Raw genomic sequence first — 227,042 nt, forward strand, 5'->3', positions numbered from 1 at the left:
TTCTCCGACGGCACGCCGGTCACCGCCAGCAGCTTCGTCGACGCGTGGCAGTTCGTCGCGAACGTGGACAACGCCCAGAACCAGCAGTACTTCTTCAACGGCTTCGCGGGCTTCTCGTCGGAGGAGGGTTCGGACATCGCGGTCGAGGTCGTCGACGAGACGACCTTCACGGCGGAGCTCGCCGAGCCCTCGGCCGACTTCCCGCTCTGGCTCGGCTACACGGCCTTCTTCCCGATGCCCGAGGCCTTCTTCGAGGACCCGGACTCGTTCGGTCAGTCGCCGATCGGCTCCGGCCCCTACGAGCTGGAGAGCTGGGAGAACGACAGCCGCATCTCGCTCATCCCGCGCGAGGGCTACTCCGGCCCGCGCCAGCCCGCCAACGGCGGCGTCGAGATGATCGCGTACACCGAGGAGGACACGGCGTACAACGACATGCTCGACGGGAACCTCGACGTGCTGCCGAACGTGCCGTCCTCGGCCTTCGGTACCTTCGAGGACGAGCTCGGCGAGCGGGCGGTGAACCAGCCCGCGGCCCTCACGCAGGTGGTCAACGTGCCCGAGTGGCTCGAGGAGTTCCAGGGCGAGGCCGGCGTGATGCGGCGTCAGGCGATCTCCATGGCGATCGACCGCGAGACCATCACCGAGACGCTCTACAACGGCTCGCGCACCCCGGCGCACGACTTCACCTCGCCGGTTATCGACGGCTACTCGGAAGACATCCCCGGCTCGGAGATCACTGAGTACGACCCGGAGACGGCGAAGGAGCTGTGGGACGAGGCCGAGAGCATGGACCCGATCGGGGACTACACGCTCAACATCGCGTCGAACGCCGACTCCGACCACCAGGACTGGATCGACGCGGCCTGCAACACCATCCGCCAGGACCTGGGGATCGGGTGCGAGTTCGCGCCGTACACCACGTTCGACGAGTTCCTCAACGCCCGTGACTCGGGCGAGGTCGAGGGCATCTTCCGTGGTGGCTGGCAGGCCGACTGGCCCTCGATGAGCAACTTCCTGGGCCCGATCTACGGCACCGGTGCCGGCTCGAACGACGCGCTGTACTCGAACGAGGAGTTCGACGCCAAGCTGGCCGAGGCTGGCTCGGCCCCGGACACGGAGACGGCCACCGAGCTCTACAAGGAGGCTCAGGAGATCCTGTTCCAGGACGTCCCGGGCATCCCGCTGTGGTACCAGAACGCGACCGGCGGCTACGCCGACACGGTCGACAACGTCGTCTTCGGCTGGGACAGCGACCCGATCCTGTACCAGATCACCAAGGACTGACGCCCTGCTGACCGGACGCCGTCCCCGCGCCGCGGGGGCGGCGTCCTGTCGCGAGAGTTCTGCGTGGTCGGCGTCGTCCGGTACGGTCTGACGTCGACCACTCGACGCGAGGAGCCCCGGCACGTCCACCGACGCGACTCGGCTCACCGCTGCTCGCGGCCGTGGCGCCGCGACGAGACGAAACCCGTAACCTGGGGTGAACCTCCAGGTACACGAGGAGAAAACTTCCCATGCTCTGGTATCTCGGACGCAGGCTCCTGCAGGTGATCCCTGTGTTCCTGGGGGCTACCCTCCTGCTCTACGCCATGGTCTTCCTGCGACCCGGCGACCCGGTGGCCGCACTCGGTGGTGAACGTGGTCTGCCCGAGTCGGTGCAGGAACAGATCCGCGCCGACTACAACCTCGACCAGCCGTTCATCGTGCAGTACCTGCTGTTCCTGCGCGGGGTGGTGACGCTCGACTTCGGGGTCGACTTCCGTGGTCGCGAGATCACCGAGGTCATCGCCAACGCCTTCCCGGTGACGATCCAGCTCGCGCTGATGGCGTTGGTCATCGAGGCGGTCTTCGGGATCGGCTTCGGTCTCTTCGCAGGCATGCGCAAGGGCGGGATCTTTGACGGCACGGCCCTGGTGATCAGCCTCCTCTTCATCGCGGTCCCGACGTTCGTGGTCGGCTTCGTCATGCAGATCGTCGTCGGTGTCCAGCTCGGCTGGCTGCCCGTCAGTGCCGGGCGTGATCCCGACTTCGTCAGTCTGCTCATGCCCGCGTTGGTGCTCGCGGCGGTCTCCTTCGCCTACGTGCTGCGCCTCACCCGCACCTCGGTAGCGGAGAACCTGTCGGCCGACTACGTGCGGACCGCGCGGGCGCGCGGCCTGAACCGCTCCCAAGTGACGGGCCGCCACGTGCTGCGAAACTCGCTCATCCCCGTGGTGACGTTCCTCGGCGCGGACATCGGAGCGTTGATGTCCGGCGCGATCATCACCGAGGGCATCTTCAACATCAACGGCGTGGGCGGCACGCTCTACGACGCGATCATCCGCGGCGAGAGCGTCACCGTCGTCTCGCTGACCACCGTGCTGGTGCTGGTCTACATCGGGGCGAACCTCCTGGTGGACCTGTTGTACGCCGCCCTCGACCCGAGGATCCGCTATGCCTGAGAACCGCTACGAGAACCCGGGCGGCTCGGCGACGCCGCGCCCGGGGCAGGAACGCTACGTCGCCCCGGTCGACGAGGGCGGTCTCGGCGCCGTCGACGCGGTGCGGACCGACGACGCCCCGACCAGCCTCTGGCGGGACGCCTGGCTCCAGATGCGGAGCCGGTGGCTGTTCTGGGTGTCGGCCGTGATCATCGTGCTCGTGGTGATCGTCGCCGCCTTCCCCGGACTGTTCACCACGCTGAGCCCGCGGGTGTGCAACCTCTCCCAGGCGCTCGAGCCGCCGCAGCCGGGACACCCCTTCGGGTTCGATCGCCAGGGCTGCGACATCTACACGCGCACGATCTTCGGTGCGCGGGCCTCGGTCGTGGTCGGCGTGCTCGCGACCACGATGGTCGTGGTCTTCGGCACGGCGGTGGGCGCGATCGCGGGCTACTACGGCAAGTGGTTCGACACGATCCTGAGCCGCATGACGGACATCTTCTTCGCCATCCCGCTGGTGCTCGCGGCCATCGTCATCATGTCGGTCACGACCAACCGCACCTCCTTCACGGTGGCCTTCGTGCTGGCGTTGTTCGGGTGGCCACAGATCGCCCGGATCACGCGTGGCACGGTGCTGTCCGTGAAGAACAACGAGTTCGTCACGGCGGCGAAGTCCCTCGGCATGGGCCGGGGAAGGATCTTGTGGCAGCACGTGCTGCCGAACTCCGCGGCTCCGATCATCGTCTACGCGACGGTCGCGCTCGGACAGTTCATCGTCGCCGAGGCGACCCTGAGCTTCCTGGGCATCGGCCTGCCGCCGTCGACGGTCTCCTGGGGCGGTGACATCTCCGCGGCGCAGGGAGCGATCCGCACCGCGCCGGAGATCCTCCTCTACCCGGCCGGAGGCCTGGCACTGACGGTGCTCGGCTTCATGATGATGGGCGACGTCGTGCGCGACGCCCTCGACCCGAAGGCTCGCAAGCGATGACCACCCAGTTCCCCGTGACGAACGAGGGCGCCGACGGCACCACAGGTCCCGCGCCCGTCGACACCAGTACGCCGCTGCTCGAGATCCACGACCTGGAGATCTCGTTCACCACCGGGTCCGGCGAGGTCCAGGCGGTCCGCGGCGCGGACCTGACCGTCTACCCCGGCCAGAGCGTCGCGATCGTCGGCGAGTCGGGCTCCGGCAAGTCGACGACGGCCGCCGCGATCATCGACCTGCTGCCGGGCACCGGCAAGATCACGGGTGGTTCCATCCGCTTCGACGGGCGCGAGCTCGTCGGGGCGCCCCGCGCCGAGAAGGAGGCCCTGCGGGGCCGGGCGATCGGGCTGGTCCCACAGGACCCGATGTCCAACCTCAACCCCGTGTGGCGGATCGGCACGCAGGTCGAGGAGGCCCTCAAGGCCAACGGCTTCAAGGGGTCCAAGGCCGACCTGCGTGCACGGGTCGCCGAGGTGCTCGCCGAGGCCGGCCTGCCGGACGCGGCGCGCCGTTCCCGGCAGTACCCTCACGAGTTCTCCGGGGGCATGCGCCAGCGCGCGCTCATCGGGATCGGGCTGGCCGCCCGGCCGCAGCTCCTCATCGCCGACGAGCCCACCTCCGCGCTGGACGTCACCGTCCAGCGGCAGATCCTCGACCACCTCGAGGGCATGACTCGTGACCTCGGGACGGCGTTGCTGTTCATCACGCACGACCTGGGGCTGGCGGCCGAGCGCGCCGAGCACCTGCTGGTGATGTTCAAGGGCAAGGTCGTCGAGTCAGGCCCGGCCCGCGAGATCCTCGCCGACCCGCGGCACCCGTACACGCAGCGGCTCGTGGCCTCTGCGCCGTCACTGGCGTCGCGCCGCATCCAGACGGCGCACGTCCACGGCGAGGAGTCCCCGGAGCTGCTCGCGCACCACGCGGACGAGCCTCCGGCGGCGGGGCCGGCCACCGTGGTCGAGACGAAGAACCTCTCGAAGGTCTTCCAGATCCGCGGGCCGCGTCCGGGCTCCTCGACCGACTTCACCGCGGTGGACGACGTCTCGTTCACGCTCGGCCGGGGGCGCACGCTCGCCATCGTGGGGGAGTCGGGCTCCGGCAAGTCCACCGTGGCCAACATGGTGCTGGGCCTCCTGGAACCGACCTCGGGCAGCGTCGAGTTCGACGGCGTCGACCTCGCGTCGTTGAACGCCAAGGAGGCGTTCGCGTTCCGCCGCCGTGTCCAGCCGGTGTTCCAGAACCCCTACGGCTCGCTCGACCCCATGTTCTCGATCTTCCGCTCGATCGAGGAGCCGCTCCGTCTGCACTCCGTCGGATCGGCGAAGGAGCGCGAGGCGCGCGTGCGCGAGCTGCTCGACATGGTCTCCCTGCCGCAGTCCGCCATGCGCCGGTTCCCGAACGAGCTCTCGGGCGGTCAGCGTCAGCGCATCGCCATCGCCCGCGCGCTGGCTCTCAAGCCGGAGGTGATCGTCCTCGACGAGGCGGTCTCGGCCCTCGACGTGCTGGTCCAGGCGCAGGTGCTCGACCTGCTCGGCGACCTGCAGACCGAGCTCGGGCTGAGCTACCTGTTCATCACGCACGACCTGGCCGTGGTCCGGCAGATCGCCGACGACGTCGTCGTCATGCAGAACGGGAAGGTCGTCGAGCAGGCCACCACCGACGAGGTCTTCGACTCCCCGCGCGAGCAGTACACCCGCGACCTGCTCGCGGCGATCCCGGGTGCCGGGCTCGTCGGCGACGAGATCGCCGGCTGACGAGCTGCTGCACGTCGTCGCAGCGCACGCCGTCGGCCGGCACCGCCCGGGCCGACGGCGTGTGCGGTTGCCGTGCGCGGGGCGTCAGGGAAGTGTGAAGCCATGACACGCCGACGTTCGACCATCGCACCCGCCGTGTTCTACCCGGCCGGTGTCCTGATCCTGCTGTTCGTCCTCGTCGCGTTCTTCGCGACCGACGTCGTCGCGGAGGTCATGAACACGCTCCAGGCGAAGACCATCAACGGCTTCGGCTGGTACTACATCGTCATCGTCGCGGCCTTCATGATCTTCGCGATCTGGATGGGCGTCAGCCGGTTCGGCGAGATCACCCTCGGGCCCGACGACGAGGAGGCGGACTTCAAGCTCCCGGTCTGGTTCGCGATGCTCTTCGCCACCGGGATGGGGATCGGGCTCGTCTACTACGGCGTCGCCGAGCCGTTGTCGCACTTCGAGTCGCCGAAGCCGGGCGTGACGGGCGAGGCCCCGGCCCTCGCGCAGGCCGCGATGGGTCAGACGTACGTCCACTGGGGCTTCCACGCCTGGGGCATCTACGTGGTCATCGGCCTCGCGCTGGCCTACGCGATCCACCGCAAGGGACGCCCCGCCTCGATCCGGTGGGCGCTCGAACCGCTGCTCGGCGAGAAGCGCGTCAAAGGTTGGCTCGGGAACCTCATCGACGTCCTCGCCATCTTCGGCACGGTCTTCGGCGTCGCCACCTCGCTGGGGCTCGGTGTGCAGCAGGTGGCTGCCGGCCTGGAGTACCTGGAGGTGGCCGACGCGACGCTCGCGCTCCAGCTGGGCCTCATCGCCGCGATCACGGCCGTGGCGGCGATCTCGGTGGCCTCGGGCCTGGAGCGGGGGATCAAGTGGCTGTCCAACGCCAACATGGTGCTGGCCGGTGCGCTCGTCGTCACGGTCCTGGTCCTGGGGTCCTCGCTGTTCCTGCTGCGCGAGTGGGTGCAGTCCATCGGCTACTACTTCCAGAACGTCATGATGATGACGTTCGACACCCTGGCGTTCCAGGGCGCGGACGGGCTCGCCTGGGAGTCGAGCTGGACCATCTTCTACTGGGGCTGGTGGATCTCCTGGGCGCCCTTCGTCGGGCTGTTCATCGCCCGCATCTCGCGGGGCCGCACGGTGCGCGAGTTCGTCCTGGGCACGCTGCTGGTCCCGATGCTGGTCTCCACGATCTGGTTCAGCGTGTTCGGGGGGTCGGCGATCCGTCAGGAGCGCAACGAGCCCGGGTCGATGCTGACGCCCGACCCTCAGACGGGCGAGATGGTGGTCAACACCGACACCGCCATGTTCCAGCTCTTCGAGACCCTGCCCGGCGGCGGGGCGTGGATGGCCGTCGTCGCGATCATCCTGGTCGTGGTGTTCTTCGTGACGTCGTCGGACTCCGGGTCGTTCGTGGTGGACATGCTCGCCAACGGCGGGAACCAGAACCCACCGCTGTGGTCCCGGCTGTTCTGGGCGATCCTCGAGGGTGGTGTGGCCGCGGCGCTGCTGTACGCGGGGGGTCTCAACGCGTTGCAGACCGCGGCGATCCTCACCGCCCTGCCGTTCTCGCTGGTGATGGTCGGGTCGGCGATCTCGGTGTGGAAGGCGCTCGACATCGAGTACCGCCAGATCACCCGCGCGGAGCGCCGCCTGCGCCGCCGGGAGCTCACCGAGCACGTGACGGTGCAGGTCACCGACCACGTCACCGAGAACTTCGCGGAGATCAGCGAGCAGAGCAAGAACGCCGGGGCACGGCGCTCGCGAAGGAAGCGGGGGACCTCCGGGTAGGATGGAGCGGCCCCGGGTTCCCGGGTGCCACCTCCCACGGAAAGAGAACCGTAGATGTCTGTGCGCTCCGACCTGCGCAACGTGGCGATCGTCGCCCACGTCGACCACGGCAAGACCACCCTGGTCGACGCCATGCTCCGGCAGGCCGGCGCCTTCGCCGCGCACCAGCAGGTGGACGACCGGGTCATGGACTCCGGCGACCTGGAGCGTGAGAAGGGCATCACGATCCTCGCCAAGAACACCGCGGTCCGCTACGCCGGCCCGTCCGCCGTCGAGGCGGGGGAGGCCGACGGCATCACGATCAACGTCATCGACACCCCCGGCCACGCCGACTTCGGCGGCGAGGTCGAGCGCGGGCTGTCGATGGTGGACGGTGTCGTGCTGCTCGTCGACGCCTCGGAGGGCCCGCTGCCCCAGACGCGCTTCGTGCTGCGCAAGGCGCTGGCCGCCAAGCTGCCGGTCATCGTCGTCGTCAACAAGGTGGACCGGCCGGACTCCCGCATCACGGAGGTCGTCGCCGAGACCACCGACCTGCTGCTCGGACTGGCCAGCGACCTGTCCGACGAGGTACCCGACCTCGACGTCGACGCCGTCCTGGACGTCCCGGTCGTCTACGCGTCGGCCAAGGCGGGCCGGGCCTCCACCGAGCAGCCCGCGGACGGCGCGCTGCCGGCGAACGAGGACCTCGAGCCGCTGTTCTCGACGATCCTGGGGACCATCCCGGCACCCACGTACGACGACCAGATGCCCCTGCAGGCGCACGTGACGAACCTCGACGCGTCCCCGTTCCTGGGTCGCCTCGCCCTCCTGCGCGTCTTCAACGGCACGCTGCGCAAGGGGCAGACGGTCGCCTGGGCGCGCCACGACGGCACTCTGGGGCAGGTGCGCATCACTGAGCTGCTGCGCACCGAGGCGCTCACCCGCGTCCCGGCCGAGTCCGCCGGCCCGGGCGACATCGTCGCGGTGGCGGGCATCGCCGACATCATGATCGGCGAGACCCTCACGGACCCCGACGACCCGCGCCCGCTGCCCCTCATCACGGTCGACGACCCGGCGATCTCGATGACGGTCGGCATCAACACCTCGCCGCTGGCCGGCAAGGGCGGCAAGGGCCACAAGGTCACGGCCCGCCAGGTCAAGGACCGTCTCGACGCGGAGCTCGTCGGCAACGTCTCCCTGAAGGTGCTGCCGACCGACCGCCCCGACGCCTGGGAGGTGCAGGGCCGCGGTGAGCTGGCCCTGGCGATCCTCGTCGAGCAGATGCGCCGCGAGGGCTTCGAGCTGACGGTCGGCAAGCCGCAGGTCGTGACGAAGCAGATCGACGGCAAGACCTGCGAGCCCATGGAGCACATGACGATCGACGTCCCCGAGGAGTACCTCGGCGCGGTCACCCAGCTCCTGGCCGCCCGCAAGGGCCGGATGGAGACGATGTCGAACCACGGCACCGGCTGGGTGCGCATGGAGTTCGTCGTCCCCGCCCGTGGTCTGATCGGGTTCCGGACCCGGTTCCTCACCGAGACCCGCGGCACCGGCATCGCGTCGTCGTACGCCGAGGGCTACGAGCCGTGGCACGGACCCATCGAGTCCCGCTCGACCGGTTCGCTGGTGGCCGACCGCTCCGGCGTCGTGACGCCGTTCGCCATGATCAACCTGCAGGAGCGCGGCTCGTTCTTCGTCGAGCCCACGCAGGACGTCTACGAGGGCATGATCGTCGGCGAGAACTCGCGCAACGAGGACATGGACGTCAACATCACCAAGGAGAAGAAGCTGACGAACATGCGGTCCTCGACCGCGGACAGCTTCGAGAACCTGGTGCCGCCGCGCAAGCTGACGCTCGAGGAGTCCCTGGAGTTCACGGCCGAGGACGAGTGCGTGGAGATCACGCCGGAGATCGTGCGCATCCGCAAGGTGAACCTCGACGCCACGGAGCGCGCGCGGGCGACGGCGCGGGCCAAGCGCGCCTGACACCGTGCGTGCCGGGGCCGGCCTGCGGCCGCACGGGGGGCTGCTGGCCGTCCACGCGCACCCGGACGACGAGACGCTCGCGACCGGGGCGCTGCTGGCCGCCTGGGCCGCGGCGGGTGAACCCGTCACGGTCGTGACCTGCACGCGGGGCGAGCGTGGCGAGGTGATCGACACCGCGGCGCACCCCACGGGTCTCGCGCACCTCGAGGGGGACGGCCGTGCCCTGGCCGCGCACCGGGAGGGCGAGCTGGCCGCCGCGCTGGCCGCCCTCGGGGTCCGTGACCACGCGTTCCTCGACCACGTCCTCCTCGACCAGGAGGACCCCGAGCGCTTCGAGGACTCCGGGATGTCCTGGGTCGCGCCGGGGATAGCCGGTCCGGCACCGGACTCGGGGCCGACGGCGTTCGCCCGCCTCCCGCTGGACGTCGCGGCCTCGCGTCTCGCCGCCGTCGTCCGCGACCGGCGACCCGGCGTCGTCGCGACCTACGAGGCCGGTGGCGGCTACGGCCACCCGGACCACGTGCGGGCGCACCAGGTGACCGTGCGCGCGCTGGAGGTGGCCGCCGACCCGGGTGCCGACGTCGTCGGGGAGGCCTGGACCGTCCCGGAGCGGTGGGAGGTCGTCGAGCCCGCGGAGGAGGTGCGGGGCGCACGGAGCGCGCTCGCCGACGCCCCGTCCGTCCGCCGGCTCGCCGCGGAGCACGGGCTCACCGTGCCTGCTGCGGACGCGACGCTGCCGCCGGTCGCGGTGCCGCGCGAGGAGCTCGAGCGGTCCGCGACGGTCACGGTCGAGGTCGCGCCGGTCCTCGACCGCCTCCTGGCGGCACTGGCGGCTCACGCCACCCAGGTCCAGCACGTGGGGCGCACGGCGGACGCGGGTCCTGCCGTGCTGGGCCGCTACGCGCTCAGCAACGGCGTGCTCGCCCCGGTCCCGAGCCGGGCGCGCCTGCGTCGGGTGCCGGCGCCGGGGACGACGCCGGTAGGCTCGGGCCGGTGAGCTCGCCCGCGCCGTACGACGCCTCGTCCGCACCGCACCACGCGTCGGCCCGCCCGGCAGGTCCTCCGGGCGGTCGAGCGCTCGCCGGGCGCGCCGTCCTGGCGCTGCTCCTGGGTGCTGCGGTCGGCGTGATCGGCACCGTCGCGCACCGCGTCGAGTGGGCCGGCCTGCCGGCGGGCCTGGCGCTGGCGCTGACGCTGACGGCCTCCACCGCGGTGCTCTGCCGGGCCTGGTCGGGGGCGGTGACGCTGCTGGCGACCGCTGCGGGCTGGTTCCTCGCGGTCCAGGTCCTGTCCGCGTCGGGCCCCGGGGGTGACGTGCTCGTGCCCGCGCAGACCGTCGGCTACGTCTGGACGTACGGTGGCCTCGCGCTGCTCGCGGCTCCGGCCCTCCTGCCTCGTTCCTGGTTCGTGGACGACGGCGGCGACGGGGCCGGCCCGCGGTCGTGACCGGGCGCGCCGAGTAGGATTCGTTCTCGCGCGGTGCTGCCGCGCTCAGATCCGGCCCGGGGGCACGGTTGGCCCCCACGAGACCAGCACGGAGCGTGTCGATGGGCAAGCCGACCGAGAGCGACGAGAACCTGCCCGAGCAGGGTGGGTCGGCGTCGTCGGAGGCAGCGCAGACGCCCGCCGCGCCATCCGCGCCGGACACGCCGTCCGCCCCGGACGTACCCGACAGCCCCTACCAGCCGGCGGTGCGTGCCTACGAGAACCGCCGTCCGCCGGGTGCCTCGTCGCCCGCGAGCGCGTCGTCCGCGCCGCCGACCGAGGCGATCCCTTCCGTGACCGGAGCGGCCGGGGCGGCCGGAGCGGCCGGGGCGGACGACCCGGCGCAGTCGTCCTCGGGCACCGCCGGGACGCCGCTGGAGGGCCTGCAGGGCGACGGGGCACCGAGTCGCTGGCCCAAGGTGCTGCTGGGCGTCGGCGCCGGGGTCGTGGTGCTCGCCGGACTCTACGTGGGTGCGCAGTGGTTCGTGGCCGACTCGGTGCCGTCCGGCACGACGGTGGCCGGGGTGGACCTCGGGGGCCTGGACGCCACCGAGGCGGTCACCGCGCTGGAGCAGGGGCTCGCACCGCGGGCCGCGGAACCCGTCACGGTCCAGGCCGGTGAGGTCTCCAGCACCGTCGATCCGACCGAGGCCGGGCTGTCGCTGGACGCGCAGGCCACGGTCGACGGGCTCACGGGGTTCTCGTTGAGCCCCGGACGCCTGATCGACCACCTCGCCGGTGGGGGTGAGGTCGCCCCGGAGGTGGACGTCGACAGGGCTGCGCTCACGGCGACCGTGTCGTCGGTCGCGGACTCTCTCGCCACGGAGCCCGTGGACGGCACGGTGCAGTTCGCGGACGGCGAGCCGGTCGCCACCGAGGCCGCCGACGGCACCGAGGTGGTCACCGACGCTGCCGAGGAGGTCCTGGTCGGTGCCTGGCTCGTCAGCACCGGCCCGGTCGACCTGCCCACGGAGGCGGTCCCGCCGCAGATCGACCAGGCCGACACCGATGCGGCTCTCGAGGTCGCGGAGGAGATCGTGTCGGGACCGGTGACGGTGGAGGTCGACGACCAGAGCCCCGAGCTGCCCCCGCGGGTCCTGGCGCGCTCCACCTCGTTCGTCCCGGCCGACGGCGCGCTGGTGGCGGAGTTCGACGGCGACCGGCTCACCAGCGCGCTCATCGACCGCACGGACGACCTGCTGAGCGAGCCGAACGACGCCCGGTTCGAGTTCTCCGGCGGCGAGCCGGCGATCGTCGGCGGCGAGATCGGTACCACCCTCGATCCGGAGGCGGTGGCGTCCGCGGTCGGCGAGGCCGCGCAGGGCGGCGAACGACGGACCACCGTCGAGCTGGTGGAGGAGGACCCGGAGGACTCGGTCGCCTCGCTCGAGGAGCTCGGCGTCAAGGAGGTCGTCTCGGAGTTCTCCACGCCGCTGACCAGCGAACCCGTCCGCACCAAGAACCTGGTGCGCGGTGCCGAGCTGGTCAACGAGACGCTCGTCAAGCCCGGTGAGACGTTCTCCCTGCTCGACACGTTGTCCCCGATCGACACCTCGAACGGCTTCTTCGCCGCGGGCGTCGTCAGCAACGGTCTGCACGTGGACGCGGTCGGTGGCGGGCTGTCGCAGATGGCCACGACGACCTACAACGCCGGCTTCTTCGCGGGGTTCGACGACGTCGAGCACCGTCAGCACAGCTACTGGTTCAGTCGCTACCCGGCGGGCCGGGAGGCGACCATCTACGTCGGCTCCATCGACATGAAGTTCAAGAACGACACCCCGTACGGCGCGCTCATGCAGAGCTACGTGGCCGACGGCAGGCTCCACGTGAAGATCTGGTCCACGGAGTACTACGACGTCGAGGAGTCGGACTCTGGCAAGCAGGAGGTGGTCCCGATCAAGACGGTCGACAAGTCGGGCAGCCCGGGCTGCGAGCCGTACTCCGGCGGGCAGGCGGGGTTCGCCATCACCGTCTACCGCAAGGTCTACCTCGACGGTGAGCTCGTCAAGGACGAGTCCAACTTCTGGCGCTACAAGCCGGACGACGCCGTGAGCTGCAGCAGGCCCGCGACGGACGAGGAGGACGACTGATGCTCGGCCGTACCACCCGCGAGTCGCCGGCCCACGCCGCGCTCGCCGCGCACGAGGCGGGCTGGTCGGGCATCGCCCCGGGCTCCGTCGTGATGTCGGCCGTGCGCGACGAGTCGGGTGAGCTGCTCGACCTGGGGACGACGGCGCAGGCCCTCGACACCGTCGCGAGCATCGACGACCTCGCGGCCGTGGTCCACGTGGGCCATCCCGAACAGCCGTCGCCCGCCCTGGAGCAGGCGCTCCTGGCGGGTGACCCCACGCTGATCGTGACCGCGGCCGTCCCGGTCCGCCCGCAGTGGGTGTGGGTGGCACCGCCGGGTGTGGTGGGCGGTCAAGTGGTCGTGGACGAGGCGGGGATGCGCGACTGCGCCGATCTGCTGCGCACCATGGGCGTGAGTCCTCGGCTCGTCCCCACGTCGACGCCGGTGGGGGAGCGTGCGGTCCTGGCCGGAGAGCACGGTTCGCTGGTGGTCGAGCGCTCGAGGGTGCCGGACGGCTGGGTGGAGGTGCCGGGCAGCGACCGGGTCGCGGCCCAGGGGCCGGTCTGGTACGGGCTGCTGCAGGCGGCCCGTGCCTGGCCACGGTTCGACGGCAGCGCCCAGGTGTGGCTCGCCTTCGGTCCCTCGGACGACCACCGGGGGTCCCTGCGCCAGACGTTGGGTGTGCTGGCCGACGCCGGGGTGGACCTGCAGCACCTGCGCAGCCATCCCTCGACGAGCGGGCCGCACGTCTTCCTGACGTCGTTCCGGTGCCCCGAGGTGGCGGTGCTGGACGCGCTGGTGTCGGAGCTCGACGCGAGGTCGGTCGCGCACCGCACCCTGGCGGTGCTCCCCGGTGACCGGTTCGCACCAGGTCCGGACGGCCTGCGCCCCCGGTGGGCGGGCGAGTGAGGGTCGCGTACCTGGGGCCGGAGGGCACCTTCACCCATCAGGCCGTCCGCACCTGGGCGGCAGGCCTGCCCGGCGAGACGCTCCGGGCGCTCCCGCAGGGCACGGTCGGCGAGGTCCACGACGCCGTGTCGTCCGGCGCGGCCGACGTCGGCGTCGTCGCGATCGAGAGCTCCGTGGAGGGGCACGTGGTGCCGTCGTTGGACGTCCTGCTGGGCAGCGCGGACGTCGTCGCGGTCGACGAGGTCGTGCTCGACATCTCGTTCGACGCGTTCGTGCGGCCCGGTCACGGGGTGCTGACCGAGGCCACGGCCCACCCGCACGGGCTGGCCCAGTGCCGCCGGTTCGTGGTGGAGCGCGGGCTCGTGGAGGTCCCGGCCGCGTCCAACGGGGCCGCCTGCCGGGACGTGCAGGGGCACCAGGTGGCGTTCGGGCCGCGGCTGTGCGGCGAGCTCTACGGCCTCGAGACGCTCGCCGAGTCGGTGGAGGACCATCCGGGGGCGCGGACGCGCTTCCTGGTCCTCGACCGCCGCGCACGCGCCGTCGAGCGGTTCGCGCGGCGTCGCGACGCGTCCGACGACGGCGCGACCGCGTGGCGCACGACGGTCGCGGTGACCCCGGTGGTCACCGGGCCCGGGGTGCTGGCCCGGATCACCGACGCCTTCGGTGCGCGCGCCGTGAACATGTCGAGCCTGGTGACCCGGCCCCTCAAGGCCCGCGAGGGGCAGTACGTCTTCGTGGTGACCCTGGACGCCGCACCCTGGGAGGTGCGCGAGCTGTTCGGTGACCTGCTGGCCGCCGGTGACGCGCTCAAGGTGCTCGGGGCGTACCCCGCCGCACCGGGGGAGGGCGGCCTGGACGGGCAGCTGGCCGACCACGCTCCCGCCGGCAGCGTGCGGCACGAGGACGCGGACGCCGTCGTCGACCGAGGGCTGCTGTGGTGAGCGGGGCGGCCGTGGAGGACCGGGTGGCGGTGGTCGGCCTCGGTCTGGTCGGTGGTTCGCTCGCCCGGCTGCTGGCCGCCCGCGGGGTGGACGTCGTGGCGACGGACGTCTCGCCGGCGACGCGCGCCGCCGCCCGCCGCGCCGGGCTGTCCGTCGCCGACGACCTGGCGGCCTGCGTGGCCGGTGCGGGGCTCGTCGTGCTGGCCACACCGCTGCGCGTGATGGCGACCGTGGCGCGCGAGGTGGCCGAGCACGCCCCGGCGTCGGCCACGGTGACGGACGTCGGCAGCGTCAAGGGTCCGGTGCGCGCCGCGGTGGTGGCGGCGGGCCTGGCCGGACGCTATGTCGGTGCCCACCCGATGTCGGGGACCGAGCACAGCGGGTTCGACGCGTCGGACGCCGGGCTGCTGGACGGGGTGCGCTGGGCGGTCACCGTGGACGGCGAGGTCGAGCCCGACCGGCTCGCGGCCGTCCTCGGTCTCGTCACCGGCCCGTGCGCCGGCACCGCAGCCCTGCTCCTCGACGAGGTGCACGACGAGGCCGCAGCGCTGATCAGCCACGTGCCGCACGTGCTCGCGACCCAGCTCCTCAACGCCGTCGGCGGGGCACCGGTCCGTGACGTGGCGCTGGGGCTCGCGGCAGGGAGCTTTCGCGACGGGACGCGGGTGGCCTTCACCGACCCGGCGCGCACCGAGGCGATGGTCGCGCAGAACGCCGCCTGGGTGGCACCGGCGCTGCGCAAGGTGGTCCGCGACCTCGATCTGGTCATCGAGTCCCTGGAGAGCAACGGCTCGGCCCACGAGTTCTTCCACGCCGCCGACGAGGTGCGTGCGGGCGGACCACCCGGGCCGCCGGCCGTCGACCATGACGCCACGGTCGAACAGGTGCCGCGGTCCCCGGGCTGGCCGGCGACGCTGGTGGAGCGGTGCACGGCGGGAGCAGTCGTCGTGGGGATCGGCACGACGCACGTCGACGTGACGTCGCCGCGTCGGTAGCCGTCAGCCGGGTCGATCCCCGCGTCGGACCGGGCGTGGAGGGAGCGGCTTCGCGACCTCGACGTCCTCGGCCCCGATCCTGACCTCCGTGCCGGCTCCGGGGGCGTCGCGGCGCGCGGGGTCGCGTCGCAGGGTGATCCCGGCGCGGTCCACGGCGACGACCACGCCGACGACGTCGGTCCATCTCCGGCCGCTCGCCTCGGCCTCGACGGGTGCCAGCCGCCGCCGGACGACGGCTCGGGTCCCGGCGGGCCAGTCTCGCCAGTCGGACGATCCGGGGAGCGCGTGCGGGGATGTCACGTGAGCGATACTAGAGTGCCTCCAGTACCACCCGGAGTCCGCTCCACCCGTGACCTGAAAGGTAACTGCAGTGACCTACGTGATCGCTCAGCCGTGCGTCGACGTCAAGGACAAGGCGTGCATCGAGGAGTGTCCCGTGGACTGCATCTACGAGGGCTCCCGCTCGCTGTACATCCACCCCGACGAGTGCGTGGACTGCGGAGCCTGCGAGCCGGTCTGCCCGGTCGAGGCCATCTACTACGAGGACGACGTCCCCGAGGAGTGGAAGGACTACTACCGTGCGAACGTGGAGTTCTTCGACGACCTCGGCTCGCCCGGCGGCGCGGCGAAGATGGGCGTCATCGAGAAGGACGACCCGATGATCGCCGGTCTGCCGCCGCAGGCCTGAGCGCGACCGTCGAGCTGTGGGACTCGCCGACCTGAGGGCGCTGCCCTACCCGTGGGACACCCTCGGTGACGTGCGCGCCACGGCGGCCGCCCACCCGGGAGGGATGGTCGACCTGTCGGTCGGCACCCCGGTGGACCCGACGCCCCCGGTCGTCCGCGACGCCCTCGCCGGCGCCGCGGACGCCCCCGGGTATCCGCTGACCCACGGCACCGCCGCGCTGCGCGAGGCCGTCGCCGGGTGGTTCGCACGGCGTCGCGGTGTGCCCGGTCTGGACCCGGCCGGGGTGATGCCCACGATCGGCTCCAAGGAGCTGGTGGGGCTGCTGCCGTCGCTGCTGCGGCTCGGGCCGGGCGACGTCGTCGTCCACCCCGAGATCGCCTATCCGACCTACGACGTCGGCGCGCGGCTCGCCGGGGCCACGCCGCTGCCTGCCGACGACGTCGCCGCCTGGGCCGGGCGCGACGACGTGCGCCTGGTCTGGGTGAACTCGCCGTCGAACCCCACGGGTGCCGTGGCCGACGTCGAGAGGCTCGCGGCCGTCGTGGCGGCGGCGCGCGCGGCGGGTGCGGTCGTCGTGAGCGACGAGTGCTACGCCGAGCTGCCGTGGGAGCCGCAGCAGGTCGCGGCGGACGGGACCAGCCGGGTGCCGAGCCTGCTCGACCCCCGGGTGTGCGGCGGCTCGCACGACGGCCTGCTGGTCGCCTACTCCCTGTCGAAGCAGTCGAACCTCGCCGGGTACCGGGCGGCGTTCGTCGCGGGGGACCCCGCCCTGGTCGGCGACCTGCTCGCCACCCGCAAGCACCTGGGCATGATCGTCCCCGCCCCGGTGCAGGCGGCGATGGTCGCGGGGCTGGGTGACGATGCCCACGTCATGGCCCAGCGCGAGCGGTACCGGCGCCGGCGCGACCTGCTGCTGCCCGCGCTGCGCGAGGCAGGGTTCGTCGTCGACCACTCGCAGGCGGGCCTCTACCTGTGGGTCCGACGCGTGGACGACTCCGCTGGTCCGGCGGGATCGCGCGACCTGGCGCGGTGGTTCGCCGAGCGAGGCGTGCTCGTCGGGCCCGGGGAGTTCTACGGCGGCGCGGGTGCCCGGCACGTGCGGGTCGCGCTGACGGCCACCGACGACGACGTCTCGTCCGCTGTGGCGCGCATCACATCTCCTTGACGCAGGGATTGGAACCGCATGGGATCGGGAGGGTAGTTTTATCCGCAGGCCGCGGCTGCCCTGCGGAGACGCCCTCAGGTGGTCCCGTGCGGTAGTCCATGACATTGCCATGAGTTCACGTGTCCCGGGCCCCGACGACGGGGTCGCGGTGGCCCGTCAGGGAAGGAAGACATGACGTCCACCCAGCAGACCCCCACGGTCGAGCTCACCGTCGACGGCGAGGCCCGGACCCTGCCCGTGGTGCCGGCCACCGAGGGGAACGACGGCATCGTCGTCTCGTCCCTGCTCAAGGAGACGGGGATGGTCACGGTCGACCCCGGGTTCACCAACACCGCCTCCTGCGAGTCGACCATCACCTACATCGACGGTGACCAGGGCATCCTGCGTTACCGCGGGTACCCGATCGAGCAGCTCGCCGACAGCTCGTCGTTCCTCGAGGTCTCCTACCTGCTCATCCACGGTGAGCTGCCGACCCCGGCCCAGCTCGAGGCCTTCACCGACCGCATCAACCGTCACACGCTGGTGCCGGAGGCGTTCCGCACCTTCCTCGGGACGTTCCCCCGTGGTGGGCACCCGATGGCCATCATGGCCTCGGCCGTCAACGCGCTCGCCACGTACTACCCGGAGTCGCTCGACCCGCACGACGACGACGCCGTCGAGCTCGCCACCGTGCTCATCCTCGCCAAGATCCGCACGATCACGTCCTACGTGCACCGTTCGATGCGCGACGAGCCGCTGCTCTACCCCGACGCGGCCCGCGGCTACGTCGACGACTTCCTGCGGATGACCTTCGCCCGCCCCTACGAGGAGTGGGAGGCGAACCCGACGGTCGTCTCGGCGATGGACAAGCTGCTCATCCTGCACGCCGACCACGAGCAGAACTGCTCGACGTCCACGGTGCGCATCGTGGGCTCGTCGAACGCGACGCTGTACGCCTCGTTGTCGGCCGGGATCAACGCCCTGTCGGGCCCGTCGCACGGCGGGGCCAACGAGGCCGTGCTGCTCATGCTCGAGAAGATCCGCTCCGGCGACGACTCCGTCGAGACCTTCATGAAGAAGGTCAAGAACAAGGAGGACGGCGTCCGGCTGATGGGCTTCGGGCACCGCGTCTACAAGAGCTACGACCCGCGCGCCGCGATCGTCAAGAAGCACGCGGACGCCGTGCTCGACGAGCTCGGCGCCAAGGACGAGCTGCTCGAGATCGCGCGCGGTCTCGAGGAGATCGCGCTCAGCGACGACTACTTCGTCGAGCGCAAGCTCTACCCGAACGTCGACTTCTACACCGGGCTCATCTACCAGGCGATGGGCTTCTCGCCGGCGATGTTCACGCCGCTGTTCACCCTGGGGCGCATGCCCGGGTGGATCGCCCAGTGGCGCGAGATGTCGAAGGACCCGCAGACGAAGATCGGCCGCCCGCGCCAGATCTACACCGGCCCGACGGCGCGCGACTACGTGGGGCTCGACCAGCGCTGAGGCAGCACGCTCCACGCGGGGAGGAGCCGCTGCTCCGCCCCGCGTGGAGCGTGATCTACCCGGGCGGTGACCCGACCGCGACGAGGACCTGGTCCGCGGACGTCGGGTCGGCGCTGTCGTCGAGCGGAGCCCAGACCGCGTCGGCGCGTGTCCAGACCTGGTCGCCCGCGCGGACCTCGACGACGTCGGTGACGCTCGCGGTGGCCACCGCCCAGTGGGCCACGGCCCAGACCGACCTGTCGGGGTCCTCGTAGCCCAGGGTCGTGGCGTCGATCGCCTGCCGGACCTCGTCGGCGTCCGGCTCGACGGCGGTCACGGCGTCGGCAGGGATGCCCAGGTCCTGGCGCAGCCGGTCGACGAGGTCGACCGGCTCGTCCTCGGTCACCGCGAAGAGCTGGCACGTGAGCGACCCGGGGGAGTGCCCGGTCAGTGCCGACGCCCACGCCCGCGACCGTGTCTCGTGCTGGGCGTACGCCTCGGGGAAGGCGGAACGCTGGACCGCCTGGGCGGCGACCGTGACCTCCATGTCCTGCCAGCCGTCGACCTCCACGAGCCCGTCGTAGAACGCGTTCGTGGAGTAGACCGGGTCCATGATCTCCGCCGGGGTTCCCCAGCCCTGGGAGGGCCGCTGCTGGAACAACCCCAGCGAGTCGCGGTCGCCGTAGTCGATGTTGACCAGGCTGGACTCCTGCAGGGCTGTCGCCACCCCGATCGTCGCGGCACGCGCCGGCAGGTCGCGCTGGATCGAGGTGCCGACGATCAGGGCGGCGTTCTGCGACTGGACCGTGGTCAGGTACCAGTCGGCGCCGTCGAGCGTGGCCGCGCACCGCTGACGGCTCAGGGCGGGCTCGCGCTCCGAGAGGAACCACACCACACCACCGACGGCGAGCGCCCCGACCGCCAGGACGGCGACGACGGCACTCGCCGAGACCGCGGCCGAGCGCCGTCGTCGGCTCATCAGTTGGCGTGCAGCGCGGCGTTGAGCTCGACGCCCGAGGCACGCGACAGCACCTCGACCGCACCGGTGCGGGAGTTGCGGCGGAACAGCAGGTTGCTGCGCCCCGAGAGGTCGACTGCCTTGACCACCCGCGGCTCGCCGTCGTCACCCATGTCGTCCAGCACGGTGACCTTGGTACCGGCGGTGACGTACAGGCCGGCCTCGACGACGCAGTCGTCGCCGAGCGCGATGCCGAGCCCGGCGTTCGCCCCCAGCAGGCAGCGCTCGCCGATCGAGATGACCTCCTTGCCGCCTCCGGACAGGGTGCCCATGATCGAGGCGCCGCCTCCCACGTCCGAGCCGTCGCCGACGACGACGCCGGCGGAGATCCGGCCCTCGACCATCGACGCGCCGAGGGTGCCGGCGTTGAAGTTCACGAAGCCCTCGTGCATGACGGTGGTGCCCTCGGCCAGGTGGGCGCCCAGGCGCACCCGGTCGGCGTCGGCGATGCGGACGCCCGAGGGCACGACGTAGTCGACCATGCGGGGGAACTTGTCGATGCCGTAGACCGTCACCGGCTTGTCCGTCGAGGCGCGCAGCCGCAGCCGTGTCAGCTCGAAGCCCTCGACGCAGCACGGCCCGTGGGAGGTCCACACCACGTTGGTGAGCTTGCCGAAGACCCCGTCGAGGTTCAGCCCGTGCGGCGGCACCAGACGGTGGGAGACGAGGTGGAGCCGCAGGTAGGCGTCCGCGGCGTCCACGGGCGGGGCGTCGAGGTCGATCCGGGTGTGCACGACCGCCACGTCCACCCGTCGCGCGTCGTCCCGCTGGGAGAGCGCGGAGAGGTCGGCGGGGACGTCGACGTCGTCGGGGGCCTCGCCGAGCGCCGGCGCGGGGTACCAGACGTCGAGCGTAGTGCCGTCGTCGGCCACGGTCGCCAGACCGAGGCCCCAGGCGGAACGGGAGGTGGTGGTGGGCGTCGTCATGGCACCAGCCTATCGGCGCGAGGTGGCACGATGAACGCGTGACCAGCCTGCAGAACCGTTTCGACCCCGCTCTCGTCGACCCTGCGACCCTCCCGTCCTCCGACCTGGCGGACCTCCTCGCCGCCGTGTGCGACATCGAGTCCGTCTCGGGCGACGAGACCGCTCTCGCCGACGCCGTCGAGGCGCTGCTGCGCGACCAGCCGCACCTCGAGGTGACGCGCGACGGCGACGCGGTCGTCGCGCGCACGCTCCTCGGCCGCGAGCGGCGCGTGGTGCTGGCCGGCCACCTGGACACGGTGCCGCTCACCGACCCGCCGAACCTGCCGACCCGGCTGGAGGGCACCGGCGACGACCGGGTGCTGTGGGGCCGCGGCACGGTCGACATGAAGGCTGGTGTCGCCGTCATGCTGGCGCTCGCGGTCGAGCTGGGGCGGCAGGGCGACGAGCAGAGCACCGAGCCCGTGGTCGACCTCACCTACGTGTTCTACGACCACGAGGAGGTCGAGGCCGCCAAGAGCGGGCTGGGCCGGTTGGCGCGCCACCGTCCCGACCTGCTGGCGGGTGACTTCGCGGTGCTCGGTGAGCCGACCTCGGCGGACATCGAGGGCGGCTGCCAGGGCACGATCCGGGTCGAGGTGCGTACCCGTGGTGTCGCCGCGCACTCGGCCCGCTCGTGGCGGGGCGAGAACGCGATCCACGCCGCCGCGCCGATCCTGGCGCGGCTCGCCGGCTATCGCGCGGCCGAGGTCGAGGTCGACGGGCTGGTCTACCGCGAGGGCGTCAACGCCGTGGGAATCCACGGTGGCATCGCGGGCAACGTGGTGCCGGACGCGTGCACCGTGACCGTGAACTACCGGTTCGCGCCGTCCCGTGACCTCGCCGAGGCCGAGGCGCACCTGCGCGAGCTCTTCGACGGCTACGAGGTGACCGTCACCGACGCCTCGCCCGGTGCCCGTCCCGGCCTCGACGACCCGCTCGCCGCCGACTTCGCCGCCGCCGTGCTGGAGCTCACCGGCGGGGTCCCGAAGCCCAAGTTCGGGTGGACCGACGTCGCCCGGTTCGCCGAGCTGGGGATCCCGGCGGTGAACTTCGCCCCGGGAGACCCCTCGCTGGCCCACGCCGACGACGAGCGCGTCCCCGTGCGGGAGCTGGCCGTGTGCCGTGACGCGCTGCGCACCTGGCTGCGTGGTGCGTAGTCTCGCTCCCATGAGCGAACGCACCGACGACGGCGTCCAGCAGACCGGGAGGGGATACCGCAAGGGTCCGGTCCTGCTGCGTGGCACCGAGATCCCGGACACCACCACCGACCAGCGCCTGCTGGCCACCGGCGAAGGCACCGACTGGGTGCACTCCGACCCGTGGCGGGTGATGCGCATCCAGGCCGAGTTCGTCGAGGGCTTCGGCGCGCTCGCCGAGGTGGGTCCGGCGGTGTCGGTGTTCGGCTCGGCCCGCACCCGCAACGACCACCCGGACTACGGCCTCGCCGTCGAGGTCGGTGGCCTGCTGGTGGACGCGGGCTACGCGGTCATCACGGGTGGCGGGCCCGGCATCATGGAGGCCGCCAACAAGGGCGCCGCGGAGGCCGGGGGCACCTCGATCGGTCTGGGCATCGAGCTGCCGTTCGAGCAGGGCATGAACGAGTACGTCAACCGGGGGGTGAGCTTCCGGTACTTCTTCGCCCGCAAGACGATGTTCGTCAAGTACGCCCAGGGGTTCATCGTGCTCCCCGGGGGCTTCGGCACCTTCGACGAGCTCTTCGAGGCGATCACCCTGGTCCAGACCCACAAGGTCACGGGCTTCCCGCTCGTGCTCGTCGGGACCGAGTACTGGAGCGGGCTGCTCGAGTGGGTGCGCACCGCCGTCGTCGACCGCGGCATGGTCAGCCCCACCGACCTCGACCTGCTGCACCTGACCGACTCCGCGGCCGACGCGGTGTCGTACGTGGTCGAGCGGGGCCGGGCGCTCGCCGCCGAGTTCCGCACGTGATCCCGCCCGCCGGAGCACCGCTCGTGCTCCGGGGCCGCGAGGTCGGCCGGGACGACGACGGCTCGGTGCGACCGGTGGTCATGGCCATCGTCAACCGGACCACCGACTCCTTCTACGCACCGGCGCGCTTCTCCGAGGACGACCGGGCGCTGGAGGCGGCTCATCGTGCCTGGCAGGAGGGTGCGGAGATCCTGGACGTGGGCGGGGTGCGGGCCGGGGTGGGTCCGGAGGTCGGTGCCGCCGAGGAGATCGACCGGGTCGTGCCGTTCGTCGCCCGGGTGCGTTCGGAGCTGCCGGAGCTCCTGATCAGCGTCGACACGTGGCGCTCGGAGGTCGCCCGGGCCGCCGTCGAGGCGGGCGCCGACCTGCTCAACGACACCTGGGCGGGACACGACCCTGCGCTGGTCGAGGTGGCAGGGGGCGCCGGCGTCGGCGTCGTCTGCTCGCACACCGGAGGCGCGCGCCCCCGGACCGACCCCTGGCGTGTGGAGTACCAGCCCGGCGACGCCGCTCAGGACGGGCCCGGGGCCGCCGACCCGCGCGACGGCGTCACGCGAGACGTCCTGCGGACGCTCGGCGAGTCGGCCCGCCGGGCCGTCGCGTGCGGAGTGCCGCCGTCGTCGGTGCTCGTGGACCCCACCCACGACTTCGGCAAGAACACCTGGCACTCGCTGCACCTGCTGCGCCGGACCGAGGAGCTGGCCCGGCTCGGTCACCCCGTGCTCATGGCTCTCAGCCGCAAGGACTTCGTCGGGGAGACGCTCGGCCTCGAACCGGACGAGCGGCTGCCCGGAACCCTCGCGGCGACGGCGCTCGCGGCCTGGCACGGGGCCCGGGTGTTCCGCACCCACGACGTGGTACCGACGCGCCAGGCGCTCGAGATGGTGGCTGCCGTGCGCGACGAGGCGCCGCCCCGTGCGGCGTCGCGCGGGATGGCGTGACCGGGACCGCACCAGGCCCGCAGTAGAATGGTGAGGCACGCCTCAACCTGCGCGGCCGTGCCGGCGGCGTCGACCCGCGGCCGGGGCGAGGGCCGGAGCAGGTGGGGCCAGGGAACCGGACAACGGAATGGAGAGCCACACATGGCTGCGATGAAGCCGCGCACGGGCGACGGACCGCTCGAGGTCACCAAGGAGGGACGCGGCATCGTCATGCGTGTGCCGTTGGAGGGCGGCGGTCGCCTGGTCGTCGAGCTGAACGCGACCGAGGCCGGCGAGCTGGGCGAGGCCCTCCAGGCCGTCACCGGCTGAGTCGGCCTCGCCGACGACGCACGAACTCACGGGCGCGGAGCGGGAGACCTGCTCCGCGCCCGTCGCGCTGCTACCGCCGCACCGCCAGCAGGATGCCGTCGCCCACCGGCACCATCGCGGGGACGAGACGCTCGTCCTCCCGGACGGCGTGGGCGAGACGGCGCACCAGGGCCGTCGTCTCGTCGTGCCGGTCGGGGTCCAGCACGCGGCCGCCCAGCAGCGCGTCCACGACGACGAGCACCCCACCCGGGCGGAGCAGCCGCACTGCCGCTTCCACGTACTCCGCGCGGGCGTGCGGGTCGATCGCCACCAGCACCAGGTCGTACGCGCCGTCGGTGAGCCGCGGCAGCACGTCCAGCGGAGGCCGCACGATCGTGCGGGTGCGGTGCACCGGCACGCCCTCCTCGGCGTAGGCCAGCTTGGCCGCGCGCTGGTGCTCCGACTCGGCGTCGATCGTCGTCAGGACGCCGTCCGGGGCCATGCCCCGCAGCATCCACAGCGACGCGACCCCGGCGCCGGTACCGATCTCGACGACGGCGCGCGCGCGGAGCGCCGCCGCGACCACCTGCAGCAGGGCTCCGGTGCCGGGGGAGACCGAGGCGCAGCCGAGCTGCGCCGCCCGTTCGCGGGCGCGCAGGAGCGTCACGTCCTCGGTGAGGAACGTCTCGCTGAAGGCCCAGGCGGCCGTCGGGTCGCCCTGGGCACCGACCCCGGTGGTGATGGCGGCCCCCTCGGATTGCTGCGCTGCGATCGTACGTGGGAACCACCCAGGGTGCTCACACGTTCGCATGGGACGATGGCCTTGATGACCGAGAGCAGCTCCCGGACCGCGCCCGACCCTCTCCCCGGCGAGTGGGTCCCGCCGACGTGGGACCAGATCGTGCGGGAGCACTCCGCACGGGTGTACCGGCTGGCCTATCGTCTCACCGGGGACCGGCAGGACGCCGAGGACCTCACGCAGGAGACGTTCCTGCGGGTCTTCCGGTCGCTGTCCAGCTACACGCCGGGCACGTTCGAGGGCTGGTTGCACCGCATCACGACCAACCTCTTCCTCGACCAGGTCCGTCGCAAGAAGCGCATCCGCTTCGAGGCCATGGGCGAGGACGCCTCCCGTGTCGAGGCCACCGACGACCGTGCACGACCCGAGCGCGGGTTCGAGCACGCCCACCTCGACCACGACGTCCAGGCCGCCCTGGACGCGCTGCGGCCCGAGTACCGCGCGGCCGTCGTGCTGTGCGACATCGAGGGGCTCAGCTACGAGGAGATCGCGGTCACCCTCGGGATCAAGATCGGTACCGTCCGCTCCCGGATCCACCGGGCCCGGGCGCAGCTGCGCGACGCGCTCGAGCACCGACGGGCCGAGGTGGTGCGATGAGCGCCCATCTCGGGGACCTGGTGAGCGCACTGGCCGACGGTCAGCTCGGACCGGCCGAGACCGACCGTGCGCTCTGCCACGTCGCCTCCTGCCGCTTGTGCGCGGCCGAGCTCGAGGCCGCGCGGTCGGCTCGCCGTCGGCTCGCGCAGGCCTGCGACGTCACGCCGACGGCGGAGCTCACCGAACGACTGCTCGCCCTGTCCGCGTCGATACCCTCCGCGGAGCACGACCCGTTGCGTGCACCGGAGCGGGACACCACGTGGCAGACGCCCGAGGCGTGGCGCAGCACGATCACCGGTGACCTCGCCGGCACGGCCCGGCGTCGGCGCCGCCACCGCCTCGCGCTCGTCGGGGCCGGGAGCGCAGGCATCCTGGGCTGTGCCCTGTTCGTCCTCGGCCAGGCACCCGTGGTCTCGCCCGAGACGTCGCGAGCCGCGGCGCTGAGCGCGCTGGCCGGTACGGACGACGTCGCGGCGTCGGTGTCCGACGACGCCCCCGTCGACGACGCCTACGTCGCGCCCGGAGCCCTCCCGGACGGGTACGAGCTCGCCGCGGTGCGCACCGGCGGCGACGTCGTCGAGATCGACCTCACGGGCCCCGAGGGCACCGTGGTCGTCCGGGAGCGGCCGGGACGCCTGGGTGAGGTCTCCCCGTCCGCGGAGCTGCTGGACGTCCCGGGACGCTCCGGCGTCCTCGTGCTGATGAGAGATCCCTGGCACGTGGCCTGGCAGTCGGGCGGGATGGTGGTCGAGGCCACCACCGACGCCCCGCACGACGTCCTGGTCGACGTCGTCGCAGCCTTTCCCGACGCCGACTACGATGCGGGGGTCCTGCCGCGGCTGACGCGCGGCTGGTCCACCGTGACAGGAGCCCTCAGCCGCCCATGACGCACCAGGACCACTCGGACCTCTTCGCGGCACCGGAACCGCCGCGGCCGCCCGCGCCGCAACCACGGTCGGAGACGCCGCAGGAGGCCGTGCACCGGCCCGCTTCACCGTTCCCGCTGCCCCGGGTCCCGGGTCTCGGAGGAGCGGGACCGGCGTCGGCGCAGGCCCCGGTCCCTCCGCTGCCCGGTCCGCACACGGTGCCGGACGAGCGTTCGGTGCCGGACGAGCACACGGTGCCGGACGAGCACACGGTGCCGGACGAGCGTTCGGGGCGGACCGGTGGCGAGGCCCGGGCGCCGCGTGCTCGCCTCGGCGGCGCGCGGGTCGCCGGGATCCTCGTCCTGGCTCTGCTGGTCGGTCTGGTCGGAGGGTTCGCCGGAGACCGTCTCTCCGACTCCCTCGCGGACGACCGGCCCGCGGCCCAGCTCCCGGCGCCCACGGGTGCGGCGGCGGGAGCCTCGGAGTTCACCCGCCCGGACGGTTCCGTGGCGGCGGTCGCGGCGGGCGTCCTGCCCTCGGTCGTGTCCTTCGAGGTGACCGGCGGCGACGGCAGCGGCTCGAGCGGATCGGGCTTCGTGCTGAGCGCGGACGGCTACATCCTGACCAACGACCACGTCGTGGCGTCCGGGGCGTCCGGCGGTGCCGTCGTCGTCGTGCTGGCCGACGGCAGCGAGCACGACGCCGAGGTCGTCGGGCGGACCTCCGACTACGACCTGGCCGTGGTCAGGATCGACGCCGAGGGCCTCGTCCCGCTCCCGCTGGGCGACTCCGACGACGTGGTGGTCGGGGACGAGGTGCTGGCCGTCGGAGCCCCCCTGGGGCTCGACTCCACGGTCACCCAGGGCATCGTCAGCGCGCTGCACCGGCCCGTGCAGGCCGGTGACCAGTCGACCACGGCGTTCATCGACGCCATCCAGACCGACGCCGCCATCAACCCGGGCAACTCCGGTGGCCCGCTCGTGAACGCGGCGGGGGAGGTGATCGGCATCAACTCGGCCATCGCCCAGCCGCCGGGCGCCCTGCAGGCGACCGGCAGCATCGGCCTGGGGTTCGCGATCCCCGCGAACCAGGTACGGACCACCGCCGAGCAGCTCATCGAGTCGGGTGAGGCGACCTACCCGGTCATCGGTGTGCTGCTCGACGCCGGCTACGTCGGCGAGGGTGTGAAGGTCGCGGAGGAGCCGCAGGAGGGGACGCCGCCGGTGACCGACGACGGCCCGGCCGACCTGGCCGGGATCCGGGCAGGAGACGTGATCCTGGCGATCGACGGTCGTCCGGTCTCGCGGAGCGACGAGCTCATCGTGGCGATCCGCGCGGCCCAGCCGGGCGACGCCGTCACGCTGACGGTGCGCAGCGGTGACGACGAGCGCGACGTGCGGGTCGTCCTCCAGGAGCGCTCCAGCGAGTGAGCGTGGACCTGTCGGAGGACGGGCGAGGGCTAGGCTGTCCGTCGTGAGCTTCTTCGGGATCAACGGTGGCGAGATGCTCGTCATCGCGTTGCTGGCACTGGTCCTGATCGGGCCGGAGCGGCTTCCCCGCTACGCCGGGCAGCTCGGTGCGCTGGTCAAGCAGGGAAAGGTCGCGCTGCAGGGCGCCAAGGAACGTATCGACGCCGAGCTCGGCGACGAGCTCAAGGACGTCGACTGGCAGAAGCTCGACCCGCGCCAGTACGACCCCCGGCGCATCGTCAAGGAGGCGCTCCTCGACGACGAGCCGGTCGCCGGAGCCGCCCGACGCCCGGCAGCCCGGGCCGGACGAGCGACGACGGCCGGTGCCGCCTCTGCCGCGACGACGGCGGAGCCCCCGGTGGCCTCCGGGCGCGCTCCCTTCGACGACGAGGCGACGTGACCCGAACCTCCTCCGTCCCGACGCGGCGGGCGTTTCCGCTCTGCCCCGACGACCTGCCAGAATGAGGCTCATGTCCGACGTCACCGTCCCGGGGGCACCGACGACGCCCCGGCCTCGCATCCTGTCCGGCATGCAGCCGACCGACTCGTCGCTGCACCTGGGTAACTACCTCGGCGCCCTCACCCAGTGGGTGGCGCTGCAGGACGAGCACGACGCCCTGTACTGCGTGGTCGACCTGCACGCGCTGACGGTCAGCCCTGACCCGGTCGCGCTGCGCGAGCGCACGCGTGCCACGGCGGCCCAGTACCTGGCGGGCGGCGTCGACCCGTCGCGGTCGACGCTCTTCGTGCAGTCGCACGTCCCGGAGCACACCGAGCTCGCCTGGTTGCTGAGCTGTCAGACCGGGTTCGGCGAGGCGAGCCGGATGACGCAGTTCAAGGACAAGTCCGCCAAGCAGGGCACCGAGGGGACGACCGTCGGGCTGTTCACCTACCCCGTGCTCATGGCCGCCGACATCCTGGTCTACGACGCCAACCTCGTGCCGGTCGGCGAGGACCAGCGACAGCACCTCGAGCTGACGCGGGACCTGGCCGAACGGCTCAACGCACGTTTCGGTGCCGGGACGGCCGTGGTGCCCGACCCCTACATCGTCACGGCGACCGCGAAGATCCAGGACCTGCAGAACCCGGCGGCCAAGATGTCGAAGTCGAACGCCGGCGGCAAGGGTGTCATCTGGTTGCTGGAGGACCCGAAGAAGGCTGTCAAGGCGATCAAGTCGGCAGTGACCGACGCCGACGAGTCGTACGCGGTCTACTTCGACCGGGAGAAGAAGCCCGGGATCTCCAACCTGCTGACGATCTACTCCGCGGTGACGGGCCGCGCGGTCGACGACATCGCCGCCGAGTACGACGGCCGCGGCTACGGCTACCTCAAGGTCGACCTGGCCGACGCCGTCGTGGCGTTCCTCGAGCCGTTCCAGGAACGGGCGGGCACCTACCTCGCGGACCCCGCGCAGCTCGACAAGGTGCTCGACGACGGCGCGGCGAGGGCCCGAGAGATCGCCGGCGGCGTCCGGGAGCGCTACTTCGACCGCTTCGGCCTGCTGCCGCGAGGCCCTCGGTGAACCTGCCACCCCGCGGTCCTGCCCAGGTACGGATCGGCATCGCCGTCGCGGTGCCCGAGCCGTACGCCTCCCGGTTGCAACAGGCCCGGGCGGACGTCGGAGACCCGCTCGCGGAGGCGATCCCGCCGCACATCACCGTGGTCGGCCCGACGGTCGTGGACGACTCGGTGATGCCCGCCGTCAGTGAGCACCTCGAGAAGGTCGCCGCGGAGACCCCGCCGTTCCGTGTCCACCTGCGGGGGACGGCCACCTTCCGCCCGATCTCGCCGGTCGTGTTCGTGGCGCTCGCCGAGGGCATCGCCGAGTGCGAGCTGCTGGAGGAGCAGGCCCGGTCCGGGGTGCTCGCCCAGGAGCTCCGCTTCAACTACCACCCCCATGTCACGGTCGCCCACGAGGTGCCGGACGAGGCCCTCGACCGAGCGTTTGCCGAGATGAGCGACTTCGAGGCCGTGTTCGACGTCGCGTCGGTCTGGATGTACGAGCACGGGGACGACGGCGTCTGGCGTCCGCGCCGTTCGTTCGCTCTCGGGGGCGCTTCGCTCGACTGACCTGCTGGTCGGCCCCGCGGCCGTTAGGGTCGCTACGTGCCCGCCGACACCGAACGCCTGACCGCGAAGATCGCTCGGTGGGCGGAGTGGTGGCAGGACCGTCGTGAGGTCCGCGCCGTGCGCTGGTACCTGGCGCGGCGGGGGAACCAGCTCTCCGGTGGGATCGCCTACTCGGCGCTGTTCTCGCTCGGGGCCGGGCTGACGATCGGCTTCAGCGTCTTCTCGGCTCTTCTCGGCAACCGCCCCGAGCTCAGCGAGGCGGTCTTCAACCAGATCGACGGCTGGGTGCCGGGTCTGCTGAAGGAGTCGCCGGACGGGCCCGGCATCGTCTCACCGGAGGATCTCGTCCGCACCACCGCGTGGGGCTGGACGACCGTCGTCGCGGCCGTCGTCTTCCTGTGGACGGCCGTCGGCGTGATGGCGGCGCTGAGGCACTCGGTCCGCTCGATGTTCGACGCCCCCGTGGTGGGCGTCAGCCCCGTGCTGTCGAAGGTGTGGCAGCTGCTCGGCTTCGTGATCCTCGGGGTGATGCTTCTGGCGTCCGCCACCGCGAGCATCATCTCGCGGACGGTGAACCAGCAGATCACGCGGTGGCTGGGCGACTCGGAGGTGCTGGGCTGGGTCCTGTCCGCCGGGACGTTCGCCGTCGGCGTCCTGCTCGACACGTTGCTGGTCTACCTGGTCATCCGCGTCGTGGCGCGCGTGCGCACCCGGCACGCCTGGGACATGCTGCTCGGCTGCCTCGCCACCGGGCTGATCGCGAGCGGGCTGCGCTGGGCGGGGACGTCGGCCGTGACGGCGTCGGCGGAGCGCAACGTGATCCTGGCGTCGATCGTGACGGTCGGCACGTTGCTGATCCTCGTCAACTTCGTGGCGCGCGTCCTGCTGATGGCGTGTGCCTGGATGTACGACCCGCCGCGGCTCGACGAGATCGACCGCGCCGAGCAGACCGTCGCCTGGATGCGTCGTCGGGCCGAGATCGAGCGCGAGATCCGTCGTGGCCGGGGGAGCAGGCGACCGTACAGCGCCGTCGTCCGCGGCGTCCGCAGAGGTCTCTACGAACCCTGAGCGTCCTTGCTCCCTGCCGTCGACGGGCTCGATGGGGCGCCGCACGCCTGCGGGACGACAGAGCCCGGTGCCGGAACGGTGTGCGCGGTCGTCATCCCCGAGGTGGAGGGCGCCCAGCGCCCGTGAACGCGACCGTGCACACCGTTCCGGCACCGGGCGTGCCGAACGGACGAGACTCAGAAGGCGCGGGTGATCATCGCCCGCTTGACCTCCTGGATCGCCTTGGTGACCTCGATGCCGCGCGGGCAGGCCTCGGTGCAGTTGAAGGTCGTGCGGCAGCGCCACACGCCCTCCTTGTCGTTGAGGATCTCCAGGCGCTGGGTCGCGCCCTCGTCGCGCGAGTCGAAGATGAACCGGTGCGCGTTGACGATCGCGGCCGGCCCGAAGTACTGCCCGTCGGTCCAGAAGACCGGGCAGGACGACGTGCAGGCGGCGCACAGGATGCACTTGGTGGTGTCGTCGAAGCGGTCACGGTCGGCCTGGGACTGGATGTTCTCCCGGCTCGGCTCGTTCCCCGAGGTGATGAGGAACGGCATGATCTCGCGGTAGGAGGCGAAGAACGGCTCCATGTCGACCACGAGGTCCTTCACCACGGGCAGGCCCTTGATGGGCTCGACCGTGATGGGCTTGTCCGGGTTGACGTCCTTGAGGAGCGTCTTGCAGGCGAGCCGGTTGCGGCCGTTGATCCGCACGGCGTCCGAGCCGCAGATGCCGTGCGCGCACGAGCGCCGGAACGTCAGCGACCCGTCGATCTCCCACTTGATCTTGTGCAGGGCGTCCAGGACACGGTCGGTCCCGTGCGCGGTGACGGTGTGCTCCTCCCAGTACGCCTCCTCGGAGACCTCCGGGTTGAACCGGCGGACCTTGAGGGTGACGTCGAAGGAGGCGACCGCACCGGCCTCGGGCCGAGCGGCGGCGTCGGCAGAACTTTCCATCACAGCAGTCATCAGTACTTCCGCTCCATCGGCTCGTAGCGCGTCTGGGTCACGGGCTTGGACCCGAGGACGACCTTGTAGTCCCCGAAGTCCTCGACGTGGTCGAAGTAGCCCTCGACGTGCCCGTCGGCGGCGTCGGGGGCCGACGTCGGACGGCGGTACGCCATCGTGTGCAACATGTAGTTCGAGTCGTCCCGGTCGGGGAAGTCCTCGCGGTAGTGGCCACCGCGCGACTCGCGGCGGTTGAGCGCCGCGAGCACCGTCACCTCGGCGATGTCGAGCAGGAAGCCCAGCTCGATCGCCTCGAGGAGGTCCGTGTTGAACAGGGTGCCCTTGTCCTGCACCGAGACGTTCTGGTACCGCTTCTGCAGCTCGCGGATGTCGCTCGCGGCCTGCTCGAGCGACTCCTGCGTCCGGAACACCTGGGCGTTGGCGTCCATCGTCTCCTGCAGTGCCTGGCGCACCTCGGCGACCCGCTCGCCGTCGGGACGGTCGCGCATCTCGGCGAGCTGCGCCTCGACCCGGGCCGTCGGGTCCTCGGGGATCGGCAGGTGCTGCTCCACCGACTGGGCGTAGGCGGCGGCCGACCGGCCGGACCGCTTGCCGAAGACGTTGATGTCGAGCAGCGAGTTGGTGCCGAGACGGTTCGATCCGTGCACCGAGACGCAGGCGACCTCGCCGGCGGCGTAGAGACCCTTGACGACGTTGTGGCTGTCACGCAGCACCTCGCCCTTGACGTTGGTCGGCACGCCGCCCATCGCGTAGTGGGCGGTGGGATAGACCGGCACGGGCTCGGTGTAGGGCTCGATGCCCAGGTACGTCCGGGCGAACTCGGTGATGTCCGGCAGCTTCGCGTCGATGTGTGCCGGCTCCAGGTGGGTCAGGTCGAGCAGGACGTAGTCCTTGTTCGGCCCGGCGCCACGGCCCTCGCGGACCTCGTTCGCCATCGAGCGGGCGACGATGTCGCGCGGGGCGAGGTCCTTGATGGTGGGGGCGTAGCGCTCCATGAAGCGCTCGCCGTCGGCGTTGCGCAGGATCCCGCCCTCGCCGCGGGCGGCCTCCGACAGCAGGATGCCCAGCCCGGCCAGACCGGTGGGGTGGAACTGGAAGAACTCCATGTCCTCCAGCGGCAGCCCACGGCGGTAGGCCAGGGCCATGCCGTCACCGGTGAGGGTGTGGGCGTTGGACGTGGTCTTGAAGATCTTGCCCGCCCCGCCGGTGGCGAAGATGATCGCCTTGGCCTGGAAGACGTGGATCTCGCCGGAGGCCAGGTCGTAGGCGACCACCCCGGTGGCGTTGACCTCCGCGCCGTCCTCGATGTCCTCGGTGGTGAGGTCGTGGTCGGTGAGCAGGTCCAGGACGTAGAACTCGTTGAAGAACTCGACGTCCTGCTTGACGCAGTTCTGGTACAGCGTCTGCAGGATCATGTGGCCCGTGCGGTCCGCGGCGTAGCAGGCGCGGCGCACCGCAGCCTCACCGTGGTTGCGGGTGTGCCCGCCGAACCGGCGCTGGTCGATCCGGCCCTCCGGCGTGCGGTTGAAGGGCAGCCCCATCCGCTCCAGGTCGAGCACCGCGTCGATGGCCTCCTTGGCCATGATCTCGGCGGCGTCCTGGTCGACGAGGTAGTCGCCGCCCTTGACGGTGTCGAACGTGTGCCACTCCCAGTTGTCCTCCTCGACGTTCGCCAGGGCGGCGCACATGCCGCCCTGGGCGGCGCCGGTGTGGGAACGCGTGGGGTACAGCTTGGAGATGACCGCGGTGCGGGCCCCCTTCGAGGCCTCGAGCGCCGCGCGCATGCCGGCGCCGCCTGCGCCGACGATGACGACGTCGTACTGGTGGGTCTGCATCGGTTCCGATGCCTCCTGCGGCGTGTGGTGGATCAGCGGGCTGGGGGGATGCGCGGGCTCAGGCCGTGCAGAACGAGGCGAGCAGCTGGGCCGGGGCGTCGGCGGGGCACGGGTCGAACGTGAAGATGACCAGGGTGCCGAGCACGACGGTGAACGTGAAGGCCAGCAGCAGCAGGCCCTTGAGGACGCCGCGGGTGACGTCCCGCTGGGCGTAGTCGTTGATGATCGTCCGCACGCCGTTGGTGCCGTGGATCATCGCGAGCCAGAGCATGGCCAGGTCCCACATCTGCCAGAAGGGGCTCGCCCACTTGCCGCCGACGAACGCGAAGTCGATCGCCTTGACGCCGTCGCCGACCATGAGGTTCACGAACAGGTGGCCGAAGACCAGCACGACGAGGAGCACGCCGGAGGCCCGCATGAAGACCCACGAGTACAGCTCGTAGTTGCCGCGCGTGGTCTTGCGCCGCACGTACGGTGACCGCGGGGTCGGGATCGAGGTCTGGGTGCTCATCAGGCGCCTCCGAAGACGTTCATCAGGTGGCGGGGCAGGAACCCGGCCATCGTCACCACGCACAGCCCGATGACGATCCACAGCATGAGCCGGTGGTACTTCGGGCCCTTGGCCCAGAAGTCCACCAGGGCGATGCGGATGCCGTTGAAGGCGTGGAAGACGATGGCGGCGACCAGGCCGACCTCGCCGAGCCCCATGATCGGCGTCTGGTACGTGCCGATGACGGCGTTGTACGCCTCGGGGGAGACCCGCACGAGCGCCGTGTCCAGCACGTGCACGAGCAGGAAGAAGAAGATGAGCACGCCGGTCACGCGGTGCGCGACCCATGACCACATGCCTTCACGGCCGCGGTAGAGCGTGCCAGCGGGAGCAGTCGGCACGGGGGGAGCCTCCATTGGCGGATTCGGGCGGGTTACGTGAAGCCACTGTAGTGACACCGGGTCGCGAACGGGTCACGAGCTGTCCGATAACGGCGTCTCTGTGCGGTTTCTGTGACACATTCCACAGGCTTCGTGTCGGTCGGCCGGGACCCGTCACTATGCTGCGGACATGCCCTCGTCTGCGATTCCCGGATTCCACGCCGTCGTCCCGGCGGGAGGTTCGGGCACCCGGTTGTGGCCGGTCTCGCGTGCCGACCACCCGAAGTTCCTGCACGATCTCACGGGTTCCGGTCGGACGCTCCTGCAGGGCACGGCCGACCGTCTCGCCCCCCTGACGGGTGCCGACGGCCTGCTCGTGGTGACCGGCGAGCGGCACGTCGCAGCCGTCCGCCAGCAGCTGCCGCGGCTGACCGCCGAGCAGGTGCTGTCCGAGCCGTCCCCCCGGGACTCGATGGCCGCGATCGGGCTCGCGGCCGCCGTGCTGGAACGGCGCCTGGGCGACGTCGTCCTCGGGTCCTTCGCCGCCGACCAGGTGGTCTCGGGGCGCCCGGCGTTCGAGCGCTCGGTCCGGGAGGCCGTCGAGGCGGCGCGCGCGGGCTACGTCACGACGATCGGGATCGCCGCCTCGCGCCCGTCGACGGCCTTCGGGTACGTCCACGGTGGTGACCCGCTCGGCGTCGACGGCGCGCCGAGCGCCGTGCACGTGCGGGGGTTCACCGAGAAGCCGGACGCGCGCACCGCACGCGAGTACCTGGCCTCGGGGGAGTACCGCTGGAACGCCGGGATCTTCGTCGCCACCACCGGGGTGCTGCTGGGGCACCTGGCCGAGCAGCGTCCGGCGCTGCATGACGGCCTGCGCCGGGTCGCCCAGGCTTGGGACACCCCGGACCGCGACCGGGTGCTCGCCGAGGTCTGGCCGGGCCTGGAGAAGATCGCCATCGACCACGCCGTGGCGGAGCCCGTGGCGGCCGCCGGCGGCGTCGCGATGGTGCCGGGAGCCTTCGGCTGGGACGACGTCGGCGACTTCAACTCGCTCGCCGCGCTGCTGCCGGCCGACGACGACGCCGGGTCGAAGGTGCTCGGCGACAGCGCGGACGTGGTGCGGGTGCAGAGCGCCGGCTCGGTGGTGGTGCCCGCCGCCGGGCGCACGGTGACCCTGCTCGGCATCGACGACGTGGTCGTGGTCGACACGCCCGACGCGCTGCTGGTCACGACGCGGGCGCGAGCCCAGCAGGTGCGGCAGATGGTCGACGCGGTGCGCGACCACGGCCGCGAGGACCTGCTGTGAGCGTCGACCGGCCCGGCGGCGCGACCGTGCGCCTGGACGCCGCCGTGGACGACCTCGAGGAGCAGCTCGTCGCCTTCCGGCGCGACGTGCACGCCCACCCGGAGGTGGCCCGTCAGGAGGTCCGCACGACGGCGGCGCTCGCCGAGCGCCTGCGCCGTGCGGGGCTGCGGCCCCGGCTGCTCGAGGGGACGGGGCTCGTGTGCGACGTCGGGCCGGACGTGCCCGGCCGCGGCCGGGTGGCGCTGCGCGCGGACATCGACGCGCTGCCGCTGGAGGACCGGTGCGGGCTCCCCTTCGCCTCGACGGTGCCGGGCGTCGCGCACGCGTGCGGCCACGACGTGCACGCCACCGTCGTCCTCGGTGCCGGGCTGGCCCTCGCACGACTGCACGACGAGGGCCTGCTCGACGTCGGCGCCCGCCTGATCTTCCAGCCGGCCGAGGAGGTCATGCCGGGAGGAGCGCTGGAGGTCATCGCCCAGGGGGCGCTCGACGGCGTCGAGCGGATCGCCGCGATCCACGTGGAGCCGAAGCTCGACGTGGGCAGGGTCGGCACCCGCATCGGCCCGATCACGTCGGCCTCCGACCAGGTGACGGTCACGCTGTCCTCGGGCGGCGGGCACACCTCCCGACCGCACCTGACCGGGGACGTGGTCTACGCCCTCGGTCAGGTGATCACCCAGGTGCCGGCGGTGCTGGGCCGTCGGCTGGACCCGCGCTCGGGCGTGAACCTGACCTGGGGCGCGGTCGAGGCGGGGAACGCCCACAACGCGATCCCGGCGTCCGGCGTCGTCAAGGGCACGTTGCGGTGCCTGGACGTGCGGGCCTGGGAGAAGGCGGGGCAGGTGCTCCACGACGCGGTCGAGCAGGTCGTGGCGCCGTACGACGTGGACGTCAGCGTGCACCACCTGCGGGGGGTGCCGCCGGTCGACAACGACGCGGGGGCGACGGCCGCGCTCGAGGCCGCGGGGACGGCCGTGCTCGGTGTGGGCGGCGTGGTGCTCACCGAGCAGTCCCTCGGCGGTGAGGACTTCGCCTGGTACCTGACGAAGGTGCCCGGGGCGATGGCCCGGCTCGGCACGGCGACGCCCGGCGGCCGGCTGTACGACCTCCACCAGGGCGACCTGGTGGTGGACGAGCGTGCGATCGCCGTCGGCGCCAGGTTGCTGGGACGTTTCGTCCTCGGTCCGGGGACGACCGCCGACGTACCGCTTCGGTAACGACTCGGCCTCGGCAGGCCTCCGCGGCGCTCTGGACGCCGGGCGGTGGTTACGCTTGCCGTCTCTGATCGTGAGACGGGCGTGCGCCCGCGCTCACCCGCCCTCATCGACAGGAGTGACAGGTGAAGAGAGCCATCCAGCTCACCGCCCTCGCAGGTGCCACGGCGCTGACCCTCGCGGCATGCGGCTCGGCCCCCGAGGACGCCCCGAGCGACGAGACCACCGGGACCACCGAGGCGGCAGGCACCGACTTCTCCGCCTGCATCGTCTCGGACGAGGGCGGGTTCGACGACAAGAGCTTCAACCAGCTGAGCTACGAGGGCACGAAGATGGCCACCGACGAGCTCGGCGCCACCTTCCGTGAGGTCCAGTCCCAGTCGGAGACCGACTACAACGCCAACCTGCAGTCCCTGGTCGACCAGGGATGCAACGCCATCGTCGCCGTCGGGTTCGCGCTCTCCGCGGACACGATCGAGTCCGCGAACGCGAACCCGGACCTCGACTACATCCTGGTCGACGACGCCGCGGACGCCGACTTCGACGGTGAGGCCGACGCCCCGAACATCAAGCCGCTGCTGTACAACACGGCGGAGGCAGCCTTCCTCGCCGGATACCTGTCCGCCGGCTACTCCGAGGTCGGCAAGGTCGGCACCTTCGGCGGCCAGCCGTTCCCGACCGTCACGATCTTCATGGACGGCTTCACGCAGGGCGTCGAGCACTACAACGAGGTCAACGACGCCGAGGTGGAGGTCGTCGGCTACGAGGGTGGCGAGGACGGTGCCTTCACCGGTGGGTTCGCCGCCAACGAGACCGCCAAGACCACGGCGACGAACATCCTGGACCAGGGTGTCGACGTGATCCTGCCGGTCGGCGGGCCGATCTACCAGTCCGCGATCGCCGCGATCGAGGACTCGGGCCGTGACGTCGCCCTGGTGGGGGTCGACGCCGACTTCTACGAGACGGACCCCACCACGCAGCCCTACGTGCTGACCTCCATCCTCAAGAAGATGGACGTCTCGGCCTACGAGGCCGTCCTCTCCTCGGGCGAGGGTTCCTTCTCCGCCGAGCCCTACGTCGGCACGCTGGAGAACGAGGGTGTGGGCCTGGCGCCGCTGCACGAGTTCGAGGACCGGGTCGACCCGGAGCTCGTGACCGAGGTCGAGGAGCTGCGCCAGCAGATCATCGACGGCGAGCTCGAGGTCACGTCCTACCTGGCCGAGTGACACCAGGACGATGAGCACCGCGGCGGGACACGGGGCCTCCCCCGGGTCCCGCCGCGCCGTGCGCCCTAGGCTGGTCAGGAGATCGTGAGGAAGGTGGACGCACCGCGATGAAGCTCGAGCTACGAGGGATCACCAAGCGCTTCGGTGCGCTGGTGGCCAACGACCACATCGACCTCGTGGTCGAGCCCGGGGAGATCCACTGCCTCCTCGGGGAGAACGGGGCCGGCAAGTCCACCCTGATGAACGTCCTGTACGGGCTGTACGACGCTGACGAGGGACAGATCCTCCTCGACGACGAGGTGCAGTCCTTCGACGGGCCCGGCGACGCGATGGCGGCGGGCATCGGCATGGTGCACCAGCACTTCATGCTGGTCCCCGTCTTCAGCGTCGCCGAGAACGTCATGCTGGGGCACGAGTCGACCCGTGGTGCGGGTGTGCTCGACCTGGCCGGTGCGCGCCGCACGGTCCGCGAGACGGCCGACCGGTTCGGCTTCCACGTCGACCCCGACGCGCTCGTCGAGGACCTCCCGGTCGGGGTGCAGCAGCGCGTCGAGATCATCAAGGCCCTGAGTCGTGACGCCCAGGTCCTCGTCTTCGACGAGCCGACGGCGGTCCTCACCCCGCAGGAGACCGACGAGCTGATGGCCATCATGCGCCAGCTGCGCGACGACGGCGCCGCGATCGTCTTCATCACGCACAAGCTGCGCGAGGTGCGCGCCGTCGCCGACCGCATCACGGTCGTCCGTCACGGCAAGGTCGTCGGCGAGGCCGCACCGACCGCGACGGACGCCGAGCTGGCGTCCCTCATGGTGGGCCGTGCGGTCGAGCTCACCGTGCACAAGGAGGCACCGCAGCACCGGGACAACGCGCTCGAGGTCGCCGGGCTGACGGTGGCCAACGCCGACGGCCAGGTTGTGGTCGACGACATCTCGTTCACGGTCCGCGGTGGTGAGGTGCTCGTCGTCGCCGGCGTGCAGGGCAACGGCCAGACCGAGCTGACCGAGGCGCTGCTCGGACTCCAGGAGGACGTCGCCGGCTCGGTCCGGCTCGACGACCGCGAGCTCGTCGGCCGCAGCGTGCGCCAGATCCTCTCCGCCGGCGTGGGGTTCGTTCCCGAGGACCGCAACACGGACGGGCTCGTCGGCGAGTTCAGCATCGCCGAGAACCTGATCCTCGACCGCACCGACGGCCCCCCGTTCGTCCGGGCGGGCTCCCTGCAGCTCGCGCGAAGGGACGAGTTCGCCCAGGAGAAGGTCGACGAGTTCGACGTCCGCACCCAGGGGATCGGCCTGCCCGTCGGCGGGCTCTCGGGCGGGAACCAGCAGAAGGTCGTCCTGGCCCGCGAGATGTCGCGCGACCTGCGGCTGCTCGTCGCCGCCCAGCCGACCCGCGGGGTCGACGTCGGCTCGATCGAGTTCATCCACCAGCGCATCATCGAGACCCGCGACCAGGGGCTTCCGGTGATCGTCGTCTCCACCGAGCTCGACGAGGCCGTGGCGCTCGGTGACCGGATCATGGTGATGTACCGCGGCAAGGTGGTCGGGATCGTCCCGGCGACCACCCCGCGCGACGTGCTCGGCCTGATGATGGCCGGCGTCGCGCCAGAGAGCGAAGGAGAGGCCGCATGAGCGGTCCACAGCCGGGCCAGCACTCCGCCGACCGCCCGGACAACCCTCTCGACGACGCGCTCGGCAAGGCCGATCCCGAGGTCGAGCCGGGGCTGGTGGAGGAGCTCGAGCAGGAGAAGGCCCGCGAGGAGGCCAAGGCCGTCGACGAGACGGGGGACCGGTGGCGTGACGCCTTCCGTCAGATCGTCTCGGGCAGCTGGGCCGTGGCGCTGGGCGCGATCCTCCTGGCCGTGCTCGCGGGGTCGATCCTCATCGTCCTGACCGACGAGGCCGTCCAGGAGTCCGCCGGCTACTTCTTCGCCCGGCCCCAGGACACGCTGAAGGCGGTCGGCGAGGCCATCGGCGGCGCGTACTCGGCGCTGTTCCGTGGCGCCGTCTACAACTACCAGGCCGACAGCTTCGCGGCGGGGATCCGTTCGCTGACGCAGACGCTCACCAACGCGACGCCGCTCATCGCCGCGGGGCTCGGTGTGGCCCTCGCGTTCCGCGCCGGTCTGTTCAACATCGGTGGTCAGGGGCAGATGCTCATGGCCGCCGTCGGCGCGGGCTGGGTGGGTTTCGGGGTCACCGGGCTGCCCATCCCGCTCCACCTGCTGCTGGCGATGGTCGCCGGGATGCTCGCAGCGGCCCTGTGGGCCGGCATCGCCGGTGCCCTCAAGGCGTTCACCGGTGCGCACGAGGTCATCGTGACCATCATGCTGAACTGGATCGCCTACTACCTGCTGTCCTTCTTCCTGGCGACCCCCGGGCTGATGCAGGCCCCGGGGTCGGCGAACCCGCGCACGCCCCCGATCGCCGAGTCCGCGCAGCTCCCGCCGCTGCTGGGTGAGCGCTACCCGCTGCACTGGGGCTTCGTCCTGGCGCTCCTGGCGGTGGCCTACGTGTGGTGGCTGCTCAACCGTGCGTCCCTCGGCTTCTCCTACCGCGCGGTGGGCGAGAACCCGCGCGCTGCCCGCGTCGCCGGCATCGACGTCAAGTGGTCCACCGTCTCGGTCATGCTGATCGCCGGTGCCCTCGTAGGCCTGGCCGGGGTGACCCAGGTGCTCGGCACCGCCACGACGGGCTTCGGCGAGGGGATCGACGCCGGTATCGGCTTCGACGCGATCACCGTGGCCCTGCTCGGTGGTTCGCAGCCCGTCGGTGTGCTCTTCGCAGGCCTGCTGTTCGGTGCGTTCAAGGCGGGCGGCTCGGCCATGCAGGCTGCCGAGGGGATCCCCATCGAGATCGTGCTCGTGGTCCAGTCGCTCATCGTGCTGTTCATCGCCGCGCCGCCGCTGGTGCGGGCGATCTTCCGGCTGCCGCAACCGGCACGCCGGACGACGACGAGGCGAAAGAGCTCCAGCACGAAGGAGGCGACGGCGTGAGCGCACCCGTGACCCGACCTGCTCCCGTCCCGGCGCAGGAGACCGGCGCACGCACGATCGACAAGGTGTCGTGGAAGTCCCCGATCGCGCTCGGTGCGGTCCTGGTGCTCTACGTGCTCCTGATGGCGCTCGCCCCCCACGAGGGCAGCGCGCGGTTCGCGTTGTCCACCTCGCGCGACTTCTTCCAGATCCCGGTGTTCGTCGTGCCGGCGATGACGACGGCCTGGCTCGGGGCCGGCGTCGGCCTGCTCGTGACCGGCGCTGCGGTGCTCGCCGCCCGCGCCCGCCGCCGGGTGCCCCTGTGGTGGATCTCGGTGTACGCCGTGTTCCTCCTGACCGGCTTCCTCGCGTGGGCGGCGGCCGGCAGTCCCCGTGACCTGTCCGTGGTCGGCCTGCTCAGTGGCGCCGTGGTCCTGGCCGTGCCGATCGTCTACGGCTCGCTGAGCGGCGTCATCGGGGAACGGGCCGGTGTCATCAACATCGCCATCGAGGCACAGCTGCTCGCCGGCGCCTTCAGCGCGGCGGTGGTGGCCTCGCTGACCGACAGCCCCTGGGCCGGTCTGCTGGCCGCGATGGTGGCCGGCATGCTGGTCGCCCTCGTCCTCGGGATCTTCGCGATCACCTACCGGGTGGTCCAGATCATCGTGGGTGTCGTGCTCAACGTGTTGGTGATCGGCCTGACGAGCTTCTTCTACTCCCAGGTCCTCGTGCCGAACACGGAGATGCTGAACGCGACCACGCGGTTCCCCCGGCTGCCCATCCCGTTCCTCGACCGCATCCCGGTCGTGGGGCCGGTGCTGTTCAACCAGACGATCCTCGCCTACCTGATGTTCGTCATCGTCGGTGTCGTGTGGTTCGCCCTGTACCGCACGCGGTGGGGTCTGCGCGTCCGGGCCGTCGGAGAGCACCCCAAGGCGGCCGACACCGTGGGCATCAATGTCCTCGCCACCCGCTACCGGGCCGTGCTGATCGGCGGCACGCTGGCCGGGATGGGTGGTGCTTTCTACACGGTGGTGTCGATCAACCAGTTCGGCCGCGAGATGACGGCGGGTGCGGGCTTCATTGCCCTGGCCGCCATGATCTTCGGCAAGTGGGACCCGGTCCGTGCCGCGCTGGCCGGGCTGCTGTTCGGGTTCGCCACGAACCTGCAGAACGTCCTGAGCGTCGTCGGGTCGCCGGTGCCGAGCCAGTTCATGCTCATGCTGCCGTACGTGGTGACCCTGTTCGCCGTGGCCGGGCTCGTCGGCAGGTCTCAGCCACCGGCCGCCAACGGGCAGGCGTACGTCAAGGAATGACGGTGGACGACATGGACTGGGACGCGCTGCGCGCCGCCGCGCGGGAGGCCTCGGCCCTCGCCTACGCCCCGTACTCCGGGTTCCCGGTCGGGGCGGCCGCCTACGCCGACGACGGCCGCCTGCTGGTCGGCAGCAACGTGGAGAACGCGGCGTACGGCGTCACGCTCTGCGCCGAGTGCTCGCTGGTGTCCGCGCTCGTGGCCTCCGGCGGCGGCCGGCTGGCCGCGTTCACGTGCGTGAACGGGACCGGGGACGTCATCACACCCTGCGGTCGGTGCCGCCAGCTCCTGTGGGAGCACGGCGGCCCCGAGCTGCTCGTCGAGACGCCTCGCGGCGTCGTCACCATGGCCGAGATGCTGCCGCAGGCATTCGGCCCGGAGGACCTGAACCGATGAACGAAGCCTTCGACGTCGTCGACGTCATCCGGACCAAGCGGGACCGCGCGCACCTGTCCGCGGCGCAGATCGACTGGGTGGTGGACGCCTACACCCGCGGCGTCGTCGCCGACGAGCAGATGTCGGCCCTGGCGATGGCGATCCTGCTCAACGGGATGAGCCGGGGGGAGATCTCCCGCTGGACCCACGCCATGATCGCCTCCGGCGAGCGGATGGACTTCTCGGGCCTGTCCCGCCCGACGGCGGACAAGCACTCCACCGGCGGGGTCGGCGACAAGATCACGCTGCCGCTGGCGCCGCTGGTCGCCGTGTTCGGCGTGGCCGTGCCGCAGCTGTCCGGTCGAGGCCTCGGGCACACCGGCGGCACCCTGGACAAGCTCGAGTCGATCCCCGGGTGGCGTGCCGGCCTGAGCAACGACGAGATCGTCGGCCAGCTCGAGGACGTCGGCGCGGTGATCTGCGCCGCCGGTGCGGGACTCGCGCCCGCCGACAAGAAGCTCTACGCGCTGCGTGACGTCACCGGCACGGTCGAGGCGATCCCGCTCATCGCGAGCTCGATCATGTCCAAGAAGATCGCCGAGGGCACCGGCGCGCTGGTGCTCGACGTCAAGGTCGGCTCGGGTGCCTTCATGAAGGACGCCGCGCAGGCCCGCGAGCTCGCTCGCACGATGGTCGAGCTGGGCACGGACGCCGGCGTGCGCACGGTCGCGCTGCTGACGGACATGTCGGTGCCGCTGGGTCGCACGGCGGGCAACGCGCTGGAGGTCCGCGAGTCCGTGGAGGTGCTGGACGGCGGCGGGCCGGCCGACGTCGTCGACCTCACGGTGGCGCTGGCGGTCGAGATGCTCGACGCCGCGGGCCGGCCCACCGGCGCGGACGAGGTCCGGGCCGCACTGGGCGACGGGCGCGCGATGGACGTGTGGCGGCGGATGATCACCGCCCAGGGTGGGGACCCGGACGCCGAGCTGCCCGTCGCGCGGCACACCGAGCAGGTGCGTGCCCGCCGTGACGGGGTGCTCGGAGAGCTCGACGCGTACGCCGTCGGCGTCGCCGCCTGGCGGCTCGGCGCAGGCCGCTCACGCAAGGAGGACCCCGTGCAGGCGGGCGCCGGGGTCGAGATCCACGTCCGGCCCGGCGAGCAGGTCGCCGCCGGTCAGGCGGTCATGACGCTGCACACGGACACCCCGGAGCGTTTCCCGCGTGCGCTGGAGGCGCTGGACGACGCCTGGCAGGTCGCGCCGGCCGGGACGGCGGTGGGACAGCGCCCCGTCGTCCTCGACCGCATCCACTGATGCGAGCAGCTCGATGGCGACGGGGATCGGCGCGGCGCGGCTGACCGACCTCCTCGGGGCCGCCGGGGTCTTCTCCGGTCAGGTCCCGCGGCAGCCGGTCGCCGCCGGACCGCCCGCGGTCCCCGCGACCGTGCTGGCCGCGCTCGCGGCCGCCGGCCCGGAGGCGCGCGCGCGGGTCCTGGACCCCCTGGGGCGGGACGGCGACGTCCCGCGTCCCGGACGGCCGGCGCCGTTGCTCCTGCCCGAGCTCGTGCCCGGGCTTCCGGGCGGGCCCACGGCGGGGCGGCCCGGCTCGCCGGCACGCCAGGTCGACGCGACCACGTGCGGGGCGGCGGTGCTCGTGATGTTGCGGCTGGCGGGCGACGCCGCGTCGGCGCTGGCGCTCGCCGTCGACCCCCGGGGTGCGTGGGAGGCGTTCGCCCGGCGGCAGCGCGAGGTGCACGCCCGTGCCCGGCGGCTCTGGCCGGGGAGACTCGGTACGCCGCCGTGGGGAGCCGCCCGGGAGGCGCGCTACGGGCCGTTGCGCGGGAAACGGCCTGGTGCGGGCCCGGTTCGCTACACGCATCGCGTCGTCCGGCGGAGCGAACCGCCCGAGGGGCCTCGCTCCGTGCTGGCCGCAGCGCTCGCGTCGGCCGGCGCGGGCATCCCCGTGCCGCTGTACACGGGCGGGGACCTGCGTGGGGGTGTGTCGACGGCGGTCCCGCGGCACGTCGTGCTGCTCACGGCCGTGCGACCCACCGACGCCGGGCCCGTGGCGACGGTCTACGAGCCGTCCTCGGGCGCGCTGCACGCGGTGCCCGTCGACGCGCTGCGCGCCCCGGGCACCGACGACGCCGACCGGGTCGCCCGCCGTCGGGCGCTGGGGGGATGGCCTCACGTCGTGTGGGCGCTCCTGCCTCGCGAGGAGCGCGGATCGGGGACAGCATGGGGCACATGAGCACCACACCCTCCGACGCCTGGCGTGACGCCGGGCTGGAAGCGCCCGACGACACCACGAGCCTCGTGGAGGAGGCGAGCACGTCACCCGCCGCTCCCGAGCACGAGGCGGAGACCGACGAGTACCGTCCGGCGACGCCACGCCCCGACCTGGACGGCGAGGCGGCCGAGGCCGACGTCGCCGAGCAGGCGAGCGTCGTCCCCACCCCGGAGGACGACCTCTGACCGCAGCGAGCGCCTCTGGTGAACCGGTAGGTTGGGGCCCATGACGCAAGCCCTCCTCGACGCGATCCCCGACCTGCCGAAGGTCCTGCTCCACGACCATCTCGACGGGGGGTTGCGGCCGCAGACGGTCCTCGAGCTGGCCGCCGAGGTCGGGCACGAGCTGCCGGCCGGCGACGCCGGCTCGTTGGGGACCTGGTTCCGCGACGCGGCCGACTCGGGATCGCTGCCGCGCTACCTGGAGACCTTCGACCACACGATCGCGGTCATGCAGACGCCGGAGGCGCTCGCCCGCGTCGCCAAGGAGGCCGTGCTGGACCTGGCGGCCGACGGGGTCGTGTACGCCGAGCAGCGCTGGGCCCCCGAGCAGCACCTGCGGGGCGGGATGTCCCTCCCCGAGACCGTCGAGGCCGTCCAGGCAGGGATCGACGACGGCGTGCGCGAGGCGGCCGCGGCGGGCCGCACGATCCGGGTCGGTCAGCTCGTCACCGCCATGCGGCACACCGACCGGTGGATGGAGATCGCCGAGCTCGCCGTGGCCTACCGTGGCGCGGGGGCGGTCGGCTTCGACATCGCCGGGCCCGAGGACGGCTTCCCGCCGGACCGGCACGCTCAGGTCTGGCGCTTCCTGGCCGACCAGCACTTCCCGACGACGATCCACGCGGGGGAGGCCGCCGGGCTCGACTCGATCGCCCAGGCCGTGCACCTCGGGCAGGCCGACCGCATCGGGCACGGCGTGCGGATCGCCGACGACATCTCCTTCGACGCCGCGTCGGGGACCGCACGGCTCGGGGAGCTGGCGCACTGGGTCCGTGACCACCAGATCGCGCTCGAGGTGTGCCCGGTGTCGAACCTGCAGACCGGTGCCGCGACCTCGATCGCCGAGCACCCCGTCACCCGTCTCAAGGAGCTGGACTTCGCGGTCACGCTCAACACCGACAACCGGCTCATGTCGCGCACGTCGATGTCGCACGAGATGCGGATGCTGGTGACCGAGGCCGGCTGGACGATCGACGACCTGGCGGACGTGACGTTGACGGCCGCGTGGAGCGCCTTCCTGCACCACGACGAGCGCCGCGACCTCGTCGACGAGCTGATCCTGCCCGGCTACCAGAAGATCGAGGGGGCTGTTCGATGAACGCAAGGACGAACGCCGGGCCGGACGCCGAGAACCCGGTGCCGACGACGAGGGCCGAGCTGGCCCGGTACGTCGACCACACGCTGCTCAAGCCGGAGACGACGTCCGCCGACGTCACCGCCCTCGTCGAGGAGGGGGCCGAGCTCGGGGTGTTCTCCGTCTGCGTCTCGCCCACCTTCGTGACGCACGCCGCCGAGGTGGCTGCCGGCCGGCTCGCCGTCGCGACCGTCTGCGGGTTCCCCTCCGGCAAGCACGCGAGCGACATCAAGGCCGCCGAGGCGGCTCGCGCCGTGCTCGACGGCGCGGACGAGGTCGACATGGTCATCGACGTCGGCGTGGCCACGGCGGGAGGCTACGACCTGGTCCAGGCGGACATCGCGGCCGTGCGCGCCGCGGTCCCGGGGGACAGGGTCCTCAAGGTGATCATCGAGGCCGCCGCGCTGGACGACGAGGAGATCGTCGCGGTCTGCCGCGCCGCGGAGGTCGCCGGGGCGGACTTCGTCAAGACCTCGACCGGGTTCCACCCGGCGGGCGGCGCCACGGTGCACGCCGTCGAGGTGATGGCCAGGACCGTGGGCGGCCGACTCGGGATCAAGGCGTCCGGAGGGGTCCGGACGCTCCAGAGCGCCCAGGAGATGATCGCCGCGGGCGCCACCCGCCTCGGGCTGTCGGGAACGGCCGCGGTCCTCGCCGGCTTCGACGGCCCGGCCGGCGCCTCCGGGACCGGAGCGGCGCCGACGGACGGCGGCGGCTACTGACGCTGCTAGCGTCGGTTCCATGACCAGCGCGGACACCGGTGATCCTGTCGTCGAGGTGCGTGAGGCCACGCGGACGCACGGCAGCGTCGAGATCCTCGGTCCCACGTCCCTGACGCTGCACGCGGGCGAGGCGGCCGCCGTCGTCGGCGCGAACGGCAGCGGCAAGTCGACGCTCCTGCGGCTGGTCGCCGGGACGGACGAGCCCACGTCGGGGACCGTGCGCACGCTCGGGCTGCCGGCCGCGCGCGCCCGCCTGCGCCGGCGCGAGGGCGTCACGCTCCTGCTGGGCGGGCTGCCGACCTACCGCGACCTGACGGTGGCCGAGCACCTGCAGCTCATCAGCTCGGCATGGGCCGGGCGCCACCGCACGGCGAGCGTCGCCGAGACGCTGGCCGAGGCCGAGCTGGGCCGCGTGCGTGACCAGTTCCCCTCCGAGCTGTCATCGGGGGAAGGGCAGCTGTTCGCCCTGGCGGCCACCCTGTACAGACCGGCGTCCCTGGTGCTCCTCGACGAGCCGGAGCAACGGCTGGACGCCCGGTGGCGCGCGGTCGCCCGGCGGCTCGTCGCCCGGGCGCTCGACGACGGACGCACCGTCCTGGTGGCCACGCACGACAGCGGGCTGCGGGACGACGTCGCGGCCCGCGGTCAGGTGGTGGAGCTGACCGCGCCCGGGCCCCGATGAGCGGCCCGGGCGGCGCCGCGACCGCGGCCGACGAACCTGGCGAGGCGGCGATGCGCGTGCCGTACGCGCCGTGGCGTCGATGGGTGGCGCGGGTGCGTCGCCGGTCGGCGCTCGCCCGTGCCGTGGCCGCCGGGGCGGACCCGGGCGACCGGGTGTACCTGGTGTACGGCGTCTTCCTCCTCGCCCTGGTCTACGGCCCCGTCCTGTGGTCGGCACTGGCCCAGACCGGGCTGCCGCTGGGAGACCGCGGCGCGGAGGCGTTGGCGGGACGGTGGAGCTCGAGCGCGTTCGACGGCCTGGTGGTCGTGGGCCTGTGCCTCGGTGGCCTGGTGGCGCTGCTGGCGATCACCGCCGCGCGTGCCGGGGGGCCGCTGTGGACCAGCCCGCCGGAGGCGAGGTTCGTCCTCGCCGGCCAGTTCCGACCTGCCGAGGTGCTGCGGCGCCGGGTCGTGGTGCTCGCCGTGGGCGCGGCGGTCGCGGCCGCCTTCGGTGCCTCGGCGCTGGCGGCCGGAGCGCTCGGCGTGGTCCGGGGGGCGACACCGAACGACGGCGCGACGGCCGCCGACGTCGCCGGCTGGGTCGTCGTCGCCGCGCTCGCGGTCCAGCTGCCGGTGATGCTCGGCGTCGCGGCGCAGACCCCGCGGTGGCGCACCCGAGCCCTGCGCGCCACCGGCGTGCTCGTCGGTCTGGGCGTGCTGGCCCCTGTGCTCGAGGTCGTCGCGCCGCAGGTGCGTGGCGTCGCCGGTCCGGTGTGCGGGGAGCCCGCGACGGGAGGCGTGGCCTGCTCCTTGGCGACCGCGCCCGGGTGGGGGCTGGTGGCGGTCGCCGGTGCGGCAGCGGTGGTGAGCCTGTGGTCGACGATGCGGTCGCTGCCCGGCGAGATCGACGTCGACGCGACGGCGTCGGCGCAGCGCACCACGGTCGCGACCACCCAGGCGCTGGCCGGAGGGGAGGCCGGCGGGGTGGCCGACCTGCTGGGCCCGGCCCGGCTGCGAGGTCGCCACCGCACGCTCTGGGCGCCGTTGCTCCGACACGCTCCCGTGGTCGCCCGAGACCTGGTCGGCGTGCGGCGCCGCCCCGGACCGGTGCTCGGTTCGGTGCTGGCCGGCACCGGCGGCGCCCTGCTGCTCGTGCTGGGCAGCCCGTCGACCGGCCGTCCTGGGTCCGTCACCGCCGTGGTGCTGGGTGCCCTCGTGCTGTACGCGGCGTCCGCCGCCTGGACGGGCGGCCTGCGGGAGACGGCGTCCCAGCCCCGGCCGGGCGGGCTGCTTCCCGGCAGCGTCGGTCGGCTCCTGGCAGGTCACCTCGTGGTCCCGGCGCTGCTCGGTGCGGCGTCGGCGGGCGCCGGCCTCGGTCTGGCTGTGCTGGGCGGCCTCGCGGGCCTGCCCCACGACGGCACGCGGGCCGTCGTGGTGGTGGCCTCCGCGGGGGTGCTCGCCCTCGCGGTGAGGGGCTGGGTCGCGGGGGCCACGACGGTCCCCGCCGAGCTGTTCACCCCGGTCAGTGCGCCCGGCGGCGGTGACGCCTCGACCATGCTGGTCGCGGCGTGGTTGGTCCGCGGCTGGCTGACGGTGACCGCCCTGGCCTGGATGCTGCACGGCGCCGCGGGATCGGGGACGGTGCTGATGCTCTGCGCCGCGGGGTTCGTGCTGCTGGTCGCCGTCCTCCTCGTGCGGTCCACGGTGAGCAGGCTCGGACGAACCTGACCGCAGGGCAGGTTAGGCTCACCTACAATGACTGACACGACATCGCGCCGGGGCGGTCCACCCGGCGGCAAGCGCACTCAGCACCACGCCACCGTCTCCGCCGTCCGCCGGCTCACGCCCCACATGGTGCGCCTGACCCTCGCCGGCGACGCCCTGGACGCGATCCCTCGTCCCGCGGTGACGGACCTGTACATCAAGCTGGTGGTGGGCGAGCCCGCCACACCGGAGGGCAAGCCGCTGGTCCGCACCTACACGGTGCGCGCCGTCCGTGACGGCGAGTGGGACGTGGACTTCGTGGTGCACGGGGACGAGGGCATCGCCGGGCCGTGGGCCGGGCGCGCCCAGCCCGGTGAGAAGGTCACCTTCCTCGGGCCCGGCGGCTCCTACGCGCCGGACCTGTCGGCACCGTGGCACCTGTTCGTGGGCGACGACTCGGCGCTGCCGGCCATCGCGGCCTCGGTCGAGTCGCTGCCCGCCGGGACCACGGCGCACGCCTTCGTCGAGGTTCCCGGGCCGGCGGACGAGCAGGAGATCGTCACCGCCGCCGACCTGTCGATCACCTGGGTCCACCGGGAGGTGGCCGACCTGACGGAGACCGTCCGCGACGCCCGCACGGCCGGCAGGCTGCCCGACGGTGCCCCGCACGCGTTCCTGCACGGCGAGGCGTCCTGCGTGCGTGAGCTGCGGCGCTGGGTCCGGGCCGAGCTGGGCGTGGGCAAGGAACGTCTCTCGGCCTCCGGCTACTGGCGTCGTGGGCACGACGACGAGGCGTGGCGGGCCGCCAAGGCGGACTGGAACGCCGCCGTCGAGCAGGACGACGCCGCCCTCTGACTCAGGAGAGGCCGAGGGCGGACGCCAGCTCGGCCTTGAGCGCGTCGAGGCGCTCGTGAGCAGCGACGCGCGCCTTGCCCACGTCGACGGGGGCCGCGTCGGGGGCGACCTCACCGATCACCTCGAGGTAGCACTTGACCTTGGGCTCGGTGCCGGACGGCCGCACGATGACGCGGGTCCCGTCCTCGGCGAGCAGCAGGATCCCGTCCGTCGGCGGCAGCCCGTCGTACCCGTCGGACAGGTCGGCGACCGTCCGGACCGGTGATCCGTCCAGCGACGACGGCGGCGCCGCACGCAGCCGGGACATCGTCTCCGGGATCTGCGCCAGGTCCTCGAACCGGGCCGAGAGCTGGTCGGTGACGTACAGGCCGTGAGCGCGCGCGACGTCGTCGAGGGCGTCGATCAGCGTCCGACCCTCGGCCTTGAGGCGAGCTGCCAGGGACGCGACGACGACGGCGGCGCTGATGCCGTCCTTGTCCCGCACGTGCGCCGGGTCCACGCAGTAGCCGAGGGCCTCCTCGTAGCCGAAGACCAGACCCGGAGTGCGTGAGATCCACTTGAACCCCGTCAACGTCGTGGTGTGGGCCACGCCGGCGTCCTGCGCGATCCGCCCCAGCACCCGTGACGAGACGACCGAGGAGGCCACCGTGACGCCGTCGGGCCCGGGCGTGCTGCTCGCGGCCCGGCGCACGGCCTCGGCCCCGAGGAGCGCCCCCACCTCGTCGCCGTGCAGCATCCGCCACCCGCTGGACCGTGCGGTCTCGACACCGAGGTGCGTCCCCTGGGTGACGTCGAGGACCGCGACGGCGCAGCGGTCGGCATCCGGGTCGTTGGCGATCACCAGGTCGGCGCCGGTGTCCACGGCGAGGCCGAGCGCCATGTCCAGCGCGCCGGGCTCCTCCGGGTTCGGGAACGAGACCGACGGGAAGTCCGGGTTCGGGTAGGACTGCTCCTCGACCGGGACGACCTGGGAGAAGCCCGCGTCGGCCAGGGCGCGGGCGAGGGTCCGGCCGCCGACGCCGTGCAGGGACGTCGTGACGACCCGCAGCCGGTCCGCCACGTCGGGTTCCACCGCCGCCATCCCGTGCACCGATGCCAGGTAGGTGTCGACCACGTCCCGGCCGAGCACGCCCCAGCCCTCCGTGGCACGCGGCACCTCGTCGGCAGGCCCGGCTGCCGCGATCCGCTCCGCGATGAGGGCGTCGTGCGGCGGCACGATCTGCGCCCCCTGCCCGGAGTCCGCGACGACCCGCCCGCCGAGGTAGACCTTGTAGCCGTTGTCCGCCGCCGGGTTGTGGCTCGCCGTGACCATCACGCCGGCATCGGCGGACAGGTGCCGCACGGCGAAGGCGAGCACCGGCGTCGGCAGCGGCCCCGGCAGCAACGTCACCTCGGCGCCCGCCGCGACCAGCACGCCCGCGGTGTCGCGCGCGAAGTCGGACGACCGGTACCGGGCGTCGTAGCCGACGACGACGCGTGGCGGAGCGCCGTCGGGCCCGGTGCCGAGCACGTCGTTCAGGTAGGCGGCCAGGCCTGCGGCCGCACCGATGACGACCGCCCGGTTCATGCGGTTCGGGCCTGACGCCATCGCACCGCGCAGACCGGCGGTGCCGAACTGCAGCGTCCCCGCGAAGCGGTCACGCAGCTCGGCGAGCGCGCTCGGGAAGCGAGCCCCGTCCGCCGTGGTCGCGAAGTCGACCAGGCGCGTGAGCTCGTCGACGTCGGTGTCGTCCACGTCGTGGCGCATCCACGCCTCGACCCGGTCCAGCAGGCTGTCCAGCGGTTCGATCATCCCGCCCTCCTCAGAGCGCCTTGACGATGTTCGCGAGCAGGTCGCTGATCCGCGGGCCGGCGGCCTGACCCGCCTCGAGGACCTCCTCGTGCGACAAGGGCTGCGGCGAGATCCCGGCCGCCAGGTTGGTCACCAGGGACACGCCGAGCACCTCCATGCCGGCGTGCCGCGCGGCGATCGCCTCCAGCGTGGTCGACATGCCGACCAGGTCCGCCCCCAGGATCCCGGCCATCTTCACTTCGGCGGGCGTCTCGTAGTGGGGGCCGGGGAACTGGGCGTACACGCCCTCCGGCAGCTCGGGATCGACCGACCGGGCCAGCTCGCGCAGACGAGGCGAGTACAGGTCCGTGAGGTCCACGAACGTCGCGCCCTCGAGCGGCGAGGTCGCGGTGAGGTTGAGGTGGTCGCGCAGCAGCACCGGCTGGCCCGGACGCCACGCCATGTGCAGTCCGCCGCAGCCGTTGGTCAGCACCACCGACTCGCAGCCCGTCGCCGCCGCCGTGCGCACCCCGTGCACCACCCGCCGCACCCCGCGGCCCTCGTACAGGTGCGTGCGGCCCCCGATGACGAGCGCATGGCGGGTCGAGCCGTCGGGACGCTCGACCCGGATCGAACGGGTCGTCGACGCGTGCCCCACCACGGACGCCTTCGCGAACCCGGGGATCTCGTGCGTGGGGAGCTCGGCGACGACGTCGCCGACGAGCTCGGCCGCTCCGCCCCAGCCGGAACCGAGGACGAGGGCGACGTCGTGCCCCGGCACACCCGTCACCTCGGCGATGTGGGCGGCGGCTGCGCGCGCGACGTCGAAGGGATCGGTCCTCGGGTCGTCGAGGTCCGGCGTCGTGGCAGGTGTGGTGCTCATGGACCCGAGCGTATCTCTGCCCGCGGGACCCTGCCGCGCCTGCCACAATGGCACCGTGCCTGCCGAGAAGACCACCCCTGCCGGACCCAACCGCTCCGTCGTCGTCGTCGGCGGCGGCCCAGGAGGCTACGAGGCCGCCCTCGTCGCCCGCCGCACGGGCGCCGACGTCACCGTCGTCGAACGCTCGGGTCTGGGCGGCGCGACCGTCCTGACCGACGTCGTCCCCTCCAAGACCCTCATCGCCACGGCCGAGTGGTTCACCATGGCCGAGTCCGCACCCGAGCTGGGCATCCGCACCGCCAGCTCCGTCACGCCCGGCGACGACCCCGACGACCGGCGGTCGCTGGTCGACCTGCAGGCCGTCAACAAGCGGGTGCTCGCGCTCGCGGCGGCGCAGTCGAGCGACATCCGCGCCCGCATGGACCGTGAGGGCGTCAGGATCGTCGACGGCAGCGGCCGTCTGGACGGACCCAGCCGCGTCGTCGTCTCCCCGTCCGACGGCGGCGCGGAGATCACGCTCGACGCCGACATCGTGCTCCTCGCCACCGGCGCGACGCCGCGTACGCTGCCCACGGCGGAGCCGGACGGCGAGCGCATCCTCACCTGGACCCAGCTGTACAACCTGGCCACCCTGCCCGAGAAGCTGATCGTGGTCGGCTCCGGCGTCACCGGGGCGGAGTTCGCGGGCGCCTACCTCGCCCTCGGGTCCGAGGTGGTGCTCGTCTCCTCGCGCGACCGGGTGCTCCCCGGCGAGGACGAGGACGCCGCCGAGCTGCTCGAGGGCGTCTTCCGCCACCGCGGCATGACCGTCATGTCCCGGTCGCGCGCCGCCGCGGCCGCGCGCACCGAGGACGGGGTCGCGGTCACCCTGGAGGACGGCCGGGTCGTCGAGGGGTCCCACGTGCTCATCGCCGTCGGCGGGGTCCCCAACACCGCCGGGCTGGGCCTGGAGGAGGCGGGCGTCCGCGTCAGCCGGTCCGGGCACATCGAGGTGGACCGCGTCTCACGCACCTCCGTGCGGGGCATCTACGCGGCCGGCGACTGCACCGGGGTGCTGCCGCTCGCCTCCGTCGCCGCGATGCAGGGACGGGTCGCGATGGCGCACGCCCTCGGCGACGCGGTCACCCCGCTGCACCTGGGCAACGTCGCGGCGAACATCTTCACCGCGCCGGAGATCTCCACGGTCGGGTACTCCGAGGAGGCGCTCCGCTCCCAGGGTTCGCGGTACATCACCACCACGCTGCCGCTGGCCCGCAACCCGCGCGCGAAGATGCACGGCGTGCACGACGGCTTCGTCAAGCTCTTCGCCCACCCCGAGGCGGGGGTCGTCCTCGGCGGCGTCGTCGTCGGCCCGCGGGCCAGCGAGCTGATCTTCCCGGTCGCGCTGGCGGTCTGCCACCGGCTGACGGTGGACGACGTCGCCGAGACGTTCACGATCTACCCGTCCCTGTCGGGGACGATCGGCGAGGCGGCGCGCATGCTGCACGGGCAGCTCACGCCGCGCTGACGCCGGGCGGGGCCGCGGCTCAGCGCTGGTCGTCGAGCAGCGTCATCAGGTGGGGCAGGGAGGCGGCGAAGGCCGGGTGCAGGTCGAGCCCGGCCACGTCGTCGACCGGTACCCAGCGCACCTCGATGCTCTCCGGGTCGGTGGCGGACACGTGCGTACGCCGACCCTCGAGAGTCTCGGCGAGCACCGTCGTGTAGGTCCACACGCCGTGGTCCAGCACGTGCTCCGCGACGACCCGGACGGAGGCCGGGTCGACGCCGGCCTCCTCGGCGGCCTCGCGCAGCGCCCCCTGCGTCGGGGTCTCTCCCGGCGCGACGGCGCCGCCGGGGATGCCCCACGTGCCGCCGTGGTGGGACCACGTGGCCCGGTGCTGCAGCACGACCTCGGTCACCCTGCCGGGTCTGCCACCCGGGGCGGGCGGGGCCCGGCGGACCAGGAACAGACCGGCCGCCCCGTGCAGCCCCCAGTGCTGGTGGTCTCCGCACTGCACCCAGCCGTCACCGGGGTGCCGGTGATGCAGGGTGCCGGACATGTCGATCAGGCGATCTCGCAGATGGCGGTGCCGGCGGAGACGCCGGCTCCGGCCACGAGCGCCAGGCCCTTGATCGTCCCGGCCCGATGAGCGGTGATCGGCTGTTCCATCTTCATCGCCTCGAGCACGACGACCAGGTCGCCCTCGGCCACCTCGTCGCCCTCGGCGACCGCGACCTTGACGATGGTGCCCTGCATCGGGGAGGCCAGGGTGGTGCCACCCGCGCCGGTCCCGGTGCCGCGGGCGGCGCGGCGCACGGCGCGGCGTGCAGGTCGTGCGGAGCCGGCGGCCCGGCCCATGCCCAGCCCGGCGGGCAGGACGACCTCGAGGCGCCGCCCGCCGACCTCGACCACCACGCGCTCCGGCGGTTCCTCCGGCCCTTCGGCGAGGTCGGGGACGGGCGGGTGGCTCGGTCCGAGACCGGCGACCGTCTCGGCGAAGGTCGTCTCGATCCATCGCGTGTGCACGGCGAAGTCGGCGGCGGAGGCGTCCTCGCCCGCGACCGGCACGAAGTCGGGGGACTCGAGCACGGCACGGTGGAACGGCACCACGGTGGGGATGCCGGACACCTCGAGCTCGCGCAGCGCGCGCCGTGCCCGCTGCACGGCCTGGGTGCGGGTGGCCCCGGTGACGACGAGCTTGGCGATCATCGAGTCGAACAGCCCGGAGACGGTGTCGCCCTCGACCACACCGGTGTCGACGCGCACGCCCGGCCCGGAGGGCCAGCGCAGCGTCGAGATGGTGCCCGGCGCCGGCAGGAACCCGGCGGCGGGGTCCTCGCCGTTGATCCGGAACTCGAGGGAATGACCCCGGGGGGACGTCGTGGAGTAGCCGAGCTCCTCGCCGGAGGCGATGCGCAGCTGCTCGCGGACGAGGTCGATCCCCGTGACCTCCTCGGTGACGGGGTGCTCCACCTGCAGGCGGGTGTTGACCTCCAGGAAGGACAGCGTGCCGTCGGTGCCGACGAGGAACTCGCAGGTCCCGGCACCGACGTAGCCGGCCTCGCGCAGGATCGCCTTCGAGGCGCGGTCCAGCTCGGCCTCCTGCTCGGCGCTGAGGAACGGGGCGGGAGCCTCCTCCACCAGCTTCTGGTGGCGACGCTGCAGCGAGCAGTCGCGGGTGGAGACCACGACGACGTTGCCGTGCGTGTCCGCCAGGCACTGCGTCTCGACGTGCCGGGGCTTGTCGAGATAGCGCTCCACGAAGCACTCGCCACGGCCGAACGCTGCCACCGCCTCGCGCACCGCCGAGTCGTACAGCTCGTCGATCTCCTCGTGGGTGCGGGCGACCTTCAGGCCGCGCCCGCCACCGCCGAACGCTGCCTTGATGGCGATCGGCAGCCCGTGCTCCGCGGCGAAGTCCCGGACCTCGGAGGAGTCCGAGACCGGGTCCTTGGTGCCGGGCACCAGGGGTGCACCCGCCCGCTGGGCGATGTGGCGGGCGCTGACCTTGTCACCGAGGGACTCGATCGCGGACGGCGGCGGGCCGATCCAGACCAGGCCCGCGTCGATGACCGCCTGGGCGAAGCCGGCGTTCTCCGAGAGGAACCCGTAGCCGGGGTGGACGGCGTCGGCACCGGACCGGCGGGCGACGTCGAGCAGCTTGTCGACGTCCAGGTAGGTGTCCGCGGCCCGGGTGCCGTCGAGGGCGAACGCCTCGTCGGCGAGCTGGACGTGCAGGGCCTGCCGGTCGGGGTCGGCGTACACCGCGACGGAGGTGATGCCTGCGTCGGCGCAGGCGCGGGCGATGCGGACAGCGATCTCACCGCGGTTGGCGACGAGGACCTTCGTGATGGTGGGCACGGCTCACGGTAACGCGCCGGGCGCCCTGCTCCACCACTCCGTACGGCCCGGGTCGGGAAGTCTGTGCCGGGTGCCAACAGGGGTCGGAGCCGTTTGTGCACTTCCCACATGGCCAGGGGGGTGATCGGCGACCTGGCAGCCGATGGGTTGGCGGTTTCGTCAGCCTCGGACCTGCGGGGCGCGCAGATCGCGGAACGGGACACCGATCTCGGCGAGGAGCTCCCGCACCAACGGCAGGCTCACGCCGACGACCCCGTGGTGGTCACCCTCGATCCGCTCGACGTACGGCCCGCCGATCCCGTCGATCGTGAAGGCGCCGGCCACCTGCAAGGGTTCGCCGGTGGCCACGTAGGCGTCGATCTCGGCGTCGTCGAGGTCGGCGAAGTGGACCGTGGTCGAGGAGGTCGCCCCCAGCGTGGCCGCGGTGCCGCCGTCGTCGGGGTCCCTCAGGTCGATCACCCAGTGCCCGCTGTGCAGGACGCCCGAGCGGCCGCGCAGGCGGCGCCAGCGCTCGCGCGCGACGTCGGCCGTGCCCGGCTTGCCGACGACCTCGCCGTCGATCTCGAGCATCGAGTCGCAGCCGAGCACCAGCGCGCCGGCCGTGTGCGTGGCGACCTCCTCGGCCTTGGCCTGCGCGAGGACCAGGACGGCATCGACCGGGCTGAGGTCGGCGAAGCGTTCGCGCGCACCGGCCAGGACGGCGTCCTCGTCGACCCGCGAGACGACGACCTCCGGCTCGACCCCGGCGGAACGCAGGGTGGCGAGACGGGCGGGGGACTTCGAGGCGAGGACCAGGCGAGGCACGTCAGGGAGCCTAGCCGACAGGTCCCAGGGGCTCCCGAACCGTTTCACCACCTGCCCCCTCTCTGTCGACGAATATAACGTTCAACCCGCGCGGACCTGGTCCGCGGACGTAGACCCGGCAGTGCCGCTGAGGACCACCACGGAGGAGCACCATGCGACGACCGAACCCGACCCGAGGCCGACGGACGCTGCTGTCGTCGGCCGCGGCCGCGCTGCTCGTCCTGGGAGGGCTGTCCGCACCCGTCGCGTCGGCAGCGCCCGGCGCATCGGTACCGACCGGCGCATCGGTACCGACCGGTGTCGCCACCCAGGCGACCACGGACGGCTGCGGTCAGCCTGCGGGCCTGTCCACGGGCAACCACACCATCACCAGCGGTGGGCAGGCCCGGTCGTTCCGCCTCGACGTGCCGGGCGGGTACGACCCGAACCAGCCGTACCGCCTCGTGGTGGGACTGCACTGGTGGCACGGCACCTCGGCGGACGTGGAGAACCAGGGCTACTACGGCCTCGAGCCGCTGTCGGGCGACAGCACCGTGTTCGTCGCGCCGCAGGGCATCGACAACGCGTGGCCCAACTCGGGCGGCCGGGACGTCGCGTTCATCGACGACGTGCTGAGCACCGTCGGGTCGGCGCTGTGCATCGACACCTCTCAGCGGTTCGCGACCGGCTTCAGCTACGGCGGGGGCATGAGCAACGCGCTGGCGTGCGCGCGCGCCGACGTGTTCCGTGCGGTGGCGGTGCTCAACGGTGCCCAGCTGTCCGGGTGCGACGGTGGGTCCGAGCCGATCGCCTACCTGGGCTCGCACGGAGTCGTCGACGACGTGCTCAACATCTCCCAGGGACGGCAGCTGCGGGACCGCGTCCTGCAGACCAACGGGTGCCAGGCGCAGAACGCGCCCGAGCCGGCTCCTGGCAGTGGTACCCACCTCAAGACGGCCTACTCGTGCGACGACGCCTACCCGGTGGTGTGGATCGCCTCGGACAGCGGGCACGTGTGGGACCCGCGCGACCAGGGTCAGAACCAGTCCTGGGTCCCGGGCGAGATCTGGGAGTTCTTCACCGCCCTGGCGTCCGAGACGCCGGACCCGGACCCCACGCCGGACCCGGACCCCACGGACCCGACGCCGGGCGAGGACTGCACGGCGACCTACACCACCGTGAACTCGTGGTCGGGCGGCTTCCAGGGTGAGGTCACGGTCCGAGCCGGCTCGCCGACGTCGTCCTGGACCGTCACCTGGGACCAGGCCGGCGGGAGCATCGACCAGGTGTGGAACGGTGAGGTCGCCACGCAGGGAGGGACCGTCGTCGTCCGCAACGCGTCCTGGAACGGCCAGCTTCCGGCCGGCGGCACGGCGACGTTCGGGTTCCTCGCCAGCGGTCAGCCGACGACGCCGGACCTGACCTGCTCGAGCACCTGACCGCGGCGCGCCGCGGGCTCAGTAGCCCATGTACCGGCCGGGCCGGTGGTTCAGTGCCAGCACGAGGTTCAGCAGCGCGGCTCCGACGGCGGAGACGAGCACCACGAACGGCTCGACGACGATGAGGGCGAGCAGCACGACGGCCGTGTCCAGCGCCATCTGGACGTAGCCGGCACGCCAGCCGAGCCGCTCCTGGGCCAGGAGCGCGACGATGTTGAACCCGCCGATGCTCGAGCGGTGCCGGAACACGATGAGCAGCCCGACGCCGGCCAGCACGTTGCCGCCGAGCACGCCGTACAGGGTCGGGACGTCCACGACGCCGAACATCGCGGACTGCAGGGCGCTGAACGACGAGACCAGGGCGATCGAGAGGCCGGTGCGCAGGGTGAAGTCCCATCCCTTCTTCCAGATCGCCAGGAGGAAGAACGGTGCGTTGACCAGGGCGAAGAGCCACCCGAACGGGACGTCGACGGCGTAGCTGATCAGCAGCGCGAGGCCCGCGGTGCCGCCGGTGACGGCTTGCACGGACTGCAGCAGGTACAGGCCCAGCGACACCACGAACGTCCCGGTGAGCAGGCCGAGGGCGTCCTCCAGGAGGCTGTGCCTGACGTCCTCCGGCTTGAGGTCGGACTGGCGGGGTGCGCTGCTCATCGGGTCCTCCGGGGTCGGGGTAGGCGGCGCCGTCGTCCGGGGGTGTGGTGCGACGGCGTGCTCATGTTCACACGTCGGCGGGGGTGACTACGTCAAGAGCGCGGCGGCCACGAGCAGCACGACGGGCGAGGCGAGAGTGGTCACCAGGATCGTGTCCCGGGCCAGCACCTCGCCGCGGCGGAAGCGCGCGGCGTAGTTGTAGATGTTCTGCGCGGTGGGCAGCGCAGCGAGGGTCACCGCGGAGACCACCGTGGCGTCGTCGAGCCCGAACCCGAAGCGGGCCACGACGAACGCCACGGCCGGCATCAGCACCGCCTTGAGCACGGCGGCCACGACGACGGGGGCGCGGCCCTCGCGACCGCGCAGCGGTCTCGACCCGTGCAGCGACATGCCGAACGCGAGCAGGATCATCGGGATCGCGGCGCCACCCAGGATCTCCAGCGGCGCCAGGACGACGTCGGGCACCGTCACGCCCGTCAGGGAGACCGCGGCACCGGCCAGCGCGCCGAGGATGATCGGGTTGCGGACCGGCTGACTGAGCACGAACCGCAGCGAGACCCTCTTCTCCGAGGTCGTGGAGTCGAGCAGGAGCAGCACCAGCGGGGAGATGACGAGCAGCTGCAGCCCGATGACGGGGACCACGGCGGTGGCGTCGCCCAGCACGTAGACCGCCACCGGCAGGCCGATGTTGCCCGCGTTGACGTAGCCGGCACCCAGCGCCCCGATCGTGGCCTCGGGAGCTCGCAGCCGGAACCACAGCAGGTTCACCACGACGAAGCAGACGGCGGCGCTCGCGGCGGCGATCGCCTGCACCAGCAGGGGGGCGCCCAGCAGCTCACCGAGGTCGGCGTCGGCGACCACGGTGAACAGCAGGGCGGGACTGGCGACGAAGAAGCCGACCCGGTTGAGCGTCTCGCGGGCGTCGGGCCCGCCGATGCGCAGGCGTGACGCGACGTACCCGGCGGCGATGACGACGCCGATGATCGCGAAGCCGGTGAGGATCCCCTGCACGTCAGGCGAGCGCGTCGCGCAGCACGTCGAGCCCCACCGAGCCGAGGCCGAGCGCACGGGCGTGGAACGCCCGCAGGTCGAGCTCCTCGCCGCGGGCCACGGCGGCGGAGCGGGCGTCGTCGCGTGCCTGCTCCCACAGCCGCTGACCGACCTTGTACGACGGCGCCTGGCCCGGCCAGCCGAGGTAGCGGTCCAGCTCGAACCGCAGGAAGGCCTCGTCCATGTTGGCGTTCGACCGCAGGAACTCCCAGGCCTTCTCGGCGTCCCACGTGCCGCCGCCCCACTCGGTGGGGCAGTCCTTGCCGAGATGGACCCCGAGGTCGAGGACGACGCGCGCGGCGCGCAGACGTTGTGCGTCGAGCATGCCGAACCGGTCGCCGGGGTCGTCGAGGTGGCCGAGATCGGCCATGAGACGTTCGGCGTACAGCGCCCAGCCCTCGCCGTGGCCCGAGACCCAGCAGGCGAGGCGTCGCCAGGAGTTGAGCGTGTCACGGGCGGCGACCGCGGCTGCGCACTGCAGGTGGTGGCCCGGGACCCCCTCGTGGTAGACGGTGGTGGTCTCCCGCCAGGTGGTGAACTCGGTCACCCCGGCGGGCACCGACCACCACATCCGGCCGGGGCGCGAGAAGTCGTCGCTGGGCGGGGTGTAGTAGATCCCGCCGGTCTGCGACGGGGCGATCATGCACTCGATGGTGCGCACCGGGCCGTCGATGTCGAAGTGGGTGCCGGCCAGGTCGTCGACCGCGGCGTCGGCGGTGCGCTGCATCCACGAGCGCAGCGCGTCGGTGCCGTGCAGGATGCGCGCCGGGTCGCCGTCGAGCGCCGCGACGGCGTCGGCCACCGTGGCCTGCGGGCCGGCGATCTCCCGGGCCACCTCCTCCTGCTCCGCGACGATGCGGGCGAGCTCGGCCAGGCCCCATGCGTAGGTCTCGTCGAGGTCCACGGTGGCGCCGAGGAACTGCCGGGAGTACCGCGCGTAGGCTTCCCGGCCGCAGGCGTCCTCCTGCGGGGCGAGGGGTGCGAGCTCGGTCTCGAGGAAGTCGGCGAGCCCGGCGTAGGCGTCGCGGGCAGCGGCAGCGCCGCGCTCCAGCTCGGCGCGGACCAGGGAGCACGCGGACGACTCGTCGAGCACGCGGGCGGCCTGCTCCCCGGTCGCGAGTGCGGTGAACGTCGACCCGTCCCCGGCCAGGTCGCGCGCCTGCTCGACGGCGGCGCGCACCTGGCGGATCGCGGCGACGCGTCCGCGTCCGGCGCTCCAGGTGAGGGACTCGCGGTAGCCGGCGAGGGTCTGCGGCACGGCGTTCAGCCGCGCGGCGATGTTCTCCCAGGCCTCGACGGTGCCGGAGGGCATGACGTCGGTCAGGTCCCGCAGCTGTTGCACCGGGGACTCGATGTTGTTGAGGCTGGCCTGCGGGTCGCCCGCCTCGTGCTGCTCGACAGCCAGGCCCACCCGCTCGCGCATCGCAGCCAGGGTGACCCGGTCGACGTCGTCCACGGGAGCCTGTCCGGTGGCCTCCAGCTCGTCGAGACGGCGCAGCAGCGCCCGGTCGAGGTCGGCGCGGGCGTCGTGACCGGCGGGGGAGAGGTCGGGCAGCCGGTGGTCGTGCCCGGGCAGCCCCATCATCGTTGCGTCGATCGGCTGGAGGGCCGCGGCGTCGCGGACGTAGGCGTCGGCGACGTCGTCGAGCGGGGTGCTGGGGCGGTCGGCAGGCGTGTCGTGGCTCACGGGTGCGAGGCTAACGGGTCCCCACGCACGAGCGTCTCTGTCCGTCAGGAATCAACGGCCGATTCCTGACGGACAGAGACGCTCGTGGTGGCGCAGGTTCGGGTCAGACCGCTGGCGGCGGGCGGTCGTCGTACCGCTCGACCCGGTGGTGCTGGCGCTGCCTCGTCTGGACGAGCCCCAGGATCAGTGCCAGGACTCCCGCGGCGATGCAGATGTAGCCGACGACGTTGAGGTTGACGACCTCCCACGTGTCCGGCCCGATCGCGAAGGCGAGGATCGCACCCACCACGATGAGGAAGATGCCGCTTCCGATACCCATCAGCGTGCCTCCCGTCCCGGGCGCCGGTGCGCCCGTGTTCCTCCGAGCATCCCGAGATCGTCCTGTGCACGCACGTTCGACGACGCGCGCGTGAGGCCCGACACCGGTCGGGACGGTCCGTCGAGCGACGTCAGGACGCCGAGCGGCGGACGTCGTCCGCCCAGCCGCGGTGGTACCGGACGATCGCGGTGTCCGACCCCGGCGCCCACCAGACGGCGACCGGGTCGTGGGGACGCGGACCGGGCGCGTCGCCGTCGGCCACCATGAGGGACCACGCGTCGTCGACCGTCGCGCCGTCCCGCGGGTAGGTGAGCATCCCGTGCAGCATCGTGCCGTCCTTGAGAACTCGCTGCGAGACGGTGACCGAGCCCGTCGTCGACCGGGCGTCGGCCCGCAGCGCCTCGGCCGCGCGGCGCTCCTGGACCAGCCGCTGGTCGTCGCGGTACCGCACGAGCGCGGCCACGGCCGTCACCGTCACGGCGGCCACCAGCGCCAGCATCAGCCACATCTCGACCTCGCCGGACGGGTCCGCCACGAGCCGGCGGGCCACGTACACACCGATCGCCACCAGCAGCGCCGGCAGCCAGAGCCAGCGGCGCAGCCACCCCGGGCGCTCAGGGTCGGGGACGTCCGCCAGCGGCGACTCGACCTCCTGCGCCGAGCCGACCTGCTGCCACACCACGCTCACGAGCGCAGGCTCCAACGCCACGCGTCGGCGTTGTGCCGTCCCGCCCGGCCGCCGAAGCTGCGGGCGGTGGCGGCACCGTTGCCACGCAGCGACCGGGCGTGGTTGGTCCACTCGTCGACCGGTGCGACGTCGTCGGGCTCGTCGCCGGAGGCCGAGACTGCGGCGAGACCGGCCACGAGCGCAGCCACCTCGACGTCGTCGGGCTCGCCGCGCACCACGCGGAACTGGGCGTTCACTCCTCGTCCTCCTCGTCGTCGGGGTCGTCGCCGAAGCCTGGTGCCAGGCCCCGCGAGGCTGCCCACTCCATCACCTGGTAGCCGCCGTCGACGAGCCGCGCGGCAGCCTGCTCGCCGGCGTCGTCGAGCACCTCGATGACACCGTCGAGCGTCACCGGGGCGCCGGCCGGCGGGTCCGCCACGACGAAGCCGAGGTAGAACACCTCGGCAGGGACGGTGCCGGCGGGCAGGTCCACGGCGTCGTCGTCGGTGTGCTCCGCCTCGGGGCCGGGGCCCCAGACCGAGGTCGTCAGGTCGGGGTGCATGCCCAGGGCGTCGTGCAGCCGGTCGAACACGGTGGCATTGAGCGTGCCGACACGGTTCTCCAGCGCGAGGATGCGCGGGTCGTCGTCGGCCTCCGTCGCTCCGAACTCCGCCCGGACACCGACCGCCACGTCGACGTACTCGTGCAGGGCGGTCGTCAGGGCATCCACCGCGCGGTGCATCGGCTCGGGGTCCACGTCGCCCAGCGGTGCCGGGCCGTGGGTGGCGTCCTCGTGACTCATCGCTCGATCTTCTCAGACGATCACAGCGGGATGTTGCCGTGCTTCTTCGGGGGCAGGCTCGCCCGCTTGGTGCGCAGCGCCCGCAGTGCTCGCACCACCTGCCCGCGCGTCTCGGAGGGGCGGATCACCGCGTCGACGTACCCGCGCTGGGCGGCGTCCCACGGGTTGACGATCGCCTCGGTGTACTCGTCGGTGAGCCGGGTGCGCTCCGCCTCGACGTCCTGGCCGCCGTCGGCCGCCGACTTCAGCGCCCGGCGGTGCAGGATGTTCACCGCACCGGAGGCACCCATGACGGCTACCTGCGCCGTCGGCCAGGCGAGGTTGACGTCCGCGCCGAGCTGCTTGGACCCCATGACGATGTAGGCCCCGCCGTAGGCCTTGCGCGTGATGACGGTGACCAGCGGGACGGTCGCCTCGGCGTAGGCGTAGATGAGCTTGGCGCCGCGGCGGATGATGCCGTCGTGCTCCTGGCCCACGCCGGGCAGGAACCCGGGCACGTCCACGAAGGTCAGGACCGGGATGTTGAAGGCGTCGCAGGTTCGCACGAACCGGGCCGCCTTCTCGGAGGCGTTGATGTCCAGGGTGCCGGCCATCGACTGGGGCTGGTTGGCGACGATGCCGACGCTCTGCCCCTCGACGTGACCGAACCCGACCAGCACGTTCGGTGCGAACAGCGGTTGCACCTCGAGGAACGAGTCCGGGTCCAGGACGGTCTCGACGACGGTGCGCATGTCGTACGGCTGGTTGTCGCCGTCCGGGACGATCCCGTCCAGGGCCTCGTCGTCGGCGGTGACCTCGAGCAGGTCGGCGCCCGCCTCGTCCTCGGGGGGGAAGGTGGGCGCGTCCGACAGGTTGTTCTGCGGCAGGTACCCGACCAGGTGGCGCACGTAGTCGATCGCGTCGTCCTCGTCCTCGCCGAGGTAGTGCGCGACACCGGAGGTCGCGTTGTGGGTGCGACCCCCGCCGAGGGTCTCGAAGTCCACGTCCTCCCCGGTGACGGTCTTGATGACGTCCGGGCCGGTGATGAACATGTTCGAGGTGCCGTCGGCCATGACGATGAAGTCCGTCAGCGCGGGGGAGTACACCGCGCCCCCGGCGCTCGGGCCGAGGATCAGGGAGATCTGCGGGATGACTCCCGACGCCGCGACGTTGCGCCGGAACATCTCGGCGAACTGGGTCAGGGCCGCCACACCCTCCTGGATGCGGGCGCCGCCGCCGTCGGAGATCCCGATGATCGGCACGCCCGTGCGCAGGGCGAGGTCCTGCACCTTGGCGATCTTCTCGCCGTGCACCTCGCCCAGCGACCCGCCGAACACCGTGAAGTCCTGGGAGAACACGCACACCTGACGGCCGTCGATCGTGCCGTGCCCGACGACGACGCCGTCGCCCGGCAGGCGCTTGGCGTCCATGCCGAAGTTACGGCTGCGGTGGGTCGCCAGGGCGTCGAGCTCGGTGAAGCTGCCCTCGTCGAGCAGGGCGTCGATGCGCTCACGAGCGGTCTTCTTGCCGCGCGCGTGCTGCTTCGTCCTGGCGGTCTCCTCGGGCTCGGTGACGGCGGCGGCGCGACGGCGCTCGAGCTCGGCGAGCTTGGCGGCAGTGGTGTTCACGCAAGTGACCCTAGATGGTGGGAAGCGACGAATCGATGCGCGACAGGCCTTGAGGGTCCGCTGATCTTTGTGGGGACCGTACAACGGGCCGGTCTGGCGAGGACACGGTCGAACCGCGACGATGGTCTGGTGAAACGCGAACCTCTCGACGTCGACTCGCTGCGCCGTGCCCTGTGCCACGCGGACGGCCCGCTCGCTCGCCTGGACGTGGTGGACTCCACGGGATCGACCAGCTCCGACCTGGCCGACCGTGTCCGCGGCGGCGCGGCCCGGGCGCCGGCGGCGCTCGTGGCCGAGCACCAGATCACCGGGCGCGGTCGGGCCGGGCGCGTCTGGCAGACGCCGTCGCGCGCCGCGCTGACGGTGTCGTTCCTGCTGCGGCCCCAGGTGCCGGCGGCGAGGCTCGGCTGGCTGCCCCTCGTGACGGGGCTCGCCGTGGTGAGGACCCTGGCCGTGCTGGGGTGCGAGGCCCGGCTGAAGTGGCCGAACGACGTGCTGCTGCCGGCGGGCACGCCCGTCGAAGGGCTCGGTCGCCACCGCAAGGTCGCCGGCGTCCTGGCCGAGGTCGTGCCCGACGGCGACGGGCCGCCCGGCGGGCCTCCCGCCGTCGTCGTCGGGGTCGGGGTGAACGTCTCGCAGCGCGCCGACGAGCTGCCGGTGCCCACGGCGACGTCGCTCGCCCTCGCCGGCGCCGCCGCCGACCGCGACGCGCTCCTTGTCGGGCTCGCGCGGGAGCTGATCGGGGCCGTCGGTCGGCTCGAGGCGGCGGCGGGGGACGCGGTGGCCGCGGGGCTGGCCGCCGAGTACGCGGCGGCCTCGGCGACCCTCGGCACCCGGGTGCGGGCCGAGCTCGCCGGCGGTGACGACGTCGTCGTGGGCCGTGCGGACCGGGTGGCCGACGACGGCTCGCTCGTCCTGGCGACCCCGGGCGGCGAGCGTGTGGTCACCGCGGGGGACGTGCACCACGTGCGGGCGGCGCCCGACACGGACGCCCAGGATCCGCCCAGGTGATGCTGGCTACAGTGACCCCGTGACCAGCGACACCCCCCACGACGACGCCCCGGCGGTCGACGACGCGGCCGGCCGGGTCGACGAGGCGATCCTCGGCGGCCCGCGCACCTACACCCTCGACGACCTCGTGACCGGGACGGGCCTGTCGCGTGAGTTCGTGGAGTCGTACTGGCGCTGGCTGGGCCTGCCGGTGACCGGGGACGACGAGGCGCGGTTCACCGCGGCGGACCTCGAGTCGCTGCGGGAGATCGGTACGTTGATCGACGAGGGCCAGCTCGACGAGCAGGCGCAGATGACCCTGGTCCGCTCGCTCGGGCACACCGCCGACCGGCTCGCGCTGTGGCAGGTCGAGGCGTTCGTCGAGCACCTCGGGCGCCGTTTCGAGCTGGACGACGTCAGTGCCCGCCTGGCGGCGCTGGAGCGCATCCCGGGATTTGCGGACATCCTCGCGCGTCAGCTGGAGCACGCCTGGCGGCGGCAGCTCGCGGCGCTGATGGGCAGGTTCGCCACGGAGTTCGGGGGTGCGCAGGGTGCCCGACCGGTGCCGGACGAGCTGCCGCTGCGACGCGCGGTGGGGTTCGCCGACATCGTCTCGTTCACGAAGCGCACCGCCGGGCTCGGTTCCCAGGAACTGTCCGAGTTCGTGCAGCAGTTCGAGGCGCGCGCGCGTGACGTGATCACGGAGGCGGGTGGCCGGGTGGTCAAGACGATCGGTGACGCCGTGCTGTTCGTCGCCGACGACGTCACGACCGGTGCGGAGTGTGCTCTCGGCCTCGCGGCGCCGCACGCCACCGCCCAGGAGATCCCGGTGCGGGTCGGGTTCGTCTGGGGGCGGGTGCTGTCCCGGTTCGGCGACGTGTTCGGCCCGGACGTGAACCTCGCCTCGCGCATCACCGAGCTGGCCGAGCCGGCGAGCGTGCTGGTGGACCCGCCCACCGCTGCGCTGCTGGCGTCCTCGTCGCGGTACGCCCTGACGGCCCAGACGCCGCAGGAGGTCCAGGGGCTGGGCGAGATCACCCCGGTCCGCCTGCACCGCGCCTACACCGGCTGAGCCGGAGGCGCAGCGAAGGGTGCGGGCCGAGGGACGAGGCGCTCGCCCGGAGCGGAGCCGCAGGCTCGGCCGGTAGGGAACGGCTGAGCCGGAGGCGCAGCGAAGGGTGCGGGCCGAGGGACGAGGCGCTCGCCCGGAGCGGAGCCGCAGGCTCGGCCGGTAGGGAACGGCGGAGCCGCAGGCTCGGCCGGTAGGGATCCGCTGAGCCGCCGAACACACTGCTACAGCAGGACGAGGTCCGGGTCGAGGGGTTCGGCGTCGGTCTCGAGGAGGCTCGCGTCGTCGTGGCGGACGTTGCCCACCCGGGACCTCACGGGCCGGGTGCTCATCGCGGGCGCCGCGGTGGTGAGCAGCGTCGCCGCCTCCTCGGCGCCGACGGCGGGGTCGAGCCACACGTCCCACGTCGCGGGCGGCAGGGTCACGGGCATGCGGTCGTGGATCCGCTCGAGGCCGCCGGCAGCAGCCGTGGTCACGATCGTGGCGGACACCAGCCACCGGTCCGGGTCGTCGTCGGACCTACCGGGGTCCCGCCAGAACTCGTACAGCCCTGCGAAGGCCGCGACGCCGTCGTCGGCGGGGTGGATCCAGTACGGCTGCTTGGGCACCTTGCGGGTGCCGGGCGGTGCCTCCAGCCGGCGCCACTCGTAGTAGCCGTCGGCGGGCACCAGGCACCGCCGGACGGCGAGCGGACGGGCGAAGGCGGGCTTGTCCAGCAGCGTCTCGCTGCGTGCGTTGATCATCCGTGACCCGATGCCGGGGTCCTTGGCCCAGGAGGGCACGAGGCCCCACCGGGCGCGCTGCAACGATCGTGTGATCTCGCCCGCCACCGTCCGCCCGTCGTCGAGGCGTTCCCGGCGCGGCTTCTCGACGACGATGCGGACGTCGTCGGTGGGTGCGACGTTCCAGCGCGGCCCGAGCAGGCGCGCGTCCTCGGCGACCTCGGCGAGGGCGAGGTCGTCGGCCAGAGACTGGGCGTCCGTGAAGGAGGCGTACCTGCCGCACATGCAGCCCATCGTCGCGCACGCCACCGACACGCACCTGGTCGGCCGGTCGTCGCCGGGGTGAGAGGCATCACCGACGAACCCGTCGCCGCCGTCGTATCGTTTCGATACGATGGCGGCCATGCCCGAGAACCCGACCCCGCCGCAGCGTGCCCGCTCGTCCTTCCGGTGGGTCGTCATGCTCGGGTCCCTCGCGGCGATCCCGGCGTTCACGGTCGACATGTACCTTCCGTCCCTGCCGGAGGTCGCGGCCGACCTCGGGTCCGGGCCGTCGTTCGCCGCCCTGTCCGTCTCGATCATGCTGGTCGGCGGCGCGGCCGGGCAGCTGGTCATCGGCCCGCTGTCCGACCGCTACGGACGCCGGGCACCGCTGATGGTCGGCCTCGCGATGCACGTGGTCACCTCGCTGCTGTGCGCCGTCGCGCCGAACATGCTCGCGCTCGTCGGGCTGCGGCTGCTGCAAGGCTTCTTCAACGCCGCCTGCGGCGTCGCGGCGATGGCGATCGTGCGCGACCGGTTCGTCGGCTCCGAGGCCGCACGCATCCTGTCGCGCCTGATGCTCATCATCGGGATCGCACCGCTGCTGGCCCCCACCTTCGGGTCCGCCGTGGCCGAGCTCGCCTCGTGGCGCTGGGTGTTCGGGTTCCTGGCCCTCCTCGGCGTGGCGATGGGCGTCGTCGTCTGGCGGTTCCTGCCCGAGACGCATCCCGTCGAGCGCCGCTCGAGCGGGGGCGCGCGCTCCGTCGTCGGCGGCTACCGGCACCTGCTGCGCGACCGGCACTTCATGGCGCTCGCTCTCCTGCCGGGCCTGGGCATGGCCGTGCTCATGAGCTACGTCGTCACCTCCCCCTTCGTCTTCCAGGAGGTCTACGGCCTCAGCCACGGACAGTTCTCGCTGCTGTTCGCCCTCAACGGGATCGGTCTCGTGGCCTCGGCGCAGATCAACGCCGCCCTCGTGCGGCGGGTCGCCCCGATCCGCATCCTGCGCACCGCGCTCGTCATGCAGGGCTTCTGCGCGGTCGTCCTGCTCGTCGTCGCGATCACGGGGGCAGGCGGGCTCATCGGTCTGCTCGCCGCGCTGTGGGTGGTGCTCGCGTTCACCGGGCTCATCCCCGCCAACGCCTCGGCCATCGCCTTGTCCCGGCACGGCGAGCGCGCCGGCACCGCTGCCGCCGTCATCGGCGCCGTGCAGTCCGGCGTGGCGGGCCTCGTCTCGCCGCTCGCCGGGGCGCTCGGCGGCGGCACCGTGGCCATGACCTCCGTCATGCTGGGTGCCTGGATCTGCGCCATGGCGGTGCTGGCGTTCGCCACGCCCGCGTTCCGGCGCGGCGGCTGGGTCCAGCTCGCCTGACCTCCCCCCGTGGCCCCTGCCACGTGAAGGTGCCGTGAAAGGGCCGTTGTCAGGACTCGCCCGGCAGGCCTGATACGCACGCCCGGCTTAGGGTGACGGGGTGGAGAGCGCCAGACCCCGGCACGCGGGACCCCATGCCGGGCACCGGGTCCTGCGAGGGATCGCCCTCGCGCTCACGGCGGTGCTGGCGCTCGGCACCGCCGGTGGCGTCGCCGCGTACGTCGACCTGCGCAACCAGATCGAGGTGTCCGACGTCGACGCCCTGCTCGGCCGTGACACCCTCGAGCCGCAGGCCGAGACCGAGCCCGAGAACCCCGACGACCCGTTCGCGGGCAGGTCGCTCAACATCCTGGTCATGGGTACCGACTTCCGCGACGAGGCGAACACCGAGCTGGCCGGCGCCGGCGACGAGTTCAACTCGGACACCACGCTGCTGGTGCACCTCAGCGGCGACCGCAGCCGTATCGAGGCGGTCTCCATCCCGCGTGACTCGCTCGTGAACATCCCCGCCTGCCCCCGCCCGGACGGCAGCAGCACGTCCCCGCAGTACGGCGCGATGTTCAACTCGGCCTTCGCGATCGGCGGTGGTCCCGAGCAGGACGTCACGGGAGCGGCCGCCTGCATGATCCTCACCGTCGAAGCGCTGACCGGTCTGCGCATCCACCACCACGTCGTGGTCAAGATGGACGGCGTGGTGGACATCGTCGACGCCATCGGCGGGGTACCCATGTGTCTGCCGGAACCCGTGGTGGGTGACACCCGGTACAGCGACCTGGAGCTGGACGCCGGACGGCAGGTGCTCGACGGTGAGACGGCGATCCAGTTCCTGCGGGTGCGCAAGGGGTCCGGCATGGGGCTCGAGCTGGGCAGCGACCTCATGCGCATCGAGCGGCAGCAGGCCTTCGTCGACTCCATGCTGCGCGAGGTGCTCGCCCAGAACCTCCTGACCGACACTCCCGCGCTGTACCGCATGGTCCAGGCCGCGCTGCGGGCCATGTCCACCAGCCCCGACCTGGCGAGCCCGACGGCCCTGGCAGGCCTGGCGTGGAGCGTGCGGGACGTCGATCCCTCGGACATCGTGTTCGAGTCCGTGCCGGTCGTCGATGCCCCCAGCGACCCCAACCGCGTGGTGTGGACCGCGGAGGCCGACCGGCTCTGGGAGAAGTTCGCCGCCGATGCTCCGCTCGACGAGCCGGAGCCGAGCGCCTCGCCGTCGGACGCCGAGATCGTGGAGGACGGCGACCTGGTCGACGCCGACGAGCCCGATGACAGCGACCAGGCGGGCGACGAGGCCGACGACGAGGCCGACGACCCGTCGCCCACGCCCAGCCCGTCGGTGCGCGCCGGCGTCTGCGCCTGATCAGCGGGCGCGTGCGAGGTCGTCGGGGCCGGTCGCCTGCGGCAGCGCGCGACCGGCCTCGTCACGCAGCGCGGCGGTGACCCGCTCGAGCACCGCGGACCGCAGCTTCCACTGCTGGAGGTGCAGGGGGACGTCGACGGTGTCCTCGCTGAGCCACGTGACGTCGTCGGCGGGCTCCAGGACCTCGAAGCGTGCGCCGTCGCGGGGGAGCGGACCCCACATGCCCCATCCCATCCCGGCGCGGATCGCCGCGAGGTACGCCGCCGTGGAGGGCACGTGGTGGCGTGGCGGGCGGGGGACCGTGGTGCCTGCCCGCCGGGCGACGTCGCGCAGCCAGCGGTCCTGCAGGTCGTCGGTGCGGTCGAAGACGACCACAGGTGCCGTGGCGAGCGCCGCCGGCGTCGGGCCCTCGGGGAACCAGCGCGCGACGAGGTCCTCCCGGACGGCCGGCCGGTAGCGGGTCACCCCGAGCGGGACCGACGTGCAGCCCTGGACCGGGTCGCGCTGCGAGGTCACGGCCGCCATCACCACGCCCGCCGGCAGGAGCTCGACGGTGCGGTCCTGGTCCGCGACGTGCACGTCGAAGCAGACGTCGTCCACCGCGGAGAGCGCCGGCATCAGCCACGTGGCGAGCGAGTCGGCGTTGACGGCGATCGGGACGGTGACCGGGCGGCCGTCGTCGGGAGCCGGTCCGAGCTCGGCGGCGGCCTCCGCGCCGAGCAGCTCGACCTGCCGCGCCAGCCGCAGCAGCGTGCGGCCCGGTGCGGTGGGGGCGACCGGCCGGGTGCGCTGCACGAGCACCGTCCCGGTGACGTTCTCCAGCGCCCGGACCCGCTGGCTCACCGCGGAGGGCGTGACGTGCAGGGCGCGCGCGGCGGCGTCGAACGATCCTTCGGTGACCACGGCGGCGAGGGCCGCGAGCTGACCTGAGTCCCAGTGCATAGATGAAGTATGCCTTCATCTGCACAAGGAACATTCGTTGGACTTCATCACGACGGGTGCCTAGCGTCGAGGGGTGCTCACCTTTCTCACCGGCCTCGGCCTCGGGCTGTCGCTCATCGTCGCCATCGGCGCCCAGAACGCCTTCGTGCTGCGACAGGGGGTGCGTCGTGAGCACGTGGGCGTCGTGGTCGCGGTGTGCGCCGCCTCGGACGCAGTGCTCTACGCGGCCGGGGGAGCAGGCCTCGGCGCGCTGATCGAGCAGCGCCCGGGTTTCGTGGACATCGCGCGCTGGGCGGGTGCCGCCGTCGTCCTCGGGTACGGTGCGCTGGCCGCCCGCCGGGCGTGGCGAGGCGGGGAGGAGCTCGAGGCCGCGCAGGACGCCCGGCAGCCCGACGCCGGACGACGGCTGCGGCCCGTGCTGCTCACCGCACTCGCGCTCACGTGGCTCAACCCGCACGTCTACCTGGACACCGTGGTGCTCCAGGGGTCGATCGCCGCCGGGTACGGCGACGACCGCTGGCTGTTCACCGGCGGCGCGATGGTCTCCAGCGTGCTGTGGTTCGTGGGCCTCGGCTACGGCGCGCGGTTCCTGGCCCCGCTGCTGCGCCGGCCCGGCGCGTGGCGGGTCGTGGACGGTGTGATCGCGCTCATCATGGTCGCCGTGGCGGCCTCCCTCGTCCTCGCCTGACTCCTCTCAGGGGGCCGGAGGAGACCCGGCTCCCGGCACGAGTCCCAGCTGCTGTGCGACAGCCAGGGTGTCGTAGTGGTCCCACATCTCCGCCAGCCTGCCGACCCGGAAGCGGTAGACGGTGACGCCCTGGGTCACCAGCTGCCTGCCGGTGGGCGGGCCGTACTCCTCGGTCGTCCCGAGGTGCGTGCCGCGCACCGTGTAGCGACCGACCACCGTGTCCGCCTCGGCGACCACGTCCTCGACCGTCACGCTCGTGTCCGGGAAAGCCGCGAGGTAGGCGGCGAGGTACCGCTCGAACTCCTCGATGCCCCGGACGTCGCCGTCGGGCTCGTGGGCGACGACGTCGTCCAGGACGAGCTCGCCGAGCGTGTCGAGCCGCTTCTGGCCGTACACCTCGTCCCAGGCGCGACGCAGCAGCGCCTTGTTCTCTTCCGTCGTCATCGGGCGCTCCCGTCGTGACAGGTCCCACCGCTCGTCCCACGGTAGCAACCGGGGCAGCGACACCATCACGGGACCCCGGTCCGGCCGAGCAGGCCCGCTCGCTTCAGCTAGCGGTTGAGAGCGGCGAGGCGTCCGACGGCGTCACGCAGCACCTCGGGGCGCTTGACGAACGTGAACCGCACCCGGGAGCGCAGGGCGTCGGCCGCCGTCGACCCCTGCCGGCAGAACGCCGCCACCGGCACCCCCACCACGCCGGCGAGCTCCGGCAGACGCAGGCAGAGCTCGCGAGCGTCGCTCAGGCCGAGCCGCTCGACGTGCGCGGCGCCGTCGGCCACGACGAAGTACGTGCCCTGCGGCACGACGACGCCGAAGCCGGCGGCCTCCAGGCCCTCGCACAGCAGGTCGCGGCGGGCGGCGAGCGATGCCGCCAGAACACGAGGTGCCTCGTCGTCGGCGAGCGCCAGCGCGATCGCCGGCTGGAACGCCGAGCCCGAGGTGTAGGTCATGAACTGCTTGACCGTGCGCACCGCCGTCACCAGCTCGGCCGGGCCGTGCAACCAGCCCACCTTCCAGCCGGTGAGGCTGAACGTCTTGCCGGAGCTCGACACCGTCAGGGTGCGCTCGGCCATGCCGGGCAGCGTCGCCATTGGCACGTGCTCGGCGTCGTCGTAGACGAGGTGCTCGTAGACCTCGTCGGTGAGGACGACGGCGTCGCGCTCGCGGGCGAGGGCGGCGACCTGCTCGAGCTCGGCCCGCGTCAGCACGGTGCCCGTCGGGTTGTGCGGGGTGTTGACGAGGATCAGCCGGGTGCGGTCGGTGGCGGCGGCGCGCAGGGCGATCGCGTCCAGGCGCAGGTCGGCGGTGAGGGGGACCGGCGCGTGGGTGGCACCGGCCATCGCGACGGCGGCGGCGTGGGAGTCGTAGAAGGGCTCGAGGGTGATGACCTCGTCGCCGGGTCCGGTCAGCGCGAGGATCGCGGCCGTGAGGGCCTCGGTCGCGCCGGTGGTGGCGAGCACCTCGGTGTCCGGGTCGACGTCCAGGCCGTAGTGGCGGCGCTGGTGGTCGGCGATGGCCCGGCGCAGCTCCGGGACGCCGTCCCCCGGCGCGTACTGGTTCCGGCCGGCGTCGATGGCGGCCTTCGCGGCCTCCTTGACGTAGTCCGGCCCGTCGACGTCGGGGAAACCCTGGCCCAGGTTGATCGCTCCGGTGCGGTTCGCCAGCACGGTCATCTCGGCGAAGATCGTCTGCCCGACGCCGCCGTCGGGCGCGAGCAGACCGGTCGCGTCGGCGACCTGGCGCCAGCGCGGGGTGGACGTCATACGGGCGACCCTACCGACCGGTGGTGGGTCAGCCCTGTGGGTCGACGACCGCGGCGATCGCCTCGAGCTCGACCAGCTGGTCGTCGTACCCGAGCACCGTCACCCCCATGAGGGTGCTCGGCACGTCGTGGTCGCCGAAGGCGTCGCGCACGACCTCCCAGGCGGTGACGAGGTCCGCCTGGTCGGACGACGCGACGAGCACGCGGGTGCTGATGACGTCCTCGATCGTCGCGCCGGCCGCCGCCAGGGCACGGGTCATCGTCTCGACGCACGCAGCCGCCTGTGCCGCGAAGTCACCGGGCGCGACCGTGGCACCGTCGTCGTCGAGCGGGCACGAGCCCGCCAGGAAGATCAGGCGGGCGTCCCGCGGTGCGGTGGCCGCGTACGCGTACTCGGCGACCGCCGAGAGGTTCGAGGCGCGGATCAGCTGGACGGAGCTCGGCATGACCGCATCGTGCCAGGTCCTGTCCAGCCGATGTCGGTGCCACGCGGCATGCTGGAGGGCATGGTGAGCGTGGACCTCAAGACGACGTACCGCGACCTGTACCGGGCGCCGCGTGACCCGGTCCTCGTGACCGTTCCGGCGCGCCCGTACCTGATGGTGGACGGCGCCGGCGACCCGAACACCGCCCCGGCGTACCGCGAGGCCGTCACGTCGTTGTACCCGCTGGCCTACGCCCTGCGCGCCGCGATCAAGGACGCCACGGGCACCGGCTACGCCGTCATGCCGCTCGAAGGGCTCTGGTGGGCCGACGAGGTCGAGCGCTTCCGCGAGCTGCCACGCTCGGCCTGGCGGTGGACGATGATGATCAGCCTGCCCGACGACGTCGCGCAGGTCGACGCGGTGGAGGTCGTCGCACGCACGACGACGGCACGTGACCTGCCCGCGGCGGTGCGGCTGGAGCAGTTCGGCGACGGTGAGGCGGTCCAGGTGCTGCACGTCGGCCCGTACACCGAGGAGGCTCCCGCCGTGGACGCGCTGCACGCGTTCGTCACGAGCTCCGGACGGTCGCTGGCGGGCCGCCACCACGAGATCTACCTGTCCGACCCGCGCCGCACCGCGCCCGAGCGGCTGCGCACGATCATCCGCCAGCCGGTGGCGCCGGGCTGACCCCGCCGACCCGTGACCTGTGGCACTGCCGGGCCGGCGGGTGCGGGGGCCAGGGTGGGACCCATGTCGTCGATGTGGGTCGCTGCCGTGAGCTGCTGGGCGTTCGTCGTGGTGTTCCTCGTCGACGGATGGACCCGGCACGGCTACTCGTCGGTGCGTCAGCCCGTGAGCGCCCTGGCGCTCGGGAGGCGGGGCTGGCTGCAGACGGTGAACTTCCTGGTGTGCGGCGCGGCGATCACGACCGGGGCGCTCGTGGCAGGTGCCGACCTCGGCAACGGGCTCCTCGCCGTCGTCGTGGGCGTCTTCGGCGTGGCGCTCGTCGCCTCCGGGGCGTTCCGCATGGATCCGATGCGCGGCTACCCGCCGGGCACCCCCGACACCACGCCCGAGGACACCTCCTGGCACCACCGGCTCCACGACCATGCCGGGGCCGTGGTCTTCACCGCCGTGCCGGTGTCAGCCGTCGTCGCGACCATCGCCCTGCCCGAGCTCGCCTGGAAGGGGTACTCGGGCGTGACCGCGTTCCTCACCGGTGCCGGTCTGCTCGTCTTCGGCCAGGCGTGGGAGGACGACTCGCCACGGGCCGGGCTGGTCCAGAAGGCGACCATCGCCGTCGGGTGGCTGTGGGTGGGGCTGCTGTTCGTGCGGGCGGCGTGAGGCGCCCGCACGAACGCGCAGCCTCCTGCGCTCAGCTGGCGCCGAGCAGCGCACCGAGCTCGGCGTAGAACGCCGCGGGGTCATCGGCGAGCGACGCCTTGACCATCGCGGTCCAGTCGTCGACGACGACCTCGATCGAGCCGGCGGCCAGGCCGTCGAGCGACCTGCGCGGCACCTCGCGCGCGTCGATCTTCGGGCCGTCGTACCCGGCGGCGATGTCCGTGTCGGCGGCGCCGAGGAGCACGCCCTGGACGAGGGTGCCCTGGGCGGCGAGCTCGAGGCGCACGCCGTTGGTCATGTTCCACTCGGCGGCCTTGGCGGCGGCGTACGACCCCGTCCCGGGGGCCACGAACCAGGACAGCGCGGAGAGGATGTTCACGATCGCACCCCCGCCGTTGGCCGCGAGGACGGGGTGGAACGCGCGGATCATGTCGAGCGTGCCCCAGAAGTGCGTGTCCATCTCGCGGCGCACCTCGGCGAGGTCGCCCGTCACCAGGGACGCACCGGTCGAGATGCCGGCGTTGTTGACGAGCAGGGTCACGTCCTGCGCCGTCGCCGCGGCCTGGGCGACGGACTCGTGGTCGAGCAGGTCGACCCGCAGCGGCACCACGCGGCTGTCGTCGACGTCGAGGCTCTCGGGTCGGCGGGCCGTGGCGTAGACCTTGCTCGCCCCGCGGTCGAGCAGCTCGAGCACGAACTGGCGGCCGATGCCGCGGTTGGCTCCGGTGACGAGGGCGATCTGACCGGTGACGTCCATGGGTTCCCAGCTTTCTGCGCGAAGTTTCTCGGGTGCGCCGGTGCCTGTGCGGCCCGGCATCGGCTACGCTAGAACCTGACGTTGACGTCAAGGGCAAGTCTGGCGACGAGAGACATGGATCACGGGAGGACACGGATGCGGATCGGCGACGTGGCGGAGCGGTCGGGCGTCAGCACCAGAGCGCTGCGGTACTACGAGGAGCAGGGCCTTCTCACCGCGGAGCGGACACCCGGCGGCCAGCGCACCTATCCCGAGTCGGCCGTTGAACGTGTCCGGCTGATCCAGCAGTTCTTCGCCGCCGGTGTGCCCAGCCGCACCGTCCTGCAGCTGATGCCCTGTGTCGAGGCCGGGCAGGCGACGCCCGAGGTCTTCCAGGTGCTGGAGGCCGAGCGAGAACGCATCACCGCCGCGATGGCCGACCTCGCCGCCGCACGCGACGCCCTGGACCGGATGATCGACATCGCGAACCACCCGACCCCCGAGCACTGCCCCGCCCTGCGCGAGCCGGCCTGGTCCCCGTACGACCCGTCGGGCGCGACGGTGGCTGCCGGCAGCCCGGTCGCCACCGCGTCCGCCGGGTGATGCAGCGACCGCACCGGGTGGTGGTCCTCGTGCTCGACGGGGCGCGCCCGCTGGACGTCGGGATCCCGACGGAGGTGTTCCATCCGGAGACAGGGTTCCCCTACGAGGTGTCGACCTGCGGGGTCACCGGCGGGACGGTGACGTCGTCCGGGGGGTTCGGCTTCGCGGTCCAGGGAGGCCTGGACGCGCTCGCGGACACCGACACGATCATCGTCCCGGGGTACGCCCCGGCGGGACGGCCGATACCGGCGCAGGTGTGCGAAGCGCTCCAGGACGCCGCAGCCCGCGGGACGCGCATCGCGTCGATCTGCTACGGCGCGTTCGCGCTCGCGGACTCCGGCCTGCTCGACGGTCTGCGGGCGACGACGCACTGGGACGCGGCGCAGAAGCTCGCGGAACGGCACCCGCAGATCACGGTCGAGCCGAACGTCCTCTTCGTCGACGAAGGACCCATCCTCACGTCGGCAGGAGCGGCCGCCGGTCTCGACCTGTGCCTGCACATCGTCCGGCGCGACCTCGGCGTGAGCGCGGGGAACGAGATCGCCCGGGGGCTCGTCACCGCGCCCTACCGCACCGGGGGGCAGGCCCAGTACCTGCCGCGGGCCAGCTCGGCGACCCGTGGCGAGACCCTCGCTGCGACCCGCGAATGGGCCCTGGCGCGGCTCGGCCAGCAGGTCACGATCGCCGAGCTCGCCGCCCACGCGCGGATGTCCCCCCGCACCTTCCTGCGCCGCTTCACCGAGGAGACCGGCAGCACCCCGCTGCAGTGGATCCTCCGGGCGAGGGTCGACACCGCCCGCGAGCTCCTGGAGAGCACGAGGCTGTCGGTCGACCGCATCGCGGAAGAGGTCGGCCTGGGCACCGGGTCGAACCTCCGGCTCCACTTCCGCCGGCTCCTGGACGTGTCCCCCTCGGAGTACCGCGCCACCTTCACGGGGCGGAGCTGACCACCGCACTCACTCGGACCGTGCGCGTCGGCTACGCGTCCGCACCGTCCACGAGCACGGCCCGGTAGGTCGCGCCGAGGAAGCGGTCCTGCACCACGTCCTGGTACTGCTCGCCGTGATACCACTGGCGTGCCGCAGCCGCGTCGGGGAAGCGCAGGACGACGACGCCTTCGATCGGGGGGCCCTCGAGCACCTCGAACGTGCCGTAGTCGACCAGTGCCTGCACGTCGTGGCCCGCGAACGTGCTGTCGGCGCGCTCGGCGTAGCGGTCGAGGGCCTGCTGATCGGTGGTGGCCTCTCGCTGGAACACGATGTATGCGCTCATGTCTCTGTTCCTCCGTGGTTCCGTGGTCACTCTTGTTGGGGGGGTGGTGGGTACCGCTATGAGATGCGCGGGGGAAGCGCGACGGTCTCACCCGCCACGTCGATCGCGACCTTGCCGCGGAGCGCGTACGACCGCCTGTTCTCGAGGAGCTCGTGAGCCTCGCCCGTCCGGGCGAGGGGGAGCGTCGCGCCGATGACCGGCTTCACGAGACCGCGCTCGACCAGCCTGGTGAGCGCGTCCAGCTTTCCTCGGTTCTGTCGTGTGAAGACAAAGTGGTAGGCGGCGTTGACGCCCCACGCCTCGATGAGGTTCTGCGGCTGCGCGTGGTCGACGATGCTGACGACGCGTGCCGAGTCGGCGAGCGTCAGCGGGCTTCGTGTGAGCGTGTCGCCACCGATCGTGTCGAAGACGACGTCGACCCCCTGGCCCCCCGTCATCTCGGCCACCGCTTCGACGTAGTCCGTCGAGGTGTAGTCGATGGTCGCGTCGGCTCCGAGGGAGCGCACGAACTCGTGATCGCCGGCCTTCGCGGTGGTGATCACGCGGGCGCCCATCGCCTTCGCGACCTGGATCGCGATCGTGCCGACGCCGCCCGTGCCGCCATGGATGAGGATCGTCTCCCCCACGGTGAGCCGAGATCGCGTGACCAGGGCCTCCCAGACCGTGCCGCCGACGAGAGTCAGGCTCGCCGCCTCCAGGTGACTGACGTTCTCCGGCTTCCGGCCGACGAGCTCGACGTCGACGACGTGCTGCTCGGCGTAGGAGCCGGGGCCTCCGAAGATCTGAGGCGTGTAGTACACCGCGTCGCCGACGCGGAACTCGGTCACGTGGGACCCGACCTCCTCGATCACGCCGGAGACGTCGTGCCCGATGATCGCCGGGAGCGGGACGAGGTCGGTGTAGTCCCCGCGACGGATCTGGAAGTCCAGCGGGTTGACGGCGGTCGCATGGACGCGGACCCGTACCTGGCGGGGCCCGACGTCCGGTACGGAGACGTCGCGCAGCTCGAGAGCGTCGACCCCTCCGAAACGGGTGAGCACGACGGCCTTCATCTGGTCAGTCATAGGGGTCTCTTCCTCATCGTGGTGGTGGAGGTGTGACCCGCCTGGCGGGCGGTTCCTCAGTGTTGCCCGGACGATCTACGCGCCGCCAGTGGCAACAACGCCACTCTTCGCGAGGAAAGTGACAGTCGCCCTCGGATGGCTCCGTCGCCTCGTTCCATGCAGGAACGGGCGCGCCACGAGCAGGAGGGCGAGGTGCGGGTGTCGACGGCTCGACAGTGTCCACGATGCGGACCGCCGGCGGGAGCCGGCCCCGCTGACGGCACAGGTCCTGTCGACGGCTGCCTGCGGTCGACCACGGCGCTGACCAGGTGTCTTGTCGGCCCGGGGGTGCGGCGGCGACCGGCCGGCAGCGCTCGCGCGAGCCCTGTCCACAGGGTGGCAGCGGCACGGCGACGATGTTCGCTACGCTCAGCGACGCCAGATGGAAGGTCCGGAATGTCCCCGAGGGAGAGGTTCGCCCGGTGACCATCGACGTGTCCCTGCGCGACGACGCCACAAGCATCCTGCAGTACGAGGTGCGCGAGCTCGTCCGCCGCCGCGGCATCGACCCCGTCGCCGACCGCGCCGGTCTCGACCGGCTCGTGAACGAAGCGGCCGCCGACTACGCCGAGCGGGTCTCCCTCGGTGTGGTGCCTCCGCTGGCCGACACCGCCGCCACCGTCCGTGCCGTGGTTGACGCGCTCGGCGGGCTCGGGCCGCTGCAGGCGTACCTCGACGACCCGGAGATCGAGGAGATCTGGATCAACGCTCCTGCCCAGGTCTTCGTGGCACGCCGTGGCGTCAGCGAGCTGACCACGACGCTCCTGACCGCCGCCCAGGTGCGGGACCTCGTCGAGCGGATGCTGGCAGCGAGCGGACGGAGGCTGGACCTCAGCAGTCCCTTCGTCGACGCCACCCTGCCCGGTGGAGAGCGCCTGCACGTCGTGATCCCCGACGTCACGCGCGAGCACATGGCCGTGAACATCCGTAAGCACGTGGTGCGCGCCCACCATGTCGACCACATGACGCGCCTGGGTTCGCTCAGCCAGCACGCGGCGGCATTCCTGGACGCCGCGGTCCGGGCAGGGCTGAACGTCCTGGTGGCCGGAGCCACCCAGGCCGGCAAGACCACCATGCTCAACGCGCTGGCCGGGTCGATCCCGGCCGGTCAGCGAGTGGTGTCCTGCGAGGAGGTCTTCGAGCTGAGGCTCCCCGTGCGGGACCACGTGGCGATGCAGTGCCGTCAGCCGAGCCTGGAGGGGACGGGGGAGATCCCGTTGCGGCGACTGGTGAAGGAGTCGCTGCGGATGCGCCCCGACCGCATCGTCATCGGTGAGGTGCGTGAGGCCGAGAGCCTGGATCTCCTGGTGGCCCTGAACGCCGGAGTGCCCGGCATGTGCACGATCCACGCGAACTCCGCGCGCGAGGCGGTCACGAAGATGTGCACGCTGCCGCTGCTCGCCGGGGAGAACGTGTCCGATCGCTTCGTCACCCCGACGGTGGCGTCCGCCATCGACCTCGTCGTCCACCTCGGGGTGACCGTCGACGGCGTCCGGCAGGTCCGCGAGATCGTCGCCGTCACCGGGCGGGTGGAGGAAGGGCGGGTCGAGACGGCCCAGATCTTCCAGCGCCGACCGCTCGCGCAGGGCGGGGAGCTCGTCCGGGGCGACGGCTTCCCGCCGGGGATCGAGCGCTTCGAGAGGGTGGGCATCGACGTCCATGCCCTGCTGGCAGGGGAACGCTGATGGGTGTCCTGGTCGGGCTGGTCGCGGGTATCGGACTCGTGCTCGTCTGGCTCTCCTGCTGGGAGCCCACCGCGGTGAGGCGCCCACGGAGCCGTCGGAGCCACGTGCTGCAGGACGTCCTCGTCCAGGCGGGGGTACCGAATGTCAGCGCCGGCGCCCTGTACGCCTTCAGCGCGGGAGTGGGGGTCGTGGTGCTGCTGGTCGGCCTCGCGCTGTCCCGGTCTCCGGCGATCGCGGGCTGCTTCGCCCTCATGGCGGTCGCGGCCCCCGAGGTGCTGCTGCGGGTGCGCGCGCGCCGTCGGCGTGAGGGCTTGCGCGACGTGTGGCCGGACGCCGTCGACCACCTCGCCTCCGGGGTCCGAGCGGGTCTCTCGTTGCCCGAGGCCGTGGCCCAGCTGGGGGAGCGTGGTCCGGCGGAGCTGCGCGAGCCCTTCGCGCAGTTCGCCGCCGACTACCGTGCCACCGGCCGGTTCGGGGAGTGCCTCGACCTGCTCAAGGCGCGGCTGGCCGACCCGGTCGCGGACCGCATCGTCGAGGCCTTGCGCCTCACCCGCGAGGTCGGCGGGACCGACCTGGGGAGGCTCCTCAAGAGCCTGTCGGAGTTCCTGCGAGAGGACGCACGTACCCGCGGCGAGCTGGAGGCGCGGCAGTCGTGGACGGTCAACGGTGCGCGCCTGGCCGCGGCCGGACCGTGGGTGGTGCTGGCCTTCCTGGCGACGCGCCCGGAGACGGCGCGGGCGTACGATTCCGCGGCCGGGGTGGCGGTGCTGGCCGCCGGGGCCGGCTGCTCGGTGTTCGCCTACCAGGTGATGCGCAGGATCGGGCGCCTGCCCGAGGAGAGCCGGGTGCTGCGATGACGCCGGCGGTGAGCGGTGCGCTGCTGGGACTGGTGGGCGGCGTGGGTGTGCTGCTCGTCTGGGCAGGGCTGCGAGGCCGTCGGATCTCGCTCCACGAGCGGCTCGCCCCGGCACTGCGACCCCGCGACGCCTCGTCCGGTCTGCTGCGGGAGCACGTCGTGCACACCCCGTTCGGCGTCGTCGAGCGGATCGTGGCCCCCTGGGTCTCGGACGTCGCCCACTGGTTCGAGCGTTTCGGCTCGACGCGCGAGGACGTCCAGCGGCGGCTCGACCGTGCCGGGCGCGCCGAGTCGGTGGAGCAGTTCCGTGCCCGCCAGCTCGTCTGGACGGTGTCCGGGCTGGTGGTGGGCCTGGCGGTCGCGGTGATGCTCGCCGCCACCCGCGGCTCCGGGGTGGTCTCGCTCGTCGCTCTCGTGCTCGTGGTGGGGGCTGTGGGGTTCGTCGGCTGCGACCGGTGGCTCAGCTCGCTGGCCCAGCAGCGCGAGGAGCGCATGCTTGCCGAGTTCCCGACCGTGGCGGAGCTGTTGGCACTGGCCGTCACCGCCGGCGAGGGGCCGATGCCGGCCCTGGAACGGGTGGCGACGACGGCGCGCGGCGAGCTGTCCGGGGAGATCGCCACCATGCTCGCCGACGTCCGTGCGGGGGCGCCGATCGCTGTCGCCCTGTCCGCCATGGCAGGTCGCACCAACCTGCCGTCCCTGACCCGTTTCGCCGAGGGTGTCGCCGTCGCTCTGGAGCGCGGCACGCCCTTGGCCGACGTGCTGCGTGCCCAGGCGCAGGACGTCCGCGAGTCGGGACGTCGAGCGCTGATGGAGGCGGGCGGCAAGAAGGAGGTCGTCATGCTCGTGCCGGTCGTGTTCCTCATCCTGCCCATCACGGTGGTTTTCGCCGTGTTCCCGTCCCTGGCCACTTTGCAGATCGGTCTGTGACCCACCAGAAAGGTTGACCATGTCCTCAGCATCCTCCGACCGCCGCGCCGCCCGCACGGCGTCGCTCGACGGCGCGGGCCGCCCTGACGCGCACGACCCCGAACGAGGTGACGTCCCCGGCTGGGTCCTGGTGACGTTGATGACGGCAGGGCTCGTGGTCGCGCTCTGGGCGCTCGCGGGCCCGCTGCTCGAGGGAGCGTTCACCGATGCGATCCAGAGTGTCACCGGCAGGTGACGGCCCTGCGGTGAGCGTGGACGGGGCGGTCGGTGAACGAGGCTCCGCCGTCGCGGAGTTCGCGCTGGTCTCGGCGTTGCTCGTGGCGTTGTTCCTGGGTGTCGTCCAGGTGACGCTCGCACTGCACGTCCGGGCACTGACCATCGACGCCGCCGCCGAGGGCGCGCGGGTCGCCGCCCGCGCCGACCGCGACCTGTCGTCGGGGGCGCAGCGCACCCGCGACCTGCTCACCGCGTCGCTCGGAGCGAGGTATGCCCGCGACGTCGCGGCTCGCGATGTGGTCCGCGACGGGCTGGCCGTGGTCGAGGTGAGCGTGCGGGCCCCGCTGCCGGTGGTGGGAGTGCTCGGTCCCTCGGGTGTGATGACGGTGAGCGGGCATGCCCTGGACGAGACCCCATGAGCGTCTCGAGCGAGCCGCGCGCCGCGGACTCCGAGGAGGGCGCAGCGGTCGTGGAGTTTCTCGGGGTGAGCGTGCTGCTGCTCGTACCGCTGGTGTACCTGGTGGTGACGCTCTCCCAGGTCCACGCGGCGGCGTTCGCCGTCGAGGGGGCGGCGCGCGAGGCGGCGCGTGCGATGGTCACGGCGGACTCGTCGGCCGCCGGGGCCGCCCGTGCGGCAGCGGCGACCCGTATCGCCCTAGGGGACCAGGGCTTCGACGTCGACGGCGCCGACCTGCTGACCCTGGAGTGCTCGGCCGACCCGTGCCTCACCCCGGGGGCGACGATCGGTGTGTCGGTGCGCTACGAGGTGCCGCTGCCCCTGGTGCCGCCGGGCCTGCGTGGATGGGTGCCGCTCGGGGTGCCGGTGGAGTCGGCGCACGTGGCGTCGGTCGAGGATCACGCGGCGGTGCGACCGTGACGGCGCGGGAGAACGGGCGGATCATGCTGCTCACCGCCGGGTTCGTCGCCGTGGGACTGATGCTGGTCGGCATGGTGGCCTCGGCGGCGGCCGTTCACCTGGACCGCAAGCATCTGTTCGACCTCGCGGACTCCCTGGCGCTCGCGGGGGCGGACTCGATGAGTGCCGCGACCTACTACGCGCCGGGCGCGGCGGGTCCACAGGGAACCCTTGTGCTCTCCGACGCCGACGTCCGCCGGGCCGTGGGCGAGCACCTGGCGAGGCAGCCTCCGACGACGGCGCCGGGCCTGCGGGACGTGCAGGTCGTCGAAGCCGTCAGCCCGGACGGGCGAGGTGCCAGGGTGAGCCTGGCCGCGAGATCGCACCCGCCGCTGGTGCGCTGGTTCACCGACGCGTTCGGCGGCGGCATCGCCGTCACCGCGACGGCGTCGGCCCGCGCCGGGTAGGAGCGCCGACCGGTCAGAGCGTGTCGTTCGCGCCCGGTGCATGCCCGGCGCGGACGGCACGACGTCTGCCAGCCCGCTCGGCGAAGTCGTCCAGGGCGTGCAGGATCTCCAGCGCGGACCAGGTGATGCCGTGGCGGTGGACCTTGGTCTCGGTGACGATTCCGGCTTCGGCGAGGGCGTCCATGTGGCGCCGCACGTGCCCACGGGCGATGCCGAGCTCCGCGGCGAGCACGCCGGCGTCGATCACGGGTTGGCGCGTCAGCAGATCAGCGACGTCATAGGTCCGGCTTCCGCGACGGACCGTGATGCGGTCGTTCCATGACTGACGGATCGCGCGAACGTCCTCGACGAGTGTCCGTCCGTTCTCGATCGCGCGGTGCGTGGAGGAGCTGAACATCTTCAGGAGGTCCTCGGGGTGGCCTTCGCGGTAGGCGTCGAGTGCTCGGTAGTACGCCTCGACCTGCGCGAGAAGGCCCGCCGACAGCGGCATCGTCACGTTCCGGGTGAGTCCACGAGAGTGCAGCATCGACTGGACGAGGGCGCGTCCGGTCCGCCCGTTGCCGTCGGTGAACGGGTGGATCGTCTCGAACTGGGCGTGCGCGATGGCGATGTGGGCGAGGGCCGGGACGTCTCTGCGCTGGATGAAGCCGACCAGGTCGTCGATCGCCGCCGGCACGTGGTCGTGATGTGGCGGGACGAAGTCCGCCCCCGCTGGCGAGTAGTCCGGGCCGCCGATCCAGACCTGCTCTCGTCGCCAGCGGCCGGCCTCGTCGGGGTCGTGACGGGCCATGAGGGCATGGTGCATCGTCAATATCGCTTCGGGACTCATCGTCTCCGCCATGTCCAGCGCCGCCTTCATCGCGGTCGTGTTGGCGACGATCTGCGGTGCGTCGGAGCCGTCCTCGACGGGGCCGAGCTCGGCCAGGGCGATCTGTCGTGCCGACGCTGTCAGGCGTTCGATCTTCGATGACGCTGCTGATTCGCTGCGCAGCAGCACTGCGGTGAACGGGGCGAGCTCGCCACCCAGTTCGGCGTCGAACCGGCTCATCTCGTGTACAGCGTGCTCGGCCTCGGCGATGAGTTCCGGTGGCATGGCGACAGGCTGCTCCGCTATCACCGGCACGAGGGCGGCCTCATAGCGTCGTACCGGCATGGGCCGGCCTGGCTCGGTGCGTGCAGACTGCCACTCTCGCGTCTCTGTGCCGACGGGCGGCCATGACAACTGGTAGCCAGACACGTCCCAATGTTACCAGTTAGTGCTTAACTGGTAATTCTACTCTCCGGTGAGAACCACTTGGCGCGCGGGGACGCCGATGATGCCCCGCGCACCGCGCCGCCTCATCTCAGCGCCCCGCCCGGGTGAACAGCCCCGGGTAGTCGACGACGAGCCCGTCGTCGTCCACCGCGATCTCGCGCCGGAAGTCGCTGTCGCGGGACTCGTACAGATATCGCTCGGCGGCGAGGCGGGTGTATCGCTGCGGGTCGATCGTGACCGTGAACGACTCGGGGTCCACGTACGCCGTCACGATGGCAGCCGACTCGCCGACCGCCAGGTCGAGCCGGCGGATCGGCAGGGTGTTGGTGAACGGGCTGAAGGCCAGGTCGATGTCCACGGCCCCGGCGAGGTCGGGGCGGGCCGACCCGTCCGCCCGCCACTGGCCGTCGTCATGCGCGAGCTCCAGGGTGCGCCCGTCCGACGACCGGAGGCTCAGTGCGGCGAAGGTCCACGAGGCATCGAGCTCGACGGCGTACTCGAGCTGCTCGTGCCCGAGGCTCACGATCGACCGCGCTCGACAGCGGCCGTCGTGCATCGTGAGGTCGAGCTGCTCGGTGCTGTCAGCGGCGGTGCCGTGCCACACGACCGTCACCATGGGCCGTCACTCCTTCCTCGTCCCGTCCACGGTCGCAGGGCTCGCGTCCTCCCGCACGGCGCCGGTCAGGCCGTCGGTTCGCGCAGGATGTGCGGCACTCCGGCGGGGTTGCAGATCCAGTGCGCGCGGGGCGGCAGCGGCTCGAGCTCGTCGCGGGTGGGCGTGCCGTGCTGGGCGAGGTGCTCGACCGCGGCGTCGACGTCGTCGGTGCGGAGGTCGAGCCAGAGGTCGTGGTGGGTGGCGCTGTCGACCTGGTCGAGCCACAGCGTGCAGGGGCCGAACTGGACGCGTGCCGTCCGGCTGACCTGCTCGCCGGGGGTGTCGGGCTCGATCTCGACGTCGAGGCCGAGGGTGTCGCGGTAGAACGCGAGGGTGTCGTCGTAGCGGTCGGACGGGATCTTCATCGCGATGTTGACGCCACCGCGGAACGTGGGCGTGGACATGAGACCTCCTGTGGTCGTTGTGCAAGCAACGTATTGCACATCTGGACCATGTGCAATAGTTTGCTTGCATGAAGACCTCGACCGACCGCATCGAGCGCGAGACCGAGATCGCTGCGCCCCGCGCACGGGTCTGGGAGCTCGTCACCGCACCGGGCTGGTGGATCAACGACGGCGAGCTCACCGAGCACCGGATCGAGCCCGACGGCCCAGGCCGCGTGGTCGTGCACGACCCGGTGCACGGTGCCTTCGCGGTCCGGACGGTGGCCGAGGACCCTCAGGAGTACGTCGCCTTCCGTTGGTACAGCGGCGACAGCGATGCCCGACGCCGGGCCGCGCTCGACGCGGCGAGCTCGACCCTCGTCGAGTTCCACGTCACGGCCGTCTCGGCGGCGACGACCCGCCTGCGCGTCGTGGAGTCCGGCTTCGACGCGCTCGACGAGGACGCCTCCGCCCGGCGGGCCATGCTCGACGCGAACACCGAGGGGTGGGTGGTCGAGCTCGACCTGGCTCGCAGCGGTGCCGAGGGCGGTGCGCCGTGACGACGGCGGTCGTCCAGGTCTGCTCGGCGCTCGGTGACGAGACCCGCTGGCAGATCCTGCAGATGCTGGGGGAGCAGCCGCGCTCCGCCTCGGCCCTGGCCGGTGAGCTGCCGATCAGTCGCCAGGCCATCGCGCAGCACGTCGAGGTGCTCATCGGCGCCGGGCTCGTCGAGCGTCGCCGGCATGGTCGTGAGGTGCGGTACGTGCCGGTCGGCGCCGCGCTCAGCGCCGCCGTCGAGCAGCTCCAGGCTGCCGCCGCCGGCTGGGACCGTCGGCTGGAGATGCTCAAGCGGCGCGCCGAGGGGCCTCGATAGCCAAGCCTCGAGGTCGTCGGCCAAGCGACTCAACCGAGCTGGCGGGCCGGTCCGCCTCCAGAGGACGCCCCCGGGTCGGTGTCAGACCGCTCGCGGGGTCATGCCTGAACTGGCCCCTGGGTCGCCAGAGGTGGTCCTGCTGGGCGTGTCGCGCGTGGGCTGACGGTGGGTTGATTGATCGGGGGGTGTTCAGGTGGCGATCATCGGCGGTTGTGCTGGGCCCGGCGCCGGCGGCAAACCGCACTTCAATACGCCGTCTGGCCAGAACATCAAGCCGCCGCCCCCGCCGGAACCGATTACCGTCGAACCGCCGGTGGACCTTCCCGAACCGCCAACCGTCAGGCCAGACCCTGGCCCAGGCACGTTCACCGGAGACATCAATGACATCCCCGCGGAGGGGCTCCGATCTGGTACCAAGGTGGATCAAAGTCTGCTAGCAGCCTTGATGTCGACGCCACGACCTGACTCCTGGGTATACGAACTTGGGCCGATTGTCGGTGAATGTACAGGGCAATCGACCCTATATCGCCGCGGCTGTACCTTGAGCGACATGAGGCCCTTACGGAGGGTGCAGCCAATGCTGCAGGTGTTGTCAGCCTTGCCGCGTCGCTGGCGGCGGTGCCAACGGGCGGAGCCACCGTGCCGGTGGCCTCTGCGGCGGGATACACTTCAGCAGGCTTCTCGGCAGTTAATGGGGTTCAGAACGTTGTGCTAGGCAATAGCGGCGACGCAACCAACTCGTTCATTGCCGCGGGTGGCGGTGTCGCTACAGCCGGCTTCGGTTCTGCTGTCGACAGGGGGTTTGAGGCAATGGGTGGATCAGATGTATACTCTACTAGTTTCGTTCTAGACCTAGGTGGATGGGGAATTACAAATGGGGTGATCGCGAACCAATGAGTAAAACTGTTCCACGCAATAGTATTTTTGCCCTGTTCTGGCCGGCAGTCTGGGCCATACCAATATTCGGCTCACTAGTTGCGGTTCTTGATATGACTGAGCAACTCAAGCTAGACGGCCTGGTCGCCTTCCTGTGTGTTGCGAGCACTTGGTGTTTTCCGTTGGGGCTCGTATACTTTTTGGATCGACGAGTGGGTGTTGGCATCGCTGCAACACCCACCGCATTCGGCGTGCGGTTCTTGCTCGCTACCCTGGCAATCGTCGCGCTTGTCGGAGGCCTGCTTATATGGACGATTGCTTCCTGGCTTTGGTTTGCTTTCTTGCCGGCGCTCTTCGGGTTGTCACTCGAAGTGTCTCGACGCATACTTGCACGAAGGTACCTGGAAGACGGTAGTGCGTGGCGAATGGGGATTGTTCGCTAACTCGGGCCCTAGGTGTACTTCTCCGTGAGGTTGTGAGCGCGGTCTGCGGGGACGGCGCCGTCGATGCCGGTGTGGGGTCGGTGGTGGTTGTAGTGGTGCAGCCAGTCGTCGTAGGTCGCGGCGCGGGCCTGGTCGGAGTCGTAGGTAGCGGCGTAGGCCCACTCGGCGGCCAGGGTGCGGTTGAAGCGTTCGACCTTGCCGTTGGTCTGGGGCCGGTAGGGGCGGGTGCGACGGTGCTTGGCCTGGCCCAGCGCGGCGGCGAAGGCCCGAGACCGGTAGCAGGCTCCGTTGTCGGTCATCACGGCGGTGACCTCGATCCCGAGGCTGGTGAAGTAGTCACGGGCTCGGGTCCAGAACGCGGCGGCGGTCTCCTTGCGTTCGTCGTCCAGGATCTCGGAGTAGGCCAGCCGGGAGTGGTCGTCCACGGCGTGATGCACGAATCGGTAGCCGCGCGAGGGCGCGGCTCCGGTTCGGGCGGCCCGGTCGCGGACCTTCGCTGCGGCCCGGTCCTGGACCGAGCCGCGTCCGTGCATCTTCCAGCCGCCACCGTCGGGGATGCGGCCGAGCTTCTTGATGTCGACATGCACCAGGTCTCCCGGCGCTGCGGCTTCGTAGCGGCGGGCCGCTGGCCGGCGCACGGGTAGACCGGTGGCCTGGTCCAGGTGGGCCAGGCGTGGCATGCGGTAGCGGGCCAGGACCCTGCCCACCGTCGTGCGCGGAACCCCGAGGTGGTAGCCGATGCGGTGCGGTCCCCAGCGGCGGGTGAACCGCAACGCGATGATCCGCCGCTCGAGGCGTCGCGGGCACCGCCTTGGTGTGTGGTGGGGGCGAGAGGATCGGTCGGTCAGCGGCTCACCGGCCCGGTAGCGGCGGGCCCACTTCGCCGCCGTGGCCGGCGAGCACTGGAACCGCTCCGCGGCTCGCCGCACCGACCAGCCGTCCTCGACCACGACTCGCGCGAGGCGGAGTCTGCCCGTAGGCGTCAGGGGCGCGTTAGCGTGGGTCACGAGGACCTCCTGGTATCCGAGGTTGGTGTGGTAACCCCTTCGATACCGGAGGTCCTCGTCATCTCCCGCGCGCCACGCTGATCACAACGTCCCGAGGAAGTACACCTAGCGGCAGCCGGGATGTTTAAGCCTGTCAAGATCTCCGACATGGCCGCAGACGGCGTGAAGGGCTTATCGAAATCGACAGATGCAGCCCGGACAACCGCCAACGGAACAAACGCTGCCGGAAAGACAACCGCCCGAGGGAAGTTCCGGAAGGCCACCCTGCAGAACGCCTGGGACCAGGCCGAAGACGGTTCCACGGGCGGAAAACTGTGCCCTTCATGCCGAGCAGAAGTCAAGGTTCCCCCGAACTCAGGTGCTCGGCGTGATTGGGACGCTTCCCATAATCCCTCTTGGACCAATCGAACGTTTCCCGGAGATGCCTCGCGGCGTGACGTCCTCGACAACGACAACTACAACGACGGTGTATCATTGGAGTTTCCCGGTTGTAACCGTTCAGGGGGAAACAATGATGAGCGCTTCCGGAAATAGCAAGCCTAGCCTGGTAAGGCACCTTGAAGGCGCACTCGGCACAATTGTCAAGGGATGGACGCAAGACCCGAGTGGTAGAGAGCTGGGCTTTAGCGTCGTGCAGTTTGCGCTCGGCTCCGATGAGCGATCCATTGCGTACTCCACACTCGGGCTTAGCAAGTTTGTCCTCGGTTCGACGGTATCGGATAAGGATATCTACCAGGAATTGCTTATCCTTGCACCACGTTCTTTATCGGAGGCGCTTCCTGCCTCGCTACTAGGGCAGGCGGGAAGCATGTTAATTAAACAGGGTTCTTCCGTTCTTCGCGGCGAAGTTTTAGGCCCGATAGGGCCGCTGTCGCCGGGCTCAGACATGACACATTTATACGCCACAGTGCCGGTCTACTTTCCGCCTGAATTTGCAGAACTAAAGGAGGACGGAAAAGCTATTGCAATAGTCTGGCTCGTGCCAATATCCTCGCCCGAGGCCGAGTTTGTGTCGACCCACGGGTGGAACGCTTTTGAGGATTGGCTCGAAGAGCGCGATCCTGCCCTTTCCAACTGGAGCCGGCCTGACTCAGGCCCGTTAAGACTTCATTCCTAAATCTCCTTTGCAATGGTTCAGACCAGGGCTGTACCGGCTGACGCCAGTCGCAATAACTCAAACGCCGGTGCTCGCCTCGATGTAGTAGTGCGCATGTGTGGTGTGCCCGGGTTCCGCGGAGTCGGATTACTGGATTCTTGTGCCACCTGACCCTGTAGGAGGGCCTCGTGGGAGCAGGGCCCCGTGCGTGCTCACAGACCTCGCACTTCGTGCTCGCTGGCTCGGCGGTTGAGAAGCAGGGTGGAGGTCCCGATGGCGGACCTCCGCGAGCGCCTCGCGCGATACTGGCACCCATGAACGACAAGCTTCCCGTCGACCTGGACCAGATGTTCGACCTTGCCCGCGCGGGCGAGGGGCTGCTGCTGGAGTTCGTCGACGCCGGTGTCCCTGCCGACCATGCCGACGCCCAGGGCAACACGCTGCTCATGCTCGCCGCGTACCACGGGCACGCGGACCTGGTCCGCGGCCTGGCCGCGCGCGGCGCCGACGTGAACCGCCTCAACGGCCGCGGTCAGTCGCCGCTGGCCGGGGCGGTCTTCAAGGGGGAGCCCGCGGTGATCGAGGCCCTGGTCGAGGCCGGTGCGGACGCCGAGGCGGGGGAGCCGAGCGCGAGGGCCACGGCAGCGATGTTCGGGCGGATCCTGCCGGACGGCTCGTGAGCGACAGGTAGGCTTGAACATCGTGGCCACCATCGACTTCCCCGCCGAGATCAAGGCGCTCCGCTCCACCCTCAAGACGATCGAGTCGGTGAGCGACCCTGCGGAGCTGCAGGAGCGGATCGAGATGCTGTCCGACCAGGCGGCCTCTCCGGACCTGTGGGACGACCAGGACAACGCGCAGAAGGTCACCTCGGCGCTGTCCCACGCGCAGAGCGAGCTCGAGCGGGTCAAGCGGTTCGGCAGCCGGATCGACGACGTCGAGACGCTGGTCGAGCTGGGCAACGAGATGGAGGACGCCGACTCCCTGGAGGAGGCCGAGGCCGAGCTGGCCAAGATCCGCAAGGATCTCCGCTCGCTCGAGGTCCGTACCCTGCTCAACGGGGAGTACGACGCCCGGGCCGCCGTCGTGACGATCCGCGCGGGTGCCGGCGGGGTCGACGCCGCGGACTTCGCCGAGATGCTCATGCGGATGTACCTGCGCTGGGCCGAGCGTCACGGCTACCCGACCAAGGTCATGGACACCTCCTACGCCGAGGAGGCCGGCCTGAAGTCGGCGACGTTCGAGGTCGACGTGCCCTACGCCTTCGGTCACCTGTCGGTCGAGGCCGGGACCCACCGCCTGGTGCGCATCTCGCCGTTCGACAACCAGGGCCGCCGGCAGACGTCGTTCGCCGCGGTCGAGGTGATCCCGCTCATCGAGCAGACCGACTCGATCGAGATCCCGGAGAACGAGCTCAAGATCGACGTGTTCCGCTCCTCGGGCCCGGGCGGCCAGTCGGTGAACACCACCGACTCCGCGGTGCGCATGACGCACATCCCCACGGGCACGGTCGTGTCGATGCAGAACGAGAAGTCGCAGATCCAGAACCGCGCCGCCGCCCTGCGCGTCATGCAGTCGCGCCTGCTGCTCCTCCGCCAGGCGGAGGAGGCGGCGAAGAAGAAGGAGATGGCCGGGGACATCAAGGCGTCCTGGGGCGACCAGATGCGCTCCTACGTGCTGCACCCGTACCAGATGGTCAAGGACCTGCGCACCGAGCACGAGTCGGGCAACACCCAGAACGTGTTCGACGGCGCGATCGACGAGTTCATCGAGGCCGGGATCCGCTGGCGCCGCTCGGGCGGCGAGAGCTGACCCGACCGCTGCCCGGCGCTGCTGCGCCGGCCGGACAGGATGTCCGGTAGGTCACAGACCGTCCATTTCTTGCCGATCGTCGTAGTTGCGTGAAGCAACAGGTCGACCCAGGGTGCTCCGGCGTGTCGTCCGGCGGGCGACCGTCATCACCGTGCGACGCTCGATCCGGCGAGCACCGCAGACGGTTGGTGCCCGCACGGGGGAGGGGCACGCAGTGATCCGGTTCGAGAACGTCTCGAAGGTCTACGCCCGCGGGGCACGACCCGCGCTCGACGACGTCGACGTCGACATCGAGCGCGGCGAGTTCGTGTTCCTCGTCGGGGCGTCCGGCTCGGGCAAGTCGACGTTCCTGCGGCTCGTCCTGCGCGAGGAGCGCCCGACCGGCGGGCGGGTCTACGTCGCCGGTCGTGACCTGACCCGGCTCTCGGCCTGGAAGGTGCCGTCGTTGCGCCGCGGGATCGGCATGGTCTTCCAGGACTTCCGGCTGCTCCCGAACAAGAACGTCTACGAGAACGTCGCCTTCGCGCTGCAGGTCATCGGCCGGCCTCGTCACACCATCCGCACCACGGTGCCGGAGGTCCTGGAGTGGGTCGGGCTCGACGGCAAGGAGAAGCGCCGCCCGCACGAGCTGTCCGGCGGCGAGCAGCAGCGGGTCGCCATCGCCCGGGCGTTCGTCAACCGGCCGCAGATCCTGCTCGCCGACGAGCCCACCGGAAACCTCGACCCGACCACGTCGCTCGGCATCATGCGCCTGCTTGACCGCATCAACAGCACCGGCACCACCGTGGTGATGGCGACGCACGACGACGAGATCGTCAACGAGATGCGCCGCCGCGTGGTGGAGCTGTCCACCGGCCGGGTGGTGCGCGACGAGGCAGATGCGCAGTACGGCCGCCGCGAGGACATCCTGCCGCTCGTCGGTCCGGCGCCCGTGCTCGACGCCCCGGGTCGTGGGGTGCCGCGGCCCAGCGTGCCGAACCCGCGCATCGTCGTCCAGCCCGAACCGGGCGACCTCGCGGCGGAGCGGGCCGCGGAGGCCGCCCTCGAGCAGGGTGCCTTCGATCACGACGGCGCCCAGGACGACGCCGACGTGGCCGATCCCCCTGGCGTGGGGACACGGTCCCGACGCGCGATGTCCCGTGCCGGCGTCGAGGAGGCCTGAGCGGTGCGCCTGCAGTTCATCCTCGTCGAGGTCCTCCAAGGGCTGCGCCGCAACGCCACCATGGTGGTGTCGGTCATCCTTGTGACGTTCGTGTCCCTGATTTTCGTGGGAGCGGCCGCGCTGCTGCAGACCCAGGTCACCAAGCTCAAGGGGGACTGGTACGACCTCGTCGAGGTCTCCGTGTTCCTCTGTCCCGACGGTTCCACCGTCCCCACCTGTGCGGAGGGGGAAGCGACCGAGGCGCAGATCGAGGCGGTCGAGCGCGCCATCGACACCGAGCTCGGCGACCTCGTGGCGACCACGTACTTCGAGTCGAAGACCGAGGCCTTCGAGGCCTTCAGCGCGCGCTACCCCGACGGGTACCAGGGCACCCAGCTCACCGAGGAGGACATGCAGGCGTCCTACCGCCTCCAGCTGGCCGACCCCGAGCAGTACCAGGTCGTGGACGACGTGCTGGGAGGTCGGGACGGCGTCGAGGTGATCGAGGACCAGCGGGCCGCCTTCGAGCCGCTCTTCCTCGCCCTGAACCGGGCCTCGCTGGTCGCCGTCGGGCTGGCGGCCGTCATGCTGCTCGCCGCCGCGCTGCTCATCACCACCACGATCCGCCTCTCCGCCGTGTCGAGACGGCGAGAAACAGGCATCATGCGTCTCGTGGGTGCCTCGAACCTCTTCGTGCAGCTCCCCTTCATGCTGGAGGGGGCGATCGCCGCGCTCGTGGGAGCCGTCCTGGCGGTGGGCGGGCTGTGGCTCGCCGTGCAGTACCTGGTGGTCGACTGGCTCGCCCAGTCCGTCGACTGGGTCAACTACGTCACGACTGCCGACGTGCTCGCCATCGCCCCGCTGCTGCTCGGCGTCGCCGTGGCGCTCGCCGTCGTGTCCTCCGTCGTCACCCTGCACCGATACACGAGGGTGTGATCCCGTGAGTCAGCGTCCTGTGTCCCGCCTGCGCCGGATCGTCGGCGCCGCCGTCGTCGGCCTGCTCGTGCTGGGGCCGTCGGCGCCCGCGCTGGCCGACGAGATCGACGACCAGCGCGCCGCCGCCGAGCGGGAGAAGCGTGAGAAGGACGCGGAGCGGGAGGAGCTCGAGCTCGCGCTGGAGGACACCAACGCCGACTTCGCTCAGGCCGTGCTCGATCTCAACGCCGTCGAGGCCCGGCTGCCGGTCGCGCAGGCCGAGCTCGCCGAGGCGCAGGCCGCGTTGGCCGAGGCGCGTCGCAAGGCGGAGGTCCTCGCCACGCGCCTCGCGGACGCGGAGGACGAGGAGACCAGGATCTCGACCGAGATCGCCGACGGCGAGGGGCAGGCCGAGGCCGCGCGCTCCGACGTCGTGGCCATGGCTCGTGAGGCGTACCGGCGGGGCGACGACGTCAGCGCGCTCGGTCTGGTCACCGGCGCGCAGTCGACCCGCGAGTTCCTCGAGGACATGGCCGTCAACTCCTCGGCCGCCCGGAGCCAGTCACGTGCTGTCGCCGAGCTGCAGGAGGCAGAGACGGTGGCGCGCAACCAGGAGGCCCGGCTCGTCGCGATCCGCGAGACCATCGCCGAGCTCAAGGCCGAGGCCGACGCGAACGTCGTCGTCGCCCAGGAGGCCGAGCAGGCCGCCGTCGAGCGCAAGGCCGAGGTCGAACAGCTCATCGCGGAGCAGGAACAGCTCAAGGCCACCATCGAGGAGCGACGCGACGAGACCGTCGCCGAGCTCGAGGAGAACGAGGCCCAGCGCGCGACCCTCCAGGACGAGATCCAGGAGATCATCGTCAAGCAGGAGGAGCGCGACCGGCGCCTCGAGGAGGAGCGCAAGCAGCGCGAGGCCGAGGAGCGCAGGCAACGCGAGGCCGAGCAGAAGCGCGAGGCCGAGCGGCAGGCGCAGCGTGAGGCGGCTGAGCGCGAGAGCTCCCGTGGCGGCGGAGGGGGCGGCGGCTCCGGCTCCGGCGGCTCCGGCGGCGGCGGTGGCGGTGGCGGTGGCGGCTCCAGCTCCGGTGGCTCCGGTGGGGGCTCCGGCGGCGGTGGCGGTGGCGGCTCCAGCTCCGGCGGTGGTGGCGGCGGTGGAGGGGGCGGCGGCTCCGTGTCGGGTCCGTTCCTCGGCTGGCCGACGAACTACCGGGTGGTCACGAGCTCGTACGGCCAACGCTTCCACCCGATCTACAACGCGTGGCGGCTGCACGCCGGGACGGACATCCGTTCCTACTGCGGCACCCCCATCTACTCGGCGCAGAGCGGTTACGTCGAGCAGGCGTACTACGGCAGCGGTCCGGGCAACAACGTGCTCATCAACCACGGGCGGCACAAGGGCGACAACGTCATGAGCCGGTACCTGCACCTGTCGCGCGACGTCGTCAGCGTGGGCCAGAAGGTCTCGAAGGGCGAGATCATCGGCTACTCGGGCAGCTCGGGCAGCTCGACGGCGTGCCACCTGCACTTCGAGGTGTTCGTCAACGGTCGCACGGTGGACCCGATGGGCGGCTGGCTCAACTGAGGCGGGCGTGACTATTCGCTGGACCGGCGCCGTCGGCCGCGTATCCTGGAATGTCGCTGACGCACGAACGTTGTAGCCCGCAGAGCAGGGAGGGAGAGCCATGTCCAACAAGGCCAAGGGTGCCAAGAAGAAGCAGGACGACCCGCGCCAGGTCGTGGCGAACAACAAGAAGGCGCGCCACGACTTCACGATCGAGGACGTCTTCGAGGCCGGGATCGTGCTGTCCGGGACCGAGGTCAAGGCGTTGCGCATGGGCCGGGCGTCGCTGGTGGACGGCTATGTCGCGATCGACCACGACGAGGCCTGGCTCGAGAACGTCCATATCCCTGAGTACTTCCAGGGCACGTGGAACAACCACGCCCCGAAGCGCAAGCGCAAGCTGCTGCTGCACCGCGAGGAGATCGACCGCCTCGGGGTGAAGTCCCGGGAGAAGGGGCACACGATCGTGCCGCTGCGGCTGTACTTCCTCGACGGCCGGGCCAAGGTGGAGATCGCGCTGGCCCGAGGCAAGAAGGAGTACGACAAGCGCCAGACCCTGCGTGAGCAGCAGGACATGCGCGAGGCGCGGCGGGCCATCCGCCACAAGGAGCTCCTGGGCTGAGCCGGGCCGTCGCCGCGCACGCAGCGTGCACGACGGCGGTGCCCGCTCAGCGTTCGGCCGCCGGCACGGTGCCGGGCATCCACAGGAACTGGACGCGTTCCATGAGGGCCTTGCGCTGGGTGTTCTGGAACGCGGCGACGGACCAGCTCCCGTCTCCGTCGGCACGCACGAGCGTGTACGTCTGGACCTTGGTCGGGGTGCCGGGGGTGTCCCCCTCGTAGGTGTCGCCGCGGACGGTCAGGACGGCGACGTCGTGCGTGAGGAAGCGCAGGGCGAGGTAGGAGCTGTCCAGGCGGGTGCCCTCCAGCACGTCCTCGAACAGGGCGGCGTGGCTGTCGACGATGTCCTGGCGTCCGACGTAGTGCGTCCCGGCGAACGTGGTGTAGGTCGCGTCCGCCGTGAAGGCGGCACCGTAGGCCTCGGCGTCGTGGGCGGCCCAGGACGCTTCGAGCCCTTCGACGACGGCGCAGACGTCGGCGGCCGCGTCGGGGTCGCCGGTGCCGCTCACCGGTGCGTCGGCGCAGTCGGCGACCCCGCCGGCGGCGACCCCGCTCGTGCCGTGCAGGTAGACGGTGCCGCCCACGGCAGCGAGGGTGACGGCGGTTGCCGCACCGGCGGCCACCCACCACCACCGGAACCGTCGGGGGCCTGTCGTGAAGTCGGTCCCGGTGTCGGAGCCGGTGTCGGCGGCGGCGTCGAACGGGGCGGTCTGCGTGGTCATCGTTGTCCTCCGGGGTTCATGAGATAATGAGTGTGTGCATGCAACTATTGCACGTGTGCAACTAAGGAGCAACCGTGGACCTCACCACCGCCTACCGCCGCTACCTCGCCGCCGTGGTGCGCTTCCACCTGGCGGCTGCCGACGCCGGCGGCCTGGGCGCGACCGACTATCAGGCGGCGAGCCTGCTCGACTCCGAGGGGCCGATGACGTCCGGAGAGCTGGGGCGGATGCTCCGGTTGTCGCCCAGCGCGACGACCCGCGCGGTCGATCGGCTGATCGCGGCCGGCATCGCCGAGCGGGCGGCCGACCCGGACGACCGGCGTCGGATCCTCGTCCGGCACACCGGCCTGCTGCCCGACGGGCTGCTCGACCTCCTCGCGCGCGTGCAGGAACCCATCGGGGCGGCCGTCGCCGGGCTGACGGACGCGCAGCGGGAGGGGCTGGAGGTCTACCTGCGCGCTGCGACCGAGGCGTACCGCGGCGCCCTCGATCGGTGACCGGCGCCACGGCGGCCCGGCGGGGAATTATCCGTGCGGTCACCGCTGTTGGTGCACTACGATGGAACGACCGGCCCCAGGGTCGGTGCTTGACAACACCACAGGGGCTGATCGGTTTCGACGGTGGTCGTGATTCCAGGAGAAGCGGGCCGAGGAGGCAGGCTCATCTCGTGAACGATGCCTGCAAACCAATAGGTGCCGATAACAAGCGCACCGACTTCGCCCTCGCCGCCTGAGCGAGCCTCGAAGTCCGTGAGCCCGGGGTTCGCTCTCGACCCGGTCGCTCACGTCATCTAGAGAGCCACTGCTCGCAGTCCTCGTCGTCGGGACTGCGGGGACTCTCAGGCGACTGAGCCCGTCCACACCTTGTCTGCGTGAGTGTGGGGGCTGAGAAAAGCACAGCAGACTGCGCCCGGAGAAGTCCTGGAACAGCGTCACCGGACCCGGGTTCGATTCCCGGCAGCTCCACCCCGTGCACAAGGCCCGGACCCTGCCAGCAGCTGGCAGGGCCCGGGCCTTGTCGTCGTTCCCGGCAGGTGCGCGCAGGACGCGTGGACCGCGTCGAGCCGGGGTCGAGCCGCGGGTGCCGGGCGCGGCACACTGGGCTCATGTCCGTGACCGCACTCGTCGATCTCCTCGCCGCCCCTCCGGCGCTCCCGGTCACCAGCGGCCTCGACGAGCTCCAGGCGGCGGTGCGGGCCTCCGGGACGGCGGTGCTGCAGTCCCCGCCGGGGAGCGGGAAGACGACCCTGGTCCCGCCCTCGCTCGCCGTCGCCCTGGGTGGCCGGGTGGTCGTCACCCAACCACGCCGGATCGCCGCTCGCGCCGGTGCTCGCCGGCTCGCGGGGCTCCTCGGTGAGCCCGTCGGCCGGACGGCCGGCTTCTCGGTGCGCGGTGACCGGCAGGCAGGCCCGGGGACTCTCGTGGAGTTCGTCACCGCCGGCACCCTGCTGCGCCGCCTGCAGCGCGACCCGGAGCTCCCCGGGGTCAGCGCCGTCGTGCTCGACGAGATCCACGAGCGGCAGGTCGACGGCGACCTCCTGCTCGCCGTGCTGACCGAGGTGCGCGCCGCGCTGCGCGAGGACCTCGTGGTCGTGGCCATGTCCGCCACCCTCGAGGCGGACCGCGTCGCCGGCCTGCTCGGCGCCGGGACGTCCGTGGTCACCGTGCCGGGAGCGCTGCACCCGGTCTCGACCGTCTGGTGCCCGGGGCCGCGCACGGCACCGCGACTGACGCCGTCGGGCACCAGCCGTGAGTTCCTCGGTCATGTCACCGACGTCCTGGGGCGAGCGCTGCAGGAACAGTCCGGCGACGTCCTGGTCTTCCTGCCGGGCGCCCGGGAGGTCGACGACGTGGTGCGCCGCGCCCGTTCCGCCTGGGCCGGGGTCGACGTGCTGCCGCTGCACGGACGGCTGCCCGGCGCCGAGCAGGACCGCGCCCTGCGGCCGACGGAGAACCGCCGCGTCGTCGTCTCGACGGCGGTCGCGGAGTCCTCGCTCACCGTCCCGGGTGTCCGCGTCGTGGTGGACGCGGGCCTGGCCCGCGAGCCCCGGACGGACCACCACCGGGGTCTGGCCGGACTCGTCACGTGCAGCGTGAGCCAGGCCGCCGCCGAGCAGCGCGCCGGTCGGGCCGGGCGTCAGGGCCCCGGGACGGTGTACCGGTGCTGGTCCGCGGCGGAGCACGCCGGGCTGGCGCGCCACCCCCGGCCCGAGATCCTCACCGCCGACCTGACCGGCCCGATGCTCGAGCTCGCCCTGTGGGGCGCGCCGGGCGGCAGAGGGCTGGACCTGCTGGACCCGCCCCCGCCGGCGGCTGCCGCGGCTGCCCGGGCCGTGCTCGGTGAGCTCGGCGCCCTGTCGTCCGACGGTACGGTCACGGCGCGGGGCCGGGCGATCGCGGCGGTCGGGACCGACCCGCGTCTGGCCCGGGCGCTCCTGGACGGAGCGGAGACCGTCGGTCCCCGCGTCGCTGCCGAGACCGTCGCACTGCTCGCGACCGACGGCGGCCCGAGCGACGTCGACCTGGCGGCGGCGCTGCGACGCCAGCGTTCCGCCCCGGGGCGGGGCAGCGCCTGGCGGCGCGAGGCGGACCGCTGGGAGCGGGTCGTCGCGCCGTCGAGCCGGGTCGCGCCGTCGAGCCGGGTCGCGCGGGACGACCGGGCCGCCACCTCGTCCGGGATGCCCGTGATGAGCCTCGATCTCGCCGTCGGGACCGTGACGGCGTTGGCCCATCCTGACCGCATCGCCCGTCGACGGCCGGGCACCGACCGCTACCTCATGGCGGGGGGAGCGGGCGCGCGCCTGGCGGGGGGCGCCCTGGCCGGCAGCGAGTGGCTCGCCGTCGCGGACGCGACCCGGTCGCCCGGGCAGCCCGACGCCGTCGTCCGGTCGGCGGTGCCGATCGACGAGGCCACCGCCCGTGAGGCGGGCGCAAGGTTGGTGGAGACCGTGGAGGACGTCGCCTGGCGGGACGGCCGGCTGGTGTCGCGCAGAGTGGTGCGGCTGGGGGCGATCGAGCTGTCTGCGGAACCGTTGAGCCGCCCGCCGTCCGACCTGGTCGCGGCCGCCGTCCGCCAGGGCCTGCGCGCCGAAGGGCTCGACCTGGTGCCGTGGCCACCGGCGGCGGTCTCGCTGCGTCGTCGGCTGGCCTTCCTGCACGCCGCGCTGGGCGAACCGTGGCCGGACGTGTCCGACGAAGCGCTGGAGGAGTGCGTGCCGGCATGGCTCGGGCCGGACCTCGACGGCGTCCGCACCGGCCGGGACCTGCGCCGCCTGGACACGACGACGGCGCTGCGCAGGCTGCTCCCGTGGCCCGAGGCTGCCCGTCTCGACGTGCTGGCCCCCGAGCGGGTCACCGTCCCCACCGGCTCGGCCCTGCGCGTGGACTACTCCGACCCGGCTCGGCCGGTCCTGGCCGTCCGGGTCCAGGAGGTCTTCGGCTGGCAGGGAGCACCCGCCCTGGCCGGTGGCAGGGTGCCGCTGGTCCTGGAGCTGCTCTCGCCGGCGCGCCGGACCGCCGCCGTCACCGCCGACCTCGCGGGCTTCTGGCGCACCGGCTACCCGCAGGTGCGGGCCGAGCTGCGTGGGCGGTACCCCAAGCACCCGTGGCCCGAGGACCCGGCGTCCGCCGGCGCGACGACCCGGACCAAGGGCGCCTCGCGCGGCTGAGCGCCACCCGCGGTCACCGCGCGACGCGCGGAGATCCTGTGAATGCTGGACACTGAGTGCTCACGTCGTCATGGTGGGGGTGCCGACCGTCACCGGAGAGAGGTAGCCATGGCCGAGGGAAAGCTCGACGTCGTCGCCAGGCGGATGGGGCTACGGACCGACCCGATCATCTTCTTCGTCTCGGCCGCGCTCATGGTCGTCTTCCTGGTCCTGCTGCTCGTCTTCCCGACGCCGATCGGCAACGCCTTCGGGCAGGGGCGCGAGTGGATCGTCACCAACCTCGGATGGTTCTTCATCCTCGGCGTGACCGTCTGGCTGCTCTTCCTCGCCTACGTCGCGCTGAGCCGCTACGGCCACCTGCGGCTCGGGCCGGACGACTCCCGCCCGGAGTACAGCAACCTGTCGTGGTTCGCGATGCTCTTCGCCGGCGGGATCGGGACCGTCCTGATGTTCTGGGGCGTGGCTGAGCCGATCTCGCACTTCGCGGAGCCACCGCTGGCCGACGTCCAGCCGTACTCCAGCGAGGCGGCCGAGAACGCGATGTCGATCTCGCTCTACCACCTGAGCCTGCACACCTGGGCGATCTTCACGCTGCCCGGGCTCGCGTTCGGGTACTTCGTCTACCGGCACAAGCTGCCGCTGCGGGTGAGCTCGGTCTTCTACCCGTTCCTCAAGGAGCGGATCTACGGGCCGATCGGCCGCACGATCGACATCTTCGCCGTGCTCGGGACGCTCTTCGGCATCGCGGTGTCGCTGGGCCTGGGCACGTCACAGATCGGGGCCGGCATCGGTGCGCTCTTCCCCGACGTCGACAACGGCATGTGGTTGCAGGTCGGTGTGATCACGGTGCTCACGATCGTGGCGGTCGCGTCGATCGTGGCCGGGCTCGACAAGGGCGTGAAGCGCCTGTCGAACCTCAACATCCTCATGGCCGTCGGCCTGATGATCTTCGTGCTCGTCTCCGGCGACACCGTCTTTCTGCTGCGGCAGATCCCGCAGAGCATGGGTGTCTACCTGCAGGACCTGGTGGGCCTGGCGTTCTGGAACGACGCCATGTCTCCGTTCACGAAGACGGACGGCTGGGGCTGGCAGGGCGGCTGGACGGTCTTCTACTGGGCCTGGACGGTCACGTGGGCTCCCTTCATGGGCGTGTTCCTGGCCCGGATCTCCCGCGGCCGGACGATCCGGCAGTTCGTCGGCGGGGTGCTCATCGCGCCGTCGTTGTTCACGGCCGTGTGGTTCGTCGTCTTCGGCTGGTCGGCCATGGAGCTCGACGGCATCGACGGCACCGGTGGCCCGATCTCCGAGGCGGTCTCCGTGGACGTCGCCCTGGCCATGTTCACGTTCTTCGAGAACTACCCGGCGGCGACCCTCGTCTCGGGGATCGCCGTCGTGGTGGTCGCGCTGTTCTTCGCGACGTCGTCCGACTCGGCCTCGCTGGTCATCGACATGCTCTGCGTGGGGACCCCCGACTCCGGCCCCACGCGCCAGCGGGTCTTCTGGGGTGTGAGCGAGGGCGCCCTGGCGGCCTCGCTGATCATCCTGGGCGGTCTGACCAACGCCGACGGGATCGGCGCGTTGCAACAGGTGATCACCGTGATCGGCCTGCCCATCTTCGTCCTCGTGTTCCTCATGATGTTCAGCCTGATCAAGGCCCTGAGCACCGAGCGGCGCGCAGCCATCGAGGCGCAGTTCGCGGGCGTCCTCGAGAAGCGGGACCGCGCGGCGCGTGGTCGCCCCAAGGTGGCGGGACAGGGTCGTGCGCGGGAGAGCAGCGACGAGCCCCTGGTGCCGGTCGAGGACGGCGACAACGGCGAGGGACCGGTCGACAGAGACTGATTGTCAGGAAACCTGTCCAATTGGCTAGGGTGGGTGGTGTGCCTCACGCCACACCGCCGACGACGCCGGTCCCCACCGTCCCCGCCCCCCGTACCGCCACCCTCGCCCCCGGCGAGCACCGCCTCGTCCACGGTGCCCGCGTGCAGGCGCACCCGCTGCTCGCCCCCGCGGCACGGTGGTGGCGCCGCACCACCGAGGAGAGCAGCGGGATCGACCTCGTGGCGCACGACCCGACGCACGCGGCGGACGCCGGCTCGCCGGACACAGCCGCCACGGTGCGCTTCGACGTCGACGACGGTCTCGCCCGGGGGGCGTACACGCTCGACGTCGACCCGGCCGTCGTGCGTGTGGCGGCCGCCGACCTGCCCGGAGCGTTCGCCGCCGCCCAGACGCTGCGTCAGCTCGCCGGCGCCGCCGCCTTCCGACGCGCCGGGGGCGCTCCGCTCGTGCTGCCGGCCCTGCGCGTCGCCGACGCGCCGCAGCACCACTGGCGCGGGGTGATGCTGGACGTCGCCCGGCACTTCCTGCCGAAGGCGGACCTGCTGCGGTTCGTCGACCTCGCGGCAGCCCACCACCTCAACGTGCTGCAGCTCCATCTCACCGACGACCAGGGCTGGCGGGTCGAGATCCAGCGCTACCCCCGGCTGACCCAGGTCGGCGGCTGGCGCCGCGAGACCACCGTCGGGCGCAGCGGCGCCCCTGACGGCCGGCCGCACGGCGGGTACTACAGTGCCGACGACCTGCGCGAGGTCGTCGCCTACGCGCGCGAGCGCGGGATGATGGTCGTGCCCGAGATCGACGTGCCGGGGCACGTCCAGGCGGCGCTCGCGGCCTATCCCGAGCTCGCTGCGCGCCCGGGCGCGCACGAGGTCTGGACCTCGTGGGGCATCAGCGAGGACGTGCTCGACCCGTCCGAGACGACCCTGGCCTTCTTCCGGGACGTCCTGGACGAGGTCTGCCAGGTCTTCGATGCGCCGTTCGTCGCGCTCGGCGGCGACGAGGTGCCGACCACCACCTGGCAGGGGCGCCCCGACATCGTGGAGCGGGCCGCGGCACTGGGCCTGACGACCGACGGCGCCCCGGACGTCGCGCGGCTGCACGGCTGGTTCCTCGCCCGCCTCGCCGACCACCTGCGCACCCGGGGACGCCGCGCCCTCGTGTGGGACGAGGCCTTCGGCCCGGACCTGCCCCAGGATGCCGTCGTCCTCGCCTGGCGTGGTCACACCGTCGCCCTGGACGCGCTCGCCGCGGGGCACGACGTCGTCCTGGCGCCCGAGCAGGAGGTGTACCTCGACCACCGTGCCGCCGATGGACCGGACGAGCCCGTGCCCGTCGGGTTCGTGCGCACCACCGCCGACGTCTACGCCTTCGAGGTGATGCCACGGGCCGCGCGGGCCGCGCGCCCCGACCTGCCGGCGGTTCTGCCGGGACGGCTGCTGGGCGCCCAGGCCCAGGTGTGGACCGAGCACCTGGACTCCGCGCGGCGCGTCGACTACGCCGCGTTCCCCCGGCTGGCGGCCTTCGCCGAGGCCGTCTGGACCACCGACCCCACCCCGCGCGGCCTCGGCGGGACGGCTTCCGCGGCGTTCCTGGAGCGCCTGCACGACGCCCACCTGCCACGGCTCGCCGCGGCCGGGGTCGAGTTCCGCCCCCCGGGCGGCCCGCACCCGTGGCAGCAGCGGCCCGGCGTCGAGGGGCGGCCGCGCGACCTGGCCGCCGAGCGCGCCGTCGCGGGCTGGGACGGTCTCGGCGGATGGGTCGCCGGGCGTGACGGGGCCGAGCCGGAGCAGGCGGCCACCCCCGGGGGCGCGGCATGAACCGATGGTCCGTCGACGTCGTGCGCGGGGCGGTGCTGCCCCGGCCGGACGGCAGCCTCACGGCTCCGCAGGACGTGCTGCTCGACGGCGGTCGGGTGCGTGCCGTCGAACGCGCCGGGCGGCGGCACGGTGAGCGGGTGCTCGACGCCGAGGGCCGGCTCGTGCTGCCCGGGTTCGTCGACGCCCACGTCCACGGCGGCGGCGCCGTGTTCGACCCGGGCGTGCAGCACGCGCTGCTGCGCCAGGGCGTCACGGCGATCGTCACCGGGGCCGACGGGGTCGGGTTCGCGCCGTCCGACGACGCGGGTGCCGCCTGGGCCGCCGACTACTTCGCCGGGATCGACGGGGACCACCCGGGCTTCGGCGGTGGGAGCCTCGCCGGGCTGCTGGCCACCTACGACGGCGCGACACCGGTCAACGTCGCGGCGCTCGTGCCGCACGGCACGCTGCGCCGGACCGTCGTCGGCACCGACCCGCGCGCGGCCACACCCGGGGAGATCTCGCGCATGGTCGCGATGGCCCGGCAGGGCTTCGCGGACGGTGCCGTCGGTCTGTCGACCGGCCTGGAGTACGTCCCGGCGGCCTGGGCTCGCGACGACGAGCTGCGCGCGGTCGTCGCCGTGGCGGCCGAGCACGGGCTGCCGCACGTGTCGCACATGCGCGGATACGAGGACCGGGCCGGCCCCGCCCTCGCCGAGCTGCTCGACCTGGCGGCAGCCACCGGGGCTGCCACGCACGTGTCGCACCTGCACGGGCCGGCGGAGCCGATCCTCGCGGTCCTCGACGGCGTCGACGTCACCTTCGACTCCTACCCGTACCTGCGGGGCTGCTCCCTCCTGGCGATGGTCGCGCTGCCCACGTGGCTGCCCCTCGCCGACCCCGACGCCACGGTCGCGGCCCTGGACGCCCCGGCGAGCGCCCGACGGCTGCGTGACCACCTCGAGGGCCTGCACGACCTGTGGCCACGGGTGACGCTGGCCTGGGTGCCCGGCCTGGATCCGCACGAGGGTGACGTGGCGGGCCGGGCCCTGACCGACGTGGCCGCGGACTGGGGCGTGCCGCCGTCGGTCGCGGCCCTGCGTGTCCTGCGTGCCTCCCGGCTGCGGGCCAGCTGTGTCTTCGCGCAGCCACCCACCGGCACGGCCGCGGCGCTCCGGACCCTCGCGAACCACCCCGGCCACCTCGCCGGCTCGGACGCGATCTACCAGCCCGTCGGAGCGGCGACGGCGCACGGCCGACCGCACCCGCGCGGGTGGGGTGCCTTCGCCCGGCTGCTGGCCGAGCAGGTGCGCGCCACGGGGGACTGGACGTGGCACGACGCCGCCGAGCACCTCTCGGCGCGGGCCGCACGCCGGTTCGCCCTGGCCGGGCGTGGCAGCGTCAGCGCGGGCGCCGTCGCCGACCTGGTGCTGGTCGACCCGGAGGCGGTGGCCGACCGGGCGACCTACGACGACCCTCGCGCCCTCGCCGTCGGCATCGACGACGTCCTCGTCGCCGGCCGGCGGGTGCTCACGGACGGCGAGCTGACCCGGGCGCGGCCGGGACGCGGCCTGCGGGCCGCGACCAAGCCCCGGACGGACCGCGCCGACCACGACAGGAGCACGCCATGAGGATCGACGACCCCGGCCGGACCTGGCCGTTGCTCACGCTTGACCGCGCCGCCGTCGAGCACAACGTCGCCACCGTGTCCGCGGCGCTGGCGGTCGCGGGCGTCGAGCACGCACCGCACGTCAAGACGCACATGTCGCGCGAGCTGTGGGAGCAGCAGGGCGCGGCGGGTGCCTGGGGGGCCACGGTCGCGACCCCCGGCCAGCTCCGCACGGTCCTGCGCTGGGGCACGGCACGACGGTTGCTGCTCGCCAACGAGCTCGTCGACCCGCGGGACGCGGCCCGGCTGCGGGTCGCGCTCGATGAGGGGGCGGCCGAGGAGGTGTGGGTCTGCGTGGACTCCGCCCACGGCGTCGAGGTGCTCCGTCGCGCGTTCGACGGCGTGGCCCACCGCAGGCTCGGCGTGCTCGTCGAGCTCGGCGTCGACGGCGGCCGCACCGGCGTCCGGACCGTCGAGGGGGTGGCGGTGCTCGCCGCCGCGGTCGCCGACGCGGGCCTGCGGGTGGTGGGTGTCAGCGGCTACGAGGGTCCGGTCGCCTCCGGGACCAGCACCGCGGAGCTGGACGCGGTGGCGCGCTGGTGCGCGTCGCTGGGCGACGCCGGTGCTGCCGTCGAGCACCTCGTCGAGGGCCCCGTGGTCCTGTCGGCCGGTGGCAGCGCCTTCGCCGACGTGGTCGTGCGCCGGCTCACCGCGCTCCGCGGCGCGCGGGTGGTCGTGCGGTCGGGCGCCTACGTGGCGCACGACCAGGGCCACTACGCGCACGCCGACCCGTGGACGCGGCTGGGGGTCGCGCCGCTGCGCCCGGCGATCACCGTGTGGGCGGCGGTGCTGTCCGCACCGGAGCACGGTCTGGCCGTGTGCGGCCTCGGACGGCGCGACGTCTCGTTCGACCTGCACCTGCCGACACCGCTGGTCGCGCGCAGCACCGACCACGAGGGACGGTTGGACCGTCCGCGCGCCGTGGACGCCCGGGTGACCGCTCTGGACGACCAGCACGCCTACCTGCGGGTGCCCGACGACGACCTGTCCCCGGGGGACGTGGTCGGTTTCGGTGTCTCGCACCCGTGCACCACGTTCGACAAGTACCGCACAGGACTGCTCACCGACGGTGACCAGGTCACCGGCGTCCTGACGTTCGAGTTCTCGGAGGAACCATGACCAAGACCGCCGTGTCGACCTCGCAGGCGCCCGCACCGGCGCACACCTTCCACCAGGGGGTGCGCCGGGGGCCGTTCGTCCAGGTCTCCGGGCAGGGGCCGGTGGACCCGGCGTCGGGGGAATATCTCCACCCGGGGGACGTCGCGGCACAGACGACGCGCACGCTGGAGAACGTGCGCGCGATCGTCGAGGCCGCCGGCGCGACGTTCGACGACGTCGTGATGCTGCGGGTCTACCTCACCACGCGCGAGGACTTCGCGGCGATGAACGAATCCTACGGGGAGTTCGTCGCCCGGCACTGCCCGTCGGGCGTCCTGCCGAGCCGCACCACGGTGATGGTCGGGCTCCCGCGTCCCGAGATGCTCGTGGAGATCGACGCCTTCGCTGTCACCGACTGAGGCTGCCGCCCGTCTCTCAGGGGCCCGGCGTCGGCTCGGTGACGGCAGCTGTGTCGTCCGTACCCGGCGCGGTGGACGCCCGCTTGCGGCGACGCACCAGCCGGTAGGCGACGTAGCCGACGACGGCGAGGGCGAGCCAGGGCAGCAGGAAGCCCACGACCAGCACGACGGTCTCCACGGTCGCGACGAGCGCGTTCCACCCCGTGGACAGCCCGCCGGTGAAGCCGCCGCGAGGGGCGCTGATCTGGGTGGCGGGTGCCTCGATCTGCACGTGCAGCGTGGACATCGCGACCTGGTCGCTCAGGGCGTCGCGCTGCGCGGACAACGAGTCGAGCTCGGCCTGGCGCTGCGAGAGCTCCCGCTCGACCTCGAGCAGGTCGGCGGTGGAGCCTGCCGCCGCCAGGAGCTCGGTGAGCCGGTCGGTGGAGGTGGTGAGCGCCGAGATCCGGGCGTCGAGGTCCTGTCCCTGGCTGGTGACGTCGGTGCTGGACACGTCCATGTCCTGGACGGTGCCCAGGTCCCTGATGGCCTCGACGGCGCTGGACGTGCGGTCGGCGGGGACCCGCACCGTCAGGCTGGCCGAGCCGGGGGAGTCGCCGTCGCCCGGGCTCTCGTGCCGTTCCTCGACGTGGCCGCCTGCCTGCTCGACGAGGCGGACCAGCTCGGCCGCGGTGGCGGTCGGCTCCTCGGAGACCAGCCGCACGTGCCCGGTGACGACGACCTCCCGGTCGACCACGCTGGACGAGCTGCCGCCGTCCTCGGCGGCGGCGGTGGCGTCCGCGACGGCCGCCGCCTCACCGGCGGACTCCTCGGCGGTCGTGTCGGCGTACCCGGCGTCGGAGTCGTCCGCGCCGGAGCCGGAGCAGGCCGCGAGCCCGAGGGCGAGGACCGCGGCGACGACGGCGGTCGAGGCGCGACGAGTGAGGGGGTGGATCGGCATGGGGTCGACTCTAGGCGGCTGACCTGCCCAGACGCGCGGTGTGAGAGTGATCGTGATGCGACCGTGCCGTGACCGTGACCTCCGTCCCGGACAGTGGGACGGGCGCTGCCGACCTGATGATTACGATCGGGTAACGAAGGTCTGCGGACGATGGACAGGGAGTCTGTTAAGACGCTCTACTAACAAACATGACCACGACGACGACGCGCACCAGCCGACGGGGACTGGGCGGCGGTCTGCGAGCCACCTCCAAGGTGCTGCCCGAGCACGCGAGGGCGCACAACCGCTCCCTCGTGCTCCAGCACCTGTTCCACGAGGGCCCCACGTCGAGGGCCGGCCTGGCGCGGGCGACGGGTCTGACCCGCGTCACGATCTCCGACCTCGTGGGCGTCCTGCTGGCCGAGGATCTCGTCGAGGAGCTCGGGACGCAGCCGGGCCGCCGGGTGGGCAAGCCGGCGATCCTCGTCGGGATGCGCACCGACGCCTACCAGATCGTCGCGGTCGACCTCTCCGACGACACCATGCTGCGCGGCGCCGTGCTGACCCTCACGGGGGAGGCCGTCGTGCGGCAGTCGCTCGAGGTGGGCCCCCGGCGCGGCGACGACCTGGTCGACCTGATCGCGCGCTTCGCCCGCCGCCTCGTCGCGGCGGCCACTCGTCCCGTCATCGGGGTGGGCGTCGGCTCGCCAGGCGTGGTCGACGGCGCCGGGCGCATCGTCGAGGCACCGAACGTCGAGTGGCGGGACCTGCCGCTCGCCGCACTCCTCTCCGACCGGCTGGGCCTGCCGGTGCACGTCGCCAACGACGCGAACTCCGCAGCGCTCGCCGAGTACACCTACGGCGGCGCCGCCGACTCCATGCTGGTGCTCACCGTGGGCCAGGGTGTCGGCGCGGGCGTCATGGTCGACGGCGCCCGGGTGCACGGCGCTGCCGACGCGGCCGGCGAGCTCGGGCACGTCACCGCCGTCGACGACGGGCTGCCGTGCGCCTGCGGGCGGACCGGGTGCCTCGAGACCGTCCTGTCGGTGCCGGCGCTGCGCCGGGCTGTCGACGGTCTCGACCGCGCGACGGCCGACGCGGTGCTGGCCGACGTCGGGCGCACCCTCGGCAAGGCCCTCGCCCCCGTGGTCGGCGCGCTCAACCTCGGTGAGGTCCTGCTCTCGGGCCCACCGGAGCTGCTCGGTGGGGCGTTGCGTGCCGCGGCCCACGAGACCCTCGTGGCGCGCACCATGCCGGCCACCGCGGCCGGCCTCAACCTCCGGATGGCGTCGCTGGACGACGACGTCGTGCTCGCCGGCGCTGCCGTGCTCGTGCTCGGTGCCCAGCTCGGAGTCTCCTGACCGTCCCCTGACCTGCCCTTGACCGACTTCCTCCGGTGCCGACCGGCACCGGCCGACCCTTACCCCAATTTGGAAGGAAACCGAAGCAGTGAGAAGAACACGCACCGTCGTCGCTGCGGCGTCGACCATCACGCTCGCCCTCACCCTCGCCGCCTGCAGCACGGACGACGGCCCTGCCGAGTCCACCGACGGCGAGAACACCGACTCCGCAGAGGTGGAGCCGGCGGACATCACGCTCTGGGTCGCCGGCGGTGACACGCCCGACGAGCTGCGCACCTACCTCGTCGACACCTTCGCCGAGGAGAACCCTGGCTCCACCCTCTCGATCGAGGAGCAGGACTGGGGCGACCTCGTCACCAAGCTGACGACCGCGCTGCCCGACGCCGCCAACACCCCGGACGTCGTCGAGATCGGCAACACCCAGTCGCCGACCTTCACCAACGCCGGCGCCTTCCGGGAGATCTCCCCGGAGCTGTACGAGGAGCTCGGCGGCGACAACCTGCTGCCGTCGTTCGTCGAGGCCGGCTCCGTCGACGGCACCGTCTACGCGCTGCCGTACTACTTCGGTTCGCGCTACATGTTCTTCCGCGCGGACATCTGGGACGAGGCCGGTGTCGAGGCCCCCGAGACCCTGGCGGAGTTCACCGACGTCGTCTCCGAGCTGACCACCGACGAGCTGTCCGGGTTCGCCATGGGCGGCCAGGACTGGCGCAACGGCATCTCCTGGGTCTTCGCCCACGGCGGCGAGCTGGCGGTCAAGGAGGGTGACCAGTGGGTCTCCACCCTGTCCGACCCGAACACCGTGGCCGGGCTGGAGATGTGGCAGGACGTCTACGAGGGCGCCTCGAACCTCCCCGCGACCGAGCGTGACGTCGCCTACTGGGACTTCATGAACGACGCCGAGGACGGCGGGGCTCCCGAGGCCGCGACGATCATGGCGCCGGGCTGGGCCCGCTGGTCCATCGGTGACCTCGTCGAGAACGACGAGGGCGACATGGTCCGCGACGGCATGGCCGACGAGTCGACGTTCGACATCTTCGCCCTCCCGGGCGTCGACGGCGGTCTGGCCCCCGTCTTCGCGGGTGGCTCCAACATGGCGGTGTCGGCCCAGTCCCAGCACCCGGAGCTCTCCGAGAACCTGCTGCGCATCATCTACTCGGACGAGTACCAGACGATGCTCGCGGAGAACGGGCTCGGCCCGGCCAACACCGAGTTCGCCAGCGCCATGGCCACCGACAAGTTCGGCGAGGTGACGGTCGCGACGGCCGAGGCCTCCAAGCTGACCCCGGCCGCCCCGGGCTGGGCCGCCGTCGAGGGCGCCTTCGTCTACGAGGAGCTCTTCCAGAAGATCGCCGAGGGCGGTGACGTGACCGAGATCGCCGCCGAGTTCGACGAGAAGCTCACGCCGATGCTCAACGGCCAGGCCGGCTGACGGTCTCGACCGCACGACCGACCGAACCGACGGGTGGGGCGGCGCTGCCGAACGGCGCCGCCCCGCCCGCCCCATGACCCGGGAAGGAGGACCGCATGACCACGACCACCGGCGAGACCGCCACCTCGGACGGCATCGCGATCCGCCGTCGGCGCAAGCCGGCCACCCCCTATCTCCTGCTGATCCCCGCCCTCGCGGCCCTCCTGGTCGGCCTGGGGTACCCCGTCTACTGGCAGGTCGTCACCTCGCTGCAGGAGTACGGCCTCATGCAGCAGTTCGGCGCCCCGCCGCGATTCGTCGGGTTCGACAACTTCGCCCGGATCTTCACCGACTCCCAGGTGTGGTGGGTGGTCGCGAGGTCGATCGCCTTCTGCCTGGTGAACGCCGGGCTGACCGTCGGCATCGGTCTGGGGCTCGCGGTGCTCATGCGCGCCGTGCACGGCTGGGTGCGCATCGTCATGCAGGTCACCCTGCTCCTGGCCTGGGCGACCCCGCTGGTCGCCGCCGTGACCGTCTTCCGCTGGTTGTTCGACTACCGCACCGGGGTGGTCAACTGGTTGCTGGTCCAGCTCGGCTGGGAGTCCATGGCCGGCCACAACTACCTCGAGACGCCCCTGCAGTTCTTCATGGTGGCCTCGTTCATCGTCATCTGGATGTCCGTGCCCTTCGTGGCGATGTCCATCTACGCCGGGCTCACCCAGGTCTCGGAGGAGGTGCTCGAGGCCGCGCGCCTCGACGGTGCCGGCCCGACCCAGATCCTGTGGCTCATCATCATGCCGCTCGTCCGCCCGGTCATCGCGATCGTGCTGCTGCTGCAGATCATCTGGGACCTCCGGGTGTTCGCGCAGATCCGGCTGCTGCAGGACGCCGGTGCGCCGGTCTCCGAGACGAACCTGCTGGGGAACTTCATCTACCAGCTCGGCGTGGGCCAGCAGAACTTCGGCGGGGCCGCGGCCGTGTCGATCTTCGTGCTGCTGCTGACCGTGGTGCTCTCGGCGCCGTACGTGCGCTACCTCATGAAGGAGGACGTGGCATGAGCGCCGTCCTGACCCCTGCCGGCCCGACCGTCGCCGCCGCGCACGAACCTCCGAGGCTCCGGGGGCGTCGGGTCCGCCCGGCCAAGATCCTGCTGAGCGTCCTCGGCCTGGCCCTGGCCCTGCTGTGGGTCTTCCCCGTCTACTGGATGATGCTCTCGGCCGTCACCCCGGACGCGGTGCTGCGCAGCTCCACCCCGAGCTTCCTGCCGGTCCACTTCACACTGACCAACCTGCGGTCGGTCCTGACCGACTCCGGGTTCCTCAACGCCCTGGGCATGAGCCTGATGGTCACCGGCCTGGCGCTGGTGCTGGTGCTGGTGTTCGCCTTCTTCGCCGCCCTGGCGATCAGCCGGTGGCGGTTCCGGGGGCGCAAGAGCTTCATCCTCGCCGTGCTGTTCATCCAGATGCTCCCGGCCGAAGGGCTGTTCATCGCCCAGTACCAGATGATGTCCAGCCTCGGTCTGCTCAACCAGGTCGTCGGGATCTCCGTGCTGTACGTGGCCATGCTCGTGCCGTTCACGATCTGGATGCTGCGCGGCTTCGTCGCGGGGGTGCCGATCGAGCTGGAGGAAGCCGCGATGGTCGACGGGCTGTCCCGGACCAAGGCCTTCGTCCGGATCACCTTCCCGCTGCTGGCCCCCGGGCTGGTCGCCTCCGGGGTGTACGCGTTCCTGCAGGCGTGGAACGAGTTCACGACGGCGCTGGTGATCCTGCCGGCGGAGTCGGCCCAGACGCTGCCCATCTGGCTGCGCAGCTTCCTGTCCGCGTCGGCGAACCGCGGCATCGACTGGGCCGAGGTCATGGCGGCCTCCACCCTCATCGCGGTCCCCGTCATCGTCTTCTTCCTCTTCGTGCAGGGCCGCATGACGTCGGGCCTCGTCTCGGGCGCGGTGAAGGGCTGACGTGAGCGACGCGAGAGCGACGGTGCGGACTGTGCCGTCAGGGTTCAGCGTGGGCCTGGACATCGGGGGGACCAAGACGCTCGCCGTGCTCCTCGACGGTCACGGCGACGTGCTGGCCCAGACGCGACTGATCACCGAACGCGGCCCTGTGGGGGTCGTCGACGGCGCGGTGCGGGCGGTCCAGGGAGTCGTGCGCCAGGCGGGCGTCCCGCTCGACGACGTGGACGGCGTCGGCGTCGGTGTGCCGGGCCTGGTGGACGCCGGGGCCGGCACCGTGCGGCACGCCGTGAACGTCGGCGTCGACGGCGCTCCCCTCGAGCTCGCCACCCTCCTGTCGGCACGTCTCGGCGGCGTCGGCGTCGAGGTCGAGAACGACCTCAACGTCGCTGCCGTCGGTGCCGCCCACCTCGTCGAGGCGGAACAGGGCCGCAGCGTTCCGACGGATCTGGCCTTCCTCGCGCTCGGGACGGGCCTCGCCGCAGGTCTCGTGCTCGACGGCCGGCTGCGCCGCGGCAGCCGCGGTGCAGCAGGGGAGATCGGTCACGTCCCCGTCGACCCGTCCGGTCCGCCGTGCGCCTGCGGGCAGCGCGGCTGCCTGGAGCTGTACGCCTCGGGGTCGGCGGTGACAGCGCTGTGGCCGACGGCGTCGGGGCGCCCGGCCCCCGTGGAGATGTTCGAGGCAGCCGCCCGCGGCGACCTCGACGCGCTCGCGGCACGCGAGCGCTACGCGCGGGCCGTCGCGGCCGCCGTCCGGATGCTCGTGCTCACCGTCGACGTCCAGCACGTGGTGCTCGGTGGCGGGGTCTCCCAGCTCGGGCGGCCGTTGCTCGACGTCGTCCGCGACGCGCTGACCGACGAGTCGGCGGCCTCGGCGTTCCTGCGCTCGCTCGACCTGCCGGGGCGGGTGCGCCTGGCCCCCGGCCGCGTAGCCGTCGGTGCCGTCGGTGCCGCCGTCCTCGGCCGGGGCCAGGGTGTGCGGGCCCCGCACCCGGCCTGAAGAACCATGCACGATCCACCGGGCCGGCGCGGGTGATCCTCGCTCCGCCCGTCACGACGAGAGGACCCTCCCTGTGATCCGACGACGCGCTGCCGGCGCGTGGGCAGCCGCCCTCGCGCTGGTGCCCGTGCTGTCCGCCTGCGGCCCCACCGAGGTCGTGCCCGAGTCCTCGGACGACATCGTCCTGTGGCTGGTCGGCGACGACACCGGCGACGCCCTGCGCGAGCACCTCGTCGAGACCTTCGAGGCGCGGAACCCCGGGGCGACGCTGACGATCGAGCAGAAGGAGTGGGGGACGCTCGTCGACGACCTGGAGTCCTCCCTGGGGGACCCGGCCGCGACGCCGGACGTCGTCGAGCTGGGCAACACCCAGGCGCCGACCTTCACCCACGCGGGCTCGTTCCGCCCGATCTCCCCGGAGCTGTACGAGGAGCTCGGCGGGGACGACCTGCTGCCGTCGTTCGTCGAGGCGGGATCCGTGGACGGCACGATCTACGCGCTGCCCTACTACTTCGGCTCGCGGTACGTCTTCTACCGCAAGGACGTGTGGGAGGAGGCCGGCGCGACGGTGCCGCAGACGCTCGACGAGTTCGGCGAGACCGTCAAGCGCCTGCGGGACGGCAACCGGACCGGCTTCGCGATGGGGGGCCAGGACTGGCGCAACGGTGTCTCGTGGGTGTTCGCGCACGGTGGCGAGCTCGCCGTCAAGGAGGGCGACACGTGGGTGTCGACCCTGTCCGACCCTCGCACGATCACGGGGCTCGAGGCCTGGCAGGACATCTATGAGAACGCCTCCCACCTGCCGGTCACCGAGGTGGACGTCGCCTACTGGGACTTCCTCAACGACGGCCTGGCCACCGGTCAGCCGGCCGCCGCGAGCATGATGGCGCCGTCGTGGGCACGATGGTCCATCGGGGACCTCGTGCGCGACGAGAACAACCAGGAGGTGCGTGACGGCATGGCGGACAGCGACCGCTTCGGGATCTTCGCGCTCCCCGGCCTCGACGGCGGGGTGGCGCCCGTCTTCGCGGGCGGGTCCAACATGGCCGTCTCCGCCCTGACCCGCAACGCCGAGCTGTCCGAGGACCTGCTGCGGGTGGTCTACTCCGAGACGTACCAGACCATGCTCGCCGAGGCGGGCCTCGGGCCGGCGAACTCGACGTTCGCCGAGGCGCTGACGGGCGACAAGTTCGGCCGCACGCTGGTGCGCACGGCCGAGGCGTCGAAGCTGACCCCGCCTGCTCCCGGCTGGGCGGACATCGAGTCGCGCGGCATCTACGAGGAGCTCTTCAAGGAGATCGCGCGCGGCGGCAGCGTACCCGCGCTCGCCCAGCAGTACGACGCGGTGATCACGCCTCTCCTCGACGGCACCGCCGAGGACGACTGAACCGCTCGTCGTCGCACGCGACGACGGCACGAACAGGAAGGAGACCTCCATGGAGGTCGTCATCGCACCCGCCGAGGAGCTGGCGGTGCTCGCCGCCGACGCGATCGAGGCGGTGCTGCGCAGCCGGGACGAGCCCGTGCTCGGCCTCGCCACCGGGTCGAGCCCGCTGGCGGTGTACGACGAGCTCGCGCGGCGTCACGCCGAGCAGGGCCTGTCGTTCGAGAGGGCCCGGGGCTTCATGCTCGACGAGTACGTCGGGCTGGCCGAGGACCACCCCCAGCGGTACCGCAACGTCATCGCCACGGAGATCGCCGAGCGGGTGGGCTGGCCGGCCGAGCGCGTCACCGGTCCGGACGGCGCGGCGACGGACCTGCCGGCGGCGTGCGCGGCCTACGAGGAGTCGATCGCGGCGGCGGGCGGGGTGGACCTGCAGATCCTGGGGATCGGGACGGACGGGCACATCGCGTTCAACGAGCCGGGGTCGTCCCTGGCGTCGCGCACCCGGATCAAGACGCTGACCCGTCAGACGCGGGAGGACAACGCGCGGTTCTTCGACGACGACGTGGACCAGGTGCCGACGCACTGCCTGACGCAGGGGCTCGGCACGATCATGGAGGCCCGGCACCTGGTGCTGCTGGCCACCGGCAGGCACAAGGCGGAAGCGATCCACCAGCTGGTCGAGGGGCCTGTCTCGGCCATGTGGCCGGCGACCGTGATGCAGTGGCACCAGCACGCCACGGTGCTGGTGGACGAGGCCGCGGCGTCCCGGCTGCAGCTCGCCGCCTACTACGGCCAGACGTACGCCTCCAAGCCTGCCTGGCAGGGCCTGTAGGCGGGTGCCGGGGGGTCGACGGCGGTGTCCGGCACGTAGGATGGTGCCCATGAGCGAGCCCCTCTCCACCCCTCCCTCGCAGCCTTCGCAGGACCCCGGTTCGGGTACCAGCGTCCTCGAGCGCCCGGACACCCGTGAGCAGTCCGCGGAACCGGGCGACCACGAGCGGTTCGCGCACTACGTGCGCAAGGAGAAGATCATGGCGTCGGCGATGTCGGGCAAGCCCGTCATCGCCCTCTGCGGCAAGGTCTGGGTCCCCGGGCGCGACCCGTCGAAGTTCCCCGTGTGCCCTGTCTGCAAGGAGATCTACGACGGCCTGCGCGACCCGCAGGACGGCGGCAAGGGTGGCGACGACGGCGATTCCGGCAAGTGAGCGCCCCGCTTCCTGAGCCGGAGTCTCTCGACCTCTTCGAAGCCGCCGCGGAGCCGCCCAAGCCGCTGCCCCAGTCGCCGTCGGTGGCGGCGGCGTCCCACCTCAGCCCGGCCTACCCGCGCCGTGCGCCCTGGGGGACGGCGTCCAACCTGCGCGCCTGGCAGGCCGAGGCGCTCGCCCTGTACCACGAGCGCTCGCCGCGGGACTTCCTGGCGGTCGCCACCCCGGGCGCCGGCAAGACGACCTTCGCGCTGCGGGTGGCCACCGAGCTGCTCGAGGCGGGCGTCGTGCGCCGGGTGACGGTCGTCGCGCCGACGGAGCACCTCAAGCACCAGTGGGCCGACGCGGCCGCCCGGGTGGGGATCCGCATCGACCCGTCGTTCAAGAACTCCCAGGGCAGGCAGGGGTCCCACTACGACGGCGTCGCGCTCACCTATGCGCAGGTGGCGGCCAAGCCGGCGCTGCACCGTGCGCGGACGCAGGCGGCCCGCACCCTGGTGATCCTCGACGAGGTGCACCACGGTGGCGACGCGTTGAGCTGGGGGGAGGCCGTCCGCGACGCGTTCGAGGACGCGACCCGGCGGCTCGCCCTGACGGGCACCCCGTTCCGCAGCGACACCGCCTCCATCCCGTTCGTGACCTACGAGGCGGACCGCGAGGGCATCCGGCGCTCGAAGGCCGACTACACGTACGGCTACGGCGAGGCGCTGCGTGACCGCGTCGTGCGGCCCGTGCTGTTCATGACCTACTCGGGCGAGATGCGGTGGCGCACCCGTGCCGGGGACGAGGTCAGCGCCCGCCTCGGTGAGGCCATGACCAAGGACATGCACGCCCAGGCGTGGCGCACGGCGCTGGACCCGAACGGCGAGTGGATCCCGTCCGTGCTCGCCGCGGCGGACAAGCGCCTGACGGAGGTCCGGCGATCCGTGCCCGACGCCGGCGGGCTCGTCATCGCCTCGGACCAGACGGACGCCCGCGCCTACGCGGGGCACCTGGCCCGCATCACGGGCAGCAGCCCGACGGTCGTGCTGTCCGACGACGACGGCGCGAGCGCACGCATCGACGAGTTCTCCGCGGGCACGCAGCGCTGGATGGTGGCCGTGCGCATGGTCTCCGAGGGTGTGGACGTCCCGCGGCTCGCCGTCGGCGTCTACGCGACCAGCACCTCCACGCCGCTGTTCTTCGCCCAGGCCGTGGGGCGGTTCGTCCGGGCCCGCAAGCGCGGGGAGACGGCGTCGGTCTTCGTGCCCAGCGTGCCCTTGCTGCTCGAGCTCGCGAACGGCATGGAGATCGAGCGTGACCACGCCCTGGACCGACCCCAGACCGCTGAGGAGCAGGGGATCGAGTACGACCCGGAGGCGGCGCTCCTCGCCGCGGCCAACCGCGAGGAGAAGGCGTCGGGGGAGCTCGTCGGGTCGTTCGAGGCGCTCGAGGCCCAGGCGTCGTTCGACCGGGTGCTGTTCGACGGCGGCGAGTTCGGCACGGGGGGAGACGTCGGGTCCGCCGCGGAGCAGGACTTCCTCGGGATCCCCGGGCTCCTGGACGCCGACCAGGTCACGACGCTGCTGCGCCAGCACCAGGCCGCCCAGGCCAACGGCCGCTCCGGGGCCGGGGCGACGTCGTCGGAGGCCGTGCTCGAGCAGTCCGAGCAGGAGCACCGCAGGGCGGCCGCGCTGCGCAAGGAGCTGTCCAAGCTGGTCTCGGCCTGGGCGCGCAAGTCCAGCCGACCCCACGGGTCGGTGCACACCGAGCTGCGACGGCGCTGCGGGGGCCCCGAGGTGCCGCTGGCCACGGCCGACCAGCTCGCCGAGCGCGTCGAGATGGTCCGCGGCTGGTTCGTCGGCAAGAAGTAGAGCGTCCCGCGTCTGCTGCCGTCAGACGAGGACGGCCAGGGTCAGCGGCTCGTCCTGGCCTTCCCAGGTCGCCGCCAGCGTGGGGACCCCGGGCTCGGGTGCGTGGGGCAGGCGGACCGTCCGGACGGTCGTGGCGCCGTCGGATCCTGTGCCGGGCATCGCCCGAGCCTGGACCAGGGGGGTGCGCTCCGTGACCGTCCCGTCGAGATGGTGCACGGTCTCGGCGGCCTGTGCGGGGCCGGTGAGGATCGCCTGCCGCACGGCCGTCCGGTAGACCGGGTCGGCGTCGGCGTCGTAGAGCCAGCGGGTGCCGAGCACGGAGTGCGTCGCGGTGCCCATCAGGGCGTGGGCGAGCTCGGGTGCCTCGGCGCCACGGTAGGTGCACGGGACGTGGACGACGGTGCCGTCGTCGGTGTGCAGGACGAGGAGCTCGACGCCCACCTCCCCGGCGGGGTCGTCGAGCCGGAGGCCGCCGACGAGCCGCAGGTCTCCGCCCGGGTACCACGGCTGGTCCGGCAGCCACCCCCCGAGGATCTCCTGCTTGCTCGGGACGATGGTCGCCTGGTGAAGAATCGCCATGCCAGCACGATATGCCCGGCGGGGAGCCTGCGGTGGTCGGGTCGTGGCGCTTCTGTTCGTTCATGTGCGGCCGGTTCGGCACACATGTCTGCCGAACCGGCCGCTCACTACCGAACAGAAAGTGCGTCTCACATTGAACGTTAAACGATTCACCTCGTTCCCCGTCGGTGCCTTCGCCGTCATGATGTGAGCGTTCACATCAGGGGTCGACACCGTCGTCGGCCACCTCGACCCGCCACGACCGCACGACATCGGCCGTCCGCCGTGCGTGCCGGTCCAGGAGACAGGAGCGAAGGATGAAGAGGTCCGTAGCCCGCATCGCACTGGGGGTGGCCGCCGCGCTGGCGCTGACCCCGGTGCTGGCAGCGCACACCGACACGCCCGCCGTGGCCGACCAGCACGGTGGCAACTTGATCACCAACGGCGACATGGAGAACGGGACGGCCGGCTGGACGTCCTTCGGGGACGGGACCGTGAGCCCCGGCTGGTGGCCCGTCCACGGGGGCAGCCAGGCGCTGCGGTACACGGACCGGACCGCGTCCTGGAACGGACCGGCCCAGGACGTGACGGCGGCTCTGTCGAACGGCGCCACCTACTCCACGAGCGCCTGGATGCGGACGGAGAGCGGGACCCCGGACGGCAAGGTGACGTTGGCCGTCACCGCCGGCGGCACCACCGACTACGTCGCGCTCGCGCAGGGCGCCGTCGACCCGTGGGGCTGGACGGAGCTCACCGGCGAGGCCACCGTGTCCTGGTCGGGGACGCTCGAGTCCGCGACCCTGTACGTCGAGACGACCAGTGGCACCGACGACTTCCGCATCGACGACGTCGCCGTCCTCGGCGACCACGACGGAGGAGGGTCCACCTGCGACCTGCCGGGCTCGTACCGCTGGTCCTCCACCGGGCCGCTCGCCCAGCCGGGCCCCGGGTGGGCCTCGCTCAAGGACTTCACGACGGTCCCGTACGACGGCGGGCACCTCGTCTACGCCACCACGCACGACTTCGGCGACTCATGGGGATCGATGGCCTTCGACGTCTTCGGCGACTGGTCCGAGATGGGGTCGGCCGCCCAGCACGGCATGCAGTCCTCGACCGTGGCGCCCTCGCTGTTCCACTTCGAACCGGCCGACACCTGGGTGCTCGCCTACCAGTGGGGTGAGTGGCCGTTCATCTACCGCACGTCGGACGATCCGACGAACCCGAACGGATGGTCGTCGCCGAGCCCCCTGTTCACCGGGTCCATCCAGAACTCGGACACAGGCCCGATCGATCAGGCGCTCATCGCCGACGACACCCACATGTACCTGTTCTTCGCCGGGGACAACGGGAACATCTACCGGTCCAGCATGCCGCTCGAGAACTTCCCGGGGAGCTTCGGGTCGTCCTACGACGTGATCATGAGCGACACCACGAACAACCTGTTCGAGGCCGTCCAGGTCTACCGGGTCGACGGCACCGGCGAGTACCTCATGATCGTCGAGGCGATCGGCGCGAACGGCCGGTACTTCCGCTCCTTCACGGCAGACAGCCTCGACGGGCAGTGGACGCCGCAGGCCGCGACGGAGTCCAACCCGTTCGCGGGGAAGGCGAACAGCGGCGCCACCTGGACGGACGACATCAGCCACGGCGAGCTCATCCGCACCAGCGCCGACCAGACGATGACCGTGGACCCCTGCAACCTGCAGCTGCTGTACCAGGGCCGTGACCCGGGCTCCGACGGAGTGGACTACGGCCTGCTCCCGTACCGTCCCGGACTGCTCACCCTGCAGAGCTGAGCAGACCATCTGCGGTCCGCGCCACGACCCGGGCTGCCGGGTCGTGGCGCGGACCGTGCGCCGGACGGGCTGCTCACAACCCCCATGTGACCGTCGGGATCGCTGCCTCGCCGTGCGACAGCCGCCTGGCACCGCGCGGCAGCTCGGCACGGGACGTCCGGTGCTGGGTCGCGGCGTTGGCCACGCCGTACGCACCCACCCAGCGGGAGTCGACCGCGCCGTCGGTCACCAGCGGCACGTGCAGCCGACGCAGGCGGCCGTCGTCGGCGCCGAGCTCGCTGCCGTCCGGCTCCCAGGCGACGACGTCCTCGTCCGGGCCCGTGACCAGCACCTCCTCGACGGCGCGGCCGTCACCGTCGAGGCGGCGTGCCGCCGCCTTGCGACCTCCGCTGCTGGTCTTGCGCACCGAGCTCTTCTCCACCGGCTGCATGCGCCCGCCGGAGTCCGTGCGGGCGACCAGCTTGTAGACCATGCCGCAGGTCGGGGCGCCGGACCCGGTCACGAGCGACGTGCCCACGCCGTAGACGTCCACGGGTGCGGCGGCCAGACCGGCGATGGCATGCTCGTCGAGGTCGGAGGTGACCACGATCTTCGTCTCCGTGGCCCCCAGGGTGTCGAGCTGCTCGCGCACCTCGACGGCGAGCGCACCGAGGTCGCCGGAGTCGAGCCGCACGGAACCCAGGCCGGTACCTGCCGCCTCGACGGCGCGCTCGACGCCGCGCCGGACGTCGTAGGTGTCGACCAGCAGCGTGGTGCCGGCGCCGAAGGCCGCGACCTGGGAGGCGAAGGCCGACGGCTCGTCGTCGTGCAACAGGGTGAACGCGTGCGCCGCGGTGCCGATCGTGTCCAGGCCGTAGCGGAATCCCGCCTCCAGGTTGCTGGTCCCGGCGAACCCGGCCACCACGGCCGCCCGTGCGGCGGCGACGCCGGCCTGCTCGTGCGTGCGCCGCGAGCCCATCTCGAGCACCGGCCGGTCGACCGCGGCGCTCGTCATCCTCGAGGCCGCCGAGGCGATCGCCGAGTCGTGGTTGAGGATGGCCAGCACGAGCGTCTCCAGCACCACGGCCTCGGCGAAGGTGCCCTCCACCTGCAGCACCGGCGACCCGGGGAAGAACGTCTCGCCCTCCGCGTAGCCGGTGATCGTCCCGGTGAAGCGGTAGCCGCGCAGGAAGTCGAGCGTGCGCTCGTCGACCACGCCGGCCCCTTCGAGGTACGCCAGCTCGGTGTCGCCGAAGCGGAAGGCGGGCAGCGCCTCGAGGACCCGACCGGTCCCCGCGACCACGCCGTAGCGTCGCCCGGCCGGCAGCCTGCGGGTGAACACCTCGAACACGCAGTGCCGGTGCGCGGTGCCGTCGGCCAGCGCGGCCTGCAGCATGGTGAGCTCGTACCGGTCCGTCAGCAGGGACAGCGACGGCCGCAGCGCTGGCAGAGGGGCGGCCGGCAGCGACAGCGGCGAGGCGGGGGACTCGGGCGACGAGGCACCGTCGCCCCGGTTCGCGTCGTTCATGCCCCCACCGTAGGGCTCGGCGGGGCGCGGAGCAGCATCAGCGGCGCGTGTCCCCCTACCCTGGTGCTGTGACGACGAGCTCGGCGACGCAGGAGGACACCCGCACCGAGGAGGTGTCCCGGCTCTCCGACCCCTGGGTGACGATCGTGTGGAACGACCCCGTCAACCTCATGAGCTATGTCGCCTACGTCTTCGAGAGCTACTTCGGCTACCCGCAGGCCAAGGCCGCGAAGCTCATGCTGCAGGTGCACCACGAGGGTCGTGCCGTCGTCTCGACCGGTCCGCGAGAACGCATGGAGGTCGACGTGCAGGCGATGCACGGGTTCGGCCTGTGGGCCACGCTGCAGCAGTCAGGGGCGCCGGGCGGCTCCGCGGGCGCGGGGGAGGACGCGTGACGCCGTTCCGGGCGACGCCGGCGGGGTTCGTCGCGCGCTGGGAACCCGTCGAGCGTGAGGTGCTGGCCCGCGTGGCCCGCGACGTCGCCGGGCTGCTGAGTGCCGACGCCGGTCTGCCCGACGAGGTGACCGACCAGGAGGTGGCCTTCACCGGCGTGGCCCGCATCCCGCGGGACCCCGCCGTGCAGCGACTGCTCCCCGACGCCCACCGGGAGGACGCCGAGGTCGCCGCCGAGTTCCGGCACCTGACGCAGACCGATCTCGCCGCGGGCAAGGTGTCCCGGCTGCACACGTTCGCGGACACCGTCGAGGCAGCCGACGACGGCGGCGTGGCCGGTCCTGGCTCCGACGGGCAGGTGCTGGTCGCCCGGGACGCGGCGCAGGACTTCGCGGGGGCGCTGACCGACGTGCGTCTGGTGCTCGGCGAACGGCTGGGCCTGGACGACGACGCCGACGTCGAGCACCTGCATCACGAGGTCCTGACGGGCCTGGGCGTCGTCGAGGAGGCCGACGACGTGGATCCGGACGCTGATCCTGACGTGGACGACGCCGGCCTGGACGCCGAGCAGCGCTCCTACTGGGGCGGCGTGTTCGTCGCGGCCGGGTTCGCCCAGGAGTCCCTCATGGACGAGATGCTCGCCGAGCTGCGCGCCCGCCGGGGCGCGGGCTGAGACCTCCTCGGACCGGCGGGTGGAGACGCCCCGGGCGGGCGTCGAGCTCCGCGAGGATGGCCTCGGCCACGGCGAGGTCGCGGCCGAGGGACGACGGTGACCCGCCGTGCCGGACCGCAGGAGCGCCGTCCCGACGACCTGTCGCACCGCGCTCCTGGCCGATGCCGGCACCCGCCAGGTCACGGAGGGCGACCCTGCCCTCGACCCGCAGCAGCGGGATGCGGAACAGGCGGGCCACGAGGCGGATCTCGATGATCACGACGACCTCACGGCTCGCCCAGCCTGATGTCGGCGTACGGGTCCGGCCTCCTCGACGGGGAAGCGGTCGAGGAGTCCCCGGACTCGGTGGCACGAGCACGCAGCGCCTCGACGAGCGTGCCGGCCGCCGACCGGATCCTCGCGTACTGCTCCCGGCCCGCGCGGGTGCCGGCCACGTACCCCAGCCCGAAGAAGATCGCCCGGCCGAGCGTCCTACGACCGATCATCCTGGTCCTCCTGGTCGTGCGCGTCCTGCCGGTCCCGGATCGCCGAGACAGCGGCACTGAGCGCTGTGACCCCGGCCACGGTGCCGAGCGAGACCAGTCCGGTCCTCACCGCCGTGCTCCCGGAGCGCTTCGACCCGCCGCCCAGCGCCTCCGTGGCACGACGGACCAACGACTTCTTGCGGAACGGAAAAGCCATCATGATGCCCTCGCCTTCCGACCGCGTCGCGGGACACGGTCTCGGATCTCCTCGACGACCTCGGCCTTGCGCGTCGAGCGACTGATCTGCAGCCCCATCTCGCCCGCGAGGTCGAGCAGCTGGTCCTTCGTCATGTCGTCGAGGTCCAGCGGGTCGGTGTCGGCGTCGGCGCCGAGCTCTCGCCCCTCCGACGCGGCGGCCTCCGTGCGCTGGTCGACGGCGTCCGCCCGCCGTCGAGCAGCCTGCGCCTGGTCCTCGGCCTGGCCGGCGATACGTTCGGCCCGCTCGCTCGCCTCGTCGGCGGCCTGCCGGGCGGCGGCCGACGCCTCCTCGGCCAGCTCGCGGGCGTGTCCGAGCTGCTGCCTGGCTCGTTCGATCGCCTTCTCGGCGCTTTCCTGGGCCTTCTCGGCGCGTTCCTGCGCCTGTTCCAGCTGGGCGTCGACGTCGGCCTGCGTGGAGTCGACCCGTCGGGCCGCGAGCACCTCGGCGCGGTCCTTCTTCGCCGCGACGTAGGCGTCCGCCTCCTGTCGCGCGTCGTCCACCACCCGGGAGATCTCGCGGTCGGCCTCCTCGCGCGCGGCCTCGACCCGCTGCCGACCCTCGGCCTCGACCTGCGCGACGGCCTCGGACTGCTCCTTGGCGTTCTCAGCCTCTTCGTGGGCGAGGGTCTCGAGCTCGTGGGCCCGCTCCATGGCGGCGTCCACGCGGGCCAGCCGGCTGTCGGCACCGTCGCCGAACGGCACGGCGTCGGAGACCGTCGCCGCGGCGTGCCGTCCGACGTCCCGGAGGCTGTTCCCGGCGCTCTCCGCCGGGCCCTTCACCGTCGAGTCGAGCGCCCACACCAGATTCTTCGGGAGATCGGCCAGGCCGCGCCGCGCCTGGTGCCCCAGCCATGACAGGGGGTTCGAGCTCATCATCGATCGCTCCTTCTCGTGTCTGCCGACGCCGCAGCACCTCGTCTGCTGCGTCGGCCCCCCGCTCGTTCAGAGAACGGCGGATCCGTCGAGCACGCAACCCCACCTTCACCTGTGGCCCTCACCACGCGTGTCGCCGATCACGAACCCGGTGACCAGGGCCGTGCGCGGATAGGCTGCCAGCCGTGAACGACGCCCCCATCGGGATCTTCGACAGCGGGGTGGGCGGTCTGACGGTCGCCCGCTCGGTGCTCGACCAGCTCCCGCACGAGCAGCTGCACTACATCGGCGACACGGCGAACGGCCCGTACGGCCCCAAGCCGCTCGCCGCCGTGCGCGCGATGGCGCTCGCGGTGATGGACCGGCTCGTCGACGACGGCGTGAAGATGCTCGTCATCGCGTGCAACTCCGCCTCCGCCGTCGCGCTGCGTGACGCCCGCGAGCGGTACACCGTGCGCCGGGGCATCCCGGTGGTGGAGGTGATCCTGCCGGCGGCCCGCCGCGCCGTCGTCGCCTCCCGCTCGGGCCGCATCGGCGTGATCGGGACCAAGGCCACGGTCGACTCGCTGGCGTACGACGACGCGTTCGCCGTCACCCCGGGCCTGCAGCTCACGAGCAAGGCGTGCCCCGAGTTCGTGCGGCTGGCCGAGGAAGGGACGACGTCGGGCCCCGAGGCGCTGGAGATCGCCACCGAGTACCTCGCCCCGGTCAAGGCCGCCGGGGTGGACACGCTCGTGCTGGGCTGCACCCACTACCCGTTGCTGACGGGTCCCATCTCGTACGTGATGGGCCAGGACGTGACGCTGGTGTCCTCGGCGGAGGAGACCGCGATGGACGTGTACCGCAAGCTCGTCGCGCACGACCTGGAGCGTCCGCTCGACGCGCCGCCCCCGGAGCACCGTTTCGCGACGACGGGTGACCCGCAGCAGTTCGAGCGTCTCGCGCGGCGTTTCCTCGGGCCTGAGGTCAACCTCGTGGAGGCGGCATGAGACTCGTGCCCGTCGGTGTCTCCGGCTCGCTGCCCGGGCCCGACTCGCCGGCCTCGAGCTACCTGGTGCAGGCCTCCGACGGGGAGCGGGACTGGAGCGTCGTGCTCGATCTCGGCTCGGGTGCTCTCGGTGCCTTGCAGCGGCACGTCGACCCGCTGGACATCGATGCGGTGGCCCTGTCGCACCTGCACCCGGACCACTGCGCCGACCTCAGCGGGCTCTACGTGTACCTGCGCTACCACCCGGTGCGTGGCTCGCACCGCAGCGGGGTGCCCCGTCGTCTGCCCGTCCTGGGTCCGACGACCTCCCGTGAGCGGGCCGCCGAGATGTACGGGCTGGCCCCGGGCGAGGACATGGACGCCGAGTACGCGTTCCGGACCTGGGAGCCGGGCCGGGCCGTGCAGGTCGGCCCGTTGACGCTCGAGGCGTTCCCCGTCCTGCACCCGGTCGAGGCGTACGGCATCCGGGTGACCGGCCCGTCGACACGGCGGCCGGGGGAGCAGACCACCCTGGTGTTCTCCGGCGACACCGACTACTGCGACTCCCTCGTCGAGGGTGCTCGCGGCGCGGACCTGCTGCTGTGCGAGGCGGCCTTCCTCGAGGGTCGCGACGACGGCGTCACGGGTATCCACCTGACCGGGCACCGCGCGGGCCGGGTCGCCACCGAGGCGCGGGCCGCCCGTCTGCTGCTGACCCACCTGACCGTCTGGACGGACCCGGCCGATGCGCTGGCCGAGGCGCGCGGCACCTACGACGGGCCGCTGGACGTGGCCGTCCCCGGCCAGGTGTACGAGCTGTGAGCACGGTGACGCCGGCGCGGCGCGTCTGGCCTGCCGCCGTCGGCGACGTCGTGTCCGTGGGGGCCTTCGCGGTCGTCGGCACGGCCAACCACGGGTCCGGCGGGTCGCTCGGCCACGTGCTCGCGGTCGCGGCCCCGTTCCTGATCGGGCTGGCCGTCGGGTGGCTCGTCGCCCGGGCCTGGCGCGCTCCCGCCCGGCTGTGGCCGACCGGCGTCGTGGTCTGGGCCGCGACGGTGGTGCTCGGGCTGGCGCTCCGGCCGCTGTTCGTCGGTGGGCTCGAGTGGTCCTTCGTGCTCGTGACGGCGGGCTTCCTCGCGGTCACGATGCTCGGCTGGCGCACGATCGCGTCTCTGATCCGCCGGGCCGCCAGCTCCCGCTGAGGGTTGTGGGCGCGATTTCTGGCCTGCGATACCCGCTCAGACCAGGCAAAACGGGCCAGAGATCGCGCCCACAACCGCACCACCGGGGTGGGGCGGCGTCAGAGGGCGGCGGCGATCTCGGGTGCGAGCGCGCGCAGCGCCTTGCCGCGGTGGCTGATCGCGTTCTTCTCGTCGGGGCTCAGCTCCGCCGACGTGCGGGTGCCGGGCCGGCCGTCCGGCGTCGTCGGCTGCTCGGTCGGCACCAGGATCGGGTCGTAGCCGAAGCCGTGCGTGCCGCGCGGCTCGCGCACCAGCACTCCCGGCATCTCGCCGAGGCACACCTCCTCGCGGCCGTCGGGCGTCACGAGCGCTGCCGCGCAGACGAACGCCGCGCCCCGGTGCTCGTCGCGCACGTCGCCGAGCTGGGCGAGCAGCAGGCCGAGGTTCGCGACGTCGTCGCCGTGGCGGCCGGCCCAGCGTGCCGAGAAGATCCCCGGTGCCCCGCCGAGCACGTCGACGCTGAGCCCCGAGTCGTCGGCGACGGCGGGCAGCCCGGTGGCCCGCGCGAGCGCCCGGGCCTTGATCAGCGCGTTCTCGCCGAACGTCACCCCGTCCTCGACGGGCTCGGGGGCGCCGAGGTCACCGGCGCTGACGACGGCGTCGTCGGGCAGCGAGTCCAGGCCAGGCCGGGCGCGCAGGATCGCCAGGAGCTCGACGAGCTTCTTGCGGTTGTGCGTGGCGACGACGAGCCGGGCCGACGACGGGACGGCGACGGTGCTGGCGGCCACGGTCAGAGCTCCTGGGCGAGGGCGGCCTGCTGCAGCGCCGTCAGCTCGGCCGTCCCGGCCGTGGCGAGGTCGAGCAGCGCGTCCAGCTCGGCACGGTCGAACGGGACGCCCTCGGCGGTGCCCTGCACCTCGACGAAGGACCCGGTGCCCGTGGTGACCACGTTCATGTCGGTCTCGGCGCGGACGTCCTCCACGTAGGGCAGGTCGAGCATGGGGGTGCCGTCGATGATGCCGACGCTCACCGCGGCGACCGAGCCGGTGAGCACCTGCTTGCCGCCCTTGACGTGCCCGTGCCGAGCGCCCCAGGCGACCGCGTCCGCCAGGGCCACGTAGGCGCCGGTGATCGCAGCGGTCCGGGTGCCCCCGTCGGCCTGCAGCACGTCGCAGTCCAGCACGATCGTGTTCTCCCCGAGGGCGGTGACGTCGACGACGGCGCGCAGGGAACGGCCGATGAGCCGGGAGATCTCGTGCGTCCGGCCGCCGATCTTGCCCTTGACGGCCTCACGCTGCGAGCGGGTGTTCGTGGCGCGCGGCAGCATCGCGTACTCCGCGGTGACCCATCCCTCGCCGGAACCCTTCTTCCAGCGGGGCACGCCCTCGGTGAACGAGGCGGTGCACAGCACACGGGTCCTGCCGAACTCCACCAGGACGGAGCCCTCGGCGTGCTCGCTCCATCCCCGGGTGAACGTCACGGGTCGGAGCTGGTCGGGCGTGCGGCCGTCTTCGCGAAGCGTCATGCCGCCCACCCTATCCACCGCCGAACAGGAACCTGGGCCCGCTTTCGACAGTCGAAGCGGGCCCAGGTTCCTGTTCGGCGTGGCTACATGCCGAAGCGGCGGCGCAGCTCGCGGGCGTGTCGGCGCGAGACCTCCACCCGGGAGCGCTGCCGGTCCGCCATCACCACCACCAGCGAGCCCTGGAAGTCCGGCACCAGCTCGCGCACGTGGTCGAGGTTGACCAGGTACGAGCGGTGCGCGCGGAAGAAGTGCCCGCGCAGGCGCCTCTCCAGCTCGTTGAGCGACATCGTCACCAGCAGACGCTCGTCGGCCAGCTTCAGGTAGGAGTACCCGCGCGCCGCGCTCGCGTAGACGATCGACGCCCCGTCCACCAACACCGTCCGGCCGTCCTTCTGCACCGGGATCCGCACCAGCGGATCGCGTTCGTCCTGCGGTGCGGAGTCCGACGAGCGCGCCGAGGAGCTGCCCCCCTCGGCACCGGTCCCCGGGCCGCCCGACGTCGCGGGGGGCGCTGCGCTGCCCGGCGCTGCGCCGTCCTCCGCCCCGAGCGCTCGGTCCAGCGCTCGTCGCAACCGGTCGGCGTCGAAGGGCTTGAGGAGGTAGTCGACCGCCGCGAGGTCGAAGGCGTCGACCGCGTGATCCGGGTAGGCCGTGGTGAAGATGACCTTGGGCGGGTGCGGGAGGTCGCGGAGTGCCGCCGCGACCTCCAGCCCGGACCCGCCGGGCATCCGCACGTCCAGCAGCACCAGGTCGTAGTCGAGGGAGCCCAGCAGGAGGAGGGCTTCCTCACCGTTGGTGGCCTCGCCCACGACCTGGACCTGCCCGACCTCCTCGAGCAGGTAGCGCAGCTCGGCCCGGGCGGGGGCCTCGTCGTCGACGATCAGGGCCTTGGGTCGCATCGGGCGTCACCTTAACGGGATTCGCAGGTCCACGGTGGTCCCCTTGCCAGGGGTGGAGGCGACGTCGAACGAGTACCGGTCGCCGAACAGCGAGTCGAGGCGCTGGGAGATGTTCCACAGCCCCACGCCCGAGTGCTGCGTGCTGCCGGCCCCGGGGCGTTCTCCCGCCAGCAGCCGTTCCAGGACCTCCGGCGCCATGCCGACGCCGTCGTCGCTGACGCGGATCGAGGTGGTCCGGGTCAGGGGGTCGACCCGGGCGCGCAGCTGGACCGTGCCGCCGGTCACCGAGTCCGCGATGCCGTGCTTGACCGCGTTCTCCACGATGGGCTGGATGACCAGCACCGGTACGCGTGACGTGAGGACCTGCGGGTCGAGGTCGTAGCGCACCCGCAGCCGGTCGCCGAACCGCGCCTGCTCCAGGGACACGTACGTCCGCACGAAGAAGTACTCCTGGCTGAACTCGGCGAAGTGACCGTCCTGGCGGACCGCGTAGCGGAAGAAGTCGCTCAGCCGCAGCAGGAGCTGGCGCGACTCCTCGGGATCGGTGCGCGACTTCGAGGCGATCGTGTTGAGGATGTTGAACAGGAAGTGCGGGTTGATCTGTGCGCGGAGCGCGTCGAGCTTGGCGTCGGAGGCCAGGTGGCTCTCACGGTCCATCTCGGCGAGCTCGAGGTGCAGGGACAGCATGGAGGCCATGTCGTCCACGAGCACGCGGGGCGCCGGTTCGTCGTGGACCCGGTAGACCTTGAGCGTGCCGACCACCCGGTCGGCGACCGCCAGCGGGGCGACGACGGCGGTGCGCAACGGGCAGCCAGGTTCCGGGCAGCCGATCCCGTCGCGGGCGTGCATGACCACGGTGCGCTTCTTGTCCAGCGCCAGGCGCGAGACGCGCGTCTGCAGCGTGCCGCCGACGTGGTGGTGGTCGGAGCCCGGGCCGACGAAGGCGAGCACCTGCTCGGTGTCCGTGATGGCGATCGCGTCGCCCCCCAGCAACGGCCGGATCAGCTCGGCGGTCCGGCGCGCGGCGTCCGGGGTGAGCCCGTTGCGCAGCGGCATGGAGCGGCCGGCGGCCGCGATCGTCAGCCCGTCGCGTACCCCTCGTGGGTCGCGGGGCCTGCGAGGCCCGCGGGGGCCCCGCAACGCCGACGGGTAGCCGAGGACGACGACGGTGCTCACCACGAGGCCTGCCGCGAGGGTGGGCAGCACCCCGAGCGGTGGCACGACGAGCACCTGCGTCACGAGGTAGACGGCCGCCCACGTGCCGACCAGCACGCCGGCCAGCAGCCGGCTACCCCCGCGCACGGCGCGCCCTCCGTCCTGCCCGTCGGCGCCGGTTCTCGTCCAGGACGAGCTGCGCGAGGCGTTCGGCGTGCCGGTCGGCCGCCGTGCCGTGCATGATCAGCCACGACTTCTCGACGTCCGCGGGGGCGGTGGTGCGCAGGGACACCAGCACGGTCACCGCCGCGGCGAGCGGGGCGGCGACGAGCGTGGGCGTCACGAGCGCCTCGCGGAGCAACCCGCCGGCGGCGAACAGCCCCGCGGTGAACATCGCGACGGCCACGAGCATCCCGGTCGCCATGCCGGCCACGGCGGCGGCAGCCGTGGTGCGTCGCCACCAGATCGTCAGGAGGAAGACCGGTGTCAGGGCCGACCCTGCGATGGCGAACGCCCAGGTGACCATCGTGGCGACGATCGACGCGGTGGCCGTCGCGAAGGTCTCGGGCCGCAGCGCGAGACCCAGCCCGGCGGCGGCGCACGCCGTGACCAGCGTGGTGACCCGTCCGGCCAGGACGGCCTGGCGCTGGGTGGCGCGGGGGTTGATGTGCCGTTCGTAGACGTCGTGACCCCACGACGCCGCGGCGGCGAGCAGCAGGCCGGCGATGGTGGACATCACCGCGATGAGCGCGCCCGCTGCGACGACCCCGAGACCGGCGTCCCCGCCGTAGATCCTGCCGAGCACCGGCAGGGCGTGCTCAGGGACCTGCAGCACCCCGTCGACGGTCAGGTCGGCGAGCCACGGGTGGTCGTCCACGGCGGTCGGGACGATCTCGCGGGCAGCGGTCCCCAGCATCACCGCCAGGGAGTAGAAGATCCCGGCCAGGCACAGCACCCATACCGTGGTGGTACGAGCCGCGGCTCCGGTCGGGGACGTGAAGTAGCGGTTCATGACGTGCGGGAGGCCGGCCGTCCCCAGGGCGAGCGTGACGATGAGGGCGAACTGGCCCAGGCCGCCGTAGCGGGCGCCGGGCTGCCCGAAGATCGCGGGCTCCTCGGGGTGCAGGGCGTTCTGCTCCGACGTGAGCCCGCCGTCGGGCGCCGGGTTCTCCAACGGTGCGCGCGACAGGTCCGCGACGGCGTCCCCGTAGTGGAAGCCCTCGCCGACGACGGTCGCGGCCAGCCAGACCAGGGCTCCGAGCAGCAGCAGGAACTGCACGGCCTGGGTCCAGGTCGTGCCCCGCATTCCGCCGAAGGCCACGAGCCCGGCGACGACGGCCGTGGAGACCAGGATCCCGGTGGCGTACGGCGACAGCCCGAGAAGCCCGGAGCCGACCAGCAGCTCCCAGGTGATGCCGGAGCCGACCGCCTGCGGCACGAGGTACGACAGGATGACGACCTGCACCACGCCGACGGCGACCAGCCGGACCTTCTCCGAGCCCAGCCGACGTCCCAGGAAGTCGGGGATGGAGAACTCCCCGAACCGGCGCAGCGGTGCGGCCACGAAGAGGAGCACGGGGACGAACCCGGCGGCGAAGCCCACCGCGTACCAGGCGCCGTCCAGCCCGGTCGCGTAGACCGCCGCGGCGACGCCGAGGAACGACGCGGCCGAGAAGTAGTCGCCGCAGATCGCCCAGGCGTTGGTCGCCACACCGACCCGCTGACCGGCCAGGTAGAAGTCGACGGTCGACGCGCCACGCGGGCGGATGACGACGGCGACGACGGTCAGCAGGACGAGCACGCCGGCCAGGGTCAGGGCGCTGGAGCCGTTCACGGCCGCTCACCGGGTTCGTCCAGGGCCTCGCCGGGCGAACCCTCGGGGGTGCCGTCCAGCATCCGGTGCTCCACGGCGGACGACAGGCGTGCGACGGCGATGCCCAGGACGGCGAAGAAGACGTACAGCCCGAAGGCCGCGACGAGGAACCCGGGGCTCATGCCGCCCGCGAGCCTGGCCTGGGACCACCAGTCCAGGGTCAGGGTGAGCACCGGGAAGGCGGCGACGGCGAGCAGGAACACGACGAAGTAGCCCACCGCCACGCGCCGCAGCGTGCGGAAGGTGGCGTCCACCTCCGCCGGGGTGTGTCCCGCGTCGACGTCGTCGTCCATGAGGGTGCCACCCTACGGAGCGTCCGCGCTGCGGACCAGTCCCCGGCCTCGCCCTGCCGGGCGCGCCCGAGACGTCACGCGGGCGGGGCGACGGCGGGGGTGCGGATCAGCCTGACCGTGGTGGCGAGCAGGATGACCGCACCACCGGCGACCATCACGAGCCCGATGCCGGGCATCGCCTGTCCCCAGGCGTCGGTGGTGGCGCTGACCTGCCCCAGCCGGACGAGCTGCCAGACGGCCACGAAGCCCGCGCCGCCGCCCGCGACGAGTCCGTGGGAGATCGCCACCCAGCGCCGCGGGAGGAGGGCTCCTGCCACGGCGACGAAGCCGGCGCACAGGGTCCACAGCCCGGGACCTGCCGTGCCGCTGATGCTCCCGAAGGGTGTGAGGACCCAGGGCAGGAGGCTGCCGACGACCACCACCAGGGCGCCGACCAGGAGCCCGATGCTGCCGGGGTGCAGGATCTGCTTGCGCGGCTTGCCGGTGCGGCCACCCGCTCGGAGCAGGTTGCCGAGGGACGCGCTCGTCGTCGAGGCCATGGGCCGACTCTAGGCATGCACCGGGCGGTCTCGACCTCGCTGCTCGGCCAACGGTCCGATTCGTCCGGCGAACGGTCGCACGACGACCGCGACCGGTCGTGGTGCAGGCCGGGCCGTGCTGCGCCGCTCGGAGGACGACGTCGTCCGTTCGCGAGACGGTCCCGGCCGTCGGGAGACAAGACCTTGTGACCAGTACGAACGGTGCGATTCGCTCGGCCCGTACGAGGACGTACCCCGGGCGACGGTGCCCGGTGGTTCGCGACGAAGGGAGCGTCCGATGTCGGACATCGTGCGAGAGGGCTCGCCAGATCCGGGGCCGCCGGCGAACGGCTGGCGGCAGGAGTACTGGAAGAAGAATCTTCGGCTGATGCTGGTGCTGCTCAGCATCTGGTTCGTGGTGTCGTTCGTCTGCGGGATCCTCCTGATCGAGCAGCTGAACAACGTCGTGATCCTCGGCTTCCCGCTGGGTCTGTGGTTCGCGCAGCAGGGCTCGATCTACACCTTCATCATCCTGATCCTGGTGTACACGCTGCGCATGGACCGGCTCGACGACGAGTACGGCGTCTCCGAGCGCGACACAGAGGGGAACCGGCTGTGAACGAGATTCAGATGTGGTCCCTCGTCTTCGTGGGGCTGTCCTTCGCGGTCTACCTGACCATCGCGTGGCGCAGCCGCGTGAAGGAGACCAAGGGTTTCTACGTGGCCGGCCAGGGCATCCCGGCGGTGGCCAACGGTGCAGCCGTGGCGGCGGACTGGATGTCCGCGGCGTCGTTCATCTCCATGGCCGGGCTCATCGCCTTCATGGGGTCGGACGGGTCGGTCTACCTCATGGGATGGACCGGTGGCTACGTGCTGCTGGCCCTGCTGCTCGCCCCCTACCTGCGCAAGTGGGGGAAGTTCACCGTCCCGGAGTTCGTCGGTGACCGGTACTCGGAGTACGTGCGGCTCATCGCCGCGGTCGCGGCCATCATCGTGTCCTTCACCTACGTGGTCGGTCAGATGCGCGGCGGCGGCATCGTCTTCAGCCGCTTCCTCGACCTGTCGATCGAGGGTGGCGTGGCCGTCGCCGCGGCCGTCATCTTCCTGTACGCCGTCCTGGGCGGCATGAAGGGCATCACCTGGACCCAGGTGGCCCAGTACACGGTCATGATCGTCGCCTACCTCATCCCGGCGTGGACCATCGCGCAGAAGATGACGGGCTTCCCGGTGCCGCAGGTGACCTTCGGTCAGATCCTGGGTGAGCTGGACGCGCTCAGCGAGAAGTTCGGGCTCGCGCACTACACGGAGGCCTTCGCGGCGAGGCCGCAGATCGACGTGTTCCTCGTGACGATGTCGCTGATGATCGGCACGGCCGGTCTGCCGCACGTGATCATCCGCTTCTACACGACCAAGTCGGTGCGCGGTGCACGGTTCTCGGCCTTCTGGGCGCTGTCCTTCATCGGGCTGCTCTACACGACGGCACCGGCCGTGGGCGCGTTCACCAAGCTCAACCTCATGCAGTCGGTGGACGGCGTCGCGGTCGGCTCGTTGCCCGCCTGGGTCAACAACTGGGCGGCGACGGGGCTGGTGACCGTCTCCGACAGCGCGTCGACGGTCACCTCCTTGAGCAACGACCCGGAGTCCGGTGCGGACCTCATCGTCAACAACGACATCCTCGTGCTGGCCACCCCCGAGATCGCCGGGCTCCCGGCGCCGATCGTCGGCCTCGTGGCCGCCGGCGGCCTGGCCGCGGCGATGTCGACGGCGGCCGGTCTGCTGCTGGTCATCTCGTCCTCGGTCTCCCACGACCTGTACTTCCGGGTCGTGAAGAAGGAGGCCTCGGAGTCGCAGCGCCTGCTGGTGGGTCGCATCGCCATGGGAGCTGCCGTCGTCGTCGCGATCTACGGCGGGATCAACCCGCCGGCGTACGTGGCACAGGTCGTCGCGTTCGCGTTCGGGCTGGCGGCCTCGACGTTCTTCCCGATCCTCGTGCTCGGGATCTTCTGGAAGCGGGCCAACGCGATCGGTGCCGCAGCCGGCATGGTCACCGGTCTGGTGTTCACGGCGTCGTACATGATCTACACCCTCGACGTCTTCGGCACCTCGGCGAACGAGCACGTCCTGGGCATCTCCCCGGAGGGCATCGGCGCGATCGGTGCGCTGGTGAACCTGATCGTGACGGTCGTGGTCTCGAGGCTCACGGCACCACCGTCGGAGCACATCCAAGAGATGGTGGAGGGGATCCGCTACCCGGCCAGGCGGGTGGAGGCGCCGGCTTCCGAGTAGTCCTGGTGAAGGACGGGGTTCCCTGCACCGCGCGGTCGCGCTCACGGGCGCTGCGCGCCCTCCGCTTCCGGTCTGACGACCGCGCGGAGCAGGGAACCCCGTCCTTCGTCCGGATCGCTCGTCGTCCGGGCGGGACGAGGCAGGTGGTGGGGGTGTCAGAGGGAGCCGACGCCCAGGTTCACAGGGCTGCCGGCGATGTTGCCGACGATTCCGCGGATGATGCCGCTGCCGTCGTTGCCGCGCAGGCTGTCGTACCAGGCGGCCGTCTTCGCGGCGTCGTACCCGTGCGTCTCCTCGCCACGGGCCCGCGCGCGCAGCACGAGGTCGCCGGCACGGGCGGTCCTGCTGCGCTCGTAGCGCCGCAGGGAGTCCTCGGCGCTCACGGTGTTGGTGGCGAGGCTGGTCGCGAGGGCGAAGGTGTCCTCCAGTGCGAGACACGCTCCCTGCCCGATGTCGGGGGCGGTGGGGTGGGCAGCGTCTCCCAGGAGCGCGACGCGGCCGCGGACCCAGGTGGGGAACGGGTCGGCGTCCCAGATCTCCACCCGGTTGAGCGAGCGCCCCGGGTCGATGGCCGCGAGCAGCGCCTTGACCCCGGGCGCCCAGTGCGCGAACGCCTCGTCCAGCGGGGCGGTGCCGTCGGCGCGGTCGTAGGGCAGGCCCGCGGGCTGCGGGACGTCGAACCAGAAGTAGAAGCGACCGTCGGTCACGGGCATCACTGCTGCGCGCTTGCCCTCGGCGACATAGGTCGTCCACTGATCGGCAGGTCCGACCGCCGGGTCCGCCGTGACGAGCCCGTTGAAGTTGGTGTAGCCCGAGTAGGTCCGTTCGACGCGCGGGCCGCCCTCGTGCGCCCCCGTGACGTGGTCGCGGGTGACGGAGCGGGCGCCGTCGGCCCCGACGAGCAGGTCGGCGCTGTCGGTGGAGCCGTCGGCGAACGTCGCGGTCACCCGCTCCCCGTCGTCGACGACGGAGACGAGCTCCCTGCCCAGGTGGATGTTCTCGGTGCCGACCGTCTCCATCAGCAGGCCCTGCAGGTCGGCCCGTGCCACGGGGTAGGGGCGTTGGCCGGTCTGGTCGGTGACCGGAGCCAGGCTGAAACGGCACAGCTCGTCGCCGGTGCGCCCGTCGAGGTACGCCATGTGGTGCATCGCGCCGCCGAGCGCGGCCACCTGGTCGCCCAGGCCCAGCCAGTTGAGCACCTTGACGCCGTTGGACCACAGCGACAGCGCAGCGCCGACGGGCTTGTTCTCCCTCATCCTGTCGTGGACGACGACGTCGTGACCGAGCCGCTGCAGGGCGATGGCTGCGCTCGCACCACCGATGCCGGCCCCGATGACGATGATCTTCATGCTGATCAGCTCCCGCGGTAGGTCGAGTAGGCGAACGGGCTGAGCAGCAGCGGGACGTGGTAGTGCCGGTCGCCGGCGTCGGCCTCGACGACGAAGGACACGGTCACCTCGGGGTAGAACGTCTCGACCTCTCGTGCGCCGAAGTACGTCCCCGTGGCGAAGGTCAGGTCGTACCGGCCGGCCGGCAGCAGCTCAGGGCCGAGGGCGGCTCGGCCGTCGGCGTCGGTGGTGCCGGCGTCGACGCGCCGGCCCTGCTGGTCCGTCAGCTCGACGTGGACCCCCGCCGCCGGGGCGCCGGTGGTGGCGTCCAGCACGTGGGTGGTCAGGTGGCTGCTCACGAGGCGGTCCCTCCTGGGTCGGCGGTGAGGTCGTCGGTGATCGATTCCCGCAGGCGGAGCAGGGCGATCTCGGCGAGCTGGCCGCAGGCCTCCGCCACCTCGGTCGGTTCGTCGTGGCCGAGGCGGCGGTCGAGCTCGGTGAGCATCTCCTCGGGCGAGCGGCCGGCGGCGCGGACGAGGAAGACACGGCCGAAGCGCTGCTCGTAGGCGCGGTTCTGGGCCGCGATGCGCGCCGAGACGTCGGCGTCGGCGTCGGCCATGCTGGCCTGCTCCCGGCGGGAGGCCTGGGCCTGAGCGCCATCGCCGGAGGGCTTCGCCCCGATCCTCGGGTGGTCGGCGAGCGCCGCGTCCAGCTCGGCACGGCTCCACCGGGCCGCCGTCCGCTCGGCGTGAGCGCGCAGGGCGGCGGTCGAGCCGTAGGGGCGGGCGGCGACCACGGCGTCGACCCAGTCGGGCACCGATGCCCACACGGACACGACCGACCGTGCTGCCGCGGTGCCCAGGGTGTCGAACTCGTCGATGTGCACGGTCGTCCTCTCGTCGGGCGGTCGTGCGCCGGAACGGTGGGTGGGGTCGGTGAGGAGCCCCATTGAAGCGGGGCGGACCACGCCGGACGTGAAGTGCGTGTAACCCTTTGGTTAAGTGATCACTTATGGGCGCCGCGATCGTGCGCATACGATGTCCGCACCCTCGCGACTGGAGACGCCGTGGACACTGACCCCCTGCCCGCGCAGATCGGCACCCGGCTGCGCGCGCTGCGCACCGCGACCGGCCGCTCCCTGGCGTCGGTCGCCCAGGAGCTGGGCATCTCCTCGAGCGCGCTCTCCCAGATCGAGACCGGCGCGATGAAGCCGTCGGTCACGCGACTCGTCGAGCTGGTCACCGTCCTGGGGGTGCCGATGTCGGCGATCTTCGACGACGTCGGTGTGCGCGCACCGCGCCCCGAGGAGGGTGGGCCGCAGGTCACCGAGCCGTTGGCGGGCGTGCTCGTCGCGCTCGGCGAGGACGCCGCCCCGGCGCAGCTGGAGCAGGGCGTCACCTACCGCCGGTTGTCGCCGGCCCCGCTGCCCGGGGTCACCTGGTTCGAGTCGACGTACCCGCCCGGCTCCTCGTCGAGCGCCGACGGCTCGATGCTCGTGCACACCGGCTACGAGAGCGGCCATGTCGTCTCCGGGGTGCTCACCTTCGAGTTCAGCGAGGGAGCCGTGCGCCTCGGCCCGGGTGGCTCCCTGTCCTTCGCCGCGGCCCGCCCGCACCGGGTCGTCAACGACTCCGAGGAGGTCGCCGTCGCCCTGTGGCTGACCGTCGAGAGCGTGGTGGGCGGGCTGTCCGGCATGTAACCGGATCGAAACTCGCCGGGAGAAGTTAAGCAATAACTTCACGGCAGGATCGTCCCACCGGGCACAGGGCGTGTCCGGGACGCGCGACGCCCCGCCCTGGAGGAAAGATGCCGGTGAGCCTGACCCACGGCCCGACCGCGACGACGCTGCCGTGACCGGCCACCGCCAGGTCTTCCGCGCCCGGCGAGCCCTCGTCGGTGGTGCCCTCCGGTCGGCTGCCGTGGTGGTCGACGACGGCCGCGTCGCCGACGTCGCGCCGCTGCACGAGCGGGTGGCCGACGCGCAGGAGGTCGTCGTGCCCGACGACGCCGTCCTGCTGCCGGGCCTGGTCGACTCCCACGTGCACGTCAACGACCCGGGACGCTCCGAGTGGGAGGGCTTCGGCTCCGCGACGGCCGCAGCAGCGGCCGGCGGCGTCACCACGATCGTCGACATGCCGCTCAACTCGCTGCCCCCCACGACCACGGCCGCGGCGCTCGCGGTGAAGCAGGCCGTCGCGGCACCCGCCGCGCACGTCGACGTCGCCTTCTGGGGAGGGGCGGTGCCGGAGAACCTCGGCCGGCTCGCCCCGCTGCACGAGGCCGGGGTGTACGGGTTCAAGTGCTTCCTGGCCCCGTCCGGGGTCGACGAGTTCGGCCACCTCGACATCTCCCAGCTCGACGAGGCGATGGCGGAGGTCGCACGGCTCGGGTCCCGGTTGATCGTGCACGCCGAGGACCCCGGGCTCCTCCACGGTGACGGGGCGCTCGGCCGCGGCTACGACGCCTTCCTGCGCTCACGGCCCCCGGCGAGCGAGGCGTCGGCCGTGCGGTCCGTCATCGACGCCGCCCGCCGCACGGGCGCCCGCGCGCACGTCCTGCACCTCAGCGACGCCGGCTCCCTGCCTGCGATCCGCCGGGCCAGGGCCGAGGGGGTCGACCTCACCGTCGAGACCTGCCCGCACTACCTCACGCTCACGGCCGAGGAGATCCCCGACGGCGCCGCCGAGTTCAAGTGCTGCCCACCGATCCGAGGCTCCGCGAACCGCGACCTGCTGTGGGAAGGACTCCTCGACGGGACGATCGACGCCGTCGTCAGCGACCACTCACCCTCCACCGTCGAACGCAAGCGGTCCGGTGACGGGGACTTCGGCCTCGCCTGGGGCGGCATCTCCGGCCTCCAGGTCGGTCTGTCAGCGGTGTGGACCGAGGCCCGTCGCCGGGGTGTCGGCCTCGAGGTGGTCGTGCCGTGGTTCACCACGGGACCCGCCGCGGTCGCGGGACTGACGGACGTCGGCGTGATCGCGCCCGGAGCCACCGCGCACCTGACGGTCTTCGGCGTCGACGACGCCTTCGTCGTGGACGCTCACGCCCTGCTGCACCGCAACCCGATCACCGCCTACGACCGGCGCAGCCTGCGCGGGCGGGTGCGCCGCACCTGGCTGCGCGGCCGGCAGGTGTACGCCGTGGACGACGCCGGCACGTCTCCCGGACGCGGCCTCGTCCCGGCAGGCCGGCTGCTCTCGGCCCCCGCCGCCATCCCGACCGGAGGTACCCCCGCATGAACGGTCCCAGCCTGCCCGGCCCCCACCTGCCCGGCCCGATCGACCCGCCCGCCCGACTGCTCATGGGCCCCGGCCCCGTCTCGGCCTACCCGAGCGTGCTCCGCGCGATGTCCGCCCCGCTCGTCGGCCAGTACGACCCGTTCATGACGGCATCGATGACGCAGACGCAGCAGCTCTACCGCCAGGTGTGGGGCACCACGAACGACGCGACCGTGCTCGTGGACGGCACCTCGCGCGCGGGCATCGAGGCGGCGATCGTCTCGCTGGTGCGGCCCGGTGACCGGGTGCTCGTGCCGGTGTTCGGCCGGTTCGGGCTGCTGCTCGCCGAGATCGCCACCCGGGCGATGGCCGAGGTGCACACGATCGAGGTGCCGTGGGGCCAGGTGTTCCCCGTCTCGACGATCGAGGAGGCCGTGCGGCGCGTGCGTCCCACGCTGCTGGCGCTCGTCCAGGGCGACACCTCGACCACGATGAACCAGCCGCTCGACGAGGTCGGCGCTCTGTGCGCCCGGTACGGCGTGCTGTTCTACTCCGACGCCACCGCGTCCCTCGGCGGGAACCTGTTCGAGGCCGACGCCTGGGGGCTGGATGCCGCCACCGCGGGCCTGCAGAAGTGCCTGGGTGGACCGTCGGGCTCGGCCCCGATCACCCTGTCGCCGCGGGCCGTGGACGTCCTGCGGTCCCGGCAGCGGATCGAGGCCGGCATCCGCGAGCCCGACGACCCCGACGCGAGCGACTTCGTGCGGTCGAACTACTTCGACCTCGGCATGATCCTGGACTACTGGGGTCCTCGCCGCCTCAACCACCACACCGAGGCCACGTCGATGCTGTACGCGGCGCGCGAGTGTGCTCGCGTGCTCCTCGCGGAGGGCCGCGACGCCGTCGTGGAGCGGCATCGTGTCGCCGGCGCCGCGATGCTCGCGGGCGTGCGGGGACTCGGGCTGCAGGTCTTCGGCGACGTCGCGCACAAGATGCACAACGTCGTCGCGGTCGAGATCCCCGACGGCGTGCCCGGGGAGGAGGTGCGCGCCGCGATGCTGGCCGACCTCGGCATCGAGATCGGCACCTCGTTCGGCCCGCTGCACGGCCGCGTGTGGCGCATCGGCACCATGGGCTACAACGCCCAGCAGGACGCCGTCCTGACCACGCTGGCCGCCCTCGAGGTGGTGCTGCGCCGCTTCGGGTGCTCCGTGCCGCCAGGGGGCGGGGTCGACGCGGCCGCCGACGTCTACCGGGGCGCCTGATGGCCACGCTGCTGGGGGCAGGCCCGGGCATCGTCGCCGCGGGCGCCCGGCGGACCATGACGCGCTGCGACGGGTTGGCGAGCGTCAGCTCGTCGTCCCACGGCATCGAGAGGGTCTACCTCTCCGCCGAGCACGCGCGGGTGAACCGCACGGTCGCGGGGTGGATGCGCGAGATCGGCATGACGACGCGCGTCGACGCGGCCGGAAACCTGGTCGGGCGGCTCGAACGGGCGACCCCGTCCGGTGCGCCCGACCTCGACGCGCCGGCCCTCGTCGTCGGCTCCCACCTGGACACCGTGCCCGACGCCGGGCGCTACGACGGGGTCGTCGGCGTCCTCATGGGGCTGGAGGCCGTGCGCATGCTGCGCGAACCCGGCCCCGACGGGACCGGTTGGCGTTCCCCGCTGCCCTTCGCGCTCGAGGTGATCGCCTTCGCGGACGAGGAGGGCACCCGCTTCGGGAGGGCGCTGCTGGGCTCCTCCGCCGTCGCCGGGGCGTGGGACCCCGGCTGGTGGTCCCTCGCGGACGACGGCGGCACGACGCTGCACGAGGCGTTCGTCGCCTTCGGGCTCGACCCCGCGCGTGTCGGTGAGGCGGCTCGTCGGCCCGAGGAGCTCGTCGGCTACCTCGAGGCCCACATCGAGCAGGGGCCCGAGCTCGACGAGCGGGGCGAGTCCCTGGCCGTCGTGTCGTCCATCGCGTCTGCCCGGCGGTTCCAGATCGTCGTCGAGGGGGAGGCTCGCCACGCCGGCGGCACCCCGTACGACCGCCGTCGTGACGCCCTGCTGGGAGCGAGCGAGGCCGCGCTGGCCGTCGAACGAGTCTGCCGGGCCGAACACCACGTCATCGGGACCGTGGGCCGGCTCGAGACCTTCCCCGGAGCCGTGAACGTCGTACCGGGCGAGGCGCGTCTCAGCCTCGACCTGCGCGGCGAGCTGGACGACGCGCGCGACCGGGTGTGGCGGTCGATCGAGCGCGAGGTCGACACGATCATGGGACGGCGCGGACTGCGCTGGCGCTCGGCGGAGGTCCACCGCGCGCCGGCCGTCTTCTGCGCGCCGCTGCTGCAGGACGTCGTGCGCGAGGGCATCGTCTCCACGCTGGACCGCGGCGTCGACGACCCGGCCACGATCTTCAGCCGAGCGGGCCACGACGCCATGGCGATCGGTGCGGTGACCGACGTCGGCATGCTGTTCCTGCGCAACCCCGACGGCATCAGCCATCACCCCGACGAGGAGGTCTCCGCGGGCGACGTGGCCCGCGGGACACGGGCTCTCGCCGAGGCGGTGCTCCAGCTGGCGGCCGACCGGGGCTGAGGCACAGGGCACCGAGCCCCGGCTGCGCCGGTGACGGCTTCGCTACGCTGCACGGATGGGAGATCTGGGACCGGTGGCCTGGCCGCCCCCGCCGATCCGGACGGAGCGCCTCGTGCTCCGGCAGCCCGAGCCCCGCGACCGGCCGGCGATCGTCGAGCTGCACGCCTCGCCGCAGGTCGGCCGGTATATCGGCGGTGCCCGGCCGCGCGACGAGCTCGAACGGTCGGTCTCCGAGGCGCCGAGCGGTCGGCCGGGCCAGTTCGTCGTGGACCTCGCCGGCGCGATGATCGGGCTGGTGCAGCTCGTCCGTCGGGACGCGGCGCACGAGGAGGGCCCCACGGCCGGCAGGGTCGATCTCGGGTATCTGTTCCTCCCGCACGTGTGGGGGCACGGGTACGCCACCGAGGCCTGCACCGCCGCCCTGGACTGGCTCGACCGGGTGCTGCCCGACGAGCGGGTGGTGCTGTCCACCCAGGTCGCCAACCAGCGCTCGATGCGTCTCGCCGAGAGGCTCGGGTTCACCGAGATCGAGCGGCTCGAGGCCCACGGCGCCGAGCAGTGGTTCGGTGAGCGCCCTCCCGGCGGCGGTCCCGGTGCCGAGGCGCGTGCACCAGGGCGGCTCGACGTCAGGTGAGAGATCAGCCCTGTGCGGTCGTCATCGCCATGCGCGTCAGCACGAGGTTCTCGATCACCTGGACGAAGTTGTAGAGCAGCAGCGTCACGACGGTGATGAGGGCGACCGACGCCCACAGGTCGTCGAAGCGGGCGGACGCGGTGAACTTCACGATGGACCCGCCGATACCCGTCCCCGTGGACAGCCACTCCGCGAGGAGCGCCCCGGTCACGGCCCCCGGGACGGAGACGCGCGCCGCTGCGAACAGGGAGGGCAGGGCTCCCGGGACGTTGACCTTTCGCATCGCGGTCAGGCGGTTGCCGCCGTAGACGTGCACGAGGTCGAGGCTCTGCGCGCTGGCGCGGCTCAGGCCGAACAGGATGGAGGCCAGGGCGGGGAACAGGACCACGAGCGACCCGATGACCGCCACCGACGCCTGGGTGCCACGGCCGGTCACGAGGATGATCACCGGGGCGATCGAGACCAGGGGGATCGAGCGCAGGAGGAGCGCCAGAGGCATGACCCCGGCCTCGACGGTGCGAGACAGGGAGAAGGCGACGGCGAGGCCACCGGCGACGCCCATGCCGACGACGAAGCCGAGCGCCGCGTCCAGCAGGGTGCGGGCCAGCAGCGGGGCCAGCACGGCGCGGTTCTCCGCGGCGTCCTCGCCGGCGACGAGGAAGTCCCACACCTGTGCCGGCCCCTTGGCCACGTACGGCGACATGCCGGTGAGGTTCACGACGGCCCACCACAGCGCGAGCACGATCGCCAACGTCAGCAGGCCGTTGACGACGGCACGCCCCACGGGGCCCCGGGTGACGGTGTTCACGGTGTGCTCCGTCCTGCCACCCACGGGGTGGCGAAGCGTGCCAGCAGCCCGACGATGCCGTAGCCGACGAGGGCGACGGCGGCCGTGAGCAGGAACACCGCCCACACCCGCGGTGAGTCGAGGTCGCCCTGCAACCGGATCAGCGTGATGCCGACCCCCCGGTCGATCCCGCCCATGTACTCGCCGAGCACCGCCCCGAGGAACGCCGACGGCACGGCGATCTGGAGGGCGTTGAGGATGGCGGGGGTGGCGGCGACGAGCCGTACCTTGCGCAGCTGGGTGAAGCGGGTGCCGCCGTACACGTGGACGACGTCGAGGCTCGCCCGGTCGGCGGACTTGAAGCCGAGCAGCGCGCCGACCACCGTGGTGAAGAACACGGCCAGCGCGGCCAGGAAGATCGCGGTGGCGCTCGGCTCCCCAGGACGGGGGGCCCCGCCGAGGACGACGATCGCGATGCCGCCCACGGCCACCACCGGCAGGCAGTAGCTGACCACGGCGATCTGGGTGATCACCGTCTCGATGCGCGGCGCCAGCAGCACGGTGGCGGCGAGCAGCAGGGCGATGGCGTTGCCCCAGGCGAAGCCGACGAGCGCCTCGGTGATCGTCACGGAGAACACACCGCGGTACGCGGCCAGTCCGTCGTCGGCGATCGTGGCGAGCACGACCCAGGGCGAGGGGACCGGGGTGAAGGTGGTCCCGGGCGGCGGCCGGAAGATCGTGGCCGAGAAGAGCCACCATGCCCCGGTCAGCGCGACGGCGCCGAGCAGGCCGGCGAGCCATCCGGGCATGCGGGTGCGCGCCATCAGGACTCCGTCGCTGCGGCGTCGTGCGTGCCGAACAGCAGCTCGGAGGCCCGGTCGACGAGCGCGTGGAACTCCGGGGTCCGCATCATCTCGGGTGTCCGCGGGCGGGGCAGGTCGACCTCGATGATCTCCTTGATCCGCCCCGGGCGGGCCGACATGACGGCGACCCGGTCCGACAGGAAGATCGCCTCGGAGATGCCGTGCGTGACCAGCAGGGTGGTGGCGGGCTTCTCGGTCCAGATGCGCAACAGCTCGAGGTTGAGGCTCTGGCGGGTCATGTCGTCCAGCGCCCCGAAGGGTTCGTCGAGGAGCAGCACCGACGGCTTGAGCGCCAACGCCCGGGCGATCGAGACGCGCTGGCGCATCCCGCCGGAGAGCTGCGCGGGCTTGGCCTTCTCGAACCCGGCGAGCCCGACCAGCTCGACGAGCTCGTCCACGTAGGCCTTGTCGACCGTGCGGCCGGCGACCTCGTAGACGAGCCGGATGTTCGCGAGCACGCTGCGCCAGGGCAGCAGCGCGTGGTCCTGGAACGCGATGCCGAGCTCGCTGTCGCGGCGCAGCTGTGCCGGCGTCTTGCCGTCCACGGACACCGCGCCCGCGGTCGGCTGCTCGAGGTCGGCGAGGACGCGCAGGATCGTCGACTTGCCGCACCCGGACGGGCCGAGGAGGGCGAGGAAGGACCCCTTGTCGGTGTGCAGGTGAGCGTCCTGCAGGGCGGTCACCGTCGTGCGTCGTCCCGTGCGGAACGTCTTGGTCAGGCCGTCGATGTTGATCCCCGTGCCCCCCGGAGAGAGCGCGCTCTGCGCGAGCTCCGGGGGGCGGGCACCCGACGTGGTGTCGTGGCTCATGGTTCCCTACGGCAGGTAGTCGATCAGCTCGGGCTGCTCGGCATAGATCTCGTCGATGATCGCGGTGTCGAACAGCTCGTCGACCCCGACGTCCCAGCCGGCGGCGGCCAGCGAGTCGACAGTCTCCTGCTGGAGCTGCTCGGAGATGGTGAACAGGCCGTTCTCCTCGGTCTCCTCGGTGGAGATGAGCTCCTTCGTGGCCTCGAGGGCCATCGCCGTCTTCTCCGGGTCGAGGGCGCCGAACACGGCCTCGAGGCCGTCCTCCGACTCGGTGGCCGCGGTGTTGTAGTACTTGTCGACCAGCGCGACGGTGTCGTCCGTCGACTCGTTGAACACGTCCGTCCACCCCTTGATCTCGGCGGTGAGGAACGCCTTGAGCAGGTCGCGGTTCTCGGCGAGGTACTGGTCGGTGACGCTGAACGTCTCGGCGACGTAGGGCACGCCGTTCTCGGCGTAGGCGAGGTTGGTGATGTCGTAGCCGGCGAGCTCCACGGTCAGCGCCTCGTTGGTGAGGTACGCCATGAACCCGTCGACCTCCTCGTTCATCAGGGGCGTCGGGTCGAAGTCGACCGGGACCACGGTGACCTCGTCCTCGTCGATGCCGTTGGCCTGGAGCAGAGCGGCGAACACCGACGCGTTGGAGTCCTGCACGCCGATCGTCCTGCCCACCAGGTCCTCGGGGGAGGAGATGTCGGCGCCGTCGGCCAGCGAGAGGATCGTGAAGGGGTTCTTCTGGAACGTCGCACCGATGATCTTCAGCGGCGCGTCCTGCTCGGCGATCGCCGCACCGATCGAGGCGGCGTCGCTCAGAGCCACCTCGACGCTGCCGGAGAGAAGCTTGGCGACGCCGGTGTCGGGGCCGGAGATGCCGATCACCTCGTCGAACCCGGCGTCGTCGTAGTAGCCGTTCTCGTCGGCGTAGAACTCGCCGGCGAACTCCTCGTTCTTGATCCAGGAGTACTGGACGCTGATCTCGCCGAAGGACGCGGCGTCGGTCTCGCCGGACGTGCCTGCTGGTTCCTCCCCGGCACACGCACCGAGGGCGAGGGCGCTCGCGGCGACCGCGGCGACGGCGCCCGCACGGGCTCGTCGTGAAGGGATGCTCTGGACTGCCATGGGTGGGACTCCGCTCGACCTCTGCCGGTAGGGACGAACGGCAACGTAGCCACGCGAGGTTTCGCCGTGAGGGTGGCGGCGTTTCGGAGGCGTTAAGCCATCACTTCACCCTGGCAGATGGAGGTGCCGGTCGCTCCTGGGCGAGCCGCCACACGCGCTCGCGCGTGAAGGGCTGGCGGAACGGGCGCCGGCCGAGGGCGCGGGCGATGGCGTTGCCGACGGCGGGTGCCACCGGGTTGTACGGCGACTCGCTCATCGACTTCGCCCCGAACGGACCGATCGTGTCGTAGGTGTCGGCGAAGTACACCTCCGTGTCCGGGACGTCGGCCGACTGCGGGACACGGTAGGTGCGGAAGACCGGGTTGCTCACGGCCCCGTCCTCGTCCAGCAGCACCTCCTCGTACAGGGCGCTGCCCAGGCCCTGCGCGGCACCTCCCTCGACCTGGCCGCGGCACTGGGCGGGGTTCATGACGAACCCGGCGTCGGCCGCCTGCACCGACTGCAGCACGCGGACCGACCCGGTCCCGGGGTCGACGGCGACGCGCACGGCGTGGACGTTGAACGCCAGGCTGCGCTCCTTGCCGTCGTCGCTGCCGTGGGCGGTCAGCCCGTCGGTCTCCCCGGCCGCCGCCACGATCTCGGCGAAGCCGACCGTCCGGGTGCCGACCCGGACCCCGTCTGCGGTGAGCTCGGCCGGCGGCCGGGCCGGGCCCTCGAGCGGCGCGTCCGCCGATCCCGCCACCTGCTCCGCCAGGTCGACCACGAGGTCGCGCAGCGCCGTCGCCGCGCGGGCCAGCGCCTTGCCCGCGACGACGGTCCCCGCCGAGGCGAACGCCCCTGTGTCGTGGTCGACGAGGTCGGTGTCGCTCGCGCTCAGGACGATCCGGTCGGCCGGTGCCGCCAGGAGCGAGGCGACGATCTGGCGGTGCACGGTGCTGGTGCCGTTGCCGAACTCGGCCGTCCCGACCGCGACGGCGTACGTGCCGTCGGGCCGCAGGGTCACCGAGGTGTGCGCGTGGTGCCCGCCCGGCGCGGCCCCCGCGATGAACGCGACAGCCATCCCCTCGCCGGTGAGCCACCCGGGTGGCGCCACGGCGCCGTTGCCACGGCGCAGCGCCCCCTGGGCGAGGTCCAGGCACTGGTCCAGGCCGTAGCTTCCCCATCGCAGGTCGGGCTCCGGCTCCTCGTGGACCGTGAGCAGCGGGTCACCGTCGCGGACCGCGTTGCGCCGGCGCAGGTTGAACGGGTCGATGCCGAGCTCCTCGGCCAGCATGTCCATCGCCGACTCGACGCCGAGGATCACCTGGCCGAGCCCGTACCCGCGGAACGCGCCCGAGGGCACCGTGTTCGTGTATACTGACTCGGCGTCGACACGCTTCACGTCGCAGCGGTAGACGTTGACCGACTCCGCCACCGAGTGGAACAGCACCCCGATGCCGTGGTTGCCGTACGCACCGGTGTTGCTGAGCACGTCGAGCTTCATCGCCGTGAGCCTGCCGTCCGCCGTCGCCCCGAGCGAGACCGTCACCCGGAACGGGTGGCGAAGCGCCGCACGCCGGAACTCGTCGGTGCGGGAGAACTCGTAGGCGACGGGCCGTCCGGTGGTCAGCACGGCCAGGGCGACGAGGTCCTCGGCGAACATCTCCTGCTTGCCGCCGAACCCGCCGCCGACCCGGGCGGCGTGCACCCGGACCCGGTCTCGCGGCAGGTCGAAGACGTGGGCGAGCTCGTTGCGGGTGAGGAACGGCACCTGGGTGCTGGAGCGGATCACCAGCCGCCCGCCCGCGTCGATCCGTCCGATCGCCCCGTGCGTCTCGAGCTGCGCGTGGGCCACGCGACCGGTCTGCCAGGTGCCGCTGACGGTGACCGCGCTCGCCGCGAGGGCGGCATCGACGTCGCCGCCGATGCCGGCGTGCAGGCTCGCCAGGACGTTCGGGCGGTCCGGGTCGGTCCGCCCGGCGAGCGGGAGGTCGGGGTGCAGGACGGGCGCGTCGGGACGCCGGGCCGCCTCGGCGTCGAGCACCGCGGGCAGCGGTGCGTAGGTGAAGTCCACGAGCGCGAGGGCGGCGTCGGCGACCTCGGCGGACTCGGCGACGACGGCGGCGACGCGCTGACCGACGAACCGGACGGTGTCGTCCAGGACCCGGGTGTCGTCGGGGTCGTCGGTGCGGTGCTCGTGGCGGGCCGTGGAGAACCGGGTGCGCGGGGCGTCCTCGTGCGTGAGCACGGCCACCACGCCCGGCAGCGCCCGGGCGGCTGCCGCGTCGATCGCGACGATGCGGGCGTGCGCGTGCGGTGAGCCGAGCACACGGAGCACCAGGGCGCCGGCGGCGTCCGGCGTGTCGAAGGTGAACGGCTCGCGGCCCTGGACCACACGGCGGGCGGGCTCGGGGGAGACGGAGCGTCCGACGCCGGTGGCCGGACCCTCGTCGTCGACCTCGCCGAACGCAGGCTCGCCGAGCACGGCCCGGCGGATCGCCGAGCGGATCGGCCGGTAGCCGGTGCAACGGCACAGGCTGCCCTTGAGCCGCCGGTCCAGGTCCGGCAGGTCGTCCGCGGTGAGGCAGGAGGCCGTGACGCTCATGCCCGGCGTGCAGAACCCGCACTGGAAGCCGAACTCCTCGATGAGCGCCTCCTGGACGGGATGCAGCGCCTCGCCGGGGGCGAGTCCGGCGGCGGTGGTGACCTGCGCCCCCTCGGCACGTGGCGCCGGGACCACGCACGAGTGCACCGGCGTGCCGTCCAGCAGCACCGCGCACGCCCCGCAGTCCCCGGCGTCGCAACCCTTCTTGACCTCGGTGTGCCCGTGCTCGCGCAGCAGGGTCCGCAGACACTGACCGGGGCGGGGGTCGGTGTCGTGCGAGGTGCCGTTGACGTCGATCTTCATGCGGGGCCCTCCGTCGCGGTGGTCGCGAGCTCCCGCCGCAGGCGTTCGGCGAGGACGACGCTCACGCCGCGCCGCCAGTCGGCAGCGCCGAGGGAGTCGGTGTGGTAGCCGGTCAGGTCGCCGACGGCGGCCGCGAGCGTGCCGGCGTCGGGCATGGTCGCGAAGCGCAGCACGGCGGGCCGGACGACGGCGGCCGTCACCGAGAACACGGACGTGCCGTCCGCGTCGCGGCGGCCCGTGACGACGGCGCCGGAGCGCCCCAGCTCGGCCAGGGCGATCTTGCGCAGCCCGGCGCGGGAGCGCAGGGCGTGGGCGGGCAGCTCGATCGCACGCAGCACCTCGCCGGGGCGCAGTGTGGTCTCGCCCGCACCCGTGACGAGCTCCGCGACCGGCTGGCGGCGGGTGCCGCCGTCGGGCGTCCAGACCTCGGCGACCCCGTCGAGGGCGACCGCGAGGGACACCATGGCGGCGGCAGGAAACGCCCGGCAGACGTTCCCGCCGACCGTGGCTGTGTTCCAGATCTTGAAGGAGGCCAGCAGGGCGTCGGCGGCCCCCGGGACCATGGACACCGCCGACCAGCCGGCTGGGACCGGATCGACGCCGCGGCCCTCCGCCCAGGCGCGCAGCGTCGCGATCGTGCAGGTGGCGGCGATGCGGAGCCCGTCGGCGCCGACCTCGAGGTCCGGCCAGCCGAGCCCGGTCAGGTCGACGAACCCGGTGGTGCCGGGCTGGGGCTCGCTGAGGAGCCAGGTGCCGCCGCCGACGAAGACCTCGCCGTGAGCGAGCCGGAGGTCCTCGCGGGACCGCGCCGTCCGGTAGCGGGCGACCGAGGTGATGTCCACCGTCAGAGCCGTTCGGCCAGCTCGCGGGAGGCGAGCACCACCTCGTGGGCGAGCTTCCCCTCGTCGGTGGTGACCAGCACGGCGTCCTCGACCACGGTCCGCCCGCCGACGTAGAGGCGCTTCAACGGCGGCAGGGCGCCGAGGCCGAGCGCGGCGACGGGGTCGAGGATCCCGGCGTGCTCGACGCCGTCGACGCGCCAGACGGCGATGTCGGCGAGCTTGCCGACCTCCAGCGAGCCGATCTCGTCCTGACGGCCCAGGACGCGGGCTCCACCCGCCGTGGCGACCCGCAGGGCGTCGCGGACGCTCATCGAGTCCGCCCCGGTGCGCAGCCGGTTCATGAGCACCGACTCGCGGATCTCGACGCCGAGCTGTCCCGACTCGTTGGACGCGGCGCCGTCGACGCCCAGCCCGACCGGGACACCGGCGTCGAGCAGCGCACGGACGGGCGCGATGCCGGCGGCCAGCCGGCCGTTGGACGACGGGCAGTGCGCCACGCCGGTGCCGGTGGCGGCGTACCGCTCGATCGCCGGGGCGTCGAGGTGCACGCAGTGCGCCATCCACACGTCGGGACCGAGCCACCCCTGGTCCTCGAGGTACCGCGTGGGGCTGGTGCCGAAGCGTTCGAGGCAGTAGGCGTCCTCCTCGACGGTCTCGGAGGCGTGGGTGTGCAGGCGCACGTCGAGGGACCGGGCGAGCACCGCTGCCTCGCGCAGCAGGTCGGGGGTCACGGAGAACGGTGAGCACGGCGCGATCGCGATGCGCACCATCGCCTCGCGCGAGTCGTCGTGGTACCGGTCCACGGCCTCGGCGGAGGCGGCCAGCGCGGCATCGGTGCTCTCGACGGCGAAGTCGGGGGGCAGCCCGCCCTGCGAGGCACCCAGGTCCATGGACCCGCGGGTGGCGTGCAGGCGAACCCCCACCCGGGACGCCGCCTCGACGATCGCGCCGACGATGTCGCCGGAGCCCTGCGGGAAGACGTAGTGGTGGTCGCCGACGGTGGTGCACCCGGAGCGGGCGAGGACGGCCATGGCGCCGGCCGCACCGGCGCCCGTCAGGCCGGCGTCGATGCGGGACCACAGCGGGTACAGGGACGTGAGCCAGTCGAACAGGATCGAGTCCTGGGCGTACCCGCGGGTCAGCCACTGGTACAGGTGGTGGTGGGTGTTGATCAGCCCCGGCGTGACCAGGCACCCCGAGGCGTCGACGACGTCGGCGCCGACGCGCAGGTGCTCCGGAGCCCGGCCCGCGCCCACCGCGACGATCTCCCTGCCGTCGACGGCGACGTACCCGGCCGTGTGCTCGGTGCCGGTGGTGTCGACGGTGGCGACGTAGCCGTTCTCGATGAGCGTGCGGGTCATGTCCAGGTACCTCCGGGTTCAGGCCCGGCTCTCCGTGCGGGGAGCCGGGCAGGACGGCGAGAGGCCGTCCGGGAGAGCGAGGTCGCCGAGACCGGCACCGAGGCCGCCGGCCGTCAGGTCCCGGTGGATGCGCCCGGTCGTCTCGCGCAGCGGACGACCGGAGCCGCCGTGCCGCGCGGCGACGATCTCGGCCAGGACCGACAGGGCGGTCTCCAGCGGGGACACCCCGGACAGGTCCAGCCCGAGCGGGGAGTGCAGGCGTGCCAGGTCGACCTCGGCCACCCCGGCGGCGCGCAGCCGCTCGGCGCGACGGGCGACCGTCGCGCGTGCCCCCATCGCACCGACGAACCCGATCGGCAGCGACAGGGCGCGCCGGATGGCGGGGACGTCGAGCCGTTCGTCGTGGGTGAGCACGCAGACGGCCGTGCGGGAGTCGGTCTCGGACCCGGCGAGCCCGTCCAGGAACTCGTGGGGCAGCGCCGTCACCAGCCGGTCCGCGGCGGGGAACCGCGCGGGGGTGACCAAGGTCTCCCACGGGTCGCAGACCGTCACGGCGAACCCGGCCGCGGCACCCAGGTGGCACAGTGCGGCGGCGTGCTCACCCGCTCCGAGGACGATCAGGCGGGCCCGCGGGGCGTGCTGCAGGACGAGGAGGTCGTCGCCGTCGTACGCGCCGGGCAGCAGCCGGCTCCCGCCGTCGGCGAGCGCCGCGGCGACCGACGGGTCGAGGGGCGTCGGGAGGTCGACCGTGCGCCCGGTGTCGGGTCCGGAGACGACGACCGCGAGGGCAGCAGGCCGGTCCGCCGCGGCGTCCTGCAGCGCGCGGACCGTCCGGGCGTCGTCCGGGTCGAGGCGCTGGGCGACGACGTCGACCTGTCCGCCGCAGGCCAGCCCCGCCGCCTGCGCGGTCGCGTCGTCGAAGCCGAACCGTGCGGTCCGCGCTCCGCCGGTGGCGAGGGCCGCGTGGGCGAGCACGATCGCCTCGCTCTCGACGCAGCCGCCCGAGATCGAGCCGAGCACGGCGCCGTCTGTCGTGACGGCCATCGCGGCTCCGGCACCGCGGGGCGCGCTGCTGGCGACACGGACGACCGTCACCACCGCGACCGGTTCGGCCGCCCGGATCAGCGCCAGCAGGTCCCGTGCCATCTCAAGCATGGACTGAAGTGTGCCCACGGCATGTTTCGCGCGGGCTACGCTGCGGTGACGCCTCGGAGCCGGAGGAATCATGCGGGTGTGCGGACTGGTCCTTGCCGCAGGTGCCGGGTCGCGTTTCGGCGGGCCCAAGGGTCTGGCGCGCACGGCGTCGGGCGAACCGTGGGTGCGACGGGCGGTGCGGTCGCTGCAGGTCGCCGGGTGCGACGAGGTGCTGGTCGCCGTCGGTGCGCGGGGTGCGCAGGTGGCCTCGCTGGTGCCGTCGCCGGCCCGGGTGGTCGTCGTCCAGGACTGGGCCGAGGGTCTCGCGGCGACCCTGCGGGCCGGCCTGCTGGTGGCGGCCGACGGGGACGCGGACGTGCTGGTGGTGACGCCGGTGGACACCCCCGACGCCCCCGCCACGGCGGTGGTCCGGGTGGTCGAGGCCGGGCGGCGTGCGGCGCAACCGGCCTCCGCGGTCCTGGCCCGCGCGGTCTACGAGGGGCGACCCGGCCATCCGGTGGTGCTGGGCCGGTCCCACTGGGCCGGCGTGCAGGCGTCGTCGACCGGTGACAGCGGTGCCGGCCGGTACCTGGCGGAGCACGGGGCGCTGGGGGTCGAGTGCGGCGACCTGTGGTCGGGGCTGGACGTCGACCGCGCCTAGGCTGGTCCGGTGCATCTCGTCGCCTCGGACCTCACCTTCGGCTACCCCGGCCGTCCCGTCCTGTCCGGGGTCGACCTGCGGGTGTCGGCGGGGGTGCGCCTGGGGATCGTCGGGGAGAACGGCTCCGGCAAGTCCACGCTCCTGCACCTGCTCGCCGGCGACCTCGCGCCGTCGTCGGGCGAGGTGCGCCGCAGCGGGTCGCTCGCACTGGTGGAGCAGGAGCTCACGGCACCGGCGGGCCGCACGGTGGGTGACCTGGTGGACGACACGCTCGCCGGCCTGCGGGCGCTCGCCGCGGACCTGGAGGCGGCGGCGGCCGCGTTCGACCACGACGCGGGGGACCTGGCCGAGCTGAGCGAGCTGCTCTCCCGTGCCGAGGCGCTCGCGGCGTGGGACGCGGACCGGCGCGTCGACGAGGCGCTGACCCGGCTCGGCGCCGTCCGCGACCGGGACCGCATGCTCGCGTCGCTGTCCGTGGGGCAGCGCTACCGGGTACGACTGGCCTGTCGCCTTGCCGAGCGGGCGGACCTGCTGCTGCTGGACGAGCCGACGAACCACCTCGACGACTCCGGGCTGGGCTACCTCACCGAGGCGGTCCTCGCCTGGCACGGGGGAGTCGTGCTGGTCACCCACGACCGCGAGCTCATCGACGACGTGGTCACCGGGGTGTACGACCTCGACCCGTCGATGAACGGCGTCCCCGTGCTCTACGGCCAGCCCGGGTACCTGTCCTACCGGTTCGCGAAGAACCAGGCGCTGCAGCGGTGGAAGCAGCGGTACCGGTCGGAGCAGAAGCGCGCCGCCGAGCTCGCGTTCCGCCTGGACCGGTCCTACGAGGGGCTCTCCGACGAGTGGCGACCGCCCAAGGGATCGCAGAAGCACCGCCGCGGCACCCGTGCGCGCATCCACGTCAAGGCAGCCGACCGGCTGGTCGAGAAGCTCGAGGCCGAGGCGGTCGACGTGCCACCGCCGCCGCTGGAGCTCACGTTCCCCGACCTGCCGGCCCTGTCGCCGGGCTGGGACCCGGCCGACCCCCTGGTCGACCTGCGCTCACCACGCGTCGAGGCGCCCGACGGCGGGGTGCGGCTCGACCTGCCCGGCACCCGTCTGGCCGTGCCGCCGTCGGGCCGGCTGCTGATCGTCGGCCCCAACGGCACCGGCAAGTCGACCCTGCTCGGGGCGTTCGCCGGCACCCTGCCGCTCGCTCGTGGCACCCGGACGTCGCGCGACGGGATGCGGATCGGCGTCGTCGGCCAGGAGGGCAGGGTGCCCGACGGCGGGCCTGCGGCGGGGCGGTCGGGGTTCGACGCGTACGCGGCCGAGGCGCTCGTGCTGCTGGAGCGCGGCGAGCTGGACCCCGACCACCTGGTCCCGGTGGCGGCGCTGGGCCTGCTCACCGAGGACGAGCTGGACCGGCCGCTGGCCGAGCTGAGCGTCGGGCAGCGGCGGCGGTTCGACCTCGCCCTCGCCCTGCTGCACGCGCCGCACCTGCTGGTGCTCGACGAGCCCACCAACCACCTGTCGGTCGACCTGGTCGACGCGCTGACCCTCGCTTTCGAGCGGACGTCGGCCGCCGTCGTCGTCGCCACGCACGACCGCCGGATGCGCAGCGACCTGGCCGCCTGGCCGGTGCTGGACCTGGGCGACGCCTGACCGGCGACGCCGCAGGCGGTCAGGGCCGGGCTGCCCCGGCGTCCTCCGAGTCGTCCCAGAGCGGGGCGACCACCACGTTGCCCTGCTGGTCCACGCTGCGTCCGCCCCGCTCGAGCCACGACCGGTACCACCGCGGCAGCGCGACGTCCGGCCACCAGTACATGGCGACCAGAAGGATCGGCGTCGTGACGACCACGGTCCAGAGCCACACGTCCTCCGACCTGTCGTAGCCGAGGAGCGTCGAGGTCAGCGCCGGCACCCACAGGTAGCCGATCAACCCGCCGACGCCGATCTGGAGCGGCAGGTAGTTGCGCTTCGTGTAGAACATCGGCGCCAGCGGAAGCGCCGCCCAGCTGCGCCGTCTGCCCCGCCACGCAGAGATCCCGTAGAGCAGACAGGGAAGCGCGACCGGCGTCACCATCAAGGTCGCCAGGACCAGCTCGAACACCATCTAGTCGAGGCGGCCGACGTGCGCCATCGCCTGGCGTACGAGCGTGCCCTGCCCGTTGACCATCTCGGCCTGCACGGTGTCGCTGCACGCCTCCTCGGGCGTGAGCCAGGCGAGGTCGAGGGCGTTCTGCTGCGGCCGGCAGTCGCCGTTGACCGGCACCACGTAGGCGAGCGAGATCGCGTGCTGGCGCGGGTCGTGGAACGGGGTGATGCCCGGGGTGGGGAAGTACTCGGCCACCGTGAACGGTTGGGGCGACGCGGGGATCTGCGGCAGTGCGACGGGGCCGAGGTCCTTCTCGATGTGCCGCAGCAGCGCGTCGCGCACCCGCTCGTGGTAGAGCACGCGGCCGGAGACGAGGGCGCGGGTCATCGAGCCCAACGGGGTGGCACGCAGCAGCAGGCCGACGGACACCACGTCGCCCGACTCGTCGACACGCACCGGGACGGCGTCGACGTACACCAGGGGCAGCTGGGCACGCGCGGCGGCGATCTCCTCGGGTGTCAGCCACCCGGACTGCCCGGACGAGGGCTCGTGCTCGTCGTCCGGAGGGAACTCGGCAGTGTCGGTCACCCCTCGTTTCTACCAGCCCGACGACCGTCCCGGCGTGCTGTCGGCGTCGGGTCCCGGTGACGTGGGCCACGTGGGCCGGCCACGGAATACTCCGGTGCGTGCGGGCGCTGTGCCAAGGAGCAACCCCCACGAGAGGACTTCGTATGGCCACCGTCGAACTCACCGACGACACGTTCGAGCAGGCGATCAAGGACAACGACATCGTGCTGGTCGACTTCTGGGCCTCCTGGTGCGGCCCGTGTCGTCAGTTCGCACCCGTCTTCGAGGCGTCGAGCGAGCAGAACGCCGACGTCGTCCACGCCAAGATCGACACCGAGGCCCAGCAGCAGATCGCGGCGGCCGCCGGAGTCACGGCGATCCCGACGCTCATGGCGTTCCGCGAGGGCGTGCTCGTCTTCAACCAGGCCGGTGCGCTGCCGGCCCCGCAGCTCAAGCAGGTCGTCGACGCCGTCAAGGGGCTCGACATGGACGAGGTGCGCACCCAGATCGCCGCCGCGTCGAACGGCGAGCAGCAGGGCTGAGCCACCCGAGACCGTCGACGGCCGCCACCGGACCTGTTCCGGTGGCGGCCGTCGTGCGTGGTGCGCGAGGCGGGACTCGAACCCGCACGTCCGAAGACACTGGAACCTAAATCCAGCGCGTCTACCTGATTCCGCCACTCGCGCTCGCCCCGATCCTACGGCTGCCGCGCACCGGGCCGGGCGGGTCGGCTCAGTCGAGCCCGAGGGCCTTGCGCAGCCGGGCGACGTGGCCGGTCGCCTTGACGTTGTACTGGGCGAGCGAGACCGTGCCGTCGGTGCCGACCACCACGGTCGAGCGGATGACGCCCACGACGGTGCGCCCGTAGTTCTTCTTCTCGCCCCAGGCGCCGTAGGCCTCGAGGACCTCGCGCTCCGGGTCGGAGGCGAGGGGGAACGTCAGCGCGTCGCGCTCGACGAACGCCGCGAGCTTGGCCGGCTCGTCGGGGGAGATGCCGACGACGGCGTAGCCCGCTCCCTGCAGCGCCGCCAGCGAGTCGCGGAAGTCGCAGGCCTCGGTGGTGCAGCCGGGCGTCATCGCCGCGGGGTAGAAGTACACGACGACGCCGCGCTCGGCCTCTGCGCGCAGCGTCGAGAGCGAGACACGGCCACCGTCGGCGGTCGTGAGCGTGAAGTCGGGTGCGGTGTCGCCGACGGCGAGACGGGTCACGGGGATGGCTCCTCGGGAGGGCGGTGCGGGACGGCCCGAGCCTAGCGTCAGCGGAGCACGGAAGCCGGTGGCGCTCGCGTAGCGTAGGGCCCGTGAGCTCCGCAGCATCCAGCACCACGTCCCCCGCCGGCACCCCGGCCGTCCGGACGGACGAACCGTTGCCCATCCGCATGCTCCACGACCGCGTGCTCGTGGACCCGGAGACCGACCGTTCCGAGCGGCAGTCCTCGGCCGGGCTCGTGATCCCGGCGACGGCAGCGGGTCCCAAGCGGCTGACCTGGGCCACCGTGGTCGCCAAGGGGGAGCACGTGCGTCAGGTGGCCGTGGGCGACCGGGTGCTCTACGACCCGGAGGAGCGTGCCGAGGTCGACCTGGGCGGTACCGACTACGTGCTGCTGCGCGAGCGCGACGTGCACGCCGTGGCCGAGCGCTCGGACGACGCCGGGACCACCGGCCTGTACCTCTGAGGGCTGTCGTGCAGGTCACAGCGGTCCAGGGCGCATCCGGGTACCTGCCGCGGCGCAGAGCCTGGTAATGTTTCACACCGCTACGCGCCATTAGCTCAATGGGTAGAGCAGCTGACTCTTAATCAGCGGGTTCGGGGTTCGAGTCCCTGATGGCGCACCAGCGAGGACTGCGGATCGGTGATCGATCGTGGTTCGCGCGTCTCCATGCGCCATTAGCTCAATGGGTAGAGCAGCTGACTCTTAATCAGCGGGTTCGGGGTTCGAGTCCCTGATGGCGCACCACGAAGGCCCCGTCGCAGCAGCGACGGGGCCTTCTTCGTTGGTGCGTGCGTGCCGGGCGCGGCACGATGGACCGATGATCTCCACCGAGCTCGCCACCCGCCTGCGCGACGCCGGGCTGATCTGGAAGCCGACGGACGGTGACAGGTTTCACATCGACGCACCGGAGCTGGCCGCCGAGGTGTTCACGGTGTCCACCCTCACCATCGAGGCGCACCACTTCCCGACCGGCACGGTCCTCGGCTTCAACGGGACCACGGAGTGGGCCCTGGACTCGGTCGACATCGAGGACACCCTCTGGTTGCCGCGCGAGGACCAGCTCCGCTCGCTGCTCGGCAGCACCTTCCGCTCCCTGACGTCCGACGGCGGCGACCACGTCGTCGAGGTCGACCTGCTCGGGCGGCGGCGGACCTTCACCGCGGCGGAGGTGGCGGACGCCTACGCGCAGGCGTTGCTCGCCCTGATGGAGCTGTCCGACGACTGACAGCTCGCGCCGTACCCTGGTGCGGTGCCCGAGACTCCATCGCGACCCGACGAGCTGCGCCCGCCGACCGAGCGGCGCGCCGGCGAGAACTTCTTCCGCCGTCCGCTCAGCTACGTGCGACGCACCGAGCGTCTGACCGTCGGGCAGCAGCGGGCGTGGGACACGCGCCGGCACCGCTATCTCGTCGACGTGCCGCGCGAGCACCGCGAGCTGTCCGTCCACCCGGACTGGAGCTTCGACGCGGCGGCGGAGTTCGGCCGCACGGCGCCCGTGGTCCTGGAGATCGGCACCGGCCTGGGGGAGTGCATCGTGCACGCCGCGGCCGGCCACCCCGAGCGCGACCACGTCGCCGTCGAGGTGTACACCCCCGGCGTCGCCCAGGTGATCGTCCGGGCCGGGCACGGCGGGGCGGACCCGGCCGACGCCGGCGGAGCTCCGGGCCGGGACCTGGACAACCTGCGGATCATGCAGGTCGACGCCCTCGAGCTGCTGCGCCACGGCCTGCCGGAGGCGAGCCTGGACGAGCTGTGGGTGTTCTTCCCGGACCCGTGGCCCAAGCAGCGCCATCACAAGCGGCGCCTCGTCTCCCCGGAGTTCGCCGTGCTCGCCGCCCGCGTGCTGCGCCCGGGCGGGCGGTGGCGGCTGGCCACGGACTGGGCCCAGTACGGCGAGGTGATGCTGAAGGTCGGTGACGCCGCGGAGGGCTTCCGCAACGCCCACGGCCCGGGCGGGCGGGCGCCACGGTTCGAGGGGCGGGTCATGACGAGCTTCGAGCGCAAGGGCCTGGACGCAGGACGCGAGATCACGGACCTGGAGTTCGTGCGCGTCTGAACCGTTCCAACCCCGGACCGGCCCAGACACCGGGGTGGGAGCGCTCCACTCCGTTGTCGAACTGTGACCGCACTTCACCCCTCGACGCGGGTCCCGGTGGTGCACAATCCGAGAGGTCACCGCCGACGACGACGGCGACTGAAATCGATATCACGAGGGAGTGATCACGATGAGGCGTTCACGGTGGTACGGGGTCTCGGCGGTCGTCGCAACGGCTGCTCTGGTCCTGACAGGCTGTTCCGACGGGTCCGGGAGCGGTGGTGGCGGTGAGACCGACGGCGAGGCCGGCGGCGAGGCCGAGGGCGACATGACCGGGACGCGGGCCTGCGTCATCCTGCCGGACGCCGCCTCGTCGCCCCGCTGGGAGAACATGGACCGGCCGGCGCTCGAGGAGGGCCTGGCCGCCGCCGGTTTCGACAGCGACGTCCAGAACGCCCAGGGTGACACCAACATGTACGCGACGATCGCCGACCAGCAGCTCACCCAGGGCTGCGGCGTCATGCTGCTCGTCGACTACAACGGTGCGGCGCTGGCCGTCACCGAGAAGGCGCAGGCCCAGGGCATCCCCGTCATCGCCTACGACCGCCCCATCGAGGGCGCGGACTACTACGTGTCGTTCGACAACGTCGAGGTGGGCAGGCTCGAGGGTCAGGCGATCGTCCAGGGCCTGGAGGACGCGGGCGTGGACCCGGCCGAGGCGACGGTCGTGTACATGGGCGGGGACCCGGCCGACGGCAACGCGGCGATGTTCCACGAAGGGGCCGACGAGGTCATGTCGGCCGCGGGCATCACCCCGGCGGCCGAGCCCCCGGGGGTCTGGGACGGCGAGGAGTCCGCGACGAACTTCGAGCAGGCGCTGACCTCGCTCGGTGGTGAGGTGGACGCGGTGTGGGTCGCCAACGACACCAACGCCGCCGGCGTCATCACGGTGCTCGACAAGCAGGGGCTGACGGTGCCGGTCTCCGGCCAGGACGCCTCCGTGGCCGGGCTGCAGAACGTGCTCCTCGGCAAGCAGACCGCCACCGTGTACAAGCAGGTCACCCTGCAGGCCGAGGCCGCTGTCGACACCGCGGTGGCGCTCCTGGAGGGCGAGGAGCCGCAGGCCGACCAGCAGCTCGACGACGGCACCCCGTACATCGCCGTCACGCCCGTCCTCGTGGGGCCGGAGGAGGTCGCGACGGTCATCGACAACGGTGACGCCGACGCCGCCGAGGTCTGCCAGGGCGAGGTCGCCGAGAAGTGCGACGAGCAGGGCATCGAGTACTGAGTCGCCGGGGGTCCTCGCGCCGTGCTGCCGGCACGGTGCGAGGACCCGCCCATCCACAGGAGGGACCACGGCATGACCGACGTGCCGATCATCGAGCTGCAGGACGTCCGCAAGAGCTTCGGGCCGGTGAGCGTGCTGCAGGGCATCGACTTCCGTGCCTATCCCGGCAAGGTCACCGCCCTCGTGGGGGACAACGGGGCCGGCAAGTCGACGCTCATCAAGGGGCTCGCGGGCGTCCAGCCCTACGACAGCGGGACGGTGCTGTTCGACGGCGAGCCGGTCGAGCTGCAGAGCCCGCGTGACGCGGCCGCCCTGGGCATCGAGGTGGTCTACCAGGATCTCGCCCTGTGCGACAACCTCGACATCGTGCAGAACATGTTCCTGGGCCGTGAGGAGCTGAGCCGCGGAACCCTGGACGAGGGGGTGATGGAGCGGGACGCCTCGGACGCCCTGCGGTCGCTGTCCGTGCGGACGATGACCTCGGTCCGGCAGAAGGTCGCCTCGCTGTCCGGCGGGCAGCGGCAGACCGTCGCCATCGCCCGCGCCGTGCTGAAGAAGGCCCGCGTGGTGATCCTCGACGAGCCGACGGCGGCTCTGGGCGTCGCGCAGACGGCCCAGGTGCTCGCCCTGGTCGAGCGGCTGGCCCACCAGGGCGTGGCCGTCATCATCATCAGCCACAACCTCCAGGACGTCTTCGAGGTCGCCGACTACGTCGCCCCGCTGTACCTCGGCCACCTCGTGGCGGAGGTCCCGATCGGGGCGACCACGTACGACGACGTCGTCGGGTACATCACCGGCAGCAAGACCTTCCCGGGATCGGAGACCGTCGCATGACCGACACCCGCACCACGCCGTCCGGACCGGACGCCGTGCTGATCTCCTCCGGCGTCGAGGGCGGCGTGCGCGACCAGGTCCGCGCCTGGTGGCACCGGGTGCGCGGCGGGGAGATGGGCGCCCTGCCGGCCTCTGCCGGCATCGTGGTGCTGACGGTCCTCTTCGCCTTCCTCAGCCCGTTCTTCCTCACCGAGCGGAACTTCGCGAACCTGCTCACCCAGGCCGCCACGCTCGTCATGCTCGCGATGGCGCTGACGTTCGTGCTGCTCCTGGGCGAGATCGACCTGTCCGCCGGCGTGACGTCGGGCATGACCATGGCGCTCTTCGTGGTCCTCAACAACGTCTTCGGCGTCGCGTGGCCGCTCGCGCTCCTCGCCGCCTTCGGGGCGGGCCTCGCCACCGGGCTGGTCATCGGGTTCTTCGTGGCGAAGGTCGGCATCCCGTCGTTCGTGGTGACGCTCGGGCTCTTCCTGGGCTACCAGGGACTGGCGCTGACGATCATCGGCGACGGCGGTCTGTACCGGTTGCAGGTCCCCGAGATCCTCGCCATCCAGAATGCCAACCTGCCGGTGTGGGCCGGCTGGGTGATGCTCCTGGTGATCCTCGCCGTCGTGTCGGCGACCTCCGTGCTGGACCGTCGCCGTCGGACGCGGGCAGGCGTCCCCAACCGCACGATCACGCTGCTGTGGGCCAAGCTGGGAGTGGTGGTGGTGGTCGGTGGGGCGGTCGTGGGTGTGCTCAGCCAGAACCGCTCCGCCTCCCCGGCGAACGAGCTGGCCGGGGTGCCCGTCGTGGTGCCGATCGTCCTGACGATCCTGTGGCTCGGCACCTTCCTCCTCGACCGGACCCGGTTCGGCCGGTACGTGTACTCGGTCGGTGGCAACGCCGAGGCCGCGCGCCGCGCCGGCATCAACGTGCGCCTGATCCGGTGGTCCGGCTTCATGCTCTGCTCCACGCTCGCCGTGGTGGCCGGGCTGTTCTCGATCAGCAAGGTCGGCTCGATCGACGCCGCGGCGGGGCGCGAGATCGTCCTGTCCGGCGTGGCCGCGGCCGTCGTGGGCGGCGTGTCGCTCTTCGGCGGGCGCGGGCGGCTGCTCAACGCGGCGGTCGGCGCACTGGTCATCGCGATCATCACCAACGGGCTGGGCCTGCTCAACCTGCCGGCCGGCGTGAACTTCATGGTCACCGGCAGCGTGCTGGTCCTCGCCGCGACCGTCGACGCCGTGTCGCGCTCGCGGGCGTCGGGGATGGTGCGACGCAACTAGGTCGCGCCCTACCATCCCGGTGACCAGGGCTTCAGTCCTGCGTGCGGGTGAGGTCGGCAACGGAGTCGCCCGGGGTGAACCCGGCGGCGAGATAGGTGGCGAGGGCGCCCGTGTTGGAGCTCTCGGCGACGACGGCTGCGGCCGACGCGCCGTGCTGCCGCAGCGCGTGCGCACCGGCGAGCGTGATGGCCGTGCCGTAACCGTGGCCTCGGTGGTCGCGGTGCACCCCCATCGGTTCGACGAGGCCGGGGCGCCCGTCCCCGGCCGTCCAGACGGTGGCGACGGCGACGGGCTGATCGGTGTCGTCGTACCCGACGAGGTGGTGGGCGAGGTCCGCGAACGGGCCTGTCGCCATCGTGGTCCACCGTCGAGCGACCCGCTGCCCGTCCTCGGCACTCGGCGTCGTGCCCCGGAACGCGGACCAGTGCACCGCCGTCCACCTCTCCGCCTCGGCGGGGCCGACCTCCTCGACCCGCAACGCTGCCTCGCGGGGACGAGCGGGGACGGGACCGGTCAGGTCGAGATGCAGCGGCGTCCAGGGTTCGTCCTCGTCCCAACCCTGGGCGCGGAGCCGCGCCCGCAGCGCGTGCATGCCGCGGGCCTCGACGGACACCGTCCCGGACCGAAGCACGCGACCACTCGTGAGGTCGGCCGCGACCCGGCGCGCGAGACGGTCGTCGTCGAGGACGGAGGGCTTCATCGCCAGGCGGAGGAGGTCGTCGCCGTCGAGCATCCCGATCGCCACGACTGATCCGTGGACCGACCAGCACCGCAGGTCCGCGGCCAACCTCTCCGCGCCGGCCGTCGAGTGCCACCCGAGGTCTCCGGGATGCAGGAATCCCTTCCAGCCGGCGGTCTGCCACTCGCTCAGGGTCCGGGCGATCTCGGGGAGCTGAGCGACGGTCGGCGTCGTGAGGGTGGTCATCCGGTGCGAGCGTACCCGTCCCGGCTCAGTCGTCCAGGCCGCGCGCCCGCAGCGCCTCACCGAGCGCGTCGGCCTGTCGCAGGGCGCCCACGACGAGGGGGACCGCGAACGCCCGGACGTCGCGCTCACGCCCTCGGGCCCGTTGGGCGTCGCGGACGCCCCCGGCGAGGGCCGCGAGGACAGGCACGGAGCGCACGGCCAGGGCGAGCACCAGGGCGGCCCGCTCCGCATCCACGCCCAGGCGCCGCCACGGGTGCAGCCCCCGCTCGAGGGCGTCCAGCAGGAGCGACGTCGGCGTCGTGAGCGTCACGAGCCCCGCCAGCGCGACGAGCGCGACGAGCCGGGTGGTGAGCACGGCCGCGGAGACCGGGCCGAGGGTGGCCCACTGGACCGCCACGACCACCGGCACGAACCAGCGCAGCGGGCGCACCTGGGACCACAGCGCCCGCGGGCCCAGCCGGGCGACGGCGTACAGCGCCACCACACCGACGACGGCGGCGCCCACCCCCGTGGGTGTGCTCACGGCGAGCAGCGCGAGCGAGCAGGCGCACAGCCCCCACAGCTTGGCGCCGGCACCGAGACGGTGGAGCACGGAGGTGGTCGGCACGGCTCAGGCGCCCATGAGCCGGCGGTAGGCGGGCACGGCGACCGCCGGGACGTCGTCGACCACCACGCGGCCGCCGTCGACCACCAGGACGCGGTCGAAGCCCGTCACCAGCTCCAGGTCGTGGGTGACGAGCACGACGTGCTGGTCGAGGGCGGCGAGCCGTTCGGCGACGGCGCGGGTGTTGCGCAGGTCGAGCAGGGTGGTCGGTTCGTCGGCCACCACCAGCCGTGGGTCGGTGACGAGCACGCTCGTCAGGGCCAGGAGCTGCTTCTGACCGCCGGAGAGCAGGTGCGCGGGGTGGTCGGCGTGGCCGGCGAGGCCGTGCCGGTCGAGCTCGGCAGCCACCCGTGCAGCGACCTCGACCTTCGACAGCCCCGAGCGGCGCAGGGAGTAGGCGACGTCCTCGGCGACGGTCGGCATGATGATCTGCGCGTCGGGGTCGGTGAAGACGAAACCCACACGGCGCCGCACCTCGCGGCCACGCCGTCGGGTGTCGAGACCGTCGACGCTCACACGTCCCGAGGACGGCAGCACCAGCCCGTTGAGCAGGCGTGCCAGCGTCGACTTGCCCGACCCGTTCGCACCGATCACGGCGACGCGCCGCTCGCGGAGGCGCAGCGACACGTCGTGCAGCACCTCGCGCTCGCCGTGGCGCACGTGCACGCCCTCCAGCACCACCTCGGTCACCGGACCACCTCGACCAGCAGCGCGACCCCGACGCCGCCGGCGGCTGCGGCCGTCGCGAGACCCAGGGTGCCCGCGGGCGCACCACCGGCGACCAGCCGGGCGAACAGCCGGACCACCGCGACGGCCCCGCTCGCGCCGAAGGGATGGCCCAGGCCCAGGGTGCCGCCGTCGGGGCTCCACCGCGGGTCGTCGCCCACCTCCAGGTCCTCGGTGACCGCGAGCGCCTGGGCGGCGAACGCCTCGACGAGCTCGACCGCCGCGACCTCGTCGAGAGCGACCCCGGCCCGGGAGCACGCGGCCCGGACCGCGGCCACCGGCGCGAGCATCGGCCACGCGGGGTCGGCCCCGCAGGTGGCGGTCGCGACGACCCGCAGGCCCGGCGACCCACCGCGAGCGCCGTCGTGCACCAGGACGACGGCGGCCGCGCCGTCACCCACCGGTGCGGCGGAGGCCGCGGTCACCGTCCCACGGGGCGCGAACGCCCCGGGGAGCCGGTCGAGCACACGCGTGTCCAGGGTCCGGGCATGCTCGTCCCGGTCCAGGGCGCCGACCGCGACGGTCTCGGCGGCGAACCGGCCGGCCGCGTGCGCCGCGAGGACCCGAGCGTGCGAGCGGACCGCCCAGCGGTGCTGGCGCTCGCGGTCGACGCCGCGGACCTGGGCGAGCCGCTCGGCCGCCGGTCCCAGGCCGGGGTCGGCCCACGGCGGCGGGGTGAACGACGCAGGGGAGTAGGTCACGGGGCCGTGCGCCCGCACGGGCGCACGCGACCCGCTCTCCACGCCGCCGGCCAGCACGGTGCCCGCCTGCCCGGCGTCGATCAGCGCGGCGCCCGTGACGATCGCGGCCAGGCCGGAGGCGCACTGCCGGTCCACGGTGACGCCCGGTGCGGTCAGCCCGGTGGCGAGGGCGGCTCGCCGGGCGACGTTGCCACCGTGGCCCGCGGCGTTGCCGAGCACGACGTCGTCGACGGTGTCGGCCCGGGCGTCCTGCCCGGCGGCGGCCAGGACGGCCGCGGCCAGCGTCGTCTCGTCTGTGGCCGCGTGGCCCCGGCCCGCGACGCCCACCCAGGTGCGCCGTGCGGCGACGATCACGCTCACCGCAGCACCGTCAGGTCGCCCGCGTCAGCCGTCGGGTGGTTCCCGGCGAAGAAGGCCCCGAGCACGGCGCGGGCCGGCTTGCCGTCTCCCGTGCGCGGCAGGCCGTCCACCCGGTACCAGCGACGCGGCCGCTGGGCGGGGGCCAGGGTGGCGCGGGCGACGCGCTCCAGGTGCGCTCGCAGACCGGGGCGGTCGTCGGCCTCGACGACGGCGACGACGACCGCGCCGAGCCGGCGGTGCGGGGCGCCGGCCACGACGACGTCGCGCACCCCGGGGACGGGGCGCAGCGCCGCCTCGACGTCCTCGGGCACCACGGTGGCGCCCGCCGTCAGGACGGCACCGTCGCCACGACCCCGGAGGGTCAGGGCCGGGGCGTCGCCCAGCACGCCCGGCAGCTCCGCGAGGTCACCCACGGTGGCCCACGCACCGTCCCGCCGCAGGGGACCTCTGGCCCCGGCGAGATAGCCGAGGGAGACCCACGGCGAGCGCACCCAGACCTCGCCGAGGCTCGTGCCCGGCAGGGGGCGGACGGCGAGCTCGACCTCGGGGAACGCCCGCAGGCCGGTGCCGGTGTCCACGGCGACGAAGCTCAGCTCGACGGCGCCGTAGTAGGCCACGACCTCGATGCCGTGGGCCGCGGCACGCTCACGCTGGACCGGGTCGAGCCCGGCGCCGCCGACGACGGCGGTACGCAGCCGCGAGGGCGCCCCGCCGTCGAGGGCGTCGAGCACGTCGTCCAGGCGGGAGGGCACGAGGTGGACGACGTCGCCGGTGGCCAGCGCGGCGGTCGTCGCGGACGTCCCGGGGGCGAGGTGTGCGCAGGCGCCGACGGCGAGCGCATGGACCGTGGCGAAGCAGTGCAGCGAGCTGGCCAGGGGCCCGGTCACCACGACCGTGTCGGTCTCGCGCGAGCCGATGAAGGAGGTGACGTGGTCGAACGACCGGGTCCACGACCCGCGCGTGCGCACCACGGCGCGCGGTCGGCCCGTGCTGCCGGAGGAGAACCCTGCCCACGCCACCGACGTGTCGTCGGGCCGCGGGCCGGGGTCGCCGAGGGCGGCGCCCGGGGAGGCGCGCGGCAGCGGGACGTGCACGACGACGTCCGGCTCCAGGGTGCGCAGCACCTCGGCGCGCTGGTGCACGGGCCAGGCCGGGTCCGCCACCAGAGCCGTCGCGCCCACGAGATCGACCGCGAGCAGCGCGACGACGGTGTCCAGGGGGTCGTGCAGCAGCAGGGCCACCAGGTCGCGGGGACGGGTGCCGGTAGCCCTCAGGTGCTCGGCCCCGGCGCGGGCGTCGGCCGCCAGCTCGCCGTACGTCCGACGGCGCGCGCCGGAGCGCAGTGCGGGCCGGTCCCGGGTGGATCCGGCCGCGTGCTGCAGGACGTGGTGGGCGACCGGCACCCTCAGTCCTCCCGCGTGCGGGACCGCAGGGCGGCAGGGTAGGCGCGGGCGACCGCCACCGTGACCCCGGCGCAGGCGAGAGCCTTGAGCAGGTCCCCCGGCAGGAACGCCAGGGACAACCAGGCGGTCTGGGTCAGCGGGACGCCGGTCACGAGAGCCTGGACGGGCAGCCCGCAGGCATAGACGACGCCGACACCCCCCACGAGGGCGGCGAGCAGCACGCCCAGGAACGTCACCCGGCGCAGGCGCTCGACCAGCAGACCGACGACGAACGCCCCGGCGACGAAGCCCACCAGGTAGCCCGCCGAGGGGCCCGCGAACACGCCCAGCCCGCCCCGGCCGCCGGCGAGCAGGGGCAGCCCGGCGGCCACGAGGGCGAGCAACGTCAGCACGGCCAGCGCCCCGCGCCGGGCGCCGAGCACCGCGCCGGCGAGCATCACGCCGAGGGTCTGCAGCGTGATCGGCACGGCGTTGCCGAACAGGCTCAACGACCCCGGCATGCCGAGGACCGCGATGAGCGCCGCGAACGTCGCGACGCGTGCGGCGTCCGCGGCGTCCAGGGCGCGCGAAGCGGTCCGGGTGCCTGTGCCGGTCGGGCCCGTGGCCTCGGTCATCGGTGCTCCTCGTTCGTCGTCGGTGCGTGGTGCGGCCGCGTCGGCCGCCGCGACTCCCACTCTGCTGGTCCCGTCGTGGTCGCGGCGCCGGGCGTCGTGCCCACCCGCGTCACGCCGTCGTGCACGAATCGCACAAGCGGTTGCGGGAACCACCAAACCATCTCGGAGAGCGGTGGGGGAACCGGCCAAGGCGCCGACGGGGTGGCGGGGAGCGGTGTGTCGCGACAGGATGCCCGCATGGCAGCCAGCGCGGATCAGACCTACGACGTGATCGTCATCGGTGCCGGACCGGTGGGGGAGAACGCGGCGGCACGGGCCTCCGCGACGGGGCTCTCGGTCGCCGTCGTGGAGGCCGAGCTCGTCGGCGGGGAGTGCTCCTACTGGGCGTGCATCCCCTCCAAGACCCTGCTGCGCCCCGGCGCGGTCCGTGCCGCCGCCCGGGCCACCCCGGGCGTGGCGGACCCCGGCCCGCTCGACGCGGCAGCGGTGCTCGCCTGGCGCGACGAGACCACCGGTGAGGGTGACGACTCGGGGCAGGAGCGCTGGCTGGCCTCGGCCGGGATCGCCCTCGTGCGGGGCCATGGCCGGCTGATCCGGGAGCGGGTGGTCGAGGTCGCCCCCGAACCCGGATCCGGCGACGACGACGGCGCCACGCGCCTGCTGCACGCGCGCTGCGCCGTCGTCGTGGCCACCGGCAGCGCGCCCGTCCTGCCCCCCGTGCCCGGCCTCGCGGAGGCGAGCCCGTGGACCTCCCGCGAGGCGACCGCCGCCGAGGAGGTGCCGGCGTCGCTCGTCGTGGTCGGTGGCGGCGTGGTGGCCTGCGAGATGGCGACCGCCTACGCGGACCTGGGGTCGCGGGTCACCCTCCTGGCACGCAGCGCCCTGCTCGGTGGTGCCGAGCGGTTCGCCGGGGAAGCCGTCGTCGAGGCGCTGCGCGAGGCCGGGGTCGACGTCCGGCTCGACGCCGAGGTCAGCGAGGTCTCCCGACCCGAGATCGGTGGTCCGGTGACCGTGACCGTCCGCGAGGGGCGGGGCGTCGAGCAGGTGACGGCCGCCGAGCTGCTCGTCGCGACCGGCCGCCGGCCGCGGACGGCGGACGTCGGGCTGGACTCCGTCGGGCTCGCGACCGACGTACCGCTGGACACCGACGACTCCATGGCCGTGCGGGGAACCGCCCGGGCCGCCGGAGGCCGCCCCTGGTTGTTCGCCTGCGGCGACGTCACGGGCCGCGTCGCGACCACGCACCAGGGCAAGTACGAGGGGCGCGTCGCCGGGGACGTCGTCGCGCGCCTCTACGGCCCCGACAACGGCGCGCCCGAGATGCCGCCGGAGGGCGCACGGTCCTGGACCCGGTACGCGGCCAGCGCCGACCACACCGCCCGGACGCAGGTGGTGTTCACGCGCCCGCAGGTGGCATGGGTGGGCCCGACCGAGGCCGAGGCCCGGGAAGCGGGCCTGCCGGTGCGCGCGGTGTCCTACGACCTGTCCTGGGTCGCCGGTGCCGCCGTGACGTCACCGGACTACGCGGGCCGCGCCCAGGTGCTGGTGGACACCGAGCGCCAGGTGCTCGTCGGCGCCACCTTCGTGGGCCCCGACGCGAGCGAGATGCTGCACGCGGCCACGGTCGCCGTCGTCGGCGAGGTGCCGCTCGACCGCTTGTGGCACGCCGTGCCCGTCTTCCCCACCGTCTCGGAGGTCTGGCTGCGGTTCGCCGAGGAGTACGGGTTGTGACGCCCAACAGCTAGGCTCTGGGCCGTGACCACGACGACGAAGCGAGTCGGACTCGCCACCTGCTCCGTCCTGCCCGACCTCGACGCCGACGACCGACCTCTCGTCCCCGCCCTCGCGGCCCGCGGCATCAGTGCCGAGACCGTGGTGTGGGACGACCCGGAGGTCGACTGGTCCGTCTTCGACCTCGTCGTCGTCCGGTCCACGTACGACTACTCGCCCCGCCGCGACGAGTTCGTGCAGTGGGCACGCTCGGTGCCCCGCCTGGCCAACCCTGCCGACGTCATCGCGTGGAACACCGACAAGACCTACCTCAAGGTGCTCGAGGCCGCCGGGGTCCCCGTCATCCCGACCATCTGGCTCGACCCCGAGCGTCACCTGTCCAAGCGCGCGATCCACACGCGCATGCCTGCTTTCGGGGACTTCGTCGTCAAGCCCGTCGTCTCCGCCGGGGCCCAGGACACCGGCCGCTACCAGCCGGTCAGCTCCGCGTCGCGGGCGCTGGCCATCCAGCACGCGAAGTCGCTGCTCGACGACGGTCGCGCGGTGATGATCCAGCCGTACGTGACCAGCGTGGACACCCAGGGTGAGACGTGCCTGGTCTTCGTCGAGGGCGAGGTGCGTCACTCGGTGCGCAAGAACGCCCTGCTGACCGGTCCGAGCCGGCCGACGCAGGGCCTCTACGCCCAGGAGAAGATGCGGCCGGTCGACGCGACGGAGGCCGAGGTCGAGGTGGCACGGCGTGCGCTCGCCGTCGCCCACGAACAGCTCGGCGTGAACGAGCCGTTCCTCTACGCGCGCGTCGACCTGGTGGGTGGCGAGGAGTCCCCGACCGTCATCGAGCTCGAGCTGACCGAGCCGTCGCTGTGGCTGCGTCACGACGGTGGTGCCGGGACGGCCGGCGCGCTCGCCGACGCCATCGTGTCCCGCCTGGGCTGAGCCCGACAGGGTGGGATCTCCTCCTCGCGCGGTCGCGCTCACGGGCGCTGCGCGCCCTCCGCTTCCGGTCTGACGACCGCGCGAGGAGGAGATCCCACCCTGTCGGTGCGCCTCTCGTCAGCCCAGGTCGTTCTCGGCCAGCCAGTCGGCGGCGATCTCGCTGCTGGAGAGCTGCTCCTCGGTGGACCGCACGTTGAGGTCCACCAGGCCCTCCGGGGTCAGGGCGGCACTGACCGGGTCGAGGGCGGAGGCGACCTCCTCGGCCACGCCCGCCCCGACGAGCGGGACCACGTTCGAGGCGAGGAAGAGGCCCTCGGTGTCCTCCAGCGTGACCAGCCCCTCGGTCTGGATGCGCGGGTCGGCGCTGAACACGTTGGCGACGTTGACGGTGCCGGCCACCAGGTCCTGGACCGTGGTGTCACCGGTCGCCTCGAAGGAGACGTCCACGCCGTAGACGTCCGCCAGGCCCTGCGGGCCGTAGGGGCGCTCCTCGAGCTCCGCCGGACCACCGACGACGATCTCCTCGTCGACGTCCGCGAGGTCGCCGATGCCGACCAGGTCGTGGGCCGCGGCGAAGTCGGCCGTGACGTTGTAGGAGTCCTGGTCGGTGGCCGTCGACTGCTCGAGGACGGCCAGGGAGTCCGGCAGCGCCTCCTGGAGCGCGACGTACACGTCGTCGGAGGAGGTCGCGGTGGTCTCCGGGTCGAAGAACTGCAGCAGGTTGCCGGTGTACTCGGGGAACACCTGGACCTCGCCGTCCTCCAGGGCCGGCATGTAGGCGTCGCGCTGGCCGATGGAGAAGTTCCGCTCGACGGTGAACCCGTCGGCCTCCAGAGCCTGGGCGTAGATCTCCGCGACGATCTCGTTGGAGTAGTACGCCTGGGACCCGACGACGATCGTGTCGGGTGCCGAGGGCTCGTCGTCGCCCGTGCCCTGGGCCAACGGGTCGGTGTCGCCGCCGCAGGCGGACAGGGTCAGCATCGTGGCGGCTGCTGCGGCGACGAGGGCGGTGGTCCGTCGGGTGGTACGCATGATCTGCCTTTCGTGGGGCTGTCAGAGAGGGGGTGGTCAGTTCTCCGGCGCGCGGCGTGCGCTGACGCCGGCGGGCACGACGAGTCGCTCGAGGATCGCGAAGAGGGCGTCCAGCACGACGGCGAGCACCACGATGACGAGTGCGGCGCCGAGGATCTGGGCGAAGTTGCGGATCTGGATGCCCTGGACGATGTAGAAGCCGAGGCCCCAGCTGCCGACGTAGCCGGCGAGGGTCACCGTCGCCACCACCTGGAGCGTCGCCGACCGCAGGCCGCCGATCAGCAGGGGCAGCCCGAGGGGGACCTCGACCTTGCCGAGGACCTGGGCGGGTGTCATGCCGACGGACCGGGCGCCGTCGACCACGCGCCGGTCCACCGCCTCGACCCCCGAGTAGGCCCCGGCGAGGATCGGGGGGATCGCCAGCAGCACGAAGGCCGTCGTCGAGGCGCCGACCTTGTGGGTGACGCCCAGTACCAGGACGAGAAGGAGGACCAGCCCGAACGACGGCACCGCCCTCGCCGCGCCCGACAGGGCGACGGCCACCTCACGGCCGCGCCCCGTGTGCCCGATGAGCCACCCCGCCGGCACCGCGACCGCGGCGGCGATCAGCACGGAGACGACGGTGAACGCCAGGTGGGTACCGATCGCCTCGGACAGCGGCAGGGAACCGGTCTGCCGGTCGGGGGAGAAGATCCACGCGATCGCGTCGCCGAAGAGGCCCATCACGACCCCTTCCTGGTCCACGGCATGAGCGCCCGACCCGCCAGGACCAGCAGCCCGTCGACGATCAGGGCGATGACGACGACGGCTACCACCCCGGCGAGGATCTCCGGCACGATCTGGCGCTGATACCCGTTCGTGAACAGGTAGCCGAGGTTGTCGATGCCGATGAGGATGCCGACGGTGGCGAGCGAGATCGTGGAGACCGCGGTCACCCGGAGGCCCGCGAGGACCACCGGACCGGCCAGGGGGAGATCGACCCGCCAGAAGCGCTGCCAGGCGCCGTACCCGACGGCGACGGCCGCCTGGCGCACCGAGGGCTCGACCGAGGCGAGGGCGTCCGCCACGAACCTGGTCATGATCGCCACGGCGTAGATCGTCAGCGCCACGACGAGGTTGACCTCGGACAGGAAGCTGATGCCCAGCAGCGGAGGCAGCAGGGCGAAGAGCGCGAGCGACGGGATCGTGTAGAGAAGGCCCACGAACGTGAGCAGCAGGCCGCGCGTGAGCCGGAACCGGAAGGCGAACCAGCCCGCCGGGATCGACAGGGCCAGGCCCAGCATGATCGGTATCGCGCTCTGCCGCAGGTGCTCCACCGTCAACCGGCCGATGAGGTCGAGGTTGTTCAGCACCCAGGTCATGGGGCGCCCTCGACGAGGACCCCCTGGGTGCGGCCCGCGGTGTCGACGAGCACCGTGCCACGGTCGGTCTGCTTGGTGCGCAGCGCGCGCGCACCGCGCTCGGTCCCGATGAAGCTCGCCACGAAGTCGCTGGCGGGGTTCTCGATGATCTCGCTCGGTGAACCGACCTGGGCGACCTGGGCGCACTTCTCGAGGATGACGACCTGGTCGCCGAGCAGGAACGCCTCGTCGATGTCGTGGGTGACGAAGACGACGGTCTTGTGCAGCTCCTGCTGCAGTCGGAGCGTCTCGGTCTGCAGCTCGGCGCGCACGATGGGGTCGACGGCACCGAACGGCTCGTCCATGAGCAGGATGTTGGGGTCGGCGGCCAGGGCGCGTGCCACCCCGACCCGCTGCTGCTGACCACCGGACAGCTGGCTGGGGTACCGCTCGGCCAGCGCTCGGTCCAGGCCGACGACGTCGAGCACCTCCATGGCGCGGTCACGGGCCTCGCGCTTCGGCACGCCGTCGAGACGCAGGACGGTGGCGACGTTGTCGATGACGCGGTGGTGGGGGAGGAGTCCACCGTTCTGCAGCACGTAGCCGATGCTGCGTCGCAGCCGCACGGCATCGCGGTCCAGGATCGACTCGCCGTCGATCTCGATCGTGCCGGAGGTCGGCTCGACCATCCGGTTGATCATCCGCAGCAGCGTCGTCTTCCCGCAGCCGGACGAGCCGACGAAGACCGTCGTCCTGTGCGGTGGTACCACGAGGTCGAAGTCCGCGACGGCATGGGTGCCGTCCGGGTAGGTCTTCGTGACTGATCGGAACTCGATCATGGGACTGCCCCTCCCAGAGGTCGGCGGGTTCCGACGACCTACCCGACCACATTCACGCCAGGTGCGCGAGAGAACCCGCCGGTCGGGCGTGGACTTGGGATCGGGTCCGGCTGAGACCGGGGCTCAGGGGTGTCGGTCGGGGTGAGGCGTGCCCATCGCCCGGGCGAGGACCCCCAGGACGTAGCCGGTGTCGGCCGGGACGTCGTCGATCAGGACGGCCGTGCACAGGCCGTCGGCGACGGCGACGAGGGCGGCTACCGCCTGCGGGTCGTCGGTCAGCGTCGAGGCCAGCTCGACCACGCCCTCACGCCAGTGGCGAGCCACCGGGCCCAGTGCGGGTCGGCGCGCGGCCATCGTGGACAGCTCACGCTCGGCGAGGGCGCGTTGCCGCCCGGGTCCGCCGGACTCGACGATCAGCTCGGCCAGGCCGCGGAGCCGGTCCTGGACGGGGCCGTCGACCAGGCGCCGGATGCGGCTCGTGTACTCGTCGGCCACGCTGCACAGTGCTGCGACGAGCAGGTCGTCGAGGGTGGCGAAGTAGTAGGTGCTCAGGCTGGTGGTGATCCCCGCCTGCTGGGCCACCGACCGGTGGGTGACACCTGCCGCGCCGTCGCGGGTGACGACGGCGAGCGTGGCCTCGATGATCTCGGCGCGACGCCGGTCGCCCCTGGCGCGACGGCCGTCGACGGGCCGGTTCCCCTCACCCGGGCACCCTCCCGCCCGATCCACGGCCGTCACCGCGCCCCGGTCGGGACGGACGGCCCGCCGCCGAGAGGCCGGACGTGCCGCAGCGCCACCAGGCACACGATCGTCGCGACGACGATGGTCGCGCCGGCCACGGCGGCGGCGAGGTTCATCCCGGCGGTGAAGACCTCCTGCGCGGCGCGGACGGTCGCCGCGGGCAGCCGGTCGGCGACCGAGAGCGCGCCGGTGAGGCTGCCGGTGAGGCGTTCGGCGGTCTCGGGCGAGGTGCCGACCGGCACGGTCGTGCGGCCGGTGTAGAAGGCGGTGGTGAGGCTGCCGAGGAGCGCGACGCCGACGGCGACGCCGAGCTCCTGCACGGTCTCGGACATCGCGGCCGCGGAGCCGGACCTCGAGGCGGGTGCCGCACCGACCACCATGTCGGTACCGAGGGCCGACACCGCACCCAGGCCGAGGTACACGAACGCGAACCCGACCACGACGCGCGTCATGTCCCCGGCGTCGACGGTGGCGAGCAGGCCGTACCCGACGACGGAAACCCCGAGCGCGAGGGCCATGACCACACCGGGGCGGACGCGGCGGGAGAGCAGCGGGGCACCGATGGCGGCGGCGAACATCGCCATGGCGGGCGGCCCCATCCAGAGGCCGGCGACGAACGGGGTGAGGCCCTGGACGAGCTGGAGGTACTGGGTGACCAGGAACATCGTGCCGCCCACGCCGACGAGCCCGATGAGCAGGACGGCCAGCGCCGCGGAGAACGCCCGGTCGGCGAACAGGGTGACGTCCAGCAGGGGGGACACCAGGCGCCGCTGGCGGCGGACGAACATCACTCCGGCGGCGAGGCCCAGTGCGGCCAGGACGGCGGTGCTCGTGCCGGGCCCCTCGGAGGCGGCGTGCTTGACGGCGTAGACGACCGGGAGGATGGTCGCCAGGGACAGGGCGACGCTGATCAGGTCGAGCCGCCGGGGCTGCGGGTCGGCGTACTCGGGCAGCAGCGTCCTCGCGCCGGCCAGGACGACGATCGCGACGGGGACGGCGAGCAGGAACGCCGCACCCCACCAGTAGGCGTCGACCACGGCGCCCCCGACCACGGGGCCGGCAGCCATCCCGAGCGCGAACATGGTCGCCCACACCCCGATCGCCACGGCGCGTCGCCGCACGTCGGGGAACATGTTGGAGATCAGCGACAGGGTCGACGGCATGAGCGTCGCCCCGGCGACACCGAGCAGCGCGCGGGCCAGGATGAGCAGCTCGGCACCGGGGGCGAAGGCGGCGAAGACCGACAAGGCCGCGAACGCCGTCATGCCGATCATGAGGAGGCGGCGACGTCCGATCCGGTCGCCCAGTGTCCCCATCGTGATGAGGAACCCGGCGATGAAGAACCCGTAGGCGTCCATGATCCACAGGGTCTGTGCCGGGGTCGGGTCGAGGGCGGTGGCCATGCTCGGCAGCGCGAGGTAGAGCACCGTGACGTCCAGGCCCAGCAGCAGCGTCGGCAGGGCCAGGAGGCTCAACCCTGCCCAGGCGCGCGCCTCTGTCCTGCGCGTGGTGACCGTCGACACGGTGGTCCCTTCGTCGGATACTTGAACGATCTCACAACTTGAATCATCGTTCAAGAAAGAGCGTTGGCGACCACCACGCTCGCGTTCCACCCGTTGTGCGCCAGGAAGACGGGCCACAGGCTGTCCCACCGCACCCGCAGCCAGACCAGCAGGAGCCCGACGAGGGCCGTCGTGACGATGCTCGCCGGCTCGACGACGAGCTCCGGGCCGCTCTGTACCGCCAGGCCGTGGCCCAGCCCGAACAGCAGGGTGGAGATCACCACCGACCAGCCGACCTGGCCGCCCCACATCGAGCGGCGGGCGCGCAGCGCCCGGTCGAGCAGGAGGAGCAGCACCCCGCGGAAGAACAGCTCCTCGTCCAGGCCCGGCACCAGCGACTGGAACAGCGAGGTCTCGAGGTCCGGCGTCAGCCCGGTGCTCAGGGGGCCGATCAGGGCCTGGAGGCCCAGCGCGCCGCCGACGACGCCGACCACCGGGACCCACCACCCTGCACGCGGTCTGCGCACACCGACGTCGCGCCACGACAGCGACGGGCTCAGGGTGACCAGGACGGCCAGGAGCACCACCAGACCAGCGGCCCGACGACGACGGTGACGACGGCGAGGTGCAGGACCCCGGTGGCGAGCGCCCATCCCAGGGCGCTCATGCGGTGGTGGTGCGTTCGGCGACGATGGTGACGGCTCCAGAGGTGCGGCGGGCTCAGGAGAGGATCGTCTCGCCGACGTGCGCTGCGGGGGAGTGCCGGAAGTCATGGGACGGACGAGAACGAGGCCCGCACCCGGACAGATGTCCGTGTGCGGGCCTCGTTCTGTGGGGTGGCTAACCGGGCTTGAACCGGCGACCTCCTGGACCACAACCAGGCGCTCTACCGACTGAGCTATAGCCACCATGGCTGCGACAACGAGTGCCTCAGCCGTCGAAAAGTGTACATGCTCCGCCGGGCGATCAGGACATCGCGGGACGGTTCGTGACCGAGGTCTCCTCGATGCGTGCGGCGACCGCCCTGGCTGTCCTCGTGTCGGGTCCGGGCTGCGGCACGAGCAGTGCCTCGCGGTAGTAGCGCAGCTCGTCGATCGACTCCAGGATGTCGGCCAGCGCCCGGTGCCCACCGTTCTTCTTCGGCGAGGCGAAGTACACGCGCGGGTACCAGCGGCGCGCGAGCTCCTTGATCGAGGAGACGTCCACGATCCGGTAGTGCAGGTGCCCGACGAGCTCGGCCATGTCCCGGTCGAGGAACATCTTGTCCGTGCCGACCGAGTTGCCCGCCAACGGTGCCTTGCCGGCCTCGGGGACGTGCTCGCGCACGTAGGCGAGGACCTGGGCCTGCGCGTCGGCCAGCGTGGTGCCCCCGTCCAGCTCGTCGAGCAGGCCCGACGTCGTGTGCATCTCGCGGACGAAGTCGTTCATCTGCGCGAGCGCCTCGGCCGGCGGCCGGACGACGACGTCGACGCCGTCGCCGAGCGGGTTCAGCTCGGAGTCGGTGACGACGGCGGCCACCTCGACCAGCGCGTCGGCGCGCAGGTCGAGTCCGGTCATCTCGCAGTCGATCCACACGATGCGGTCGTTCGGGTTGCTCGGGCTCACAGGAACCAGCCTACGGTCTGTGGCGGGGCCTCGAGGCACGCGCGGGCAGCACGACGGAGCCCCGGCGGTGACGTCCTGCCACCACCGGGGCTCCCGGGGTCGTGCTGGTGCGAGGTCATGCCGTCCGCCATCCCCGGACGGGGAGGACGGCGACGAGGCGAAGCCGGAGTCGCCGGCGCTGCCGACGTCGCCGGGGCGCCGACGCCTGGACCTCGCGCTGCCGACGTTCGCGTCGGGCGCGCTCTGCCTCGGCGAGGCGTTCGTGGTGGATGGCGCGCGCGACGGCGTGCGCTTCGAGCGGGTGCATCGTGATGTTCCTTCGTGACGTGGGTTCGTCGGTCCGGGCCAGGGACCACCCGACCGCCCGGCATCTGACCGGACGGGCGTCACCGCGGTGTGCTCCGAGCATGCCTCGGCGGGTGCCTCCCGCGCACGGCTTTTTCGCTGGTAGCAGCGCGGCAGTGCCCGGGGCGCCTATCGTGTGGCGGGTGCCGACGTCGAAACCCGAGCTCGCCCTGCGCACCCCGCAGTTCCGCACCCTGACCGCCGGGTGGGCGTCGACCAACTTCGCCGACTCGGTGCTCGTGCTGATCCTCGCCGTGTGGGTCACCGACCTGTCCGGCAGCGCTGCGCTCGGCGGCGCCACCTTCGCCGCGCTCGGCGTGCCGGCGCTCGCGGCACCGTTCCTGGGCCGCCTCGCCGACCGGGTGTCCCGCCGTCGGATGCTGGTGTGGACGTACGTGGGCGGGGCGCTCGTGCTGCTGCCGCTGCTCGGGGTCTCCCGCGCCGAGCACGTGTGGGTCGTCTACGTGGTCACCGTGCTCTACGCGACCGTCGCCTACGTCACGGCCGCGTGCCAGTCGGGGATCCTCAAGGACCTGCTGCCCGACGAGGCGCTCGGGCACGCCAACGGGCGGCTCACGGCGATCGACCAGGTGTTCCGCATCGCCATGCCGGTGCTGGGTGCCGCCGTGTACGCCTGGGTCGGGCCGGCGCCGCTGGTGGTCGCGGCAGTCGTGGGGTTCGGCGCGTCCGCCGCCGTGTTCGCCGCGGTGCGGATCACGGAGTCGGCGCCCGACGACGAGGTGCCGGCAGGATTCTGGGACGAGGCCACCGAGGGGTTCCGTTACCTCTTCTCCACGCCGCCGCTCGGCGGCATGACCACGGCGATCCTCTGGGCGATGGCGGCGGTCGGGCTCGTCAACGCCGTCGCGTTCGCCATCCTCGAGCACCTCGGGCTGGCGGCCGCGCTGCTGGGACCGATCACCGCGCTGCAGGGCGTCGCCGGGCTGGCCGCCGGGCTCGTCGTCGGGCGGCTGATGCTGCGGTTCGGGCGCCTGCGGGTGTTCTCGCTGGGCCTCGTGGGCCTCGGGCTGGGGCTCGTGCCGCTGGCGGGGTCGTGGATCGTCCCGGCCGTCCTGGGCATGGGCGTCATCGGCTTCGCCGCCACCAGCGCCGTCGTGGCGTACGTGACCGAGCGGCAGGTGCGCACCCCCGCCCGGATGCAGGGACGCGTCGGGGCCGCCAGCCACGTGGTGCTCAACCTGCCCGGCGTGCTGGTGACGCTGGCCGGGGCGGCGGCCCTCGCCGTCGTCGACCACCGGGTGCTCGTGGCGGTCAACGTCGCCGTGTGTCTCGTGTGCGGGCTGGCCGCGCTGCGGCTGCGTGCCCCCGCGACGGCCGCGGACTGACGATGGGCCCGCGCGGCGGCATCTCTCGCCCGCCTCGTCGCGCACACGGCTTCTTCGCTGGTGGCAGCGGCTCGCCACGTTCGCGACCAGTTCGGCGCCCCCGGCAGGATTCGAACCCGCGACCCGGTCATTAGAAGTGACCCGCTCTATCCGACTGAGCTACGGAGGCAAGCGTGCCGAGTTTAGCCCAGCGCCGAGAGCATCGGAACACCCATCCGCTAGTCTCGGGTGATGGTGCAGCACCACACGAAGGACAAGGGTGACCTGGGCGTTGCCAAGGCCCACGCCGACATCGTCGGCCAGGGCTTCGTCGTGCTCTTCCCCGCGACGGAGCACGCGCCGTTCGACGTCGTCGCCTACGCCGACGGTGCCTTCTACCGGCTTCAGGTGAAGTACCGCGCGGCGCGCTCGGGCTCCATCACGGTCCACTTCCGGTCTGTCTGGAACGACCGGCAAGGAACGCACACGAAACCGGTCGACAAGAGTGCGATCGACGTCGTCTGTGTCTACTGCCCCGAGACAGACGCGTGCTACTACGTCCGGCCGAGCGACCACGGTGCGTCGGTCACGCTGAGGATCACTCCGAGCAGGAACGGTCAACGGGCCGGCGTGCTCGATGCCGCCGGCTTCCGCAGTCTCGCGAACCTTGTCGGACATCGCTGAGTCCGGTCGGCCGGGGTGCCGCGGGCGAAGGTGCGGCGTCGGCGACCGGTACGGTCGAAGGGCCCGCACCATCCCCCGCACTGCCCCGAGAGGACCACCATGGCGAGCTCCGAGCTCAAGCTCCAGGTCGACCTGCCCAGCGAGCACGAGGCGGGGGTGCCCGCGGACTTCGCCTCGGTGTGGCACACCTCGGCCTCCTTCGTGCTCGACTTCGTCGCCGCGAAGTCCCCGGCCAAGGCGGCGGTCGACAAGACGACCGGTGCCCAGACCGGAGGGCGCGTGATGCCCGCCCGGGTCGTGTCGAGGGTGCGGATCCCGCCGCAGCAGGTCTTCGAGCTCGCGCGGGCGCTCACGCAGCAGCTGGACGCCTGGGAACGGGAGACCGGCCGCAAGGCCGACGGCTCCGGGGCGAGGGACTGAACACACCGTTCACCCGTCGGGAGCGAGAGAAGTCGTGGCCGCACGGCGCGCGCGTTTGGCAGCGACCGCCGGGCACGCCAGGATGAGCGCGTGACATCCTCCACGCGCGCCCCTCGCCTGCGCGGCGGGCGGCCGGACGCTGCTGCGGCCGAGGAGCTCGGCCTCACCGTCCACGACGTCGCCCGCGACCTGCGCCGCGACGTCGCCGACGTCCGCCTCCCGCTGCCGATCGACGGTGCGGACGAGGCGTCGGCGTCGCGCGACCGGCTGCTGGCCCAGCTCGACGAGCACCTCCTGCCGCGGCTCGCCGAGCTGAGCTCGCCGGCCGTCGTCGTCGTGGCGGGCTCGACCGGCGCGGGCAAGTCCACCCTCTACAACTCCCTCCTCGGCGAAGAGGTCTCGCAGGCGGGCGTCCTGCGCCCCACCACGCGCGAACCGGTCCTGGCCTTCAACCCGGCCGACGAGGACGTCATCGCCGAGGGCCCCATCACCGAGCTGTCGCGCGTGATCCGTCACGACGGGGTCCCGCGGGGCACCGCCCTGCTGGACGCGCCCGACCTCGACTCCTTCGTGCAGGAGAACCGTTCCATCGCCCAGCAGCTCCTCGAGGGTGCAGACCTGTGGCTCTTCGTCACCACGGCGTCGCGCTACGGTGACGCCCTGCCGTGGCAGGCGCTGGCCCGCGCGACCGAGCGGGGCGCCTCCGTGGCGATGGTGCTCAACCGGGTGCCCCAGGCCGACCTGACCACGATCCGCGGCGACCTCATGACCAGGCTGCGCTCGCACGGCATGACCGACACCCCGCTGTTCGTCGTCCCCGACGTGGGCCCGCACGAAGGGCTGCTGGACGAAGCGGTCGTCCGGCAGATCAAGCGGTGGCTCAACATGCTCGCCGGGCCGGACAGGTCGCGGGCCGTGGTGGTGCGCACCCTCAAGGGGTCGCTCGCGGCGCTGCCGGGATGGGTCACCTCGCTGGCCGACGCCGTCGAGGCGCAGGCCGAGTCGGCGACGACGCTGCGTCGCACTGTCGAGGCCGAGCGTCCCGCCGCCGAGAAGCTCGCCCGGGACGCGGTGGCCGCGGGCGTCGTCGCGGGGGCGTCGGTCGAGGCCCGTTGGCGCGAGCTGTCCGGCACGGCCCGGATCGACCGCGTCAAGATCCGCGGGGACCGGGCGCGCAGCTCTCGCCGGGCCGGTCGCGCCCGCTCCGAGGCGCTCGAGGTGCTGCGCGACGACGTCGAGGCGGCTGCCCAGCGCACGCTCACCGCGTCCGGAGCACGGGTCGAGGAACGGCTGCGCGCGGTCCTCGACGGTCCGGCCGCTCCCGCCGGAGGCCGGTACGCCGCCCCGGAGACCGACGGCCGTGCCGAGGCTCGCTCGCGCGCCGTGGGACGGGCCGTCGCCTCGTGGGTGGCCGGCTCCGACGAGCGTGTGGCGGCCCTGCTCGGGCCCGATGCCGGCGCGCCGGCCCGGGCTGCCGCGAAGAGCTTCGGCGAGCGTGGCCTGGCGACCCTCCTGCTCGCTGCTGCCGCCGGCAGCGACGACGCCGGCCGGCTGCTCGCCCGCGTGCTCGGGGACGTGGCCACGGCGCCCGTGGCGTCGCTGCGGGACGACCTCGCCGACCGGGCTGCGGCCATGGTGGGCGCGGAGATCGACGCGGTGCTCGAACGGCTGGACTCACCCGACCTGGCCGACGACGCCGCCACCGCGCTGCGCCTGCGGCTCGCCGAGCTGAGGAGACTCACATGACCACGGCCTCGCACGACGCGACCCTGCGTGCGCGCACCGAGGATCTCGCCGAGGCGCTCGCGCTCGCCGGGACCCGGCTCGACCGCGCGACGGCGCAGCGGGTCGAGACCGCCGTCGAGGGGGTGCGCCGCCGGCTCGAGCTCGGGGTGGACCACACCGTCGTGGCGTTCGCCGGCGGCACCGGGTCGGGCAAGTCCAGCCTGTTCAACAAGATCTCGCGGCTGACGTTCGCGGACGTCGGGGTCAAACGACCGACGACGGCGCGGGTCACCTCGTGCTCGTGGTCCGACGGGGCCGAGCCGCTCCTGGACTGGATCGGGGTCGACCGGGAGCGCCGCATCACGCACAGCGAGGATCTCGAGGGGGACGGAGCCGCAGGGCTCGCGGGCCTGGTGCTGCTGGACCTGCCCGACCACGACTCGGTCGAGCCCGCCCACCGTGAGGTCGTGGACCGGGTGCTGCCCCTGGTCGACCTGCTCGTCTGGGTCGTCGACCCGCAGAAGTACGCCGACGACGCCCTGCACACCGGTTACCTGCGGGGGCAGGTCGGGTCGGAGTCCTCCATGGTGCTCGTGCTCAACCAGGTCGACACGGTGCCCGACTCTCAGCGGGAGAACCTCGTCGAGGACCTGGGCCGTCTGCTGGCGGACGACGGTCTCGCCGGCGTGCACGTCCAGCCGGTCTCCGCGAAGACCGGTGAGGGCATCTCCCGTGTGCGCGAGATCCTGGAGGAGGCGTGCGCCCGTCGATCGGTCGCCGCGGGGCGTGCTGCGGCCGAGCTGGACGGTGCGGCGGCGGCGCTGCTCGCGCAGACGCCCGCGGACGTCCCGTGGCAGCTGGACGCCGCGGTGGACCGTGAGCTCGAGCCCGTGGTGGGCGCCACCGGGCTGGACGCGGTCGCGAGCCAGGTCGGTGCTGCCGTGCGCAACGGCTACGGCATGCCCGAGCTCCCGGCGCCGGACCGGGACACGATCGCCCTGTCGCGGGCACGCTGGCTGACCAGGGCCGGTGCGGCCCTGCGACCGGGGTGGCAGCGGTCGCTGGCCGAGTCGGTGTCCGGTGCCGACCGCCTCCGTGCTGCGGTGGCCGGTGCCCTCAAGGGCGTCGACCTCGACGTGCGGGGCCCGGCGTCCTCGCGGGCGATGCGTCGTGCCGCGTGGGCCGCCGCCGCTGCGGGTCTGCTCCTGGTGGTCGTGGGGACGCTCGCGGTGACGGCGGTGCTCGAGGTGCCCGGGCCGTGGGACCAGGTGCTGCTGGTCGTCGCCGGGCTGCTCCTCGTGACAGCGGTCGTGCTCACGGTCGTGCGGGTGGCGATGCGTCGCCGTCTGGCGCGACGGCGTGCCGCGGAGGTCGCGCGGCGTGGCCGGGAGGTCGTCCGGGAGGTGCTGGTGCACCAGCTGGGTGAGCCGACGCAACGAGTCCTCGTCGACCACCGACGCGTGCGTGAGCTCGCCCGGTCGGCCCGCGACCTGCCGTCGTCGCGACCGTTGACCGGGGCTCTGAGGCTTCCCACAGAGGGGACCTCGTCCACAGGTGCGCCCGGCGAGGGCGACAGGGCCACCGCGTCCACCTGAGCCTGGGGTCGTGGCCGGCACGGTGCCGGCCCGGACCTCAGGAGGAACCATGAGCGATGCGATCGTCACCGTGACCGGCTACGTCGGGACCAGCCCCGCCCTGCACCTGTCACCCAACGACGTGCCCTGGACGAGCTTCCGCGTGGCCAGCACCCGCCGGGTCCGGGACCCGCAGAGCGGCGAGTGGCGCGACGGGCGGACTGCGTGGTTCACCGTCAAGGCCTTCCGCGGCGCGGCGAGGACCGTCAGCGAGTCCCTCGTCCAGGGCCAGCCGGTGGTGCTGACCGGCCGGCTGTCCACCGAGGAGTGGACCGACAAGGACGGCCGGGAGCGCACGAGCCTGGTGGTGGACGCCGACGCCGTCGGTCCGGACGCGACGCGCGGCATGACCCGGTTCACGAGGGTGGTCCACGAACCGGCGACCGGAGGTGCCACGGACACGGTCCGGCGCCCCGACCCGTGGGCCGCCGCCACGACGACGGACGACCCCCGGTCCGTCGTCGACGACCTCGTCGAGGACGCCGGTGACGACGTCGGTGGCGACCGAGCGGACGAGGCGCTGACGCCGGTCGCCGGTTGAGCGGTGTCGCGTAGGCTGGGGGACCGGTCGCACGCCGTCACTCCCGGCGTGCCGCCGGTCCCACTCCAACAGCGCGATCGAACGGTGGAAACGAGCCAGTGGCTGAGTTCATCTACTCCATGTACAAGGCGCGCAAGGCGCACGGCGACAAGGTCATCCTCGACGACGTGTCGCTGAACTTCTACCCCGGTGCCAAGATCGGCGTCGTCGGACCCAACGGTGCCGGGAAGTCCACGATCCTCAAGATCATGGCCGGTCTCGACCAGCCGTCGAACGGTGAGGCCAGGCTCTCGCCGGGCTACACCGTCGGCATCCTGCAGCAGGAGCCGCCCCTCAACGAGGAGAAGACGGTGCTGGGCAACGTGGAGGAGGCGGTCGGGCCGATCAAGGCCAAGGTCGACCGCTTCAACGAGATCTCTGCGCTCATGGCCGAGCCCGACGCCGACTTCGACGCGCTGATGGGGGAGATGGGCGAGCTGCAGGAGGCCATCGACGCCGCCGACGCCTGGGACCTCGACTCCCAGCTCGAGCAGGCGATGGACGCCCTGCGCTGCCCGCCGCCGGACGCCGACGTCACCGTGCTCTCCGGGGGTGAGCGGCGTCGTGTCGCCCTGTGCAAGCTGCTGCTGGAGAAGCCGGACCTGCTGCTGCTCGACGAGCCGACGAACCACCTGGACGCCGAGTCCGTGCTGTGGTTGGAGCAGCACCTGGCGACCTACCCGGGCGCCGTGCTCGCCGTCACCCACGACCGCTACTTCCTCGACCACGTCGCCGAGTGGATCTGCGAGGTCGACCGCGGCCGGCTGTACCCGTACGAGGGCAACTACTCCACGTACCTGGAGAAGAAGCAGGCGCGGCTGGAGGTCCAGGGCAAGAAGGACCAGAAGCTCGCCAAGCGTCTGAAGGACGAGCTGGAGTGGGTGCGATCCAACGCCAAGGGCCGCCAGACCAAGTCGAAGGCCCGTCTGGCCCGCTACGAGGAGATGGCGGCCGAGGCGGAGCGCACCAAGAAGCTCGACTTCGAGGAGATCCAGATCCCCGCCGGTCCCCGGCTCGGTAGCGTGGTGCTGGAGGCGGAAGGGCTGCAGAAGGGCTTCGACGACCGCCGGCTCATCGACGGACTCTCCTTCACCCTGCCGCGCAACGGCATCGTCGGCGTCATCGGCCCGAACGGCGTCGGCAAGACGACGTTGTTCAAGACCATCGTCGGCATGGAGCCGCTGGACGGCGGCGACCTCAAGGTCGGCGAGACCGTCAAGATCTCCTACGTCGACCAGTCCCGCGGGGGCATCGACCCGAAGAAGTCGCTGTGGGAGGTCGTCTCGGACGGGCTCGACTTCATCCAGGTCGGCAACGTCGAGATCCCCTCGCGCGCCTACGTGGCGTCGTTCGGCTTCAAGGGCGCCGACCAGCAGAAGGCGGCGGGGGTGCTCTCCGGCGGTGAGCGCAACCGGCTGAACCTCGCGCTGACGCTCAAGCAGGGCGGCAACCTGCTGCTGCTCGACGAGCCGACGAACGACCTGGACGTCGAGACGCTCGGCTCCCTGGAGAACGCGCTGCTCGAGTTCCCGGGCTGCGCCGTCGTGGTCTCCCACGACCGGTGGTTCCTCGACCGCGTCGCGACCCACATCCTCGCCTACGAGGGCACCGAGGAGGACCCGGCGAACTGGTACTGGTTCGAGGGCAACTTCGCCTCCTACGAGGAGAACAAGGTCGAGCGCCTGGGTGCCGAGGCGGCCCGCCCGCACCGCGTGACCTACCGACGCCTGACGCGCGACTGACCGCTGCTCCCGGAGGGCTCGATGGAGCCCTCCGGGACTGGCGAGCAGGTCGCGGTGGTCGTACGTTGCCCAGGAGAAGTCCACTCTCCGAGGTGACTCGCCATGCCGGTCGATCGCACGTCGCAGGAGCAGGGCCGTCGCGTGTGGGCGGCCGGGGACTGGGACGAGGTCGCGGGCTACGTCCAGGGGATCGGTCCGCGGCTGCTCGACGCGTTGGACATCACCCCGGGCATGACGCTGCTCGACATCGCCGCCGGCAGCGGGAGCTCGGTGGCCATCCCAGCGGCACTGCGAGGCGCCGACGTCGTCGCGTCCGACCTGGTCGCCCAGCACTTCGAGGCCGGCCGGCGCCGTGCCCGTCGTGCCGGTGCGGACCTGGAGTGGGTGGAGGCGGATGCGCTCGACCTGCCCTTCGCCGACGGCGCCTTCGACCGGGTCGCCTCAGCGATCGGTCACATGTTTGCGCCGGACCACGCGCTCGCGGCCTCCGAAGCGGCGCGTGTCTGCCGTCCCGGTGGGTTCCTCGGGTTCGCCTGCTGGACACCTGAGGGTGTGATCGGGCAGATGTTCCGCGCGACGAGCGCCTACCTCCCCCCGCCGCCGGCCGGTTCCACGCCGCCTCCGCTCTGGGGCGACGAGCGCCATGTACGTGATCTCCTCGAACCGCTCGGTCTCGAGGTGCGCTGCGAGCGGTTGGTCAACGTCTTCGTCGACGACAGCATCGAGGCCTACCACCAGGGGACCGAGAAGCACTTCGGTCCCCTGGTGGCTGCGCGGGAGACGCTCGACGCCGACTCCTGGGACGCGTTGCGGACGGACCTGGACAGGATCTTCCGGGACGCCAACCTCGCGACCGACGGCACCATGCGGTTCGAGGGCGAGTACCTCCAGATCATCGCCCACAAGCCGGACTCTTCTCGGGGGACGTGACGTCATCGGGACCACGACGGCGCGGTGGTCCCGGTGCGGAACGTCCGTTGTGTGCAGACTGGGTCCATGAGCGACAGCGGTCCCGTCTCGGCGAACTCAGCGCTGACTCCTGACAGCACCACGGCGGACCTGCTCGATGCCCTGGACACCCTCCGTGCGCGGCTCGGCGCCCTGCGCCTCCCCCTGGAGACGCCGGGCGTGCACGCCGCCCGCTCGGACCTGGCCCGCGCCACCGATCAGCTCGACGACTACCTGCTGCCGCGTCTGCGCGCCGAGCGTGCGCCGCTGCTCGTCGTGGTCGGAGGTTCCACCGGTGCCGGCAAGTCCACGCTCGTCAACTCCCTGCTCGGCGAGCAGGTGACGGCCCCCGGCGTGCTCAGGCCCACGACGCGCGCGCCGGTCCTCGTTCATCACCCGCTCGACGCGCGGTGGTTCACCGGGGACCGTGTGCTGCCGGGCCTGCCGCGGACCTCGCAGCACACCGACCGGCCCCGCGAGGACCGGTCGGTCGGGCGGGCGCTGCGACTGGTGGCCAGCGCCAACCTGCCGCAGGGGATGGCGCTCCTGGACGCCCCCGACGTCGACTCGCTCGAGCAGGCCAACCGGGACCTCGCGGCGCAGCTGCTCGGTGCGGCCGACCTGTGGGTGTTCGTCACCACGGCCGCCCGGTACGCCGACGCCGTGCCCTGGGAGCTGCTCGTGACGGCCGCCGCGCGGCGCGCGCAGGTCGCCCTGGTCCTCGACCGTGTGGACCCCGGGGCGGAGGAGGTCGCCGCGGACCTGCGCCGGCTCATGGTCGAGCACGGCCTCGGTGAGGCGGCGATGTTCGTGGTGCCCGAGTCGGGCACGGCCGGCGCGGAGGCGTGGACCGACGGTCTGCTCCCGGAGCAGTCGATCGGCGAGCTCGCGACCTGGCTGTCCGGCCTCGGTGGCGACCCCGAGGCCCGCGCCCGGGTGATCGCCTCGACGCGCGACGGCGTCGTCGACGATCTCGTGCGGCGCGCCACCGAGCTCGCCCAGGAGTCCGACACCCAGCACGCGACCGACGCGAGGTTGCGCGACGCTGTCGAGCGTCACCACGCCGAGGCGTCGCGCCAGGCGCAGGAGGCCACGTCGGACGGAGCGCTGCTGCGTGGCGAGGTCCTCGCGCGCTGGCAGGACTTCATCGGCACCGGCGAGTTCTTCCGGGCGCTGGAGGTCCGGGCGGGGAAGGTGCGCGACGCCGTCGGACGGGTCGTCCGTGGTCGTCCGAAGGAGGCGCCACAGGTGGAGCAGGCGATCGCTCACGGCCTGGAGTCGGTCATCCTCGACGCGGCCGAGCAGGCCGCCGAGCGCACCTACGCCGCCTGGCGCTCCGACGCTGCGGGGGCCGCGCTGCTGGACGGTCTGGAGCTGAGCCGCACCGCGCCCGGCCTGCGCGCCGAGGTCTCCGCGACCATCCGCGCCTGGCAGGGTGACGTGCTCGAGCTGGTCCGGGAGCAGGGGCAGAGCCGTCGAGGGACCGCCCGGGCGCTGTCGTTCGGGATCAACGCGCTCGGGGTGAGCCTGATGGTGGTGGTCTTCGCCTCGACGGCGGGCCTCACTGGCCTGGAGATCGGCATCGCGGGGGGCACGGCGGTGGTGGCGCAGAAGCTGCTCGAGGCCGTGTTCGGAGACGACGCGGTACGCCGCCTCGCGGCACAGGCGAAGGAGCGCCTCGTCGCCCGGATCGACACCGTGCTGCGTGGTCAGGCCGCGCGCTACACCGCCCAGCTCGACGCCCTGGGCACGGACGACGTGCCGGGGGACCGGCTCCGCGACGCCGCGCGGGCCGTCGCCGAGGCCGCCCGCCGCGAGCGCGGGACACGGTCGCGGGTCGACGACGGTCTCACCCGGCCGTGGAGCGGCGGGCTGCTGCGCGGAGCCGGGACCTTCCGTCCGGCCACGGGGCCGGACGGCGTGCCGGTGGTGCCGGGGATGGCGGGACGTGCCGGCGCGGCGCGCGCCGAGGAAGCGGCCGACGGCGGCGACGCCACGCGCGGGGGACGCCGGCCGTTCTGGCGGCGATGGAGACGGAAGGACCAGCCATGACGCCGGACCTGGCCACGAGGACCAGCGCCCTTGACCAGGCCGTCGCAGCGGGCGCGGGCCGGTTGGCCCCGGAGGTCGTGGACGAGGCGCGGGCCGTCGTCGAGCGCGCCCGCGAGCGGGGCGGTCTCAGCGCCGAGCACACGGTCGTGGCGCTCGCCGGTGCGACCGGGTCGGGCAAGTCCAGCGTGCTCAACGTGGTCGCCGGGGCCGAGCTGGCCGAGCCCGGGCTGCAGCGGCCCACCACCTCGCACGCGCTGGCCGCGGTGTGGGGTGACGGCGCCGACGACCTGCTGGACTGGCTGGAGGTGCCGCGTCGCCACGAGATGGAACCGGAGGCCGAGGACCCGGGGCGCCCGGCCGGTCTCCTGCGGCGTGCCCGTCCGCCGGCCGGCATCTCGACCGGTCTGGTGCTCCTCGACCTGCCGGACCACGACTCCGTGGTGGTCGAGCACCGGGTGCGCGCCGAGCGGCTCGTGGAGCGCGCGGACCTGCTCGTGTGGGTGGTCGACCCGCAGAAGTACGCCGACGCGGCGTTGCACGAGCGGTACCTGCGCCCGCTCGCCGGCCGTTCCGACGTCGTCGTCGTGGCGCTCAACCAGGTCGACCGGCTCTCGTCCGACGCCACGGACACGATCCTGGCGGACCTGCGTCGGCTCGTGGCCGCCGACGGGCTCGACGGGGCGCGCGTGCTGGCGGTCTCGGCGCGGACCGGTCAGGGCGTGGACCGGCTGCGCGGGTTGCTCGCGGACGCGGCCCGACGGCGGGAGGCGGCGACCGCGCGGCTGGTGGGGGACACCCGCGCTGCGGCCCGCGCGGTGGTGGCCGAGTGCGGCCAGGCACCACCGGCGCGAGCCGCAGACCGGGCGCTGACGCCGCTGGTCGGCGCGTTGGAGGACGCGGCGGGCGTCACGACCGTGGTGGACGCGGTGCGGCGAGCAGCCCGTCGGGACGCCCACCTGGCGACCGGATGGCCGGTGACCCGCTGGGTCACGCGCGCCCGCAAGGACCCCCTGCGGCGCCTGGGTCTGCGCGGCGACCAGGTGCGCGTGCCGGTCGACAGGCCGGACCTGGTGCGCACGTCGTCGCCGGAGGCGAGACCTGCCGTCCGCGCCGCCGCCGCGACGGCGGTGCGCACCTACGTCGACCGGGTCACCGAGGGCGCTCCGGACGCCTGGGTGCTGGCGGCGCGCGAGCGCGGCACGGAGGCCGTGGACCGGCTGCCCGACACGTTGGACCAGGCGGTCGCCTCGACGCGGCTGGAGCAGGAGCGGCGCCCCCTGTGGTGGCGCGCCGTCGGCGCGTTGCAGTGGCTCCTGCTCGCCGCGGCCGTCGTGGGACTGGTGTGGCTCGGTGTCGCGGCCGTGGTGCGGTACTTCCAGCTCCCCGAGCTGCTCATGCCGGTGCTGACCGTCGACCTCACCCGGTGGGGAGGAGGTGCCCTCGACGTGCCGTGGGCGACCCTCCTCGCGATCGGGGGCCTGCTCGGCGGCCTGCTCCTCGCGCTCGTCGCCCGCCCGCTCGCGGCACTGGGTGCACGACGGCGGGCGGCGCGGGTCCGTCGCCGTCTGCGCGCGTCGGTCGAGGCGGTGGCGCACGAGCAGGTCCACGAGCCGGTGGCCGGGGAGATGGCGGCGCTGGCGACCTGCCGGGAGGCGGCGACCGTCGCGGCGACGTGATCCGACGGCCGGGGTGGGGGTGCTGGGGTGCGCTGGCGGTCGTGACCGGTCGCCGTGCGACGATGCGGTCATGACTCGACTGCACGTCCCGGTCTCGCTGCGCTGGTCGGATCTCGACGCCTACCAGCACGTCAACAACGTCGCGATGTTCCGCCTGCTGGAGGACGCTCGCATCACCGCGTTCTGGCGCCATCCGGAGGCGGAGGACCCGTGGCCGACGGCGATCCTCGACACCGGCCCGCACGCCACGTCGCACACCCTGGTCGCCGGCCAGCAGATCGAGTACCTGCGCCCGCTGGGTTTCTCGCGCGACCCGGTACGGGTCGAGATGTGGATCGGCGCGATCGGCGGTGCGTCGCTCGAGGTCTGCTACGAGGTGCACGACGGCGCGCCGGGCGGCTTCGCGCGGACGGGCCCGGCCTCCGGGCTGGACCCGTACACCCGAGCGGTGACGACGATCGTGGTGCTCGACGCCGCCGCGAACCGCCCGCGTCGCCTGTCCGCGCGCGAGCGCGAGGTGTTCACGGAGTTCGCCGGCGAGCCGATCGCCTTCCGGCGTCGTCGCTGACGCTCGACGCTCGTCCGACCGAGCGTTGTGGGCGCGATCTCTGGGCCGCGAGGTCCGGCAGAGCCGGACGAATCGGGCCAGAGATCGCGCCCACAACCTCGGGGTGGGTCAGCCGGCGGTGCAGGCCTCACCACCCGCGGTCATCCCGGACGCGCCCGTCGTCTCTCCGGCGCCGATGAAGCCGACGGTCACGGACTCGCCCGGCGCCAGCGCGCTGCGCCACGTCGGAGCGGTGACCGTCACGGTGGCACCGACCTGCGTGACGTCGCCGCCCCAGGCCTGCGAGATCGTCTCCGACCCGTCGAACTGCCACACCAGGTCCCAGGGCGAGAGCGTGGCGTCACCGGTGTTGGTGAGCGTCACCTCGCCCTGGAACCCGCCGGGCCAGCGCCCGGCGACGGCGTAGGTCACCGCGCACGAGGACTCGCCAGGGGTGGCGGTCGGGTCGGGCGTCGGGTCGTCCGTCGGGTCGGGCGTCGGGTCGTCCGTCGGGTCGGGCGTCGGGTCGTCCGTCGGGTCGTCCGTCGGGTCGTCGGTGGGCTCGTCCGTGGGTGTGGGCGTCGGGTCCGGCTGCTCCCCGCCGAACTCACCGACCACGATGCCTCGCCCGTTGGTCCCGACGTAGACCCGTCCGAAGACGTCCGGGTCGCCGGTGATGGCCCCACCGGTCCAGGCCCACTGGTGGGCGTCGTCGTTGATCCGCACCCAGGTGGCCCCGGCGTCGTCGGACCGGAAGATGCCGCGCACCCCGTCGATCTTGCTCGAGGTGTACACGGCCGGGTGGTCGTGGCCCTCGGCCGCCCGGCCGAACCCGACGGTGTCGCCCTCGTCGACGCCGGCGACGGCCTCGAACGTGTCGCCGAAGTCGGTGGAGCGCCACATGCCGTAGACGCCGTCGGTCTCGCCGCCCGCGACCCACACGTGCCCGGCGTGACCGGGGACGGCCTCGACGTGGTGCCGACCGGCGTCGGGCAGACCGCTCGCCGCGGAGGCGCTGAAGGATGCGCCGCCGTCGTGCGAGGTGTAGAAGGTGCCGTCCGCCAGCGCGTAGAACACCGACGGGTCCTCGCGGTCGGCGCGCACGGTGGCGCCGTCGGGCACCCCGCTCGAGGCCGTCCAGGAGGAACCGAGGGTGGTGGAGACGTGCACGCCGGTGCCGTCGGGGCTCCAGACGATCGCGGAGCCGTCGGCGGCCAGCGCGACGTTGCCCGGCCCGGTCGCCCCGGCGGGTTCCTGTCCGGCCCACCACGAGTCGCCGCCCGAGGTGGTCACCCCCAGGAGCTGGTCGCCACCGGTGCCGACCCGGACCATCGTGTCCGGGGACTGCCAGGCGACGTCGAGGCTGAGCACCCCGCTCTGGTACGGCTGGGTGTAGCCGTAGGCGTCCGGTACCTGGGTGATGTCGTGGTGCACGAACCCGCCGATGTCGTACATCCCGGAGACCAGCTCGACGTCACCGGGCGGGGCGACGAGGTCCTGGATCGCCGTCTCCTCGATGCCCTGGGCCTTGACGGAGATGTCGACCACGCCGCCGTCGTCCCAGTCGGTGAGGTTGTCGCCGCCGTACACGGTGGCGCCGGTGCCGTAGAGGAAGCGGTCGGAGTCGAAGGGATCGATCTCGAACGACTCCATCATCCAGCCGAGCTTGGGGGAGTCCTCGGGTGCCGTGCCGGAGCTGCCGAAGTCCAGCCAGGGCGCACCGGAGATGTCCAGGGTGTAGCGCTTGTCGCGCTCGGGGTAGCCGGCCCAGTCCCAGATCTGCGTCCACGTCTCGCCACGGTCGGTGGAGCGGAAGACCTGGTTGTCCGGCCACCACGACATCTGCGAGACGACCATGATCGTGTCCGGGTCCTGCCGGTCGATCGTCAGGCCGGAGTAGCCGAAGTAGGCGTCCGTGCTGTCCGACGGGACGGGGGAGATGTCGGTCCAGGTGTCGGTGGCGGTGTCGAGGCGCCACACCTCGCCGAGCTCGCCGTCGTACGGCCCGCCGGTGTCCGAGGTGGCGACGTAGAGCTGCCCGGAGCCGGGGTCGATCTCGGCCTTGTGCGGTATGAAGCCGGTGGGCTGCCCCGGGACGCGTTCCCACGTCGCACCGGCGTCGGTGGAGCGGTAGACGTTGTTCTCGGCGTCGGCCACCCCGACGTAGATCACCGGGGTGGGCTCGCCTGCGGTGCCGGAGGACGTGTCGAAGACGGTCCACACCACGCCCTGGTTGGTGGTCAGGTAGTCGCCGGGGTCGTCCGGGTCGGCCACGTAGCTGCCCGGGTTCGGGAAGCTGGTGACCTCGGCCCAGGTGGCACCGGCGTCGGTGGAGCGCCACAGGCCGTGGCCACCCTCGGTGCCGAGGTAGAGCACCGAGTTGTCGTTCGGGTCGACCATGAGGCGTTCGCCCATGCCGCGCCCGGGCATGTTCCCGCCGACCTTGAACGGCAGGTCGGCCTTGGCCCAGGTCTCGCCGCGGTCCGACGAGCGCAGGATCGCGCCGTCGTTCGGGTCCCAGGAGTTCGTGTACGACCCGGCCATCACGTAGACGTTGTCCGGGTCGACGGGGTCGGTGGCCAGGGACAGCACACCGGAGTGGCCCCAGTCGTCCCAGCGGACGTGGTCGAGCAGGGGCTGCCACCGTCCGGTCGCGTCGTCGAGGCGGTAGGCGCCGCCGACGTCGGTGCGGACGTAGACGAGGCCGGGCTCGGTGTCGTTGTAGACGATGCCGGGGATGAAGCCGCCGCCGACCATCTCGACGTTGCCCCAGGTGTAGTCCTCGGCGGCGGGGCCCGAGGAGGCCGCTGCCGCGGGTGGCGTGGTGGTCTGCGCGACGGCGGCACCCACGCCGGCCGCCACGAGCCCGGTCGTCGCCAGGGCGGCGACCGCTGGTCGAAGTCTCATCCGATCTCACTCCTTCGTGCGGACGGACGGACCGGCCCACGGTGGTCGGTCCGGTGACACCACGACGTGTCGGTCCGAACGTAGTCGAAGCGCTTCGACGTCGGCAGGGCTCCCGCGTGCCTGAAACCTTTAGGCATGCCGTGGTTGTGGGCGAGAAATCTGGTCCGAAGAGTGCGCTATGCGCATATTTCGGCCACAGATTTCCCGCCCACAACGGTTGGTGGTCAGGTGCAGGCCGACCCGTTCACGGCGACGTCGGTCGGCACCGTCGTGTCACCCGCGTGCGTCGCGTTGTAGCCCACCTGGACCGAGGCCCCCGGGGGTACCGAGGCGTTCCACGCCGCGTTGGAGGCCGTGAGGGTGCCGCCGGACTGCGACCACTGGGCCGACCAGCCCTGCTGGAGCTGCTGACCGGCGGGTAGCGCGGCCACGAGCTGCCACGACGACCAGGGGTCGGGGCCGGTGTTGGTCACCGACACCGTCCCGGTGTAGCCGCTGTCCCACGCGGCCACCGACCACGCCACGGAGCACGTGCCCTCGTCCGGCCCGCCGGTCGGGGTCGGGGTGGGCGTCGGGTCCGGCCCGGAACCGCCGTCGAGCTCTGCTCCGAGAGCCTCGGCGACGGCGGAGTAGGCAGGCTTGGGCTGGTACTGCGCATCCCACGGCAGGGCGGCGCCCTGGCCGCTGAAGACGTCGGGCACCCACGAGTGCCCGTCGTCGATGCCCCAGACGGTCACCCCTGTGCAGCGGTCGACCGCGAGGCAGGCCTCCACCACCGCGCGGTAGTCCGCGGCCTGGCGCTGCAGGTCCGCCGCCGACGCCGGGACGTTCATGCGGATGTCCAGCTCGGTGATGCGCACGTCGACCCCGAGGTCGGCGAACCGCTGCAGGTTCTGCTGGAAGGAGCTCGGCACCTGTCCGACGATCAGGTGCGACTGGAACCCGACGCAGTCGATCGGGACGCCGTCGTCGATCAGGTCGGCGACCAGCTCGTACATCGCCGTCGACTTCGCGTTGATCGCGTCGGTGCTGTAGTCGTTGAGGCACAGGTCGGCGTCCGGTGCCGCTTGCCGTGCCCGGGTCAGGGCCTCGGCGACGTACCCGTCGCCGAGCACCCGCTGGAAGACGCTCTGGCGACGGCTCCCGTCGCCCTCCCACAGCTCGTTGACCACGTCCCAGGCGTCGACCTGGCCTGCGTAGCGCCCGGCGACGGCATCGATGTGGTCGTGCATGACGGTGCGCAGCTCGACGGGGTCGGAGATGCTCTCCACCCAGCCGGGCAGCTGGGAGTGCCACACGAGGGTGTGCCCGTAGAGGTCGGCGTCGATCGACTCGGCGAAGGCGGCGACCTGGTCGGCCTGGCCCCAGCTGAAGGCCCCGCGTGAGGGTTCGGTGGCGTCCCACTTCATCGCGTTCTCGGCGACGACGAGGTCGAACTCGCGCTCGGCGACCTGGCGGTAGCCGTCGATCGACAGGTGCTGCGGGGACAGGGCGAAGCCCATGGTCACGCCGTGGTCGGAGGCGGCGTCGCGCCAGGGTTCGTAGACGGGTTCCGCCGCGTGGGCCGGGCCCAGGGCGAGGGGAGCGAGCAGGGCGGCTGCCGCGGCTGCTGTGGCGAGGACGGGCAGTGGGCGTGTCCTCCGGGGCTGGAAATCGATTTCAGGATGGGGTCGCATCAAGGCCTCCGCAGTCTGGACGGTGGAACCCGCGGCCGGGGCATCTGCCCCGGCCGCGGGAGAGAGGGGTCAGGCGATGTCGCAGGTCACGCCGTCGAGCGCGAAGTCGTCCGGCGCCGTGTTGATGCCGGAGTGCGACCCGTTGAAGCCGAACGACACCGAGCCGCCCGGTGCGATGGTGCTCGACCACGCCGCCGGTGTGATCGTCACCGCGGGTCCGGCCTGCGAGGCCGAGGCCGACCAGATCTGGTCGACGGTCTGGCCGTCGGCGAAGGTGAACGTCAGCTCCCAGCCGTCGACGGCCGTGTCGGAGTCGTTCGTGAGCACGAAGGACCCGGTGAAGCCGTTGCCCCACGAGTTCGCCGAGTAGTCCACGACGCAGCCGCCGCCGGGTGTGACGTCCCCGTCCTCGGTCGTCACCGTCAGCGGCGCCGAGGCAGCAGAGGAGTTCCCGGCCGCGTCGTAGGCCGTCACCGTGTACGAGTACGTCGTCCCGGCGGTCAGGCCCGTGTCGGTCACCGAGGTGGCGGTCACGTCGGCGACGAGGTCGCCGTCACGGTGCACCCGGTAGCCGGCCACGCCGGTGTCGTCGCTGGACGCCGACCAGCTCAGCGCCACCGAGGACTGCGTGACGGCCCCCGCCGTGAGACCCGTCGGGACGGTCGGTGCCTCGGTGTCCTCGCCACCGGTCGCCTCGTCGGTCGTCACGGTGAGCGCGGCCGAGGCGGCCGAGACGTTGCCCGCGGCGTCCCGGGCGGTGACGGTGACCTCGTAGTTGGTGTCCGGGCTGAGCCCGGTGACCGTGGCGGACGTGCTCGTCGCCGTGGCGGCAGGCTCGCCGTCCACCAGCACGGTGTAGCCGGTCACCCCGACGTCGTCGGACGACGCGTCCCAGGACAGGGAGACGGAGGTCGCGGTGGTCGCCGTGACCTCGACGCCCGTGGGTGCCGTGGGCGCCTCGGTGTCGGGGTCGACCGTGCCGTCGGCGTCGATCGCCGGGTAGGCGTTGGCCACGAGCATCTCGAACTGTGCCTGGAACCACTGGCCGGCCACCGGGGCGCCCGGGAGCGCGCCGGTGAAGTTGCCGCCCAGGCGATCCTGCTCGGAGTAGGTCGGGTCGCACATCCGGTCGAAGCCCTTGCCCTGGTCGTTGTCGAGCTCCTGGGAGTGGCCGTCGGACTCGCCCGGGGGCTTGACCCACACGTAGGCGTGCAGGTTCGAGCCGGGGCTCGCGTCCGGGGCCACCGTCGGGCGTTCGCCGATGCCCTGGCCGTCCGGGTTGCACCAGGCACCGCGGTGGTTGCGGCGGTCGATGCGCGACTCGTCGACGAAGGTGTTCAGGTTCGTCGAGGTGCTCGGGGCCGTCGGGCGGTCCGGGCCGCCCCAGCCGTTGCGGGACGTGTCGATCAGCATGCCGATCCGCTCCGGTGCGCCGAGGGCGATGAGCCGCGAGCGCAGCTCGGCCGTCCAGTCGTGCTCGCCGAAGTTGGGGTTCCATTCGTAGAACTCGGACTGCCGGACGAACGTGCCCGGAGTGAAGTCCGTGTTCGTCAGGAACGGCTCGGACAGCGGCGTGGAGTTGGAGGTGTTGGACACGAACCCGGCGACACCGTCGTAGCCGTAGGTGCTGGAGGTGATGACGTCGTGGAACTCGTTCGCGCCGCCCGCGGCGTTGTCGGGCCAGCCGAGCCAGCCCGCGTGGGCGGCGTCGATGTAGGAGTAGACGTTGCCGGCCTCGTACAGCCGGTCGAGCGCGTAGGCGACGCCCTCGCGGTAGTACGGCGCAGACTGCTGGCACTCCTGGTGGCTCATGTTGGTGACCATGTTCGGCAGGGAGTCCGGCTCGATGGTCGCCACGACCCGTAGGTCGGCGTACTGGGGTTCGGCGAGCATGTCGGCGATGACGTCGACGTACTCGGTCTTGTAGTGCTCCATGCCCTCCGGCGTCGCCGGGACCAGGCCCTGGGAGGCGAGCGCGAAGCAGTCTCGCCCGGGCAGGTTGTAGATCACCAGGTTGAACACCAGGGGTGTGCTGCCCTGCTGCTGCTCGAGGGCGGCGTCGAGGTGGAAGCGCAGGCCGGGGCCGTCCTCGTTGCCGGCGATGGCTGTCGTGCGGTCCATCCACACGGCCGTCGGTGTGTCGGCGACGGCCCGCATCTGGTCGGCCAGCTCTCCGCCGGCGACGTCGGCCGCGTCGTGCACGGCTGCCGACCAGAAGGAGTTCACGTACTGGTCCGCGCCGACGAAGGGGTTCTCGACGCGATCCGCGGCCGAGGCCGTGGTGGTCGTCAGCGGGACGACAGCCAGGGCCGCCGCCGTGGCGAGTGCGAGGGAGCGGACCGTCGCGGCTCTGCGCGGTCGCCAGGATCGAGATCGCACGGGATCCTCCAGAGATCGGGGGCACGGGCCTCGTCGCTCGTGCGCCGGGCGAGGTGCCCGGTGTTCCCAACGTGGCCTGGTTGCGCTCCCACGCGCACGCCGCCGAAACGTTTAGGTGACGACGGGCGCCGGCGGGGGAGCGGTCGTGCCCCGGATCACGAGACGTGCCGTGGGAGGTGCGGCGGCGGGCCCGACCTGCAACGCTGCTGCGACGGCAGGGGCGAGGTCGTGCCAGGGCCGCGCCACCGCGGTGAGCTGCGGGTCCACCAGCCGGCACGTCGCGGCGTCGGCCCCGGAGACCACCGAGACGTCCCAGGGGACGCGCAGGTCGCGGTGCCGGGCAGCCTCCAGGACGGCCAGCGCCGTGAGGTCGCCGTCGGTCACCACCGCCGTCGGCCGCTGCTCGTCGGTGAACAGGCGCGCGGCCGCTGCTCCCGCCGCCGCCGACGACGCCTCGACCACCGTGACGGTCGCCACGAGACCGGCCGTAGCGGTCAGCAGCCCGGAGTGCAGTGCCCGGGAGACGTCGCCGTCGGCGCTCGCCGCGAGCAGCACGATGTCGCGGTGGCCCAGGTCGACCAGGTAGCGCCCGACGGCTTCCTCCGCTGCTCCGTCGAACCAGACGGTGCGCTCGGCGCCCCCGGCACCCGGCACCGGCGGAGTGATCGCGACCACCGGCGCGCCGACCCGTGCGGCCACCCGGACACGCGGGTCGTCGACCAGAAGGTCGGGCACCACGAACGCGGTGTGCCGCCGTTCGCTCCACGACCGCTCGAGGTCCGCGGCACCGGACCGAGGATCGGCGGCGACCTCGACCGCGAGCGCGACGCCGTCGAGCACGCCGCGCAGCCCGGCGGCGAGGTCGAGCGCGGCCGATGCGCTGTGCGTGGAGCTTGTACCGTCGAGCGCCTGGAGGCCGACGCTGGTGACGGCGTCCGTCCGCATGGACCGGGCCGCGGCGCTGGGTCGCCAGTCGAGGTCCTGGGCCACCTTGAGCACGTGGCGCCGGGTGGTCTCGGACACCCCGCGTCGGCCGTTGAGCGCGTACGACACGACGGCGATCGAGACCCCGGCGGCGCGGGCGACGTCGGTGATGGTCACGCGTCGTCGAGGTCCGGTCCGGGGGCCGTCGCCACCTTGCGATCTGGGCACGCTCCCACACTCTGCCGGTTTTCGAGGCATGATGCACCTGCGGGGGGCGCACGCAGGACTCGACGGCGAGGACGGTGGTGCAGGTGTCTGCATGGACACGCGGGAGCAGCAGGACGGGCAGGCCTCTGACGATCGGTGTCCTGTGCCCGGTGGTCGGAGGCCACTACTTCGGACGGGTCCTGGCAGGGATGTCGAGGGTCGTCCGGGCCGAGGGGCACCGGCTGGTGGCCGTGCAGACCTATCCTGCCGACGTCGACCGAGACGAGTTCCCGGTGCCGCCCTACCGGAGGGCTGCCCCGGGGCTGGACGTCTACGACGGGCTCGTGGTCGTCACGACAGCCCTCGCGGACGAAGAGCTCCGGCGGCTGGACGCCACCCGGCTCCCGGTGGTCACGCTCGGAGTCCCGCTCGAGGGTCTGCGCGCGCCGGCGGTGGCGCCGGACAACGCTGGTGGCGTGCGCGCGGCGGTCGACCACCTGGTGGAGCACGGGCACCGGAGCATCGCGTTCCTCGGCAGCACCGACCAGCGTGACATCGCCGAACGGTACTCCGCGTTCCGTGACGCGGTGGCGGCGCACGGGCTGGAGCACCGGACCGAGCACGTCTACCGGACCCGGGACAACCAGGAGGCCTCGGCCGAGGCGGTCGCCCGACGGCTTGTCGAACGGGGCCTGACGACCACGGCGACCGTCGCCGCCACCGACCGCAACGCGATCGGGTTCCTGCGAGGGCTGCACGGCGCGGACCCCGAGGGTGCCGACGGCCACGCCGTGATCGGCTTCGACAACACGGACGTGGGCGCACGCACCTGGCCACGGCTCAGCACGGTGGACCCCCTCCATGAGGCCGTCGGCGAGCGGGCCGCCGCCCTCGTGCTGGCCCGGGCCCGCGGGGAGAGGGTCGAGGGCGTGCACCGTCTCGACACCGCCGTCCTCGTCCGGCGCGAGTCGTGCGGCTGCGCTCGCGGCACGCGCAGCACCGTCGTGGTCGCCGGCACCGCCGGGCCGCAGGACCCGGACCCGCTGGAGTCGGTGGCGCGCGTGGTCTTCGCGCGGGCCGACGGAGTGCACGGTCGGGGCGCCACCGGGGCGTGGCTGGCCATCGTGCGACAGCTCGTCGAGGCGAGCGTCGCGACCGGCCAGCCGCCGCCCGCGACGGCACTGCACGCGCTGGGCGACCGCACGGCCACGCTGCGCCCCGGACCGGGGGCGCTCGAGCAGCTCGTCCCTGCGCTGCGGGCGGAGGGGGTGCGGGTGCGCGAGCGGCTCGCGGCGCGCGCGTCGTCCGCCGCACCCGGCGAGCCCGCGGCTCCGGCCGCGATCCCCGGGCTCGCCGCCGGGGCTGCCGACGCAGTCGAGGAGGCGCTCGGCCAGGTCGTGGTGGCGGTCGTCCGGGGCTGCACCCACGGGGACCTGGCCCGGGCCGGGCGGCTCGAGCAGGATCTCGTCGACCAGAACCTCGTGGACCTCGAGCTGATGCGCTCCGACGGCGAGTCGTTGCGCAGGCTCGACTGGATGCCCAGGGCGCGCACGACCACCGCGGCGCTGGCCCTGTGGGAGGACGATCCGGAGCGCCCGGGCGAGAGGGTGCTGCGCATCGCCGGGGCGCGTGGCGGCGCGGGTGAGCACCTCGTCGGCCGGCTCCTGCCGGCGGGGGAGTTCCCGCCGCCGGGGCTGACCGACCCCCGGTCGCTGACCGTCGTGGTGCCTGTCGCGTTCGGACGGGTCGACCGCGGGCTGCTCGCGGTCGGCGGGCTCGTCGACACCCGCGCGACGAGCCCGCGTGCCCGGTACAACCACTGGGCGGCGATGCTCGCCGTCGCCCTCGAGGCAGAGGAGTCCCTGGCCGACCTCCAGGCGCAACGGGCTCGCCTCGCCGCGGAGGCCGCGCGCGAGCGGGCGCTTGCCCAGGACGCCGCGGCGGGCGAGGAGCGGTCCACCCTGGCCTCCATCGCCTCGGACGACGGCACCTGGGACTGGGACGTCGACGCGGGCACCGTGCGGTACTCGCAGGCCTGGGCGCGCCTGCTCGGGGAGGACCGGGCGTCGCTGGCCGACGACCCGCACGAGTGGTTCTCCCGTGTGCACCCGGAGGACGTCCGGCGGGTGCACGCCGCGGTGGCCGCGCAGCTCTCGGGGTCGCGCGAGCCGCTCGACGTCGAGCACCGCATCCGCCGGGGGGACGGCAGCTACCTCCTCGTACGGTGCCGCGCGGTGACGGTGCACGACGCCGGGGACCGCCCCGTGCGGCTGGTCGGAGCCATGGCGGTCGTGGCCGCCTCGTCGCCGTCGCCCGGGCCGCCGCCGTCGTCTGAGCCGGAGCAGGCGACCGCCGACGCCGCGACCGGGCTGGTACCGCTCGGGCTCTTCGTCGACCGCCTCGACCGCGCCATCCGCCGGCGTCGTCGTCTGCCCGCCTACGACTGGCAGGTGCTGGCCGTCCGGCTCCCCGGAGGGGCCACCCCTGAGCTGCTCGGCCGGCTGCGCACGGAGCTCGACGAGGACGACTGCGCCGCCGCCGTCGGGCGCGAGGGCGTCGCCGTGCTGCTGGACGCGCAGGACGGACGCTCTGCCCAGCACCGGGCGGCACGGCTCGCGGCGGTGCTGGGTCCGCAGGGGGAGGTGCGGCGCGTCACGACGGCCGAGCCCGGCGGGGCGCGCCTCGTGGCGGCCGACGTGCTCGACCGGGTCGCCGCCGATCTCAGTGCGGGAGCTCCGCCCCGGTGGCAGGTCGCCGTCGACGCCCACGCCTGACCGAGGCACGATCTCCTAAACGTTTCGCCGCGTTGTGGGATCGCTCCCACTGTTCGATCGTCGGGAGGTCCGCTCAACGAAGAGAGGTTCCTCATGCATCGCGCACACCTCCGCTCCCGCCTCCTGGCGGGTGCTGCGGCGTCAGCCACGGTGGTCGCCCTCGCGGCCGCCGTGCCGGCCGGCGCGGCACCACCACCGGCAGCCGCCCCGATCGCCGTGGCCGCCGACGACCTGGACACCGGGGGCGAGTACACCCAGCGGTTCCTGGAGCTGTACGACAAGGTCCACGACCCGGCCAACGGCTACTTCTCGCCCGAGGGGATCCCGTACCACGCGGTCGAGACCCTCATGGTCGAGGCACCGGACCACGGGCACGAGACCACCAGCGAGGCGTACTCGTTCTGGCTGTGGCTCGAGACCTCGTACGGCCAGGTCACCGGCGACTGGGAGCCGTTCAACCACGCCTGGGACACGCTCGAGGCGTACATGATCCCGACCACGGAGAACCAGCCCACCAACGCGGCGTACGACCCGGGCAGCCCGGCGACCTACGCCCCCGAGGCCACCCACCCGCGCCACTACCCGGCCGAGCTCGACAGCTCGGTCGCCGTGGGGTCCGACCCGATCGGCGCCGAGCTGCAGCAGACCTACGGCACGCCGGAGATCTACGGCATGCACTGGCTCGCCGACGTGGACAACGTCTACGGCTTCGGGGCCGCGCCAGGATCGTCCGAGCTCCTGGGGCCGGACCACGAGGGCACGAGCTATATCAACACGTTCCAGCGCGGCCCGCAGGAGTCCGTCTGGGAGACCATCCCGCAGCCCTCGATCGACGACTTCTCGTTCGGTGGCGAGAACGGGTACCTCGACCTGTTCACCGGTGACGCGTCCTACGCCCAGCAGTGGAAGTACACCAACGCCCCCGACGCCGACGCCCGCGCCGTCGAGGCCGCCTACTGGGCGAACAAGTTCGCCACTGAGCAGGGGCAGCCCGAGGCCGTGGCCGAGACCGTCGGCAAGGCGTCCAAGATGGGCGACTACCTGCGCTACTCGCTGTTCGACAAGTACTTCAAGACGCCGGGCTGCGAGTCCACCGCGTGCCCGGCCGGCAGCGGCCGGGACAGCGCCCACTACCTGCTGAGCTGGTACTACGCCTGGGGCGGTGCCCTGGACACCGCGTCGCCGTGGGCCTGGCGCATCGGCTCGAGCCATGCGCACTTCGGCTACCAGAACCCGATGGCAGCCTGGGCGCTGGCCAACGACCCGGCCCTGACGCCGGCGTCGTCGACCGCCGGGGACGACTGGGCCGCCAGCCTCGACCGCCAGGTCGAGCTCTTCCAGTGGCTGCAGGCGCCCGAGGGCGGTATCGCCGGTGGGTCCACCAACAGCTGGGACGGCCACTACGCCGAGCGGCCCGACGACGTCGCCACCTTCTACGGCATGGCCTACACCGAGGCGCCGGTCTACCACGACCCGCCCTCGAACGAGTGGATGGGCATGCAGGGCTGGGGGGTGGAGCGCATCGCGCAGCTCTTCCACGAGACGGGCGACGAGCGCGCCGAGGACATCCTCGACGACTGGGTGCCGTGGGTCATCGACCACATCACCATCACCGACGACTCGTGGGAGATCCCGTCCAACCTGGCCTGGTCGGGCCAGCCCGACGACTGGGACCCCGCGAACCCCGGTGACAACGCCGGGCTCAGCGTCGAGGTCAGCGGCTACGGGCAGGACGTCGGCGTGGCCGGCGCTCTCGCGCGCACGCTGATGTACTACGCGGCCGGCTCGGGGGACGTCGAGGCGCAGCAGACCGCCCACGACCTGCTCGAGGCGATCTGGACCCAGAACAGCGACCCCCTGGGTGTCGCGACCACCGAGACCCGTGGCGACTACTCGCGGTTCGACGACGTCTACGCCGGCGACGACTCCGACGGGATCTACGTGCCCGAGGGCTGGAGCGGCACCATGCCGAACGGTGACGTCATCGAGCCCGGGGTGTCGTTCGTCGACATCCGGTCGTTCTACCTCGACGACCCCGACTGGGCGAAGGTGCAGGACCACCTCGACGGCGGTCCTGCCCCGGAGTTCACATACCACCGGTTCTGGGCCCAGACCGCGGTGGCCACGGCGCTGGCGGACTACGACCGGTTGTTCGGCGACACGCCCGAGCCGCCGGAGGACACCGAGGCGCCGACGACGCCCCAGGACCTCACGGCCACGGTCGACGGCACCACGGTGCAGCTGAGCTGGACGGCGTCCACCGACAACGTCCGGGTCACCGGCTACGACGTCGTCCGCGACGGTGCCGTCGTGGCGAGCGTCGGTGGCAGCACGACGTCGTCCACGGACGCCGGGCTCGCCGAGACGACCGAGTACACGTACAGGGTCACGGCCCGTGACGCCGCGGGCAACGTCTCCGAGGCGTCCGACGCGGTGACGGTCACGACGGGGGAGGGCCAGCCGGACCCGCCGACCGGGGCCTGCACCGCCGAGTACGCGACGGCCGGCACCTGGTCGGGTGGCTACCAGGGCACGATCACCGTCACCGCGGGCAGCGCCGGCGTCCAGGGCTGGCAGGTGCTCGCACCGGACGGCCTGACGACGTCGAACCTGTGGGGCGGCACGCTCGCCGCCGGGGTGATCAGCCCCGAGTCGTGGAACGCGAACCTCGGTGCCGGGCAGTCCGCCACCGTCGGTTTCATCGGGAACGGCGCACCGCCCGCCGCCCAGGAGCTCACCTGCACGGGGGTGGTGCCGGGGAGCTGAGCCGGCAGACCCCGCCGGACAGGAGGGCTCAGGAGGTCGAGCGGCGTGCCTGCCGCTCGGCCTCCTGCGCCACGTTGCGCTGCATCCCGCCGAAGACGACGCCGTGGAACGGGGCGACCGACCACCAGTACGCCTGACCCGCCAGCCCCTGGGGGTGGAACAGGGCACGCTGGGCGAAGTAGGTGCGGCCGGGCCCGGCCGCGTCCTCCAGGGCGGGACCGTCGTCGTCGCGGTCGGTCACCTCCGCCGCCGCCTCGTCCACCCGCAGCTCCAGCCACGCCAGACCCGGCAGCTTCATCTCGGCGCGCAGCAGCAGGCGCTCACCCGGCTCGATCGCCTCGACCCGCCAGAAGTCGAGCACGTCGTCGACCCTCAGCCGGTGCTCGTCGCGCCGTCCGCGGCGCAGGCCCGGACCGCCGACCAGCCGGTCCAGGAGACCGCGCGCACGCCACGCCAGCGACCACGAGTACCACCCGCCCTGGCCGCCGATCTCCTCGATCACCCGCCACAGCACGTCCCGCGGGGCGTCCACCACGGTGCGACGCTCGTCCACGTACAACGATCCGCCCGCCCAGTCCGGGTCCGTGGGCAGGGGGTCCGACGGCGCACCGGGCAGGGAGGCCGACGACCAACGGGTCGTCACCTCGCCGTCGTGGATCCGGGTCAGCGCCAGCTCGATCGCACGGTCGACACCCACCAGACCCTCGTCCGGGTCCGGGACGAAGCCCCGGATGTCGTCCTCCCGGCACACGACCTCGTGCTGCAGGGAGTCCACCAGGGGCCGGGCGATGCCCGAGGGCACCGGGGTGACCAGCCCCACCCAGTGGCTCGACAACCGGGGAGTCAGCACCGGCACGCCCACGATGACCCGTCGGCGCAGGCCCGCCGCGCTGGCGTAGCGGTGCATCATCTCGCGGTAGGTCAGCACGTCCGGCCCGCCGATGTCGAACCCGCGGGAGACCTCGGCGGGCAGGGACGCCGCACCCACGAGGTAGCGCAGCACGTCCCGGATCGCGATCGGTTGGATCCGGTTGTCGACCCAGCGGGGCGTCGTCATCGCCGGCAGCCGTTCGGTCAGGTAACGCATCATCTCGAACGACGCCGAACCCGACCCGAGGATCACCGCGGCCCGCAGCACCGCCGTCGGGACACCCGAGGCGAGCAGGATCTCCTCGACCTCCTTGCGGGAGGCGAGGTGAGCGGACAGCTCGCCCTCCGGGACGTCCGGGTACAGGCCGCCGAGGTAGACGATGCGGCCCACACCCGCCTCGCGCGCCGCCCGCGCGAAGGTCAGCGCGTTGCGGCGGTCGACCGCCTCGAAGGTCCGGCCCGTGCCCAACGAGTGCACCAGGTAGTAGGCCACGTCCGCGCCCCGGAGCGCGTCGCGGATCGCCTCCAGGTCGCTCACGTCGGCCGCCACCCGCTCGACCTGCGAGGCCCACGACCTGCCGTCGAGCCGTGCCGGGTCCCGCGAGACCGCCCGCACCTCGTGGCCCGCCGCGAGGAGCTCGGGCACCAACCGCCCGCCGACGTACCCGGTGACCCCGGTGACCGCGGCCCTCATCCGAGGAGCTCCAGCACCGCACGCTCGGCGCTGGTCACGTCGTGCCACCGCCGCGGACGGCTCTCGTCGCGCCAGGCCAGCAGATCGGTCCCGCCGCGGCGGCGCTCCAGGGTGCTCACGAGCTGTGCGACCTCCTGGTCGTGGACGACGGTCTGGCGCTGCTGGCCGGACCTGGCCGGGTAGCGGAGGAGCACGTTCCCGTCACGGTGGACGCGGACGTGCTCCCTGCGGAGAGTGGCGAGCCCGTCGCTGCCGTAGCGGCGGGCGCAGATCCACACGTCCCGCCCTGCCGGCGGGACGGCCAGGCCATGGCGCCGCGCGATCTCGTCGAGGTCGGTCAGGGGCATGCCGTCGACGTCCAGGAACACCCGGCCGTCGCCCTCGGGCCGGCGTGGGTGCCCCCGGTCCGACGGGGAGGAGCGGCGCAGTCGCACCCCGACAGTGTGGGCCGGAAGACGCCGTCCCGCACCGCAGGGCTCAGCCCGGCAGCCGGACCATGCCCTCCTGGGCGATGGAGGCCACCAACGCACCCGACCGGTCGTACACGCGGGCCAGGCCCAGACCGCGGCCGCCCTGAGCACCCGGGGACTCCTGGACGTAGAGCAGCCACTCGTCGGCACGGGCGTCCCGGTGGAACCACATCGCGTGGTCCAGCGACGCCATCGGGACCTTGCCGCCCACCTCCAGCCACGAGGTGCCGGCCTGACGCAGGACGGGCTCCAGCATCACCTGGTCGCAGGCGAAGGCCAGCAGTGCGCGGTGCAGCAGCGCGTCGTCGGAGTCGACGGTGTGCCGGGCGCGGACCCAGACCATCTGCTCCGGCCGGGGGTCGGTCGCTGCACCGAGGTACAGCGAGCCACCCACGTGAGCGAGCTCGAACGCCGACCCCTCCGACCAGTAGCGCGCCGCCGGGTGGTCGAACCCCTGCAGCGCCTCGAAGGCCGAGGTGACCCCCTCGGGCGCCGGGACGCCGTCGGGCATCGGTACCTGCGCCTCGTAGCCGGGCTGGTCCACCTGGAAGGACGCCGTCAGCGACAGGATCGGCCGGCCCGACTGGATCGCGTGGGTGCGGCGCGCACTGAACGAGCGACCGTCGCGCAGGCGTTCGACGGCGAAGTCGACCGGGGCGTCCAGCGACCCCTCGCGCAGGAAGTAGGCGTGCAAGGAGTGCGGCAGCCGGTCGCCCTCCACCGTGCGACCGCAGGCGAGCAGCGCCTGGGCGAGCACCTGCCCGCCGTACACCCGTCGGCCCGGCCCCGGGACGGACCGGCCGCGCCAGAGGTCGTCCTCGCCACGCGGTCCCCAGCCCTCGACCTCACGCAGGTCGAGGGCTGCCAACAGCTCGTCGAGGGGCCCACCGGAGGTGTCGGTCTCGCTCACGTTCATCCGTTCGTCATGCGTGGTGGTCGAAGAGTGGTCGGAATGGTGCTGCGCTCGCAGGCTCGCTGCGCATCATTCCTCGTGCTGGTGGTCGGAATGGTGCTGCGCTCGCAGGCTCGCTGCGCATCATTCCTCGAAGGTGTTGAGCATGCTGAAGGCCGCGCGCTCCAGGTAGTCCCACAGCTGCGACTCGTGGGCCGGCGCGAGGTCCAGGGAGTCGACGGCCGTGCGCATGTGCCGCAGCCACCGGTCCCGCGCGTCCGGGTTCACCGTGAAGGGTGCGTGCCGCATGCGGAGACGGGGGTGACCGCGCTGCTCGCTGTACGTCGTCGGGCCGCCCCAGTACTGCTCGAGGAACAGCATCAGCCGCTCCTTGGCCGGGCCCAGGTCCTCTTCGGGATACATGGGGCGCAGCACCTCGTCGTCCGCGACGCCGTCGTAGAAGACGTCGACGAGGCGTTCGAACGTGGCGCGGCCGCCGACGTCGTCGTAGAAGGTAGGAGTCGTCACCGGCACATCTTCCCAGATCGGGGCGCTGGTCGTCCGTGGCGGGGATCACCCGAGGAACGATGCTCGGCCGGAGGCGTTAGAGTGGTGACGGACCTGCAACGACGCGATCCGACGAACTACCTCCTGGGGAGACACCGAATGAGCAAGGCGGAAGACATCCTCTCAGCACTCGGCGGGACCACCAACGTCGTCGAGCTCGAACCGTGCATCACGAGACTGCGTGTCCAGGTGTCTGACCCTCAGCTCGTCGACGAGCACGCTCTGAAGACCTCGGGTGCCTTCGGGGTGGTTCGCTCGGGCCGCGTCATCCAGGTCATCGTGGGGCCGGAGGCCGATCACCTGGCCGCCGAGCTCGACGGCCGCGTCGCCTCGGCCTGACCGGCCGCGGCGCGGGCCGACGCGGGGCCCGGCGCGGGGCCGGGCTCAGGCCTCGCCGGACCCGATCGCCTCGGTCCGCAGCACGCCGGCCGCGCGGAGCTGGCCCTGGGCGGCGCGCAGCAGTGCCCGCGACACGTCCCACTGGGTGCCCGGGTTCACCTGGGCGTGCACGGTGAACGTCATCGAGAAGTCGGTGACGGCGTCGACGCCGCGGACCGACGGCGGCTCGAGGAAGTCCCCGGCCAGCTCCGGGTCGGCCGCCACCAGGTCCGCGGCCCGCCCCAGGGCGGCACGCACCACGTCGACGTCCGCGTCGACCGGAACCCGGACCTCCGCCAGCGCACGGGACCACTGCTGCGTGCGGTTCCCGGCGCGCAGGATCTCGCCGTTGCGCACCCACCACAGGGTTCCGTCGACGGAACGCACCTGCGTGGTGCGCAGCTGCACCTCCTCGATGACCCCCTCGGCCCCGGAGCCGAGGTCCACGACGTCGCCGACGCCGTACTGGTCCTCGACCAGGATGAAGATGCCGGAGATGAAGTCCTTGACCAGTGACTGGGCGCCGAAGCCCAGCGCGATGCCTGCCACGCCGGCGGACGCGAGCAGCGGACCCACCCGGAAGCCGACCTCCGTGAGGATCATCAGCAGGATCATGACGCCGACCACGATGTTCGCGGTCGAGTTGAGCACCGATCCCACGGTGCGGGCCCGCTGGGCACGGCGTGCGGAGGCCAGGGGGTTGGCGAGCACGAGAGCCTCGCCCACGATCGGCGACCGGTGGAACCAGCCCTTCGAGCCCTTCGGCGTGGCGCGAGGCTGGCCGGTCGCGATCCTCTCGGTGACGTGCGAGATGAGGCGGCGCAGCAGCACCAGGACCAGCAGGCCGATGACGACGATGATCAGGACGCGCAGGGGCCACCCGGTGAACCAGGTCCAGAACCGCCCGCCGGCCTCGATGGACTCCCGCAGGATCTCGGGCGAGGGCGACGGGTCCGGTGTGCCGGGCGACGGTGTGGTGGAGGTCGAGAAGCTCACGACCGTCACCGTAGCGGCCGTCGGGCCCTCCTGTGGCCACGGCCGGGGCCCCCGCTGGCGTGGGGCGACTGCTCCGGACCGCCGATAGTGGCAGGATCGTCCCCGTGAGCATCAAGGACATGGACCAGGCCGTGCCCGACGGCGGAACGCGCTCCGAGCTGCACGAGCTCGCTGCGGCGCACGGGGTGCTCACCGAGTACCACGGGTTCGGCGGGGGAACCGCCAGCGTGCCCGACGCCACGCTGGTCGCGGTGCTCGGGGCGCTCGGCGTGGACGCCACCGGACCGCAGCAGGTCGCGCACGGGCTGCGGCGCGCGCGCGACGAGGACTGGCGGTCGGTGCTGCCGCCGACCGTGGTCGCACGCCAGGGGCACGAGACCACCGTGCCGGTGCACGTCAGCGACGGCGCGTCGGTGCACGTGTGGCTGGAGCTGGACGGCGCCGAGCCCGCGGCCCGCCGCCACGCGGTGCGCCCCCGGCGCGACCTGCAGCAGTCCGACGCCTACGTCGCGCCGCGCGAGGTCGACGGACGGCGTGTCGGCCGGGCGACGTTCGTGGTGCCGGCCGACACGCCGCTGGGCTGGCACACCCTCTTCGCGCTCAGCGAGGGGCAGGAGACGTCCACCACCCTGGTGGTCACCCCGGACCGGCTCGAGCTGCCCTCCGTGATCGAGCGTGGGCAGGTCTGGGGGGTGCTCGCCCAGCTCTACTCGGTCCGCTCGCGCACCTCGTGGGGGATCGGCGACCTCGCCGACCTCGCCGACCTCGCGTGGCTCACCGCGCACCGCGCCGGCGCGGACTTCGTCGCCGTGAACCCGCTGTCGGCGGCCGAGCCGATCACCCCGATGACGCCGTCGCCGTACCTGCCGACGTCGCGCCGTTTCGGCAACCCGATCTACGTGCGTGTCGAGGACATCCTGGAGACCGCCTACCTGTCCGCCGCGGACCGCTCGCTCGTGGAGTGGGCGGCGGACCCGGTCCGGGAGCTGGACGGCAACGGCGGACCCATCGACCGCGACGCCGTCTGGGAGGCGAAGAAGGCCGCGCTGGAGGTCGTGTACTCCGCGCCGCGACGGGCCGCACGGCAGGCAGCCTTCGAGGACTTCGTCACCACGCAGGGGGTGGGGCTCCGGGACTTCGCGACCTGGTGCGCGATCGTCGAGGAGCTCGCCGGCGAGCCGTGGCCCGCCGAGCTGACCGACCCGGGTTCACCGGCGGTGGCTGCTGCCCGTGACCGTCTCGCCGACCGGGTCGACTTCTACGTCTGGCTCCAGTGGGTCTTCGACGAGCAGAAGGCAGCGGCCCAGCGCACGGCCGTCGAGGCCGGGATGAGGGTGGGGATCGTCCACGACCTCGCCGTCGGCGTGCACCCCGACGGGGCGGACGCCTGGGCGCACGCCGACGTGCTCGCCCGAGGGGTCGGCGTCGGCGCGCCGCCGGACATGTACAACCAGCAGGGGCAGAACTGGTCCCAGCCGCCGTGGAACCCCCGGGCGCTGGCCCGTGCCGGCTACGCGCCGTACCGCGACATGCTGCGCACCGCGTTGCGGCACGCCGGTGCCCTGCGGGTCGACCACGTGCTCGGGCTCTTCCGTCTGTGGTGGGTCCCGGAAGGAGCCGACCCGACCGCCGGGGCGTACGTGCGCTACGACCACGAGGCGCTGGTGGGCATCCTGGCGCTCGAGGCGCAGCGTGCCGGCGCCATGGTCGTCGGCGAGGACCTCGGCGTCTTCGAGCCGTGGGTGCGCGAGTACCTGGCGGACCGCGGCATCCTCGGCACCTCGGTGTTCTGGTTCGAGCGGTCGGACGGGCGGCCGACCGCCCCTGAGGGCTACCGCCGCCTGACGCTCGCGACGGTCGGCACGCACGACATGCCGCCGACGGCGGGCTACCTCGCCGGCGAGCACGTCGACCTGCGCGAACGGCTCGGGCTCCTCGCCGAGGATGCGCAGGCCCTGCGCGGGCAGGCGCGGGCGGAGCGGAACGCCGCGGTCGCCGTGCTCGCGGGGCAAGGGCTCGTGAGCGACAACCCGTCGGAGCGTGAGGTGGTCGAGGCGCTGCACCGGTACCTGCGACGTTCGGCCGCCGCGTTGGTCGGGGTCCAGCTCGTCGACGCCGTGGGGGAGCGGCGGTCGCAGAACCAGCCGGGCACGGACACCGAGTACCCCAACTGGAAGGTTCCGCTGGGTGACTCCGCCGGGAACGTGGTGCTGGTGGAGGACCTGTTCGACAACGCCCGGCTGCGGTCCCTGTTCGCCGCGGTCGCGAGCGCGCGCTGACGGACAGGTCCCGGCGAGGCGTCGGCCTCGCCGGGACCTTCGTCGTCAGGCCGCGTCGACGGCCTGCGCGGCCAGCGCCCTCTCGGTGCCGGCCAGCGCCTCGATCACCATGCGCCGCAGCGCGGCCGGGGCGTCGGAGTGCGTCTCGAGCCAGCCCCGCACCACGTCCCGCAGGCGCGTCGATGCCAGGGGAGCCGGGTAGAGCCCCTCGATGAGCTCCTCGGCGATGTGGTAGCTGCGCGTCTGCCAGATCGGCAGCAACGAGTCCACGTACCGCTGGGCGAAGGGCACGAGCACGGCCGGGTCGGTGACCTGGACGAACCCGGCGGCGGTGGCCCGGATGATCGCGTTGGGGGCGTCGGCGTCGTCCACGACGGAGGCGAACGCACGCTCCTTGCCCTCGATCGTCGGGGTGGCCGCGCGGGCACGGGCTGCGGCCTGGCGACCCGAGGCGGTGTCGTCGGCGGACAGGGCGGCGTCGATCTCGGTGTCGCCGGCGACGCCGAGCTGGACCAGACCCTGCAACAGCTCCCAGCGCAGGTCGGTGTCGACGGCGAGGCCGTCGAGGACGACCGACCCGTCGAGCAGGCCGCTCAGCGGGGTCGCGTGCGCGTCGGTCGAGGACATCGCCGCGAAGTACTTGACGAGCTGCAGCTGCAGGTCGGAGCCGGCGGAGGCCTCCTGGGCCAGCGACCAGAGCGTGTCACCGACACGCTCGAGGGTCGCCGCCCGGCGTGCGGGCGCCACGTAGGAGCGTGCGGCCAGGCCGAGCTGGGCGAGCGTGGTGCGGACCGTCGTCGACTCCGTCTCGGCCGCGATGTTGCCCAGGACCAGGTCGACGTAGGACGAGGCCGGGGTCTCGCCGTCGCGCACCGCGTCCCACACCGAGCCCCAGACGAGGGAGCGGGCCAGCGGGTCGCTGATGCGCGAGAGGTTCTCGACGGCGAAGGTCAAGGAGGTCTTGTCGAGACGCACCTTGGCGTAGGCCAGGTCGTCGTCGTTGACGAGGACGAGGTCCGGACGGGACAGCCCGACGAGGTCGGGCACGGCGGTCCGTTCGCCGTCGACGTCGACCTGCACCGACCGCGTGCGCACCACGGCGCCGGACTCGTCGAGGTCGTAGAACCCGATGCCGAGCCGGTGCGGGCGGATCGTCGGGTGGTCGGCCGGGGCCGTCTGCTCGATGTGGAACGCGGTGATCCGGCGGTGGTCGTCCAGCTCGATCGCGGGCCGCAACGTGTTGACGCCGGCGGTCTCCAGCCAGATCTGCGACCAGGCGGTCAGGTCCCGTCCGCTGGTGGCCTCCAGCTCCACGAGCAGGTCCGGCAGCTCGGTGTTGCCCCACGCGTGCTTGCGGAAGTAGGCCGACACCCCGCCGATGAACTCCTCGCGTCCCACCCATGCGACGAGCTGCTTGAGCACCGAGGCGCCCTTGGCGTAGGTGATGCCGTCGAAGTTGACCTGCACGTCGTCCAGGTCGCGGATCTCGGCGACGATCGGATGTGTCGAGGGCAGCTGGTCCTGACGGTAGGCCCAGGTCTTCTCCATCGCGTTGAACGTGGTCCAGGCGGCCTCCCACTCGGTGGCCTCGGCCGTGGCGAGCGTGGACGCGTACTCGGCGAACGACTCGTTGAGCCACAGGTCGTTCCACCACTTCATGGTGACCAGGTCGCCGAACCACATGTGCGCCAGCTCGTGCAGGATCGTGACGACGCGGCGCTCCCGCACCGCGTCGGTCACCTGGGAGCGGAACACGTAGGACTCGGTGAAGGTGACGCAGCCGGGGTTCTCCATCGCGCCCATGTTGTACTCGGGCACGAACAGCTGGTCGTACTTGTCGAACGGGTAGGGGACCTTGAAGGTCTCCTCGTAGAAGGCGAAGCCCTGGCGCGTGGTGGCCATGATCGCGTCGGCGTCGAGGTGCTCGGACAACGACGAGCGGCAGAACACGCCCAACGGGATCACGCGGCCGTCGGACGACGTGACCTCGCCGCGCTCGACGGCGTACGGCCCGGCGACCAGCGCCGCGAGGTACGTGGAGATGCGGGGCGTCGGCCCGAACTCCCACCGCGCCGCCTCCACGCCGGGCTCGCTGGCGTGCTCGGCCGAGGTGGGTTCCGGCGTCGGCTGGTTCGAGACGACCTCCCAGGCGGCCGGCGCCGTCACCGTCAGCTGGAACGGCGCCTTGAGGTCGGGCTGCTCGAAGGTCGCGAAGACGCGCCGGGCGTCGGGGACCTCGAACTGCGTGTAGAGGTAGACCTCACCGTCGACGGGGTCGACGAACCGGTGCAGGCCCTCGCCGGTGTTCATGTACGCGCAGTCGGCGACGACGCGGACCTCGTTCTCGGCGTCGAGGTCGTCCAGCGTGATGCGCGAGCCGGCGTACACCTGCGCGACGTCGAGCGTGCGTCCGTTGAGCGTCACCTCCCGCAGGTGCGGGGCCACCAGGTCCAGGAACGTGCTGGCCCCCGCCTTGGCGGAGAACCGGACGGTCGTGGTGGACGCGAACGTCTCAGGACCGGTGGTCACGTCGAGCTCGACGTGGTAGGACTCGACGGTGGTGACGACCTCGGCGCGCTCGATCGCTTCGACGCGGGTCAGGTTCTCTCCGGGCACGGGTGCTCCTGGGGACGGTGACAGGTGGCGACGACCACGAGGTCGTCGCGGTCGCGTGCGACGATCATGCCACCTCGGCCCCGTCCGGGAGAACGGATTCTCGGCTGTGCGGCCCGGTTTCATCGGGCCGGCGCGGTGCCCCGGGTTCGACCTGTGTCACCCGGTCATGACATCCTGCGCTGTGCGCACCAGCGCGTCGGCCGGTCGTCACCGGCTGCCCGCCCCGGGAGGGAGCCCTGATGTCCGGCACCGTGCCGCCGCCCCCGCCGCCCGGTCCTGCCCCGCAGGGCCCGGGCGCCGATGCCGTGCGTCCGTCCCTGCAGGGAACGGGTCGGCCACCCGCCATGCCGCCGTCGATCAGCCCCGGCCAGGCACCGAGGCCGGGTCACCTGCCCGTGCCACCGGCGCCTGCCTCGGGCTCGCCTGCCTCGGGCTCGCCGGCTCCGGCGCCCGCGCAGGCACCTGAGCCTTCCCAGCCGAGGTACTCCGCGCCGGTGCGGCAGCCCGCCTACCAGCCTGCCGCCTACGAGCAGCCCTACCAGCAGAACACCTACCAGCAGCCCGCACCGGAACCGCAGGGACAGCCGCCGCAGTCCCAGCAGTACGGCTACACGCCCCAGCAGTACGCCTACCAGCAGGCGCCGGCCAGCCCTCCGACGGGAACTGCCCAGAACCCGGCCTCGCCGGGCACGCGCCGTGGCCGGCGGCTGAGCCCGGGCATGATCGCCTTCATCGCCGTCGACGCGATCCTCCTCGTGGTGGCGATCGTCTTCGCGGTGAACGTGCTCAGCGGGTCGGGGGCCTCGCCGGTGGACGCGGGGGACGAGCCCGACGTGGTCGCGAGCCAGGACGCCGCCGACGACGAGGACGGCGACGGCGGCGCTGACGACGAGGCCGCGCAGGGCACCGACCCCGGAGCCTCGATGGCGGAGTTCGCCTCGCCGTCGCGCAACATCTCCTGCGAGATCTTCGAGAACCAGGTCACGTGCAAGATCGCCGAGCTGAACCAGCAGCCTGCACCGGTGGAGGGCTGCGACGGGATGACGGGCTACGTCGTGACGCTCGACAGGGAGGGCACGGTGGCGCTGCCGTGCGTCCCCACGGGAGAGAAGCCCTCGACCGCCGGCGGCGGCCTCGACGCGCTCTCGTACGGCGAGACGGCCACGGGCGGCGACTTCACGTGCACCTCCCAGGAGGACGGGATGTACTGCCAGCACGACCCGAGCGGCCAGGGCTTCTCGCTCGCGAGGGCGGGCGTCGGGACCTACTGAGGCGTTGGTCGGTCGGCCGAGGCGTCCTGCGGCGGGTCGTGCGGCTCGAGGAACGGTTCGAGCAGCCCCGGTGCCGCCTCGAGGGCGAAGGCCAGCGACTCCTCGACCGCGACGTCCGGCGCTTCGTACACGCCCCACCCCGCGGCAGTCATCGCCGAGACGGTGCGGAGCCCGAGGCGGCGCTGCAGGATCGACTCGCGCAAGGCGATCGTGCTGACCGCGTCACGCCGCAGCACCGTCGTCGCCCGGCTCATCAGTCCGGACCGGACCACGAGATGGTCCCCGACGATCGTGTGCCCGAGCGCGCGGTACGCCACCACCGCCGACGCGAGCGCGACCACCCAGGACGCCGCACCCCACCACAGCGCCGTCACCGGGACGGCGCCGTTCGAGGCGAGCCACCCCGACGTCCCCGTCACGGCGGCGCCGACGACCGTGGCCCACCACAGACGGCGACGCAGAGCGGCCGGCGGGTGCGGCGCCAGCCGTCGCGAGAACGGGCCGGGCGACATCTCGAGGACCTCTCCGACGACTCTCCGCGCGACCGGGAGGGGACCGCGGGGCAGGATCGACGTCGACCCCGACCAGATGGACAGCCCCGTGGTGATCACCTCGGTGTCGGCGACCCCCAGCCATCGCCAGAGCACCGGTTCCGAGACGTGGGCACCGCGGATCCGGCGTTCGTCGCGGTTGACCTCGCGCGTCGTCAGGAGACCCTGGCGAGTCCGCAGCTGCGTGGAGTCGTCTCCCGGGACCCGGGCGAGCTCGAAGCGCCAGTGCGTGCTGAAGTACCCCGCGGCCCGTGCCACGGTGCCGACCGCCAGCACGGCGCCCAGCGTCATGCCGATCGTGACGGGCCAGCCGACCTCCCCTGGGGAGAGGTTCCGCTGGATCCACGTCCCGGGGTCGAGGCCGAACATCGCGACGAGCCAGTAAGCGCCCCACAACAGACCGGCGGCGGCGACCACGGACCAGACACCGACGACGTTGTAGACGACCCACGACGGCCGGAACCGTGCGATGACCTGCTCGGTCGATCGATCCGCAGGCCCGGCGAACCCGGTGGGTCCCTCGGACCCGGCCGTGCGGGTCGGGGGAGCGGTTCGCGCACCCGGTGGCGCCGCCTCGCCCGAGAGCAGCGTCCGGCGAAGCGCCGCGGCGTCGTCTCGGTGCAGTGCGTCCAGGGACAGCGCGGACTCTCCGGCGGAAAACTGCTGCCCGGCGCCGATCAGGACGACCCGCAGCCCGGCGAGGCGGTGACGCAGCCTGGCCGTCACGTCGATGCTACGGATCCGGTCGCGCCGCACCGAGCGGTAGCGCCGGACGACGATGCCGGTGCGGCGCTCGACGTGCTCGTCGGTCACCCGGTAGCGCGTGAAGGCCCACCGCAGGGCATCGCGGGCGGCACCGATCACACCCAGGACGGCGACGAGGACGAAGGGCCACATCGCACCCCAGGTCGGGTCGACGCCGACCACCCAGGTCGCGACGGCCGCAGGTGTCAGCGACAGCAGGGACTGTGCGACGTCGACCCAGATCACCCTCGCGTCCAGGCGCAACCACGGCGCGGTGTCCGGGGTCACCGGCACCTCGCGCTCGAGGACGTTCCCGTCGGCCGCCTGGGCGTCGGCGCCCGGTTCGACCTCGGCACCCTGCTGCGGCGTCACGTGGCGTCCCCGGGGACCTGCTCCACGACGAGCGTCAGGCGTTCGGCGACCTGCTCGGCCACGTCCTTGTCCAGCCCGACGATGTTGATCGCGCCGCTCGAGGAGGCCGTCGTGACGCGCAGGGTGGCGAGGCCCAGGAGCTGCTCGAGAGGCCCCCGCACGGCGTCGACGGTCTGGACGCGGGACAGCGGTGCGACCCGCCACTCCCGCACCACCCAGCCGGTGAGCCCGTAGACCGCCTCGTCCGTGGTCTCCCAGCGGTGCACGGCGTACCGCCACCGCGGTTCGACGAGCGCCCGGGCCGCCGTCCAGGCGGCGACCAGCACGATCGGTGCGACGAGCCACCCCCGCGCCGGCTCCCACAGCCAGGCGACCAGCAGGAGGACGACGAGGACCAGACCGGCAGAGCACAGGCCCCGCAGGGTCCACCAGCGCACTGCTCGTGGGTCGACGCGGTGCACGGGAGAGCGGAGGTTCGGCATGCGCCCAGCCTGGCACTCCCGTGCGCCCCACGGGAGTGCCAGACGTCATGGTCTGCCTGCTACCAGATGCGCACCCGCTGGTCGGCGGGCAGGTGCAGAGCGTCCGACGGCGCGACGTCGTACGCCTCGTAGTACTCGTCGACGTTGCGCACGACGCCGTTGCACCGGAACTCGTTGGGCGAGTGCGGGTCGGTGGCGAGCCGCCGCACGACCTCCTCGTCGCGGCCCTTGGCCTGCCAGACCTGTGCCCAGCCGAGGAACACCCGCTGCAGGCCGGTCAGGCCGTCGATCACCGGAGCGTCGTCGAGGGACCCGCCGAGCGCGATCCGGTAGGCCTTGATCGCGATCGACAGCCCGCCGAGGTCGCCGATGTTCTCGCCGATCGTCAGCGCACCGTTGACGAACGCGTCGTCACCGGTGAGCTGCGCGGGTCGGTACGCGCCGTACTGCTCGACGAGGGCCTTGGTGCGCTGCTCGAACTCGCCCCGGTCGTGCTCCGTCCACCAGTCCTCGAGGCGTCCGTCGCCGTCGTACTTCGACCCCTGGTCGTCGAAACCGTGCCCGATCTCGTGACCGATGACCGCTCCGATGCCGCCGAAGTTCACCGCGTCCTCGGCGTCCGGGTCGAAGAAGGGCGGCTGCAGGATCGCCGCAGGGAAGACGATCTCGTTCATCCCCGGGTTGTAGTAGGCGTTCACCGTCTGGGGGGTCATGAACCACTCGTCGCGGTCCAGGGGGCGGCCGATCTTCCCGAGCTCGTAGTCCTGCTCGAAGGCGTGCGCACGCCGCACGTTGCCGACCAGGTCGTCCGCGGTGATCTCGAGCCCGGAGTAGTCGCGCCACCGCACGGGGTAGCCCACCTTCGGAGTGAACTTCCCGAGCTTGGTCAGGGCGCGCTGCTTGGTCTCGTCGGTCATCCAGTCGAGGCCCTGGATCGACTCGCGGTAGGCGGCGACCAGGAACGAGACGAGCTCGTCCATGCGTTCCTTGTGGCTCGGCGGGAAGTGGCGGGCCACGTACTCCTGGCCCACCGCCTCGCCGAGCGCCCCCTGCACCACGGTGACGGCACGCTTCCAGCGCTCGCGCACCTCCTGCGCCCCGGAGAGCGTGCGGCCGTAGAAGTCGAAGTTCGCCTCGACGACGGCGTCGGTCAGGTACGGCGCACGGGCGGTGATCAGGTGGTAGGCGGCCCACAGCTTCCAGTCGTCGAGGTCGGCCGAGGCCCACAGCCCGGCGAACCCGGTGGCGAACGACGGCTCGCGCACGACCAGGGAGTCCAGCGACCCGGCCGGTGCGCCCAGCGCCTCGGCCCAGCCCGCCCAGTCGAAGCCCGGCGCCGAGGCGACCAGGTCGGCGAACGTCGTCGGGTTGTAGGTCTCGGTCGCGTCGCGGTCGCGGACCACGTCCCAGTGGTGCCCGGCGAGCTCGGTCTCCAGCGCGACGACACGCTCTGCCGCGTCCTGCGCCGTCGTGCCCCAGGTGTCCTGCCCGACGCCGGCGAGAGCCAGCATGCGGGCGACGTGCGGGACGTACCTGGCCCGGATCGGCGCGTACTGGTCCTCGCGGTAGTACGCCTCGTCGGGCAGGCCGATGCCGGCCTGCGCGAGGTAGGTCACGTACGTCTCGGGGTCCTTCGCGTCGTTGTCGACGTAGAAGGCCACCGCACCACCACCGCCGGTGCGCTGCAGCGTTCCGAGGACGCGGGCGAGCGACGCCCGGTCGGCGGCGGTGCTGATCGCGTCGAGCTCCGGCTGCACGGGGTCGGTGCCGAGACCTGCGATGCGCTCGGTGTCCATGAAGCTCGCGTACAGCGCGCCGACCTGAGCCTGCGCGCCCGTCGCCTCCCCGCGCCGGGCGGCGGCCCCGGCGTCGGTGATGATCTCCCGGACCTGCTCCTCGGCGGCGTCGTGCAGGGCACGGAACGCGCCGTCCATGGACCGGTCCGCCGGGATCTCGTACGAGTCGAGCCAGCGGCCGTTGACATGGCGGAACAGGTCGTCCTGGGGGCGGACGGCCCCGTCGAGGGCGGATGTGTCGATACCGGACCGCAGCCCGGTCGCGTCGGTCGTCATGGCGCCACACTACGCACTGGTACGGGTCCCCGGTGAGACGCGGTGACATCACGCTGACCGCGTGGGGGAGAATGTGCCCATGCGTCTGCACATCGCCGCCGATCATGCCGGATACGAGCTCAAGTCCCACCTCGTGGAGCACCTGCGAGCCGCCGGGCACGAGGTCGTCGACCACGGAGCCCACGACTACGACGCGCAGGACGACTACCCGTCGTTCTGCTTCGCGGCCGGTGAGGCCGTCGTCGCCGAGCCCGGTTCGCTGGGCATCGTCATCGGCGGGTCCGGCAACGGCGAGCAGATCGCCGCGAACAAGGTGACCGGCGTGCGCGCGGTGCTCGCCTGGTCGCTGGAGACGGCACGGCTCGGACGCCAGCACAACGACGCGAACGTCATCGCCGTGGGTGGGCGCATGCACTCCTCGGAGGAGGCCACCGCCCTGGTCGAGGCGTTCGTCGCCGAGCCGTTCTCCGGGGACGCCCGCCACCAGCGCCGCATCGACCAGCTCGCGGCCTACGAGGCGTCGCGACCCTCCGCCTGAGGTGCCCGAGGGGCACACCGTCCACCGGCTCGCCCGGACCCTGACCGAGCTGTTCAGCGGTGAGCGGGTCCGGGTGAGCAGCCCGCAGGGGCGGTTCGCCGCCGGGGCCGCGGTGCTCGACGGCGCCATGCTGGTGACCGCCGAGGCGTGGGGCAAACAGCTCTTCGTCGGCTTCACGGCCGGCGACCCGCTGGGCAGCGAGTCGCGGTGGTTGCGCGTGCACCTGGGCCTGTACGGCGCCTGGACCTTCGCCGGCGACGGCAGCGCCGACGTCGTGCACGCGATCGGGGCGCCGCGCCGGCGCATCGGAGAGCGCGACTCGTCGCCGCCGGCCTCGGACGGGCCGTCGTCCGGACCCTGGGTGCCGGCCGCCCCACGCGGGGCGGTGCGTCTGCGTCTCCTCGCAGCGCACGCGGTCGCCGACCTCACCGGGCCCACCGCCTGCGAGGTGCTCACCCCGCAGGAGAAGGCCGCGGTCGAGGCCCGGCTCGGCCCCGACCCGATCCGGCCCGACGGCGGACGCCGTTCCCAGGACGCCGCGCGCGACGCCTTCGTGTCGCGGGTGCGGCGCTCGCGGGTCACCGTCGGCCAGCAGCTCATGGACCAGGCGGTGATCGCGGGCGTCGGCAACATCTACCGCGCCGAAGCCCTCTTCCGCGCCAGGGTGGACCCCCTGCGCCCGGGGCGCGAGGTGCCCGCCGACGCCCTCGCCGGGACGTGGGACGACCTTGTCGTGCTCATGCGCGACGGCGCCACGACCGGCCGGATCGTCACCACCCGGCCGGAGCACCGCGGTGGCGGCGCTCCGACGCACGGCGAAGGTCGCCGTCGGACCCGGCAGAACACCGACGGTGACCCCGCTGCCGTGCCTGCCGACGAGGCGTTCTACGTCTACCACCGCGACGGGTCGCCGTGCCGGGTCTGCGGCGCCCCCGTGCTGCTCGAGGGGCTGGCGGGCCGCAACCTGTTCTGGTGCGGCACCTGCCAGGTCTAGAACACCCAGCTGCACACCGGTGCGACCGGCCAGCCGAACGCCGTGGCCGCCACCGCCAGGGAGCCGGAGGTGCGCTCGTCGACCAGCCCTGCCGCGCCGAGCCCGGTCAGCGACGTCCCGCCCAGATAGGCGGCACCGAGCTCACGGACGTCCAGCGCGAGGTCGGCCTCCGACGGCGGCACGTCGGAGCGTACGCAGGTCGCGTCGCCGAAGGGTGCGGCCCGCAGGTGCCACACGCCGTCGTTCTCGACGACCCGGTCGTCGCGCACCGCGAGGGTCGTGTCGACGGCGGCCGCGTACTGTCGGCCGGCCAGGGCCACCGGGACGTCGACGAGCCGTACCCAGACGTTGTCGACCCGACGCTGCCCGACGGCGCGTGGATCTGCGAGCAGCGACAGCAGCGGGTCGTCGGGGGCCAGGATGAACGGCTTGGTCTCGGTCATCAGGTCGAGGTCGACCAGCACGCCCCACAGCGCCCGTGCCGCTGCGGCGTCCAGGGCGACCGCCTCCTGGACGCTGACCGTGCCCTCCGGCCCGGTGGGTGCCCAGTCGAGCTTGCGGCGCAGCAGGGCGTATCCGCGCGGTTCGCCGCCACGTTCCACGACGACGACACGGCGGGACTCCTGCCCGCTGCGGAACGTCGGCGCGTCGTGCCACCAGGCGGCCTGCAGCTCGGGAGACTCCCGGGTCGCCCATCCCGGCCGGTTCGTCCCCAGGCCCCCGGGGGACGAACCGGCGGTGCGGTGCACGGCGTCGACCAGAGCCGCGTGGCGCTCGCGGTCGGCGTGCTCGATCCGCACGGCGTGCGCGGAGGCGCCGGGCACCTCCCGCAGGCGAGCGCCGCGCCGCAGGGTGACCCGGACGTCGTCGGCGGCCTTGCCGTAGCCGAAGCGGCCGTAGATCGGGTACTCGGCGGCGAAGAGTGCCGAGAGCGGCTCGCCCCGTTCGCGGCACCGAGCCAGGTGCAGGTCGATCATGGCCGAGGCGATGCCGCGCCGCCGGTGCTGGGGATGCACGCCGACCCAGGTCAGCCCCGCGGTCGGCAGGGTCCCCCCGGGCACGGGGAACCGGGTGAACGGGTAAGAGGCGTGCATGGCTGCCAGGTCGGAGCCCGGCGTCGCCGCGCCGTCGGGCACGACGCCCACGGTGCGTTCCCACGTCAGCGGTGACGGTCCCCTGTCGATCTCCTCGGGGTCGACGGAGGTCGGGAAGGCCCAGGAGTCGATCTGGGTGACCGCGCGTCGGTCGTCGGCGGTGAGCTGGCGGAATCGGTAGCCGGGCGGTGCGGAAGCGTCGATGGTCACCCCACGATCCTGCGGCGGACCGGCGGACGGCGCCAGTGAATATCGGTGGTGGGACGCGGATGTCATCATCGGTCCATGGATCCCGCCGACCTCGACCCTGCCGAGGAGTATCTGGACGAGGTGCTCGCCGTCGTCGAACGGGTTCCCACGGGGCGCGCGACCACCTACGGCCTGGTGGCCGAGGCGGTCGCCGAGGTCCTCGGCCGGGGCGGGCCGCGCCAGGTCGGTCAGGTCATGGCCCGCGCCGGATCCGGGGTGGCGTGGTGGCGGGTCGTCAACGCGGCCGGCTCACCCCCCGCCCGCCACGTGGACCGCGCGCTCGTCGAGCTGCGGGCGGAGGGTTGTCCGTTGACCCGCGACGGGCGCCGGGTCGACCTGCGCCGCGCCGTCTGGCTGCCCTGAGAGCCCCGGCCCGCAGTCCTCGGTCGTCCCCTCGTCAGCCGAGCAGGGCCGCGGCCGAGGCGGCATCTCCTTGGACGAGCAGCGTCGTCATGGCAGTGTCCTCCCAGCGGGCGAGGTCGGCGCGGACCTTGGCCGCCGGACCGACGAGCGCGATCTCCTCGACGAGCTCGGTCGGCACGGCGCGGGCCGCGTCCTCCTTGCGTCCCTCCAGGTAGAGCCGCTGGACCTCGTCGGTCACCTCGGCGTACCCCAGGCGGTCGAGGGAGGCCTTGTGGAAGTTCGCCTCCTTGGCTCCCATCCCTCCTGCGTAGAGGGCGATGTGCGGGCGCACGACGTCGGCGGCCGACTCGAGGTCGTCGCGCACCACGACAGGCACGGTCGCGGCGACCTCGAAGTCTTCCGGGCGGGAGCGCTCGTCGGCGCGTCGCGCGAATCCCTCGGCCAGCAGCTCGCGGTGCTCGGCGTCGGTGCGCGGTGCGTAGAAGCCGGCCATCCAGCCGTCCGCGATCTCGGCGGCGAGCGCGACGTTCTTCGGGCCCTGGGCGGCCAGGACGATCGGGATCTCCGGCCGCACCGGGTGCACGGTCGACCGGAGAGCCTTGCCGAGGCCGGTGGCTCCCGGTGCGTCGTCGGGCAGGGGCAGACGGTAGAACTCGCCGTCGAAGGTGACGGGGTGCTCGCGGGCGATCACCTGGCGCACGATGTCGATGTACTCGCGGGTGCGGGCCAGGGGCTTGCGGTACGGCTGGCCGTACCAGCCCTCGACCACCTGCGGACCGGACGCGCCGAGCCCGAGGACGAAGCGACCGCCCGAGAGGTGGTCGAGGGTGAGAGCTTGCATGGCGGTCGCCGTGGGGGTGCGGGCGGACATCTGGGCGATGCCGGTCCCCAGCCGCAGCGAGCGTGTGTGCGACCCCCACCAGGCGAGCGGGGTGAAGGCGTCCGACCCGTAGGCCTCGGCGGTCCACACCGAGTCCAGGCCTGCTGCCTCGGCCTGCTGCAGGGCCCCCACGATGCCGGCCGGGGGCCGGCGGGACCAGTAGCCGGTCTGGATG

Annotated in this window: 218 protein-coding genes, 5 tRNA genes and 1 other RNA gene (2 of these 224 only partly in view); 130 read left to right on the forward strand and 94 right to left on the reverse strand. The window is 72.7% G+C overall.

Features of this window, described 5'->3' with window-relative positions; translation table 11 throughout:
- The 12 genes from HDG69_RS05310 to HDG69_RS05365 form a co-directional block, all read left to right on the forward strand.
- A protein-coding gene (locus HDG69_RS05310; RefSeq protein WP_171782673.1) for an ABC transporter substrate-binding protein crosses the window boundary here: on the forward strand, nt 1-1,284 show its 3' portion. 336 nt of this gene lie to the left of the window's left edge; only the last 1,284 of its 1,620 coding nucleotides appear in the window; its start codon lies beyond the left edge, outside the window; its stop codon occupies nt 1,282-1,284.
- 230 nt (nt 1,285-1,514) lie between these two features.
- Nucleotides 1,515-2,441 carry an ABC transporter permease gene (locus tag HDG69_RS05315; RefSeq protein WP_171782674.1) on the forward strand — a complete coding sequence of 309 codons (927 nt, stop codon included), beginning with the start codon at nt 1,515-1,517 and terminating at the stop codon, nt 2,439-2,441.
- Entirely contained in the window at nt 2,434-3,408 is a 975-nt protein-coding gene (locus tag HDG69_RS05320) for an ABC transporter permease (protein WP_171782675.1), read from the forward strand. Before HDG69_RS05315 ends, HDG69_RS05320 begins: the two co-directional genes overlap by 8 nt.
- Entirely contained in the window at nt 3,405-5,159 is a 1,755-nt protein-coding gene (locus HDG69_RS05325) for a dipeptide ABC transporter ATP-binding protein (protein ID WP_171782676.1), read from the forward strand. Before HDG69_RS05320 ends, HDG69_RS05325 begins: the two co-directional genes overlap by 4 nt.
- A 102-nt stretch (nt 5,160-5,261) precedes the next feature.
- On the forward strand, nt 5,262-6,947 hold the full coding sequence (locus HDG69_RS05330) for a BCCT family transporter (protein ID WP_216645154.1): 1,686 nt from the start codon (nt 5,262-5,264) through the stop codon (nt 6,945-6,947).
- Between the two features lie 54 nt (nt 6,948-7,001).
- Nucleotides 7,002-8,912: a translational GTPase TypA gene (typA, locus tag HDG69_RS05335; protein WP_171782677.1), complete on the forward strand. Its 1,911-nt coding sequence runs from the start codon at nt 7,002-7,004 to the stop codon at nt 8,910-8,912.
- Between the two features lie 4 nt (nt 8,913-8,916).
- Nucleotides 8,917-9,909: a PIG-L family deacetylase gene (locus HDG69_RS05340; protein ID WP_343036262.1), complete on the forward strand. Its 993-nt coding sequence runs from the start codon at nt 8,917-8,919 to the stop codon at nt 9,907-9,909.
- The gene (locus tag HDG69_RS05345; protein ID WP_343036263.1) at nt 9,906-10,358 is read left to right on the forward strand and encodes a DUF6113 family protein; all 453 of its coding nucleotides are present in this window, start codon (nt 9,906-9,908) and stop codon (nt 10,356-10,358) included. Before HDG69_RS05340 ends, HDG69_RS05345 begins: the two co-directional genes overlap by 4 nt.
- Nucleotides 10,359-10,459: 101 nt before the next feature.
- Nucleotides 10,460-12,487: a VanW family protein gene (locus HDG69_RS05350; RefSeq protein WP_171782678.1), complete on the forward strand. Its 2,028-nt coding sequence runs from the start codon at nt 10,460-10,462 to the stop codon at nt 12,485-12,487.
- Nucleotides 12,487-13,377 (forward strand): ACT domain-containing protein, encoded by an 891-nt coding sequence (locus HDG69_RS05355; RefSeq protein WP_171782679.1) that lies wholly within the window; start codon nt 12,487-12,489, stop codon nt 13,375-13,377. Before HDG69_RS05350 ends, HDG69_RS05355 begins: the two co-directional genes overlap by 1 nt.
- Complete coding sequence (locus HDG69_RS05360) at nt 13,374-14,318, forward strand: prephenate dehydratase (RefSeq protein ID WP_343036264.1); 945 nt, start codon at nt 13,374-13,376, stop codon at nt 14,316-14,318. The genes HDG69_RS05355 and HDG69_RS05360 overlap by 4 nt, the downstream gene beginning before the upstream one ends.
- Nucleotides 14,315-15,313: a prephenate dehydrogenase/arogenate dehydrogenase family protein gene (locus tag HDG69_RS05365; RefSeq protein ID WP_171782681.1), complete on the forward strand. Its 999-nt coding sequence runs from the start codon at nt 14,315-14,317 to the stop codon at nt 15,311-15,313. The genes HDG69_RS05360 and HDG69_RS05365 overlap by 4 nt, the downstream gene beginning before the upstream one ends.
- Before the next feature lie 3 nt (nt 15,314-15,316).
- On the opposite strand, the gene HDG69_RS05370 is transcribed toward HDG69_RS05365, so the two are convergent.
- On the reverse strand, nt 15,317-15,613 hold the full coding sequence (locus HDG69_RS05370) for a DUF6725 family protein (protein WP_171782682.1): 297 nt from the start codon (nt 15,611-15,613) through the stop codon (nt 15,317-15,319).
- Nucleotides 15,614-15,683: 70 nt separating this feature from the next.
- Here HDG69_RS05370 and fdxA point away from each other — a divergent pair, with 70 nt between their 5' ends.
- From fdxA to HDG69_RS05385, 3 genes are all read left to right on the forward strand, one after another.
- A complete protein-coding gene (gene fdxA, locus HDG69_RS05375) occupies nt 15,684-16,001 on the forward strand; it encodes a ferredoxin (RefSeq protein ID WP_106266803.1) in 318 nt (105 codons plus the stop codon).
- A gap of 16 nt (nt 16,002-16,017) precedes the next feature.
- On the forward strand, nt 16,018-17,166 hold the full coding sequence (dapC, locus tag HDG69_RS05380; protein WP_343036265.1) for a succinyldiaminopimelate transaminase: 1,149 nt from the start codon (nt 16,018-16,020) through the stop codon (nt 17,164-17,166).
- Between the two features lie 171 nt (nt 17,167-17,337).
- Nucleotides 17,338-18,639: a citrate synthase gene (locus HDG69_RS05385; RefSeq protein ID WP_171782683.1), complete on the forward strand. Its 1,302-nt coding sequence runs from the start codon at nt 17,338-17,340 to the stop codon at nt 18,637-18,639.
- Nucleotides 18,640-18,694: 55 nt separating this feature from the next.
- On the opposite strand, the gene HDG69_RS05390 is transcribed toward HDG69_RS05385, so the two are convergent.
- Together HDG69_RS05390 and dapD are read right to left on the reverse strand one after the other, a co-directional pair.
- Nucleotides 18,695-19,597 carry a hypothetical protein gene (locus HDG69_RS05390; RefSeq protein ID WP_171782684.1) on the reverse strand — a complete coding sequence of 301 codons (903 nt, stop codon included), beginning with the start codon at nt 19,595-19,597 and terminating at the stop codon, nt 18,695-18,697.
- Complete coding sequence (dapD, locus tag HDG69_RS05395; RefSeq protein ID WP_171782685.1) at nt 19,597-20,562, reverse strand: 2,3,4,5-tetrahydropyridine-2,6-dicarboxylate N-succinyltransferase; 966 nt, start codon at nt 20,560-20,562, stop codon at nt 19,597-19,599. The genes HDG69_RS05390 and dapD overlap by 1 nt, the downstream gene beginning before the upstream one ends.
- A gap of 47 nt (nt 20,563-20,609) precedes the next feature.
- On the opposite strand from dapD, the gene dapE reads away from it, so the two are divergent.
- From dapE to HDG69_RS05415, 4 genes are all read left to right on the forward strand, one after another.
- Entirely contained in the window at nt 20,610-21,758 is a 1,149-nt protein-coding gene (dapE, locus tag HDG69_RS05400; RefSeq protein WP_171783192.1) for a succinyl-diaminopimelate desuccinylase, read from the forward strand.
- Nucleotides 21,759-21,768: 10 nt separating this feature from the next.
- Nucleotides 21,769-22,548 carry an LOG family protein gene (locus tag HDG69_RS05405; RefSeq protein ID WP_171782686.1) on the forward strand — a complete coding sequence of 260 codons (780 nt, stop codon included), beginning with the start codon at nt 21,769-21,771 and terminating at the stop codon, nt 22,546-22,548.
- Nucleotides 22,548-23,489, forward strand: coding sequence for a dihydropteroate synthase (gene folP / locus HDG69_RS05410; RefSeq protein WP_343036326.1), 942 nt, complete (start codon nt 22,548-22,550; stop codon nt 23,487-23,489). Before HDG69_RS05405 ends, folP begins: the two co-directional genes overlap by 1 nt.
- Before the next feature lie 141 nt (nt 23,490-23,630).
- Nucleotides 23,631-23,798, forward strand: coding sequence for a DUF3117 domain-containing protein (locus HDG69_RS05415; RefSeq protein ID WP_106266794.1), 168 nt, complete (start codon nt 23,631-23,633; stop codon nt 23,796-23,798).
- 70 nt (nt 23,799-23,868) lie between these two features.
- Here HDG69_RS05415 and HDG69_RS05420 read toward each other — a convergent pair whose 3' ends face one another.
- Complete coding sequence (locus HDG69_RS05420; RefSeq protein ID WP_171782687.1) at nt 23,869-24,588, reverse strand: O-methyltransferase; 720 nt, start codon at nt 24,586-24,588, stop codon at nt 23,869-23,871.
- Between the two features lie 15 nt (nt 24,589-24,603).
- On the opposite strand from HDG69_RS05420, the gene sigE reads away from it, so the two are divergent.
- The 7 genes from sigE to HDG69_RS05455 all read left to right on the forward strand — a co-directional run bounded on the left by sigE (nt 24,604) and on the right by HDG69_RS05455 (nt 30,647).
- Nucleotides 24,604-25,173 (forward strand): RNA polymerase sigma factor SigE, encoded by a 570-nt coding sequence (gene sigE / locus HDG69_RS05425; protein WP_216645155.1) that lies wholly within the window; start codon nt 24,604-24,606, stop codon nt 25,171-25,173.
- Nucleotides 25,170-26,060, forward strand: coding sequence for a zf-HC2 domain-containing protein (locus HDG69_RS05430; protein WP_171782689.1), 891 nt, complete (start codon nt 25,170-25,172; stop codon nt 26,058-26,060). Before sigE ends, HDG69_RS05430 begins: the two co-directional genes overlap by 4 nt.
- The gene (locus tag HDG69_RS05435; protein WP_171782690.1) at nt 26,057-27,469 is read left to right on the forward strand and encodes a S1C family serine protease; all 1,413 of its coding nucleotides are present in this window, start codon (nt 26,057-26,059) and stop codon (nt 27,467-27,469) included. The genes HDG69_RS05430 and HDG69_RS05435 overlap by 4 nt, the downstream gene beginning before the upstream one ends.
- Nucleotides 27,470-27,512: 43 nt before the next feature.
- Complete coding sequence (locus HDG69_RS05440; RefSeq protein ID WP_343036266.1) at nt 27,513-27,908, forward strand: twin-arginine translocase TatA/TatE family subunit; 396 nt, start codon at nt 27,513-27,515, stop codon at nt 27,906-27,908.
- A 70-nt stretch (nt 27,909-27,978) separates the two neighbouring features.
- Complete coding sequence (trpS, locus tag HDG69_RS05445) at nt 27,979-29,031, forward strand: tryptophan--tRNA ligase (protein WP_171782691.1); 1,053 nt, start codon at nt 27,979-27,981, stop codon at nt 29,029-29,031.
- A complete protein-coding gene (locus HDG69_RS05450) occupies nt 29,028-29,579 on the forward strand; it encodes a 2'-5' RNA ligase family protein (RefSeq protein ID WP_171782692.1) in 552 nt (183 codons plus the stop codon). Before trpS ends, HDG69_RS05450 begins: the two co-directional genes overlap by 4 nt.
- A gap of 36 nt (nt 29,580-29,615) precedes the next feature.
- Nucleotides 29,616-30,647: a YihY/virulence factor BrkB family protein gene (locus HDG69_RS05455; protein WP_343036267.1), complete on the forward strand. Its 1,032-nt coding sequence runs from the start codon at nt 29,616-29,618 to the stop codon at nt 30,645-30,647.
- Nucleotides 30,648-30,823: 176 nt separating this feature from the next.
- Here HDG69_RS05455 and HDG69_RS05460 read toward each other — a convergent pair whose 3' ends face one another.
- Genes HDG69_RS05460 through sdhC form a run of 4 tightly spaced genes read right to left on the reverse strand, consistent with a single transcriptional unit; the run spans nt 30,824 to nt 34,335 of the window.
- Entirely contained in the window at nt 30,824-31,594 is a 771-nt protein-coding gene (locus tag HDG69_RS05460) for a succinate dehydrogenase iron-sulfur subunit (protein ID WP_171782693.1), read from the reverse strand.
- The gene (sdhA, locus tag HDG69_RS05465; RefSeq protein ID WP_171782694.1) at nt 31,594-33,429 is read right to left on the reverse strand and encodes a succinate dehydrogenase flavoprotein subunit; all 1,836 of its coding nucleotides are present in this window, start codon (nt 33,427-33,429) and stop codon (nt 31,594-31,596) included. The genes HDG69_RS05460 and sdhA overlap by 1 nt, the downstream gene beginning before the upstream one ends.
- A gap of 58 nt (nt 33,430-33,487) precedes the next feature.
- Nucleotides 33,488-33,940 (reverse strand): succinate dehydrogenase hydrophobic membrane anchor subunit, encoded by a 453-nt coding sequence (locus HDG69_RS05470; protein WP_171782695.1) that lies wholly within the window; start codon nt 33,938-33,940, stop codon nt 33,488-33,490.
- Nucleotides 33,940-34,335 carry a succinate dehydrogenase, cytochrome b556 subunit gene (gene sdhC / locus HDG69_RS05475; RefSeq protein WP_216645156.1) on the reverse strand — a complete coding sequence of 132 codons (396 nt, stop codon included), beginning with the start codon at nt 34,333-34,335 and terminating at the stop codon, nt 33,940-33,942. The genes HDG69_RS05470 and sdhC overlap by 1 nt, the downstream gene beginning before the upstream one ends.
- Before the next feature lie 154 nt (nt 34,336-34,489).
- Here sdhC and HDG69_RS05480 point away from each other — a divergent pair, with 154 nt between their 5' ends.
- The 15 genes from HDG69_RS05480 to HDG69_RS05550 all read left to right on the forward strand — a co-directional run bounded on the left by HDG69_RS05480 (nt 34,490) and on the right by HDG69_RS05550 (nt 50,295).
- The gene (locus tag HDG69_RS05480; RefSeq protein ID WP_171782697.1) at nt 34,490-35,608 is read left to right on the forward strand and encodes a mannose-1-phosphate guanylyltransferase; all 1,119 of its coding nucleotides are present in this window, start codon (nt 34,490-34,492) and stop codon (nt 35,606-35,608) included.
- Nucleotides 35,605-36,825 carry an amidohydrolase gene (locus tag HDG69_RS05485; RefSeq protein WP_171782698.1) on the forward strand — a complete coding sequence of 407 codons (1,221 nt, stop codon included), beginning with the start codon at nt 35,605-35,607 and terminating at the stop codon, nt 36,823-36,825. The genes HDG69_RS05480 and HDG69_RS05485 overlap by 4 nt, the downstream gene beginning before the upstream one ends.
- Nucleotides 36,826-36,947: 122 nt before the next feature.
- On the forward strand, nt 36,948-38,048 hold the full coding sequence (locus HDG69_RS05490; RefSeq protein WP_171782699.1) for a BMP family ABC transporter substrate-binding protein: 1,101 nt from the start codon (nt 36,948-36,950) through the stop codon (nt 38,046-38,048).
- A gap of 107 nt (nt 38,049-38,155) precedes the next feature.
- The gene (locus HDG69_RS05495; protein ID WP_171782700.1) at nt 38,156-39,676 is read left to right on the forward strand and encodes an ABC transporter ATP-binding protein; all 1,521 of its coding nucleotides are present in this window, start codon (nt 38,156-38,158) and stop codon (nt 39,674-39,676) included.
- On the forward strand, nt 39,673-41,040 hold the full coding sequence (locus tag HDG69_RS05500) for an ABC transporter permease (RefSeq protein WP_171782701.1): 1,368 nt from the start codon (nt 39,673-39,675) through the stop codon (nt 41,038-41,040). Before HDG69_RS05495 ends, HDG69_RS05500 begins: the two co-directional genes overlap by 4 nt.
- Nucleotides 41,037-42,335 carry an ABC transporter permease gene (locus tag HDG69_RS05505; RefSeq protein WP_343036270.1) on the forward strand — a complete coding sequence of 433 codons (1,299 nt, stop codon included), beginning with the start codon at nt 41,037-41,039 and terminating at the stop codon, nt 42,333-42,335. Before HDG69_RS05500 ends, HDG69_RS05505 begins: the two co-directional genes overlap by 4 nt.
- A gap of 11 nt (nt 42,336-42,346) precedes the next feature.
- Nucleotides 42,347-42,730, forward strand: coding sequence for a cytidine deaminase (locus HDG69_RS05510; protein WP_246256267.1), 384 nt, complete (start codon nt 42,347-42,349; stop codon nt 42,728-42,730).
- Nucleotides 42,727-44,022 carry a thymidine phosphorylase gene (locus tag HDG69_RS05515; protein WP_171782703.1) on the forward strand — a complete coding sequence of 432 codons (1,296 nt, stop codon included), beginning with the start codon at nt 42,727-42,729 and terminating at the stop codon, nt 44,020-44,022. Before HDG69_RS05510 ends, HDG69_RS05515 begins: the two co-directional genes overlap by 4 nt.
- A 13-nt stretch (nt 44,023-44,035) precedes the next feature.
- A complete protein-coding gene (locus HDG69_RS05520; protein ID WP_171782704.1) occupies nt 44,036-44,959 on the forward strand; it encodes a hypothetical protein in 924 nt (307 codons plus the stop codon).
- Entirely contained in the window at nt 44,956-45,183 is a 228-nt protein-coding gene (locus tag HDG69_RS05525) for a hypothetical protein (RefSeq protein ID WP_171782705.1), read from the forward strand. Before HDG69_RS05520 ends, HDG69_RS05525 begins: the two co-directional genes overlap by 4 nt.
- Before the next feature lie 40 nt (nt 45,184-45,223).
- The gene (locus tag HDG69_RS05530; protein WP_171782706.1) at nt 45,224-46,318 is read left to right on the forward strand and encodes an adenosine deaminase; all 1,095 of its coding nucleotides are present in this window, start codon (nt 45,224-45,226) and stop codon (nt 46,316-46,318) included.
- Nucleotides 46,315-47,076, forward strand: coding sequence for a deoxyribose-phosphate aldolase (gene deoC / locus HDG69_RS05535; RefSeq protein ID WP_171782707.1), 762 nt, complete (start codon nt 46,315-46,317; stop codon nt 47,074-47,076). The genes HDG69_RS05530 and deoC overlap by 4 nt, the downstream gene beginning before the upstream one ends.
- 19 nt (nt 47,077-47,095) lie before the next feature.
- Nucleotides 47,096-47,758 (forward strand): ABC transporter ATP-binding protein, encoded by a 663-nt coding sequence (locus HDG69_RS05540; RefSeq protein WP_171782708.1) that lies wholly within the window; start codon nt 47,096-47,098, stop codon nt 47,756-47,758.
- The gene (locus tag HDG69_RS05545) at nt 47,755-49,464 is read left to right on the forward strand and encodes a hypothetical protein (RefSeq protein WP_171782709.1); all 1,710 of its coding nucleotides are present in this window, start codon (nt 47,755-47,757) and stop codon (nt 49,462-49,464) included. The genes HDG69_RS05540 and HDG69_RS05545 overlap by 4 nt, the downstream gene beginning before the upstream one ends.
- A gap of 27 nt (nt 49,465-49,491) precedes the next feature.
- Entirely contained in the window at nt 49,492-50,295 is an 804-nt protein-coding gene (locus tag HDG69_RS05550; RefSeq protein ID WP_171782710.1) for a siderophore-interacting protein, read from the forward strand.
- Between the two features lies 1 nt (nt 50,296).
- On the opposite strand, the gene HDG69_RS05555 is transcribed toward HDG69_RS05550, so the two are convergent.
- Entirely contained in the window at nt 50,297-52,087 is a 1,791-nt protein-coding gene (locus tag HDG69_RS05555; protein ID WP_246255992.1) for a phospho-sugar mutase, read from the reverse strand.
- 10 nt (nt 52,088-52,097) lie between these two features.
- A complete protein-coding gene (locus tag HDG69_RS05560; protein WP_171782711.1) occupies nt 52,098-52,949 on the reverse strand; it encodes a purine-nucleoside phosphorylase in 852 nt (283 codons plus the stop codon).
- Here HDG69_RS05560 and HDG69_RS05565 point away from each other — a divergent pair.
- Nucleotides 52,948-54,456: an NAD(P)H-quinone dehydrogenase gene (locus HDG69_RS05565; RefSeq protein ID WP_171782712.1), complete on the forward strand. Its 1,509-nt coding sequence runs from the start codon at nt 52,948-52,950 to the stop codon at nt 54,454-54,456. The two genes, HDG69_RS05560 and HDG69_RS05565, sit on opposite strands and share 2 nt — an antisense overlap.
- 19 nt (nt 54,457-54,475) lie before the next feature.
- Here HDG69_RS05565 and HDG69_RS05570 read toward each other — a convergent pair whose 3' ends face one another.
- From HDG69_RS05570 to HDG69_RS05580, 3 genes are all read right to left on the reverse strand, one after another.
- Nucleotides 54,476-54,988 carry an NUDIX hydrolase gene (locus tag HDG69_RS05570; protein ID WP_171782713.1) on the reverse strand — a complete coding sequence of 171 codons (513 nt, stop codon included), beginning with the start codon at nt 54,986-54,988 and terminating at the stop codon, nt 54,476-54,478.
- A gap of 5 nt (nt 54,989-54,993) precedes the next feature.
- Nucleotides 54,994-56,790: an ATP-binding protein gene (locus tag HDG69_RS05575; RefSeq protein ID WP_171782714.1), complete on the reverse strand. Its 1,797-nt coding sequence runs from the start codon at nt 56,788-56,790 to the stop codon at nt 54,994-54,996.
- A gap of 159 nt (nt 56,791-56,949) precedes the next feature.
- Entirely contained in the window at nt 56,950-57,594 is a 645-nt protein-coding gene (locus tag HDG69_RS05580) for a Maf family nucleotide pyrophosphatase (protein ID WP_171782715.1), read from the reverse strand.
- 152 nt (nt 57,595-57,746) lie between these two features.
- Between HDG69_RS05580 and HDG69_RS05585 the strand changes: the two genes are divergently transcribed.
- Entirely contained in the window at nt 57,747-59,012 is a 1,266-nt protein-coding gene (locus tag HDG69_RS05585) for a CE1 family esterase (RefSeq protein WP_171782716.1), read from the forward strand.
- Between the two features lie 18 nt (nt 59,013-59,030).
- On the opposite strand, the gene HDG69_RS05590 is transcribed toward HDG69_RS05585, so the two are convergent.
- From HDG69_RS05590 to HDG69_RS05625, 8 genes are all read right to left on the reverse strand, one after another.
- Nucleotides 59,031-59,663 (reverse strand): YitT family protein, encoded by a 633-nt coding sequence (locus tag HDG69_RS05590; protein ID WP_171782717.1) that lies wholly within the window; start codon nt 59,661-59,663, stop codon nt 59,031-59,033.
- Between the two features lie 87 nt (nt 59,664-59,750).
- Nucleotides 59,751-60,674, reverse strand: a complete 924-nt coding sequence (locus HDG69_RS05595; RefSeq protein ID WP_171782718.1) for an AEC family transporter — start codon at nt 60,672-60,674, stop codon at nt 59,751-59,753.
- 1 nt (nt 60,675) lies between these two features.
- Nucleotides 60,676-62,400, reverse strand: coding sequence for a DUF885 domain-containing protein (locus HDG69_RS05600; RefSeq protein ID WP_343036271.1), 1,725 nt, complete (start codon nt 62,398-62,400; stop codon nt 60,676-60,678).
- A 103-nt stretch (nt 62,401-62,503) separates the two neighbouring features.
- On the reverse strand, nt 62,504-62,719 hold the full coding sequence (locus tag HDG69_RS05605) for a DUF6458 family protein (protein WP_171782719.1): 216 nt from the start codon (nt 62,717-62,719) through the stop codon (nt 62,504-62,506).
- Between the two features lie 130 nt (nt 62,720-62,849).
- A complete protein-coding gene (locus tag HDG69_RS05610; protein WP_171782720.1) occupies nt 62,850-63,407 on the reverse strand; it encodes a hypothetical protein in 558 nt (185 codons plus the stop codon).
- Nucleotides 63,404-63,643, reverse strand: a complete 240-nt coding sequence (locus HDG69_RS05615; RefSeq protein ID WP_171782721.1) for an acyl-CoA carboxylase epsilon subunit — start codon at nt 63,641-63,643, stop codon at nt 63,404-63,406. The genes HDG69_RS05610 and HDG69_RS05615 overlap by 4 nt, the downstream gene beginning before the upstream one ends.
- Entirely contained in the window at nt 63,640-64,188 is a 549-nt protein-coding gene (locus tag HDG69_RS05620; protein WP_171782722.1) for a hypothetical protein, read from the reverse strand. Before HDG69_RS05620 ends, HDG69_RS05615 begins: the two co-directional genes overlap by 4 nt.
- 20 nt (nt 64,189-64,208) lie before the next feature.
- Nucleotides 64,209-65,795 carry an acyl-CoA carboxylase subunit beta gene (locus HDG69_RS05625; protein ID WP_343036272.1) on the reverse strand — a complete coding sequence of 529 codons (1,587 nt, stop codon included), beginning with the start codon at nt 65,793-65,795 and terminating at the stop codon, nt 64,209-64,211.
- Between the two features lie 129 nt (nt 65,796-65,924).
- On the opposite strand from HDG69_RS05625, the gene HDG69_RS05630 reads away from it, so the two are divergent.
- Nucleotides 65,925-66,806: a biotin--[acetyl-CoA-carboxylase] ligase gene (locus HDG69_RS05630; protein ID WP_171782723.1), complete on the forward strand. Its 882-nt coding sequence runs from the start codon at nt 65,925-65,927 to the stop codon at nt 66,804-66,806.
- A 19-nt stretch (nt 66,807-66,825) separates the two neighbouring features.
- On the forward strand, nt 66,826-67,857 hold the full coding sequence (locus tag HDG69_RS05635) for an adenylate/guanylate cyclase domain-containing protein (protein WP_171782724.1): 1,032 nt from the start codon (nt 66,826-66,828) through the stop codon (nt 67,855-67,857).
- 221 nt (nt 67,858-68,078) lie between these two features.
- Here HDG69_RS05635 and HDG69_RS05640 read toward each other — a convergent pair whose 3' ends face one another.
- Nucleotides 68,079-68,861, reverse strand: a complete 783-nt coding sequence (locus HDG69_RS05640) for an SOS response-associated peptidase (protein WP_171782725.1) — start codon at nt 68,859-68,861, stop codon at nt 68,079-68,081.
- Nucleotides 68,862-68,979: 118 nt separating this feature from the next.
- Between HDG69_RS05640 and HDG69_RS05645 the strand changes: the two genes are divergently transcribed.
- Both HDG69_RS05645 and HDG69_RS05650 read left to right on the forward strand, forming a co-directional pair.
- Nucleotides 68,980-70,209: a multidrug effflux MFS transporter gene (locus tag HDG69_RS05645; protein WP_171782726.1), complete on the forward strand. Its 1,230-nt coding sequence runs from the start codon at nt 68,980-68,982 to the stop codon at nt 70,207-70,209.
- A 100-nt stretch (nt 70,210-70,309) separates the two neighbouring features.
- A complete protein-coding gene (locus HDG69_RS05650; protein ID WP_343036273.1) occupies nt 70,310-71,569 on the forward strand; it encodes an LCP family protein in 1,260 nt (419 codons plus the stop codon).
- Here HDG69_RS05650 and HDG69_RS05655 read toward each other — a convergent pair whose 3' ends face one another.
- Entirely contained in the window at nt 71,570-72,511 is a 942-nt protein-coding gene (locus tag HDG69_RS05655) for a LysR family transcriptional regulator ArgP (RefSeq protein WP_171782727.1), read from the reverse strand.
- A gap of 73 nt (nt 72,512-72,584) precedes the next feature.
- Between HDG69_RS05655 and HDG69_RS05660 the strand changes: the two genes are divergently transcribed.
- Nucleotides 72,585-73,199 carry a LysE family transporter gene (locus tag HDG69_RS05660; RefSeq protein WP_171782728.1) on the forward strand — a complete coding sequence of 205 codons (615 nt, stop codon included), beginning with the start codon at nt 72,585-72,587 and terminating at the stop codon, nt 73,197-73,199.
- Nucleotides 73,200-73,205: 6 nt separating this feature from the next.
- On the opposite strand, the gene HDG69_RS05665 is transcribed toward HDG69_RS05660, so the two are convergent.
- The 3 genes from HDG69_RS05665 to HDG69_RS05675 form a co-directional block, all read right to left on the reverse strand.
- Nucleotides 73,206-73,643, reverse strand: coding sequence for an ester cyclase (locus tag HDG69_RS05665; protein WP_171782729.1), 438 nt, complete (start codon nt 73,641-73,643; stop codon nt 73,206-73,208).
- A 107-nt stretch (nt 73,644-73,750) separates the two neighbouring features.
- Nucleotides 73,751-74,962, reverse strand: a complete 1,212-nt coding sequence (locus HDG69_RS05670; RefSeq protein WP_171782730.1) for an aminotransferase class I/II-fold pyridoxal phosphate-dependent enzyme — start codon at nt 74,960-74,962, stop codon at nt 73,751-73,753.
- Nucleotides 74,963-74,990: 28 nt separating this feature from the next.
- Complete coding sequence (locus tag HDG69_RS05675; protein WP_171782731.1) at nt 74,991-75,407, reverse strand: RidA family protein; 417 nt, start codon at nt 75,405-75,407, stop codon at nt 74,991-74,993.
- A 30-nt stretch (nt 75,408-75,437) separates the two neighbouring features.
- Here HDG69_RS05675 and HDG69_RS05680 point away from each other — a divergent pair, with 30 nt between their 5' ends.
- Complete coding sequence (locus tag HDG69_RS05680) at nt 75,438-76,073, forward strand: GyrI-like domain-containing protein (RefSeq protein ID WP_246255994.1); 636 nt, start codon at nt 75,438-75,440, stop codon at nt 76,071-76,073.
- 63 nt (nt 76,074-76,136) lie between these two features.
- Nucleotides 76,137-76,730 (forward strand): DUF998 domain-containing protein, encoded by a 594-nt coding sequence (locus HDG69_RS05685; RefSeq protein ID WP_171782732.1) that lies wholly within the window; start codon nt 76,137-76,139, stop codon nt 76,728-76,730.
- A 31-nt stretch (nt 76,731-76,761) separates the two neighbouring features.
- On the opposite strand, the gene HDG69_RS05690 is transcribed toward HDG69_RS05685, so the two are convergent.
- Nucleotides 76,762-77,487 carry an SDR family oxidoreductase gene (locus HDG69_RS05690; protein ID WP_171782733.1) on the reverse strand — a complete coding sequence of 242 codons (726 nt, stop codon included), beginning with the start codon at nt 77,485-77,487 and terminating at the stop codon, nt 76,762-76,764.
- A 135-nt stretch (nt 77,488-77,622) separates the two neighbouring features.
- Between HDG69_RS05690 and HDG69_RS05695 the strand changes: the two genes are divergently transcribed.
- Nucleotides 77,623-78,069, forward strand: a complete 447-nt coding sequence (locus HDG69_RS05695; protein ID WP_171782734.1) for a MerR family transcriptional regulator — start codon at nt 77,623-77,625, stop codon at nt 78,067-78,069.
- Nucleotides 78,069-79,016, forward strand: coding sequence for a GlxA family transcriptional regulator (locus HDG69_RS05700; RefSeq protein WP_171783202.1), 948 nt, complete (start codon nt 78,069-78,071; stop codon nt 79,014-79,016). Before HDG69_RS05695 ends, HDG69_RS05700 begins: the two co-directional genes overlap by 1 nt.
- Before the next feature lie 31 nt (nt 79,017-79,047).
- Here HDG69_RS05700 and HDG69_RS05705 read toward each other — a convergent pair whose 3' ends face one another.
- Together HDG69_RS05705 and HDG69_RS05710 are read right to left on the reverse strand one after the other, a co-directional pair.
- Entirely contained in the window at nt 79,048-79,341 is a 294-nt protein-coding gene (locus HDG69_RS05705; RefSeq protein WP_171782735.1) for a DUF1330 domain-containing protein, read from the reverse strand.
- Nucleotides 79,342-79,397: 56 nt separating this feature from the next.
- Nucleotides 79,398-80,405: a zinc-dependent alcohol dehydrogenase family protein gene (locus HDG69_RS05710; RefSeq protein ID WP_171782736.1), complete on the reverse strand. Its 1,008-nt coding sequence runs from the start codon at nt 80,403-80,405 to the stop codon at nt 79,398-79,400.
- A 461-nt stretch (nt 80,406-80,866) separates the two neighbouring features.
- Here HDG69_RS05710 and HDG69_RS05715 point away from each other — a divergent pair, with 461 nt between their 5' ends.
- From HDG69_RS05715 to HDG69_RS05745, 7 genes are read left to right on the forward strand one after another with little or no spacing between them, the layout of a single operon-like run.
- Nucleotides 80,867-82,129, forward strand: a complete 1,263-nt coding sequence (locus HDG69_RS05715; RefSeq protein ID WP_343036275.1) for a TadA family conjugal transfer-associated ATPase — start codon at nt 80,867-80,869, stop codon at nt 82,127-82,129.
- Nucleotides 82,129-82,986 (forward strand): type II secretion system F family protein, encoded by an 858-nt coding sequence (locus tag HDG69_RS05720; protein ID WP_171782738.1) that lies wholly within the window; start codon nt 82,129-82,131, stop codon nt 82,984-82,986. Before HDG69_RS05715 ends, HDG69_RS05720 begins: the two co-directional genes overlap by 1 nt.
- Complete coding sequence (locus HDG69_RS05725) at nt 82,983-83,915, forward strand: type II secretion system F family protein (RefSeq protein ID WP_171782739.1); 933 nt, start codon at nt 82,983-82,985, stop codon at nt 83,913-83,915. The genes HDG69_RS05720 and HDG69_RS05725 overlap by 4 nt, the downstream gene beginning before the upstream one ends.
- Before the next feature lie 19 nt (nt 83,916-83,934).
- Complete coding sequence (locus tag HDG69_RS05730; protein WP_171782740.1) at nt 83,935-84,150, forward strand: hypothetical protein; 216 nt, start codon at nt 83,935-83,937, stop codon at nt 84,148-84,150.
- A 10-nt stretch (nt 84,151-84,160) separates the two neighbouring features.
- Complete coding sequence (locus tag HDG69_RS05735; RefSeq protein WP_343036276.1) at nt 84,161-84,550, forward strand: TadE family protein; 390 nt, start codon at nt 84,161-84,163, stop codon at nt 84,548-84,550.
- Entirely contained in the window at nt 84,547-85,008 is a 462-nt protein-coding gene (locus HDG69_RS05740; RefSeq protein ID WP_171782742.1) for a pilus assembly protein, read from the forward strand. The genes HDG69_RS05735 and HDG69_RS05740 overlap by 4 nt, the downstream gene beginning before the upstream one ends.
- Entirely contained in the window at nt 85,005-85,454 is a 450-nt protein-coding gene (locus tag HDG69_RS05745; protein WP_343036277.1) for a pilus assembly protein TadG-related protein, read from the forward strand. The genes HDG69_RS05740 and HDG69_RS05745 overlap by 4 nt, the downstream gene beginning before the upstream one ends.
- A gap of 13 nt (nt 85,455-85,467) precedes the next feature.
- On the opposite strand, the gene HDG69_RS05750 is transcribed toward HDG69_RS05745, so the two are convergent.
- The 3 genes from HDG69_RS05750 to HDG69_RS05760 all read right to left on the reverse strand — a co-directional run bounded on the left by HDG69_RS05750 (nt 85,468) and on the right by HDG69_RS05760 (nt 87,768).
- The gene (locus HDG69_RS05750; protein WP_246255996.1) at nt 85,468-86,547 is read right to left on the reverse strand and encodes a Fic family protein; all 1,080 of its coding nucleotides are present in this window, start codon (nt 86,545-86,547) and stop codon (nt 85,468-85,470) included.
- Nucleotides 86,548-86,797: 250 nt separating this feature from the next.
- The gene (locus HDG69_RS05755) at nt 86,798-87,325 is read right to left on the reverse strand and encodes a putative glycolipid-binding domain-containing protein (RefSeq protein WP_171782744.1); all 528 of its coding nucleotides are present in this window, start codon (nt 87,323-87,325) and stop codon (nt 86,798-86,800) included.
- A gap of 65 nt (nt 87,326-87,390) precedes the next feature.
- Nucleotides 87,391-87,768: a VOC family protein gene (locus HDG69_RS05760; protein ID WP_171782745.1), complete on the reverse strand. Its 378-nt coding sequence runs from the start codon at nt 87,766-87,768 to the stop codon at nt 87,391-87,393.
- Nucleotides 87,769-87,836: 68 nt separating this feature from the next.
- Between HDG69_RS05760 and HDG69_RS05765 the strand changes: the two genes are divergently transcribed.
- Together HDG69_RS05765 and HDG69_RS05770 are read left to right on the forward strand one after the other, a co-directional pair.
- The gene (locus HDG69_RS05765) at nt 87,837-88,307 is read left to right on the forward strand and encodes an SRPBCC family protein (RefSeq protein ID WP_171782746.1); all 471 of its coding nucleotides are present in this window, start codon (nt 87,837-87,839) and stop codon (nt 88,305-88,307) included.
- On the forward strand, nt 88,304-88,621 hold the full coding sequence (locus tag HDG69_RS05770) for a metalloregulator ArsR/SmtB family transcription factor (protein ID WP_171782747.1): 318 nt from the start codon (nt 88,304-88,306) through the stop codon (nt 88,619-88,621). The genes HDG69_RS05765 and HDG69_RS05770 overlap by 4 nt, the downstream gene beginning before the upstream one ends.
- A gap of 1,327 nt (nt 88,622-89,948) precedes the next feature.
- Here the strand turns inward: HDG69_RS05770 and HDG69_RS05775 are convergent.
- Nucleotides 89,949-90,947 (reverse strand): IS481 family transposase, encoded by a 999-nt coding sequence (locus tag HDG69_RS05775; protein WP_171782748.1) that lies wholly within the window; start codon nt 90,945-90,947, stop codon nt 89,949-89,951.
- Between the two features lie 433 nt (nt 90,948-91,380).
- Here HDG69_RS05775 and HDG69_RS05780 point away from each other — a divergent pair, with 433 nt between their 5' ends.
- The 7 genes from HDG69_RS05780 (at nt 91,381) to smpB (ending at nt 98,091) form a co-directional block, all read left to right on the forward strand.
- Entirely contained in the window at nt 91,381-92,064 is a 684-nt protein-coding gene (locus tag HDG69_RS05780; RefSeq protein ID WP_171782749.1) for a suppressor of fused domain protein, read from the forward strand.
- A 293-nt stretch (nt 92,065-92,357) separates the two neighbouring features.
- Nucleotides 92,358-92,723, forward strand: a complete 366-nt coding sequence (locus HDG69_RS05785; protein WP_171782750.1) for an ankyrin repeat domain-containing protein — start codon at nt 92,358-92,360, stop codon at nt 92,721-92,723.
- A 22-nt stretch (nt 92,724-92,745) separates the two neighbouring features.
- Nucleotides 92,746-93,855 carry a peptide chain release factor 2 gene (gene prfB, locus HDG69_RS05790; RefSeq protein ID WP_171782751.1) on the forward strand — a complete coding sequence of 370 codons (1,110 nt, stop codon included), beginning with the start codon at nt 92,746-92,748 and terminating at the stop codon, nt 93,853-93,855.
- A 214-nt stretch (nt 93,856-94,069) separates the two neighbouring features.
- Complete coding sequence (gene ftsE, locus HDG69_RS05795) at nt 94,070-95,017, forward strand: cell division ATP-binding protein FtsE (protein WP_171782752.1); 948 nt, start codon at nt 94,070-94,072, stop codon at nt 95,015-95,017.
- Nucleotides 95,018-95,020: 3 nt separating this feature from the next.
- Nucleotides 95,021-95,932, forward strand: a complete 912-nt coding sequence (gene ftsX, locus HDG69_RS05800) for a permease-like cell division protein FtsX (RefSeq protein ID WP_171782753.1) — start codon at nt 95,021-95,023, stop codon at nt 95,930-95,932.
- Nucleotides 95,933-95,936: 4 nt separating this feature from the next.
- Nucleotides 95,937-97,490: a peptidoglycan DD-metalloendopeptidase family protein gene (locus tag HDG69_RS19315; protein ID WP_343036278.1), complete on the forward strand. Its 1,554-nt coding sequence runs from the start codon at nt 95,937-95,939 to the stop codon at nt 97,488-97,490.
- Nucleotides 97,491-97,590: 100 nt separating this feature from the next.
- Nucleotides 97,591-98,091: an SsrA-binding protein SmpB gene (gene smpB / locus HDG69_RS05810; RefSeq protein ID WP_171782754.1), complete on the forward strand. Its 501-nt coding sequence runs from the start codon at nt 97,591-97,593 to the stop codon at nt 98,089-98,091.
- A gap of 46 nt (nt 98,092-98,137) precedes the next feature.
- Here the strand turns inward: smpB and HDG69_RS05815 are convergent, their stop codons facing one another.
- Entirely contained in the window at nt 98,138-98,812 is a 675-nt protein-coding gene (locus tag HDG69_RS05815; protein WP_171782755.1) for an SgcJ/EcaC family oxidoreductase, read from the reverse strand.
- Between the two features lie 74 nt (nt 98,813-98,886).
- Here HDG69_RS05815 and HDG69_RS18865 point away from each other — a divergent pair, with 74 nt between their 5' ends.
- The 8 genes from HDG69_RS18865 (at nt 98,887) to HDG69_RS05855 (ending at nt 109,300) form a co-directional block, all read left to right on the forward strand.
- On the forward strand, nt 98,887-99,309 hold the full coding sequence (locus HDG69_RS18865; protein ID WP_171782756.1) for a MarR family transcriptional regulator: 423 nt from the start codon (nt 98,887-98,889) through the stop codon (nt 99,307-99,309).
- 103 nt (nt 99,310-99,412) lie between these two features.
- Nucleotides 99,413-99,780: a transfer-messenger RNA gene (gene ssrA, locus HDG69_RS05825) on the forward strand.
- Between the two features lie 137 nt (nt 99,781-99,917).
- Complete coding sequence (gene hrpB / locus HDG69_RS05830) at nt 99,918-102,479, forward strand: ATP-dependent helicase HrpB (RefSeq protein ID WP_171782757.1); 2,562 nt, start codon at nt 99,918-99,920, stop codon at nt 102,477-102,479.
- A 108-nt stretch (nt 102,480-102,587) separates the two neighbouring features.
- Nucleotides 102,588-104,318, forward strand: a complete 1,731-nt coding sequence (locus HDG69_RS05835) for a BCCT family transporter (protein WP_216645160.1) — start codon at nt 102,588-102,590, stop codon at nt 104,316-104,318.
- Between the two features lie 38 nt (nt 104,319-104,356).
- Nucleotides 104,357-106,135: a family 20 glycosylhydrolase gene (locus tag HDG69_RS05840; RefSeq protein ID WP_171782758.1), complete on the forward strand. Its 1,779-nt coding sequence runs from the start codon at nt 104,357-104,359 to the stop codon at nt 106,133-106,135.
- The gene (locus HDG69_RS05845; RefSeq protein WP_171782759.1) at nt 106,132-107,745 is read left to right on the forward strand and encodes an N-acyl-D-amino-acid deacylase family protein; all 1,614 of its coding nucleotides are present in this window, start codon (nt 106,132-106,134) and stop codon (nt 107,743-107,745) included. Before HDG69_RS05840 ends, HDG69_RS05845 begins: the two co-directional genes overlap by 4 nt.
- The gene (locus HDG69_RS05850; RefSeq protein WP_171782760.1) at nt 107,742-108,902 is read left to right on the forward strand and encodes an alanine racemase; all 1,161 of its coding nucleotides are present in this window, start codon (nt 107,742-107,744) and stop codon (nt 108,900-108,902) included. The genes HDG69_RS05845 and HDG69_RS05850 overlap by 4 nt, the downstream gene beginning before the upstream one ends.
- On the forward strand, nt 108,899-109,300 hold the full coding sequence (locus HDG69_RS05855; RefSeq protein WP_171782761.1) for a RidA family protein: 402 nt from the start codon (nt 108,899-108,901) through the stop codon (nt 109,298-109,300). Before HDG69_RS05850 ends, HDG69_RS05855 begins: the two co-directional genes overlap by 4 nt.
- A gap of 16 nt (nt 109,301-109,316) precedes the next feature.
- Here HDG69_RS05855 and HDG69_RS05860 read toward each other — a convergent pair whose 3' ends face one another.
- Complete coding sequence (locus HDG69_RS05860; RefSeq protein ID WP_171782762.1) at nt 109,317-110,240, reverse strand: DUF4349 domain-containing protein; 924 nt, start codon at nt 110,238-110,240, stop codon at nt 109,317-109,319.
- Between the two features lie 188 nt (nt 110,241-110,428).
- Here HDG69_RS05860 and HDG69_RS05865 point away from each other — a divergent pair, with 188 nt between their 5' ends.
- The 9 genes from HDG69_RS05865 (at nt 110,429) to HDG69_RS05905 (ending at nt 120,393) form a co-directional block, all read left to right on the forward strand.
- Complete coding sequence (locus HDG69_RS05865; protein WP_171782763.1) at nt 110,429-111,580, forward strand: ROK family protein; 1,152 nt, start codon at nt 110,429-110,431, stop codon at nt 111,578-111,580.
- Between the two features lie 88 nt (nt 111,581-111,668).
- Complete coding sequence (locus tag HDG69_RS05870; protein WP_171782764.1) at nt 111,669-113,012, forward strand: extracellular solute-binding protein; 1,344 nt, start codon at nt 111,669-111,671, stop codon at nt 113,010-113,012.
- A gap of 95 nt (nt 113,013-113,107) precedes the next feature.
- The gene (locus HDG69_RS05875) at nt 113,108-114,049 is read left to right on the forward strand and encodes a carbohydrate ABC transporter permease (RefSeq protein ID WP_171782765.1); all 942 of its coding nucleotides are present in this window, start codon (nt 113,108-113,110) and stop codon (nt 114,047-114,049) included.
- Entirely contained in the window at nt 114,046-114,951 is a 906-nt protein-coding gene (locus HDG69_RS05880) for a carbohydrate ABC transporter permease (protein ID WP_171782766.1), read from the forward strand. The genes HDG69_RS05875 and HDG69_RS05880 overlap by 4 nt, the downstream gene beginning before the upstream one ends.
- Nucleotide 114,952: 1 nt before the next feature.
- Complete coding sequence (locus HDG69_RS05885; protein WP_343036279.1) at nt 114,953-115,948, forward strand: ROK family protein; 996 nt, start codon at nt 114,953-114,955, stop codon at nt 115,946-115,948.
- Nucleotides 115,949-116,021: 73 nt separating this feature from the next.
- Nucleotides 116,022-117,335, forward strand: a complete 1,314-nt coding sequence (locus HDG69_RS05890; protein ID WP_343036280.1) for an extracellular solute-binding protein — start codon at nt 116,022-116,024, stop codon at nt 117,333-117,335.
- Between the two features lie 49 nt (nt 117,336-117,384).
- Nucleotides 117,385-118,167 carry a glucosamine-6-phosphate deaminase gene (gene nagB / locus HDG69_RS05895; RefSeq protein WP_171782767.1) on the forward strand — a complete coding sequence of 261 codons (783 nt, stop codon included), beginning with the start codon at nt 117,385-117,387 and terminating at the stop codon, nt 118,165-118,167.
- Nucleotides 118,168-118,216: 49 nt separating this feature from the next.
- Nucleotides 118,217-118,540: a DUF3039 domain-containing protein gene (locus tag HDG69_RS05900; protein WP_171782768.1), complete on the forward strand. Its 324-nt coding sequence runs from the start codon at nt 118,217-118,219 to the stop codon at nt 118,538-118,540.
- Nucleotides 118,537-120,393, forward strand: a complete 1,857-nt coding sequence (locus HDG69_RS05905) for a DEAD/DEAH box helicase (protein ID WP_425484012.1) — start codon at nt 118,537-118,539, stop codon at nt 120,391-120,393. The genes HDG69_RS05900 and HDG69_RS05905 overlap by 4 nt, the downstream gene beginning before the upstream one ends.
- Before the next feature lie 21 nt (nt 120,394-120,414).
- On the opposite strand, the gene HDG69_RS05910 is transcribed toward HDG69_RS05905, so the two are convergent.
- Nucleotides 120,415-120,972 (reverse strand): maltokinase N-terminal cap-like domain-containing protein, encoded by a 558-nt coding sequence (locus HDG69_RS05910; RefSeq protein WP_171782769.1) that lies wholly within the window; start codon nt 120,970-120,972, stop codon nt 120,415-120,417.
- 296 nt (nt 120,973-121,268) lie between these two features.
- Between HDG69_RS05910 and HDG69_RS05915 the strand changes: the two genes are divergently transcribed.
- The gene (locus HDG69_RS05915) at nt 121,269-122,747 is read left to right on the forward strand and encodes a non-reducing end alpha-L-arabinofuranosidase family hydrolase (protein ID WP_216645162.1); all 1,479 of its coding nucleotides are present in this window, start codon (nt 121,269-121,271) and stop codon (nt 122,745-122,747) included.
- 73 nt (nt 122,748-122,820) lie between these two features.
- Here HDG69_RS05915 and HDG69_RS05920 read toward each other — a convergent pair whose 3' ends face one another.
- Nucleotides 122,821-124,254, reverse strand: a complete 1,434-nt coding sequence (locus HDG69_RS05920) for a nicotinate phosphoribosyltransferase (RefSeq protein ID WP_171782770.1) — start codon at nt 124,252-124,254, stop codon at nt 122,821-122,823.
- A gap of 68 nt (nt 124,255-124,322) precedes the next feature.
- On the opposite strand from HDG69_RS05920, the gene clpS reads away from it, so the two are divergent.
- A complete protein-coding gene (clpS, locus tag HDG69_RS18870) occupies nt 124,323-124,649 on the forward strand; it encodes an ATP-dependent Clp protease adapter ClpS (RefSeq protein ID WP_171782771.1) in 327 nt (108 codons plus the stop codon).
- Nucleotides 124,646-125,320, forward strand: coding sequence for a DUF2017 family protein (locus tag HDG69_RS05930; RefSeq protein ID WP_171782772.1), 675 nt, complete (start codon nt 124,646-124,648; stop codon nt 125,318-125,320). Before clpS ends, HDG69_RS05930 begins: the two co-directional genes overlap by 4 nt.
- On the opposite strand, the gene HDG69_RS05935 is transcribed toward HDG69_RS05930, so the two are convergent.
- Genes HDG69_RS05935 through HDG69_RS05950 form a run of 4 tightly spaced genes read right to left on the reverse strand, consistent with a single transcriptional unit; the run spans nt 125,271 to nt 126,918 of the window.
- Nucleotides 125,271-125,579: a hypothetical protein gene (locus tag HDG69_RS05935; RefSeq protein WP_171782773.1), complete on the reverse strand. Its 309-nt coding sequence runs from the start codon at nt 125,577-125,579 to the stop codon at nt 125,271-125,273. The two genes, HDG69_RS05930 and HDG69_RS05935, sit on opposite strands and share 50 nt — an antisense overlap.
- Nucleotides 125,580-125,586: 7 nt before the next feature.
- A complete protein-coding gene (locus HDG69_RS05940) occupies nt 125,587-125,805 on the reverse strand; it encodes a hypothetical protein (RefSeq protein WP_171782774.1) in 219 nt (72 codons plus the stop codon).
- Entirely contained in the window at nt 125,792-126,004 is a 213-nt protein-coding gene (locus HDG69_RS05945) for a hypothetical protein (protein ID WP_171782775.1), read from the reverse strand. Before HDG69_RS05945 ends, HDG69_RS05940 begins: the two co-directional genes overlap by 14 nt.
- Complete coding sequence (locus tag HDG69_RS05950) at nt 126,001-126,918, reverse strand: hypothetical protein (protein WP_171782776.1); 918 nt, start codon at nt 126,916-126,918, stop codon at nt 126,001-126,003. Before HDG69_RS05950 ends, HDG69_RS05945 begins: the two co-directional genes overlap by 4 nt.
- 182 nt (nt 126,919-127,100) lie before the next feature.
- Here HDG69_RS05950 and murI point away from each other — a divergent pair, with 182 nt between their 5' ends.
- The 3 genes from murI to HDG69_RS05965 are packed head-to-tail and all read left to right on the forward strand — an operon-like array spanning nt 127,101 to nt 129,084.
- Nucleotides 127,101-127,904 (forward strand): glutamate racemase, encoded by an 804-nt coding sequence (gene murI, locus HDG69_RS05955; RefSeq protein WP_171782777.1) that lies wholly within the window; start codon nt 127,101-127,103, stop codon nt 127,902-127,904.
- Nucleotides 127,901-128,704 carry an MBL fold metallo-hydrolase gene (locus HDG69_RS05960; RefSeq protein WP_171782778.1) on the forward strand — a complete coding sequence of 268 codons (804 nt, stop codon included), beginning with the start codon at nt 127,901-127,903 and terminating at the stop codon, nt 128,702-128,704. The genes murI and HDG69_RS05960 overlap by 4 nt, the downstream gene beginning before the upstream one ends.
- Nucleotides 128,701-129,084, forward strand: coding sequence for a DUF3054 domain-containing protein (locus HDG69_RS05965; RefSeq protein WP_343036281.1), 384 nt, complete (start codon nt 128,701-128,703; stop codon nt 129,082-129,084). Before HDG69_RS05960 ends, HDG69_RS05965 begins: the two co-directional genes overlap by 4 nt.
- Before the next feature lie 98 nt (nt 129,085-129,182).
- Here HDG69_RS05965 and rdgB read toward each other — a convergent pair whose 3' ends face one another.
- The 7 genes from rdgB to HDG69_RS06000 form a co-directional block, all read right to left on the reverse strand.
- A complete protein-coding gene (gene rdgB / locus HDG69_RS05970; RefSeq protein WP_171782779.1) occupies nt 129,183-129,851 on the reverse strand; it encodes an RdgB/HAM1 family non-canonical purine NTP pyrophosphatase in 669 nt (222 codons plus the stop codon).
- Between the two features lie 2 nt (nt 129,852-129,853).
- A complete protein-coding gene (gene rph / locus HDG69_RS05975; RefSeq protein ID WP_171782780.1) occupies nt 129,854-130,588 on the reverse strand; it encodes a ribonuclease PH in 735 nt (244 codons plus the stop codon).
- Between the two features lie 83 nt (nt 130,589-130,671).
- Complete coding sequence (locus tag HDG69_RS05980) at nt 130,672-131,487, reverse strand: LytR/AlgR family response regulator transcription factor (RefSeq protein WP_171782781.1); 816 nt, start codon at nt 131,485-131,487, stop codon at nt 130,672-130,674.
- Nucleotides 131,488-131,493: 6 nt separating this feature from the next.
- On the reverse strand, nt 131,494-132,789 hold the full coding sequence (locus HDG69_RS05985; protein ID WP_171782782.1) for a histidine kinase: 1,296 nt from the start codon (nt 132,787-132,789) through the stop codon (nt 131,494-131,496).
- A complete protein-coding gene (locus HDG69_RS05990; RefSeq protein WP_171782783.1) occupies nt 132,776-134,476 on the reverse strand; it encodes a sodium:solute symporter family transporter in 1,701 nt (566 codons plus the stop codon). Before HDG69_RS05990 ends, HDG69_RS05985 begins: the two co-directional genes overlap by 14 nt.
- Nucleotides 134,473-134,808, reverse strand: a complete 336-nt coding sequence (locus tag HDG69_RS05995) for a hypothetical protein (protein ID WP_171782784.1) — start codon at nt 134,806-134,808, stop codon at nt 134,473-134,475. Before HDG69_RS05995 ends, HDG69_RS05990 begins: the two co-directional genes overlap by 4 nt.
- 74 nt (nt 134,809-134,882) lie before the next feature.
- Entirely contained in the window at nt 134,883-135,347 is a 465-nt protein-coding gene (locus HDG69_RS06000; protein WP_246255998.1) for a hypothetical protein, read from the reverse strand.
- Between the two features lie 277 nt (nt 135,348-135,624).
- On the opposite strand from HDG69_RS06000, the gene HDG69_RS06005 reads away from it, so the two are divergent.
- Both HDG69_RS06005 and HDG69_RS06010 read left to right on the forward strand, forming a co-directional pair.
- Nucleotides 135,625-135,945, forward strand: a complete 321-nt coding sequence (locus tag HDG69_RS06005; protein WP_171782785.1) for a DUF4212 domain-containing protein — start codon at nt 135,625-135,627, stop codon at nt 135,943-135,945.
- Between the two features lie 11 nt (nt 135,946-135,956).
- Nucleotides 135,957-137,612 (forward strand): sodium:solute symporter family protein, encoded by a 1,656-nt coding sequence (locus HDG69_RS06010; protein ID WP_216645163.1) that lies wholly within the window; start codon nt 135,957-135,959, stop codon nt 137,610-137,612.
- A gap of 155 nt (nt 137,613-137,767) precedes the next feature.
- Here HDG69_RS06010 and hpxO read toward each other — a convergent pair whose 3' ends face one another.
- The 3 genes from hpxO to uraD are packed head-to-tail and all read right to left on the reverse strand — an operon-like array spanning nt 137,768 to nt 139,826.
- The gene (gene hpxO, locus HDG69_RS06015; RefSeq protein ID WP_171782787.1) at nt 137,768-138,961 is read right to left on the reverse strand and encodes an FAD-dependent urate hydroxylase HpxO; all 1,194 of its coding nucleotides are present in this window, start codon (nt 138,959-138,961) and stop codon (nt 137,768-137,770) included.
- Nucleotides 138,962-138,966: 5 nt separating this feature from the next.
- Nucleotides 138,967-139,299: a hydroxyisourate hydrolase gene (gene uraH / locus HDG69_RS06020; protein WP_171782788.1), complete on the reverse strand. Its 333-nt coding sequence runs from the start codon at nt 139,297-139,299 to the stop codon at nt 138,967-138,969.
- Nucleotides 139,296-139,826, reverse strand: coding sequence for a 2-oxo-4-hydroxy-4-carboxy-5-ureidoimidazoline decarboxylase (gene uraD, locus HDG69_RS06025; RefSeq protein ID WP_343036282.1), 531 nt, complete (start codon nt 139,824-139,826; stop codon nt 139,296-139,298). The genes uraH and uraD overlap by 4 nt, the downstream gene beginning before the upstream one ends.
- A 180-nt stretch (nt 139,827-140,006) precedes the next feature.
- Here uraD and HDG69_RS06030 point away from each other — a divergent pair, with 180 nt between their 5' ends.
- From HDG69_RS06030 to HDG69_RS06050, 5 genes are all read left to right on the forward strand, one after another.
- On the forward strand, nt 140,007-140,639 hold the full coding sequence (locus tag HDG69_RS06030; RefSeq protein ID WP_171782790.1) for a helix-turn-helix domain-containing protein: 633 nt from the start codon (nt 140,007-140,009) through the stop codon (nt 140,637-140,639).
- Nucleotides 140,640-140,790: 151 nt separating this feature from the next.
- Entirely contained in the window at nt 140,791-142,182 is a 1,392-nt protein-coding gene (allB, locus tag HDG69_RS06035; RefSeq protein ID WP_171782791.1) for an allantoinase AllB, read from the forward strand.
- Nucleotides 142,179-143,426 (forward strand): pyridoxal-phosphate-dependent aminotransferase family protein, encoded by a 1,248-nt coding sequence (locus HDG69_RS06040; protein WP_171782792.1) that lies wholly within the window; start codon nt 142,179-142,181, stop codon nt 143,424-143,426. The genes allB and HDG69_RS06040 overlap by 4 nt, the downstream gene beginning before the upstream one ends.
- On the forward strand, nt 143,426-144,742 hold the full coding sequence (locus HDG69_RS06045) for a Zn-dependent hydrolase (protein WP_171782793.1): 1,317 nt from the start codon (nt 143,426-143,428) through the stop codon (nt 144,740-144,742). The genes HDG69_RS06040 and HDG69_RS06045 overlap by 1 nt, the downstream gene beginning before the upstream one ends.
- A 55-nt stretch (nt 144,743-144,797) precedes the next feature.
- Nucleotides 144,798-145,376: a GNAT family N-acetyltransferase gene (locus tag HDG69_RS06050; protein WP_171782794.1), complete on the forward strand. Its 579-nt coding sequence runs from the start codon at nt 144,798-144,800 to the stop codon at nt 145,374-145,376.
- Nucleotides 145,377-145,380: 4 nt separating this feature from the next.
- Here the strand turns inward: HDG69_RS06050 and HDG69_RS06055 are convergent, their stop codons facing one another.
- The 8 genes from HDG69_RS06055 to HDG69_RS06090 form a co-directional block, all read right to left on the reverse strand.
- On the reverse strand, nt 145,381-146,184 hold the full coding sequence (locus tag HDG69_RS06055; RefSeq protein ID WP_343036283.1) for an ABC transporter permease: 804 nt from the start codon (nt 146,182-146,184) through the stop codon (nt 145,381-145,383).
- Nucleotides 146,181-146,987 carry an ABC transporter permease gene (locus tag HDG69_RS06060; protein WP_171782795.1) on the reverse strand — a complete coding sequence of 269 codons (807 nt, stop codon included), beginning with the start codon at nt 146,985-146,987 and terminating at the stop codon, nt 146,181-146,183. The genes HDG69_RS06055 and HDG69_RS06060 overlap by 4 nt, the downstream gene beginning before the upstream one ends.
- Complete coding sequence (locus tag HDG69_RS06065; protein ID WP_171782796.1) at nt 146,987-147,835, reverse strand: ABC transporter ATP-binding protein; 849 nt, start codon at nt 147,833-147,835, stop codon at nt 146,987-146,989. The genes HDG69_RS06060 and HDG69_RS06065 overlap by 1 nt, the downstream gene beginning before the upstream one ends.
- A gap of 6 nt (nt 147,836-147,841) precedes the next feature.
- Nucleotides 147,842-148,951: an ABC transporter substrate-binding protein gene (locus tag HDG69_RS06070; protein WP_216645164.1), complete on the reverse strand. Its 1,110-nt coding sequence runs from the start codon at nt 148,949-148,951 to the stop codon at nt 147,842-147,844.
- Nucleotides 148,952-149,051: 100 nt separating this feature from the next.
- Nucleotides 149,052-151,838: a molybdopterin-dependent oxidoreductase gene (locus tag HDG69_RS06075; RefSeq protein WP_171782797.1), complete on the reverse strand. Its 2,787-nt coding sequence runs from the start codon at nt 151,836-151,838 to the stop codon at nt 149,052-149,054.
- A complete protein-coding gene (locus HDG69_RS06080) occupies nt 151,835-152,680 on the reverse strand; it encodes an FAD binding domain-containing protein (RefSeq protein WP_171782798.1) in 846 nt (281 codons plus the stop codon). Before HDG69_RS06080 ends, HDG69_RS06075 begins: the two co-directional genes overlap by 4 nt.
- Before the next feature lie 2 nt (nt 152,681-152,682).
- On the reverse strand, nt 152,683-154,041 hold the full coding sequence (locus tag HDG69_RS06085; protein ID WP_171782799.1) for an 8-oxoguanine deaminase: 1,359 nt from the start codon (nt 154,039-154,041) through the stop codon (nt 152,683-152,685).
- A gap of 18 nt (nt 154,042-154,059) precedes the next feature.
- Complete coding sequence (locus tag HDG69_RS06090; protein WP_171782800.1) at nt 154,060-155,196, reverse strand: XdhC family protein; 1,137 nt, start codon at nt 155,194-155,196, stop codon at nt 154,060-154,062.
- A gap of 70 nt (nt 155,197-155,266) precedes the next feature.
- On the opposite strand from HDG69_RS06090, the gene HDG69_RS06095 reads away from it, so the two are divergent.
- Both HDG69_RS06095 and HDG69_RS06100 read left to right on the forward strand, forming a co-directional pair.
- Nucleotides 155,267-155,836, forward strand: coding sequence for a nucleotidyltransferase family protein (locus tag HDG69_RS06095; RefSeq protein WP_171782801.1), 570 nt, complete (start codon nt 155,267-155,269; stop codon nt 155,834-155,836).
- A gap of 9 nt (nt 155,837-155,845) precedes the next feature.
- Entirely contained in the window at nt 155,846-157,489 is a 1,644-nt protein-coding gene (locus HDG69_RS06100; protein WP_171782802.1) for an ATP-binding cassette domain-containing protein, read from the forward strand.
- A gap of 19 nt (nt 157,490-157,508) precedes the next feature.
- Here HDG69_RS06100 and HDG69_RS06105 read toward each other — a convergent pair whose 3' ends face one another.
- Together HDG69_RS06105 and HDG69_RS06110 are read right to left on the reverse strand one after the other, a co-directional pair.
- Nucleotides 157,509-157,940 carry a hypothetical protein gene (locus tag HDG69_RS06105; RefSeq protein WP_171782803.1) on the reverse strand — a complete coding sequence of 144 codons (432 nt, stop codon included), beginning with the start codon at nt 157,938-157,940 and terminating at the stop codon, nt 157,509-157,511.
- Nucleotides 157,941-158,510 carry a DUF4916 domain-containing protein gene (locus tag HDG69_RS06110; protein WP_171782804.1) on the reverse strand — a complete coding sequence of 190 codons (570 nt, stop codon included), beginning with the start codon at nt 158,508-158,510 and terminating at the stop codon, nt 157,941-157,943.
- 143 nt (nt 158,511-158,653) lie between these two features.
- Here HDG69_RS06110 and trxA point away from each other — a divergent pair, with 143 nt between their 5' ends.
- On the forward strand, nt 158,654-159,031 hold the full coding sequence (trxA, locus tag HDG69_RS06115; protein WP_171782805.1) for a thioredoxin: 378 nt from the start codon (nt 158,654-158,656) through the stop codon (nt 159,029-159,031).
- Between the two features lie 58 nt (nt 159,032-159,089).
- Here trxA and HDG69_RS06120 read toward each other — a convergent pair.
- Nucleotides 159,090-159,175: transfer RNA gene (locus HDG69_RS06120), tRNA-Leu, on the reverse strand.
- 46 nt (nt 159,176-159,221) lie between these two features.
- Entirely contained in the window at nt 159,222-159,698 is a 477-nt protein-coding gene (locus tag HDG69_RS06125; protein ID WP_171782806.1) for a redoxin domain-containing protein, read from the reverse strand.
- Between the two features lie 170 nt (nt 159,699-159,868).
- Here HDG69_RS06125 and HDG69_RS06130 point away from each other — a divergent pair, with 170 nt between their 5' ends.
- From HDG69_RS06130 to HDG69_RS06165, 8 genes are all read left to right on the forward strand, one after another.
- Nucleotides 159,869-160,165 carry a GroES family chaperonin gene (locus HDG69_RS06130; RefSeq protein ID WP_171783214.1) on the forward strand — a complete coding sequence of 99 codons (297 nt, stop codon included), beginning with the start codon at nt 159,869-159,871 and terminating at the stop codon, nt 160,163-160,165.
- A gap of 84 nt (nt 160,166-160,249) precedes the next feature.
- Nucleotides 160,250-160,325, forward strand: a tRNA-Lys gene (locus HDG69_RS06135).
- 46 nt (nt 160,326-160,371) lie between these two features.
- Nucleotides 160,372-160,447 (forward strand) — tRNA-Lys (locus HDG69_RS06140).
- 73 nt (nt 160,448-160,520) lie between these two features.
- Nucleotides 160,521-160,928: a pilus assembly protein CpaE gene (locus HDG69_RS06145; RefSeq protein WP_171782807.1), complete on the forward strand. Its 408-nt coding sequence runs from the start codon at nt 160,521-160,523 to the stop codon at nt 160,926-160,928.
- A gap of 24 nt (nt 160,929-160,952) precedes the next feature.
- Nucleotides 160,953-161,759, forward strand: coding sequence for a tRNA (guanosine(46)-N7)-methyltransferase TrmB (gene trmB, locus HDG69_RS06150; protein WP_171782808.1), 807 nt, complete (start codon nt 160,953-160,955; stop codon nt 161,757-161,759).
- Between the two features lie 169 nt (nt 161,760-161,928).
- Complete coding sequence (locus HDG69_RS06155; protein WP_171782809.1) at nt 161,929-163,026, forward strand: sugar ABC transporter substrate-binding protein; 1,098 nt, start codon at nt 161,929-161,931, stop codon at nt 163,024-163,026.
- Between the two features lie 72 nt (nt 163,027-163,098).
- Entirely contained in the window at nt 163,099-163,860 is a 762-nt protein-coding gene (locus HDG69_RS06160; RefSeq protein WP_171782810.1) for an ATP-binding cassette domain-containing protein, read from the forward strand.
- Nucleotides 163,857-165,125 (forward strand): sugar ABC transporter permease, encoded by a 1,269-nt coding sequence (locus HDG69_RS06165; protein WP_171782811.1) that lies wholly within the window; start codon nt 163,857-163,859, stop codon nt 165,123-165,125. The genes HDG69_RS06160 and HDG69_RS06165 overlap by 4 nt, the downstream gene beginning before the upstream one ends.
- Before the next feature lie 31 nt (nt 165,126-165,156).
- Here HDG69_RS06165 and HDG69_RS06170 read toward each other — a convergent pair whose 3' ends face one another.
- Genes HDG69_RS06170 through HDG69_RS06195 form a run of 6 tightly spaced genes read right to left on the reverse strand, consistent with a single transcriptional unit; the run spans nt 165,157 to nt 170,458 of the window.
- On the reverse strand, nt 165,157-166,050 hold the full coding sequence (locus tag HDG69_RS06170; protein WP_171782812.1) for a GNAT family N-acetyltransferase: 894 nt from the start codon (nt 166,048-166,050) through the stop codon (nt 165,157-165,159).
- Between the two features lie 25 nt (nt 166,051-166,075).
- On the reverse strand, nt 166,076-166,657 hold the full coding sequence (locus tag HDG69_RS06175) for a CbiQ family ECF transporter T component (RefSeq protein WP_171782813.1): 582 nt from the start codon (nt 166,655-166,657) through the stop codon (nt 166,076-166,078).
- A 3-nt stretch (nt 166,658-166,660) separates the two neighbouring features.
- Complete coding sequence (locus HDG69_RS06180; protein WP_171782814.1) at nt 166,661-167,344, reverse strand: energy-coupling factor ABC transporter ATP-binding protein; 684 nt, start codon at nt 167,342-167,344, stop codon at nt 166,661-166,663.
- Nucleotides 167,341-168,441, reverse strand: a complete 1,101-nt coding sequence (locus HDG69_RS06185) for an acetyl-CoA C-acyltransferase (protein ID WP_343036285.1) — start codon at nt 168,439-168,441, stop codon at nt 167,341-167,343. The genes HDG69_RS06180 and HDG69_RS06185 overlap by 4 nt, the downstream gene beginning before the upstream one ends.
- A complete protein-coding gene (locus HDG69_RS06190) occupies nt 168,438-169,844 on the reverse strand; it encodes an AMP-binding protein (RefSeq protein WP_171782815.1) in 1,407 nt (468 codons plus the stop codon). The genes HDG69_RS06185 and HDG69_RS06190 overlap by 4 nt, the downstream gene beginning before the upstream one ends.
- Before the next feature lie 2 nt (nt 169,845-169,846).
- Nucleotides 169,847-170,458, reverse strand: coding sequence for a biotin transporter BioY (locus HDG69_RS06195; RefSeq protein WP_171782816.1), 612 nt, complete (start codon nt 170,456-170,458; stop codon nt 169,847-169,849).
- 237 nt (nt 170,459-170,695) lie between these two features.
- On the opposite strand from HDG69_RS06195, the gene HDG69_RS06200 reads away from it, so the two are divergent.
- Nucleotides 170,696-172,189, forward strand: coding sequence for a dihydrolipoyl dehydrogenase family protein (locus HDG69_RS06200; RefSeq protein ID WP_171782817.1), 1,494 nt, complete (start codon nt 170,696-170,698; stop codon nt 172,187-172,189).
- 24 nt (nt 172,190-172,213) lie between these two features.
- Nucleotides 172,214-173,125 carry an ATP-grasp domain-containing protein gene (locus tag HDG69_RS06205; RefSeq protein WP_171782818.1) on the forward strand — a complete coding sequence of 304 codons (912 nt, stop codon included), beginning with the start codon at nt 172,214-172,216 and terminating at the stop codon, nt 173,123-173,125.
- A gap of 117 nt (nt 173,126-173,242) precedes the next feature.
- Here the strand turns inward: HDG69_RS06205 and HDG69_RS06210 are convergent, their stop codons facing one another.
- From HDG69_RS06210 to orn, 9 genes are all read right to left on the reverse strand, one after another.
- The gene (locus HDG69_RS06210) at nt 173,243-174,157 is read right to left on the reverse strand and encodes an ABC transporter substrate-binding protein (RefSeq protein WP_171782819.1); all 915 of its coding nucleotides are present in this window, start codon (nt 174,155-174,157) and stop codon (nt 173,243-173,245) included.
- A gap of 36 nt (nt 174,158-174,193) precedes the next feature.
- Nucleotides 174,194-174,880 (reverse strand): ABC transporter permease, encoded by a 687-nt coding sequence (locus HDG69_RS06215; RefSeq protein WP_171783216.1) that lies wholly within the window; start codon nt 174,878-174,880, stop codon nt 174,194-174,196.
- Nucleotides 174,880-175,518 carry an ABC transporter permease gene (locus HDG69_RS06220; protein WP_171782820.1) on the reverse strand — a complete coding sequence of 213 codons (639 nt, stop codon included), beginning with the start codon at nt 175,516-175,518 and terminating at the stop codon, nt 174,880-174,882. The genes HDG69_RS06215 and HDG69_RS06220 overlap by 1 nt, the downstream gene beginning before the upstream one ends.
- Nucleotides 175,515-176,336: an ABC transporter ATP-binding protein gene (locus HDG69_RS06225; protein WP_171782821.1), complete on the reverse strand. Its 822-nt coding sequence runs from the start codon at nt 176,334-176,336 to the stop codon at nt 175,515-175,517. The genes HDG69_RS06220 and HDG69_RS06225 overlap by 4 nt, the downstream gene beginning before the upstream one ends.
- A 123-nt stretch (nt 176,337-176,459) precedes the next feature.
- Nucleotides 176,460-177,065, reverse strand: coding sequence for a TetR/AcrR family transcriptional regulator (locus tag HDG69_RS06230; protein ID WP_171782822.1), 606 nt, complete (start codon nt 177,063-177,065; stop codon nt 176,460-176,462).
- Nucleotides 177,066-177,070: 5 nt separating this feature from the next.
- Nucleotides 177,071-178,600 carry an MFS transporter gene (locus HDG69_RS06235; RefSeq protein ID WP_171782823.1) on the reverse strand — a complete coding sequence of 510 codons (1,530 nt, stop codon included), beginning with the start codon at nt 178,598-178,600 and terminating at the stop codon, nt 177,071-177,073.
- 50 nt (nt 178,601-178,650) lie between these two features.
- Complete coding sequence (locus HDG69_RS06240; protein ID WP_171782824.1) at nt 178,651-179,166, reverse strand: CPBP family glutamic-type intramembrane protease; 516 nt, start codon at nt 179,164-179,166, stop codon at nt 178,651-178,653.
- A 245-nt stretch (nt 179,167-179,411) separates the two neighbouring features.
- Nucleotides 179,412-179,487: transfer RNA gene (locus HDG69_RS06245), tRNA-His, on the reverse strand.
- A 58-nt stretch (nt 179,488-179,545) separates the two neighbouring features.
- Complete coding sequence (gene orn, locus HDG69_RS06250; protein ID WP_171782825.1) at nt 179,546-180,184, reverse strand: oligoribonuclease; 639 nt, start codon at nt 180,182-180,184, stop codon at nt 179,546-179,548.
- A gap of 488 nt (nt 180,185-180,672) precedes the next feature.
- Here orn and HDG69_RS06255 point away from each other — a divergent pair, with 488 nt between their 5' ends.
- Nucleotides 180,673-181,875, forward strand: coding sequence for an MFS transporter (locus tag HDG69_RS06255; protein ID WP_171782826.1), 1,203 nt, complete (start codon nt 180,673-180,675; stop codon nt 181,873-181,875).
- Between the two features lie 95 nt (nt 181,876-181,970).
- On the opposite strand, the gene HDG69_RS06260 is transcribed toward HDG69_RS06255, so the two are convergent.
- Nucleotides 181,971-182,044, reverse strand: a tRNA-Arg gene (locus tag HDG69_RS06260).
- A 62-nt stretch (nt 182,045-182,106) separates the two neighbouring features.
- Between HDG69_RS06260 and HDG69_RS06265 the strand changes: the two genes are divergently transcribed.
- The 10 genes from HDG69_RS06265 to HDG69_RS06310 all read left to right on the forward strand — a co-directional run bounded on the left by HDG69_RS06265 (nt 182,107) and on the right by HDG69_RS06310 (nt 193,883).
- On the forward strand, nt 182,107-182,538 hold the full coding sequence (locus HDG69_RS06265; RefSeq protein ID WP_171782827.1) for a group I intron-associated PD-(D/E)XK endonuclease: 432 nt from the start codon (nt 182,107-182,109) through the stop codon (nt 182,536-182,538).
- A 99-nt stretch (nt 182,539-182,637) separates the two neighbouring features.
- Complete coding sequence (locus HDG69_RS06270; RefSeq protein ID WP_171782828.1) at nt 182,638-182,958, forward strand: DUF3467 domain-containing protein; 321 nt, start codon at nt 182,638-182,640, stop codon at nt 182,956-182,958.
- Nucleotides 182,959-183,048: 90 nt separating this feature from the next.
- Nucleotides 183,049-184,704, forward strand: coding sequence for a GTPase (locus HDG69_RS06275; RefSeq protein ID WP_171782829.1), 1,656 nt, complete (start codon nt 183,049-183,051; stop codon nt 184,702-184,704).
- Nucleotides 184,701-186,278: a GTPase gene (locus HDG69_RS06280; protein ID WP_171782830.1), complete on the forward strand. Its 1,578-nt coding sequence runs from the start codon at nt 184,701-184,703 to the stop codon at nt 186,276-186,278. The genes HDG69_RS06275 and HDG69_RS06280 overlap by 4 nt, the downstream gene beginning before the upstream one ends.
- A gap of 49 nt (nt 186,279-186,327) precedes the next feature.
- Nucleotides 186,328-186,858, forward strand: coding sequence for a single-stranded DNA-binding protein (locus tag HDG69_RS06285; RefSeq protein ID WP_171782831.1), 531 nt, complete (start codon nt 186,328-186,330; stop codon nt 186,856-186,858).
- 98 nt (nt 186,859-186,956) lie between these two features.
- A complete protein-coding gene (gene ettA / locus HDG69_RS06290; protein ID WP_171782832.1) occupies nt 186,957-188,639 on the forward strand; it encodes an energy-dependent translational throttle protein EttA in 1,683 nt (560 codons plus the stop codon).
- Between the two features lie 102 nt (nt 188,640-188,741).
- Nucleotides 188,742-189,569, forward strand: coding sequence for a class I SAM-dependent methyltransferase (locus HDG69_RS06295; protein WP_171782833.1), 828 nt, complete (start codon nt 188,742-188,744; stop codon nt 189,567-189,569).
- Nucleotides 189,570-189,635: 66 nt separating this feature from the next.
- Complete coding sequence (locus HDG69_RS06300; protein WP_171782834.1) at nt 189,636-191,639, forward strand: dynamin family protein; 2,004 nt, start codon at nt 189,636-189,638, stop codon at nt 191,637-191,639.
- Entirely contained in the window at nt 191,636-193,315 is a 1,680-nt protein-coding gene (locus HDG69_RS06305; protein WP_171782835.1) for a GTPase, read from the forward strand. Before HDG69_RS06300 ends, HDG69_RS06305 begins: the two co-directional genes overlap by 4 nt.
- 70 nt (nt 193,316-193,385) lie before the next feature.
- A complete protein-coding gene (locus tag HDG69_RS06310) occupies nt 193,386-193,883 on the forward strand; it encodes an acyl-CoA thioesterase (RefSeq protein ID WP_171782836.1) in 498 nt (165 codons plus the stop codon).
- A gap of 108 nt (nt 193,884-193,991) precedes the next feature.
- Here HDG69_RS06310 and HDG69_RS19320 read toward each other — a convergent pair whose 3' ends face one another.
- From HDG69_RS19320 to HDG69_RS06330, 4 genes are all read right to left on the reverse strand, one after another.
- Complete coding sequence (locus HDG69_RS19320) at nt 193,992-196,769, reverse strand: cellulose binding domain-containing protein (RefSeq protein WP_171782837.1); 2,778 nt, start codon at nt 196,767-196,769, stop codon at nt 193,992-193,994.
- Between the two features lie 224 nt (nt 196,770-196,993).
- Nucleotides 196,994-198,445, reverse strand: coding sequence for a glycoside hydrolase family 10 protein (locus HDG69_RS06320; RefSeq protein WP_171782838.1), 1,452 nt, complete (start codon nt 198,443-198,445; stop codon nt 196,994-196,996).
- Nucleotides 198,446-198,514: 69 nt separating this feature from the next.
- On the reverse strand, nt 198,515-200,824 hold the full coding sequence (locus HDG69_RS19325) for a glycoside hydrolase family 6 protein (RefSeq protein ID WP_171782839.1): 2,310 nt from the start codon (nt 200,822-200,824) through the stop codon (nt 198,515-198,517).
- A gap of 111 nt (nt 200,825-200,935) precedes the next feature.
- Entirely contained in the window at nt 200,936-201,925 is a 990-nt protein-coding gene (locus HDG69_RS06330; protein ID WP_171782840.1) for a substrate-binding domain-containing protein, read from the reverse strand.
- 134 nt (nt 201,926-202,059) lie between these two features.
- On the opposite strand from HDG69_RS06330, the gene HDG69_RS19330 reads away from it, so the two are divergent.
- Together HDG69_RS19330 and HDG69_RS06340 are read left to right on the forward strand one after the other, a co-directional pair.
- A complete protein-coding gene (locus tag HDG69_RS19330; protein WP_171782841.1) occupies nt 202,060-204,729 on the forward strand; it encodes a substrate-binding domain-containing protein in 2,670 nt (889 codons plus the stop codon).
- 93 nt (nt 204,730-204,822) lie between these two features.
- Nucleotides 204,823-207,495: a glycoside hydrolase family 48 protein gene (locus HDG69_RS06340; RefSeq protein WP_171782842.1), complete on the forward strand. Its 2,673-nt coding sequence runs from the start codon at nt 204,823-204,825 to the stop codon at nt 207,493-207,495.
- Nucleotides 207,496-207,523: 28 nt separating this feature from the next.
- On the opposite strand, the gene HDG69_RS06345 is transcribed toward HDG69_RS06340, so the two are convergent.
- The 4 genes from HDG69_RS06345 to HDG69_RS06360 form a co-directional block, all read right to left on the reverse strand.
- Nucleotides 207,524-209,059 carry an SDR family oxidoreductase gene (locus HDG69_RS06345; RefSeq protein WP_171782843.1) on the reverse strand — a complete coding sequence of 512 codons (1,536 nt, stop codon included), beginning with the start codon at nt 209,057-209,059 and terminating at the stop codon, nt 207,524-207,526.
- Nucleotides 209,056-209,493 carry a hypothetical protein gene (locus HDG69_RS06350; RefSeq protein WP_171782844.1) on the reverse strand — a complete coding sequence of 146 codons (438 nt, stop codon included), beginning with the start codon at nt 209,491-209,493 and terminating at the stop codon, nt 209,056-209,058. The genes HDG69_RS06345 and HDG69_RS06350 overlap by 4 nt, the downstream gene beginning before the upstream one ends.
- Before the next feature lie 43 nt (nt 209,494-209,536).
- Nucleotides 209,537-210,439: an acyl-CoA thioesterase gene (locus HDG69_RS06355; RefSeq protein WP_425484013.1), complete on the reverse strand. Its 903-nt coding sequence runs from the start codon at nt 210,437-210,439 to the stop codon at nt 209,537-209,539.
- Between the two features lie 126 nt (nt 210,440-210,565).
- Nucleotides 210,566-210,949: a globin gene (locus HDG69_RS06360; protein WP_171782846.1), complete on the reverse strand. Its 384-nt coding sequence runs from the start codon at nt 210,947-210,949 to the stop codon at nt 210,566-210,568.
- Nucleotides 210,950-211,087: 138 nt separating this feature from the next.
- On the opposite strand from HDG69_RS06360, the gene HDG69_RS06365 reads away from it, so the two are divergent.
- Nucleotides 211,088-211,327: a PTS sugar transporter subunit IIB gene (locus HDG69_RS06365; RefSeq protein WP_171782847.1), complete on the forward strand. Its 240-nt coding sequence runs from the start codon at nt 211,088-211,090 to the stop codon at nt 211,325-211,327.
- A gap of 45 nt (nt 211,328-211,372) precedes the next feature.
- Here the strand turns inward: HDG69_RS06365 and HDG69_RS18905 are convergent, their stop codons facing one another.
- Nucleotides 211,373-212,362 (reverse strand): mechanosensitive ion channel family protein, encoded by a 990-nt coding sequence (locus HDG69_RS18905; protein WP_343036288.1) that lies wholly within the window; start codon nt 212,360-212,362, stop codon nt 211,373-211,375.
- A 119-nt stretch (nt 212,363-212,481) separates the two neighbouring features.
- Here HDG69_RS18905 and malQ point away from each other — a divergent pair, with 119 nt between their 5' ends.
- A complete protein-coding gene (malQ, locus tag HDG69_RS06375) occupies nt 212,482-214,641 on the forward strand; it encodes a 4-alpha-glucanotransferase (RefSeq protein WP_171783217.1) in 2,160 nt (719 codons plus the stop codon).
- A gap of 45 nt (nt 214,642-214,686) precedes the next feature.
- Here the strand turns inward: malQ and pepN are convergent, their stop codons facing one another.
- Nucleotides 214,687-217,257: an aminopeptidase N gene (gene pepN, locus HDG69_RS06380; RefSeq protein WP_171782849.1), complete on the reverse strand. Its 2,571-nt coding sequence runs from the start codon at nt 217,255-217,257 to the stop codon at nt 214,687-214,689.
- Between the two features lie 494 nt (nt 217,258-217,751).
- On the opposite strand from pepN, the gene HDG69_RS06385 reads away from it, so the two are divergent.
- The gene (locus tag HDG69_RS06385) at nt 217,752-218,528 is read left to right on the forward strand and encodes a hypothetical protein (RefSeq protein ID WP_171782850.1); all 777 of its coding nucleotides are present in this window, start codon (nt 217,752-217,754) and stop codon (nt 218,526-218,528) included.
- Here HDG69_RS06385 and HDG69_RS06390 read toward each other — a convergent pair.
- Genes HDG69_RS06390 through HDG69_RS06400 form a run of 3 tightly spaced genes read right to left on the reverse strand, consistent with a single transcriptional unit; the run spans nt 218,522 to nt 222,749 of the window.
- Entirely contained in the window at nt 218,522-220,195 is a 1,674-nt protein-coding gene (locus tag HDG69_RS06390; protein WP_343036289.1) for a PH domain-containing protein, read from the reverse strand. The two genes, HDG69_RS06385 and HDG69_RS06390, sit on opposite strands and share 7 nt — an antisense overlap.
- On the reverse strand, nt 220,192-220,677 hold the full coding sequence (locus tag HDG69_RS06395; protein WP_171782851.1) for a PH domain-containing protein: 486 nt from the start codon (nt 220,675-220,677) through the stop codon (nt 220,192-220,194). The genes HDG69_RS06390 and HDG69_RS06395 overlap by 4 nt, the downstream gene beginning before the upstream one ends.
- A gap of 59 nt (nt 220,678-220,736) precedes the next feature.
- Nucleotides 220,737-222,749: a M13 family metallopeptidase gene (locus tag HDG69_RS06400; protein ID WP_171782852.1), complete on the reverse strand. Its 2,013-nt coding sequence runs from the start codon at nt 222,747-222,749 to the stop codon at nt 220,737-220,739.
- A gap of 79 nt (nt 222,750-222,828) precedes the next feature.
- Between HDG69_RS06400 and HDG69_RS06405 the strand changes: the two genes are divergently transcribed.
- The gene (locus HDG69_RS06405; protein WP_171782853.1) at nt 222,829-223,287 is read left to right on the forward strand and encodes a ribose-5-phosphate isomerase; all 459 of its coding nucleotides are present in this window, start codon (nt 222,829-222,831) and stop codon (nt 223,285-223,287) included.
- A 1-nt stretch (nt 223,288) separates the two neighbouring features.
- Nucleotides 223,289-224,281, forward strand: coding sequence for a DNA-formamidopyrimidine glycosylase family protein (locus tag HDG69_RS06410; RefSeq protein ID WP_171782854.1), 993 nt, complete (start codon nt 223,289-223,291; stop codon nt 224,279-224,281).
- On the opposite strand, the gene HDG69_RS06415 is transcribed toward HDG69_RS06410, so the two are convergent.
- The gene (locus HDG69_RS06415) at nt 224,278-225,585 is read right to left on the reverse strand and encodes a GNAT family N-acetyltransferase (protein ID WP_343036290.1); all 1,308 of its coding nucleotides are present in this window, start codon (nt 225,583-225,585) and stop codon (nt 224,278-224,280) included. The two genes, HDG69_RS06410 and HDG69_RS06415, sit on opposite strands and share 4 nt — an antisense overlap.
- Nucleotides 225,586-225,660: 75 nt before the next feature.
- On the opposite strand from HDG69_RS06415, the gene HDG69_RS06420 reads away from it, so the two are divergent.
- Nucleotides 225,661-225,987, forward strand: a complete 327-nt coding sequence (locus HDG69_RS06420; protein WP_171782856.1) for an MGMT family protein — start codon at nt 225,661-225,663, stop codon at nt 225,985-225,987.
- A 34-nt stretch (nt 225,988-226,021) separates the two neighbouring features.
- Here HDG69_RS06420 and HDG69_RS06425 read toward each other — a convergent pair whose 3' ends face one another.
- A protein-coding gene (locus HDG69_RS06425; RefSeq protein WP_171783219.1) for an LLM class F420-dependent oxidoreductase crosses the window boundary here: on the reverse strand, nt 226,022-227,042 show its 3' portion. It continues 11 nt past the right edge of the window; the window shows 1,021 of its 1,032 coding nt (coding positions 12-1,032); its start codon lies beyond the right edge, outside the window; the stop codon is at nt 226,022-226,024.

Origin of the sequence: Isoptericola halotolerans (assembly GCF_013149785.1) — a bacterium.
In the GTDB taxonomy this organism is placed as follows: domain Bacteria; phylum Actinomycetota; class Actinomycetes; order Actinomycetales; family Cellulomonadaceae; genus Isoptericola; species Isoptericola halotolerans.

Coding starts and splice junctions, on each gene's coding strand:
- HDG69_RS06075 (WP_171782797.1), bottom strand. CDS start 151,838: ATGAAGATCGACGTCAACGGCACCTCGCACGACACCGACCCCCGCCCC.
- HDG69_RS05710 (WP_171782736.1), bottom strand. CDS start 80,405: ATGACTGACCAGATGAAGGCCGTCGTGCTCACCCGTTTCGGAGGGGTC.
- HDG69_RS06170 (WP_171782812.1), bottom strand. CDS start 166,050: ATGACCACCCTCACGACGCCGACCGTCGCTCAGCTCCCCGAGATCGCC.
- hpxO (WP_171782787.1), bottom strand. CDS start 138,961: ATGAAGATCATCGTCATCGGGGCCGGCATCGGTGGTGCGAGCGCAGCC.
- HDG69_RS05590 (WP_171782717.1), bottom strand. CDS start 59,663: ATGAGCAGCGCACCCCGCCAGTCCGACCTCAAGCCGGAGGACGTCAGG.
- HDG69_RS06065 (WP_171782796.1), bottom strand. CDS start 147,835: ATGAGCCACGACACCACGTCGGGTGCCCGCCCCCCGGAGCTCGCGCAG.
- HDG69_RS05850 (WP_171782760.1), top strand. CDS start 107,742: ATGAGGATCGACGACCCCGGCCGGACCTGGCCGTTGCTCACGCTTGAC.
- HDG69_RS06090 (WP_171782800.1), bottom strand. CDS start 155,196: ATGCTTGAGATGGCACGGGACCTGCTGGCGCTGATCCGGGCGGCCGAA.
- HDG69_RS05565 (WP_171782712.1), top strand. CDS start 52,948: ATGGACCCGAGCGTATCTCTGCCCGCGGGACCCTGCCGCGCCTGCCAC.
- HDG69_RS05960 (WP_171782778.1), top strand. CDS start 127,901: ATGAGACTCGTGCCCGTCGGTGTCTCCGGCTCGCTGCCCGGGCCCGAC.
- HDG69_RS05705 (WP_171782735.1), bottom strand. CDS start 79,341: ATGAGCGCATACATCGTGTTCCAGCGAGAGGCCACCACCGATCAGCAG.
- HDG69_RS06310 (WP_171782836.1), top strand. CDS start 193,386: ATGACTCGACTGCACGTCCCGGTCTCGCTGCGCTGGTCGGATCTCGAC.
- HDG69_RS06300 (WP_171782834.1), top strand. CDS start 189,636: ATGAGCGACAGCGGTCCCGTCTCGGCGAACTCAGCGCTGACTCCTGAC.
- HDG69_RS05940 (WP_171782774.1), bottom strand. CDS start 125,805: ATGATCGGTCGTAGGACGCTCGGCCGGGCGATCTTCTTCGGGCTGGGG.
- HDG69_RS06165 (WP_171782811.1), top strand. CDS start 163,857: ATGACCGACACCCGCACCACGCCGTCCGGACCGGACGCCGTGCTGATC.
- deoC (WP_171782707.1), top strand. CDS start 46,315: ATGAACGCAAGGACGAACGCCGGGCCGGACGCCGAGAACCCGGTGCCG.
- HDG69_RS05620 (WP_171782722.1), bottom strand. CDS start 64,188: ATGAGTCACGAGGACGCCACCCACGGCCCGGCACCGCTGGGCGACGTG.
- HDG69_RS05785 (WP_171782750.1), top strand. CDS start 92,358: ATGAACGACAAGCTTCCCGTCGACCTGGACCAGATGTTCGACCTTGCC.
- HDG69_RS05655 (WP_171782727.1), bottom strand. CDS start 72,511: ATGCACTGGGACTCAGGTCAGCTCGCGGCCCTCGCCGCCGTGGTCACC.
- HDG69_RS06070 (WP_216645164.1), bottom strand. CDS start 148,951: ATGGCAGTCCAGAGCATCCCTTCACGACGAGCCCGTGCGGGCGCCGTC.
- HDG69_RS06295 (WP_171782833.1), top strand. CDS start 188,742: ATGCCGGTCGATCGCACGTCGCAGGAGCAGGGCCGTCGCGTGTGGGCG.
- HDG69_RS05515 (WP_171782703.1), top strand. CDS start 42,727: ATGAACGAAGCCTTCGACGTCGTCGACGTCATCCGGACCAAGCGGGAC.
- HDG69_RS05915 (WP_216645162.1), top strand. CDS start 121,269: ATGAAGAGGTCCGTAGCCCGCATCGCACTGGGGGTGGCCGCCGCGCTG.
- HDG69_RS05420 (WP_171782687.1), bottom strand. CDS start 24,588: ATGCGAACGTGTGAGCACCCTGGGTGGTTCCCACGTACGATCGCAGCG.
- HDG69_RS05520 (WP_171782704.1), top strand. CDS start 44,036: ATGGCGACGGGGATCGGCGCGGCGCGGCTGACCGACCTCCTCGGGGCC.
- HDG69_RS05550 (WP_171782710.1), top strand. CDS start 49,492: ATGACTGACACGACATCGCGCCGGGGCGGTCCACCCGGCGGCAAGCGC.
- HDG69_RS05320 (WP_171782675.1), top strand. CDS start 2,434: ATGCCTGAGAACCGCTACGAGAACCCGGGCGGCTCGGCGACGCCGCGC.
- HDG69_RS05645 (WP_171782726.1), top strand. CDS start 68,980: ATGCCCGAGAACCCGACCCCGCCGCAGCGTGCCCGCTCGTCCTTCCGG.
- HDG69_RS05835 (WP_216645160.1), top strand. CDS start 102,588: ATGGCCGAGGGAAAGCTCGACGTCGTCGCCAGGCGGATGGGGCTACGG.
- HDG69_RS06220 (WP_171782820.1), bottom strand. CDS start 175,518: ATGACCTGGGTGCTGAACAACCTCGACCTCATCGGCCGGTTGACGGTG.
- HDG69_RS05325 (WP_171782676.1), top strand. CDS start 3,405: ATGACCACCCAGTTCCCCGTGACGAACGAGGGCGCCGACGGCACCACA.
- HDG69_RS05495 (WP_171782700.1), top strand. CDS start 38,156: ATGAAGCTCGAGCTACGAGGGATCACCAAGCGCTTCGGTGCGCTGGTG.
- HDG69_RS05560 (WP_171782711.1), bottom strand. CDS start 52,949: ATGAGCACCACACCTGCCACGACGCCGGACCTCGACGACCCGAGGACC.
- HDG69_RS06060 (WP_171782795.1), bottom strand. CDS start 146,987: ATGGCGCGCACCCGCATGCCCGGATGGCTCGCCGGCCTGCTCGGCGCC.
- HDG69_RS05865 (WP_171782763.1), top strand. CDS start 110,429: ATGACCACGACGACGACGCGCACCAGCCGACGGGGACTGGGCGGCGGT.
- HDG69_RS06270 (WP_171782828.1), top strand. CDS start 182,638: ATGGCGAGCTCCGAGCTCAAGCTCCAGGTCGACCTGCCCAGCGAGCAC.
- HDG69_RS19320 (WP_171782837.1), bottom strand. CDS start 196,769: ATGAGACTTCGACCAGCGGTCGCCGCCCTGGCGACGACCGGGCTCGTG.
- HDG69_RS05720 (WP_171782738.1), top strand. CDS start 82,129: ATGGGTGTCCTGGTCGGGCTGGTCGCGGGTATCGGACTCGTGCTCGTC.
- HDG69_RS05760 (WP_171782745.1), bottom strand. CDS start 87,768: ATGTCCACGCCCACGTTCCGCGGTGGCGTCAACATCGCGATGAAGATC.
- HDG69_RS06400 (WP_171782852.1), bottom strand. CDS start 222,749: ATGACGACCGACGCGACCGGGCTGCGGTCCGGTATCGACACATCCGCC.
- HDG69_RS05685 (WP_171782732.1), top strand. CDS start 76,137: ATGTCGTCGATGTGGGTCGCTGCCGTGAGCTGCTGGGCGTTCGTCGTG.
- trxA (WP_171782805.1), top strand. CDS start 158,654: ATGGCCACCGTCGAACTCACCGACGACACGTTCGAGCAGGCGATCAAG.
- HDG69_RS06050 (WP_171782794.1), top strand. CDS start 144,798: ATGGGAGATCTGGGACCGGTGGCCTGGCCGCCCCCGCCGATCCGGACG.
- HDG69_RS06145 (WP_171782807.1), top strand. CDS start 160,521: ATGATCTCCACCGAGCTCGCCACCCGCCTGCGCGACGCCGGGCTGATC.
- HDG69_RS05690 (WP_171782733.1), bottom strand. CDS start 77,487: ATGGACGTCACCGGTCAGATCGCCCTCGTCACCGGAGCCAACCGCGGC.
- HDG69_RS06225 (WP_171782821.1), bottom strand. CDS start 176,336: ATGATCGAGTTCCGATCAGTCACGAAGACCTACCCGGACGGCACCCAT.
- HDG69_RS05875 (WP_171782765.1), top strand. CDS start 113,108: ATGACCACGACCACCGGCGAGACCGCCACCTCGGACGGCATCGCGATC.
- HDG69_RS05510 (WP_246256267.1), top strand. CDS start 42,347: ATGGACTGGGACGCGCTGCGCGCCGCCGCGCGGGAGGCCTCGGCCCTC.
- HDG69_RS05845 (WP_171782759.1), top strand. CDS start 106,132: ATGAACCGATGGTCCGTCGACGTCGTGCGCGGGGCGGTGCTGCCCCGG.
- HDG69_RS06155 (WP_171782809.1), top strand. CDS start 161,929: ATGAGGCGTTCACGGTGGTACGGGGTCTCGGCGGTCGTCGCAACGGCT.
- HDG69_RS05995 (WP_171782784.1), bottom strand. CDS start 134,808: ATGGACGACGACGTCGACGCGGGACACACCCCGGCGGAGGTGGACGCC.
- HDG69_RS05665 (WP_171782729.1), bottom strand. CDS start 73,643: ATGACGACGGAAGAGAACAAGGCGCTGCTGCGTCGCGCCTGGGACGAG.
- HDG69_RS06045 (WP_171782793.1), top strand. CDS start 143,426: ATGGCCACGCTGCTGGGGGCAGGCCCGGGCATCGTCGCCGCGGGCGCC.
- HDG69_RS05750 (WP_246255996.1), bottom strand. CDS start 86,547: ATGCCACCGGAACTCATCGCCGAGGCCGAGCACGCTGTACACGAGATG.
- HDG69_RS05530 (WP_171782706.1), top strand. CDS start 45,224: ATGACGCAAGCCCTCCTCGACGCGATCCCCGACCTGCCGAAGGTCCTG.
- HDG69_RS06200 (WP_171782817.1), top strand. CDS start 170,696: ATGGCAGCCAGCGCGGATCAGACCTACGACGTGATCGTCATCGGTGCC.
- HDG69_RS06195 (WP_171782816.1), bottom strand. CDS start 170,458: ATGACCGAGGCCACGGGCCCGACCGGCACAGGCACCCGGACCGCTTCG.
- HDG69_RS05700 (WP_171783202.1), top strand. CDS start 78,069: ATGCAGCGACCGCACCGGGTGGTGGTCCTCGTGCTCGACGGGGCGCGC.
- HDG69_RS05555 (WP_246255992.1), bottom strand. CDS start 52,087: ATGATCGAACCGCTGGACAGCCTGCTGGACCGGGTCGAGGCGTGGATG.
- nagB (WP_171782767.1), top strand. CDS start 117,385: ATGGAGGTCGTCATCGCACCCGCCGAGGAGCTGGCGGTGCTCGCCGCC.
- dapD (WP_171782685.1), bottom strand. CDS start 20,562: ATGACGACGCCCACCACCACCTCCCGTTCCGCCTGGGGCCTCGGTCTG.
- HDG69_RS06305 (WP_171782835.1), top strand. CDS start 191,636: ATGACGCCGGACCTGGCCACGAGGACCAGCGCCCTTGACCAGGCCGTC.
- HDG69_RS05950 (WP_171782776.1), bottom strand. CDS start 126,918: ATGATGAGCTCGAACCCCCTGTCATGGCTGGGGCACCAGGCGCGGCGC.
- HDG69_RS06405 (WP_171782853.1), top strand. CDS start 222,829: ATGCGTCTGCACATCGCCGCCGATCATGCCGGATACGAGCTCAAGTCC.
- HDG69_RS05920 (WP_171782770.1), bottom strand. CDS start 124,254: ATGAACGACGCGAACCGGGGCGACGGTGCCTCGTCGCCCGAGTCCCCC.
- HDG69_RS06105 (WP_171782803.1), bottom strand. CDS start 157,940: ATGGTGTTCGAGCTGGTCCTGGCGACCTTGATGGTGACGCCGGTCGCG.
- HDG69_RS05855 (WP_171782761.1), top strand. CDS start 108,899: ATGACCAAGACCGCCGTGTCGACCTCGCAGGCGCCCGCACCGGCGCAC.
- HDG69_RS06215 (WP_171783216.1), bottom strand. CDS start 174,880: ATGGGCCTCTTCGGCGACGCGATCGCGTGGATCTTCTCCCCCGACCGG.
- HDG69_RS06365 (WP_171782847.1), top strand. CDS start 211,088: ATGAGCAAGGCGGAAGACATCCTCTCAGCACTCGGCGGGACCACCAAC.
- HDG69_RS05435 (WP_171782690.1), top strand. CDS start 26,057: ATGACGCACCAGGACCACTCGGACCTCTTCGCGGCACCGGAACCGCCG.
- HDG69_RS06000 (WP_246255998.1), bottom strand. CDS start 135,347: ATGGCCTCGACGACGAGCGCGTCCCTCGGCAACCTGCTCCGAGCGGGT.
- HDG69_RS05880 (WP_171782766.1), top strand. CDS start 114,046: ATGAGCGCCGTCCTGACCCCTGCCGGCCCGACCGTCGCCGCCGCGCAC.
- HDG69_RS05570 (WP_171782713.1), bottom strand. CDS start 54,988: ATGTCCGGCACCCTGCATCACCGGCACCCCGGTGACGGCTGGGTGCAG.
- HDG69_RS05945 (WP_171782775.1), bottom strand. CDS start 126,004: ATGATGGCTTTTCCGTTCCGCAAGAAGTCGTTGGTCCGTCGTGCCACG.
- HDG69_RS06420 (WP_171782856.1), top strand. CDS start 225,661: ATGGATCCCGCCGACCTCGACCCTGCCGAGGAGTATCTGGACGAGGTG.
- HDG69_RS05815 (WP_171782755.1), bottom strand. CDS start 98,812: ATGACCACGCAGACCGCCCCGTTCGACGCCGCCGCCGACACCGGCTCC.
- HDG69_RS05405 (WP_171782686.1), top strand. CDS start 21,769: ATGAGCGAACGCACCGACGACGGCGTCCAGCAGACCGGGAGGGGATAC.
- HDG69_RS05525 (WP_171782705.1), top strand. CDS start 44,956: ATGAGCACCACACCCTCCGACGCCTGGCGTGACGCCGGGCTGGAAGCG.
- malQ (WP_171783217.1), top strand. CDS start 212,482: ATGGACCAGGCCGTGCCCGACGGCGGAACGCGCTCCGAGCTGCACGAG.
- HDG69_RS05385 (WP_171782683.1), top strand. CDS start 17,338: ATGACGTCCACCCAGCAGACCCCCACGGTCGAGCTCACCGTCGACGGC.
- HDG69_RS05585 (WP_171782716.1), top strand. CDS start 57,747: ATGCGACGACCGAACCCGACCCGAGGCCGACGGACGCTGCTGTCGTCG.
- sdhA (WP_171782694.1), bottom strand. CDS start 33,429: ATGCAGACCCACCAGTACGACGTCGTCATCGTCGGCGCAGGCGGCGCC.
- HDG69_RS05725 (WP_171782739.1), top strand. CDS start 82,983: ATGACGCCGGCGGTGAGCGGTGCGCTGCTGGGACTGGTGGGCGGCGTG.
- HDG69_RS05695 (WP_171782734.1), top strand. CDS start 77,623: ATGCGGATCGGCGACGTGGCGGAGCGGTCGGGCGTCAGCACCAGAGCG.
- HDG69_RS05430 (WP_171782689.1), top strand. CDS start 25,170: ATGAGCGCCCATCTCGGGGACCTGGTGAGCGCACTGGCCGACGGTCAG.
- HDG69_RS05675 (WP_171782731.1), bottom strand. CDS start 75,407: ATGCCGAGCTCCGTCCAGCTGATCCGCGCCTCGAACCTCTCGGCGGTC.
- HDG69_RS05755 (WP_171782744.1), bottom strand. CDS start 87,325: ATGGTGACGGTCGTGTGGCACGGCACCGCCGCTGACAGCACCGAGCAG.
- HDG69_RS06010 (WP_216645163.1), top strand. CDS start 135,957: ATGTGGTCCCTCGTCTTCGTGGGGCTGTCCTTCGCGGTCTACCTGACC.
- smpB (WP_171782754.1), top strand. CDS start 97,591: ATGTCCAACAAGGCCAAGGGTGCCAAGAAGAAGCAGGACGACCCGCGC.
- HDG69_RS05730 (WP_171782740.1), top strand. CDS start 83,935: ATGTCCTCAGCATCCTCCGACCGCCGCGCCGCCCGCACGGCGTCGCTC.
- HDG69_RS05330 (WP_216645154.1), top strand. CDS start 5,262: ATGACACGCCGACGTTCGACCATCGCACCCGCCGTGTTCTACCCGGCC.
- HDG69_RS06320 (WP_171782838.1), bottom strand. CDS start 198,445: ATGCGACCCCATCCTGAAATCGATTTCCAGCCCCGGAGGACACGCCCA.
- rph (WP_171782780.1), bottom strand. CDS start 130,588: ATGACGCTTCGCGAAGACGGCCGCACGCCCGACCAGCTCCGACCCGTG.
- HDG69_RS06280 (WP_171782830.1), top strand. CDS start 184,701: ATGACCACGGCCTCGCACGACGCGACCCTGCGTGCGCGCACCGAGGAT.
- HDG69_RS05545 (WP_171782709.1), top strand. CDS start 47,755: ATGAGCGGCCCGGGCGGCGCCGCGACCGCGGCCGACGAACCTGGCGAG.
- HDG69_RS06005 (WP_171782785.1), top strand. CDS start 135,625: ATGTCGGACATCGTGCGAGAGGGCTCGCCAGATCCGGGGCCGCCGGCG.
- HDG69_RS06345 (WP_171782843.1), bottom strand. CDS start 209,059: ATGAGGGCCGCGGTCACCGGGGTCACCGGGTACGTCGGCGGGCGGTTG.
- HDG69_RS05315 (WP_171782674.1), top strand. CDS start 1,515: ATGCTCTGGTATCTCGGACGCAGGCTCCTGCAGGTGATCCCTGTGTTC.
- sdhC (WP_216645156.1), bottom strand. CDS start 34,335: ATGGAGGCTCCCCCCGTGCCGACTGCTCCCGCTGGCACGCTCTACCGC.
- hrpB (WP_171782757.1), top strand. CDS start 99,918: ATGTCCGTGACCGCACTCGTCGATCTCCTCGCCGCCCCTCCGGCGCTC.
- HDG69_RS05670 (WP_171782730.1), bottom strand. CDS start 74,962: ATGACGTCCACCCCGCGCTGGCGCCAGGTCGCCGACGCGACCGGTCTG.
- HDG69_RS06285 (WP_171782831.1), top strand. CDS start 186,328: ATGAGCGATGCGATCGTCACCGTGACCGGCTACGTCGGGACCAGCCCC.
- HDG69_RS05680 (WP_246255994.1), top strand. CDS start 75,438: ATGTCGGTGCCACGCGGCATGCTGGAGGGCATGGTGAGCGTGGACCTC.
- HDG69_RS06095 (WP_171782801.1), top strand. CDS start 155,267: ATGCGGGTGTGCGGACTGGTCCTTGCCGCAGGTGCCGGGTCGCGTTTC.
- HDG69_RS05980 (WP_171782781.1), bottom strand. CDS start 131,487: ATGCGACCCAAGGCCCTGATCGTCGACGACGAGGCCCCCGCCCGGGCC.
- HDG69_RS05640 (WP_171782725.1), bottom strand. CDS start 68,861: ATGTGCGGCAGGTACGCCTCCTTCACGGACGCCCAGTCTCTGGCCGAC.
- HDG69_RS06265 (WP_171782827.1), top strand. CDS start 182,107: ATGGTGCAGCACCACACGAAGGACAAGGGTGACCTGGGCGTTGCCAAG.
- HDG69_RS05500 (WP_171782701.1), top strand. CDS start 39,673: ATGAGCGGTCCACAGCCGGGCCAGCACTCCGCCGACCGCCCGGACAAC.
- HDG69_RS06040 (WP_171782792.1), top strand. CDS start 142,179: ATGAACGGTCCCAGCCTGCCCGGCCCCCACCTGCCCGGCCCGATCGAC.
- HDG69_RS05910 (WP_171782769.1), bottom strand. CDS start 120,972: ATGGCGATTCTTCACCAGGCGACCATCGTCCCGAGCAAGCAGGAGATC.
- HDG69_RS05860 (WP_171782762.1), bottom strand. CDS start 110,240: ATGCCGATCCACCCCCTCACTCGTCGCGCCTCGACCGCCGTCGTCGCC.
- HDG69_RS05605 (WP_171782719.1), bottom strand. CDS start 62,719: ATGGGTATCGGAAGCGGCATCTTCCTCATCGTGGTGGGTGCGATCCTC.
- HDG69_RS05355 (WP_171782679.1), top strand. CDS start 12,487: ATGCTCGGCCGTACCACCCGCGAGTCGCCGGCCCACGCCGCGCTCGCC.
- sigE (WP_216645155.1), top strand. CDS start 24,604: ATGACCGAGAGCAGCTCCCGGACCGCGCCCGACCCTCTCCCCGGCGAG.
- HDG69_RS06395 (WP_171782851.1), bottom strand. CDS start 220,677: ATGCCGAACCTCCGCTCTCCCGTGCACCGCGTCGACCCACGAGCAGTG.
- HDG69_RS05390 (WP_171782684.1), bottom strand. CDS start 19,597: ATGAGCCGACGACGGCGCTCGGCCGCGGTCTCGGCGAGTGCCGTCGTC.
- HDG69_RS05540 (WP_171782708.1), top strand. CDS start 47,096: ATGACCAGCGCGGACACCGGTGATCCTGTCGTCGAGGTGCGTGAGGCC.
- HDG69_RS05415 (WP_106266794.1), top strand. CDS start 23,631: ATGGCTGCGATGAAGCCGCGCACGGGCGACGGACCGCTCGAGGTCACC.
- HDG69_RS06210 (WP_171782819.1), bottom strand. CDS start 174,157: ATGCGTACCACCCGACGGACCACCGCCCTCGTCGCCGCAGCAGCCGCC.
- HDG69_RS05480 (WP_171782697.1), top strand. CDS start 34,490: ATGCCCTCGTCTGCGATTCCCGGATTCCACGCCGTCGTCCCGGCGGGA.
- HDG69_RS06130 (WP_171783214.1), top strand. CDS start 159,869: ATGCTCCACGACCGCGTGCTCGTGGACCCGGAGACCGACCGTTCCGAG.
- HDG69_RS05740 (WP_171782742.1), top strand. CDS start 84,547: ATGAGCGTCTCGAGCGAGCCGCGCGCCGCGGACTCCGAGGAGGGCGCA.
- HDG69_RS06340 (WP_171782842.1), top strand. CDS start 204,823: ATGCATCGCGCACACCTCCGCTCCCGCCTCCTGGCGGGTGCTGCGGCG.
- typA (WP_171782677.1), top strand. CDS start 7,002: ATGTCTGTGCGCTCCGACCTGCGCAACGTGGCGATCGTCGCCCACGTC.
- HDG69_RS06085 (WP_171782799.1), bottom strand. CDS start 154,041: ATGACCCGCACGCTCATCGAGAACGGCTACGTCGCCACCGTCGACACC.
- HDG69_RS05765 (WP_171782746.1), top strand. CDS start 87,837: ATGAAGACCTCGACCGACCGCATCGAGCGCGAGACCGAGATCGCTGCG.
- HDG69_RS05470 (WP_171782695.1), bottom strand. CDS start 33,940: ATGAGCACCCAGACCTCGATCCCGACCCCGCGGTCACCGTACGTGCGG.
- HDG69_RS05350 (WP_171782678.1), top strand. CDS start 10,460: ATGGGCAAGCCGACCGAGAGCGACGAGAACCTGCCCGAGCAGGGTGGG.
- HDG69_RS05460 (WP_171782693.1), bottom strand. CDS start 31,594: ATGACTGCTGTGATGGAAAGTTCTGCCGACGCCGCCGCTCGGCCCGAG.
- HDG69_RS05900 (WP_171782768.1), top strand. CDS start 118,217: ATGAGCGAGCCCCTCTCCACCCCTCCCTCGCAGCCTTCGCAGGACCCC.
- HDG69_RS06160 (WP_171782810.1), top strand. CDS start 163,099: ATGACCGACGTGCCGATCATCGAGCTGCAGGACGTCCGCAAGAGCTTC.
- trpS (WP_171782691.1), top strand. CDS start 27,979: ATGTCCGACGTCACCGTCCCGGGGGCACCGACGACGCCCCGGCCTCGC.